At 60.9% G+C, this 178,723-nt stretch carries 150 protein-coding genes and 5 pseudogenes (1 of these 155 only partly in view); 79 read left to right on the top strand and 76 right to left on the bottom strand.

Features of this window, described 5'->3' with window-relative positions:
* The 8 genes from Q6A47_RS02210 to Q6A47_RS02175 all read left to right on the top strand — a co-directional run.
* The coding region (locus tag Q6A47_RS02210; RefSeq protein ID WP_304482804.1) for a chemotaxis protein CheA at positions 1-1,249 on the top strand (1,249 nt) is incomplete at its 5' end.
* A gap of 45 nt (positions 1,250-1,294) precedes the next feature.
* Positions 1,295-2,410 carry a protein-glutamate methylesterase/protein-glutamine glutaminase gene (locus tag Q6A47_RS02205; RefSeq protein ID WP_304482803.1) on the top strand — a complete coding sequence of 372 codons (1,116 nt, stop codon included), beginning with the start codon at positions 1,295-1,297 and terminating at the stop codon, positions 2,408-2,410.
* Positions 2,410-3,150, top strand: coding sequence for a flagellar motor protein (locus tag Q6A47_RS02200; protein WP_039578908.1), 741 nt, complete (start codon positions 2,410-2,412; stop codon positions 3,148-3,150). The genes Q6A47_RS02205 and Q6A47_RS02200 overlap by 1 nt, the downstream gene beginning before the upstream one ends.
* Positions 3,151-3,153: 3 nt before the next feature.
* Positions 3,154-4,041 carry a flagellar motor protein MotD gene (motD, locus tag Q6A47_RS02195; protein WP_295482283.1) on the top strand — a complete coding sequence of 296 codons (888 nt, stop codon included), beginning with the start codon at positions 3,154-3,156 and terminating at the stop codon, positions 4,039-4,041.
* A gap of 48 nt (positions 4,042-4,089) precedes the next feature.
* On the top strand, positions 4,090-4,878 hold the full coding sequence (locus tag Q6A47_RS02190; RefSeq protein WP_039578904.1) for a ParA family protein: 789 nt from the start codon (positions 4,090-4,092) through the stop codon (positions 4,876-4,878).
* A complete protein-coding gene (locus tag Q6A47_RS02185; protein WP_039578902.1) occupies positions 4,878-5,759 on the top strand; it encodes a CheW domain-containing protein in 882 nt (293 codons plus the stop codon). Before Q6A47_RS02190 ends, Q6A47_RS02185 begins: the two co-directional genes overlap by 1 nt.
* Before the next feature lie 67 nt (positions 5,760-5,826).
* Positions 5,827-6,306, top strand: coding sequence for a chemotaxis protein CheW (locus Q6A47_RS02180; protein ID WP_029614967.1), 480 nt, complete (start codon positions 5,827-5,829; stop codon positions 6,304-6,306).
* A gap of 1 nt (position 6,307) precedes the next feature.
* Positions 6,308-6,700 (top strand): DUF2802 domain-containing protein, encoded by a 393-nt coding sequence (locus Q6A47_RS02175; protein WP_039578900.1) that lies wholly within the window; start codon positions 6,308-6,310, stop codon positions 6,698-6,700.
* Between the two features lie 63 nt (positions 6,701-6,763).
* Here Q6A47_RS02175 and Q6A47_RS02170 read toward each other — a convergent pair whose 3' ends face one another.
* From Q6A47_RS02170 to fliK, 4 genes are all read right to left on the bottom strand, one after another.
* Positions 6,764-9,502: a dermonecrotic toxin domain-containing protein gene (locus Q6A47_RS02170; RefSeq protein WP_304482802.1), complete on the bottom strand. Its 2,739-nt coding sequence runs from the start codon at positions 9,500-9,502 to the stop codon at positions 6,764-6,766.
* A gap of 50 nt (positions 9,503-9,552) precedes the next feature.
* On the bottom strand, positions 9,553-12,270 hold the full coding sequence (locus Q6A47_RS02165) for a dermonecrotic toxin domain-containing protein (protein ID WP_304482801.1): 2,718 nt from the start codon (positions 12,268-12,270) through the stop codon (positions 9,553-9,555).
* A 66-nt stretch (positions 12,271-12,336) separates the two neighbouring features.
* Positions 12,337-12,681: an EscU/YscU/HrcU family type III secretion system export apparatus switch protein gene (locus Q6A47_RS02160; protein WP_029614969.1), complete on the bottom strand. Its 345-nt coding sequence runs from the start codon at positions 12,679-12,681 to the stop codon at positions 12,337-12,339.
* Entirely contained in the window at positions 12,678-14,234 is a 1,557-nt protein-coding gene (gene fliK / locus Q6A47_RS02155; RefSeq protein WP_304482800.1) for a flagellar hook-length control protein FliK, read from the bottom strand. The genes Q6A47_RS02160 and fliK overlap by 4 nt, the downstream gene beginning before the upstream one ends.
* 219 nt (positions 14,235-14,453) lie before the next feature.
* Between fliK and ccmA the strand changes: the two genes are divergently transcribed.
* The 12 genes from ccmA (at position 14,454) to Q6A47_RS02095 (ending at position 23,690) form a co-directional block, all read left to right on the top strand.
* A complete protein-coding gene (gene ccmA, locus Q6A47_RS02150) occupies positions 14,454-15,086 on the top strand; it encodes a cytochrome c biogenesis heme-transporting ATPase CcmA (protein WP_295482261.1) in 633 nt (210 codons plus the stop codon).
* Complete coding sequence (gene ccmB, locus Q6A47_RS02145) at positions 15,083-15,751, top strand: heme exporter protein CcmB (RefSeq protein ID WP_029614971.1); 669 nt, start codon at positions 15,083-15,085, stop codon at positions 15,749-15,751. The genes ccmA and ccmB overlap by 4 nt, the downstream gene beginning before the upstream one ends.
* A gap of 46 nt (positions 15,752-15,797) precedes the next feature.
* Positions 15,798-16,565: a heme ABC transporter permease gene (locus Q6A47_RS02140; protein WP_039578886.1), complete on the top strand. Its 768-nt coding sequence runs from the start codon at positions 15,798-15,800 to the stop codon at positions 16,563-16,565.
* Positions 16,562-16,738, top strand: a complete 177-nt coding sequence (gene ccmD / locus Q6A47_RS02135) for a heme exporter protein CcmD (RefSeq protein WP_029614972.1) — start codon at positions 16,562-16,564, stop codon at positions 16,736-16,738. The genes Q6A47_RS02140 and ccmD overlap by 4 nt, the downstream gene beginning before the upstream one ends.
* Positions 16,735-17,190: a cytochrome c maturation protein CcmE gene (gene ccmE / locus Q6A47_RS02130; protein WP_029614973.1), complete on the top strand. Its 456-nt coding sequence runs from the start codon at positions 16,735-16,737 to the stop codon at positions 17,188-17,190. The genes ccmD and ccmE overlap by 4 nt, the downstream gene beginning before the upstream one ends.
* An 11-nt stretch (positions 17,191-17,201) precedes the next feature.
* Positions 17,202-19,175, top strand: coding sequence for a heme lyase CcmF/NrfE family subunit (locus Q6A47_RS02125; protein ID WP_205419328.1), 1,974 nt, complete (start codon positions 17,202-17,204; stop codon positions 19,173-19,175).
* The gene (locus tag Q6A47_RS02120; protein WP_029614974.1) at positions 19,172-19,708 is read left to right on the top strand and encodes a DsbE family thiol:disulfide interchange protein; all 537 of its coding nucleotides are present in this window, start codon (positions 19,172-19,174) and stop codon (positions 19,706-19,708) included. The genes Q6A47_RS02125 and Q6A47_RS02120 overlap by 4 nt, the downstream gene beginning before the upstream one ends.
* Positions 19,705-20,181 (top strand): cytochrome c-type biogenesis protein, encoded by a 477-nt coding sequence (locus tag Q6A47_RS02115; protein ID WP_039578880.1) that lies wholly within the window; start codon positions 19,705-19,707, stop codon positions 20,179-20,181. Before Q6A47_RS02120 ends, Q6A47_RS02115 begins: the two co-directional genes overlap by 4 nt.
* Entirely contained in the window at positions 20,174-21,361 is a 1,188-nt protein-coding gene (gene ccmI / locus Q6A47_RS02110) for a c-type cytochrome biogenesis protein CcmI (protein WP_304482798.1), read from the top strand. Before Q6A47_RS02115 ends, ccmI begins: the two co-directional genes overlap by 8 nt.
* An 11-nt stretch (positions 21,362-21,372) precedes the next feature.
* Complete coding sequence (locus tag Q6A47_RS02105; RefSeq protein ID WP_039578875.1) at positions 21,373-21,789, top strand: hypothetical protein; 417 nt, start codon at positions 21,373-21,375, stop codon at positions 21,787-21,789.
* A gap of 98 nt (positions 21,790-21,887) precedes the next feature.
* The gene (locus Q6A47_RS02100; protein WP_039578872.1) at positions 21,888-22,826 is read left to right on the top strand and encodes a 2-hydroxyacid dehydrogenase; all 939 of its coding nucleotides are present in this window, start codon (positions 21,888-21,890) and stop codon (positions 22,824-22,826) included.
* 51 nt (positions 22,827-22,877) lie between these two features.
* Positions 22,878-23,690 (top strand): PhzF family phenazine biosynthesis protein, encoded by an 813-nt coding sequence (locus Q6A47_RS02095; protein WP_304482797.1) that lies wholly within the window; start codon positions 22,878-22,880, stop codon positions 23,688-23,690.
* Between the two features lie 62 nt (positions 23,691-23,752).
* Here Q6A47_RS02095 and Q6A47_RS02090 read toward each other — a convergent pair whose 3' ends face one another.
* A complete protein-coding gene (locus tag Q6A47_RS02090; protein WP_304482796.1) occupies positions 23,753-24,637 on the bottom strand; it encodes a hypothetical protein in 885 nt (294 codons plus the stop codon).
* A 191-nt stretch (positions 24,638-24,828) separates the two neighbouring features.
* Here Q6A47_RS02090 and Q6A47_RS02085 point away from each other — a divergent pair, with 191 nt between their 5' ends.
* From Q6A47_RS02085 to Q6A47_RS02070, 4 genes are all read left to right on the top strand, one after another.
* Complete coding sequence (locus Q6A47_RS02085) at positions 24,829-25,236, top strand: GFA family protein (protein WP_304482795.1); 408 nt, start codon at positions 24,829-24,831, stop codon at positions 25,234-25,236.
* Positions 25,237-25,301: 65 nt separating this feature from the next.
* A complete protein-coding gene (locus tag Q6A47_RS02080) occupies positions 25,302-25,640 on the top strand; it encodes an FKBP-type peptidyl-prolyl cis-trans isomerase (RefSeq protein WP_304482794.1) in 339 nt (112 codons plus the stop codon).
* Between the two features lie 171 nt (positions 25,641-25,811).
* Positions 25,812-26,471: a histidine phosphatase family protein gene (locus tag Q6A47_RS02075; protein ID WP_304482793.1), complete on the top strand. Its 660-nt coding sequence runs from the start codon at positions 25,812-25,814 to the stop codon at positions 26,469-26,471.
* Between the two features lie 501 nt (positions 26,472-26,972).
* Positions 26,973-27,215 (top strand): hypothetical protein, encoded by a 243-nt coding sequence (locus Q6A47_RS02070; RefSeq protein ID WP_304482792.1) that lies wholly within the window; start codon positions 26,973-26,975, stop codon positions 27,213-27,215.
* Positions 27,216-27,278: 63 nt separating this feature from the next.
* Here the strand turns inward: Q6A47_RS02070 and Q6A47_RS02065 are convergent, their stop codons facing one another.
* A complete protein-coding gene (locus tag Q6A47_RS02065; protein ID WP_029614983.1) occupies positions 27,279-28,007 on the bottom strand; it encodes an aspartate/glutamate racemase family protein in 729 nt (242 codons plus the stop codon).
* A gap of 16 nt (positions 28,008-28,023) precedes the next feature.
* A complete protein-coding gene (locus Q6A47_RS02060) occupies positions 28,024-29,559 on the bottom strand; it encodes an NCS1 family nucleobase:cation symporter-1 (protein WP_304482791.1) in 1,536 nt (511 codons plus the stop codon).
* A gap of 533 nt (positions 29,560-30,092) precedes the next feature.
* Between Q6A47_RS02060 and Q6A47_RS02055 the strand changes: the two genes are divergently transcribed.
* The gene (locus tag Q6A47_RS02055) at positions 30,093-31,022 is read left to right on the top strand and encodes a class I SAM-dependent methyltransferase (protein WP_304482790.1); all 930 of its coding nucleotides are present in this window, start codon (positions 30,093-30,095) and stop codon (positions 31,020-31,022) included.
* A gap of 12 nt (positions 31,023-31,034) precedes the next feature.
* Here Q6A47_RS02055 and Q6A47_RS02050 read toward each other — a convergent pair whose 3' ends face one another.
* The 19 genes from Q6A47_RS02050 to ccoN (Q6A47_RS01960) form a co-directional block, all read right to left on the bottom strand.
* A complete protein-coding gene (locus Q6A47_RS02050; RefSeq protein WP_029614985.1) occupies positions 31,035-31,583 on the bottom strand; it encodes an adenine phosphoribosyltransferase in 549 nt (182 codons plus the stop codon).
* Between the two features lie 50 nt (positions 31,584-31,633).
* Entirely contained in the window at positions 31,634-32,368 is a 735-nt protein-coding gene (fnrA, locus tag Q6A47_RS02045; RefSeq protein ID WP_029614986.1) for a Crp/Fnr family transcriptional regulator FnrA, read from the bottom strand.
* Between the two features lie 198 nt (positions 32,369-32,566).
* The gene (hemN, locus tag Q6A47_RS02040) at positions 32,567-33,949 is read right to left on the bottom strand and encodes an oxygen-independent coproporphyrinogen III oxidase (RefSeq protein ID WP_039578847.1); all 1,383 of its coding nucleotides are present in this window, start codon (positions 33,947-33,949) and stop codon (positions 32,567-32,569) included.
* Between the two features lie 151 nt (positions 33,950-34,100).
* Positions 34,101-34,538, bottom strand: coding sequence for a GNAT family N-acetyltransferase (locus Q6A47_RS02035; RefSeq protein ID WP_304482789.1), 438 nt, complete (start codon positions 34,536-34,538; stop codon positions 34,101-34,103).
* A 126-nt stretch (positions 34,539-34,664) separates the two neighbouring features.
* On the bottom strand, positions 34,665-35,348 hold the full coding sequence (locus Q6A47_RS02030; RefSeq protein WP_304482788.1) for a sulfite exporter TauE/SafE family protein: 684 nt from the start codon (positions 35,346-35,348) through the stop codon (positions 34,665-34,667).
* Entirely contained in the window at positions 35,341-35,559 is a 219-nt protein-coding gene (gene ccoS, locus Q6A47_RS02025; protein WP_039578843.1) for a cbb3-type cytochrome oxidase assembly protein CcoS, read from the bottom strand. Before ccoS ends, Q6A47_RS02030 begins: the two co-directional genes overlap by 8 nt.
* Positions 35,560-35,592: 33 nt before the next feature.
* On the bottom strand, positions 35,593-38,049 hold the full coding sequence (locus Q6A47_RS02020; protein WP_304482787.1) for a heavy metal translocating P-type ATPase: 2,457 nt from the start codon (positions 38,047-38,049) through the stop codon (positions 35,593-35,595).
* A gap of 25 nt (positions 38,050-38,074) precedes the next feature.
* Positions 38,075-38,602, bottom strand: coding sequence for a FixH family protein (locus Q6A47_RS02015; protein WP_304482786.1), 528 nt, complete (start codon positions 38,600-38,602; stop codon positions 38,075-38,077).
* Between the two features lie 17 nt (positions 38,603-38,619).
* Positions 38,620-40,032: a cytochrome c oxidase accessory protein CcoG gene (gene ccoG / locus Q6A47_RS02010; protein ID WP_029615020.1), complete on the bottom strand. Its 1,413-nt coding sequence runs from the start codon at positions 40,030-40,032 to the stop codon at positions 38,620-38,622.
* Between the two features lie 222 nt (positions 40,033-40,254).
* Complete coding sequence (gene ccoP / locus Q6A47_RS02005) at positions 40,255-41,241, bottom strand: cytochrome-c oxidase, cbb3-type subunit III (protein WP_039578839.1); 987 nt, start codon at positions 41,239-41,241, stop codon at positions 40,255-40,257.
* Complete coding sequence (locus Q6A47_RS02000) at positions 41,238-41,435, bottom strand: CcoQ/FixQ family Cbb3-type cytochrome c oxidase assembly chaperone (RefSeq protein WP_039583234.1); 198 nt, start codon at positions 41,433-41,435, stop codon at positions 41,238-41,240. The genes ccoP (Q6A47_RS02005) and Q6A47_RS02000 overlap by 4 nt, the downstream gene beginning before the upstream one ends.
* Before the next feature lie 5 nt (positions 41,436-41,440).
* Positions 41,441-42,049 carry a cytochrome-c oxidase, cbb3-type subunit II gene (ccoO, locus tag Q6A47_RS01995; RefSeq protein ID WP_039578836.1) on the bottom strand — a complete coding sequence of 203 codons (609 nt, stop codon included), beginning with the start codon at positions 42,047-42,049 and terminating at the stop codon, positions 41,441-41,443.
* Entirely contained in the window at positions 42,049-43,491 is a 1,443-nt protein-coding gene (gene ccoN / locus Q6A47_RS01990; protein ID WP_304482785.1) for a cytochrome-c oxidase, cbb3-type subunit I, read from the bottom strand. The genes ccoO (Q6A47_RS01995) and ccoN (Q6A47_RS01990) overlap by 1 nt, the downstream gene beginning before the upstream one ends.
* 537 nt (positions 43,492-44,028) lie before the next feature.
* On the bottom strand, positions 44,029-48,516 hold the full coding sequence (locus Q6A47_RS01985; protein ID WP_304482784.1) for an RHS repeat-associated core domain-containing protein: 4,488 nt from the start codon (positions 48,514-48,516) through the stop codon (positions 44,029-44,031).
* Positions 48,513-51,977 carry a hypothetical protein gene (locus tag Q6A47_RS01980; protein WP_304482783.1) on the bottom strand — a complete coding sequence of 1,155 codons (3,465 nt, stop codon included), beginning with the start codon at positions 51,975-51,977 and terminating at the stop codon, positions 48,513-48,515. The genes Q6A47_RS01985 and Q6A47_RS01980 overlap by 4 nt, the downstream gene beginning before the upstream one ends.
* 460 nt (positions 51,978-52,437) lie before the next feature.
* Entirely contained in the window at positions 52,438-53,373 is a 936-nt protein-coding gene (gene ccoP / locus Q6A47_RS01975) for a cytochrome-c oxidase, cbb3-type subunit III (protein WP_039578824.1), read from the bottom strand.
* Entirely contained in the window at positions 53,370-53,588 is a 219-nt protein-coding gene (locus Q6A47_RS01970) for a cbb3-type cytochrome oxidase subunit 3 (protein WP_029614905.1), read from the bottom strand. The genes ccoP (Q6A47_RS01975) and Q6A47_RS01970 overlap by 4 nt, the downstream gene beginning before the upstream one ends.
* A gap of 5 nt (positions 53,589-53,593) precedes the next feature.
* Complete coding sequence (gene ccoO, locus Q6A47_RS01965) at positions 53,594-54,202, bottom strand: cytochrome-c oxidase, cbb3-type subunit II (protein ID WP_039578822.1); 609 nt, start codon at positions 54,200-54,202, stop codon at positions 53,594-53,596.
* A gap of 13 nt (positions 54,203-54,215) precedes the next feature.
* Positions 54,216-55,640 carry a cytochrome-c oxidase, cbb3-type subunit I gene (gene ccoN / locus Q6A47_RS01960; RefSeq protein ID WP_295482198.1) on the bottom strand — a complete coding sequence of 475 codons (1,425 nt, stop codon included), beginning with the start codon at positions 55,638-55,640 and terminating at the stop codon, positions 54,216-54,218.
* A gap of 49 nt (positions 55,641-55,689) precedes the next feature.
* Here ccoN (Q6A47_RS01960) and Q6A47_RS01955 point away from each other — a divergent pair, with 49 nt between their 5' ends.
* A complete protein-coding gene (locus Q6A47_RS01955) occupies positions 55,690-56,409 on the top strand; it encodes an alpha/beta family hydrolase (RefSeq protein WP_304482782.1) in 720 nt (239 codons plus the stop codon).
* A gap of 20 nt (positions 56,410-56,429) precedes the next feature.
* On the opposite strand, the gene ppnP is transcribed toward Q6A47_RS01955, so the two are convergent.
* Both ppnP and Q6A47_RS01945 read right to left on the bottom strand, forming a co-directional pair.
* A complete protein-coding gene (ppnP, locus tag Q6A47_RS01950) occupies positions 56,430-56,714 on the bottom strand; it encodes a pyrimidine/purine nucleoside phosphorylase (protein ID WP_029615045.1) in 285 nt (94 codons plus the stop codon).
* Positions 56,715-56,786: 72 nt separating this feature from the next.
* Entirely contained in the window at positions 56,787-57,338 is a 552-nt protein-coding gene (locus Q6A47_RS01945; RefSeq protein WP_039578814.1) for a 3'-5' exonuclease, read from the bottom strand.
* A 206-nt stretch (positions 57,339-57,544) separates the two neighbouring features.
* Here Q6A47_RS01945 and Q6A47_RS01940 point away from each other — a divergent pair, with 206 nt between their 5' ends.
* Positions 57,545-58,345, top strand: coding sequence for a substrate-binding periplasmic protein (locus Q6A47_RS01940; protein ID WP_304482781.1), 801 nt, complete (start codon positions 57,545-57,547; stop codon positions 58,343-58,345).
* Between the two features lie 3 nt (positions 58,346-58,348).
* On the opposite strand, the gene Q6A47_RS01935 is transcribed toward Q6A47_RS01940, so the two are convergent.
* The gene (locus tag Q6A47_RS01935) at positions 58,349-58,876 is read right to left on the bottom strand and encodes an RNA polymerase factor sigma-70 (protein WP_029615047.1); all 528 of its coding nucleotides are present in this window, start codon (positions 58,874-58,876) and stop codon (positions 58,349-58,351) included.
* Between the two features lie 317 nt (positions 58,877-59,193).
* Between Q6A47_RS01935 and Q6A47_RS01930 the strand changes: the two genes are divergently transcribed.
* Positions 59,194-72,144 carry a non-ribosomal peptide synthetase gene (locus Q6A47_RS01930; protein ID WP_304482780.1) on the top strand — a complete coding sequence of 4,317 codons (12,951 nt, stop codon included), beginning with the start codon at positions 59,194-59,196 and terminating at the stop codon, positions 72,142-72,144.
* Between the two features lie 17 nt (positions 72,145-72,161).
* Here the strand turns inward: Q6A47_RS01930 and Q6A47_RS01925 are convergent, their stop codons facing one another.
* The 5 genes from Q6A47_RS01925 to Q6A47_RS01905 all read right to left on the bottom strand — a co-directional run bounded on the left by Q6A47_RS01925 (position 72,162) and on the right by Q6A47_RS01905 (position 80,485).
* On the bottom strand, positions 72,162-74,993 hold the full coding sequence (locus Q6A47_RS01925) for an RHS repeat-associated core domain-containing protein (protein WP_304482779.1): 2,832 nt from the start codon (positions 74,991-74,993) through the stop codon (positions 72,162-72,164).
* A gap of 111 nt (positions 74,994-75,104) precedes the next feature.
* Complete coding sequence (gene dsbG / locus Q6A47_RS01920) at positions 75,105-75,863, bottom strand: thiol:disulfide interchange protein DsbG (protein ID WP_304482778.1); 759 nt, start codon at positions 75,861-75,863, stop codon at positions 75,105-75,107.
* Position 75,864: 1 nt separating this feature from the next.
* Positions 75,865-76,704 carry a TlpA family protein disulfide reductase gene (locus Q6A47_RS01915; RefSeq protein WP_304482777.1) on the bottom strand — a complete coding sequence of 280 codons (840 nt, stop codon included), beginning with the start codon at positions 76,702-76,704 and terminating at the stop codon, positions 75,865-75,867.
* Complete coding sequence (gene dsbD / locus Q6A47_RS01910; protein WP_304482776.1) at positions 76,704-78,434, bottom strand: protein-disulfide reductase DsbD; 1,731 nt, start codon at positions 78,432-78,434, stop codon at positions 76,704-76,706. Before dsbD ends, Q6A47_RS01915 begins: the two co-directional genes overlap by 1 nt.
* Before the next feature lie 122 nt (positions 78,435-78,556).
* Positions 78,557-80,485 carry a transglycosylase SLT domain-containing protein gene (locus tag Q6A47_RS01905; RefSeq protein ID WP_304482775.1) on the bottom strand — a complete coding sequence of 643 codons (1,929 nt, stop codon included), beginning with the start codon at positions 80,483-80,485 and terminating at the stop codon, positions 78,557-78,559.
* Positions 80,486-80,720: 235 nt separating this feature from the next.
* Here Q6A47_RS01905 and Q6A47_RS01900 point away from each other — a divergent pair, with 235 nt between their 5' ends.
* Positions 80,721-82,652 (top strand): ATP-binding cassette domain-containing protein, encoded by a 1,932-nt coding sequence (locus Q6A47_RS01900; RefSeq protein WP_304482774.1) that lies wholly within the window; start codon positions 80,721-80,723, stop codon positions 82,650-82,652.
* A gap of 57 nt (positions 82,653-82,709) precedes the next feature.
* Here Q6A47_RS01900 and Q6A47_RS01895 read toward each other — a convergent pair whose 3' ends face one another.
* Complete coding sequence (locus tag Q6A47_RS01895) at positions 82,710-83,150, bottom strand: universal stress protein (protein ID WP_029613037.1); 441 nt, start codon at positions 83,148-83,150, stop codon at positions 82,710-82,712.
* Positions 83,151-83,257: 107 nt separating this feature from the next.
* Here Q6A47_RS01895 and Q6A47_RS01890 point away from each other — a divergent pair, with 107 nt between their 5' ends.
* The 7 genes from Q6A47_RS01890 (at position 83,258) to Q6A47_RS01860 (ending at position 91,482) form a co-directional block, all read left to right on the top strand.
* On the top strand, positions 83,258-83,695 hold the full coding sequence (locus Q6A47_RS01890) for a hypothetical protein (RefSeq protein ID WP_304482773.1): 438 nt from the start codon (positions 83,258-83,260) through the stop codon (positions 83,693-83,695).
* 465 nt (positions 83,696-84,160) lie between these two features.
* On the top strand, positions 84,161-86,308 hold the full coding sequence (gene fadB, locus Q6A47_RS01885) for a fatty acid oxidation complex subunit alpha FadB (RefSeq protein WP_304482772.1): 2,148 nt from the start codon (positions 84,161-84,163) through the stop codon (positions 86,306-86,308).
* Between the two features lie 31 nt (positions 86,309-86,339).
* Complete coding sequence (gene fadA, locus Q6A47_RS01880) at positions 86,340-87,515, top strand: acetyl-CoA C-acyltransferase FadA (RefSeq protein WP_039578792.1); 1,176 nt, start codon at positions 86,340-86,342, stop codon at positions 87,513-87,515.
* A 77-nt stretch (positions 87,516-87,592) separates the two neighbouring features.
* Positions 87,593-87,844 (top strand): DUF1653 domain-containing protein, encoded by a 252-nt coding sequence (locus tag Q6A47_RS01875; protein ID WP_304482771.1) that lies wholly within the window; start codon positions 87,593-87,595, stop codon positions 87,842-87,844.
* 100 nt (positions 87,845-87,944) lie between these two features.
* A complete protein-coding gene (gene topA, locus Q6A47_RS01870) occupies positions 87,945-90,554 on the top strand; it encodes a type I DNA topoisomerase (RefSeq protein ID WP_304482770.1) in 2,610 nt (869 codons plus the stop codon).
* A gap of 121 nt (positions 90,555-90,675) precedes the next feature.
* A complete protein-coding gene (locus Q6A47_RS01865; RefSeq protein ID WP_304482769.1) occupies positions 90,676-91,197 on the top strand; it encodes a DUF6586 family protein in 522 nt (173 codons plus the stop codon).
* Positions 91,198-91,248: 51 nt separating this feature from the next.
* Positions 91,249-91,482, top strand: coding sequence for a hypothetical protein (locus Q6A47_RS01860; RefSeq protein WP_029613032.1), 234 nt, complete (start codon positions 91,249-91,251; stop codon positions 91,480-91,482).
* A 48-nt stretch (positions 91,483-91,530) separates the two neighbouring features.
* Here Q6A47_RS01860 and sulA read toward each other — a convergent pair whose 3' ends face one another.
* Positions 91,531-92,007, bottom strand: a complete 477-nt coding sequence (gene sulA, locus Q6A47_RS01855) for an SOS-induced cell division inhibitor SulA (protein ID WP_039578785.1) — start codon at positions 92,005-92,007, stop codon at positions 91,531-91,533.
* A 13-nt stretch (positions 92,008-92,020) separates the two neighbouring features.
* The gene (lexA, locus tag Q6A47_RS01850) at positions 92,021-92,629 is read right to left on the bottom strand and encodes a transcriptional repressor LexA (protein ID WP_304482768.1); all 609 of its coding nucleotides are present in this window, start codon (positions 92,627-92,629) and stop codon (positions 92,021-92,023) included.
* A 241-nt stretch (positions 92,630-92,870) separates the two neighbouring features.
* Between lexA and Q6A47_RS01845 the strand changes: the two genes are divergently transcribed.
* Positions 92,871-93,584 carry a TetR/AcrR family transcriptional regulator gene (locus Q6A47_RS01845; RefSeq protein WP_039578781.1) on the top strand — a complete coding sequence of 238 codons (714 nt, stop codon included), beginning with the start codon at positions 92,871-92,873 and terminating at the stop codon, positions 93,582-93,584.
* Positions 93,585-93,755: 171 nt separating this feature from the next.
* Entirely contained in the window at positions 93,756-94,754 is a 999-nt protein-coding gene (gene nagZ, locus Q6A47_RS01840) for a beta-N-acetylhexosaminidase (RefSeq protein WP_304482820.1), read from the top strand.
* A 39-nt stretch (positions 94,755-94,793) separates the two neighbouring features.
* Here nagZ and Q6A47_RS01835 read toward each other — a convergent pair whose 3' ends face one another.
* Genes Q6A47_RS01835 through mfd form a run of 3 tightly spaced genes read right to left on the bottom strand, consistent with a single transcriptional unit; the run spans position 94,794 to position 102,138 of the window.
* On the bottom strand, positions 94,794-98,099 hold the full coding sequence (locus Q6A47_RS01835) for a DEAD/DEAH box helicase (protein WP_369811406.1): 3,306 nt from the start codon (positions 98,097-98,099) through the stop codon (positions 94,794-94,796).
* Positions 98,100-98,103: 4 nt separating this feature from the next.
* Complete coding sequence (locus tag Q6A47_RS01830; RefSeq protein WP_304482767.1) at positions 98,104-98,679, bottom strand: CsiV family protein; 576 nt, start codon at positions 98,677-98,679, stop codon at positions 98,104-98,106.
* A 9-nt stretch (positions 98,680-98,688) separates the two neighbouring features.
* Positions 98,689-102,138 carry a transcription-repair coupling factor gene (gene mfd / locus Q6A47_RS01825; protein ID WP_304482766.1) on the bottom strand — a complete coding sequence of 1,150 codons (3,450 nt, stop codon included), beginning with the start codon at positions 102,136-102,138 and terminating at the stop codon, positions 98,689-98,691.
* Positions 102,139-102,304: 166 nt separating this feature from the next.
* Between mfd and Q6A47_RS01820 the strand changes: the two genes are divergently transcribed.
* The gene (locus tag Q6A47_RS01820) at positions 102,305-103,768 is read left to right on the top strand and encodes a glyceraldehyde-3-phosphate dehydrogenase (protein ID WP_295482145.1); all 1,464 of its coding nucleotides are present in this window, start codon (positions 102,305-102,307) and stop codon (positions 103,766-103,768) included.
* 252 nt (positions 103,769-104,020) lie between these two features.
* Positions 104,021-105,415, top strand: coding sequence for a Si-specific NAD(P)(+) transhydrogenase (gene sthA / locus Q6A47_RS01815; protein WP_029613024.1), 1,395 nt, complete (start codon positions 104,021-104,023; stop codon positions 105,413-105,415).
* Between the two features lie 48 nt (positions 105,416-105,463).
* On the opposite strand, the gene Q6A47_RS01810 is transcribed toward sthA, so the two are convergent.
* Together Q6A47_RS01810 and Q6A47_RS01805 are read right to left on the bottom strand one after the other, a co-directional pair.
* Entirely contained in the window at positions 105,464-106,180 is a 717-nt protein-coding gene (locus Q6A47_RS01810; RefSeq protein WP_039578770.1) for a glycerophosphodiester phosphodiesterase, read from the bottom strand.
* Between the two features lie 32 nt (positions 106,181-106,212).
* Entirely contained in the window at positions 106,213-106,797 is a 585-nt protein-coding gene (locus Q6A47_RS01805; protein ID WP_304482765.1) for a PilZ domain-containing protein, read from the bottom strand.
* A gap of 93 nt (positions 106,798-106,890) precedes the next feature.
* Between Q6A47_RS01805 and Q6A47_RS01800 the strand changes: the two genes are divergently transcribed.
* From Q6A47_RS01800 to Q6A47_RS01790, 3 genes are read left to right on the top strand one after another with little or no spacing between them, the layout of a single operon-like run.
* Positions 106,891-108,141, top strand: coding sequence for a lipoprotein-releasing ABC transporter permease subunit (locus tag Q6A47_RS01800; protein WP_304482764.1), 1,251 nt, complete (start codon positions 106,891-106,893; stop codon positions 108,139-108,141).
* Between the two features lie 7 nt (positions 108,142-108,148).
* On the top strand, positions 108,149-108,832 hold the full coding sequence (gene lolD / locus Q6A47_RS01795) for a lipoprotein-releasing ABC transporter ATP-binding protein LolD (RefSeq protein ID WP_209435528.1): 684 nt from the start codon (positions 108,149-108,151) through the stop codon (positions 108,830-108,832).
* A 55-nt stretch (positions 108,833-108,887) separates the two neighbouring features.
* Positions 108,888-110,132, top strand: a complete 1,245-nt coding sequence (locus Q6A47_RS01790; protein WP_304482763.1) for a lipoprotein-releasing ABC transporter permease subunit — start codon at positions 108,888-108,890, stop codon at positions 110,130-110,132.
* Between the two features lie 19 nt (positions 110,133-110,151).
* Here the strand turns inward: Q6A47_RS01790 and Q6A47_RS01785 are convergent, their stop codons facing one another.
* Both Q6A47_RS01785 and Q6A47_RS01780 read right to left on the bottom strand, forming a co-directional pair.
* Complete coding sequence (locus Q6A47_RS01785; protein WP_304482818.1) at positions 110,152-111,489, bottom strand: heavy metal sensor histidine kinase; 1,338 nt, start codon at positions 111,487-111,489, stop codon at positions 110,152-110,154.
* Positions 111,486-112,166, bottom strand: a complete 681-nt coding sequence (locus Q6A47_RS01780) for a heavy metal response regulator transcription factor (RefSeq protein ID WP_029613018.1) — start codon at positions 112,164-112,166, stop codon at positions 111,486-111,488. Before Q6A47_RS01780 ends, Q6A47_RS01785 begins: the two co-directional genes overlap by 4 nt.
* 192 nt (positions 112,167-112,358) lie before the next feature.
* Here Q6A47_RS01780 and Q6A47_RS01775 point away from each other — a divergent pair, with 192 nt between their 5' ends.
* Both Q6A47_RS01775 and queF read left to right on the top strand, forming a co-directional pair.
* The gene (locus Q6A47_RS01775; protein WP_304482762.1) at positions 112,359-112,829 is read left to right on the top strand and encodes a cupredoxin domain-containing protein; all 471 of its coding nucleotides are present in this window, start codon (positions 112,359-112,361) and stop codon (positions 112,827-112,829) included.
* 68 nt (positions 112,830-112,897) lie between these two features.
* The gene (gene queF / locus Q6A47_RS01770) at positions 112,898-113,728 is read left to right on the top strand and encodes an NADPH-dependent 7-cyano-7-deazaguanine reductase QueF (RefSeq protein WP_116888620.1); all 831 of its coding nucleotides are present in this window, start codon (positions 112,898-112,900) and stop codon (positions 113,726-113,728) included.
* 40 nt (positions 113,729-113,768) lie between these two features.
* Here queF and Q6A47_RS01765 read toward each other — a convergent pair whose 3' ends face one another.
* Positions 113,769-114,032: a DUF4404 family protein gene (locus Q6A47_RS01765; RefSeq protein WP_029613015.1), complete on the bottom strand. Its 264-nt coding sequence runs from the start codon at positions 114,030-114,032 to the stop codon at positions 113,769-113,771.
* A gap of 122 nt (positions 114,033-114,154) precedes the next feature.
* A complete protein-coding gene (gene pcrP, locus Q6A47_RS01760) occupies positions 114,155-114,718 on the bottom strand; it encodes an HAD superfamily inactivated hydrolase PcrP (RefSeq protein WP_029613014.1) in 564 nt (187 codons plus the stop codon).
* A gap of 199 nt (positions 114,719-114,917) precedes the next feature.
* On the opposite strand from pcrP, the gene Q6A47_RS01755 reads away from it, so the two are divergent.
* The 3 genes from Q6A47_RS01755 (at position 114,918) to rssC (ending at position 117,637) form a co-directional block, all read left to right on the top strand.
* A complete protein-coding gene (locus Q6A47_RS01755; RefSeq protein ID WP_039578752.1) occupies positions 114,918-115,625 on the top strand; it encodes an MlaA family lipoprotein in 708 nt (235 codons plus the stop codon).
* 348 nt (positions 115,626-115,973) lie between these two features.
* Positions 115,974-117,158: a two-component system response regulator RssB gene (rssB, locus tag Q6A47_RS01750; protein WP_304482761.1), complete on the top strand. Its 1,185-nt coding sequence runs from the start codon at positions 115,974-115,976 to the stop codon at positions 117,156-117,158.
* Entirely contained in the window at positions 117,155-117,637 is a 483-nt protein-coding gene (rssC, locus tag Q6A47_RS01745; protein ID WP_029613011.1) for an anti-sigma factor antagonist RssC, read from the top strand. Before rssB ends, rssC begins: the two co-directional genes overlap by 4 nt.
* A gap of 10 nt (positions 117,638-117,647) precedes the next feature.
* Here the strand turns inward: rssC and Q6A47_RS01740 are convergent.
* The 6 genes and pseudogenes from Q6A47_RS01740 to Q6A47_RS01715 form a co-directional block, all read right to left on the bottom strand.
* Positions 117,648-118,613 (bottom strand): annotated as a pseudogene (locus tag Q6A47_RS01740) (metallophosphoesterase family protein); the annotation flags it as partial.
* Positions 118,614-118,893: 280 nt separating this feature from the next.
* Positions 118,894-119,277, bottom strand: a complete 384-nt coding sequence (locus Q6A47_RS01735; RefSeq protein ID WP_304482760.1) for a hypothetical protein — start codon at positions 119,275-119,277, stop codon at positions 118,894-118,896.
* Positions 119,274-119,738, bottom strand: coding sequence for a hypothetical protein (locus tag Q6A47_RS01730; protein WP_304482759.1), 465 nt, complete (start codon positions 119,736-119,738; stop codon positions 119,274-119,276). Before Q6A47_RS01730 ends, Q6A47_RS01735 begins: the two co-directional genes overlap by 4 nt.
* Positions 119,739-119,801: 63 nt before the next feature.
* Positions 119,802-121,277: a hypothetical protein gene (locus tag Q6A47_RS01725; protein WP_304482758.1), complete on the bottom strand. Its 1,476-nt coding sequence runs from the start codon at positions 121,275-121,277 to the stop codon at positions 119,802-119,804.
* Positions 121,274-122,992, bottom strand: a complete 1,719-nt coding sequence (locus tag Q6A47_RS01720) for a hypothetical protein (protein WP_304482757.1) — start codon at positions 122,990-122,992, stop codon at positions 121,274-121,276. The genes Q6A47_RS01725 and Q6A47_RS01720 overlap by 4 nt, the downstream gene beginning before the upstream one ends.
* A gap of 236 nt (positions 122,993-123,228) precedes the next feature.
* A complete protein-coding gene (locus tag Q6A47_RS01715) occupies positions 123,229-124,695 on the bottom strand; it encodes a tyrosine-type recombinase/integrase (protein WP_304482756.1) in 1,467 nt (488 codons plus the stop codon).
* Between the two features lie 1,209 nt (positions 124,696-125,904).
* Between Q6A47_RS01715 and Q6A47_RS01710 the strand changes: the two genes are divergently transcribed.
* The 5 genes from Q6A47_RS01710 to tnpC all read left to right on the top strand — a co-directional run bounded on the left by Q6A47_RS01710 (position 125,905) and on the right by tnpC (position 129,951).
* Positions 125,905-126,270 carry a histone-like nucleoid-structuring protein, MvaT/MvaU family gene (locus Q6A47_RS01710; RefSeq protein WP_304482755.1) on the top strand — a complete coding sequence of 122 codons (366 nt, stop codon included), beginning with the start codon at positions 125,905-125,907 and terminating at the stop codon, positions 126,268-126,270.
* Positions 126,271-126,328: 58 nt separating this feature from the next.
* The gene (locus tag Q6A47_RS01705) at positions 126,329-127,210 is read left to right on the top strand and encodes a tetratricopeptide repeat protein (RefSeq protein ID WP_304482754.1); all 882 of its coding nucleotides are present in this window, start codon (positions 126,329-126,331) and stop codon (positions 127,208-127,210) included.
* A 490-nt stretch (positions 127,211-127,700) separates the two neighbouring features.
* The gene (gene tnpA / locus Q6A47_RS01700) at positions 127,701-128,021 is read left to right on the top strand and encodes an IS66-like element accessory protein TnpA (RefSeq protein ID WP_003189485.1); all 321 of its coding nucleotides are present in this window, start codon (positions 127,701-127,703) and stop codon (positions 128,019-128,021) included.
* Positions 127,990-128,352, top strand: coding sequence for an IS66 family insertion sequence element accessory protein TnpB (tnpB, locus tag Q6A47_RS01695; protein ID WP_304482752.1), 363 nt, complete (start codon positions 127,990-127,992; stop codon positions 128,350-128,352). Before tnpA ends, tnpB begins: the two co-directional genes overlap by 32 nt.
* Positions 128,353-128,415: 63 nt before the next feature.
* Positions 128,416-129,951 carry an IS66 family transposase gene (gene tnpC / locus Q6A47_RS01690; protein ID WP_304482817.1) on the top strand — a complete coding sequence of 512 codons (1,536 nt, stop codon included), beginning with the start codon at positions 128,416-128,418 and terminating at the stop codon, positions 129,949-129,951.
* Positions 129,952-130,641: 690 nt separating this feature from the next.
* On the opposite strand, the gene Q6A47_RS01685 is transcribed toward tnpC, so the two are convergent.
* Positions 130,642-130,926 (bottom strand): helix-turn-helix domain-containing protein, encoded by a 285-nt coding sequence (locus Q6A47_RS01685; RefSeq protein WP_304482750.1) that lies wholly within the window; start codon positions 130,924-130,926, stop codon positions 130,642-130,644.
* Between the two features lie 88 nt (positions 130,927-131,014).
* Between Q6A47_RS01685 and Q6A47_RS01680 the strand changes: the two genes are divergently transcribed.
* On the top strand, positions 131,015-131,467 hold the full coding sequence (locus Q6A47_RS01680; protein ID WP_304482748.1) for a hypothetical protein: 453 nt from the start codon (positions 131,015-131,017) through the stop codon (positions 131,465-131,467).
* A gap of 1,228 nt (positions 131,468-132,695) precedes the next feature.
* Complete coding sequence (locus tag Q6A47_RS01675; RefSeq protein WP_304482746.1) at positions 132,696-133,178, top strand: TonB-dependent receptor; 483 nt, start codon at positions 132,696-132,698, stop codon at positions 133,176-133,178.
* A 364-nt stretch (positions 133,179-133,542) separates the two neighbouring features.
* Here Q6A47_RS01675 and Q6A47_RS01670 read toward each other — a convergent pair whose 3' ends face one another.
* The 15 genes and pseudogenes from Q6A47_RS01670 to dusA form a co-directional block, all read right to left on the bottom strand.
* Entirely contained in the window at positions 133,543-134,187 is a 645-nt protein-coding gene (locus Q6A47_RS01670) for a hypothetical protein (RefSeq protein WP_304482744.1), read from the bottom strand.
* Between the two features lie 201 nt (positions 134,188-134,388).
* Positions 134,389-135,489: a caspase family protein gene (locus Q6A47_RS01665; RefSeq protein WP_304482742.1), complete on the bottom strand. Its 1,101-nt coding sequence runs from the start codon at positions 135,487-135,489 to the stop codon at positions 134,389-134,391.
* A 27-nt stretch (positions 135,490-135,516) separates the two neighbouring features.
* The gene (locus Q6A47_RS01660) at positions 135,517-138,000 is read right to left on the bottom strand and encodes a GAP1-N1 domain-containing protein (protein ID WP_304482740.1); all 2,484 of its coding nucleotides are present in this window, start codon (positions 137,998-138,000) and stop codon (positions 135,517-135,519) included.
* Between the two features lie 4 nt (positions 138,001-138,004).
* The gene (locus tag Q6A47_RS01655; protein WP_304482739.1) at positions 138,005-138,838 is read right to left on the bottom strand and encodes a TRAFAC clade GTPase domain-containing protein; all 834 of its coding nucleotides are present in this window, start codon (positions 138,836-138,838) and stop codon (positions 138,005-138,007) included.
* A gap of 3 nt (positions 138,839-138,841) precedes the next feature.
* On the bottom strand, positions 138,842-139,627 hold the full coding sequence (locus Q6A47_RS01650) for a TRAFAC clade GTPase domain-containing protein (protein WP_304482738.1): 786 nt from the start codon (positions 139,625-139,627) through the stop codon (positions 138,842-138,844).
* Positions 139,628-139,799: 172 nt separating this feature from the next.
* Positions 139,800-141,113 carry a GTPase-associated system all-helical protein GASH gene (locus Q6A47_RS01645; RefSeq protein WP_304482736.1) on the bottom strand — a complete coding sequence of 438 codons (1,314 nt, stop codon included), beginning with the start codon at positions 141,111-141,113 and terminating at the stop codon, positions 139,800-139,802.
* 430 nt (positions 141,114-141,543) lie between these two features.
* Positions 141,544-142,929 (bottom strand): annotated as a pseudogene (locus tag Q6A47_RS01640) (acetolactate synthase large subunit); the annotation flags it as partial.
* 179 nt (positions 142,930-143,108) lie between these two features.
* Positions 143,109-144,386 (bottom strand): HEPN/Toprim-associated domain-containing protein, encoded by a 1,278-nt coding sequence (locus Q6A47_RS01635; protein WP_304482735.1) that lies wholly within the window; start codon positions 144,384-144,386, stop codon positions 143,109-143,111.
* A 134-nt stretch (positions 144,387-144,520) separates the two neighbouring features.
* Positions 144,521-144,781, bottom strand: coding sequence for a LysR family transcriptional regulator (locus Q6A47_RS01630; protein WP_304482734.1), 261 nt, complete (start codon positions 144,779-144,781; stop codon positions 144,521-144,523).
* Positions 144,782-144,825: 44 nt separating this feature from the next.
* Positions 144,826-145,362 (bottom strand): annotated as a pseudogene (locus tag Q6A47_RS01625) (AbrB family transcriptional regulator); the annotation flags it as partial.
* A 191-nt stretch (positions 145,363-145,553) separates the two neighbouring features.
* The gene (locus tag Q6A47_RS22910) at positions 145,554-145,820 is read right to left on the bottom strand and encodes an antitoxin Xre/MbcA/ParS toxin-binding domain-containing protein (protein WP_369811405.1); all 267 of its coding nucleotides are present in this window, start codon (positions 145,818-145,820) and stop codon (positions 145,554-145,556) included.
* Positions 145,821-146,449: 629 nt separating this feature from the next.
* Complete coding sequence (locus Q6A47_RS01620; protein ID WP_304482733.1) at positions 146,450-149,260, bottom strand: tetratricopeptide repeat protein; 2,811 nt, start codon at positions 149,258-149,260, stop codon at positions 146,450-146,452.
* A 374-nt stretch (positions 149,261-149,634) separates the two neighbouring features.
* Positions 149,635-150,582 (bottom strand): annotated as a pseudogene (locus Q6A47_RS01615) (alkaline phosphatase family protein); the annotation flags it as partial.
* A gap of 70 nt (positions 150,583-150,652) precedes the next feature.
* Positions 150,653-151,579, bottom strand: coding sequence for a transaldolase (gene tal, locus Q6A47_RS01610; protein WP_029613010.1), 927 nt, complete (start codon positions 151,577-151,579; stop codon positions 150,653-150,655).
* 138 nt (positions 151,580-151,717) lie between these two features.
* Positions 151,718-152,737 (bottom strand): tRNA dihydrouridine(20/20a) synthase DusA, encoded by a 1,020-nt coding sequence (gene dusA / locus Q6A47_RS01605; protein WP_304482732.1) that lies wholly within the window; start codon positions 152,735-152,737, stop codon positions 151,718-151,720.
* 93 nt (positions 152,738-152,830) lie between these two features.
* Here dusA and Q6A47_RS01600 point away from each other — a divergent pair, with 93 nt between their 5' ends.
* From Q6A47_RS01600 to Q6A47_RS01590, 3 genes are all read left to right on the top strand, one after another.
* Entirely contained in the window at positions 152,831-153,952 is a 1,122-nt protein-coding gene (locus Q6A47_RS01600) for a tyrosine-type recombinase/integrase (protein WP_304482815.1), read from the top strand.
* Positions 153,953-154,422: 470 nt separating this feature from the next.
* Positions 154,423-155,583: a nucleoid-associated anti-phage protein gene (locus Q6A47_RS01595; protein WP_304482731.1), complete on the top strand. Its 1,161-nt coding sequence runs from the start codon at positions 154,423-154,425 to the stop codon at positions 155,581-155,583.
* On the top strand, positions 155,576-156,706 hold the full coding sequence (locus tag Q6A47_RS01590; protein WP_304482730.1) for an anti-phage protein: 1,131 nt from the start codon (positions 155,576-155,578) through the stop codon (positions 156,704-156,706). The genes Q6A47_RS01595 and Q6A47_RS01590 overlap by 8 nt, the downstream gene beginning before the upstream one ends.
* A gap of 285 nt (positions 156,707-156,991) precedes the next feature.
* Here the strand turns inward: Q6A47_RS01590 and Q6A47_RS01585 are convergent, their stop codons facing one another.
* From Q6A47_RS01585 to Q6A47_RS01550, 8 genes are all read right to left on the bottom strand, one after another.
* Complete coding sequence (locus tag Q6A47_RS01585; protein WP_304482729.1) at positions 156,992-157,267, bottom strand: pyocin activator PrtN family protein; 276 nt, start codon at positions 157,265-157,267, stop codon at positions 156,992-156,994.
* Entirely contained in the window at positions 157,264-157,770 is a 507-nt protein-coding gene (locus tag Q6A47_RS01580) for a hypothetical protein (protein WP_304482728.1), read from the bottom strand. The genes Q6A47_RS01585 and Q6A47_RS01580 overlap by 4 nt, the downstream gene beginning before the upstream one ends.
* Positions 157,767-158,264 (bottom strand): DUF4406 domain-containing protein, encoded by a 498-nt coding sequence (locus tag Q6A47_RS01575; protein ID WP_304482727.1) that lies wholly within the window; start codon positions 158,262-158,264, stop codon positions 157,767-157,769. Before Q6A47_RS01575 ends, Q6A47_RS01580 begins: the two co-directional genes overlap by 4 nt.
* Entirely contained in the window at positions 158,261-159,313 is a 1,053-nt protein-coding gene (locus tag Q6A47_RS01570) for a phosphoadenosine phosphosulfate reductase domain-containing protein (protein ID WP_304482726.1), read from the bottom strand. The genes Q6A47_RS01575 and Q6A47_RS01570 overlap by 4 nt, the downstream gene beginning before the upstream one ends.
* Positions 159,310-159,819 carry a hypothetical protein gene (locus Q6A47_RS01565; protein WP_304482725.1) on the bottom strand — a complete coding sequence of 170 codons (510 nt, stop codon included), beginning with the start codon at positions 159,817-159,819 and terminating at the stop codon, positions 159,310-159,312. Before Q6A47_RS01565 ends, Q6A47_RS01570 begins: the two co-directional genes overlap by 4 nt.
* Before the next feature lie 81 nt (positions 159,820-159,900).
* The gene (locus tag Q6A47_RS01560; RefSeq protein ID WP_304482724.1) at positions 159,901-160,140 is read right to left on the bottom strand and encodes a pyocin activator PrtN family protein; all 240 of its coding nucleotides are present in this window, start codon (positions 160,138-160,140) and stop codon (positions 159,901-159,903) included.
* Positions 160,137-160,646 carry a hypothetical protein gene (locus tag Q6A47_RS01555; protein WP_304482723.1) on the bottom strand — a complete coding sequence of 170 codons (510 nt, stop codon included), beginning with the start codon at positions 160,644-160,646 and terminating at the stop codon, positions 160,137-160,139. Before Q6A47_RS01555 ends, Q6A47_RS01560 begins: the two co-directional genes overlap by 4 nt.
* Positions 160,647-160,900: 254 nt before the next feature.
* Complete coding sequence (locus Q6A47_RS01550) at positions 160,901-161,560, bottom strand: LexA family protein (RefSeq protein ID WP_304482722.1); 660 nt, start codon at positions 161,558-161,560, stop codon at positions 160,901-160,903.
* 509 nt (positions 161,561-162,069) lie between these two features.
* Between Q6A47_RS01550 and Q6A47_RS01545 the strand changes: the two genes are divergently transcribed.
* From Q6A47_RS01545 to Q6A47_RS01445, 21 genes and pseudogenes are all read left to right on the top strand, one after another.
* Positions 162,070-162,558: a phage regulatory CII family protein gene (locus tag Q6A47_RS01545; protein ID WP_116888603.1), complete on the top strand. Its 489-nt coding sequence runs from the start codon at positions 162,070-162,072 to the stop codon at positions 162,556-162,558.
* The gene (locus tag Q6A47_RS01540; protein ID WP_304482721.1) at positions 162,551-162,754 is read left to right on the top strand and encodes a TraR/DksA family transcriptional regulator; all 204 of its coding nucleotides are present in this window, start codon (positions 162,551-162,553) and stop codon (positions 162,752-162,754) included. Before Q6A47_RS01545 ends, Q6A47_RS01540 begins: the two co-directional genes overlap by 8 nt.
* Positions 162,751-165,522, top strand: a pseudogene (locus Q6A47_RS01535) (bifunctional DNA primase/polymerase). The gene Q6A47_RS01540 and the pseudogene Q6A47_RS01535 overlap by 4 nt, the downstream one beginning before the upstream one ends.
* Before the next feature lie 1,008 nt (positions 165,523-166,530).
* Positions 166,531-166,878: a phage holin family protein gene (locus Q6A47_RS01530; protein ID WP_116888600.1), complete on the top strand. Its 348-nt coding sequence runs from the start codon at positions 166,531-166,533 to the stop codon at positions 166,876-166,878.
* A 127-nt stretch (positions 166,879-167,005) separates the two neighbouring features.
* Positions 167,006-167,527 carry a terminase small subunit gene (locus Q6A47_RS01525; RefSeq protein ID WP_304482720.1) on the top strand — a complete coding sequence of 174 codons (522 nt, stop codon included), beginning with the start codon at positions 167,006-167,008 and terminating at the stop codon, positions 167,525-167,527.
* 43 nt (positions 167,528-167,570) lie between these two features.
* On the top strand, positions 167,571-169,463 hold the full coding sequence (locus Q6A47_RS01520; RefSeq protein WP_304482719.1) for a phage terminase large subunit family protein: 1,893 nt from the start codon (positions 167,571-167,573) through the stop codon (positions 169,461-169,463).
* A gap of 11 nt (positions 169,464-169,474) precedes the next feature.
* Entirely contained in the window at positions 169,475-169,690 is a 216-nt protein-coding gene (locus Q6A47_RS01515) for a hypothetical protein (RefSeq protein WP_304482718.1), read from the top strand.
* Positions 169,691-169,692: 2 nt separating this feature from the next.
* On the top strand, positions 169,693-171,300 hold the full coding sequence (locus Q6A47_RS01510; protein ID WP_304482717.1) for a phage portal protein: 1,608 nt from the start codon (positions 169,693-169,695) through the stop codon (positions 171,298-171,300).
* Between the two features lie 2 nt (positions 171,301-171,302).
* A complete protein-coding gene (locus Q6A47_RS01505) occupies positions 171,303-172,523 on the top strand; it encodes a S49 family peptidase (RefSeq protein ID WP_304482716.1) in 1,221 nt (406 codons plus the stop codon).
* Between the two features lie 13 nt (positions 172,524-172,536).
* Complete coding sequence (locus Q6A47_RS01500; protein WP_304482715.1) at positions 172,537-172,887, top strand: head decoration protein; 351 nt, start codon at positions 172,537-172,539, stop codon at positions 172,885-172,887.
* A gap of 10 nt (positions 172,888-172,897) precedes the next feature.
* Positions 172,898-173,926 (top strand): major capsid protein, encoded by a 1,029-nt coding sequence (locus Q6A47_RS01495; protein ID WP_304482714.1) that lies wholly within the window; start codon positions 172,898-172,900, stop codon positions 173,924-173,926.
* Between the two features lies 1 nt (position 173,927).
* On the top strand, positions 173,928-174,200 hold the full coding sequence (locus Q6A47_RS01490) for a hypothetical protein (RefSeq protein ID WP_304482713.1): 273 nt from the start codon (positions 173,928-173,930) through the stop codon (positions 174,198-174,200).
* 2 nt (positions 174,201-174,202) lie between these two features.
* Positions 174,203-174,523 carry a head-tail joining protein gene (locus Q6A47_RS01485; RefSeq protein ID WP_304482712.1) on the top strand — a complete coding sequence of 107 codons (321 nt, stop codon included), beginning with the start codon at positions 174,203-174,205 and terminating at the stop codon, positions 174,521-174,523.
* Entirely contained in the window at positions 174,520-175,182 is a 663-nt protein-coding gene (locus tag Q6A47_RS01480) for a hypothetical protein (RefSeq protein ID WP_304482710.1), read from the top strand. The genes Q6A47_RS01485 and Q6A47_RS01480 overlap by 4 nt, the downstream gene beginning before the upstream one ends.
* Positions 175,175-175,705, top strand: coding sequence for a hypothetical protein (locus Q6A47_RS01475; protein ID WP_304482708.1), 531 nt, complete (start codon positions 175,175-175,177; stop codon positions 175,703-175,705). The genes Q6A47_RS01480 and Q6A47_RS01475 overlap by 8 nt, the downstream gene beginning before the upstream one ends.
* Positions 175,702-176,262: a phage baseplate assembly protein V gene (locus Q6A47_RS01470; RefSeq protein WP_304482707.1), complete on the top strand. Its 561-nt coding sequence runs from the start codon at positions 175,702-175,704 to the stop codon at positions 176,260-176,262. Before Q6A47_RS01475 ends, Q6A47_RS01470 begins: the two co-directional genes overlap by 4 nt.
* Before the next feature lie 40 nt (positions 176,263-176,302).
* Positions 176,303-176,503, top strand: coding sequence for a hypothetical protein (locus Q6A47_RS01465; RefSeq protein WP_304482706.1), 201 nt, complete (start codon positions 176,303-176,305; stop codon positions 176,501-176,503).
* Between the two features lie 4 nt (positions 176,504-176,507).
* A complete protein-coding gene (locus Q6A47_RS01460) occupies positions 176,508-176,834 on the top strand; it encodes a GPW/gp25 family protein (RefSeq protein WP_304482704.1) in 327 nt (108 codons plus the stop codon).
* Positions 176,831-177,718, top strand: a complete 888-nt coding sequence (locus Q6A47_RS01455) for a baseplate J/gp47 family protein (RefSeq protein WP_304482702.1) — start codon at positions 176,831-176,833, stop codon at positions 177,716-177,718. The genes Q6A47_RS01460 and Q6A47_RS01455 overlap by 4 nt, the downstream gene beginning before the upstream one ends.
* Positions 177,715-178,320 carry a phage tail protein I gene (locus Q6A47_RS01450; protein WP_304482700.1) on the top strand — a complete coding sequence of 202 codons (606 nt, stop codon included), beginning with the start codon at positions 177,715-177,717 and terminating at the stop codon, positions 178,318-178,320. The genes Q6A47_RS01455 and Q6A47_RS01450 overlap by 4 nt, the downstream gene beginning before the upstream one ends.
* Positions 178,313-178,723, top strand: partial view of a phage tail protein gene (locus tag Q6A47_RS01445; protein ID WP_304482698.1) — the 5' end (the start) only. It continues 1,791 nt past the right edge of the window; only the first 411 of its 2,202 coding nucleotides appear in the window; its start codon is at positions 178,313-178,315; the stop codon falls past the right edge of the window. Before Q6A47_RS01450 ends, Q6A47_RS01445 begins: the two co-directional genes overlap by 8 nt.

Below are 178,723 nucleotides of genomic sequence, written 5' to 3'. Positions count from 1 at the left end.
CGCCAAGCCCGCCGCAGCGGCCGGCGCCGCCCCGGCACGCGCTGCGGCGCCGGCTGCGGACAAGCATGGCGCCAGCGAAGCGGAAACCACGGTGCGCGTCGATACGGCACGCCTGGACGAGATCATGAACATGGTCGGCGAACTGGTGCTGGTGCGTAACCGCCTGGTGCGCTTGGGCCTGAACAGCGGCGACGAGGCCATGTCCAAGGCCGTGTCGAACCTCGACGTGGTCACCGCCGACCTGCAGACCGCGGTCATGAAGACGCGCATGCAGCCGATCAAGAAAGTCTTCGGCCGCTTCCCGCGCCTGGTTCGCGACCTCGCCCGCCAGCTCAAGAAAGAGATCAACCTGGAACTGGTCGGCGAAGAGACCGACCTGGACAAGAACCTGGTCGAGGCCCTCGCCGACCCGTTGGTGCACTTGGTGCGCAACGCCGTCGACCACGGCGTCGAGACCCCCGAGGAGCGCGAGGCGTCCGGCAAGGCGCGCACCGGTCGGGTGGTGCTGTCGGCCGAGCAGGAAGGCGACCATATCCTCTTGTCGATCTCCGACGACGGCAAGGGCATGGACCCCAACGTGCTGCGCGCCAAGGCCGTGGAAAAGGGCCTGATGGACAAGGACGCAGCCGACCGCCTGAGCGAGTCGGACTGCTACAACCTGATCTTCGCCCCGGGCTTCTCGACCAAGACCGAGATCTCCGACGTGTCTGGCCGCGGTGTCGGCATGGACGTGGTCAAGACCAAGATTTCCCAGCTCAACGGCTCGATCAACATCTTCTCGGCCAAGGGCCAGGGCTCGAAGATCGTGATCAAGGTGCCGCTGACCCTGGCGATCATGCCGACGCTGATGGTGATGCTGGCCAACCAGGCCTTCGCCTTCCCGCTGGTCAACGTCAACGAGATCTTCCACCTGGACCTGTCGCGCACCAACGTGGTCGATGGCCAGGAAGTGGTGATCGTGCGCGACAAGGCGCTGCCGTTGTTCTACCTCAAGCGTTGGCTGGTCCAGGACCAGCAGCATGAGGAGCAACTCGAAGGGCACGTGGTGATCCTGTCGGTCGGCACCCAGCGCATCGGCTTCGTGGTCGACCAGTTGGTGGGCCAGGAAGAGGTGGTGATCAAGCCATTGGGCAAGATGCTCCAGGGCACTCCGGGCATGTCCGGCGCCACCATCACCGGCGACGGTCGTATCGCGCTGATCCTCGACGTTCCGAGCATGCTCAAGCGTTACGCCGCCCGGCGTATTTGATTTCGGCGGCGCGACCTGGCGGTTGCGCCGTCTAATGGAGTGTTTATGGCAGTCAAGGTCCTGGTGGTGGATGATTCCGGTTTCTTCCGCCGCCGTGTCTCTGAAATCCTCTCGGCGGACCCGACCATCCAGGTCGTAGGCACCGCGACCAACGGCAAGGAAGCGATCGACCAGGCGCTGGCACTCAAGCCCGATGTGATCACCATGGACTACGAGATGCCGATGATGGATGGCATCACTGCCGTGCGTCATATCATGCAGCGCTGTCCGACCCCGGTCCTGATGTTCTCTTCGCTGACCCACGAAGGCGCGCGCGTGACCCTCGATGCGCTGGACGCTGGCGCCGTGGACTACCTGCCGAAAAACTTCGAGGACATCTCGCGCAACCCCGACAAGGTCAAGCAGATGCTGTGCGAGAAGGTGCATACCATTTCGCGCAGCAACCGCCGTTTCAGCAGCTTCTCCAGCCCGACGCCCAGCGCGCCGAGCAGCAGCGCAGCGTCGAGCAGCGTCGCCAGCAGCCCTGCGCCCGTTCGCAGTGCCGCCCCGACACGTCCGAGCGCGCCGGCGGCCAGCCACTCGCCGGCGCCCAAGCGCAAACCCTACAAGCTGGTCGCCATCGGCACCTCCACCGGCGGCCCGGTGGCCCTGCAACGGGTGCTGACGCAACTGCCGGCCAGCTTCCCGGCCCCGATCGTGTTGATCCAGCACATGCCGGCCGCCTTCACCAAGGCCTTCGCCGAGCGTCTCGACAAGCTGTGCAAGATCAGCGTCAAGGAAGCCGAGGACGGTGACGTGCTGCGTCCTGGCCTGGCGCTGCTGGCGCCCGGTGGCAAGCAGATGATGGTCGATGGCCGTGGCACGGTGAAGATCCTGCCTGGCGACGAGCGCCTGAACTACAAGCCGTGTGTGGACATCACCTTCGGCTCGGCGGCCAAGACCTACGGCGACAAGGTACTCTCGGTGGTGCTCACCGGCATGGGCGCCGATGGCCGCGAAGGGGCGCGCCTGCTCAAGCAGGGCGGCAGCACCGTATGGGCCCAGGACGAGGCCAGTTGCGTGATCTATGGCATGCCCATGGCCATCGTCAAGGCCAACCTGGCCGATGCGGTGTACAGCCTGGACGACATCGGGCGCCACCTGGTCGAGGCCTGCGTCTGATGGACGTGCTCAGCCTCATCGGCCTGATCCTGGCGTTCGTCGCCATCGTCGGCGGCAATTTCCTTGAAGGTGGCCATGTCGGTGCCTTGCTCAACGGACCTGCCGGGCTGATCGTGCTGGGCGGTACCCTGGCCGCAGCGCTGCTGCAGTCGCCGCTCTCGGCATTCAAGCGTGCGCTGCAAATTCTGCGCTGGATCCTGTTTCCACCGCGCGTGGACCTGGCCGGTGGCATCGATCGGGTGGTCAACTGGAGCCTCACCGCACGCAAGGAAGGCCTGCTGGGCCTGGAAGGCGTGGCCGATGCCGAACCTGACCCCTATGCCCGCAAAGGCTTGCAGTTGCTGGTCGATGGCGCCGAACCGGAGTCGATCCGCAGCATTCTGGAGGTGGATTTTCTGACCCAGGAAAGCCGCGATATCCAGGCCGCCAAGGTCTTCGAAAGCATGGGGGGCTATGCGCCGACCATCGGCATCATCGGTGCGGTCATGGGCCTGATCCACGTGATGGGCAACCTGGCCGATCCGTCGCAACTGGGCAATGGCATCGCCGTGGCCTTCGTCGCCACCATCTACGGCGTGGCCAGCGCCAACCTGGTGCTGCTGCCGGTGGCCAACAAGCTCAAGGCCATCGTCCTGCGCCAGTCGCGCTACCGCGAGATGCTGCTGGAGGGGCTGCTGTCGATCGCCGAAGGCGAGAACCCGCGTTCCATCGAGCTCAAGCTGCAAGGCTTCATGGAGTAGACCATGCGCCGTCGCCGTCATACCGAGGAGCACGAGAACCATGAGCGTTGGCTGGTCTCGTACGCCGACTTCATCACCTTGCTGTTCGCCTTCTTCGTGGTGATGTACTCGATTTCCTCGATCAACGAAGGCAAGTACAAGGTGATTTCCCAGGCGCTGGTCGGGGTCTTCAACGACCCCGAGCGCAGCCTGCGGCCGATTCCCATCGGCGACGAGCGTCCACTGACGGTCAAGCCTGCCGAGCCGTTGATCAAGGACAGCGACCAGGTCGATGCCGGTCTCGGCCAGAGCAGCGCTGATGCGTTGAAAACCATCAGTGACGAGGTCGGCGCTGCCTTCGGCGACCTGATCGGTTCCAACCAGATGACCGTGCGTGGCAACGAGCTGTGGATCGAGATCGAGCTCAACTCGGCGTTGCTGTTCGGCAGCGGCGATGCCATGCCCAGCGATACCGCCTTCGAGATCATCGACAAGGTGGCCAAGATCCTCAAACCGTTCGCCAACCCGGTGCACGTCGAAGGCTTCACCGACAACCTGCCAATCCGTACCGCGCAGTATCCGACCAACTGGGAGCTGTCCTCGGCGCGCGCGGCGAGCATCGTACGCCTGCTGGCGATGGACGGTGTGGACCCGGCGCGCATGGCCTCGGTGGGCTATGGCGAATACCAGCCGGTGGCCAGCAATGACAGCGCCGATGGCCGTGCGCGCAATCGCCGGGTGGTGCTGGTGATCTCGCGCAACCTGGAAGTGCGCCGCAGCCTGACCGGTTCGGGTACGGCCAATGCCACGCCGGACGCGGCATTGCGCCGTGCTGGCACACAAAGTGCACCAGCTTCGCCAGCCACGACGGCCGGACGCGATCCCGTCAAATCTCCGTCACCGAATTTATAGACCGTTCCCGCAGGGACCTGCGCCCATGTCGGGAGGAAGCAACGCACGATGAGAGTCTGGGCAGTAGCCAATCAAAAAGGTGGTGTCGGCAAGACCACCACTACCATCGCTCTGGCCGGTCTGCTGGCCGAGGCGGGCAAGCGCGTGGTCGTCGTTGACCTCGACCCGCACGGTTCGATGACCAGCTATTTCGGGCACAATCCCGACGTACTCGAGCACAGCTGCTACGACCTGTTCCTGCACAAGGGCGGCGTGCCCGAGGGCCTGCCGGGACAGTTGCTGCTGCCCACCAGCCACGAGCGGATCTCGCTGCTGCCCTCGAGCACGGCGCTGGCCGTGCTCGAGCGTCAGTCGCCCGGGCAGAACGGCCTGGGCCTGGTGATCGCCAAGAGTCTGGCGCAGCTGTGGCAGGATTTCGACTTTGCCCTGATCGACAGCCCGCCGCTGCTCGGCGTACTGATGGTCAACGCGCTGGCGGCCAGCCAGCAGTTGGTGATTCCGGTGCAAACCGAGTTTCTTGCGGTCAAGGGCCTGGAGCGCATGGTCGGCACCCTGGCCATGATCAACCGCTCGCGCAAGCAAGCGCTGCCTTATCAGATCGTGCCAACGCTGTTCGACCGCCGCACGCAAGCCTCGCTCGGCACCTTGAAGCTTTTGCGCGACACCTATGGCGAGCAGGTCTGGCAGGGCTATATTCCGGTCGACACGCGCCTGCGCGATGCCAGTCGCAATGGCGTCACGCCCTCGCAGTTCGACGGCAAGAGCCGTGGCGTCACCGCATACCGGGCGCTGCTCAAGCACCTGCTCTCTTACCGCAACGCCCTGCAGGTGGCCTGATGAATCACGCTCCACAGATCACCAGCAAGCCGCAACTGGCGTTGCAATCCTATCTCGATGGCCTGCTGCAGGACGCCACCGAGTTCGAAGAATTGCCCGAAGCGAGTGCGCCAGCGCTCGAACAAGCCCCCAGCGACGAATTTGCCGCTGCCGTGCGTGAAGAGCAGGCCCGCGATGCGCGCCGTCCCGTCGAGCCCCGGCCCTACGCCGAGCCCGCGCCGCGCGTTCTGCCTACGGTGCTGCCGCCTGAAACCGACGTCAGCGTGGACGACGCGTCGCCGGTTCAGGCCAGTGAATTGGCCGCGGACACCACGCGCCAAGCGCAGGTCGTCGAGCCCGTCGCGCCGCTGGTCGATGTGCACTTGCCGGCGCCTGGCGCGCCGGTGCCCCCCGCCACCGTCGACGGTCGTCCGGCCTGGGCGGCGGAGCCGTTCGAGTGCCTGCTGTTCGACGTCGCCGGGCTGACCCTGGCGGTGCCGCTGGTGTGCCTGGGCTCGATCTACAGCCTGGAAGGGCAGGAGTTGACGCCGCTGTTCGGCCAGCCCGACTGGTTCCTCGGCATCCTCACGTGCCAGGCCGGTAACCTCAAGGTGTTGGACACCGCGCGTTGGGTGATGCCCGACCGCTACCGCGACGACTTCCGCCAAGGCCTGCACTACGTCATTTCGGTGCAGGGCTACGAGTGGGGCCTGGCCGTGCATCAGGTCAGCCGCTCGCTGCGCCTGGACCCTCAGGAAATCAAATGGCGCAGCCAGCGCGGTCAGCGCCCCTGGCTGGCGGGCACGGTCATCGAACACATGTGCGCCTTGCTCGACGTTGCCGAGCTGGCCGAGCTGATCGCCAGTGGCGCGGTCAAGCAGATGAACATCACACACAACTGAATCGGCGCCGCAGCTGCTGCGACCATAACGAGCACACCGCCACCGGCGGACTGAGAGGGCTAGGGTAATGAAGAAGTCGTCTGCACAAGGTTCCGAAGATCCGATCCTGCAATGGGTCACCTTCCGTCTGGACAACGAGTCCTACGGCATCAACGTGATGCAGGTGCAGGAAGTCCTGCGCTACACCGAGATCGCTCCGGTTCCGGGCGCGCCCAGCTACGTGCTGGGCATCATCAACCTGCGCGGTAACGTGGTCACCGTGATCGACACCCGTCAGCGCTTCGGCCTGATGCCGTCGGACATCACCGACAACACCCGCATCGTCATCATCGAGGCGGACAAGCAGGTGGTCGGCATCCTGGTCGACAGCGTGGCCGAAGTGGTCTACCTGCGTCAGTCGGAGATCGAGACCGCGCCGAACGTCGGCAACGAAGAGTCGGCCAAGTTCATCCAGGGCGTGTGCAACAAGAACGGCGAACTGCTGATTCTGGTCGAGCTGGACAAGATGATGAGCGAGGAAGAGTGGTCGGAGCTGGAGAACATCTGAGGTGATCTTCGAGGCTGCCGTCATCTTGCTCGCGTTGTTGTGGGCGCTGAGCCTGTGGTTCTTTCTCAACTACAGCAAGCGCCAGCGCGAGCTGGCCGCCCAGCAGGCCCAGGGCGATGCGCTGCGTGACCAGCGCATCAAGGACCTGGCCAAGCGGCTGGACGACTACCAGAACGTGACCGTGCGCATGGGCGAAGCGATTCACGAATTGCGCGCGGTGGTGGCGCCGTTGCCGGAGAAGCTGCTGCAACTGGAGCAGCGTGATCCCAACAGCGTCACCTTCTCCCAGGCCGCCAAGCTGGTGGGCATGGGCGCCAGCGTCGAGGAACTGACGCAGAGCTGTGGCCTGACCCAGGCCGAGGCCGAGCTGATGAGCCGCCTGCACCGCGGCTGAGTGGCCCACAGGCGCACCGACGCGCCCATGGGCCGCTTGGCATTGGGCTGAAGCACGCCGGGATCAGCCTTTGGCCCAGGAGTGCAGGCTGCCGACCTTGGCCAGGCGGTTGAGTGGCAGGAGACGGCGCACCAGTTCGGTGTAGCGGTCCAGATCGACGAACAGGCCTAGATTGACGATCTTCATGCAGCCCAGGTTCGCCACCTGGCGCAGTTGGGTGAGGGCGGCAAGCCGGCGGTCGATCACGTCCGTGACCACGCGCGGTCCGGTCAGCGCACTGAGGCGTTGGGCGTAGCGATAGAAGGCGGCCGGATCCTCGGCGAATGTCGGCCGCCAGGTATGGAAGTCCGGTGTTTGCGACAGCCTGGTATGGATTTCTTCGGAAATGGCCTCCAGCGTAGGATTGCCCGCGTGGCTGCCGATGAAGCTGGTGTTGTACAGGCAGTTCATGCCCAGGGTTTCGTTGCTGATCGGCGGCTGCAACAGCAGCCCATCGGGGCTTGTCGCCAGCTCCACCGCGTCCAGCGCCTCTCCCGGCGTACCGACGCCGACCCCATTCTCGAACTGTCGATAGCCTCCTGCGCCAAGCAGCGTGTCGTCCACATCCATGTACAGTCCGCCGTCGTGGTACAGCATGCGGTAACGCAGGATGTCCGAAGCGGCGGCGAATGCACCGCCGTCAATGGCAGCCTGATAGTGCGTGTGGTACTTGCTGCTGCGCAGGGCGACGAAGAATGCCTGGTCTTCCAGTGGCAGCACCTGCAGGCTGGGGGCCTCACGGGCCAACTGCGCGAGGTTCTGCTCGAACGCCGAAGGGGTCGCCCGCGACAGCAGCAGGCGCAGGGTGTAACTGCTGTCCTGCACCAGTTGCGCATTGTGCGCAAGGTTGGCGATCAAGGCCTCGGAGAGCACCTTGTCGCCGACCCACAGGCACGTCAGCGTTCGTGCAATGGGCTGCAGGGCTTGCGTCGCTGGCTCGGGCAGCACGATGGGCAGTTGCAGATCGACCCCCAATGCGCGAAGGCTGGCGCTGCGCATGGCGTCGTCGACCGGGCGCTGGTGCACGTCGACCCGGGCCAGGTCACGCCGGCCGGGGCGGGCAGTGAAGTAGCGCGGATTCACCTCATTGATATCCTCTTCGCACATGAATGCATCCTGTTTCAGGTCGTACACCACCTCGGCGTTGTAGCCATGCAGGGAGGCCTCCAGGCGATCCGGCGTGCCGTCGTACAGACAGTTGCGCACCACCGCTGCCGACACCGCAGGATCGGCCCCGGCCACTGGCGCTATGGAGTCGGACACGTGGAAGTAAGGGGCCATGTCCAGATCGGGCAGGTGCGGCGGTGACACTGGGCTCAGCGGGTAGCCCCAGCGTTCGTTGACCCGGGAGGGGAAGACGAAGTTGTCGCTTTTCACGCGCAACAGGGTGGAGATCCTGGCCGCGCTCTCCAGTGCCAGTGGCGCCGCGTTGAACAGGCCGAACACCATCGCCTCCAGGCCTTCGCTGGCTTGAGACTGCGAGCGCGCCTGCAGGGCCTGGTCCAGGCCCAGGCCGAATTGGGCGATACCGCCGACGGCAAACAGCGGCCAGAGCTCGGGCACGGCCAGCGCCAGGGGAGCCAGGTAGGTTATGGCCGAGGACAGGTAGCCACGCCAGCGGGCTTTGCTGACTTCGCTGTCGGCGTGGATGAGGAAGTCGGCGTCTTGATAGCTGCGCTGGCGGTATCGCGTAGCCAGGGCGTGGAACAGATCGCCGCTCAACGTCGGGCTGTAGCTGGACGGCTTGTAGTTGACGTATTCGCGCGGTGCCCAGACCCCAGCGGCGGTGAAGCCAGGCCGCTGGCTGTCCAGATGGTAGAGATGGGGGTAGACCCCCAGGCCGCCCAAGGCCGTCTCCAGCCCGCTGAAGCTCAGGCCGTCCGGGGTATCGGCCGGGTTGAAACGCGCTTGCAGTGCCTCGCGCGTGGGCGCACTCCGGCATTGCTGGCCGAACCAATCCTGCAACTCGCCCTGATTGGCGAAACTCAGCAGCGGCGAGGCATTGCCTGGCACGTACAGCACTATCAGGTCGCTTCCCTGGGCCTGCAAACACACCAGGTCGGTGCTGGCGTAACCGTAGACATTGAGCATGCGTACATCGATCGGGAGCGGCGAGTGCATCACCCCGGCAGCCCTGAACGCCAATCGCCGTCCTTCATCGCTCAGGCTGCCTTCGCTGATCTGCTTGTTGCATGCCGCAATGAAGTTCAGTTTCAGCGAGTCGCGGTAGCTGTCGAAATGCTCGGACCAGTAAGCGTCGAGCTCAGCCTTGTAGGCCCGGTTGAAATCCAGGTCCCAGACGAACGACTGAAATGTCGGCACCGCCAGCGGCAGCATGCTGTGCTGGTCATAGACCTGGGGCTCGCTGCGCCGGAACAGGCCGCTGAGTACGTAGTAGTTCTGCGCTCCGGTCTGGTGCGGCGGCTGCAGGGCGGAGACGATGCGGATGTGCCGCGCGCTGCCTGGCGGCTGCTGCGGCCGGAGCAGGTGCGGTACGGCCTCCAGATCCGGCGGCGCTTGCCAGTTGCTCAGCAGCGCCTGCGCCAGGCTCTGTCGCTGGACGACGACGCCGTTCCAGCCGTCGCTGCCGGCTTGGTAATGCAGGGTGGCGGCAACGATCTGCTCGGCAGGTACGTCGATGCCTTGGCTGGGCAGCCACTGGTCGAGTGCCGCGATGGCCTGACGGTCTGGGCGAGGGAAGGCCGCCAGGTGCTGGCGGGCGAAATCGATACCTTTGGCGTTGAGATAGGGGATGGGGATCATGGCAGATACCTGGGTCGAGGGTTGAGGATCGCGGTGTCGTACGGTGCCGATCAGTGGTTCAACCAGGAATGGGCGCGGCCGATGTCGGCCACATCGCCCAGGGGCGCGAAACTGGCCAGGGCGTCCATCAGCGCACGGCTGTTGACCACGCTGAACACGTCGTGGACCGGCGAGGCCAGCAGGGTGCAGGTCTCGCGCAACTGGCGCAGCCACGGCAGATGCTGGTCGATCACATCGTTGAGCACGCCGGGACCGGTCAGCAGGTTCAGGCGGCGGGCATAGTGGTGCAGACCCACCGGATCCAGGTCCGGGTCCGGATGGTGGTCGTAGAAGGTGGGCTCCAAGCGGTAGCGTCGCAGGATCTCGTCGGAAATGGCGTCCAGGGTCGGATTGCCCGCATGGCTGCCGATCAGGCTGCTGTTGAACTTGATGTACATGCCTAGCCGGTCGTTGGACACCGGTTGCGCCAGCAGCAGCCCGTCGGCGCTGCAACGCAGGTCCTGCTGCTCCAGGGGCAGGGCGGCGACGCTACCGTCCTTGGGCAGCAACAGGCTGTCGTCGGTGTCCATGTACAAGCCGCCGAAGTGCTTGAGAACGCGATAGCGCAGGATGTCGCAGGCCGAACTGAAATGCGTGGCGCCCAGGCCGTCGCCGCGCAGCGCCGCCTGGTACTGCGGGTAATAGGCAGAGCGCTCGAATTCGAGAAAGAACGGCTGTTCTTCGAGGATGCGGATTCGTAGCCGCGGCGCCACCGCATTGAGCTGGCTGACGTTGTGGTCGAAGTTCGCCACGTTCTGGCGTGACAGCAGCAACTGATATTCGTAGCGACTACCGTGCAGCGCCCGGGCGTTGTGAGCGATGGCGTCGATGAACGGCTCGCCCAGACGACGATCGCCCAGCCAGACACTGGTGATCAAAGGCTCCAGCGGCGTGCGCGACATGTTTTGGTAGGGGGTGTAGTCCAGCGGTAGATCGACGTGGATACCCAAGGCGCGCAGCGTGGCCATGCGCTGCAGGTCGCTGACGGTTCTACTGTCGGTCATGGGTACCAGAGCGTTGGCGTGCTCGGCACTGACGATCCAGCGTGGCGGGCTTTCCTGGCGGATCTGTGACAGCCGAATGAAGCTGTCGGTGTTCAGCTCATAGCAGACCCAGTCATTCTCCAGCCCAGCCTCTGTTTGCAGCCAGGCTGCGAAGCGGTGGCGCAGGCTTTCGTCGATACGGGTAACCACGGCAGCGGTTTGCGTGGACGCTTGTACGGTGGGCTCGCGAAACGCCGCCTCGGCCGGTTGCAGGGCCAATGCCTCGGCGCTGTCGCTGCCTTGCAGCAACTGCCTGAAGCTGACGAAGCCGGGGCGGCACCAGCGATACAGCGCGCTCGATCGGGCCGCCGCCGTGCCGACCAGAGGGAGCGCGTTGAACAGGCCGAATACCTGGTCCTGGACGCCAGCGACCTTGTCCTCCAGCGAGCGGCCGTTGAGCACACGGTCCAGGCCCAGGCTGAACTGCGCCAGGCCGCCTGCGGCCAGTAGCGGCGCCAGGGCAGGGATCACCATCGCGACTGGTGCCAGCATCACCAGCGCGATGTTCAGATAGCGGGTCGCGCGAAGCTTTTCGATCTGTTGATTGCTGACGACCTGACTGTCGAGCGTGGCATAGGCGCGCTGTTGCTGGTGGCGCGCCAGGTAGCCGAACAGCTCTTCGGTAATGGGCGGGTTGTAGTGTTCGGCGCGGTAGTCGACCATCAACTCGGGCGTCCATAGCCCACTGGTTGCGAAGCCCGAATGGGAGGACAGGAAACGGTGTGGCTGCGGATAGCGACCCAGGCCCGCCAGTGCGGTTTGCAGGCCGCTGAAATCCAGGCCATCGGGCCAGTCGAGCGGGCTGAAGAGCGTCAGAAGCGCCGCGCGGCGGTCGGCCGGCTGGCACTGGCGGGCGAACCAGTGCTTCATCGCCAAGGGGGTGTCGAAGCTCAGGAACGGACTGCTGTTGCCTGGGATATACAACAAAGTCAGTGCACTGTCCTCGGTACGCAAGCACAGCAGCGAGGTGGCGACGTAGCCGTAGACGTTGAGCAGCGAGACCTTGAGCGTGAACCTGTCCTGACGTGAGATGCCCGCGGCCTGCCAGATCATCTGCCGCGCCTCTTCGCTGAGACTGCCTTCGGCGACTTGCCGATTGCAGGCGGCGATGAAGTTGATCTTCAGGGCTCGCTGGTAGTCGTTCAGATGAGCCGACCAGTAGCTATCCAACTGCGCCTTGTACAGGGTGTTCAGGTGCAATCCCCAGATGAGCGCCTGGAAGTCTTCGGCGCGCACCGGCAGGCGCGTAGCGGGGCCATAGAGCGCCGGTGTCTGGCGTCGATAGAGGCCGTTGAACACCCGATAAGCCGAGAACCCTGGCGAGGTGCCCTCGGTGTTCAGACGTTCGACCAGGTGCAGCACGCCACTGGGTGCGATCCCAGCCCAATCACCGAAGTGAAAGCCCCCATAGCCCTCGGCGCTTTCGCCTTGCCAATTGCTCAGCAGGGCTTGGACTGCACTCATTTTCTGGGTGATCACCGCGTTTTCACGAAAATGCTGCCGGCCTTCGCCGAGCGGTTCGAGCTGGTAGTGCAAGGTGACGACGTCGATTTCCTGCGCAGGCGTGTCGATGCCTCGCGCTTTCAGCCACGGGCGCAGCAGGGTTTCGGCCAGAGCATCCGGTCGCGGGAAATCGACCAGTGCCGCGTGCACCAGGTGCAGGTTTTCGGCGGGGAGAGGGGACATGGCCGTCGGGCCTCCGTGCAGAGCAGTGGAGGACCGAGCTTGGCGCCATGGGGGGCGGGGCAGGCGTTAGATAGTGCTGTCGTCGGGCGCAGGCAAGGCCAGCGTCGGGGTGATGTCGCGTGGCTCGGGCGGCGTGTCGTCGAAGCCTGGTGGCAGCTTGCCGCGCAGTTGCCAGGCGAAGGCGATGATCTCGGCGATGGTCAGGTACAGCGCCTCGGGAATCTGCTCGCCCAGCTCTAGACGCGCCAGTAAGCCGACCAGCTCGGCGTTCTCGTAGATCGGGACTTCGTGCTCGCGGGCCAGGGCGAGAATGGCCTCGGCCACGGCGTCCTCGCCTTTGGCACTCAGGGTCGGCGCTTGCTCGCCGTCATAGCTCAGGGCGATGGCCTGGCGTGGTGTGCGCTCTGTCATGCGGTTTCATCCACCCAACGTTGTTCCAGGCGGGTGCGCGGGCCCTGGGGCGGCGCGCCGGGATGGCAGGCCAGGTCGCCGACGTCCAGACCGCGGGCCAGCAGACGCTCGCGCAGGCTGCCGAGCTGACTGTCGATCAAGCGGGCGGTTTGTGGACGTTCGGCCCATAACTGGCCGCTGAGACGCCCCTGGCTCAGTTGCGCCTGCACCTGCAGCGGACCGAGCGGCGGCAGGTCGAAGGCCAGCTCGATACGCCACAGCGATTCGAGCGGGTCACGCTGCGCGCGGTGCGGGTCGGCGTGCTGTTCCGGGGTTTCTTCGCGTTGCAGCTTGGCTTGTACCGGGAGGAACTCCTGGCCGTGGCGCAGGGGAATCTCGCTTTGCCAGGTGGTCTGCTGGTTGCCGGTCTCGGTGGTGCCGGTCTGCTGCAGGCTGGCCAATTGGTGACTCTGTAACCGGGAAATCGCCGCCGCTGCCAGACGCAGCAACTGCTGCAGGTCGCCGGTGTCCTCCAGGTTCTGCAACAGCCGCGACGGCAGCGGGAACATGCCGGGCTGCGGGCGGTTGCCGACCTGGTCGAGCAGACCGCGCGCACCACGGGCCAAGGCCGGCAGCGCCTGGGCCAGGGTGGCGGCGGCCAGGGCTTGATTGCCCGGCACACTGGGCAGGATCTGCGCCACCAGACGCACCAGTTGCGCCTTGAGGTCTGGTGCAACGCCCGGTCCCAGGCCTGCGAGCAGCTTGCCTTCAAGGAAGGCGCCGCTGTTGTTCAGGGCCTGGGCGACGGCCTTGGCGTCGCCCAGTTGAGCGGGGTCGGGCAGGCTGGCCAGCAACCGTGAGGCGCTGGCCGAGAGTGCAGGGTCGGCGCTGGGCGCGCTGGCCAGGTGTTGAAGCGCGCCAAGCAGGGCGGGCAGCGAGGCCTGACGGCCTTGCTGGGTGAGCAGTTGCTGGGCGATGGCCAACTGGTCCTGGCGACCGCTCAGGGGCACGAAGCGCAGTGACTGGTCACCTTGCACCAGGGCGCTGAGCAGGCTGCCGACGGGCAACGGGCGCGGGCTGTCAATGGCCAGTGTGGCGCCGGCCTGGCTGCTGTTGAGGAGGCTGACCAGTGCGCGGAAGGCCGGTGCCTGTCCCGCTTCGGCCGGCAGTGGCTGGTTGGTCAGGACCTTGCCTTGTAACAGCGTGCCGATCGGGATCTGGCGGGTGTCGAGCTGGGTCAGGCTGGCGATGTTGCTGGCGCTGGCCTGCTGCACGGCCACGGCCAGGCGGCTGCTGTCGAGTTGCCCGACGGTGACCTGGCTGCCGGGTGGCAGCGGTTGGGTGGCGTTGGCCTGAAGCTGCACGGGTTTGCCATCGGGCAACATCAGGCGCAGGGTCAGGGTGAAGTCTGCGCCGTTCTGCCGCAGGTTCACCACCTCGGCCTGGGCGGTCTCGCCGTTGGGGATCAGGCCAGGTTGCGATTGTGTCAGGCGCAGCAGTTCGCCGGTCAGGCTGGCCTTGGCTACCTGGGCGGCGAAGGCGCTCTGCGCGCTGAGACTATTGATTTCGGTCATGATTGTATACAACCTGTCGAGCCAGCTCTCTTGACAGCCTGGGCGTCCATGTATAATCCGGGCGCCTCGCCACGGGTAGTTTAACGGCCGCGCGCGGGGCGACTTGAGACACCGGCGTGTTCGGCGTCGTTTGTTGCGCGGCTGAGCCCGCTCCTGCAGAGGGGCTGGGTGAGCCTGCAAGCAGCGGGTGCCGGACCCTGAACAGCATAAGGCGAAACCGTGACCTTCCACCTCCAAGCCGCGAACCTTGCCTGCGAGCGCGACTGGCGTCTGCTCTTCGAACACCTGGATTTTGAACTGAGCCCCGGCGACATGTTGCAGGTCAGTGGTCCCAACGGCAGCGGCAAGACCAGCCTGCTGCGCCTGTTGGCCGGGCTGATGCAGCCGACGGCCGGGCAGATCCTGCTCAACGGCCGTGCCCTGGGCGAGCAGCGCCAGGCCCTGGCCAGCGTGTTGCTGTGGATCGGCCATGCTGCGGGCATCAAGGAGCTGCTCAGCGCCGAGGAGAACCTGGCCTGGCTCTGCGCCCTGCATCGACCCGCCAGCCGCGCGTCCATCTGGCAGGCGTTGGCCCAGGTCGGCCTGCGCGGCTTCGAAGATGTGCCGTGCCACACGCTGTCGGCCGGCCAGCAGCGACGCGTGGCCCTGGCCCGCTTGTACCTGGACGGGCCTGGGCTGTGGATTCTCGATGAACCTTTCACCGCCCTCGACAAGCAGGGTGTGGCCCAGCTCGAAGCGCACCTGGCCAGCCATTGCGAGCAGGGCGGGACGGTGGTACTGACCACGCACCACAGCTTGCAACACAAGCCGGGCGGCTATCGCGAACTGAATCTGGGGCAGTGGGCAGCATGAAGGTCTTTGCGTTGTTGTTGCGCCGCGAGGCGCGTCTGCTGTTCCGGCGTCCGGCAGAGTTGGCCAACCCGTTGGTGTTCTTCGCCATCGTCGTGGCGCTGTTCCCGCTGGCGGTCGGTCCCGAGAGCCAATTGTTGCAAACCTTGTCGCCGGGACTGGTCTGGGTCGCCGCCTTGCTGGCGGTGCTGCTGTCGCTGGACGGCCTGTTTCGCAGCGATTTCGAGGACGGTTCGCTGGAGCAGTGGGTGCTGTCGCCGCAGCCTTTGCCGCTGCTGGTGCTGGCCAAGGTGCTGGCGCACTGGACCTTTTCCGGCCTGGCGCTGGTATTGTTGGCGCCGGTGCTGGCGCTGATGCTCGGATTGCCCAGCGCCTGCCTGCCGGTGCTGCTCGGCTCACTGCTGCTTGGCACGCCGGTGCTGAGCCTGCTGGGGGCGGTGGGCGCAGCGCTGACCGTGGGTCTCAAGCGCGGTGGGCTGCTGTTGGCGCTGCTGATTCTGCCGCTGTACATCCCGGTATTGATCCTGGGCAGTGGTGCGTTGCAGGCGGCGTTGCAGAATATGCCCGCCACCGGGTACCTGCTCTGGTTGGCCAGCCTCACGGCCCTTGCGGTAACACTGACACCCTTTGCGATAGCGGCCGGCCTGAGGATCAGCGTCGGCGAATAACGAGTCCCGGGCAGCGAAGCCCGGCAAAGACCCTGGATGTACCCTGATGAAAATGAGCTGGACATGGTTCCACAAGCTGGGCTCGCCAAAATGGTTCTACAGCCTCAGTGGCCGCCTGCTGCCCTGGCTGAGCGTCGCGGCGGTGCTGCTGTTGCTGGCAGGCATCGCCTGGGGCCTGGCCTTCGCCCCGGCGGACTACCAGCAGGGCAACAGCTTCCGCATCATCTATATCCACGTGCCGGCGGCCATGCTGGCGCAGTCCTGCTACGTGCTGCTGGCAGTGGCAGGCGTGGTGGGGCTGGTGTGGAAGATGAAACTGGCCGACGTCGCCCTGCAGTGCGCGGCGCCCATCGGCGCCTGGATGACCGCCTTGGCCCTGGTCACCGGCGCCATCTGGGGCAAGCCGACCTGGGGCAGTTGGTGGGTGTGGGACGCCCGCCTGACCTCGATGCTGATCCTGCTGTTCCTGTATTTCGGCATCATCGCCCTGGGCCAGGCCATCGGTAACCGCGACAGCGCCGCCAAGGCCTGCGCTGTGCTGGCCATCGTCGGTGTGGTCAACATTCCGATCATCAAGTACTCGGTCGAGTGGTGGAACACCCTGCACCAGGGCGCCACCTTCACCCTCACCGAACGACCGGCCATGCCCGCCGAGATGTGGCTGCCGCTGCTGCTGACAGTGCTGGGCTTCTATTGCTTCTTCGGTGCCGTGCTGCTGCTGCGCATGCGTCTTGAAGTGCTGCGCCGCGAAGCGCGCACCCAGTGGGTCCGCGAGCAGGTGCTCGGCAGCCTGGGTCGGGAGGCCGCACGATGAGTTTCGCCTCCTTCGCCGATTTCCTCGCCATGGGCCATCATGGGCTCTACGTCTGGTCGGCCTATGGCCTCTGCCTGGTCGTGCTGGCCATCAACGTCGCCGTGCCGGTGCTGGCGCGCCGCCGCTATCTGCAAGAAGAGGCGCGTCGTCTGCGCCGGGAGAACCACCAGTGAATCCGCAGCGCAAGAAACGCCTGTTGCTCATCCTCGCCCTGCTGGTCGGCGTGGCGGTCGCCCTGGGTCTGGCCCTCAGCGCGTTGCAGCAGAACATCAACCTGTTCTACACCCCGACCCAGATCGCCAATGGCGAGGCGCCGCTGGACACACGCATTCGCGCCGGCGGCATGGTCGAGCAGGGCTCGGTGAAGCGCTCGGCCGATTCGCTGGACGTGCGCTTCGTGGTCACCGACTTCAACAAGTCGGTCCCCATCACCTACCGGGGCATTCTCCCGGACCTGTTCCGCGAAGGGCAGGGGATCGTCGCCCTGGGCAAGCTTAACGCCGACGGCGTGGTGGTGGCCGACGAAGTGCTGGCCAAGCACGATGAGAAGTACATGCCGCCGGAAGTCACCAAAGCCCTCAAGGACAGCGGCAAGACTGCCGCCAGCGGCGAGGCCCGGCCATGAACGCGGCGCTGGTGATTCCGGAACTGGGGCAGTTGGCGATGATCCTGGCCATCTGCCTGGCGGCGGTGCAGGCCAGCGTGCCGCTGCTCGGCGCCTGGCGTGGCGACCGGCTGTGGATGAGCCTGGCGCGTCCGGCCGCCTGGGGTCAGTTCGCCTTCCTGGTGTTCGCCTTCGCCTGCCTGACCCATGCCTTCATGACCGACAACTTCTCGGTCGCCTATGTGGCCCACAACTCCAACACGGCGCTGCCGTGGTACTACAAGTTCAGCGCCGTGTGGGGCGCCCACGAAGGCTCGTTGCTGTTGTGGGCGCTCATCCTTGGCGCCTGGACCTTCGCGGTGTCGGTGTTCTCGCGCCAGTTGCCGCAGGTGATGCTGGCCCGGGTGCTGGCGGTGATGGGCATGATCAGTGTGGGCTTTCTGTCGTTCCTGATCATCACCTCCAATCCCTTCGCCCGCCTGCTGCCGCAGGTGCCGACCAACGGCCGCGACCTCAACCCGCTGTTGCAGGACTTCGGCCTGATCGTCCATCCGCCGATGCTGTACATGGGCTATGTCGGCTTCTCGGTGGCCTTCGCCTTCGCCATCGCCGCCTTGCTCGGCGGCCGCCTGGACGCGGCCTGGGCGCGCTGGTCGCGGCCCTGGACCCTGGTGGCCTGGGCCTTCCTCGGCATCGGCATCGCCCTGGGTTCGTGGTGGGCCTACTACGAACTGGGCTGGGGCGGCTGGTGGTTCTGGGATCCGGTGGAGAACGCTTCGTTCATGCCCTGGCTGGTGGGCACGGCGCTGATCCACTCGCTGGCGGTGACGGAAAAACGCGGGGTGTTCAAGAGCTGGACGGTGCTGCTGGCCATCGCCGCGTTTTCGCTGAGCCTGCTGGGCACCTTCCTGGTCCGCTCCGGGGTGCTGACCTCGGTGCACGCTTTCGCCGCCGACCCGGCGCGCGGCGTGTTCATCCTGATCTTCCTGCTGTTCGTGGTCGGCGGTTCTCTGACGCTGTTCGCTTTGCGCGCGCCGGTGGTCAAGAGCCAGGTGGGCTTCGGTCTGTGGTCGCGCGAGACGCTGCTGCTGGCCAACAACCTGGTGCTGGTGGTGGCCGCCTCGATGATTCTGCTCGGCACCTTGTATCCGCTGGTCCTTGATGCCCTGACCGGCGCCAAGCTGTCGGTCGGCCCGCCGTACTTCGATGCGCTGTTCGTGCCGCTCATGGCGCTGTTGCTGGGGCTGCTGACGGTGGGTGTGCTGGTGCGCTGGAAAGACACGCCCGGACGCTGGCTGGCCAGCCTGCTGACGCCGGTGCTGATCGGCAGCGCCATCCTGGCGCCAGTGGCCGGGCTGATCGTCGACGACTTCGACTGGCCGGCGCTGAGCGTCTTCGCCCTGGCTGCGTGGGTGGTGCTCGGGGGCGTGCGCGACATCCTCGACAAGACCCGCCACAAGGGCCTGGCCAAAGGCGTGCGCGCGCTGCCGCGCAGCTACTGGGCCATGCACCTGGCGCACCTGGGGCTGGTGGTGTGCGCCCTGGGCGTGGTGCTGTCGAGCAACAACAGCGCCGAGCGCGACCTGCGCATGGCGCCGGGCGAGAGCGTCGAACTGGGCGGCTATCACTTCCTCTTCGAAGGCGCCAAGCACTTCGAGGGGCCGAACTTCATTTCCGATAAGGGCACCGTGCGTGTGTCGCGCCAGGGCCGTGAGGTGAGTGTGCTGCACCCGGAGAAACGCCTGTACACCGTGCAGCAGTCGATGATGACCGAGGCCGGTATCGACGCCGGCTTCACCCGCGACCTCTACGTCGCCCTCGGTGAGCCGTTGGAAAACGGCGCCTGGGCGGTGCGGCTGCACATCAAACCCTATGTGCGCTGGATCTGGCTGGGCGGGTTGCTGACCGCGCTGGGCGGGTTGCTGGCGGCGTGCGATCGGCGTTATCGGGTCAAGGTCGTGGCGCGGGTGCGCGACACACTGGGCCTGTCTGGAGCGACGGCATGAAGCGTTGGATCATGGTAGTGCCCTTGGCAGTCTTCCTGCTGCTGGCGGTCTTTCTGTACAAGGGGCTGTTTCTCAAGCCCGACGAGTTGCCTTCGGCGATGATCGGCAAGCCGTTCCCGGCCTTCTCGCTGCAAAGCGTGCAGGACGGGCGGACCTTGACCCAGGCCGACCTGCTTGGCCGTCCGGCCCTGGTCAACGTCTGGGGCACCTGGTGCCCGTCGTGCAAGGTCGAGCACCCGTATCTGAATCAGTTGGCCGGGCAGGGCGTGGTGATCCACGGCATCAACTACAAGGACGACAACGCGGCAGCGCTCAAATGGTTGGCCGAGTTCCACAACCCTTACCAGCTCGATATCCGTGACGAACAGGGCACGTTGGGCCTGGACCTGGGCGTGTATGGCGCACCGGAAACCTTTTTGATCGATGCCGAAGGCATCATCCGCTACAAGCACGTGGGTGTGGTCGATGCCCAGGTCTGGCGCGAGCAACTGGCGCCGCTGTACCAGGCGCTGGTCGACGAGGCCCAGCCATGAAGCGCTGGTTCGCCGCTGTGGTGTTGGGCCTGAGCCTGGCTGGCATGGCCAGGGCCGCCATCGACACCTACCAGTTCCGCGACGAGGTCGAGCGCGAGCGTTATCAGCAGTTGACCAAGGAACTGCGCTGCCCCAAGTGCCAGAACCAGGACATCGCCGACTCCAATGCGCCCATCGCGGCCGATCTGCGTCGCGAGATCTTCCGCATGCTGGGCGAGGGCCAGAGCAATCGGCAGATCATCGACTTCATGGTCGATCGCTATGGCGATTTCGTGCGCTACAAGCCAGCGCTGACGGCGCGCACCTGGCTGCTGTGGTTCGGCCCGGGCCTGTTGCTGACTGGCGGCCTGGTGGTGATCGCGGTGATCGTGCGCCGCCGGCGCAGTCCGGCAACGGCGGCAGGCACCGAGCTCTCCGTGGACGAACGACACCGTCTTGCCCAATTGCTGAATAAAGAACACACCCATGACTGAATTCTGGCTGAGTGCGGGCCTGCTGCTGCTGGCGGCCCTGGCGTTCCTGCTGATCCCAATCCTGCGTGGCCGGCGCCAGCAGCAGGCCGAACAAGACCGTACCGCGCTCAACGTCGCCCTGTACCAGGAACGCATCGCCGAGCTGACCACCCAGCAGCAGGCCGGTGTGCTCGACGCCGAGCAACTGGCGCGCGGATGCGATGAGGCGGCCCGCGAACTGCTGGCCGATACCGAGGGCGCCGAAGCGCCGCGCCAGGGCCATCTGGGGCGCACCGTGCCGCTGCTGGCGGCGGTGCTGGTACCGGTGCTGGCCCTGGGGCTGTACCTGCATTTCGGCGCCGCCGACAAAGTCCAGCTGACCCGTGAATTCGCCCAGGCGCCGCAGTCGGTGCAGGAGATGACCACGCGCCTGGAGCGTGCCGTGCAGGCCCAGCCGGATTCGGCCGAAGGCCTGTACTTCCTGGGCCGTGCCTACATGGCCGAGCAGCGTCCGGCCGACGCTGCGCGCGCCTTCGAGCGCGCTGTGGCCTTGGCCGGGCGCCAGCCGGAGCTGCTCGGGCAGTGGGCCCAGGCCCAGTATTTCGCTGCCGACAAGCACTGGAGCGCGCCCCTGCAGCAACTCACCGACGAAGCGCTCAAGGCCGACCCGAACGAGGTCACCAGCCTGGGCTTGCGCGGTATCGCCGCATTCGAGGGCGAGCGTTATCAGGAGGCGATCGATTACTGGCAGCGTCTGCTGGCGCAACTGCCCGAAGGCGACGCCTCGCGTGCGGCACTGCAAGGCGGTATCGACCGCGCGGCGGACAAACTCAAGGACAGCGGTGTCAAGCCGCAGCCGGCGGCAGGCCTGAGCGTGCGGGTGGCGCTGGCGGCGGCGCTCAAGGACAAGGTGCGGCCGGACGACACAGTGTTCATCTTCGCCCGTGCTCGCACAGGTCCACCCATGCCGTTGGCGGCCAAGCGGGTCAGGGTGGCGCAGTTGCCCATCGAAGTGCGTTTGACCGATGCCGACGCGATGATGCCGCAGATGAAACTGTCGGATTTCAAGGAAGTCGAACTGGTTGCGCGCGTGTCGCGTAGCGGCCAGCCGACCCAGGGAGAGTGGATCGGCCTGAGCGCGCCGCTGGCCAACCAAGGTCAGCCCCTGCAGCACGTGACCATCGACCGACCTGACCGATAAGAGAGCCCGCCATGAACCGCTGCGTACGCTTGACCCTGATTACCCTGGCGCTGGGACTGTCCGCCTGTACCGGGCATCAGCCGGCCGAGCGTGAGCCGTTGCCGCCGCTGGAGACGCCGCCTCAGGGGCCTGTGGTCAAGCCGCTGCCTGGCGGCAAGCCTGCTGCACCGGCGGGCGCGCCCAGCGGCATTCCCAAGCCGCTGCCACGCACCTCGGCCAGCTTCGCGCCGCCGCCCGGTGGTGCTAGCCATTGGGATCCCAAGCTGGGCGTGTACGTGCTCGACAAGCAGCCCAACACCTTCTACCGCCAGCGCACTTACTATCGCTACGACCAAGGCTGGAGCTGGTCGCTGAGCCCCAACGGGCCGTGGCAAAGCACCGATGCCAGCGGCGTGCCGGGCGGGTTGGGGCGCGCGTTCGGGCAGTGATGCACTTCAGGCCGGGGCGCCGCAGCCCCGGCATCGCCAGGTGAACAGCCTGCGCGCAAGCTGGCATAATCGCCCTCCAAACCGAAGCGGAGGGTGGCATGAGCAAGACTGTTCTGGTGCTGGTGGAAACCGTCGATGACTATCTGCCGTTGCTTGAAAACGCCGGCTACCGGCTGATCCACGCCAAGACGCCGCAGTCGCGCGCCGAGGCCATCGCGCGGCATGCCGCCGACATCGATGCCGTCCTCACGCGCGGTCCGCTGGGCCTGACCGCCGCTGAAATCCATACCCTGACCCACCTGCAGATCATCTGTGTGATCGGCGCCGGCTACGAGCAGGTGGACCTGGCCGCTGCCAAAGCCCGCGGCATTACCGTCACCAACGGCGCAGGCGCCAATGCCGGGCCCGTGGCCGATCATGCCATGGCCTTGCTGCTGGCCCTGCTGCGCGGCATTCCCCAGGCCGACGCCAGCACCCGGCGTGGCGAATGGAACCGGGTGATCAGCCCCTCGGTGAGCGGCAAGCGCCTGGGCATCATCGGTCTTGGCGCCATTGGTCAAGCCATCGCTCAACGCGCTGAGCAGGGTTTCGCCATGAGCGTGAGCTATCACAGCCGCACGCCGCGTCGCGAGCAGCCCTACACCTGGTACGACAGTCCGCAACGGCTGGCCGAGGCGGTCGACATCCTGGTGATCGCCACGCCCGGTGGCCCGGGCACCCGGCATCTGGTCGATGCGTCGGTGCTCGCGGCGTTGGGCAGCCAGGGCTATCTGGTGAATATCGCCCGTGCCAGCGTGGTCGACACCGAGGCGTTGGTGCAGGCGTTGCGCGCGGGCAGCATCGCCGGGGCGGCGCTGGATGTGTTCGACGACGAGCCCGCCGTGCCGGAGGCCCTCAAGGCCCTCTCCAACACCGTGTTGACCCCGCATGTGGCCGGCCAGTCGCCAGAAGCGGCGCGCGATACCGTCGCGCTGGTACTGCGCAACTTGCAGGCGTTCTTCGCCGGCGAGCCGGTGCTGACGCCGGTGACCCTGTAAGCCTATCGTTCGATCCCGCCCGCGCACTGTGGGCCGACAAGGAGTGTGTGCATGCAACTCGAGATTTTTCAGGTCGATGCCTTTTCGGCCGAACCCTTCGGTGGTAACCCGGCGGCCGTGATCCCGCTCGACGCTTGGCTCGCGGACGACCTGCTGCAACGTATCGCCGAGGAAAACAACCTCTCGGAAACCGCCTATTTCGTGCGCAATGGCGAAGCCTTCGACCTGCGCTGGTTCACCCCCGCCGTGGAGGTCGATCTGTGCGGCCATGCCACGCTGGCTACGGCCTGGGTGCTGTTCGAGCAACTGGGCGAGCAGGCCGAGGTGCTGCGCTTCAACACCCGAAGTGGCGAACTGCGCGTCAGTCGCGGTGCCGATGGCCTGCTGGCCATGGATTTTCCGGCCAAGCAGCCGCAGCCGGTGGACATTCCCGACGGCCTGTTGTCCGCTTTGGGGCTGCCCGGCGCCCGCGCGCTGTACCGCTCGGACGATTTCGTGGTGGTGATCGACGACGCTGCGCGGCTCGATGTGTTGCAGCCTGATTTCGCTGCGTTGTCGGCCTTCGAGGTGCGCGGTATCGCGGTCACGGCACCGGGCCGAGACCGGGATTTCGTCACGCGCTGGTTCGGGCCACGGGTGGGCGTGAATGAAGATCCGGTGACCGGTTCCGCGCACACCAGCCTGGCGCCCTATTGGTCCGAGCGCCTGGGCAAGCGCGTGCTCGACTGCGAGCAGGGCGGGGCGCGCAAGGGGCAGTTGCAGTGCGAGGTGCCGGGCAACGGGCGCGTGATCATCAGCGGGCGGGCAGCGCTGTACATGCACGGCTCGATCATGTTCCCCATGGTCAACCCGCCCCTGGCCTGAGCGCCAGCGTTTGCCAACTTCACTGCGTTGCGCCGGTGCCACGTCGCCGCCTGCTCGAGGGGTCATTGATCACTGGCGATGAACTCGAATTTGGCGGTGCCTGAAGCGGTCTGTGCAAGCGTGATTTTGATAAGCGGCAGGTCAATACCTGTTTTGCTCAGAAATCGCGCTTTAGTAAGGCGCGCCAGTTGCCGCCCTGCGTCGTTTTGATAGAAAAACGCCTGAATAGGCAACTGCGCACCTATACCCGATTCCCACACATCCAACACCAGTTCATTCTGTTCGGAAAAAAATTCAGGGCGCGAGGACTTTGCCTTCAAGGCCGCTTCGAAGGCCGGACCGGCCAATCGGTTGCGCGAATCTCTGACATCGAACGCACAGGTTCTGCGACCCAGTGTGCCAGGTGGGAACTGCTTCGCCCATTGCTCGCCAGTCAGGATGTTCTGCAGATGGCAGGGAGCGCTGCTTGGGTAGCCCGGAAACTGGCCGCAGGCTTGAGGGCGGTGATCGGTACCGGCGTCCATCGGGTACTGGCAAAGCACTTGGATGCGGCGTTTTGTCGACGGGGTTTCGAAGACCGGGTAGAAGATGAAACCGTGGCTATTGGACCGGTCGTAGACAAACCGTTTGAAGTTGTTGTCTTTGCGCAGATAGGAGAAAGAAATACCGCCTTTTTTAATGGATGAGGGGCTCGGGTCCCAGGCATCGAAGTTATTGCTGTACGTGGTACTGCGCAGGACTACGCCTGAGCACAGAAAGGCAGGTTGACTATCGCTGCCGCAGTTGGCTCGGGTATCCATGTAGTGCCAGGTCAGGGCCGCAGCGGTGGCCGGGCCGTCTATGACCGTATGTACGGCGGCGTCAGTTCGGGGGGCGAGCGCGTAAGCCTGATGAGTCGCACAGGCAAGCAGCGTGAGCGAGACGATGATTGATGATGGTCTGTTCATGATGGTTCCACCTGCTTCGTTCGTGTTGTCGGGTGATCGAGTCCTTGAGGTGAGGTTAGGAAAGGTGCTACTCATCGAACAACTGACAACTTTGCCAGTGACGTCTGATCGATACAGGCTTCGGCTACCGCGCAAAGCTGGCCGGTGGTGTTCGTGTCTGGATTTTGAGACCCTCGAATAGGAGTGCTCCAATGTCATTCATCGCCAAAGGCGCCTGCTTGTGCGGCGCGATCCACTTCACCGCCACCCTCGACAACCCTGACGTCAGTGCCTGCCACTGCAGCATGTGCCGCACCTGGGGCGGTGGCCCCATGCTCGTGGCCCATGGCAGCCAGGCGCCGGTCTTCGAAGGCGCGGCACCTGCGGTCTATCGGTCGTCGGAATGGGCCGAGCGTGGGTTCTGTGGCCAGTGTGGCACCCACCTCTTCTACCGGCTGACTGGCAAGGACGAGTACTTCTTCCCGGTGGGCATGCTGCAGGGGGCGCAAGATTGGCAGTTCAGCCTGCAGGTCTATGCCGATGAGCGTCCGTCCTGGTACTGCTTCTCCAATCAGACCCAGCAACTGACCGGCGAGCAGATCCAGGCCATGTACAACTGAGCTTGTCAAAACCCTGCTTTCCTGAGAAAAGGGCGGCCTTCGTATTTGGCATAGAGGGCCAGCCCGTGACTCAGGAACTTCACATCACCGATCTTCACCCAGGCGACGGCAAGGCCGTGGTCAAGGGCGCGCTGATCACCACCCAGTACACCGGTTGGCTGGCCGACGGCAGCGAGTTCGATTCCTCCTGGTCGCGCGGCAAGCCCTTCCAGTGCGTCATCGGCACCGGCCGGGTGATCAAGGGCTGGGACCAGGGCCTGATGGGCATGCGCGTGGGCGGCAAGCGCCGTTTGCAGGTGCCGGCGGCGCTGGCTTATGGCGAGCGCAGCATCGGCCGCATCCCGCCGCACGCGGACTTGACCTTCGACATCGAGTTGCTCGAGGTGCTGACCCGCGACGAATGATGTCTTGTTGTTACCTGGATGACGTAATTCGGCAACATCCTGGGTCCAACATGGCTGCTGCCACGGAGGGCCGGCATGTTAACCCCATCGGGCGGCCGTTGCTCGGCACCGCCGCCGGGCATGAGGGTGCTGGCAGGGAGGCCTCTTGTCCTTAGCCGAATGAGTCCTGCCATGAAGTGGAAGCACTACCTGAAACGCCGTCACCTGTTGCTCGGCCTGACCCTCGCTGCGGTGTTGATACCCCTCACGTTCGAGGCCGTGCGCAGCGATGACAGGCGCGGTGACGGCACCCAGACCCTGGTCTTCCTGCGCCATGCCGAAAAACCTGGCGAGGGGCTTGGGCAATTGAACTGCCAGGGCCTGAACCGCGCCATCGACCTGGCAACGGTGCTGCCGGAGCGCTTCGGCAGTGCCGATTACGTGTTCGCCGCCAATCCGACCCGCCATGTCGAGGAAGGCAGCGAGGATCGACGCTTCAGCTACATCCGCCCGCTCATGACCATCAGCCCGAGCGCCATTCGCCTGGGGCTGCCGGTCAATATCGACTTCGACGCCAACGATTACGACGACCTCGCCGATGAACTGCTGCGCCCCAAGTACCGCAATGCCACGGTGTACACCGCTTGGTCGCACGGCTACCTGCCCGACTTGATCAATGCCGTGGCCGGCAAGGCCTTGGGCGAGAAGCGCGTCATCACCGAGGACTGGGACGGCGGCGATTTCGACACCCTCTACGTGCTGACCCTCACTTGGCACGAGGGCAAGGCCACGCTGCTCAGCCGTAACGTACGCCAGGAGCTCGACGGCGGATCCACGGTCTGCCCGACCTGAGGCACCAGGGCGCCTTCGCTAGGTTTTTTCGGAGCTTTCTGACGCAGCTTGTCGATTCAGGCTCGCTGGTTTTCCCGCGACGGTCAGGCACCTTCCATCAGTCCCCGGACGACCGCTTCCGGGGCTGGAGCGAGAGGGTGTATGGAAATCGACCGAGCCTACCGGTATAGGGGCCACCGCGGGATCACTTATGACGTCATCGAGTTCACTGTCAGGGCTGACGGTTTCTTCCTGAGCGATGGATCATGAATGTCTACCAGGATCCGTTTCAGATAGGGCTGATGATCGTCACCACGCTGGTCCTGGATCGCTTGATCGCCGCACCCGCGTGGCGAACAACAATTGGGTCGATTCTCTTTGCCTCCAGTCTTTTCACGCTGTTGTTTCACCAAGCGTGGTTCTATCACGGCATCGATCTGTACATGTGGAAGTCCTGGGGCTTGATGATGGGTATCTGCCTGATGCTTCGTCGGCATCGACGGTTGACTGAGGAGGCTAGCCGTGACCTACGATTGCCCCTTGCAGATCGCCTTGATGGTTCTGGTGGGCTGCGCTTTCGACCGGTTTTTGGCTCCGCCATGGCGTCGGTGGACGGGTTTCGTTCTTTTCGCCAGCGGTGTGTACAGCCTGTTTCTCGACGTCTGGACAGTGTTTGGCGTGGAAATAGCGCTGTGGAAATCGACGGCCATTGCGCTTGGCTGTTTGCTGATGATGCGCAGCAATCGATACCTGTCGAAAGATTGAGCCGTTGTCGCGTGTGGAGACGCCGGTGAACGGCACCGGCGTCCATCGTCCGTAGACCAGATTTCAGCGCCCCAGGCGCAAAGGCCAGCCCACCACCTTCTTGGTCCGCGGCGTGGCATAGGTGCGCACCTTCGATGTACTCAAGCCCAGCCGCACCAGCGACTCAGCGATGGTCACCGCTGCGCTGACGCCATCGACCACCGGTACGCCGGTCCGCTGACGGATCTGCTCATCCAGCCCGGCCATGCCGCCGCAGCCCAGGCAGATCACCTCGGCCTTGTCCTCGCGCACGGCGCGCTCGGCCTGCTCGACGATGGCCTGCACCGCGCGCTGCGGGTCGGCCTCCAGCTCCAGTACCGCCATGCCGCTGGCCCGCACCGAGGCGCAGCGATCGTACAGGCCGGACAACTTCAGGCGATCCTCGATCAGCGGCACGGTGCGGTCCAGGGTGGTGACCACCGAATAGGCATGGCCCAGGTACATCGCCGTGCTGGCCGCTGCATCGGTGATGTCCACCACCGGCACGTTCAGCAACTCCTGCAGGCCTTCGCGGCCGTGCTCGCCGTAGCCAGCTTGAATGACTGCGTCATAGGGCTGGTCATAGGCCAGCACCCGGTCCATGACGGCGATGGCGGCCAGATAACTTTCGAAATTGCCTTCCACCGATTCGGCGCCGAACCAGGGCGTCAGGCCGACGATCTCGGTCCCCGGCGCGGCCACGCTGCGCGCCTGTTCGGCGATGGCCTCGGTGATGGCTTCGGTGGTGTTGACGTTGGCGATCAAAATACGCATGAACGACTTTCCTTGATCAGTGACTGCTGTGGTCGACGGCGATGGCTTCGCCGCTGACGTCGAGGTATTGGCGATTGCGCGGCGCGATCAACAGGTACAGGGTCGCGGCGGTGGCGGCGCCGATCAGCCAGGAGAACGGCGCCACGCTGTGGAAGTGCGGTACCAGGGCGAGCACGATCGCCAGCAATGCTGCTGGGATGAACGCCGCGAGCGCCCGCAGGTTGATACCGCGCGAGTAATGGTAGGCGCCGCTCGGGTGTTCGCTGTACAGCTCCGGCACGTTGACCCGGCCTTTTCGCAGCAGCCAGTAGTCGGACATGATCACGCCGTACAACGGGCCGAGCAGGGCACCCAGGCCGGACAGGAAGTACACGATCACCAGCGGGCTGTTGTACAGGTTCCACGGCAGGATCAGCACGGCCACGGTGGCGCTGATCAACCCGGCACGGCGGAAATTCAGGTGGCGTGGCGCCAGGTTGCTGAGCACGAAGGCGGGGGCGACGAAGTTGGCCATGATGTTCACCGCCACGGTGACGATCAGGAAGGCCAGGCAGCCCAGTACCAGGAAGGGGGTGCTGGGAATGGTCGCGACGATCTGCGTCGGGCTGTCGATCACCTGGCCGTTGATCTGGAACTGCGCGCCGCATAGCACTACGGTGATTACCGCGAACACCAGAATGTTCACCGGCAGGCCCCAGAAGTTGCCCACGCGGATGGTCTTGCGGCATGGCGAGGAGCGCGCGAAGTCGCAGAAGTTGAGCACCAGAGTGCCGTAGATCGCCAGCCACAGCGCGCCGCCGGCGAAGATGTTGCGCCACATCTCGTAGCCGGTCAGCGGATCGCTCACCGACCAGGCGATGCGCGCATCGTTCTTGAAGAACATCCACGCGGCCAGGCTGGCCACGGTGAGCAGGATCACCGGACCTGCGAAGCCTTCGTAGCGGCGCACCATCTCCATGCCGTAGGCGAGGATCACCAGTTGCACCAGCCAGATCGCCACGAAGCAGAGCCAGCCCAGGCTCGACAGGCCCAGGATGCTGTCGTGGTCGTAGGCGGCGACCTGCGGCCAGACGGCAGTCAGCAGCACGCGCAGCACCACCGAGGCGAGGTAGGTCTGGATGCCGAACCAGGCGATGGCGATGACGGCACGAATCAAGGCGGGAATTTGTGCGCCATGGATGCCGAAGGCGATGCGGCTCATCACCGGAAAGGGCACGCCGGTCTTCTGGCCCATGTAGCCGGACAGGTTCATGAAGAAGTACACCAGCGCTGCGCCGATGGCCAGCGACACGAGAATCTGCCAGCCACCCAGGCCGAGCGCGAACAGGCCCATGGCGAAGGAGTAGTTGGCGATGTTGTGCACGTCGTTGGTCCACAACGCGAAGATGCTGTAGCCGCCCCAGCGGCGGCCCTCGAGGCGAGTGGGCGCCAGGTCGCGATTGTGCAGGCGCGGGCTGAGTTCGCACGGGCTGGCGGGGGTGTCGAGCGAAGTGGCGGTGGGCTGGCTGCTGGCTACGGAAAGTTCAGGGGCAAGGTCGAGGCTGCTACTCATTCCGGAGGCTCCTGATGCGCGAGGGGCTGCGAGGCGGCGAAAGCTCGCCAGCGCGTCGGTGCAGCCGTGGCATCACTGGGTTCTGGGCGCAAACGGCTTGCTGGGCAAGCGCTGCGGTTCTTGTGTGTTTATGTCTTGCTTAAGTTGTATACAAAACATATGACCACTCAAGCCAGTTCCATGCCAGTGAGGGCAGGTTTTCTAGAGAACGCAGGCGAATAATTTCCCGATAGATTTTTAATCTATTGATTTTATTGGATTAAATTCGAATTCTCGGTGGTGTGTTCAAGTCCGCTAGCGCCATAACCTGATCTATGAGTCAGATTTATCTATCGAAAGATGTCACCTGATAGTGCAGTGAAGTAACGAGTGCACACAAAAATGGCACTTGAGGTGACAGAGTTGTGCACAATAAATGCGATCAGTTTTCATATTTTCTCGATTAACTGTCTACAGTGTGATCGCTGCACAATGCTGACGGAGTCCAGTCAGGAAAACCGTTAGAATGCCGGTTTTGCCTACCACGACGCCTCATGACCTCTCCAATCCATACGCTGGAGCAGCATCTGCTCACTTCCCTCGACGCTGCGCCTAGCGAAACCCGCCGGCTGTTCCACGGCCGCGGTCGCTGCTGGCCAGGCCTTGAGCAGATCACCGTTGACTGGCTGCAGGGCGTGCTGTTGGTCGCCCTGTTCCGCGAGCTACCAGACGGCCAGTTGACCGAGCTCGAATCGATGTTGCGTCGCTTGGCCGAACGCCCGCAGTGGACCGGCCAGGCCATCCTGCTGCAGCACCGCTACCTGCCCGACAGTCCCGGGCAGTGGCTTTTGGGCGAGCCTTGCCAGCAACGCGCAGTGGTCGAAGACGGCCTGAGCTACCTGCTCGATCTGGGTGTGCGGCAGAACAATGGCTTGTTTCTCGATATGCGCTACGGCCGCCGCTGGGTACGTGAGCAGGCGGCAGGTAAGCGGGTGCTCAACCTGTTCGCCTACACCTGCGGCTTTTCGGTGGCGGCCATTGCCGGGGGCGCGCAGCAGGTGGTCAACCTGGACATGGCCAAGGCCGCCTTGTCGCGCGGGCGGGAGAATCATCGGCTCAACGGCCACGACGCCTCGCGGGTGGCGTATCTGGGGCACGAACTGTTCAAGTCGTGGGGCAAGGTGCGCAAGTACGGGCCGTACGACCTGATCATCATCGATCCGCCGACGTTCCAGCGCGGCAGCTTCGTGCTGACCCAGGATTACGCCAAGATCCTGCGCCGTCTCCCGGAATTGCTGGGGGAGGGCGGCTGTGTGCTGGCGTGCGTCAACGATCCGGCCATTGGGCCGGAGTTTCTCATCGAGGGCATGGCCGAACAGGCGCCCGAGCTGAGGTTCGTCGAGCGCCTGGAGAACCCGCCGGAGTTTCCCGACGCCGACCCGCAGGGCGGGCTCAAGGCGCTGGTATTCCGCCGACAGGCTTGAGCCCTGCGCGGCTCAGTATTCGGAGAGGGAGAACTCGGTCAAGCAGAAGGTCGGCACGCCGGCCGCCTGCAGGCGCCGCGAGCCTTCCAGCTCCGGCAGGTCGATGATCGCCGCCGCCTCGAACACCTTGGCGCCGGTGCGCCGCACCAGGTTGACCGCCGCCAGCAGGGTGCCGCCGGTGGCGATCAAGTCATCGAAGATCAGCACCGAGTCGCCATCGCACAGGCTGTCGGCATGCACTTCGAGGAAGGCTTCGCCGTACTCGGTCTGGTAGCCCTCGGAGAGCACATCGGCAGGCAACTTGCCTTGCTTGCGGAACAGGATCAGCGGCTTGTTCAGCTGGTGGGCGATGATCGAGCCGATCAGGAAGCCACGCGCGTCCATCGCGCCGATGTGGCTGAAGTCAGCTTCGACGTAGCGCTCGATGAACTGGTCGGCAACGTAGCGCAGCCCGCGTGGCGACTGGAACAGCGGGGTGATGTCACGGAAGATCACGCCCGGTTTCGGGAAGTCCACTACCGGGCGGATCAGGGCTTTGAGGTCGAAGGTGTCGCTAGGCATGGGGCGGGTATCCTGGAAAAACGTGGCGCCAGTATACCCTGGCGCCGCGCTCAGGCGTCCATCGCACCACCGGCCAGGGCGCACAGCTGGATCGGGTCGAGGATGTGTACCTCTTTACCCTCGGCCTTGAGCAGGCCGTTCTGCTGGAAGCGGGTGAACACCCGCGACACGGTTTCCACGGCCAGGCCCAGGTAGTTGCCGATCTCGTTGCGCGACATGCTCAGGCGGAACTGATTGGCCGAATAGCCACGGGCGCGGAAGCGCGCGGACAAATTGACCAGGAAGGTGGCGATGCGCTCGTCGGCGGTTTTCTTCGACAGCAGCAGCATCATCTGTTGGTCGTCGCGGATTTCACGGCTCATCACGCGCATGAGCTGGCGACGCAACTGCGGCAACTGCACCGACAACTCGTCCAGGCGCTCGAAGGGGATTTCGCAGACCGAGGTCGTCTCCTGCGCTTGCGCCGACACCGGGTAGGCTTCGGTGTCCATGCCGGACAACCCGACCAGTTCGCTGGGCAGGTGGAAACCGGTGATCTGCTCTTCGCCGGCATCGCTCAAACTGAAGGTTTTCAGGGCGCCGGAGCGTACCGCATAGACCGAGCCGAAATTGTCACCCTGGCGGAACAGGAACTCGCCCTTTTTCAGAGGACGGCCGCGCTTGACGATCTCGTCCAGTGCGTCCATGTCTTCAAGATTGAGTGACAGGGGTAGGCACAGGGGGGCCAGGCTGCAATCCTTGCAATGGGCCTGACCGTGGGGGCGCAGTTTGACTGGCTCGGACATTTCTTTCGATCCTTGTGGAAAAGCACACATAAGCCGTAAGGGTAACCTACGGGTGGTCTGGAGGCCAGCCTGCACTTCTTTGGTGCGGCTGCTGGATGGCGCACGCGGATAGGCGTGCGCACCCTCTACCGTCCATGGTGTGCCTCACAAGTTGGGCTGTCCATGCGGCCCATCGTCTCGCTGAGGCGTATGAAACTCCTAAATTACGCGGGAAAAACGCTGACGATTCTGTAGGGCCAAGTAAGCATCGAAGACCATGCACACCGATCGCACCAGCAGGCGTCCGGCCGGCAGTACGCGGATACCGCGGGCATCGAGGGTGATCAGACCGTCGCGCTGCATCGCCTGCAACTGCGGCCAGAGGGCTTTGAAATAGCCACGGAAGTCGATGGTGAAAGCCTGCTCGATCGGCTCGAACTCCAGCTCGAAGTGGCAGATCAGTTGTTGGATCACGGCCCGGCGCAGACGGTCGTCCTGGTTGCACAGCAGTCCGCGTTGGGTCGCCAACTGCGCGCTGGACAGGGCGTCCTGATAGGTGTTCAGGTCGCTGCTGTTCTGGCAGTACAGGTCGCCGATCTGGCTGATGGCCGATACGCCCAGGCCGACCAGGTCGCAATGACCGTGGGTGGTATAGCCCTGGAAGTTGCGCTGCAGCGTGCCTTCCTCCTGGGCGATGGCCAGTTCGTCGTCGGGCAGGGCGAAGTGGTCCATGCCGATGTAGCGGTAGCCGGCGGCGGTCAACTGCTCGATGGTGTTGTGCAGCATCTCCAGCTTGACCGCGGCGGCTGGCAGTTCATTGGCGTCGATGCGCCGTTGCGGCATGAAGCGCTCGGGCAGGTGGGCATAGTTGAACACCGAGAGGCGGTCTGGCTGCAGGCGGATGACTTCCTCGACGGTGCGGGCGAAACCTTCTGGTGTCTGCTTGGGCAGGCCGTAGATCAGGTCCAGGTTCACTGAGCGGAATTGCAGGGTGCGTGCGGCTTCAACCAGGGTGCGGGTCTGCTCCAGGCTCTGCAGGCGGTTGATGGCACGCTGCACGGCCGGGTCCAGGTCCTGCACGCCCAGGCTGACGCGGTTGAAGCCCAGTTCGCGGAGCAGACCCATGGTTGACCAGTCGGCTTCGCGGGGGTCGAGTTCGATGCCGTAGTCGCCCGAATCGTCGTCCAGCAGGTTGAAGTGCTGGCGCAAGGTGGCCATCAACTGGCGCAGCTCTACATGGCTGAGGAAGGTCGGCGTACCGCCTCCGAAGTGCAACTGTTCCACGCGCTGACGCGGGTCCAGGTGGCAGGCGATCAGTTGGATCTCCTGCTCCAGGCGTTGCAGGTACGGCGCCGCGCGGGCGCGATCCTTGGTGATGACCTTGTTGCAGGCGCAGTAATAGCAAATGTTGGCGCAGAACGGCACGTGCAGGTACAGCGACAGCGGACGCACGGCCCTGCGGCTTTCGCGCAGGGCATGCAGCAGGTCGAACGAGCCCACTTCGGCGTGCAATTGCACGGCAGTCGGGTAGGAGGTATAGCGCGGCCCGGCCAGATCGTAACGACGGATCAGGTCGGGGTCCCAGTGGAGTTCGTCGAGCATGTGGGCAGTCCCCGAATAGAGCGGCAGTGTCCGGAGTCTAGAATTGTCTGTAGGAATCAGCCTTGACCTGCATCAAGCGCGGTGCCAGGCGCGAACGCCCTTTCATGTTGCCGTCGGGGGGCACGCCTGCCTCATGCCCCGCGCAGTAGGCTCACGTCAGACGCTTTTCGAAGCGAACATCCCCCTCAGGTAACTGTTCCACGGCTTGCCAGCCCAGATGTCGATAGAAGCCGCTAGCGCGGCTAGCTTCAGCAGTTTCAAGCCAGATCGTCTGATGGTGTTGAAACAGATGAGCCTCGGCCTCGTTCATCAGGCTGCGCCCCACTCCACGTCCCTCGAATGCCGGAAGAACGAACGCCGCGAACACGCAACCCTCCTCGGCATCCACCATGCAGAACCCCGCCGCAACGCCATCGACCTCAGCGATCCAAGCGCACGGCGCGTCTTCGATGGATCGTCGTATGGCATCGGGGGTGATACCCATCTCTACCAGTTGGTCATAGGACAGATGGTTTTCCCGAACCCGGGTCCGTATATCAAAAATCGCCTCGATATCGTCCGGATCAGCAAGCCTGATTGTTTTTCTCATAAAGCACTCCTTGGCAAAACCCGCCCACAACTTCTGCAGCTATCGACAGTGATCACGCCACCTCAGTGCAGTGCACGCAATCCGCTCTTCCTTGCCGCTTGCCGCTCAAAGCTTGCCGCTCGCTCTTCAATGCCCCATCAACCAATGCTGATGCGGCCCCGGTAAGGTCCAGAGGCCGAACAGCATCACCAGCACACCGCCCGCCATGCGCACGTGGCGTCGGCGCAGCACGGCGGTGACACGCTCGGCTGCCAGGCCCGTGACCAGCAAGACCGGCCAGGTGCCGACACCGAAGGCGAGCATCAGTAGTGCGCTGTGCACCGCGTTACCCTGGCTCGCTGCCCACAGCAGGGTGCTGTAGACCAGCCCGCACGGCAGCCAGCCCCAGAGCGCGCCGAGCAGTAACGCGCGGGGCAGGCTGGACACCGGCAGCAGGCGCGAAGCGATGGGCTGCAGGTATCGCCACAGCCCGCGCCCCAGCGCCTCGATGCGTGTCAGTCCGCTCCACCAGCCTGCCAGGTACAGGCCCATGGCGATCAGCAACAGGGCTGCCAGAACCCGCAGCATCTGCACCGCCGGGCTGCCGGCCAAGGCCCAGCCGGCCAGGCCCAGCAACAGCCCGGCGACTGCGTAGCTGAGCACGCGTCCCAGGTTGTAGGCGATCAACAGACGCAGGCGACGTGCGCGTTGTTCAGGCGGGATGGCCAGGGTCAGCGCGCCCATCAGGCCGCCGCACATGCCCAGGCAATGGCCGCCGCCGAGCAGGCCCAGTACCAGTGCCGAGACGAGCGCAGGCAGCAGTTCAGGCACGGGGCGAGGCGTCCTGGTCGGTCGCGTCGGGGGCGACGGCGTCGTGCTTGATCGCTGCCTGGTGGCGCGGGTCTTGATCGTCGAACAGGATGCTGTGGGCAGGCCCTTCGAGGTCGTCGTACTGGCCGCTGTCCACGGCCCAGAAGAATACGTACAGCGCCACGCCGACCAGGAGTAGCGCGGCAGGGATCATGATGTACAGGGCGGGCATGCAAAAGTCCTCAGGGTACGCAGGTGCACACGGTCAGGCCTCGGCGCAGGCGGTGACGGGATCGGGCCGGCCTCGACCTTCGCTCGGCGCCGGCAGCCGGGTCAGGCGCAACGCATTGAGCACCACGATCAACGAACTCAATGACATACCGACTGCCGCCCAGACCGGGGTGATCCAGCCGAGCGCCGCGAAGGGCAGCATCAGGCCATTGTACAGCGTCGCCCACAGCAGGTTCTCGAGGATGTTGCGCCGCGTGCGTCGGGCCAGGTCGAAGGCCTGCGCCAGGGCTTGCAGACGGTTGGACAGCAGCACCGCATCGGCGCTGGTCTTGGCCAGGTCGGTGGCCGAGCCCATGGCGATACTGATGTCGGCCGCTGCCAGCACCGGCACGTCGTTGACGCCGTCGCCGAGCATCAGCACCTTGCGCCCCTGCGCCTGCAGCGCCTTGACCCGCGCCAGCTTGTCGTCCGGGCGCAGGCCACCGATGGCCTGGTCGATGCCCAGTTGCGTCGCCACTTCATCGACCATCGGCGACGTGTCGCCAGACAGCAGCAGCGTGTGCCAACCCCGCGCCTTGCACGCCGCGAGCAAGGTCTCGGCATCGTCGCGCAGGCGATCGTCGAGGCCGAACCAGGCCAGTGGCCCCTGCCGGTCACCGAGCAGCAGCCATTGCCCGCGAAGCTCCGGCACCGGCGGCACCTCAGCGCCGCTCAGGGCACAGACGAACGTCGCCTGACCGATGCGCAGGCGTTGCTGGCCGACCTGGCCCTCCAGGCCCAGCCCCGGCATCGCCTGCACCTGCTCGGCCGGCTCGGCGCTGACCCCGAAGGCGTGGGCAATGGGATGTTCGGAGCGGTTTTCCAGGGCCGCGGCCAGGGCCAGGCAGCGCTGCGCCGTCAACTGGCCCAACGGGCGGATGCTGCGCAGCGCCAGTCGCCCCTCGGTCAAGGTACCGGTCTTGTCGAACACCACCGTGTCGATCTGGTTCAGGCCTTCGAGCACATGCCCACGGGTGACCAGCAGGCCAAGCGTGTGCAGGGTGCCGGTGGCCGTGGTGAGCGCTGTCGGGGTGGCCAGCGAGAGGGCGCAGGGGCAGGTGGCGACCAGCATCGCCAGGACGATCCAGAACGCTCGGTCGGCGTCCAGGTGCCACCACCACAGGCCGATGCCCAGCGCCGCCAGCAGGCTGAACAGCAGGAACCACTGCGAGGCGCGGTCGGCGATCTGTGCCAGGCGCGGCTTTTCCGACTGGGCGCGCTCGAGCAGGCGCACGATGGCCGACAGCCGTGAAGCCTGGCCAAGGGCTTCGACCTCCACCACCAGCGTGCTTTCCACGTTCAAGGTGCCGCCGGTGACGCGTTCGCCGGCCTGCCGCGCCTGTGGCAGGTACTCGCCGGTGAGCAGCGATTCGTCGACGCTGGAGCGCCCGTCCACGATGCGGCCGTCAGCCGGAATCACCGCGCCGGGCAGCACCTGCACGCGCTCGCCACAGGCCAGTTCGGACAGCAGCACGCGCTGCGCCTGGCCCTGAGGGTCCAGACGCAGGCACGAGGCTGGCAACAGGTTGACCAACTGCGCGGTGGCCGCTGCCGTGCGTTCACGGGCGCGCCGTTCGAGGTAGCGCCCGCTGAGCAGGAACAGGGCGAACATGCCGACCGTGTCGAAGTACAACTCGCCACGGCCGGTGATCGCGGTCCAGATCCCAGCGCCGTAGGCCAGGGCGATGGCCAGCGATACCGACAGGTCCATGGTCAGATGCCCGGTGCGCAGGTCGCGGGCAGCGCCTTTGAAGAAGGGTGCGCAGCTGTAGAACACGATGGGCGTGGTCAGGAACAGCGCGACCCAGCGCAGGATGGTGTGCAGCTCTGGCGACAGGTCGATGTTGAATTCCGGCCAGGTGGCCATGGTCGCCATCATCGCCTGGAACCACAACAGCCCCGCCACGCCCAGTCGCCGCAGCGCCGTGCGGTTTTCCTGGGCCAGGCGCTCGGCGGCCTGGTCGGGTTGGTAGGGATGGGCGGCGTAGCCGATGCCACGCAGTTCGCCGAGCAGCCGCGACAGCGGCAGTCGCTGGTCATCCCACCTGACGTGCAGGCGATGATTGGACAGGTTCAGGCGCGCCTCGCCCACGCCCTCGAGGTTGCGCAGGTGCTTCTCGATCAACCAGCCGCAGGCTGCGCAACTGATGCCTTCGATCATCAGGGTGGCTTCGGCCAGCGCGCCCTGACGATGGACGAAGCCCTGCTGCACGTCGGCGCGGTCGTACAGCGCCAGTTCGTCCTGCAATTGCCTGGGCAGGGTCTGCGGGTTGGCGCTGCTGTCGCTGCGGTGCTGGTAGTAATGCTCCAGGCCGCCAGCGACGATGGCCTCGGCCACCGCTTGGCAACCGGGGCAGCAGAACGGCCGGGCCTGGCCCAGCACCACGGCGCTGAAGCGGCTGCCGGCGGGGACGGGCAGCGCGCAGTGGTAGCAGGGGATGGGTTGGCTCATCGGGCGAAGTTCTTGTGGCCTGGGATCATGGCTGGTGCTCGGCCCCTTGCAGCGCTTCGTCGCCCAGTAGCAAGGCGACCCCGTGCTCGACCTTCTCCTCCTCGAACAAACGCCACACCTGATCCTGCTCGCTGCCGAGCAGCTCGACGAAGCGCCGGCCTTCGACCTTGTCGTCGAGCTGGCCGACATAGCGCCCGCCCTCCACGCGCAGCAGCTTGACCTTGCGGTCCCTGTCCGGCTGGGTCGGCGAGATCAGGTTCAGCTCCAGACGCTGCGGTGCGCTGTCGCCGCTCAGGTGCAGTTCCACCTCGCCGGTCAGATCGTCCAGGTGCACGCTGGCCCGCAGGTTCAGGGCCTGGGCCAGCATTTCGCGGTCCAGCGACCGGTTGATGCCTTTGCCGGCCTCGTAGTAGTTGTCGTTCACCAGGTTGTCCGGATTGCGCACGGCAATGCTGACCATGGTCAGGCTCAGGCACACCGAGGTGGTCAGGATGCCGATGATGATCCAGGGCCAGAGGTGCTTGTACCAGGGGCTGGTGGCGGTGGCGGTCATGGCGCAGGGTCTCTCTTTCAGCGGATCTGGGGGCCGATGAATCGGCTCTTGGCTTCAACCTGGGTGCCGCTGTCATCGGCATCCTTGAGGATGAAGGTGATGTCGTTGGTGGTCGACGGCAATTGCTCGGGCGCGATGGACAGTTGCACCGGCAAGCTGACGATATCGCCGGCGGCCACCCGCAGTTCGCGCTGGCCGGACAGCTGCAGGCCTGGCAGGCCGCTGGCGTCGAGCACGTAGACGTGGTCGTGCTGGTCCTTGTTCATCACCTTCAGGCTGTACACGTTCTCGATCTGCCCCTGGGCGTTCTCGCGGTACAGCACACGGTCCTTGCTCACGTCGAAGCCGACCAGCGAACGGGTGGCGAAGGCGGTGGCCAGGGCGCCGATCATCACCAGCAGCACCACGGCGTAGCCGATCAGGCGCGGGCGTATCAGGTGGGTCTTCTGCCCTGAGAGGTTGTGCTCGGTGGTGTAGCTGACCAGTCCGCGCGGGTAGTTCATCTTGTCCATCACGCCATCGCAGGCATCGATGCAGGCCGCGCAGCCGATGCATTCGATCTGCAGGCCGTCACGGATGTCGATGCCGGTCGGGCAGACCTGCACGCACAGGGTGCAGTCGATGCAGTCGCCCAGGCCTTTGGCCTGGTAGTCCGCGCCTTTCTTGCGTGGGCCTCGGGTTTCGCCGCGGCGCGGGTCGTAGGAGACGATCAGGGTGTCCTTGTCGAACATCACGCTCTGGAAACGCGCATAGGGGCACATGTACACGCACACCTGCTCGCGCAGCCAACCGGCATTGCCGTAGGTGGCCAGGGTAAAGAAGCCTACCCAGAAGTAGGCCCAGCCATCGGCCTGGCCGCTGAAGAAGTCCACCACCAGTTCGCGGATCGGTGCGAAGTAGCCGACGAAGGTCAGTCCGGTGACGAAGCCGATCAGCAGCCACAGGCTGTGCTTGGCCAGCTTGCGCAGGAACTTGTTGCCGCTCATCGGCGCCTTGTCCAGCTTCATGCGCTGGTTGCGATCACCCTCGGTGACCTTCTCGCACCACATGAAGATCCAGGTCCAGACGCTTTGCGGGCAGGTGTAGCCGCACCAGACCCGGCCAGCGTACACGGTGATGAAGAACAGGCCGAACGCGGCCACGATCAGGATGCCCGACAGCAGAATGAAGTCCTGCGGCCAGATGGTGGCGCCGAAGATGTAGAACTTGCGCTCGGGCAGGTTCCACCAGACGGCCTGGTGACCGCCCCAGTTCAGCCAGACGGTGCCGAAGTACAGCAGGAACAGCACGGCGCCACCGACCATCCGCAAGCGGCGGAACAGTCCGGTGAAGGCGCGGGTGTAGATCTTTTCTCGGGAGGCATACAGGTCGACGGAATCCTTTCCGGTTGCAGGCGGGGTGACATCGTGTACGGGAATCTGCTTGCTCATCATCAAGTCCCACGGCAGTGGAGAAATGCCAGGGCCAGTGCGTGCCGGCCGTGGTCGCGCGCCCGGTGCTGGCGCTCTGCGGGCCATGATACGCCTGTGATGGCAAGGTCGGGCCTGGCTGCGACCTTTAGTCGCATTGGGTTGCGCTCGGTAATCGTGATATGGGAAGTGTCAATTGATTCAGGTCAGTGGCCGGTGGAGTTAACCGCCGGCCACCGCACCTCATTTCGGCTGATCGTCCTGGGTCGCAGGCTTTTCCTGAGACAGGCTGTACACGTAGGCCGCCAGCAGATGCACACGGTCGTTGCCCTGGATCTCGGCCTGGGCCGGCATCTGGCCCTGGCGGCCGTAGCGGATGGTCTGCTGCAACTGAGCGAAGCTCGAACCATAGATGAACGCCTGCGGATGAGTCAGGTCAGGCGCGCCCATCGCCGGGGTGCCTTTGCCCTGCGGTCCGTGGCAAGCCACGCAGGTGCTGGCGAAAATCTGCTGACCCTTGACCGGGTCGGCCTTGGCGTCCTCGGGCAGCTTGCGCCCATCCAGCTGACTCAGCACGAAGGCCGCCACGTCGGCCACGCCCTGTTCGCCGATCACCTCGCCCCAGCCGGGCATGACGCCGTGGCGACCGTTCATGATCGAGGCCTTGATGGTTTCCGGCTCACCGCCCCAACGCCAGTCGCTGTCGGTGAGGTTCGGGAAGCCGTAGGCACCCTTGGCGTCCGAGCCATGGCACACGGCGCAATTGGAGGCGAACAGGCGCGCGCCCATCTTCAGCGCCTGCGGGTCCTTGGCCACCGCTTGCAATGGCATGGCCGCGAACTTGGCGAAGATCGGGCCGAAGCGGGCGTCGGCCTTGGCCATTTCCTTCTCCCACTCGTGCACGCCGCTCCAGCCTGTCTGGCCGTCGCCAAATTCGCGGCGCGAGTCGCTGTCCAGGTAGGCGTAGCCGGGCAACAGCCCGCGCCAATTGCCCAGGCCCGGATACAGCACCAGATAGCCCAAGGCGAAGACGAGGGTGCCCACGAACAACCAGAACCACCAGCGCGGCAGGGGGTTGTCGTACTCCTCGATGCCATCGAAGGCATGCCCGACGGTCTGGTCGGTGAGGTCTTCGCGCTGGCCCTTGCGGGTCGACAGCAGCAGCCAGGTCAAGGCGAAGATCGTGCCCAGGGTCAGCACGCTGATGTACAGGCTCCAGAAACTGCTCATGGTCGCTCGCCCCCCGATGTGTCTCGTGCATTGCGCTCGATCCGGCGCTGGGCCTCGGGATCGTCGGCGAACGGCAGTTGCGTGGCTTCGTCGAAGTCGCGCTTGCGGCGTGGGCTGAACACCCACAGCGCCAGGCCCACGAAGGCCACCAGCACCACAAGGGTGCCCAGGCCTCGAATCGTTCCGATTTCCATGCGCGTCACCGTTTGCTTTTGATCAGGGTGCCAAGGCCTTGCAGGTAGGCCACCAATGCGTCCATCTCGCTCTTGCCCTTGACCGCCTCGCGGGCGCCGGCGATGTCGGCGTCGCTGTAGGGCACGCCGAGCGTGCGCAGTACTTGCAGCTTCTTCGCCGTGTCCTGGCCGTCGAGGTGGTTTTCCACCAACCAGGGATAGGCTGGCATCTTCGACTCCGGTACCACGTTGCGCGGGTTGTACAGGTGCGCGCGGTGCCAGTCGTCCGAGTAGCGTCCACCCACGCGGGCCAGGTCCGGCCCGGTGCGCTTGGAACCCCACAGGAACGGGTGGTCCCAGACGCTTTCGCCAGCCACCGAATAGTGGCCATAGCGTTCGGTCTCGGCCCGGAACGGCCGGATCATCTGCGAGTGGCAGCCCACGCAGCCCTCGCGGATATAGATGTCGCGCCCCTCGACTTCCAGCGCGGTGCGCGGCTTCATGCCCTCCACCGGCTGGTTGGTGACGTCCTGGAAAAACAGCGGCACGATCTGGGTCAGCCCACCGATGCTCACCGCCACCACCATGAAGAAGGCCAACAGGCCGATGTTCTTCTCGACGACCTCATGTTTCATCAGTGCGCTCCCACGACGACGATCTTGGCGGCTTCGTCGGCCTGCGCCGGGTGGGCGCCACGCACCGTGCGCATCACGTTGTAGGCCATCAGCAGCATGCCCGAGGCGAAGAACGCCCCGCCCACCGCGCGCACGATGTAGCCCGGATGGCTGGCCTGCAGCGCTTCGACGAAGGAGTAAGTGAGCGTGCCGTCGTCATTGATCGCCCGCCACATCAGGCCCTGGGTGATGCCATTGACCCACATCGAGGCGATGTACAGCACGGTGCCGATGGTGGCCAGCCAGAAGTGCGCGTTGATCAGGCCGACACTGTGCATCTGCGCGCGTCCATAGAGCTTGGGAATCATGTGGTACAGCGCACCGATGGTGATCATCGCCACCCAGCCCAGAGCGCCGGCGTGAACGTGGCCGATGGTCCAGTCGGTGTAGTGGGAGAGGGCGTTGACGGTCTTGATCGCCATCATCGGGCCTTCGAAAGTGGACATGCCGTAGAACGCCAGCGACACCACCAGAAAGCGCAGGATCGGGTCGGTGCGCAATTTATGCCAGGCCCCGGAGAGGGTCATCATGCCGTTGATCATGCCGCCCCAGCTCGGCGCCAGGAGGATGATCGACATCACCATGCCCAGCGACTGGGCCCAGTCGGGCAGGGCGGTGTAGTGCAAGTGGTGCGGGCCGGCCCAGATGTACAGGGTGATCAGCGCCCAGAAGTGGACGATCGACAGGCGATAGGAATAGATCGGCCGCTCGGCCTGCTTGGGCACGAAGTAATACATCATCCCGAGAAAACCGGTGGTCAGGAAAAAGCCGACGGCGTTGTGGCCGTACCACCACTGGATCATCGCGTCGGTGGCACCGGCGTAGGCCGAATACGACTTGAACAGGCTGACCGGCAGGGCTGCATGGTTGACGATGTGCAGCATGGCGGTGACCAGGATGAAGGCGCCGTAGAACCAATTGCCGACATAGATGTGCTGGGTCTTGCGCCTGACCAGGGTGCCGAAGAACACCACGGCATAAGCCACCCAGACAATGGCCAGCAGAATCGCGATCGGCCATTCCAGCTCGGCGTATTCCTTGGTGGTGGTGTAGCCCAGGGGCAGCGTGACCAGCGCCCCAACGATCACCGCCTGCCAGCCCCAGAAGGTGAAGGCGGCCAGGCCATCGGAGATGAGTCGGGTCTGGCAGGTGCGTTGCACCACGTAATAGCTGGTGGCGAACAGCGCACAGCCGCCGAAGGCGAAGATCACCAGGTTGGTGTGCAGCGGGCGCAGGCGGCCGAAGCTGGTCCAGGGCAGGTCGAAGTTGAGGCTGGGCCAAACGAGCTGCGAGGCGATGAACACGCCCAGGCCCATGCCGAGGATGCCCCAGACCACGGTCATGAGGGCGAACTGGCGGACGACTTTGTAGTTATACGCAGGCGGACTGATGGCTGTGTTCATGCTGGGGTTCCACGCTTTGACTGTTCTTGTGGGTGGAAAAAACGCTGTCAGGGCACGCAAAGCCCTGCACTGCTTCCTGTCCGTGACTGCGGGGCAGTTGACGATCAGGCAGGCCGAGTGAGTGTACACAAACAAATCACTGTTATGTGTACCGTTTCTCAAATTTTTCTGATCGATCGGTCAGGGTTTTTTCCAAGCCGTTTTCGCGCGCCGGGCATCGGGCCATAGGCGAACGGTCGCCAGCTTAGAGGTCGTGGGCAGGGGAGGAAAGGCTCAGAACGGCACGCCCCCTGTGACGGTGCAGATGCGGGAATGTCCCGTACCTGCACCCCCGACAGAGGGCGCGGTGTTAGCGGGGTTACTGATTGCTTGAGGCGTGCGCTGGCTCACACGTCGGCTATTTAATTCCCGTGCAAGTGCTGCTTGAGCAAAGCCGTGAATATAATCACGGCCGTACTCAAGCAACTACCTTCGAGATTGCAGGTGCTCGAGCATAGTGCTTTGAAAAAAGCGCATAAGCCGGCTCGAAAAGCGTGCTCACCGGATCACATTTTTTGGCCTAGGGATGCCCATGAGCTGTTTAAGCATTGAAGATCTGCAGAACCCAGCCTCATGATGCGAATAAGCAATTCCTGAGCTCTCAAATTTCCCCCATATTTTGTCCAACGATAGCTCATTACCTTTTTTGACCATCAGGACGTCGACGCTGTAGGACTTTGCAATCAACTCAAGATGCTCTACCGAATTGTGTTCGAAATGGCTTAGGCTATAATTTGCCGTTAATTTCCCACCCTCCATATCTTTGATTCTCAGGGTTTTGGCTTTGCCTGCAGCTATCAGGTGCGCGGGGCGCCATTCTTTCACAAGCATTCCATTGGCGGAGCGCTGTAACTGTGTTGGGCCGCTGATCGTTCCCGTTGCTGGCGCGTAATAATGAAGCGTACTATTTGCCGGGACTGTCGCTGAACCGCCAAGAATCTTGTTTTGACCGTGGGCTGAGTAATACAAGGTCTCGGACCTTTGCGCACCACTTCGTACGATAATGAAGTCACCGAGATCCTCATGATGCACACCCCCCGCAGCGGTACGTCTTACTGGTTGTGGTGATTGAGCAGGCGATGCGGTTCTTTGACTGTTCCTGAGATTTCTCAGGACTTTTGTCGGGCTAGCATCAATCAAGGCTTCAGACACATTATTCGATACGCGCATGCGTATTCCACGCAACTGCTGCAGGCCTCGAGCGGAGCTCTTCACCAGGGACGGAAGCGCAGTCAAAGCCGCAACCGCCTGCGAAGCCATCGATGCCCACCCCAGTTTCTCTGCCAGTTCCGGGTTGTCCTGTTCCACGGCCATTTTCGTGACGTCCAGTGCTACCGAAACCATCGTAGTGACTCCCAGCACCGCGGCGACCGTACTTGACAAGCCGCCAGCCATCCCCGGAAGACTCGCCAATGCCATCACGACGTGACCTGCCCCTTCCAGGCGCGAGGACAACCGCGGGTTGCTCTGGCGCTGGGCCATGCCCGCGGCGGTGACGGCCGCCCCCGCCATGATCGCGGTACAAAGTGCCATGCCGATCCCGGCCATAACCGGCCCCGCCGACCCAAACGTCAGGATGGTCGCCGCGATAGCGACAACCACGAAAACCGCCAGCGCAACCCATTGCCACCAGGGAACCACCTCATGCACCGGCGGCTGGGTTGCACTGATTGCCGAGTCAAGCCGAGCCAGGCTTTGAGCTTGATCGCGCCGGCTGAGCATGATGTGGCCGCTGGGGTCATGCCAATTCACAGGGTCCCCGCCGGCGCAGTACGCCCGGTCATTGAGCCCGCCAGCGCCAAACGGGCTCCAGTCGTCACGTTGATAGAACGCCCGGTGACGCGGGTCATAGACACGATAGCCATTGCCCAGATGAGCGCACCCGGTCGCAGGGTCCAGCCGTTGCCCGTCGCGGCCCAGGCCACTGAGCATCGCTTGAGTGCTGGACACTGGCGCTTCGCCCCAGGGCGTAAACGCCAACGACCGGTGCTGCCAGGCACCCTTGGCATCCACCCAGTACTCATCGCCACCCGCCTGTTGCGGGTCGCCCAAGATGAAGAGTTGTGTCTCTGTCGCTCCCTGACAATGCTTGATCACCATGCCAGCGTACTCGTCCAGGGTCAGCGTACGAGTGACCTTGCCCTTCGTGTCCAGCCAGGTTTCACCGCAGAGCACATCATCTGTGTAAGCGAGAACACGACGCTGCTCAGCCGCGCCAATCCATTGGCTGACCAGGCAGTCGTTCTCGTCGTACTCGTAATAGCTTGAAGGCGTGTCCTGGTTCTTTTCGGTGACCGAGCGCAGCCTGCCGGTATCCGAGTAGGCAAGGGTTTGCTCGCGTTCGTTGAGCGTCAGCCGCCCAGCGTCATCGTAGGTGTAGCTCAATGATCGAAGCGTACCGGCCTTGCCGCCCTTTGGCGTGAGCTGGGTACTTTGCCGAGTACGGCGGGTGGGATGATCGCTGTCATACTCATAGATCACGCGTTCCACGTCACCATTGCTGCGTGTACTGCTGCACTCGGTAAGGTTGCCCAGTGCATCGTACTGGTAACTCTGCTCTTTGATGGAGTGCCCCTCGGCATCCTTGACCTCATCACCCGAGATCGCCTCGACCGTCCACTTTTGCAGCTCATCACGCGTACCGTCCACACTGGTGTAGTAGATGAATGTCTCGGTACGAGCCGGCGTGGATTGGCCATCGCGGAACAAGACTTTGCTGGTCAGCTGTCCGATGGACGACCAGGTCTGCACGTAGCGCGTCTTGGTCTGGTCATCGAGCCGATACAGCCTTTCAACTTCATTACCCAGCTTGTCGTACGTATAGGACACGGCCATGGTTCGGCCTGTGTTCAGGTCACGCACGGTCATGCGCTGGCATTGGCCCAAGGCGGTGTATTCATACCAATACTCCAGCGAGCCACGGACAACGCGGTCACATTGTCCCTGCGGACCACTCCAGGCGCGGGTGCTCACGCCATTGGCATGTTTCGCCTGCTGCACACGGCCACGCAAGGACACCAGGGCCTCCTGCCGTTGCCGCTGAGCATGCACGGTGCGGTTGAAGTGCCAGCCGCCCAACAGCAGCGGGGTCATTGCCTCACTGGTGACTTTACTCTGCTGGGTACCCTGCGCCGGGCGCTCGGCCTTCAGCGACTGAGTCACCTGGTTAAATTTGAACGACGCCAGCAGTGTGCCGGTACTGTCACTTTTGTTCTCTACATACCACTCGACACTGTGGTCGGTTTCTTTGCGGTACAGTTTCTTGCCGTCAGGCCCCGTGAGTTTTCCGGCTCGATCACTGTAGGCCAAGCCTTTTTTACCCCCGACGACCAAGCCAGTCACAAGGTCACCCTGGTTACCGCCGCCCTCCAGCGTCTGGTTGCCGAGCAACTGGCTGTTCTTGCCTTTGGCCTTGATGCTGACGGTTGTGGGTACCGCACTCATGCCCTGGTAGTTCCAGGTGACGACTGACTCGTCGGGTTGGGTACGCGACAGCGGGCGATCCAGGTCATCCCAGGTCGTGGTCCACTCCCGCGATTTGAATGTTCCGTCCTCCATCGGCACATGCTGCTTGAGGGCCACGGTGCGCCCACGGGCATCGATGAGCTCCTCGACTCGCAGCGCTTTGGCCTCATTGCTGCTGTCATGCCCACTCCAGAGCGCAGACGACAACGTCACGGATCCTGTCGCATGGTTTACCTGCTGCTCCCGGCGGGTGTGCTGGATGCCGTCAGGCAAGAGCGCCAGCGCCGACTGCTGGGTGAGCGTCTGTTCATCCTTCGCGTTCTTCTTCAGCACAGGGTCGGTATGTGCCTGCCAGAAATGCTGGTGCAGCTGGGTGGGTGCCTGAAGGTCCTTGTCATTGTGAGTGCACAGGCCGCCAGGCAGGAAATCGTAGGCTTTGACCTTTTCCGGAGCCTCGCCGCGCCCCCAGGTACTTTCCTCCAGCAGCACGAATTCGCTCGTGTCGCTCGCTTCACGTTGCATTTCGCGTCTGACTGCGCGCTGCAAGCCGTCGTACAGCGTGCGCTGCTGGCGGCCGTCCGCGTTGAGGGTTATCAACCAGGTGCCCGAACCCGTTTCCGTGTGGGTGATGCGCTGTTGTTCGATCGGCTTGAGCGCTTTGACCTCTCCAGAATCGAACGCCTTGGCATCGTACGGGTACGTCACACTGTGGGCCCCTCGGCCACGGGTGTCGTAATCATGGCAGGAGAAACGCACAGGCTTACCGTCACCATCCTGATGCGACTCGCGCAGCAGCCGACCACTGAACGCCGACTGGATCTGCTGGCTGAGGATGGCATCGCCGCCCGCGATCAAAGGGGCCGTGGTGACGAGCTTCCAGGTGTTGGGCTGTTTTCCTGGGTAAGTGGTTTCCGTGATCGTCTGCGTGCTGCGAACGGTGTTGTCCTTGTACCAGGTGGTGGCTGTCCGGGTGATGCTGCGCAATGCGCCGCTCACTTTATTGGCTTGGCTCTGGATCAGCGTAACTTTGATGCCACCCCAGGATTGGGCAAGCGAGACCGTCCAATCCTTCGCCTCAGGCGCGACACTGTCAAGCGTTACACCCTCCAGAATTACTACCGTGTCAGGCATCAATCGGCCCTGTGCATCCTTGGTAGCCTGCGCATAGCCACAAAGCGTCAGGGTGGCCGCCGAAGTGGCCGTGCCGTCGAACGCCAGGTATTCCAGGCGAGCCATCAATGGTGGTTGGTGGGGGTCGACGATCTTCGGGCAGACCAACCCGGCGGCATCCGCCAGCAAGGTTTCGTCAGCAAGTTTGAGCCCGCTGATCAATTCACTGATCACGGGCAATTGATCGCCGCGAGTGCCCTTATCGGTGTCCGCTCCTGAGTAGTACCGCACGCAGGTCGTCTGCCCATCACTGGTAACCGTCGAGCTCGGTTGACCGTGTTTGGTATAAGCAGCCAATGTGCTTTCGACTTGCGAGGCATTCGAAGACGATCCGTTGGTTGTGTCGGTCATGATAGGTCCACCGCAATTGAAGTTTCGACTGGCGATTCAGTGGTGACTTCGATTTTGACAGGGCGTGAGAGTGCCAGGTGCCTGTAGCTATTTGACGCGGCGGTGTCAGGGTATGTAAAGCGCGTCGTACGCAGGGGAGCGTCAGGCTGATATTGAATGATCGTGTCCACCACGCGTACGCCATTGTTGAATGTCCACGACGTTTCGATGAAAGGGCAAGGGGACTTATCAACAGTGCTGAGTCGCTGTTCGCCAATGTTGAATATCGACGACGGTTCGATGACAGGATAAAGGGACTTTCCAACACGGCTGAGTCGCCATTTACGCGACCTCTCAATTATGTATTCACCTGTCCATTCATAGCAATGAGCGATGCACTGCTGATTGGCGCCGGGCACCAATGTATGCATCTCGACGCGTGGCGCCACGGCGCGTTCGAAACTCGAAGATTCGTATTGAACGGTTTCCAGTGAGCCGTCTTCTTCGAGAATACCGGTCAACACCTGATCCAGCACTGGATCGAGCTCATAGTTGAAACGAACATACCGCTCAGGCGTTGAATCCTGCCCAGCACGATGACGCGTGATCGACTTCAACAGGCAGTTTTGGATATCCAGCGTGACATCGTAGCTTTCAGCGGTGTCAGGCCATACCGTGAAGGTGCTTTGCGACGAACCTTGAGCAACGATTGAATCATGTTTGGCCCTTAACAGCACTGTATCTGCGCCTGCGTCTGCAATGCTGTCTAGCCGGATGTGCCCTTTAATGCCCTGCCATGCCAGCGTGAGTTCTCCACCTTGTGGCGAGAGGATGCGCGACGTTACCAGCACCAGACTTTCGCGCTCGATATCCGCCAGTTCTGCTTTCCAGGCGTCGCGTTGTTTTTTTAGATTGGCGATTTGTCCGCTTGTGATGTTTTCCTTGTCGATCCATCGGGTCAGGTTTTCGATGATCTTTTCCAGCTTGGCCTTCAGCGCTGCTTTGTACGCGGCCCCCGCTTCTTTCCCATCATGCGAGATGGGCAACGAAAGCACTTCCTGGCGTCCCTCGGCACCTGCTGGCATTTGGATAGTCAGGGAGGTCCATCGATTTTCGTCGCCCTCGACAGCCGTAATTCTGTAACCCTCTTGATCAAGAAACTTCGTCTTGGCGGCGCTCAGTGATTTCATTTGCGCCTTGGTCAGGGTCACTGTCTGGCCCGTGCTCAACGTCAGTACTCGCCGTCGATTGTCGAAGTAGGAGAAGCGGAATGCCCAACCATCGCCCAGTGCCCCTTCATTCGCACGTACCGCCGAATAATGAAGCGTCAGGTCCAACTCTGGACCTTCACCTCCAAGCCCCCTGAGTGTGCCAACTGGATAGTGGGCATGAAACAAACCCGTGTTTTCGTCTACCCCATTTTCCCGAGCGCCGCCTGTATCGTAGACATGCGCGCCGAGGGTCATGCAACGGTCAGCACAAAGCGTATCCTCGGGGCGGAATAGTTCGATGTGATCAGGTGGCATCTCCAAGTCAAGTTCGAAAGGGCGGACCCAAGGGCTTTGAAAATCACACTCAGCGCCAACCACTCCTACCGATGCCGACGGTGAAGTGTGGAAAGAGGGAGATAAATACAATGTATCTGAACTGTCCTTTTCGTACCCGTCCTCGTTCGCGAATGCCGGGTGCTGCTCATCCCTCGTCTGGGGAAGTACTCCCGGAGGCATCACGTACAAAAAGCGTATACCTTCGCTTAGGGATTCCGGCTTGAGCTTCAGTTGAAGCCGTCGGTCAGCCATTATCATGGAGTCGCCAGATAAAAAATTCTGACAAGAGGGTAAAGGAATACCGAACCTACCAATACGCGTCGGTCTGTCCGAATCCTGTGTGTTTGAAAAAGGGTCTTGAAAATGCTCTTTGGCTACGATCGCCACTTGCAACGTGCCGCCATAGTCGCTTATTTCTTTCGGGCGTTGTATATGTAAAGTGGCGACCATGCCAAGTTTTCTAGGCAGCCATAAAACAGACGTGTCTTCGGTGTTCTCAGCGCCATTACTTGATAAGGTTTGATCCGCGAAAACTGCTCCGGGGATGCCGCCGCGTCGCATAGCATCCATCAGCTTTTGGGTAAATACCTGAGGGGTCTCGGTGTATGCAATGTGCCCAGCTGAATACTCTACGCATACGTGATAGCACACGTACCCCGTGCGAATGTCGTGCAATGTCACTTCCAGTGGATAGAGAGTCCAGTGTCGGTCGAGCGCCGCTGTAGGTCCATGATCCGTGAACTTCTTCACGGCCAGCACGAAATTATCCTTTTCCGCTTGATCAATAGCACTCTGCATAGCCTGTGTCAGTCGGAGTAACTGCTCTTTGATTGGAATGGGTTCATCGATGAGGCCGTTTTCAGGTACCAGCGGCACCCACTCATCGTTTTCCTCCAAGGGCGTGCTCATCAAGATGCGCAAGGGAATTCCCGCGCATTTCCATTGCCCAGAGGCACCATTGGCCTTGTCCAGTTCCAGGGCAAGGTAATCACTCAACGAAGAGGCTTGCAGCATTCTGGCCAACGCCGCCGGCCACTTATCCTGCTCAAGCTCATCAGCACTAGCCTTGAAGACGACCGGTGAACCCTTCAACGGCATACCCGTGACATCATCGTGTACATGAACGCGCAGTTCTTCCTCCGCCGCGAGTGCCCGTGACGCGACAAAGTTGCCGTGAAAGACCCAAGGCGCGGGGTTCACGGTAACTGACAGTTCCGACAGTTGGGGTATCCACAGCGCGTTTCCCTGGTCGTTTGGCGCAATACTGATACCGTCATCCGCCAGCACACCGGCCCGCAGAATTTCGCTACCCTGCATCACCGCGTCACACAGCAATTTGGCGCGATCAGAGGGGGCGCTGTTCACCTCGAAGCTCACCACAATCGACTCCAGCAAGCCCTGGCTGGTGCGGTCACGTACCTGAACGCAAAGGCGCTGGCTCGTCTGGAAGTCGATATCTGCCAGATCGTGAGCCATAACCTGATTGGCAGCGAACGGTGCATTGCTATACAGCCGTGCACGGGATGAAAGCACCCATAGGCGATCGCAGTTCGCATGGGAGGACGCCGCGATGAATTTGGATGTGGAATGGCTTACGGTGCCCGCGCTGAACGTGGTGCCTTTGATGACGCCTGCATGCAGCAACTTGGAATGGTCGACCTGCGTCTTATCATTGCGGATCGCGTTGATCAATGCTGTCGGCCATTGATCTCGAGTGTGATTGGCCTGCGTGGCCTTCAAAGCGACCACCTTCAACACTCGCCCGTCCTGCCGATCAACCGCCCATACACGGATGACCTCATTCAACGCCAGGTCTCTGTCAGCCAACAAGTAACAAGGCGACGTCCATTCACATCGCTCAGCACCAATACGTTCTTCCGCGAAACCAATCATGCTGGGTAGGGCGTCGTTGAACGACGTGGAAACTACGTTCATGAGAGCTCCTTTTCGGTGTCTGCCATTTCGTGGACTTATGTATCCTGGATGCATCGAGCGGTCGGCGTGTGTCTGACGTCGCCGTATGCCTCTAATGTGGTGTGCCCTGCGGCTTGGTAGCGCAATCGGTGAGTTGGCCAGGTTGCCTGCGGTGCGAATCTTTACTCACTGTCTTCCCCTGGCAGGCGTTCGGCAACTCACAAAAATGACAGTGGGTATGCGTACAGTTGGGGGCATTCGAGGTCCAGGGCTTACCGGCATCGTCATCGACTCGAAGAGGGGCGCGGAGACTGTTGAGGGGGATTTGACGCAAGAGGAACTCGAGCAAGTCGGCTGATGCGTTGGTCGAGGTCTTGATGGACGATGCTGGCAGGGCCTGGCGTATGTCTAACGCGTGTCAGGCTTACGGGGAGGGCGGGCTGTTCTGGCGAAAGAAGCGCCTGAGCAGCCCGCCTGGGTGTTACTCGTGGGTAGCGTTTACAGGATCCTGCGACAGGCTATACACATAGGCGGCCAACAGGTGCACCTTGTCGTTGCCCTGAATATCGGCCTGGGCCGGCATCTGGCCCTGGCGGCCGTAGCGGATGGTCTGCTGCAACTGGGCGAAGCTCGAACCGTAGATGAACGCTTGCGGGTGGGTCAGGTCCGGGGCGCCCATGGCCGGCGTGCCTTTGCCTTCAGGGCCGTGGCAGGCCACGCAACTGCTGGCGAAGATGTCCTTGCCCTTGGCCGCGTCGGCTTTTACGCCTTCCGGCAGGCTGCGTCCGTCCAGGTTGGTCAGCACGAAGGCTGCCACGTCCGCCACGCCTTGTTCACCGATCACTTCGGCCCAGGCGGGCATCACGCCATGGCGACCATTCATGATCGACGCCTTGATAGTCTCCGGCTCGCCGCCCCAGCGCCAGTCCTTGTCGGTCAGGTTAGGGAAACCGTAGGCGCCCTTGGCGTCGGAGCCGTGGCACACGGCGCAGTTGGAGGCGAACAGGCGTGCGCCCATTTTCAGCGCCTGTGGATCCTTGGCCACGTCCTCGACCGGCATGGCGGCGAACTTGGCGAAGATCGGACCGAACTTGGCGTCGGCCTTGTCCATCTCCTTCTGCCATTCGCCGACTTGGGTCCAGCCGTCCTCGTAGCCGGGCAGGATGCCTTTCCAGTTGCCCAGGCCTGGATAGAGGATCAGGTAGCCGACCGAGAACACCAAGGTGCCGACGAACAGCCAGAACCACCACTTGGGCAGCGGGTTGTCATATTCCTCGATGCCATCGAAGCTGTGGCCCATCGTCTGGTCGGTGGTATTGCTGCTCTCGCCCTTGCGGGTGCCCAGCAGCAACCAGGTCAGGCCGATCAGGCTGCCGAGGGTCAGTACGCTGATGTAGGTACTCCAGAAGGTGGTCATTGCCCGTTACTCCTCACCACTGCAGTCACGGCTGCGCTCGCAGCCGCGGGTTCCTGCCCGGCAGGGGGCAGGCGGTCGTCGTCGAAGGGCAGCAGGCGCGCTTCGGCGAAATCACGGTCGCGGCGCCGGTTGAACACCCACAGCGACAGGCCGATGAAGGCCACCAGCACCACCAGGGTGCCCAGGCCGCGGATCATGCCGATGTCGAATTCCATCGTGCTTACCTCTTGTTCTTGATCGAGGTGCCCAGCACCTGCAGGTAGGCCACCAGCGCGTCCATCTCGGTCTTGCCCTTGACCGCGTCGCGGGCACCGGCGATGTCCTCGTCGGTATAGGGCACGCCGAGCGAGCGCATCACGCGCAGCTTGGTGTCGGTATGGCTGCTGTCCACCGGCTGGGCCACCAGCCAGGGGTAAGCCGGCATCTTCGACTCAGGCACCACGTTGCGAGGGTTGTACAGGTGCGCGCGGTGCCAGTCGTCCGAGTAGCGCGCCCCCACGCGGGCCAGGTCTGGACCTGTGCGCTTGGAACCCCACAGGAACGGGTGGTCCCAGACGCTTTCACCGGCTACCGAGTAGTGGCCGTAGCGCTCGGTTTCGGCGCGGAACGGACGGATCATCTGCGAGTGGCAGCCCACGCAGCCTTCGCGGATGTAGATGTCGCGGCCCTCGAGTTGCAGCGCGGTGTAGGGCTTCATGCCTTCGACCGGCTTGTTGGTGACGTCCTGGAAGAACAGCGGGACGATTTGCGTGAGGCCGCCGATGCTGACGGCGAACACCATCAGCAAGGCCAGCAGGCCGACGTTTTTCTCGATGACTTCATGTTTCATCTGGTGTCTCTCCTCAAGCCAGCTGGGCGTTCGCAGGGGCGACGTCAAGGGCTGGCGAACGCACGGTGCGCCAGGTGTTCCAGGCCATCAGGAACATGCCGCTGAGGAAGATCGCACCGCCGACGAAGCGCACGATGAAGCCGGGGTGGCTGGCGACCAGGGTCTCGACGAACGAGTAGGTCAGCGTGCCGTCGCTGTTCACTGCGCGCCACATCAGGCCCTGGGCGATGCCGTTGACCCACATCGAGGCGATGTACAGCACGGTGCCGATGGTAGCCAGCCAGAAGTGCGCGTTGATCAGGCCCAGGCTGTACATCTGCTGCTTGCCGAACACCTTGGGGATGGTGTGGTACAGCGCGCCGATGGAGATCATCGCCACCCAGCCCAGGGCACCAGCGTGAACGTGACCAATGGTCCAGTCGGTGTAGTGGGAGAGGGCGTTGACGGTCTTGATCGCCATCATCGGGCCTTCGAAGGTGGACATGCCGTAGAACGCCAGCGACACCACCAGGAAGCGCAGGATCGGGTCGCTGCGCAGTTTGTGCCAGGCCCCGGAGAGGGTCATCATGCCGTTGATCATGCCGCCCCAGCTCGGTGCCAGCAGTACCAGGGACATGATCATGCCCAGCGACTGCGCCCAGTCGGGCAGGGCGGTGTAGTGCAGGTGGTGCGGGCCGGCCCAGATGTACAGGGTGATCAGCGCCCAGAAGTGGACGATCGACAGGCGATAGGAATACACCGGACGCTCGGCCTGCTTGGGCACGTAGTAGTACATCATCCCCAGGAAGCCGGCAGTGAGGAAGAAGCCGACGGCGTTGTGGCCGTACCACCACTGGACCATGGCGTCGGTGGCACCGGCGTAGACCGAGTAGGACTTGGTCAGGCTGACGGGCACTTCCAGGTTGTTGACGATGTGCAGGATCGCCACGGTGAGGATGAAGGCGCCGAAGAACCAGTTGCCCACGTAGATGTGCTTGGTGGTGCGCTTCATCAGCGTGCCGAAGAACACGATGGCGTAGCAGACCCAGACGATGGTGATCAGCACGTCGATCGGCCATTCCAGTTCGGCGTATTCCTTGGAACTGGTGTAGCCCAGTGGCAGGCTGATCGCCGCCAGCAGGATCACCAGTTGCCAGCCCCAGAAGGTGAAGGCCGCCAGCTTGGGCGCGAACAGCAGGGTCTGGCAGGTGCGTTGCACCGAGTAGTAGGAGGTGGCGAACAGCGCACAACCCCCGAAGGCGAAGATCACCGCGTTGGTGTGCAAGGGTCGCAGGCGGCCGAAGCTGGTCCACGGCAGGTCGAAGTTGAGGCTTGGCCAAACGAGTTGCGCGGCGATGAAGACGCCGAGCCCCATCCCGACGATGCCCCACACCACCGTCATGATGGCGAATTGGCGGACCACCTTGTAGTTATAGGCGGTACTGCTGGTTGTGTTCATGTATGGGTTCCCATCCACGGTTATAGGCAGGCTAAACAGCGAGGCAAGCATGAAAGATGGGCAATTTGCCTGTATTGATTCGGATCAATGGGCCCAAGTGGGAAATATCCCAGGCTTGCGCGTCGATCCCCCGCAAATTCGGGGGGATCAGACGTGTTCGTGGGGCTTGATCCTGGCCCATGGCGCCGGCGCGCCCATGGACAGCGCGTTCATGGAGTCGATGGCGCAAAGGCTGGCGGGGCTTGGCGTAGGCGTCATTCGCTTTGAATTTTCCTACATGGCCGAGCGGCGGATAAACGGCGGCAAGCGCCCACCCAATCCGCAGCCGGTGCTGCTCGAGGGTTGGCGTGAGGTGTACAGGCAGGTGCGACCATTGGTCACAGGACCGCTGGCGATTGGCGGCAAGTCCATGGGCGGGCGCATGGCCAGTCTGCTGGCCGACGAATTGGCTGCCGATGCGCTGGTCTGCCTGGGTTATCCGTTCTACGCCGTGGGCAAGCCGCACAAACCCAGGGTCGAGCACCTGGCGGCGTTGCGCACGCCGACGCTGATCGTTCAGGGCGAGCGTGATGCGTTGGGCAATCGTGAGGCGGTGGCGGGCTATGCGCTGTCAGCGGCGATCGAGCTGAGCTGGCTGGTGGCGGGTGACCATGACCTCAAGCCGCTGAAAGCGTCCGGGTTCAGTCATGAGCAGCATCTGCAGACGGCTGCCGAGCGGGTGGCGCAGTTCCTGGACGAACGGCACCGGCCGCCGACGCTGCACCGGTAGGTGCAGCGGTTGCACTGCGATCAGTCGCGGTACTCGCACAGGTAGGCGGTGTCGACTTTCACCTGCAACTGGAACTTGCTGTCGGCCGGCACGTTGAACTGGGTGCCGGCGGCGAAGGTTTCCCAGGTGTCGCTGCCGGGCAGCTTGACGGTCAGCGCGCCGGACACCACGTGCATGATCTCGCGCTTGGCGGTGCCGAACTCGTATTCGCCCGGGGCCATCACGCCCACGGTGGCCGGACCTTCTTCGCCGCTGAAGGCGATCGACTTGACGGTGCCGTTGAAGTATTCGTTGACCTGGAACATGGGCCACTCCTGAACAGGGGCTGGAAAAAGGCTGGCCAGTATGCCCAAGCCCCGCGTGCCCGTCATCTGCTTTCAGGCGCCGCTGGCCGGCAGGCTCAAGGGCAGCAAACGTGCGGTGTTGCGTGCATCCTCCAGGGCCCGGTGCTGCTGCCCGGTGAACTGCAGTCCGGCCAGTTGCAGGGCGCTGTTCAGACCGGTGGGTCGCTGCAAGTGACGGGCTTTGGCGAAGCGCTGCTTGAGGTTGATGTGCGGCACTTGGGCGAGCAGGCTGTCGAGTTGATGGTGCTGCCATTCCTGGAGCAATTGCAGACGGTCGTAGTCGCCCCAGCTAACCCAGGCCTGCAACTGCTGACGGTGATGACCCAGCCAGCGCTCGAACTGCGCCCAGACCTCGGCGAACGACGCGGCTGCATCGACGCTGGCCTGGTCGATATGCGTGAGCTGCCGGCAGAAGGGCGTCAGTTGTGGGCGCCGACGCGGTTTGACGAAGCGCTGGAAGTGATCCACCTCGCGCCCTTCGCGGGTGACCAGGCTCGCGCCGATCTCGATGATTTCCATGTCGGTGACCGGCCAGCCACCGTCGTCGGTGGTGGCTTCAAGATCGATGACCAGCCAGTGGCCCATACCCGGTTTCCTTGCTCAGCGCCTAGGGATCGCGACGTCTGCAGGGCGCTCCAGCGTCGCGGCCCCTAGAGCGTAGCCAATCCTCGACCCTTACGGCATCCCCTGGCAGATTGCCGCTACTTTGGCGCAAGCAGCGGTTGTGCCCTGATGGGAAAACGCCTAGCTTAGGCGTTTCCAAGTCAACACCCTGTGATCGAGCGTCTCCCGTGATTCCTCTGCCCGGCCTCAAGGCCCTGCCATCGCTGCTGATGCTCGCTGCACTGTGCATGGGCGGGGCGGCCCATGCCGCCGAGGTGATCGAAGTGCGCATCGGCGCAGCGCATTTCCCGCCTTACACGGTACGCCCGGAGCAGGGCGCCGACACTGGGCTGCTCCCGCAACTGGCCGAGGCACTCAACCAACTGCAGGCCGGTTACCGCTTCGTCCTGGTGCCGACTTCGATCCCACGGCGCTTCGGCGACTTCCAGCAAGGCCGCACCGACATGGCGATCTTCGAAAACCCGCAGTGGGGTTGGCAGCAGATCCCCCACAGCGCCGTGGACATGGGGCTGGAGGATGCCGAGGTGTTCGTTGCCCGTCGCCAGCCGGGACGCGACCAGCCGTATTTCGACGAACTGGCGGGCAAGCGCCTGGCGCTGTTCAGCGGCTATCACTATGCGTTCGCCGACTTCAATGCCGACCCGAATTACCTGAAGAAGGCTTATCAGGCCAATCTCACCTACTCCCACGACAGTAACCTGTCGATGGTCCAGCACGGTCGCGTCGACATTGCGCTGGTGACGCGCTCCTACCTGAGCGACTACCTCAAGCGCAATCCGGCCAAGGCCACCGAGTTGCTGGCTTCGCAACGTGTCGATCAGGTCTACCATCACTACGCGCTGCTGCGCCCCAGTGCGCCGATCAGTGCCGAGGCGTTCGCACAACTAATGCAACGCCTGCGCGAGCGTGGCACCTTGGCTGCACTGTTCGATCCCTACCGCATCACCGTGCAGGCGCCGCGGCCTTGACGCTCAGCCCTGGCGGCTGTTCTTGCGGCAATGGATCAGGGCATCGCGGATCATGAAGTTGACCAGCGTCGGCGAGACCCCGAGTTCCTTGGCGATGTCCTTCTGCGGCACGCCGTGCAGGCGGTACATCTCGAAGGCGTAGCGGGTGCGCTTGGGCAGTTCGTTGAGCGACTCGGCGATGTGCTCCAGGGTGGCCAGGTTGATGTGGGTGGCCTCTGGCGAAGCATTCTGGATCACCACGTTCAGACCCTCTTCCTCGCTGCCCGAGTACCTGAGTTCCATGGCCTGCTTGCGATAGTGGTCGATGGCCAGGTTGCGCACGATCTGGAACAGGTAGCTGAGCTGGGCCTTGAACGACGACGTGATCTGCGGCGCGGAACCGAGCCGGAAGAAGGCGTCCTGCACCACATCCTCGGCGCGCGAGCGGCACCCGGTGATGCGGGCGGCGATCTTCACGAGGATGCTGCGGTTGTCGACGAAGGCCTGGAGCAGTGGTGAATCGCACTTACTTGTGGATAGTTGTTCCGCCATGGAAATCACCTTGTCTCTAAAGGAAAAGGGTGCACAACGTGAAAGCGTGCTCCCTGCAACGTGCGACAAACTATTCGTAATGATAATGATTGTCAAATACAGAAGTGAGTGAGTCTCTATTCGCTCTCGATCTAAGCTGAACCGCGCGCGTGACCGCTCTGTGAAGGTGGCTTGAACACCTTGCGACGTTTCTAATTATTTCCACTGCCCATCCGTTCCCCTGTGTACATCCAGCCGCCGCCTGCCGCCGCCCGTCGTGCCCCCAGCACCGGGCCCGGCCCCGGCTCGCCCCACCCAGACACTGGCAGGAACACTCCATGACGGACGCCTTCGAACTCCCGCTCACGCTGGTCCAGGCCCTGGCGCAACGCGCTGCGGCCACCCCGGACCGGATCGCCCTGCGCTTTCTCGCCGACGATCCGAGCGACCAGGCGGTGCTCAGCTACCGTGAGCTGGACCTGCGGGCACGCACCATCGCGGCGGCGCTGCAGACCCGCGCGAGCCTGGGCGACCGGGCGATCCTGCTGTTCCCCAGCGGCCCGGACTACGTCGCGGCGTTCTTCGGATGCCTGTACGCCGGGGTGATCGCCGTGCCGGCCTATCCGCCGGAGTCCTCGCGCCAGCATCATCAGCAGCGCCTGCTGTCGATCATCGACGACGCCCAGCCGCGCCTGTTGCTGACCGTGCAGAGCCTGTACGACAGCCTGCGCGGGCTCGAGGCATTGTCCGCGCAGGATGCCCCGGCGCTGCTGGCGGTCGACACGCTCGCGGCGGACCTCGCCGCCACCTGGCAGGCGCCGACGTTGTCCAGCGACGATATCGCCTTCCTCCAGTACACCTCCGGCTCCACCGCGTTGCCCAAGGGCGTGCAGGTCAGCCATGGCAACCTGGTTGCCAACGAACAACTGATCCGCCACGGCTTCGGCATCGACCTCAACCCCGATGACGTGATCGTCAGTTGGTTGCCGCTGTACCACGACATGGGCCTGATCGGCGGTCTGCTGCAGCCGATCTTCAGTGGTGTGCCCTGTGTGCTGATGTCGCCCGGCTACTTCCTGGCCCGGCCGCTGCGCTGGTTGCAGGCGATCAGCGACCACGGCGGCACCATCAGCGGCGGTCCCGACTTCGCCTATCGCCTGTGCTGCGAGCGGGTCAGCGAAGCCGCCTTGGCCGGGCTCGACCTCAGTCGCTGGCGGGTGGCCTACTCCGGTTCCGAGCCGATTCGCCAGGACAGCCTCGAAACCTTCGCCGATAAATTCGCCGCCTGCGGTTTCCAGCCGAGCAGTTTCTTCGCCAGCTACGGGCTGGCCGAGGCGACCCTGTTCGTCAGTGGCAGCCGACGCGGTCAGGGCATCGCGGCATTGGAGCTGGATGCCGACGCCTTCGCCGCCCACCGCGCCGAACCGGGCACAGGCAGCGTGCTGATGAGCTGCGGTTACCCGCAGCCAGGTCATGCCGTGCGTATCGTCGAGCCGCAGCAACTGACCCTCCTGGACGACGGCCAGGTGGGCGAAATCTGGGCGACGGGCCCGAGCATCGCCCAGGGCTACTGGCGCAACCCCGAGGCCAGCGCGCGCACCTTCGTCGAGCAGGATGGCCAGACCTGGCTGCGCACTGGCGACCTGGGCTTCATGCGCGCCGGCGAGCTGTTCGTCAGCGGACGCCTGAAGGACATGCTGATCGTGCGCGGTCAGAACCTCTATCCGCAGGACCTGGAGAAAACCCTCGAAACAGCCGTCGAGGGACTGCGCAAAGGCCGGGTGGCGGTGTTCGCGGTGGACGACAACGGCGAGGAAGCCATCGGCGTAGCGGTAGAGATCAGCCGCAACGTGCAGAAGGCCCTGGCGCCTGAGGTGTTGATCAAGACCCTGCGCCAGGTGGTCGCCGACGCCTGCCGTCAGGCGCCGGCCGTGGTGTTGCTGCTCAACCCGGGCGCGCTGCCCAAGACCTCCAGCGGCAAGTTGCAGCGTTCGGCGTGCCGTCAGCGCCTGCACGACGGCAGCCTGGATTGCTACGCACGCTTCCCGGACACGCCGACTGCGAGCACACCAGCGGCGACCCTCGATACCCTGCACGCCCGCATCGCTGAGGTGTGGCGCGAACAGTTGGGCGTCGAGTCGGTCGCGGCGGATGATCATTTCCTGCTGCTGGGCGGCAACTCCATCGCGGCCACCCAGGTCACGGCGCGGCTGTCCGAGGAGCTGGGCGTGACGCTGAGTCTGCGGACCCTGTTCGAAGCCCCGTTGCTGGCCGACTACAGCGCAGCGGTGGCGGCGCTGCTGGCGTCCGGCGAGCAGGACAGCGGCGCCATTGCCGCCCTCGACCGCGCCCAGCCCCTGCCGCAGTCGCTGGCGCAGAACCGCTTGTGGTTGCTGTGGCAACTGGCGCCCGAGTCGGCGGCCTACAACATCCCGGCCGGGCTGCGCCTGCGTGGCGAGCTGGATCCGGCTGCCGTGCAGGCGAGCTTCCAGACCCTGGTCAATCGTCACGAAGCACTGCGCACGCGCTTCAGCGAAGTCGATGGCCAGGCGTTGCAGCAGGTGCAGCCACAGGTCGAGTTCAGCCTGCAGCATCTGGACTGTGAAGGGCTGCCGGCCAGTGAAGTGGCCAGCTGTCGGGAGCACGAGGCCGTTCAGCCCTTCGACCTGGGTCGAGGCCCGCTGCTGCGGGTGACCCTGGTGCGCCTGGCCGACGACGAGCATCAGCTCTGGGTAACCTTGCACCACATCGTCGCCGATGGCTGGTCGTTGAATATCCTGCTCGACGAGTTCGCCCGCCTGTACGCGGGTCACTGCCAGGGTCAACCCGCGCACCTGGCGCCCTTGCCCCTGGGGTATGCCGACTACGGCACCTGGCAGCGCCAGTGGCTGGCGCAAGGCGAGGGCGCACGTCAGTTGCAGTTCTGGACCGAGCAGTTGGGCGAACAGCCGCCGGTGCTCGACCTATGCACCGACCATCCCCGCTCGGCGCAACGTGAACAGCGTGCCGCGCGCTTGAACGTGAAGGTGCCCAATGCGCTGGCCCAGGCGCTCGAAGGCCTGGGGCGCGATCATCAGGCGAGCCTGTTCATGGTGCTGCTGGCCGGCTGGCAGGCGTTGCTGCAGCGCTACACCGGGCAAACCGACATCCGCGTCGGAGTGCCCAATGCCAACCGTCCACGCCTGGATACCCAGGGCCTGGTCGGCTTCTTCATCAACACCCAGGTGCTGCGCGCCGAGCTCGATGGGCGCACCGCATTCGACCAGTTGCTGGCGCAGGTCCGCACCCGCACCCTCGATGCCCAGGCCAATCAGGATCTGCCGTTCGAGCAACTGCTCGAAGCATTGCCTCAGGCCCGCGAGCAGGGCCTGTTCCAGGTCATGTTCAATCACCAGCAGCGCGATCTGTCGGCCCTGCGTCGTCTGCCTGGCCTGCTGGCCGATGAGTTGCCCTGGCACAGCCGCGAGGCCAAGTTCGACCTGCAGTTGCACAGCGAACAGGACCACCAAGGCCGCCTGTCGCTGGCCTTCGACTACGCTGCCGAGCTGTTCGACGCGAGTACCGTCGAGCGTCTGGCGCAGCACCTGCTGGCGCTGCTGGAACAGGTGTGTGCCCAGCCGAGCCTGCCCATCGGCGAGGTGCGCCTACTCGACGAGGCCGCCAACGCCCAACTGCTCGCCTGGGGGCAGGCGCCGTGCCAAGCGCCGGCAGCTCTGTTGGTCGAACGACTCAACGAACAGGCCCGCCTGACCCCCGAGCGCAGTGCCCTGGTCTGGGAGGGCGGTGAACTGGACTACGCCAGCCTGCACCAGCAGGCCAACCGCCTGGCCCATTACCTGCGCGACAAAGGCGTCGGCCCCGACACCTGCGTGGCCATCGCTGTGGAACGCTCGCCGCAATTGCTGATCGGTCTGCTGGCGATCCTCAAGGCTGGCGGTGCCTACGTACCGCTTGACGTCGATTACCCGGCCGAACGCCTGGCCTACATGCTGGCCGATTGCGGCGCGAGTCTGCTGCTGAGCCAGAGTCATCTGCGCGAACGCCTGCCGCAGGTGGACGGCGTCAGCACCATCGCCCTGGACCAGTTGCACCTGGACAACTGGCCGAACCAGGCGCCGGGTCTGCACCTGGAAGGCGAGCATCTGGCCTACGTCATCTATACCTCCGGTTCCACCGGTCGCCCCAAGGGTGTGGGCAATACCCATGCAGCGCTGGCCGAACGGCTGGGCTGGATGCAGGCCACCTACGCCCTCGATGCCAGCGATGTACTGATGCAGAAGGCGCCGATCAGTTTCGACGTGTCGGTGTGGGAATGCTTCTGGCCGCTGGTCACGGGCTGCCGTCTGGTGCTGGCCGGCCCCGGCGAGCACCGCGACCCTCGCCGTATCGCCGAGCTGGTGCAGCAGCATGGGGTGACCACGCTGCACTTCGTGCCGCCGCTGTTGCAGGTGTTCGTTCAGGAACCTCTGGCGGCCGGCTGCACCTCTCTGCGCCGGTTGTTCTCCGGGGGCGAGGCATTGCCCGCCAGCCTGCGTGACCGTGCCCTGGCGCTGTTGCCACAGGTGCAGGTGCATAACCGCTATGGGCCGACCGAGACCGCCATCAACGTCACTCACTGGCACAGTCGGCGCGAAGACGGCGAGCGCTCACCCATCGGTCGGCCGTTGGGCAATGTGCTGTGCCGGGTGCTGGACGATCAGTTCGAGCCGACCGCCCTCGGCGTGCCGGGCGAGTTGTGCCTGGGCGGCGCAGGCCTGGCCCGCGGCTACCTGGGCCGTCCAGGGCTGACCGCCGAGCGCTTCGTGCCCCAGCCCGATGGCGATGGCCAGCGCCTGTACCGCAGCGGCGACCGCGCCCGCTGGCGGCTGGACAGTGGCGCGCTGGACTACCTCGGACGCCTCGACCAGCAGGTGAAGGTACGCGGGTTCCGCGTCGAGCCTGAGGAAGTGCAGGCACGGTTGCTGGCCCAGCGCGGCGTGGATCAGGCGCTGGTGTTGATTCAGCAGGATGCCGTCGGCGCGCAACTGATCGGTTACTACAGTGGTGTCGAATGCAGTGACGCGCTGCTGGCCCACCTGAGTCAGCACCTGCCGGCGTACATGGTGCCCGCCCAATTGATCCACCTGGCGCAGATGCCGCTGGGGCCGAGCGGCAAGATCGACCGGCGGGCCCTGCCGGCGCCGGTCTGGCAGCAGCACGCGCACGTCGAGCCGCACAGCGCACTGCAACGGCAAGTGGCGGCGGTCTGGCGCGAAGTGCTGAACCTGCCGCAGGTCGGTCTGCAGGACGACTTTTTCGCCCTCGGCGGCCATTCGCTGCTGGCCACCCAGATCGTCTCGCGCTGCCGCCAAGCCTGCGATGTCGAGCTGCCGCTCAAGAGCCTGTTCGAGGCCAGCGAGCTGGGTGCGTTCTGCGCCGAGATCGCGCGCATCCAGGCGGCAGGCGGACGCAACCTGCAGGGGCCGATCGCCCGTGTCGATCGCCGCCAGGCCGTGCCACTGTCGTACTCCCAGCAGCGCATGTGGTTCCTCTGGCAGATGGAGCCGGACAGCCCCGCGTACAACGTCGGCGGCATGGCGCGCCTGCGCGGAGCCTTGCATGTGGACGCCTTCGAGCGGGCCTTGCAGGCGCTGGTCGCGCGTCACGAAACCCTGCGCACCACCTTCCCCAGCATCGACGGCAAGCCCTACCAGTGCGTGGCCGATGACGCCGGCCTGCGCCTGCAATGGCAGGACTTCAGCGCGCTGCCGGCGAACAGTCGTCAACCGCGCTTGCAGCGACTGGCCGACGAGCAGGCGCACCAGCCCTTCGACCTGGAGCGTGGCCCGCTGCTGCGAGCGTGCCTGGTCAAGACCGAGGCGCGCGAGCATTACTTCGTCCTGACCCTGCACCATATCGTCACCGAGGGCTGGGCGATGGACATCTTCGCCCGCGAACTGGGTGAGCTCTACGAAGCCTTCGTCGACGAGCGCGAATCGCCCCTGGCGCCGCTACCGGTGCAGTACCTGGACTACAGCCTGTGGCAGCGGCAGTGGCTGGACGCCGGTGAAGGCGCGCGTCAGTTGGCCTACTGGAAAGACCGTCTGGGCGACGAGCACCCCGTGCTGGCGCTGCCCGCCGATCGTCCGCGGCCGGCGGTGCAAAGTCATCGCGGCGGGCTGTACCGCTTCGACCTCGACCCGGCACTGGTCGAGCGGGTGCATGCCTTCAACAGCCAGCGCGGGCTGACGATGTTCATGACCATGACGGCGACCCTGGCCGTGTTGCTGCACCGCTACAGCGGTCAGCGCGACCTGCGCATCGGCGCGCCGGTGGCCAACCGTATCCGCCCGGAAAGCGAAGGGCTGATCGGCGCCTTCCTCAACACCCAGGTGCTGCGTTGCGAGCTGGACGGGCAGATGAGCGCTGCCGAACTGCTCGACCAGGTGCGCCAGACCGTCATCGACGGCCAGTCGCACCAGGACTTGCCGTTCGACCAGTTGGTCGAAGCCCTGCAGCCGCCGCGCAGCAGCGCCTACAACCCGCTGTTCCAGGTGATGTGCAACGTCCAGCGCTGGGCCTTCCAGCAAAGCCGCAGCCTGGCCGGCATGCAGGTGGACTATCTGGTCAACGATGCCAGCGCCACCAAGTTCGACCTGTACCTGGAAGTCACCGACCTGGACGGTCGTCTGGGCTGCTGCTTCACCTACAGCCATGACCTGTTCGACCAACCGCGCATCGCGCGCATGGCCGAGCACTTGCAGCACCTGTTGAGCGGGCTGCTCGACGATGACCGGCAGCGCCTGTGCCAGTTGCCGATGCTGACGGACGCCGAGCAGCAGGTGCTGATCGGTCAGTTGCAAGGCGAGCAGGACTTCGACCTCGACCAGACGCTGCATGGCTTGTTCGCCGCCCAGGTCGCGCGTGCGCCCCAGGCGTTGGCGCTGACCTTCGCCGGTCGGCACCTGAGCTATGCCGAGCTCGACCAGCAGGCCAACCGCCTGGCGCGGGCCTTGCGTGAGCGTGGGGTGGGGCCGCAGGTGCGCGTCGGCCTGGCGCTGGAGCGCTCGCTGGAGATGGTGGTGGGGCTGCTGGCGATTCTCAAGGCCGGTGGCGCCTATGTGCCGCTGGACCCGGAATACCCCCTCGAGCGCTTGCACTACATGATCCAGGACAGTCGCCTGGGCCTGCTGATCGCCTCGCGCGACTTGCTCCTTACCCTCGGCGAGCTGCCCGAAGGCGTGGCCACCTGGAGCCTGGAAGACGATGCGGCGTCGCTGTCCGCCCACAGCGACGCTGCGCTGGACAACCTCAACCTGGCGCAGCACTCGGCCTACCTGATCTACACCTCGGGCTCCACCGGCCAGCCCAAGGGCGTGGTGGTCAGCCACGGCGAGATCGCCATGCACTGCCAGGCGGTGATCGCCGACTTCGGCATGCGCAGCGACGACTGCGAGTTGCACTTCTATTCGATCAACTTCGACGCGGCCACCGAGCGCCTGCTGACGCCGCTGTTGTGCGGCGCCCGGGTGGTGCTGCGTGCGCAAGGGCAGTGGGGCGCCGAGGAGATCTGCGAACTGGCGCGCGAGCAGCGGGTGAGCATTCTGGGTTTCACTCCGAGCTATGGCAGCCAACTGGCGCAGTTCCTCGCCAGCCGAGGCGAGGCGCTACCGGTGCGGCTGGTGATCACCGGCGGCGAGGCGCTGACTGGCGAGCACCTGCAGCGTATCCGCCAGGCCTTCGCGCCGCAGCAGGTGTTCAATGCCTATGGCCCCACCGAGACGGTCGTCATGCCGCTGGCTTGCCTGGCGCCGCAGACAGTGCCCAGCGATGCCGGCAGCGTGCCGATCGGTCGTGTGGTCGGTGCGCGCACCGGGTATATCCTCGACGAAGACCTGGCGCTGTTGCCCCAAGGCGGTATCGGCGAGTTGTACATCGGCGGCGCCGGGCTTGCCCAGGGCTACCACGACCGTGCGGGGCTCACGGCCGAGCGTTTCGTGGCCGACCCGTTCAGCCATCACGGTGGACGCCTGTATCGCACCGGCGATCTGGTGCGCCTGGGCGCCGACGGCCTGGTGGAGTACATCGGTCGCGCCGACCAGCAGGTGAAGCTCCGCGGTTTCCGCATCGAACTGGGCGAGATCGAAAGCTGCCTGCAAAGCCATCCCGACGTCGAACAGGCGGTTGTCCTGGCCCTCGACCTGCCCGGTGGCAAGCAGTTGGTCGGCTACCTGGTCTGCCCGCAGGCCACGGCGGGCAGTGAAGCCCAGGCGCACCTGCGCGAAACCGTGAAGGTGCAGGCTCGCCAGCACCTGCCGGACTACATGGTGCCCGCGCACCTGGTGCTGCTGGAGCGCCTGCCGCTGATGGGCAACGGCAAGCTCGACCGTCGCGCGCTGCCGGCGCCTGACCTCGAACAGGCCGGGCAGCATTACCTGGCGCCGACCACCGCGCGGCAAGTGCAACTGGCGCAGGTCTGGCGCGAGGTGTTGAACGTCTCCCGGGTCGGTGTGCAGGACAACTTCTTCGAGCTTGGCGGCGATTCGATCCTGTCGATCCAGGTGGTCAGCCGCGCCCGCCAATTGGGCTTGCAGTTCACTCCGCGCGACCTGTTCCAGCACCAGACCATCCTGGCCCTGGCCGAGGTCGTCACCGAGGGCGCGGCGCCGACCCAGGTGGAGCAGGGCGCTCGCCAGGGCCGTACCGGCCTGACCCCGATCCAGCACTGGTTCTTCGACAGCGACGTGCCGCAACCGCAGCACTGGAACCAGGCGCTGCTGCTCGAAGTGCGCCAGCCGTTGCACGCCGAGCGTCTCGAAGCGGCGCTGGCCGCGCTGGTGCAGCACCACGACAGCCTGCGCCTGCGCTTCACCCAGGCGCAGGGGCAATGGCAGGGCGAGTACGCCGCTGCCAGCACTGAGCCGCTGCTGTGGACGGCAACGGTAGCCGATTTTGCCGATTGCCAGGCGCTGTACGACGGCGCCCAGCGCAGCCTGGACCTGGCCGCAGGGCCGCTGCTGCGCGGTCTGCTGCTCACCGACGACGCCGGGCAGCAACGTCTGCTGCTGGCGATCCATCACCTGGTGGTCGATGGTGTGTCCTGGCGTGTGCTGCTCGAAGACCTGCAGACGCTGTACCGGGGTCACCGTGTGCCGGCCAAGACCCATGCGCCGGGCGACTGGGCTGCCCGTCTGACCCATTACGCCGGCAGCGATTCGCTGCGTGACGAGCTGGACTGGTGGGACGCCCAGTTGAGCGGCGTGGTGCGCGAACTGCCGTGCGATCACCCGCAGGGCGGCAACCTGCACCGACATGCCCGTACCCTGGCGATCGCCCTGGACCGCGAGCAGACCCGCCAACTGCTGCAACAGGCGCCTGCGGCCTACCGTACGCAGGTCAATGACCTGCTGCTCACCGCGCTGGCGCGCACCCTGTGCCGGTGGAGCGGTGAAGCGCACGCGCTGGTGCAGCTCGAAGGCCATGGCCGCGAGGGCCTGTTCGAAGACATCGACCTGACCCGCAGTGTCGGCTGGTTCACCAATGCCTATCCGCTGAGCCTGAGCCCGGTGGTCGGCGATGACGACAGCGCTCGCGCTGCCTCGATCAAGGCGATCAAGGAGCAACTGCGCCAGGTGCCGCACAAGGGGCTGGGCTTCGGCGTGCTGCGCTACCTGGCCGATGCACCGCTGCGCGAACGCATGGCTGCACTGCCGCAGGCGCGCATTACCTTCAACTACCTGGGGCAGTTCGACCAGCAGTTCGATGACGCCGCACTGTTCCAGCCGCTGGACGCGCCCGCCGGCTTGGCCCATGACCTGGAGGCACCACTGCCGAACTGGCTGAGTGTCGACGGCCAGGTCTATGGCGGCGCCTTGCAGTTGCGCTGGACCTTCAGCCGCGAACGCTACGACGAGGCCAGCATCGCTGCGCTGGCCGAGGCCTACCGTGAGGAACTGCTGGCGCTGGTCGAGCATTGCCTGGTCGAAGGCCATGGTAGCTTCACGCCGTCGGACTTCCCATTGGCTCGCCTGACCCAGGAACAGATCGACGCGCTGCCGGTGCCTGCCGCGGACATCGAAGATGTCTATCCGCTGACGCCCATGCAGGAGGGGCTGCTGTTGCACACCTTGCTCGAACCGGGCACTGGCATTTACTACATGCAGGATCGCTACCGCATCAACAGCGAGCTGGACCCGGCGCGTTTCGCCCAGGCCTGGCAGGCCGTGGTCGCACGGCACGAGGCGCTGCGCGCGTCGTTCAGCTGGAACGCCGGTGAAGCGATGCTGCAGATCATCCACAAACCCGGCAACACGCCGCTGGACTACCAGGACTGGCGCGACCTGGACGACGCCGCCCAGGAGGCGCGCCTGCAAGCCCTGCACCAGCAGGAACGCGAAGCGGGTTTCGAGTTGCTGCGTGAGGCGCCGTTCCATCTGCGCCTGGTGCGGGTCGCCGACGCGCGCTATTGGTTCATGATGAGCAACCACCACATCCTCATCGATGCCTGGTGCCGCTCGCTGCTGATGAACGACTTCTTCGAGCTCTACCAGGCGCTCGGTGAAGGCCGCACGGCGCAGTTGCCGGTGCCGCCGCGTTACCGCGACTACATCGGCTGGCTGCAGCGTCAGGACCTGGACGAGGCGCGTCGCTGGTGGCAGGCCAACCTGGCCGGTTTCGAGCGGGCCACGGCCATCCCCAGCGACCGTCCGCTGCGCCATGACCACGCCGGTGACGGCATGCTCGTCGGTGATTGCTACACCCGCCTGCAGGCCAGTGAAGGGGCGCGTCTGCGCGAACTGGCCCAGGCCCACCAGTTGACCGTCAACACCTTCGCTCAGGCCGCCTGGGCGCTGGTGCTGGCGCGCTACAGCGGTGAGCGCGACGTGCTGTTCGGGGTGACCGTGGCCGGTCGTCCGGTGAGCTTGCCGCAGATGCAGCGCACGGTCGGGCTGTTCATCAACAGCATCGCCTTGCGCGTGCAACTGCCCGCTGCCGGCGAGCGCCTGAGCGTGCGCCAGTGGCTGCAAGGGCTGCTCGAGCGCAACATGCAACTGCGCGAATACGAGTACCTGCCGTTGGTCGCCATCCAGGAGTGCAGTGCGCTGCCCAAGGGCCAGCCACTGTTCGACAGCCTGTTCGTGTTCGAGAACGCGCCGGTCGAGACCGCCGTACTCGATCATGCCCAGCACTTCAATGCCAGTTCCGATTCCGGTCGCACCCACACCAACTTCCCGCTGACGGCGGTGTGCTATCCGGGCGACGACCTGGGGCTGCACCTGTCGTTCGACCAGCGTTACTTCGATCACGCCACCGTCGAGCGCCTGCTGGCCGAGTTCAAGCGGCTGCTGCTGGCGCTGGTCGAGGGCTTCGATGGTCAGATGGAGGCTTTGCCGCTGCTCGGCGCCGAAGAACAGCGCTTCCTGCTCGAGGACTGCAACCGTACCGAGCATGCCTACACGCTGGAGCAGAGCTATGTGGCGCTGTTCGAGGCGCGGGTGGCGGCGCATCCGCAGCGCATGGTCGCGCGCTGCCTGGAAGCGTCCTACGACTATGCTGGGCTGAATCTGGCAGCCAACCGCCTGGGGCACGCGCTTCAGGCGATTGGCGTGGGCATCGATCAGCCGGTCGCGCTGCTGGCCGAACGCGGCTTGCCGCTGCTGGGGATGATCGTTGGCAGCTTCAAGGCCGGGGCCGGTTACCTGCCGCTGGATCCGGGCCTGCCGTCGGTCCGCTTGCAGCGCATCGTCGAACTGAGCCGCACGCCGGTGCTGGTGTGCAGCGCCGCCTGCGCCGAGCAGGCGCGCCAGTTGCTCGATGAACTGGGCAGCGTGACGCGACCACAGCTGCTGGTGTGGGAAGAGGTCCAGGCCGGTCAGGTGGCCAGTCACGATCCAGGTCTCTACAGCGGGCCGGACAACCTCGCCTACGTCATTTACACCTCCGGCTCCACCGGCTTGCCCAAGGGGGTGATGGTCGAGCAGCGCGGCATGCTCAACAACCAACTGAGCAAGGTGCCTTACCTGGCACTGGACGAACACGACGTGATCGCGCAGACCGCGTCGCAGAGCTTCGACATCTCGGTATGGCAGTTCCTCGCCGCGCCGCTGTTCGGCGCCTGCGTCGAGATCGTGCCCAATGCCATCGCCCACGACCCGCAAGGTTTGCTGGCGCACGTGCAGTCACGCGGCATCACCGTGTTGGAAAGTGTGCCGTCGCTGATCCAGGGCATGCTGGCCAACGATCATCAAGCGCTGGATGGCCTGCGCTGGATGCTGCCTACAGGCGAAGCGATGCCGCCGGAGCTGGCAGCGCAGTGGCTGGCGCGGTATCCAGGGATCGGTCTGGTCAACGCTTACGGTCCGGCAGAGTGCTCGGACGATGTGGCGTTCTTCCGCGTCGATGTCGAATCGACCCGCGGCAGCTACCTGCCCATCGGCACGCCGACCGACAACAACCGCCTGTACCTCTATGGCGAGGAGCAGACCCTGGTGCCGTTGGGCGCGGTGGGCGAGCTGTGCGTGGCCGGCACGGGGGTCGGTCGCGGCTATGTCGGCGATCCGGCCCGCACGGCCTTGGCCTTCATCCCGCACCCACACGGCGCGCCGGGCGAACGCCTGTATCGCACCGGCGACCTGGCACGGCGGCGCGCCGATGGCGTGCTCGAATATGTCGGACGCATCGATCATCAAGTGAAGATTCGCGGCTACCGCATCGAGCTGGGCGAAATCGAGGCACGTCTGCACGAGCAACCGGAGCTGCGCGACGTCGCGGTCGGCGTGCAGGAGGGTGTCAACGGCAAGCATCTGGTGGGCTACCTGGTGGCGCATCAGGGCGTGTCGACCGATACCGCGCTGCTCGACCAGCTCAAGCAGCGCCTGCGCGCCGAACTGCCCGAGTACATGGTGCCGCTGCACTGGGGCTGGTTCGACAGCCTGCCGCACAACGCCAACGGCAAGCTCGACCGCAAGGCGCTGCCGGCCATCGAGATCGGTGGTCAGCACCAGCAAGACTATCTGGCGCCGCGAAATGAGCTGGAGCAGACCTTGGCCGACATCTGGGTCGAAGTGCTCAAGGTCGAGCGGGTCGGGGTACAGGACAATTTCTTCGAGCTGGGCGGGCACTCGCTGCTGGCCACGCAGATCGCCTCGCGGGTGCAGAAGCGTCTGCAACTCAACGTGCCGCTGCGGGCGATGTTCGAGTGCAGCACGGTGGAGGCATTGGCGCAGTACGTCGAAGGGGTGCGCGACAGTGCGCTGGATGAGGCCAAGGTGGATCGGTTGAGTGATTTGATGGCGATGTTGGAGGGGTAGCGGTGTGCCGAGCGCTCTCAATAGCGTCCTGCTGGGCTCTGACTGCGCCGCTGCCTCAAAGTGTCGCTGCGCTCGGAGCTTCTACTCGAGCGACCTGAGGAACTGGGTGAGCTGGGCATATCGATTCTTATGGCGAGCTCGTAACGCCGAGGGGTTGCCAATTCTCTGTCTTGGATAAAGAAGATGCTCGACCGAGCGCGCCTTTGCATTGAGGAAGGGTGCGCTTCGGGCATGTCCGGTGGGGGTGGTATGGAGGAAGCAGGTACACCAACACTTTCGTTGGTTACATTGCGCAGCGATCTTGAAGTTGAAGGCGTTTCATGGGGCACGGAACGCGATGTTCCAGCCAAGAGTGTGGCACTGGACTCACCTTCGGTCTGTGTGCTGGCAGCGGCTGTAGACACTGGTCCTTGGGGGGAGTGAGGCTCTGACGCTCTGGGGAATAGGTTCTCGATAGTCAACCGGTCACCCCGCACAAACCCGTATACATCGTTGGTCAAAGCCAGCAGGTCTTCAGCGAGCCCAGCGCCTGCTGCTGAATCGAGAAGGATTTCTCTGGCTTCATCATCGATACCGCCCAGCGCAGCGATACCGTATGAGAACACAAGTGCTTGAGCGACTGCTCCAAACAAAAAGCCCGTTGTCTCTAAACTCCACTCAAATGAGCGTGCGCTGGTCATTGCGGCATCGACCAGCCTGCGAGTGGCTGTAGAAATGTCGGGCTCAGTTCTGTACAACCGACCAAGAACGGTCAATGCCCTCAACATCTTCGCAGCGGTTCTGATCGTAGACAGTCGACCTAGCCAAAAACGTGCAGCCGCGTATTGCTGAGCGGTCGCGTCATCTGGTGCCCGTCCGTCGTGGTCGACGTACCGCATTGGATTGTTTCTGACCATCCTGAAAAAGTTGACCCCATCCACCAGCCCGCCCGGATCGGCACTCAACCATCGACACGAGCCCGCCTGGTAATAGCGCCAGCCGTAGTAATAAAGGCCACTGGCGTCGAGCTCCTTGCCCGCATGCCGCTGGGTTCGCCGTCTCAGCTCATCGACTTCCGCGGCGGGTTCGTCCAGGCCGGTACTCTCACCATAGGGCGCGAACTCTTCGCGCGATACGATGTTGCCCGCTTCATCCGTTTCACCCACGCCGCTACCCAGATGATCGGTGAAGACGTAGCGCAGATAAGTCTTGCCGTGCACCCGATCCTGTATCCACCGCACTCCCTCGGCTTCGCTGATCAGCACATGACGTTGCGCCGCGGGCTGGCCGTCGCGTGTTCTGATGCGCAACTCGCAGTCCTCGAGGTAAGTGGTCACAGTGATCTGCGCGGCACCGGCCACTTGCACGGTGTTGATCTTGCGCCGTCGGGTGCCTCCATCGGCGTAGCGGTACTGTTCGCGATCATCCATCGCTTCGCGGGCGCGGGTCACCAGCGTGACCTCGGCCAACTGGTTATCGGCGCGCCAGGTCAGCGCCCTGCCATCAGCCATCTGCCTCTGCAAGCCGCCTGCGAAGAAGCCGGTGTCGGGGGTGAGCCCGTGCCCTTCGGGCAGCGCCCGGTTGCTATGCGTCGAGACACGCAACTGGCGGGAGCGCTGGCCGCTGCCGCCGTTGTGATCGAGGGTGGTCAGGTTGTCGCCGTCGTCGTAGACGTAGTGCTCCCGGTAGGGGGTCCAGACACTGCCACCTTGATGGTCGGCGGCGCCGAAGGCCGGTGACCTGTAACCTGCCACGGGGGTGCGCTCGCGGCCGCTGGCATCGATCAGGCGGTACAAGGTGTCGTAGGCATACTCGCGCAGACCGTCTGTGCGCTGATTGCCATGCCACTGCGGATCAGCGCCCTGATCGTCCAGCTCGAGCAGATTACCGACCGGGTCGTAGCGGTAATGCAAGTCGCTGATCAGCAGATAGCCGAGCGGGTGGTCGGCCGGGCGTGCAGTACGGTGCTGGATCAGGCGGTGGTCCAACGGCGAGTAACGATAGTGATCGACCACGCCGTTGCCTGACTCGTGCCTTACCACCTTGCCGTCCGCCCTGCGCGTAGCGTCGGCCAGTGCCAGAGCTTCCCGATCGCCTTGCCGTAGGCAGGTGCGACAGACAGCGCCGCTGATATCGCGCTCGATAGAGCGTGTCAGGCCGACGGCGTCGGTGCGGTTGAGCAGTTCGCCGGTGGCATCGTAATCGCAGAGGGCGGTATGCACATCGGTCTCGAGATCGTCTTCAGGGCCCTCGGTCCAGTCAGGCTGATCCAGTTGCACCTGCAACAGGCACTGCCGCTGCTCCAGCGGCTGTCCGGTGAGCGCCAGCGCGACAGTACGGGTCAGTCCGGCATCGTCGAAATGCTCCATGACGGCGCCGGCCCTGTTGCGTGCGCGTTGAGCGTCGGTCACCGGTGCATAAATCAAGCGTTCGCGCATGCGCGGCAAGCCCGCCGCCGCTTGCTCGAACAGCGCGTGGCGTCGCGCACCTTGTTCGGGACGCTCGTAATCGTGCCAGTGACGTGTGCCCTGGGCATTGCAGGTCCACAACGGGCGCCCGGCACCATCGACGAGCGCTAGCGACGTATCGCCATCAACGCTGTGCAGGGCCAACGTTTGGCCGCCCAGAGCGAGGTGGACGGTGGCATCGGCCAGCGTGGGCGCTCCCTCCGAGGTGCGCAAGGGCCGTGGTCCGAACTCACGGACCGTGCGGCTGATTTCATCGGTGTGCGTGCGATGGCGCAGGGTCCTGGGCGTGTCAGCGTGCGACTGGCGCAACAAGCGCAGACTCGCCGCCTGCGCACCTGTCGAAGATCTGACGCTGACCTGCGGCGTGTCGGCATGCAGGCGCGCCGTTTCGCGATCCGACATCAGCTTTTCCTTTATTTACGCCTCAAGGCGCAGCGGTCGCGTGGCCACGACCGTGCAGTGCAGCGAGTCTAGGAAAATGCCTGTGGCCGCGCACCTGACAAATCTATCAGGTCAACGCTTGCCGAGGATCTTGCCCAGCATTTCCGGGCGCGGAGCGCCTTGTTGACTCTGCAGTTGCCCTTGCTCGTCGCGGTAGAAGATCGCGGGTGTTGCGCCCAGTCCCAGGTCCTCCATTAGCGCCTGATTGGCGGTGAGCTGCGCTTGGACCGACTCAGGAATGCTTTCCAGCGGCTTCAGCGTGCTCGCCTTACCGGCGCTCTCATGCGCCTGCAGGGCCTTGGCCGGGTCCTTGGCGGCCAGCAGTGCGGCGGATTTGCCTGGGCTGTCCGGCCGAATGATGCCGACCATGATATGGCGCAGTTGCACCTTGCCCGAGGCGACCCATGGCCGAGCCTGTTCCCAGAACATGTTGCAGTAGGGGCAGTTCGGGTCGCTGAACAGGTAGACGGTGCGGGGTGCGTCGGCCTTTCCATCGGCGATCCAGGCGGCGTTCTCCAGCTTCGCCCAGATAGCCTTGCTCATCGGGGCGTAGACCAGCTTTTCCAGCGGTTCGGCGCTCAGGTCCTGGCCCTGCTCGTCGAACAGGCTGCCGGCCAGCACGTGTTTGCCATCGGGCGTCAGGTACAAGGCGATGCCGTTGTTGTGGTATTCGGCGGCGTAGCCACGCAGGCCGTCGGGCGCATCGAAGCTGCCTTTGATCACCGCACCCTTGGCCTCCATCTGGCGGATGGGCTCGGGCCAGGATTCGGCCTGGGTCAACGGCGCGGCAAACAGGGCCACCATCAAAGTCAGCAAAGCGGTCATTCGCATGTCATTGTCCTCGTGCAGGGGAAGCGTCGGGTTTGGCGGGCCGTTCGAGTGTGGTAAGGCCGTTGAGCAGGCTGGCGCGCGACAATTCGCCCAGATGGCTGCCAGCCAGGCGACCGTGCGCGTCGTAGAACAGGGTAGTGGGCAGGGCCATCGAGCCCACCTGTTGGGCCAGTTGTCCGGCACCATCGAACAACACATGTTGCAGGCTCAGCCCGGTAGTGGCGAGAAAGGTGCTGACGCTCTCGACCGTTTCGCCCTGGTTGACGAACAGGAAGGTCACCTCGGGATGGTCGCTTTGCGCCTGTTGCAGCACCGGCATTTCTCTGCGGCAGGGCGGGCACCACGTGGCCCAGAGGTTGATCACCAGAGGCTTGCCGCGATAGCTGTGCAGCGCCACCGCCTCGCCGCTGGCGTTGCGCAGGGCCAGATCCGGCAACTCGGTGCCTTTGCTGTACAGATGGCTGCCCAGACTCGCCAACCCCCAGAACAGCGCGCCGCTGAACAGTGCCCAACTGAGTGGGCGGCGTAGGGCAGGCCGGCGCAGGCCCTGCCAGAGCGTGGCGGCGACGATTCCGAGCAGCCCGCCCCAGAGCCGAAAGCCGCCATCACGAATGTCGATGATCTGCAGCGGATCGTCGCGGTACATGGCCCAGTACTGGAGGACGAAGCCAAGGCGGGCGCACAGCACGCCGGTCAGGAACACATTGAACAGCGCCGATTCCGGATTCTCCCCGCCCCGGCGCGCCACCGCCCAGCCGACCAGGCAGGCGACGCCCAACGCCATGAGCAGCAGCAGGTGATTCAAGGCCATGGTCAGCGGCCCCAGGGTTATCGTCAGCATCATCCTTCACTCCTGATCCTGGCCCAGTGTTGCAGGAACGTGGTGGCATCGACCTCGCCGGTGATACGCCGGTGGCGCCGTTCCTCGCCCTCCGGGCCGATCCATACCAGCGTGGGTGGTCCCGGGACCTGGTAGCGCTGCAACAATGCGCGGCTGGCCGGGGTGTCGGCGGTGACATCCAGGCGCAGGATGCGCACCTCGTCCAGGCTGGCTTGGACGTCGCTGCGAGCGAACACTTGCTTGTCCATCACTTTGCAGGAAGCGCACCAGTCGGCGTAGTAATCGATCAACACCCATTGCTGATTGGCCTTGGCGGCGTCGAGTTCACGCTGCAGCACTTGAGGGTTGTCCAGCGTGAGGGCTTGCTCCTGATGCGTGTTGGCCGTGGTGCCTGCTGGGGTGCCAACGAAGGGCTGCAAGGGCTGCCACAGGTCGCCACCGCCCGCCGCAGCGCCGACCAGCAGCAACCCTCCCCACAGTCCACCCAGTAATGGCAAGACGCGCAGTGCAGGCAGGCGTTGCAAGCCAGGCCAGGCCGCCCAGGCCAGGGCGATCAACCAGCCCCCGGCCAGCGCCAGCAGCAGCGGGCTGGGGAGCAAGGTGCGTACGGTATACAGGGCCATGGCCAGGAACACGAAGCCGAATACCCCTTTGACCCGATCCATCCAGGCGCCAGGGCGAGGCAGGTAGCGGTTGCCCACCGTCACCAGCAACAGCAGCGGCACGCCCATGCCCAGCCCCAGGCTGAACAGCACCAGTGCGCCGAGCACGACATCGCCGCTCTGCGCGATGTACAGCAGCGCACCGGCCAGCGGAGCCGTCATGCAGGGCCCCAGCAGTAGCCCCGACAGCGCACCGAGCAGCGCCGCTCCGTACAGGTTGCCGCCCCGCGTCCCGCGCCCGGCGCGGTCGAGACGGTCGCGCAGGGCGGTCGGCAACTGCAACTCGAAGGCACCGAACATCGGCAGGGCGAGGATCACGAACAACCCGGCCAGGCCACCCAGCAGCCAGGGTTGTTGCAGCCAGGCCTGCACACTCGCCCCCAGCAAGGCGGCGATCACGCCCAGCGCGGCGTACACCAGTGCCATGCTCAGTACGTAGACCGCAGCCAGCATTGCTCCGCGCCGTGCGCTGGCGCTGTTGCCCATGACCAGTCCGGCCAGGATCGGCAGCATCGGCAGTGAGCAGGGCGTAAAAGCCAGCAGCAAGCCCAGGCCGAAGAAGGCCAGCAGGCTCCAGGCCAGGCTGGCGTCCTGCAGGCCGCTGGCCAACGCCTGGTCGCTGGCCTGGTCGTCGAGGGAGACGGTCGATGGCGACGCAGCCGCCGGATTGCCGAGGTCGATTACCGTGGTCTGGGGTGGGTAGCACAACCCCGCATCGGCGCAGCCTTGCCAACCCAGGCGCAGCGAGCCACTGGCATCGGCAGGCAGCAGCAGTTCCAGCTCGGTGCGATACACCGCGCTGTCACCGAAGAACTCGTCGTGATGATTGAGTGCCTGTGGCAATTGCGGCTGTTGCTCAGGCGTAATGCCGTCGAACTTCAGGCGCTTCTGGTAGAGGTAGTAGCCGTCCTTGATCTGGAAATACAGGCGCGTCTGACCGGAGGGTAGACGGTCGTGGGTGAGCACGAAGGCCTGGTCCACCGGCAGGAAGTCCGACTTGAGGGCAAAGGGGTTGGCCTGAAGTGGGCCGGCGAGCAGGAATGTCAGAAGCAGTAGGAGAACACGCATGTCGACGCCTTGGCAGTGCAGTGATTGCACCATGCTGGAGCGAGCTGATTAACCGTGGGTTAACCCAGTCCGACATGAGGCCCTTTCAAAGCCGTGGGAAGGCTCCGAAAGGGCTGTGAGGCTTACATGTCGTTGAAGTAGCGCTCGTGCCAGTCCACCAACGGTTGCGGTACGTTGAGTTTCTGGCCGTAGATGACCGAGTACGACAGGACGTTCTGCACGTACTGACGGGTTTCATCGAATGGAATCGACTCGACCCAGACATCGAAACTCAAGTGCTTGGCGCCTTTGAGCCACTGCCGCACGCGGCCCGGGCCGGCGTTGTAGGCAGCCGATGCCAGCACCCGGTTGCCGTTGAACTGCCCATGTACCTGGCTGAGGTAGGCGGCGCCCAACTGGATATTCTTGTCCGGGTCCAGTACCTGCGCTGGCGAGGCCAGCGGAATGCTGAACTTGCGCGCGGTCTCCTTGGCGGTGCCTGGCATCAACTGCATCAGGCCGCTGGCACCCACGGGCGAGCGGGCGTCGTCCATGAACGCGCTTTCCTGGCGGGTAATGGCGAACACCCAGCTCGAATGCAGGCCGCGGACCTTGGCTTCGCGCACCAGGGTGTCGCGGTGGGCCATGGGGAAGCGAATGTCCAGATCGTCCCAGTACTGGGCCTGGCTGATGGTGCGGATGGCCGGGAAGTACCAGCGCAGATCGTAAGCCAGGCGCGCCTGGGCGACCATCTCGTCGCGGTTGAAGTGACGGCTGACGTGGTACCACTCGCGCCGCCCCTCGACGATCTGCCCGCGCGCATGGAATTCCAGGGCGCGGCGCACGCCGGGCGTGTTGCGCACTTTGTTCAGCAGGGCCTGGCTCAGCACCAGCGGTTTGTTGTTGAGCTGGTAAGGCGTCTGCGCCCGATCGGCAGCCAGGAAGCCATAGAAGTCGCGCTCACGCGACACGTTCTTGTACAGCAGCGGGATCTGCGGGTTGTTCGGTTGTGCCAGTTCCAGGCTGCGCGCCTGCCAGTAGCGCCAGCGGCTGCTACCGGCCAGGTCCTGGGGCAGACGTCGGCTCAGTTCGTAGGCGTCCTCCCAGCGGCCCAAGCGCAGCAGCAGGCGCATGCGCCATTCGCTGACGGTGTTGTCGCGCAGCTCCGGGTCGTAGCGGGTCATCAGGTCGAGTGCGCGCGGGTCGTAGCGGCGGGCGAGGGTGAGACCGATTTCGCGGGCGATGGCGACTTTTTCATCGCGTGAGAAGTGCATGCGCTGGGCGTAGTCGTCGAGCAGCGCCATGGCCTGGTCCGGATCCTGGCGTGCCAGGCGACGCAGGCCCAGGCTGACGACATCGGACATGGCGTCACTGGCCGGCTGGAAGCGGGAAGGTTGCTTGAGCAGTTCCGGTTTCTGCGCCACGTCGATCAGCAACTTTCCCTGTGTGCCGAGCGTGGGCAGGGTCTGTACCAGGTTATTGGCCAGACTGTAGTTGCGTGCTTCGGCCGCCAATTTGGCCCGTTGCCAGCGCCGCGCCTCGGTGAGCTGGCCCTCGGCGGCCCACAGACCGAACAAGGTATCGCAGGTCGCTGGTTGCGACTTGCCGACATTCCACAGCTTCTCGGCCGTGGCGAAACCTTCGGCGCGCTGGCCGCTGGCCAGTTGGTACTGGCCATTGAGGCAGTCCAATTCGGTGAAATTGAGTTTGGCGTCGTAATAACGGGCGAAGGTTTTCCAGTCGCCGCGTTCGGCCAGCCAGCGCAGCCAGCGCAATTTCATCCAGTTGGCCTGGGGAAGGTCGCCGTGCTTTGCGAGAAAACCCTCGATTTCCTCGTTGCTGGCGGTCTTCAGCCGTGCGGTGAGTTCGTCGTAGGCCAGGTAAGGGGTCAGCGGGTAGTCGCTCAGGGCTTGGGCGTAGCGCAGGTAAGGCCCCTTGTCGCCCTTGGCGAGTGCGCGTTTGGCCTCGTCGTAGTACTGGCGCTGCTGGGTGATGTCGGTGGCGTGGGCAGCGCTCGCGGTGGCGGCGCTGAGCACCAGGCAGGAAACGAAGTGGAACAGGCGGCTGCGCATGAGACGTCCGGGCAGTTGAACCATGAGAAAGTGACGGCGAAGCCAACACTGGTGAGGTCGTTTGGTTCCTAGCTTAGCCGGTTGCCGGTCGTGGATGAAAGCACTGTGCTTGTATCGAATCGTGAACCTCGACCACGCGTCGCAAAGCCTGCGCTGCGCCAGCACACCGCTGCATGCACCGGCCAAGGCAGGGCAAAAGTCAGGTAGAATGCGCGCCCGGTTTTTGGAGATGATCATGACCCTGCTCAAATTCAGCGATGTGTCCCTCGCGTTCGGTGCCATGCCGCTGCTGGACAAAGTGTCCTGGCAGATCGCCCGTGGCGAGCGGGTGTGCATCATCGGTCGCAATGGCACTGGCAAGTCCAGCATGCTGCGCCTGGTCAAGGGTGAGCAAAAATCCGACGAAGGTGACATCTGGCGTGCCCCCGGGCTGAAAATTGGCGAGCTGCCGCAGGAACTGCCGGTGGCCGACGACCGCAGCGTGTTCGACGTGGTGGCCGAGGGTCTGGATGGCGTTGGCGCCTTGCTCGCCGAATACCATCACCTGAGCCAGAACATCCAGGGCGACGACGACCTGGACAAGCTGATGCACGTCCAGCACGAGATCGAGGCCCGCGATGGCTGGCGTCTGCAACAGGTCGTGGAAAGCACCCTGAGTCGCCTGCAACTGCCGGCGGACAAGACCCTCGCCGAGTTGTCCGGCGGCTGGCGTCGACGTGTCCTGCTGGCTCAGGCCTTGGTGTCCGAGCCCGATCTGCTGCTGCTCGATGAGCCGACCAACCACCTGGACATCGGCGCCATTGCCTGGCTGGAAGAAGCCCTGAATGGCTTCAACGGTGCCGTGCTGTTCATTACCCACGACCGTTCCTTCCTGCAGAACCTGGCCACCCGCATCCTCGAACTGGACCGTGGCGGTCTGATCGATTGGAACGGCGACTACGCCAGTTTCCTGGTGCACAAAGAGGCGGCGCTGGCCGCAGAGGAGACCGCCAACGCGCTGTTCGACAAGCGTCTGGCCCAGGAAGAGGTCTGGATCCGCCAGGGCATCAAGGCCCGGCGTACCCGCAACGAAGGGCGGGTGCGCGCCCTCAAGGCGCTGCGCGTGGAGCGCGGTGAGCGTCGTGAGCGCCAGGGTCGGGCGAACATCCAGATCGAGGTCGCGGACAAGTCTGGCAAGCAGGTGATGCTGCTGGACAACGTCAGCTTCGCCCATCCCGAAGGCCCCAAGCTGGTCAAGGATTTCTCGATGGTGCTGCAGCGTCAGGACCGCATTGGCCTGCTCGGCGCCAACGGCACTGGCAAGACTACCTTGCTCAAGCTCATGCTCGGCGACCTGGAGCCCACCAGTGGCAAGGTCGAGCGCGGCACCAAGCTGGAGGTCGCCTACTTCGATCAGATGCGTCACCAACTCGACCTCGAGAAGACGGTGATCGATAACCTGGCCGAGGGCCGCGACTTCATCGAAATCGATGGTCAGAACCGGCATGTGCTGAGCTACCTCGGCGACTTCCTGTTCAGCCCGCAGCGTGCGCGCACACCGGTCAAGGCCTTGTCTGGCGGCGAACGCGCACGGCTGCTGCTGGCCAAGCTGTTCAGCAAACCGGCGAACTTGCTGGTGCTGGACGAGCCGACCAACGACCTGGACGTGGAAACCCTGGAGTTGCTCGAAGAGGTGTTGGCCAACTTCAAGGGCACCGTGCTCATGGTCAGCCACGACCGGGCCTTCCTCGACAATGTGGTGACCAGCACCCTGGTGTTCGAAGGGCAGGGCAAAGTGCGGGAGTATGTCGGGGGCTACGAGGACTGGATTCGTCAGGGCGGCTCGCCCAAGTTGCTGGGGGTGGCCGAGAGCAAGGGCGGCAAGTCCGCGCTCAATAGCGCTGTGGTGGAGAAGGTCGAGGTGACTGACGTGCCCGAACCTGCTGTCGCCCAAACCGCCGACAGCGGCAAGAAAAAACTCAGCTACAAGCTGCAGCGCGAACTGGAGATGCTGCCTGGGCAGATCGATGCACTGGAGCAGAAGATGGCTGTGCTGCAGGCGCAGGTGGGGGCTTCGGACTTCTATCAGCGGCCGATTGCTGAAACCTCGCAGGTGCTGGCCAAGCTCGAACAGTTGCAGGCTGAGCTTGACGCGCTGGTCGAGCGCTGGGCTGAACTGGAGGGCTGAGCGGACCCTGGCACTGCATTCGCGACCTGAGTCACGAGGGCAGTGCCAGCACGGGCATCAGTCCTTTTTCAGCAGTCGCACGGCCAGCACATCGCACGGTGCGCCGTGCAGGACGTCATTGGCCGTGGAGCCCAGCAGCAGCGCCAGGCCATGACGGCCATGGCTGCCGACCACGATCAGGTCGCAGGCTTCATCGGTGGCCAACTGGTGGATCTCCTGGCGAGGCTGGCCATATTTCAGGTGCGAATCACCGCGATTGATGCCGGGATACTTGGCATACAACCGGTCCATGCGCTCCTTGGCCTGGTCGAACTGCTGCTGTTGCAGTTGCGACAGGTCCATCGGCACGTCGCCACCGAATGCCATGGCCATGGGCTCTACGATATGCACCAGCGACACCTTGGCGCCGGTCGGTTCGGCGAGCTTCATGGCGCGCTTGATCACCGGGTCGCATTCCTCGGTCAGGTCGACGGCGACCAGAAGATGTTCGTAGGACATGAGCGGGACTCCTGAAAATCGCGATAGTAAAAGTATGGTCGCTTTCTGGCCCGGCGAGATGAAATGACCAAGCCGCGCCTGTGCAACGCATTATGGGGGATACAGATATGACGGTATGGCTGGTGGTGTCAATCCTTGCGCTGATTCTCAGCCCGCTGGCCTGGCTGCGTCCCTCGCGCAAGCAGAGCGAGCAAATGAACCTGCGGCTGGAGGGCCGGCGCATGGGGCTGGCCATGCAGCTCAGCCCGCAGAAATGGCCGCATTGGCTGGAAAACGAGCCGCCCAGTCCATGCCCCCAATACCACCGTGCGCGGCGCAGAGGGCATGAGGATACTTGGTGCTACTGGCAGGTGAGCCCCGGCGTGTGGCTGAACACCTGGCGTGAGCCCTGCGAGGAACCGCGCTTGGCACAATGCTTCGCGCGCTTGCCTGCCACCGTTTATAAGGTGGAGGCTGATAGCCGCATGATCGCGCTGTGCTGGAGTGAGCGTGGCGACACGGCTGTTCTTCAGGACATCGCGCATACCCTGGAATCACTCGCCTGAACCTTCCCCAGCCCTGGCAGCCACGTCGATCCCGCTGATCCTCAGGGCAAAAAGGCCAGGCTTGCGCCCCGTCAACAGCGAAAGCGCCTGCAACTTCATCGGCGCGTTCATGCTTTCGTCTGAGCTGACTTCTTTTCCTACGCCATTTTCACCACATCACGCCTGAATCGTTGTGATGAATGGTGAGCAATCAGGCTCATCCTGTTTTTTCAAATCTGTAACAAAATGACTGGAAAGTCGCTTTTTTCGGGGACTTGTGGGTATTTGACAACTTCGGCCTTTTCGGAGAATGTGTGCGGACCCAAATCAAACGGGCGTATGAATTGAGCGTTTGTATGTTCACATCGCTCGTCCAGAATCCCGACCAGCGCGCTGACGGGTGTGCCTGGCAGAAGGTCTTGCAAACGACCCGGCTGCCAGCGTTCGGCGTGTACAGTTCAGCTTCCATATCGTGGAGATCAGTTGATGATTTACGAAGGTAAAGCCATCACGGTTAAGGCTCTTGAAAGCGGCATCGTCGAACTGCGCTTCGACCTCAAGGGTGAGTCCGTCAACAAATTCAATCGCCTGACCCTGAACGAGCTGCGCCAGGCAGTCGATACGATCAAAGCCGATGCGTCCATCAAGGGCGTCATCGTCAGCAGCGGCAAGGACGTGTTCATCGTCGGTGCCGATATCACCGAATTCGTCGATAACTTCAAGCTGCCCGAGGCCGAACTGGTCGCCGGTAATCTGGAAGCCAACCGCATCTTCAGCGACTTCGAAGACCTGCAGGTCCCGACCGTGGCCGCGATCAACGGCATCGCCCTGGGCGGCGGTCTGGAGATGTGCCTGGCCGCCGACTACCGCGTGATGGCCAGCAGCGCCAAGATCGGCCTGCCGGAAGTCAAGCTGGGCATCTACCCAGGCTTTGGCGGCACCGTGCGTCTGCCACGGCTGATCGGCTCGGACAACGCCATCGAGTGGATCGCCTCGGGTAAGGAAAACCGCGCCGAAGACGCCCTGAAAGTGGGCGCCGTCGATGCCGTGGTCGCGCCTGAACTGTTGCAGGCCGGTGCCCTGGACCTGATCAAGCGCGCCATCAGTGGCGAGCTGGACCACAAGGCCAAGCGCCAGCCAAAGCTTGAGAAGCTCAAGCTCAACGCCATCGAGCAGATGATGGCCTTCGAGACGGCCAAAGGCTTCGTCGCCGGCCAGGCTGGGCCGAACTATCCAGCGCCGGTCGAGGCCATCAAGAGCATTCAGAAAGCTGCCAACTTCGGCCGTGACAAGGCCCTGGAGGTTGAAGCCGCCGGTTTTGCCAAGTTGGCCAAGACCTCGGTGGCCGAGAGCCTGATCGGGCTGTTCCTCAACGATCAGGAACTCAAGCGCAAGGCCAAGGCCCACGACGAGATCGCCCACGATGTGAAGCAGGCAGCCGTGCTCGGCGCCGGCATCATGGGCGGGGGTATCGCCTATCAGTCGGCGGTCAAAGGCACGCCGATCCTGATGAAGGATATCCGCGAGGAAGCGATCCAGTTGGGCTTGAGCGAAGCCTCCAAGCTGCTCGGCAACCGCGTCGAAAAAGGTCGTCTGACCTCGGCGAAGATGGCCGAGGCGCTCAACGCCATCCGCCCGACCCTGTCCTACGGCGACTTCGCCAACGTCGACATCGTCGTCGAGGCCGTGGTCGAAAACCCGAAGGTCAAGCAGGCGGTACTGGCCGAGGTGGAAGGGCAGGTCAAAGACGATGCCATTCTGGCCTCCAATACCTCGACCATTTCCATCAACCTGCTGGCCAAGGCGCTCAAACGCCCGGAAAACTTCGTCGGCATGCACTTCTTCAACCCGGTGCACATGATGCCGCTGGTCGAAGTCATCCGCGGCGAAAAGTCCAGTGACGTGGCGGTCGCCACCACCGTGGCCTACGCCAAGAAGATGGGCAAGAACCCGATCGTGGTCAACGACTGCCCGGGCTTCCTGGTCAACCGCGTGTTGTTCCCTTACTTCGGCGGCTTCGCCAAGCTGGTCAGCGCAGGCGTTGACTTCGTGCGCATCGACAAGGTCATGGAGAAGTTCGGCTGGCCCATGGGCCCGGCCTACTTGATGGATGTGGTCGGCATCGACACCGGCCACCACGGCCGCGATGTGATGGCCGAGGGCTTCCCCGACCGAATGAAAGACGAGCGTCGCTCCGCCGTCGATGCCCTGTACGAGGCCAATCGCCTGGGCCAGAAGAATGGCAAGGGCTTCTACGCCTACGAAACCGACAAGCGCGGCAAACCGAAGAAGGTCGCCGATGCGTCGGTCCTGGAAGTGCTCAAGCCCGTGATCTACGAGCAGCGTGAAGTCAGCGACGAAGACATCATCAACTGGATGATGGTGCCGCTGTGCCTGGAGACCGTGCGCTGCCTGGAAGACGGCATCGTCGAGACGGCCGCCGAAGCGGACATGGGCCTGGTCTACGGCATTGGCTTCCCTCCCTTCCGTGGCGGCGCGCTGCGCTACATCGACTCGATCGGTGTGGCCGAGTTCGTTGCCTTGGCCGACCAGTATGCCGATCTGGGTCCGCTGTACCACCCGACTGCGAAGCTGCGTGAAATGGCCAAGAACGGTCAGCGTTTCTTCAACTGAACGATCACTGAGCTAGAGCGAGAATATTGATATGAGCCTCAATCCAAGAGACGTGGTGATTGTCGACTTCGGTCGCACGCCCATGGGTCGTTCCAAGGGTGGCATGCACCGCAACACTCGCGCCGAAGACATGTCGGCGCACTTGATCAGCAAGCTGCTGGAGCGCAACGACAAGGTCGATCCGAAGGAAGTCGAGGATGTGATCTGGGGATGCGTCAACCAGACCCTGGAGCAAGGCTGGAACATCGCGCGCATGGCCTCGCTGATGACCCCGATTCCGCATACCAGCGCTGCGCAGACCGTCAGCCGACTGTGCGGTTCGTCGATGAGCGCGTTGCACACTGCCGCCCAGGCGATCATGACCGGTAATGGTGATGTGTTCGTGGTCGGCGGTGTCGAGCACATGGGGCACGTCAGCATGATGCACGGGGTTGATCCTAACCCGCATCTGTCACTGCATGCGGCCAAGGCCTCCGGCATGATGGGCTTGACTGCCGAAATGCTCGGCAAGATGCACGGCATTACTCGCGAGCAGCAAGACCTGTTCGCGCTGCGCTCGCATCAGTTGGCTCACAAGGCCACGGTCGAGGGCAAGTTCAAGGACGAAATCATCCCGATGCAGGGGTATGACGAGAACGGTTTCCTCAAAGTCTTCGATTACGACGAGACCATTCGTCCGGAAACCACCCTCGAAGGTCTGGCGGCGCTCAAGCCTGCATTCAACCCCAAAGGCGGTACGGTGACCGCTGGCACGTCGTCGCAGATCACCGATGGTGCTTCGTGCATGATCGTCATGTCCGGCCAGCGCGCCATGGACCTTGGCATCCAGCCGTTGGCGGTCATCCGCTCGATGGCCGTGGCCGGTGTAGACCCTGCGATCATGGGTTACGGTCCGGTGCCATCGACCCAGAAAGCCCTCAAGCGCGCGGGCCTGAGCATCGGCGACATCGACTTCTTCGAGCTCAACGAAGCCTTCGCCGCACAGGCACTGCCAGTGCTCAAGGATCTGAAAGTGCTCGACAAGATGGATGAGAAGGTTAACCTGCACGGCGGCGCCATTGCCTTGGGCCATCCGTTCGGTTGCTCCGGTGCACGGATTTCCGGCACCCTGCTCAACGTCATGAAGCAGAATGGCGGCACGCTGGGCGTGGCCACCATGTGCGTCGGCCTGGGTCAGGGCATCACCACTGTCTTCGAACGCGTCTGATCGCGTCGCAGGACAGCAGCCGGGGCCCTGTGCCCCGGTTTTGTTTTTTACAGAGTTTGTGCGCGAGAGGACGTGACATGCAGATACAGCCAGGTGTGTACCGGCATTACAAAGGGCCTGAGTACCGTGTCTTCAGTGTCGCGCGGCATTCCGAGAGCGAAGAGTGGATGGTCTTCTACCAATGCCTGTATGGTGATTACAGCTTTTGGGTGCGGCCTCTCTCGATGTTTCAGGAGTCGGTCGAGGTTGACGGCGAGCAGGTGCCGCGCTTTGCTCTGCTCAGGGCTGAAGACGGGCTCTCGGCACGGGTCGCGAAGGCCGTCGAGTGATCGACCGCGCTTGACCTCACTCCTACGCCACTATATATAGCGGTGCCGCGTGCGGCACCTGACGCGTTTTTCATCTTCAGATTCAGGAATACTCCGATCCATGGGCAAATCGCTGGTCATTGTGGAATCCCCGGCCAAGGCCAAGACCATCAACAAGTACCTGGGCAACCAGTACGTGGTGAAGTCGAGTATCGGCCATATCCGAGACCTTCCCACCAGCGGTTCGGCCAGTACGGCCAAGGAGCCGGCTGCCAAGCGCGGCAAGACCGCTGCTCAGGCGTCGACCCTGACGCCGAAGGAGAAGGCTCGCCGGCAACTGGTGGCGCGCATGGGTGTCGATCCGGAGGCGGGCTGGAAAGCTCAGTACGAGATCCTTCCCGGCAAGGAGAAGGTGATCGACGAACTGCGCCGTCTGGCCAAGGATGCCGACACCATCTATCTCGCAACCGACTTGGACCGCGAAGGGGAGGCCATTGCCTGGCACCTGCGCGAAGCCATCGGTGGTGATGACAGCCGCTACAAGCGCGTGGTGTTCAACGAAATCACCAAGAAGGCCATCCAGGAAGCGTTCTCGCAACCGGGCGAACTCGACATCGACCGTGTCAATGCCCAGCAGGCGCGTCGCTTCCTCGATCGCGTGGTCGGCTACATGGTGTCGCCGCTGCTGTGGTCGAAAATCGCCCGCGGCCTTTCTGCCGGTCGTGTGCAGTCGGTGGCCGTGAAGCTGGTGGTCGAGCGTGAACGCGAGATTCGGGCCTTCAATCCCGAGGAATACTGGGAAATCCACGCCGATCTCGGTACCGCGAAAAACGCCAAGGTGCGCTTCGAGGTCGCCCGTGAACGCGGCGAGGCCTTCAAGCCGCTGAATCAAGCCCAGGCCATGGCCGCGCTGGAGAAGCTCAAGGCTTCCAGCTACAGCGTGATCAAGCGTGAAGACCGTCCGACCAGCAGCAAGCCCTCGGCGCCGTTCATCACCTCCACGCTGCAGCAGGCTGCCAGCAACCGCCTCGGCTTCGGGGTGAAGAAGACCATGATGATGGCCCAGCGTCTTTACGAAGCGGGCTACATCACTTACATGCGAACCGACTCCACCAACCTCTCCACCGATGCGGTGGAAATGGCGCGCAGCTACATCGAAAGCGAGTTCGGCAAGCAGTACCTGCCAGCGGCGCCGATCGTGTATGGCAGCAAGGAAGGCGCCCAGGAGGCGCACGAAGCCATCCGGCCTTCCGACGTCACGACTCATCCCACCAAACTCAGTGGCATGGAGCGCGATGCCGAGCGCCTGTACGAACTGATCTGGCGCCAGTTCCTGGCTTGCCAGATGCCGCCTGCGCAGTACCTGTCCACCAGCGTCACCGTTGCTGCCGGTGAGTTCGAGCTGCGCGCCAAGGGTCGCATCCTCAAGTTCGATGGTTACACCCGTGTGCAGCCCCAGCAGACCAAGCCGGGCGAAGACGATGTGTTGCCGGACATGGCCCAGGGCGATTCGCTGGCGTTGCTTCAGCTCGATCCCAGCCAGCATTTCACCAAGCCGCCTGCGCGCTTCACCGAAGCGAGCCTGGTCAAGGAAATGGAAAAGCGCGGTATCGGTCGCCCTTCGACCTATGCAGCCATCATTTCCACCATTCAGGATCGCGGCTACGTGACGTTGCACAACCGCCGCTTCTACTCCGAGAAGATGGGCGACATCGTCACCGAGCGCCTGTCCGAGAGCTTCTCCAATCTGATGGACTATGGCTTCACCGCCGGCATGGAGGAGAACCTCGATGACGTCGCCCACGGCGAGCGTGACTGGAAGAACGTGCTTGATGAGTTCTATGGCGACTTCAGCACGAAACTGCTGACGGCCGAATCCAGCGAGAATGGCATGCGGGCCAATCAGCCGACCCTCACCAACATTCCGTGCAAGGAATGCGGGCGGCCGATGATGATTCGCACCGCCTCCACTGGCGTTTTCCTGGGCTGCTCGGGCTACAGCCTGCCGCCGAAAGAGCGCTGCAAGGCGACCGTCAACCTGGTTCCAGGTGATGAGATTGCCGCAGACGACGAGGGTGAATCCGAATCCTTGGTGCTGCGCGGCAAGCATCGCTGCCCGATCTGTTCGACGGCGATGGATGCTTACTTGCTGGACGAGAAGCACAAACTGCATATCTGCGGCAACAACCCAGACTGCCCGGGCTACGAAATCGAAGAGGGCAGCTACCGGATCAAGGGCTACGAAGGCCCAAGCCTGGAATGCGACAAGTGCGGCAGCGAGATGCAGCTCAAGACCGGCCGCTTCGGCAAGTTCTTCGGCTGCACCAATCCGGCCTGCAAGAACACCCGTAAGCTGCTCAAGAATGGCGAGGCCGCGCCACCGAAGATGGACAAGGTGGACATGCCTGAGTTGCGCTGCGAGAAGGTCGATGACACCTATGTGTTGCGCGACGGCGCCTCCGGGTTGTTCCTGGCTGCTAGCCAGTTCCCGAAGAACCGCGAAACCCGCGCGCCCTTGGTCCTGGAAATCGTGCCGCACAAGCATGAGATCGACCCCAAGTATCATTTCTTGTGCGAAGCGCCGCAAAAAGACCCGGACGGCCGCCCGGCAGTGATCCGCTACAGCCGCAAGACCAAGGAGCAGTACGTTCAATCCGAAGTCGACGGCAAGCCGACCGGTTGGAAAGCGTTCTACGACGGCAAGGCGTGGAAGGTCGAAGACAAGCGCTGACGCTTCGATGACAGGAAGGGGCCGCTTGTGTGCCTGTCACGGATGACGTGATGAGCGCGCTCGCGGCCCCGATCATTTATGATGCAAGCCCATTGCCTTGCAGTCAGGGAGGTCATTGAACATGGCCCAGGAACTCTACACGCGCACCAATCAGAAGCTGTTCTTCGCGGGGCTTGCCCTGGAGTCCATGGCCAAGGCTGAGCAGAGCGGCGCGATGAACGCTCAGGGGCTGATCCAGGCAGAGCGTGAGTCTGCGCTCTTTCATTTGTATGGCGCGCTTTTAGGGCTGTGCCACGAAATCGCCGGATTCTACCGCCTGCCTCAGGCCGCAGCACCGCGTGCCGAACTGTTGCTGACCGATGAAACACTGAGCGCTGTGGCCATTCCGGAAATGGCCGAGATGCTGGAACTGGCACGCCAGCCGCAGACGTGGTTAGCCCAATTGCTTAGCGCTTATGCCGATTTGTTCCAACCACCGGTCGAGAGGAAAATCGCCAAGACCGATGTGACTCAGCCTTTGATTCAGGCGGTCAATCTCGACGATTGCGAGGAAGTTGCGGTTTCGCGCGTTGAGTTGGAAAGATGGCGTCAGGCGTTGAAAGGGCTTGCAAGACGTTTCCGCGACGCGTTGAGTGAGTGCTGACAGACTGCGTGGCTGGTACACTACTCGCCTTTCGTGAACAGCAGGCCCCTTATGTCAACGTCCTTTCTAGAAATTGTCGAATTGCCTGATGGTCGCATCGAGCTGCGTCGTGCCGAGGACGAAGGTTCGTTGGTCACTCTGGATTTTTCCGAGGATGCCAAGGTGTTCTTGCAGGGGCAGCACGTTGAAGTGGCCAAGGCGATGCTCAGCGTGGGCGTGCAGATGGCTGGTAAATTGATTGAGGGTGAGTTCGAACGCGATGAAGGGCCGCGCGTTCTCCACTGAACCTTGACTCAGGCGTCATCAAAATCTCACACAGTCAAAGCCTGAACATTAGCCGAGGCGGATGTTCAGGCTTTGTGCGTTTCCACAGGTGGCTGCGTGAATGAGCTGCTGGCGGTTGCCGGCATTGATGTTGCCAAGCCAACTGACCACGGTATGGCTGTGACCCAGGCGCAAGGCCTCACAGGCTAATTGCAGTGCGCTTTGGCTGTTGCCAGGTTGCAGCAGCAGGATCCGCTCCCGGTTTAGCCCAGCATGGCGTAGCCAGGCCTGAGTCAAGCTGGAGGGCGGCGCGATCAGTGTGAGCCAACGCGCATCATCCACATCGCTCAGTTCGCGAAGGATAGGAGCCAGCAGGCTGTGACAATGCCCTGGGGCGCCGCGCAGTGACAGTTCGCTGAACAGCTCGGGCCGGTTCGCCATGTGCGGCAGTTCGCGGCTCTTCAGGCCAGGCAGCACGGGCTGTGCGAGGAAGGCTTCGAACAAAGGCAATTGTGCGGGCTGCGTTGAGTGGGCGGACTGCTGCATGACGCCTCCAGGATCAGCGGCGTATGACGCCGACGCTCAAGCCCTCGATCACCAGTTCCTGATCTTTCAGGTTCACTTCGATCGGGGCGAATTCAGGGTTTTCGGCGATGAGCCAGACCTTGCTGCCTTCGCGCTTGAAGCGCTTCACCGTGACTTCGTCTCCGATGCGGGCAACGACGATCTGGCCGTTGCGTGCTTCGCGGCAGGTATGCACCGCGAGCAGGTCACCGTCGATGATGCCGATGTCCTTCATGCTCATGCCGTGGACGCGCAGCAGGTAGTCGGCGCGGGGATGGAAAAAGGCCGGGTTGATGTTGCAAGATTCTTCGATGTGCTGCTCAGCGAGGATCGGTGCGCCGGCGGCGACGCGGCCGATGATCGGCAAGGCACTGTCTTGCGGCTTGCTTTCAACGCCTGGGATGCGAATGCCGCGGGAAGCCCCCGGGGTCATTTCGATTGCACCTTTGCGCGCCAGCGCCTTGAGATGTTCCTCGGCGGCATTGGGGGACTTGAAGCCCAGCTCCTGAGCGATTTCCGCGCGGGTGGGGGGGAATCCGTTGTCTTCGAGGCAACGTTTGATGAAAGCCAGGATCTCGGCTTGGCGTGGCGTGAGTTTCAGCATGGCGAGTGGCTCTGTCTTTTTATACAGTGACTGGGATTATATACAGTGGATGGCAAGCTGCAAGCTGCAAGCGCCAAGAAAAATCCATGCGCGCCTGTGATGTCATGGCAACCCCTCGTGTTCCGTGGCTTGCAGCTCTTTCTCGGGTAGTGGAAATTACTCGACCGATGGGTCACTGAATCTTGACAGCGTCACGCCTGAAACGTATGTTTCAAACAACTGTTTGTCAGGCGGATAAGTCATGGCCCAATCGGAAACCGTTGAACGCATTCTCGATGCTGCCGAGCAGCTGTTCGCCGAGCGAGGTTTCGCGGAGACCTCGCTGCGTCTGATCACCAGCAAAGCAGGTGTCAACCTGGCGGCGGTAAACTATCACTTCGGTTCCAAGAAAGCGCTGATCCAAGCGGTGTTCTCGCGTTTCCTCGGGCCGTTTTGCGCCAGCCTGGAGCGTGAACTCGAGCGGCGCCAGGCGCAGCCAGAAGCCAAGCCAAGCCTGGAAGAACTGCTCGAGATGCTCGTTGAGCAAGCTTTGGTCGTGCAGCCGCGCAGCAACAATGACTTGTCGATCTTCATGCGTCTGTTGGGCCTGGCCTTCAGTCAGAGTCAGGGGCACCTGCGGCGCTACCTGGAAGACATGTATGGAAAAGTGTTTCGACGCTACATGCTATTGGTCAACGAGGCCGCCCCGCGCATTCCGCCTCTAGAGCTGTTCTGGCGCGTGCACTTCATGCTAGGTGCTGCCGCGTTCAGCATGTCCGGTATCAAGGCGTTGCGGGCTATCGCTGAAACCGACTTCGGCATCAACACGTCGATCGAGCAAGTCATGCGTTTGATGGTCCCCTTTCTCGCAGCCGGTATGCGCGCCGACACTGGCGTGACCGATCAGGCCATGGCGGCCGCGCAACTGCGTCCGCGCAGCAAGAGCCCGGCCACTGGCACACCGGCCAAAGCGTGAAGGCTGGGCGGGGCAGGGCGCATCCGCTAAGCTAGCGCCCATGCTTGCCCGCCCCCCCCCCACCCATTCGTTTATCAGCCGTTCCAGAGCCGGGGATGGCGAGCGCCTGCGCTGCCGTCCTGTATCACTTCGGTCTGAATCTTCAATGAAGGACTCCGTATGACTGCCAGCCTGCAAGGCTCCCTGATGGTGGATATCGCCGGTCACTGGCTGACCGCCGAGGACCGCCAGCTTCTGCGTCAACCTGAAGTGGCGGGCCTGATCATTTTCGCCCGCAACATCGACAGCCCTCGGCAGGTGCGCGAGCTCTGCGCGTCGATACGCGCCATCCGACCTGACCTGATCCTGGCGGTCGATCAGGAAGGGGGGCGGGTCCAGCGTCTGCGTCAGGGGTTCGTGCGCCTGCCGGCGATGCGCGCGCTGGCCGATAACGCCAATGCCGAGTATTTGGCCGAGCAATGCGGCTGGCTGATGGCGACCGAGGTGTTGGCTGTCGGCTTGGACCTGAGCTTCGCGCCGGTGCTGGACCTGGATCATCAACGCAGTGCAGTGGTGGGCAGCCGGGCTTTTGAAGGCGATCCGCAGCGTGCCACACGACTGGCCGGTGCCTTCATCCGCGGTATGAATGCCGCAGGCATGGCCGCCTGTGGCAAGCATTTCCCGGGTCACGGTTGGGCAGAGGCCGACTCGCACGTGGCCATTCCGACCGATGAGCGCAGCCTTGAGCAGTTGCGTCAGGCCGATCTGGTGCCCTTCACGCGTCTGAGCGGTCAGTTGGCAGCGGTCATGCCCGCCCATGTGATCTACCCACAGATCGACAACCAGCCCGCCGGATTCTCGCGGCGCTGGCTGCAGGACATCCTGCGCGGTGAGCTGGGCTTTGAGGGCGTGATCTTCAGCGATGACTTGTCCATGGCCGGCGCGCATGTGGTCGGCGATGCGGCCAATCGCATCGAGGCAGCATTGAGCGCCGGTTGTGACATGGGGCTGGTGTGCAACGATCGGGCTGCGGCGGAGCTGGCGCTGACAGCGGCGCAGCGCTTGAAGGTGAGACCATCGCCGCGCATCGTTGGCATGCGCGGGCAGGGTTTCGCGTCCACCGACTACAAACAGCAACCGCGGTGGCTGGAGGCGCTGGCCGCTTTGAAGGAGGCGCAATTGATCGAGTAAGCCGATTGCGGTTTTACCCGCAATACGGCCTGGATCCGCTCAACGTCCGCGCTTACCCGGCAGCGGCGCGAACAGCGCCTCGATTTCTTCGTCACCCAGGCGCCACTGTCCGGCTTGACCGCCATCGAGCAGCCCGGCCGACAGCGTCGCTTTTTGCTGTTGCAGTTGCTGGATCTTCTCTTCCACCGTGCCACGGGTGATCAGCTTGTAGACGAACACCGGCTTGTCCTGACCGATCCGATAGGCCCGGTCCGTCGCCTGGTTCTCGCTGGCCGGGTTCCACCACGGATCGTAGTGGATCACCGTATCGGCTGCGGTCAGGTTGAGGCCGGTGCCGCCTGCCTTGAGGCTGATCAGGAATACGTCGCTGTCCCCGTTCTGGAATTGCTGGACCGGTGCCCGCCGATCGCGCGTTTCCCCTGTCAGCAGGCTGTAGCGGATGGCGCGCTTGTCCAGTTCGGCCTGAATCAGTGCGAGCATCGAGGTGAACTGCGAGAACAGCAGTATCCGGCGGCCTTCGCTGATCAGTTCTTCGAGCATCTGCAGCAGGCTGCCCAGCTTGCCTTTGTCCGCCTGGTTGCCCTGGGCGTGTAAGCCTTTGACCAAGCGCAAGTCACAGCAGACCTGGCGCAGCTTAAGGAGGGCGTCGAGGATCACGATCTGGCTGCGAGAAGCGCCGTTGAGGGCGATTTCGTCGCGAACCTTCTTGTCCAGTGCCACTCGCACGGTCTCGTAGGTGTCGCGCTGGGCGTCGCTGAGGTCGACCCAATGCACCATCTCGGTCTTGGGCGGCAACTCGCGCGCCACCTGTTCCTTGGTGCGGCGCAGCAGGAAGGGCCGCACCCGAGTGGCGAGGTGCTTCAGGCGCTCGGTGTCACCCTGGCGCTCGATGGGCGTGCGGTAGTCTTGGTTGAAGCGCTTCTGGTCGCCCAGCCAGCCGGGCATCAGGAAATGGAAGATCGACCACAACTCGCCCAGATTGTTTTCCACAGGCGTACCGGTCAGGCACAGGCGTTGGCCGGCGTGCAATTCGCGAGCAGCCTGGGCGGCCTTGCTGGTACTGCTCTTGATGTTCTGCGCTTCGTCCAGCACCAGCACGTGCCAGTTTTGTGCTTGCAGATGCTGAAGGTCACGTGGCAACAGGGCGTAGGTGGTCAGCACCAGATCGTAGTCGCCCAGCGTTGCGAACGCGCGTGATCGGCTAGGGCCATGCAGGGCGAGAACCCGCAGGTCCGGGGCGAAACGCTGGGCTTCGTCGAGCCAGTTGGGGATCAGGCTGGTGGGCATGACCGCCAGTGCAGGCTGGTCCAGACGCCCGGACTCTTTCTCCAGCAGCAGGTGAGCAAGGGTCTGCAGGGTCTTGCCCAGGCCCATGTCATCGCCAAGGATGCCGCCGGTGCCCATTTCGCGCAGCGCCTGGAGCCAGTTCAGGCCTTGCTGTTGATAAGGTCGCAGCGCAGCCTTCAAGCCCTTGGGCGGCAACACGTCGAGGTCGCGTGCATCGCGCAGGCGCCGGCCAAGGTCGCGTAAGTGCTCGCCACCTTCCCAGTGCAGGGGCAGGTGCTCGATGTCGTTCAGGCGCGCGACATCGGCGCGCTCCAGGCGCAGGGCGGAACCCACAGGGCCTTCGTGCAAGTAGAGCTCACCCAGCGTGCCCATCACCGCTTTGATTCGGCCGTAGGGCAGGGCGACGCGCATAGCCGGGCCGTCCAGGCCACCACGGTTGAGATCCAGTAGCAGGTGTTCCTCGTCGCTGCGCCGCGCCAGCTCGCTGGGGCGCAGCAGTTCCGGGTTACTGCGCAGCAATTGCAGGATGATCGGCAGCAGGCTGTGGCGCTGACCGTCGACGACGATGCCCAACTCCAGCTCGAACCACTCGTGGGTGGGCGCTTCCTCGACCGTGGCGTACCAGTCCTGCACCTCGTTGAGGTTGAAGGCAAAGTCGCGGTGCATATCCACTGTCCAGCCGGCTTCGCGCAGCGCTGGCAGGTCCTCACGGGCGAAGTGCAGCCAGGCTTCGTCGTCGGGCAACTGAAGCATGTCGCCCGCGCTGTCGGGCAGCGCTTTGCTTTGTCGGGTGGCGGCCTTGAAACCCAGCTTGCGCAGGGTTTCGCGCAGGTGCTTTTCCTGCTTGGGCTGCCGGGCGATGCGCTGGCTGACGCTGCCGACTAGGCGGCTGAGGGGTTTGTCGTCGTTGCCCGTCGCACGGATGCCATCGTAGTCGAACGAAAGGGCGGCGCGATGCTGCATCTGACGCTGCATACGGCCGGTCTTGGGCGTGTAGGCACTGAATTCGACGCTGCCGAGGGTCAGATGCGCAGTGGGCTGGATGTCGTCCACCCGCTCCTGCTTGACGGTGCTCGGGGTCGGCAGTTGGTGGTTCAGGGCCTTGAGTTTATGGCTCAGGGGCACGATCAGGTGCTCCGGCACGTCGGGAGCGATGGAGAGTTGTTGAGCGGTGTGCGGGTCCAGCGTGTGTCGAAGGGTGCCGACTTGGGCGGTGGCAGTGTCCACGTAGAACAGGGGGATCAGTGGCAGTACATGCAAGGGGGCGTCCGCGCTGTGCCACCGCCCTCGATATTCGCCATTGTCCAGGCGAACCCAGCGGAACTCGGCCTCACGTTCCTCGCCCAGGTTCAGCAGTGGACCGCCTTCGGTGTACAGCAGTCGTCCGGTCTGGGCGATCTGTTGCAGCAGCTCGCCGCCTTCTCTGCCTTTGAGCGGAAAACCGCGCTCTTGGCCGTACGGCATGTTCTGCGCGCCCAGCTGGCGCAATATGCGCAAGTCCTCATCCTTGACGTACGTTGGGGTGTCATAAAGCAGTTCACTCAATGAGTGGAGCCGGCTGTAGCGAATGACCTCGCCCTCCCGCGTGCCTTTTCGCACACGCACTGCACAGCCTTGATCCTCACGGTCGAGGATTTCGTAGCACACCATTCTGCCGCGTCGATCTTCGCTCTGGCGTGCAGCCGTCGGCGGCTGCCCCAGGACCTGTAACCAATGCTCGAGGTGCAGCGGGAGGGTGTCGTTCTTGGCGAGGTCCTCGGCGTAACGTTGGGCGAGTGTGAAGAGTAGCGCTGCGCAGTGCTTGCAATTCAGCGCCACAGGACAGCTGCAGCGACCGTCGATCAGCACCTGGCGGTTAGGCGCGACGGAGAAATCGACGCGTTGTTCGTAGCGGCTGGTACCACTGCCAATACACACGCCTTCGATGCGCAACTGTTCATGGGAGAGGATCTCGGCACGCCCCTGCTCGGCATAGCGCTTGCCGCGTTGCAGCGTGTTTTCGCTGAAGTTGCGGTGCCAGCTCAGGTTCTGTGCGAACAGATGCTCCAGTTCTTTCACGGCCTCACTGCTCCATCATTTCCGGGTCGGGCATCGGTGGTTTGCGCATGCCCACCGGTGCGACCTTGATCAGCAATGCCAGGTGACCGCCGTCGAGGAAGGTGAGTTGGCCATTCTTCACGTTGCTGTTGCTCTGCTTGAACTGCTCGCTGCGCAGCACGCTGCCGTTACCGTCCAGTTCGTTGACCCAGAAATTGGCGTCGATCCGGGTGAAACGACCTTCGGCAATGCTGAGATTGCCTTCGATGGGAAAGTGGCCGAACTGCTCTTCGCCTGTGCCAAGCGCGATACGGCTCGGCTCGCTGCCGACCTCTTGTTGCCAGGCCTTGTGCACCAGCACGGTGTAGTCGGCAGTCGCCTCCAGGCGCGTGGCTTCGTCGGCCAGTGCCAGCGGGCGTTCGGCATCCGGGGTCAGGCGCGCAGCGCCCGCGCTCCAATTCTCGGGCGCGAAGGGGCTGGTGACGGCCGCAACCGTATTTTGCCGCAACAGCAGCATTTCCACCTGATACGGGCCTTCGGCGAAGGCCGCCGCCGGCGCGGTCAGCGTCAGCAGCAGGGTCAGGTAACCAATGGCGCGCATGGAGCTTCCTTAATTCGATTGTGGGGCCAGGCGCTCGAACAGCGCCTCCAAAGTATTGAAACGTTCTTCCGGACGCTCCATCGGCACCAGGAAGCGGAACTGCGTCGCGCCCTCGAACTTGTAGCGCTTGGGCTGGCTCTGGATCAGCTTGATCAGGGTCAGCGGATCGACCGGCGTTTCGGCCTCGAACTCCAGCTTGCCGCCGTTGGGACCGGCGTCGACCTTCTTGATGCCGAGCTTTTCAGCCTGCAGCTTGAGCAGTGTCAGGCGCATCAGGTGTTTTGTCGGCTCGGGCAGCAGGCCGAAGCGGTCGATCATTTCCACTTGCAGATCCTTCAAGCCTTCTTCGTCGGTGGCCGAGGCGATGCGTTTGTACAGGATCAGCCGCGCGTGCACGTCGGGCAGATAGTCTTCGGGGATCAGCGCGGGCAGGCGCAGGTTGATCTCCGGGCCTCCGCCCAGGGGTTGTTCGAGGTTAGGCTGGGTGCCCTTGCGGATCGCTTTGACCGCCCGTTCGAGCATCTCCATGTAAAGCGTGAAGCCCACGGCCTGGATCTGGCCGCTCTGCCCTTCGCCCAGCAGCTCGCCGGCGCCGCGGATCTCCAGGTCGTTGGTGGCCAGGACGAAGCCTGCGCCCAGGTCCTGGGTGTTGGCGATCGCCTCCAGGCGTTTTTCGGCGTCGGTGCTGATCTGCTGACGCGGCGGGGTCAGCAAGTAGGCGTAGGCCTGGTGGTGGCTGCGCCCGACGCGGCCGCGCAATTGGTGCAACTGCGCCAGGCCGAACTTGTCGGCGCGTTCGATGACGATGGTGTTGGCACTGGGCACGTCGATGCCGGTTTCAATGATGGTCGAGGCGATCAACACGTTGAAACGCTTGTGGTAGAAGTCGCTCATCACCTGTTCGAGTTCGCGCTCGCGCATTTGCCCATGGCCGATGCCGATACGCGCCTCGGGCACCAGCTCGGCCAGGTCGGCGGCGCATTTCTCGATGGTCTTGACGTCGTTGTGCAGGTAGTACACCTGGCCGCCACGCAGCAGTTCGCGCAGCAACGCCTCCTTGACCGTACTTTTGTTCTGCTCCATGACGAACGTGCGCACCGACAGGCGTCGCGCCGGCGGGGTGGCGATGATGGACAGGTCGCGCATGCCGGCCACGGCCATGTTCAGGGTGCGCGGGATCGGCGTGGCGGTCAGGGTGAGGATGTCTACCTCGCTGCGCAGCGCCTTGAGCTGCTCTTTCTGGCGCACGCCAAAGCGGTGCTCTTCGTCGATGATCGCCAGGCCCAGGTCCTTGAAGCGCACATCGTCCTGCAGCAGCTTGTGGGTGCCGATGAGAATGTCGATCTTGCCTTCGGCGAGGTCGGCTGCAGCGCTGGCGACTTCCTTGGCCGACTTGAAACGGCTCATCACTTCGACCTTTACCGGCCAGTCGGCGAAGCGGTCGCGGAAGCTGTTGTAGTGCTGCTGGGCGAGCAGGGTGGTGGGCACCAGCACTGCCACCTGGCGGCCGCTGTGCACCGCAATGAAAGCGGCGCGCATGGCCACTTCGGTCTTGCCGAAGCCGACATCGCCACACACCAGGCGGTCCATGGGCTTGGCAGCGAGCATGTCCTGGCGCACCGCTTCGATCGCCGCTTGCTGGTCCGGCGTTTCCTCGAACGGGAAGCCGGCGCTGAACGTGGCATAGTCGGCTGACGGGTCGGCGAAGGCATAGCCTTTGCGCGCGGCGCGGCGGGCGTAAATGTCGAGCAGCTCGGCGGCCACGTCGCGCACTTGCTCTGCGGCTTTGCGCTTGGCTTTCTGCCAGGCTTCGGAGCCAAGCCGGTGCAGCGGCGCCAAGGCGTCGTCGCTGCCGGTGTAGCGTGCGATCAGGTGCAGGTTGGCCACCGGGACGTAGAGCTTGGCGCCCTCGGCGTACTCCAGGGTGAGGAACTCGGCAGCCTGGCCGTCGATCTCCAAGGTGGCCAGACCCAGGTAGCGGCCTACACCGTGGTCGATGTGCACCACCGGCGCGCCTTCGCGCAGTTCGGTGAGATTCTTGATGACCGCGTCGTTGGCTGCTTCGCCGCGCTTGTCGCGGCGTCGGCGCTGCATCACCCGCTGGCCGAACAACGGGCTCTCGGCGATCAGGGCGATGGCAGGATCGTCCAGCAGCAAGCCTTCGTCCAGCGGGGCGATGGTGATCGCCAGGCGCTCACTGCCAGTGATGAAATCGGTCCAGCCTTCGACGGTGTGCGGACGCAGCTTCAGGCGTTCGAGCAGTTCCAGCAGCACCTCGCGACGCCCGGCCGATTCAGCCGTGAACAACACGCGACCCGGGAATTGGTCGAGGAAATTCGCCAGCTCGGCCAGTGGCTGGCTGGCCTTGGCCTCGATGGCCAGGCTGGGCAGGATGCGTGCGGGGAAACGCACGCGGCCAGCGCCGGCCTCCAGCTCATCGCGGCTGACCACCACCCGCGGCCACTGCTTGAGTCGGGCGAAGCAGTCCTCGACCGGCATGAACAGCTCGGCCGGTGGCAGCAGCGGGCGGCTCAGGTCACCACGGCGCTCCTCGTAGCGGGCGCGCACGTCGTTCCAGAATACCTCGGCGGCCTGTTCCACGCCGGGTAGCGAAAATACCTGGGTGTCGCTCGGCAGATAATCGAACAGGGTGGCGGTTTCTTCGAAGAACAACGGCAGGTAGTACTCGATGCCCGCGGGGATGATGCCGCTGGTCAGGTCCTGGAAGATCGCGCTGCGGCGGAAGTCCACGTCGAAGCGTTCACGAAAGCGCGCCTTGAAGCGCGTCACTTCGTCTTTCTGCATGGGAAATTCGCGGGCCGGCAGCAGCCGCACTGAGTCGACCTTGTCGATCGAACGTTGGGTTTCCGGATCGAAGGTGCGCAGCGTCTCGATTTCGTCGTCGAACAAGTCGATGCGATAGGGGGCCTTGCTGCCCATGGGGAAGAGGTCGATCAGCGCGCCGCGCACGGCGAATTCACCGTGCTCGTAGACCGTGTCGACGCACCGGTAGCCGCTGGCTTCAAGGCGCGTGCGCATCTGCTCGACGTCGATCTTCTGCCCCACGTCCAGGACCAGGCTGCCCCCGAGCAGGAAGCGGGTGGGTGCCAGGCGGTGCAGGGCAGTGCTGATTGGCACCACCAGAATGCCGTGGTCCAGTTCCGGCAGGCGGTACAGGCTGGCAATGCGCTGGGAGATGATGTCCTGGTGCGGCGAGAACAGATCGTAGGGCAGCGTTTCCCAATCGGGGAACGGCAGCACCGGCAGCTGCGGTGCGAAGAAGCGCAGCTCCTGTTCAAGGCGGTCGGCGGCCTGGCTGTCGGCGGTCAGCAGCAGGGTGAAGCGTCCAGCGCTGCTGGCGGCTTCGGCGATGGCCAGGCTGAGGGCGGCTCCGGGCAGGTTGCCCCAGGTTTGTTTGCCGGCCGTGGCCGACAGTGGCGGTAGGCGCAGAACTGACACGGAAGATCTGACTCCAAGCGTGCGGCAAAGGGATTGATTGTACTGACGCCACCGTCTGCTGTCAGGTTCCAAAGGCCGCGAAGGCGCCTGTGTGCGGCGCCGACAGGCACTCATTGCCGGTTACGCGACGGGGCGGCATAATGTAGCCCCTTTTTTCTGTCCCTACATGTGGAAGGTTCCCGTGACTCAGAAGCCCGACCAGTGTCTTGGTGAGTGGATCGATCGTGAAGCCCTGGCTGAAGCGATGATCCCGCTTATCGGTCAGCTCTACCGCAATAACAATGTGGTGAGCTCGATCTATGGCCGTAGCCTGATCAACCGTTCGGTTATCTCGATCCTCAAGGCCCACCGCTTTGCGCGTCACCGTCAGACCGACGAGACCGAACTGTCCGTACACGAGACATTCCCGCTGCTCAAGGCCATGAGCGAGCTGAAACTGGGCGCCGCTTCGGTCGACCTGGGCAAGCTGGCCAACAAGTTCAAGCAGCAGGGCAACGGCCGCAGCGCCGAGCAGTTCGTGCGCGACGAACTGGCCGATGTGGTCGGTCAGCAAAATGTTTCGGCACGCAAGGGCACCGACGTCGTGCTCTATGGCTTCGGTCGCATTGGCCGCCTGCTGGCGCGCATCCTCATCGAGAAGACCGGTGGCGGCGACGGCCTGCGCCTGCGCGCCATCGTCGTGCGCAAGGGGGCCGAGAACGACTTGGTCAAACGCGCCAGCCTGCTGCGTCGCGACTCGGTGCACGGCCCGTTCGATGGCACCATCACCATCGATGAAGCCAACAACACCATCACCGCCAACGGCAACCTGATTCAGGTGATCTACGCCAAGAATCCGAGCGAAGTCGACTACACCCAGTACGGCATCGATAACGCACTGATCGTCGACAACACCGGCGTTTGGCGTGACGCCGACGGCCTGGGCCAGCACCTGGCCTGCCCGGGCGCCGGTCGCGTGATCCTCACCGCACCGGGCAAGGGCGCGCTGAAGAACATCGTGCACGGCATCAACCACGGTGAAATCACCGCCGACGACAAGATCATCTCCGCCGCTTCCTGCACCACCAACGCCATCGTGCCGGTGCTCAAGGCGATCAACGATGAGTACGGCATCGTCAACGGTCACGTCGAAACCGTTCACTCGTTCACCAACGACCAGAACCTGATCGACAACTTCCACAAGGGCAGCCGTCGTGGTCGCGCCGCGCCGCTGAACATGGTCATCACCGAAACCGGTGCCGCCACCGCCGCCGCCAAGGCGCTGCCGGTGCTTAAAGGCAAGCTGACCGGTAACGCCATTCGCGTACCGACGCCAAACGTGTCCATGGCCATTCTCAACCTGAACCTCGAGAAAGCCACCAGCCGTGAAGCGTTGAACGAGTACCTGCGCCAGACCGCCATGCACTCGGAACTGCACAAGCAGATCGACTACGTCAGCTCCCAGGAAGTGGTCTCCACCGACTTCGTCGGCTCGCGCCATGCCGGTGTGGTGGATGCCGAAGCCACCATCTGCAACGACAACCGCGTTGTCCTGTACGTCTGGTACGACAACGAGTTCGGCTACAGCTGCCAGGTGGTCCGCGTGATGGAAGACATGGCTGGCGTCAACCCGCCAGCGTTCCCACGCTGATACGCGTGTGAAGTCTTGAACGAACGGGAACCTGCGGGTTCCCGTTTTTCGTGCGGTGCCGGTTGCGCGCTCGGCTGAGTGACAGGTGCTGTACATGTAGTGCAGGCAGTGTTGGCCTACGACGCGACCAAGGGTTAATGTGCGCAGCGTTCAGGCTTGATTAGACTGCACCCGAATTTTTTTCATGGCGCTGCGGCGTCATGGCGAGCCCCGTGGCCAACCGGCTGACGGGCCAGTTCTGAAGGAGTACGCATGGCTGTCTACAACTACGACGTGGTGGTGCTGGGTTCCGGCCCAGCCGGTGAAGGCGCGGCAATGAATGCCGCCAAGGCAGGTCGCAAGGTGGCGATGGTCGACAGTCGTCGCCAGGTCGGCGGCAACTGCACCCACCTGGGTACCATTCCGTCCAAGGCACTGCGTCATTCGGTGCGGCAGATCATGCAGTTCAATACCAACCCGATGTTCCGGGCCATCGGCGAACCGCGCTGGTTCTCCTTCCCGGACGTACTCAAGAGTGCCGAGAAGGTGATCGCCAAGCAGGTCGCCTCGCGCACCGGCTACTATGCGCGTAACCGCGTCGATGTGTTCGTCGGCACCGGCAGCTTCGCCGACGAGCAGACGGTCGAAGTGGTCTGCCCCAATGGCGTGGTCGAAAAGCTCAACGCCAAGCACATCATCATCGCGACCGGTTCGCGCCCGTATCGTCCGGCCGACATCGACTTCCATCACCCACGGGTGTACGACAGCGACACCATCCTCAGCCTCAGCCACACCCCGCGCAAGCTCATCATCTACGGCGCTGGGGTGATCGGTTGCGAATACGCCTCGATCTTCAGCGGTCTGGGCGTACTGGTCGAACTGGTGGACAACCGTGGCCAGCTGTTGAACTTCCTGGACTCGGAAATCTCCCAGGCGCTGAGCTACCACTTCAGCAACAACAACATCACCGTGCGTCATAACGAAGACTACGAGCGGGTTGAAGGGCTGGACAACGGCGTGATCCTGCACCTGAAGTCGGGTAAGAAGATCAAGGCCGATGCCTTGCTCTGGTGTAATGGCCGCACCGGCAACACCGACAAGCTGGGCCTGGAAAACATCGGCATCAAGGTCAATAGCCGCGGGCAGATCGAGGTGGACGAAAACTACCGCACCGGCGTGACGAACATCTACGGTGCCGGCGACGTGATCGGCTGGCCGAGCCTGGCCAGTGCCGCCCATGACCAGGGCCGTTCGGCCGCCGGCAGCATCGTCGACAATGGTAGCTGGCGCTTCGTCAACGACGTGCCGACCGGCATTTACACCATTCCCGAGATCAGTTCGATCGGCAAGAACGAACAAGAGCTGACTCAGGCCAAGGTGCCATACGAAGTGGGCAAGGCCTTCTTCAAGAGCATGGCCCGTGCGCAGATCGCGGGCGAGCCGCAGGGCATGCTGAAGATTTTGTTCCACCGCGAGACCCTGGAAATTCTCGGCGTGCACTGCTTCGGCTATCAGGCTTCGGAAATTGTGCACATCGGTCAGGCGATCATGAGCCAGCCGGGCGAACTGAACAATCTGAAGTACTTCGTCAACACCACCTTCAACTACCCGACCATGGCCGAGGCCTATCGGGTAGCGGCATACGACGGGCTGAACCGGCTTTTTTGAGCGGCTCCGGCCGGTGGCCTGAGCCGGTCGGGGAGACCGATTTCAGCCCTACCCGAGGGTGGTCTTGGCCAAACCGGGAAAGTCTGTGATCAGGCTGTCCACGCCAAAGTCGGCGAGTCGGCGCATCAGTGCCGGCTCGTTGACCGTCCATACCGACACGTGCAGACCCTGGCGCTGGGCCTTGATCAGGCGCTCGGGTGTGCACAGCGTCCAGTTCAGCGCCAGCAGGTTGCATCCGTAGTTCTGCGCGACCTTCAATGGGTCGAGCCAGGCGTACTCGGCGACCAGTCCGCGCGCGATGTCCGGCACCAGCTCCTGGGCCGCACTCAACACTTCCCGTGAACTCGAGGTGATGGTCACCTTGTCGAGCAAATCGTACTGCTGGGCCAGTTCGCGAATGGCCAGCACCGTGGTAGCGGCGCGCGTACGAGACGCACTTTTGACTTCAAGCTGCCAGTGCTCGAAGGCGCATTTTTCGAACAGTTCTTCCAAGCGCGGAATAGGGCAGGGCTGCACATGGCCCGGACCGCCTTGGCGGGCGTCGTAAGTGACAAGGTTGGCGGCGCTGTGTTCGACCACCTTGCCGCGGCGGCCCGTGGTGCGCTTGAGGGTCGGGTCGTGGATCACCATCAACTGGTTGTCGGCCGACAGGTGCAGGTCCAGTTCGCAGCGGTGCACGCCGTGCGACAGGCACTGGCGGAAGCTGGTCAGGGTGTTCTCGGGTGCTTCGCCCTTGGCGCCGCGATGGCCGTAGATCAGGGTCACGTTCATTCCTTCAAGTCGGGAGAGGGAAAAGTTCAGGGTTGCGGGTCTTGCCGTTCCAGCTGCTGGCGGCGCTGCTGTTGCTGGCGCTGCAGGATGTAGCGGGCCAGCAACTGGCGTTCGGCATCGCTCATGTCGGTGAATTCGGTGCCGACCTCGAATTGGCCGTCAGCCTGTGGATCGCAGTGGGTGATGCGTCCGCGCAAGAGCAGGCCATGGGCGCGTGGCATGAGCACCATCTTCACTTTCACCCGGGTGCCCGGGGCAATCCTCTGCGCCTGAACGCACTCGATTCCGCCCTCGGAGATGATCACCCGTTGCGGCTCGCCGATTTCGCCGAGCAGGGTCTGCGCCACCACTGCGCTGAGCAGATCGAGGCGCTTGTTCTGCGCGCGCAAAAAGGCGGCCAGGGTACGGTCCTTGTCGCTGAGCTGGCGTAACAGGTGCTGGGCTTCAAAGTCGGACAGGTGCAGTTCGCTGAGCAGGTTGAACAGCGGCGAATCATCCAGCAACAGTTCTGTATCAAGGGCTTGCGCCGCGCTCAACGGGCTGATTTGCAGTGCGATCCGATCTTCGATGCGGTAGTATTCGCGCCGATCTTCTTCGTCTAGTGTCGTCATGGCGAACCCATGGTTGCGGCAGTGGTCCGAGTGTAAAGCCGCCACAGGCGCCTCGCCACAAGGACGTTCCCTTTCCTGCGAACAAGCCCCGACATGTTCAGACCTCTCTTCGTATTCATCGGCACCCGCTACACCCGTGCCAAGCGCCGCAACCATTTCGTCTCGTTCATTTCCCTGACCTCGATGATCGGCCTCGCCCTGGGCGTGGTGGTCATGATCGTGGTGCTGTCGGTGATGAACGGCTTCGACCACGAGATGCGCACCCGCGTGCTGGGCATGGTTCCGCATGCCACCGTGGAAGGCGATCAGCCCATCGCCGATTGGCAGGCCCTCGCTCAACAAGTAAAGCAGAATCCGCATGTCCAGGCGGTCGCGCCTTTCACCCAGATGCAGGGTCTGTTGACCCATGACGGCAAGGTGCAGAAGATGCTGCTCAACGGCATCCTGCCCGAGCGTGAACGTGAGGTGTCGATCATCGACAACTTCATCAAGCAGGGCAGTCTCGACCGCCTGGCGCCGGGTGAGTGGGGCATCCTGATCGGTGACAAGGCGGCCGACAAACTGGGCGTCAAGGTCGGCGACAAAGTCACGTTCGTCGCGCCGGAGGTGAGCATCACCCCGGCCGGCATGTTCCCGCGCATGAAGCGCTTTACCGTGGTCGGCACCTTCCACGTGGGTGCTGGCGAAATCGATGGGTACCTGGGGCTGACCAACCTGTCCGACCTGTCGCGCCTGCACCGCTGGAAAGCCGATCAGGTGCAAGGGCTGCGGCTTAAATTCGACGACCTGTTCCAGGCGCCTCGCGAGGCCTGGAACATCGTCAAGCAGTTGGGCGAGCAGCAGTACTATGCCCGCGACTGGACCCGCACCCAGGGCAACCTGTACCAAGCGATTCGCATGGAGAAGTCGATCATCGGCCTGTTGCTGCTGCTGATCGTCGCGGTGGCGGCGTTCAACATCATTTCCACCCTGGTGATGGTGGTCAACGACAAGCGCGGCGACATCGCCATTTTGCGTACCCTCGGCGCCACGCCACGACAGATCATGGCGATATTCATGGTCCAGGGCACGGTCATCGGCGTGGTCGGCACCTTGATCGGCGCCGTGGTCGGCATCCTCGCCGCGCTCAACGTCAGCGCCGCCATTGCCGGCATCGAGAGGCTGATCGGGCACAAATTCCTCAACGCCGACGTGTATTTCATCGATTACCTGCCGTCGCAGATCATCGCCCAGGATGTGTGGATGGTCTGTGGTGCGGCGCTGGCCCTGAGTTTCCTCGCCACCCTGTATCCGGCCTGGCGTGCTGCGCGCACCCAGCCTGCAGAGGCGCTACGTTATGAGTGAGTCGCGCATGAGTGATAAAGCCGTACTGAGTTGCCGCAACCTGGGCAAGTCCTATGACGAGGGCCCGGAGTCGGTGCAGGTGCTGTCCGGATTGAGCCTGGAGCTGCTTCCAGGCGAGCGGGTGGCCATTGTCGGCAGTTCCGGCTCGGGCAAGAGCACGCTGCTCAACCTGCTCGGCGGGCTCGACACACCGTCCCAGGGCAGCGTCTGGCTGGCCGGCGAAGAGCTGTCGGCGTTGGGCGAGCGCGATCGCGGCCTGCTGCGCAATCGCGCGTTGGGCTTCGTGTACCAGTTTCATCACCTGCTGGCCGAATTCACCGCCCTGGAAAACGTCTGCATGCCGCTGCTGATCGGCCGCACGCCGATTCCCGAGGCCCGCCAGCGCGCCACCGCATTGCTCGAGCGCGTGGGCCTGGGGCATCGCCTGAATCACAAGCCTGCCGAGCTGTCCGGTGGCGAGCGCCAGCGTGTGGCGATTGCCCGTGCGCTGGTCAACCAGCCGGGTCTGGTGATGCTCGACGAGCCCACCGGCAACCTCGATCACCACACGGCCATGGGCATTCAGGAACTGATGCAAGAGCTGTCGACAGCGTCGCGCACAGCGTTCCTGGTGGTGACCCACGACCTCAGCCTGGCACGCAAGATGGACCGTGTGCTGAGCCTGGAAGACGGTCGCCTGGTCTCGATCTGACTGCACGGGGCTGCCTGCGCGGCCCCATCCTCTGTTCAACTGGATGTTCGCGTACATGTTCAGACCCTTGCCCTTGTTCATCGGTGCCCGCTACACCCGTGCCAAGCGCCGCAACCACTTCATCTCGTTCATTTCCATGACTTCGATGATCGGCCTGTCACTGGGTGTGCTGGCGATGATCGTGGTGCTGTCGGTCATGAACGGCTTCCAGCGGGAGATGAGTTCGCGCGTGTTGGGCCTGGTGCCGCACGCCAGCATTCTGGGCATTCAGCCGCTGGATGACTGGCACAGCGTGGCCACGGCCGCGCTGAAGAATCCAGCCGTGGTCGCCGCCGCGCCCTTGACCGAAATGGAGGGCATGCTTTCCTACAAGGGCGCCATGCAGCCGATCCAGGTCAGTGGCATCGACCCGGCCGAGGAGGGCCAGGTGTCCATCGTCGGCGAGCATATCGTCCAGGGCTCGCTGCAGGCGTTGCAGCCGGGCGATTATGGGGTAGTGCTCGGTGAGCTTACGGCGCGTCGCTTTCGCTTGAACACCGGCGACAAGGTCACGCTGATCGTTCCGGAGGTGAGCAGTGCGCCGGGCGGCATCACCCCGCGCATGCAGCGCCTGACCGTGGTCGGCATCTTCAAGGTCGGTGCCGAGCTGGACGGCTCGCAGGCCTACATCCACATTGCCGATGCCGGTCAGATGCAACGCTGGGCGCCCGACCAGGTGCAGGGCGTACGCCTGAAATTGCATGACTTGTACGCGGCGCCGCAGGTGTCCAAGGCGATCGCCACCCGCCTCGGCACGGCCTATCGTGCCGACGACTGGTCGCACACCCAGGGCAGCCTGTTCAGTGCGATGAAGATGGAGAAGACCATGATCGGCCTGTTGCTGCTGATGATCATCGCGGTGGCGGCCTTCAACATCATCGCCACGCTGGTGATGGTGGTGAACGACAAAGGCGCGGACATCGCCATCCTGCGCACCCTAGGCGCTACGCCGGCGCAGATCATGGGCACCTTCATGGTTCAGGGCAGCCTGATCGGCATCGTCGGCACCTTGATCGGCGGTGTGCTGGGCGTGATCGGTGCGCTCAACGTCAGCGCTATCGTCGGCTGGCTGGAACGTACCAGCGGGCAGCACATCTTCACCTCCGACCTGTACTTCATCAGCAGCCTGCCGTCGCAACTGCAGTGGGGCGATGTGGCGATCATCTGTAGCGCCGGACTGGTGATGAGCTTCCTCGCCACCCTGTACCCCGCGTACCGGGCGTCGCAGATCGAGCCGGCGATGGCCCTGCGTTACGAGTGAGGCCTGCCCTGGGGCTATCTCAGCATGGCTGGGGCAGTTCGATCACGAAATGTGTCCAGCCTTGGCTGCAGTGCGCGCTTATCGAGCCGCCATGGGCCTGGACGATCGAGCGGGTGATCGCCAGTCCTAGTCCCGCGTGCTCGGTGCTGCCTTCATGGCGTGCCGGATCCTCTCGATAAAAGCGGTCGAACACGCGCGGCAGGGCGTGCTCGGCGATGGCCGGTCCGGTGTTGGCCACGTCCACGCGCAGGTCGGGTGACACGCTCACCTCGACCGTTCCGCCTGGCGGCGTGAAGCGCAGGGCATTTTCCAGCAGGTTCGACAGCGCACGGCGCAGCATGTGGCGATCGCCTTGCAGGTGCGCCTGGCCTTGGCGGCGCAGGGTGATGGCGGCGTCCTCGGCCAGTGCGGCGTAGTAGTCGAGCAGGGCATCGACCTCCGCTGCCAGGTCCAGCCGCTCTCGGTTAGGCATGAGCAAGCCATGGTCGGCCTTGGCCAGATACAGCATGTCGTTGACCATTTGCGCCATGTGCTGCAGCTCTTCGAGATTGTCGTGCAAGGCCTCACGGTACTCGTCCAGGCTGCGCGGCCGGGTGAGCGTGACCTGGGTGTGCGTGAGCAGATTCGACAGCGGCGTGCGCAGCTCATGGGCAATGTCGGCGGAGAAGGCCGAGAGGCGCACGAAGGCATCTTCCAGGCGCTGCAGCATGGCGTTGACGGTCTGGCCAAGCTCGGCCAGTTCCTCCGGCAGTTGCGCCACCGGCAGGCGAGTGGTCAGCGAGCGGGCGTTGACACTGGCCGCCACCGCTCCCATCTGGCGCAAGGGGCGTAGTCCCCGCCTGACCGCCCAGGCGCCGAGCAGGGCGGTGACCAGCGCGGACAGGCCCACTGTCAGCCAGATCAATTGCTGCATGCGCTCCAGAAAGTGCTGGTGATGGGTGATGTCCAGAAACAGCGTGACCTGCCCGCCTGTTACGCGCTCGGAAAGGCTGCGGTAGGCGATGCTGCCTCTGTGCAGGGTGGCCAGGCCCGGCTGGCGAGGTTCCTCGGGCAAGCCGGTGCGACTGTCGAACCACAGCGTGTCATCGTTGCCGCGGATGCGCAGGGCCAGGTCTGCCTGGTGGCTCAGTTCGCTGCGCAGCACTGGCACTTTGGCCTCCAGTGCACTTGGGGAGTCGACATGGGCAAGGGCGGTACGCAGTTGCGAAAGGCGGGCGCTGAGCAGCTGCTGATCGAGCTCGACGAAGTGCCGTTCGCTGGCCTGGCTGAACAGCAGTCCAGCGGTCAGGGAAACGGCTGCAGTGCAGGCGGCGAACAGCAGGGCCAGGCGCCCTCCCAGTGACAGGCGCGGCATCAGTCGGCACGCTCTTCGAGCACGTAGCCCATGCCGCGTACGGTATGGATGAGCTTGCCGGGATGGCCTTCGTCGATTTTCAGGCGCAGACGCCGGATCGCGACTTCGATGACATTGGTGTCGCTGTCGAAATTCATATCCCACACCTGCGAGGCGATTAGCGATTTGGGCAGCACCTCGCCCTGGCGGCGCAGCAGCAGTTCGAGCAAGGCGAACTCCTTGGCGGTAAGGTCGATACGGCTACCGGCACGCTCGGCGCGGCGGCGCAACAGGTCCAGGCGCAGGTCGGCGAGGATCAGGACGTTGTCCTGGCTCGGGCTTGAGCCGCGTCGCAGCAGGCTGCGAACCCGAGCGAGCAGTTCGGAGAAGGCGAAGGGTTTGACCAGGTAGTCGTCGGCGCCCAGTTCCAAGCCATGGACACGGTCGGCCACGGCATCGCGCGCGGTAAGGAACAGCACTGGCGTGTCCAGTCCAGCCTGGCGCACGGCCTGGAGGATCTGCCAGCCGTCGCGGCCGGGTAGCATCACGTCGAGGATCAGCAGGTCGTGATCGCCGGTGAGGGCAAGAAATTCTCCGGTTTCGCCATCGTCGGCCAATTCCGTGGCAAAGCCCGCTTCGCTCAGGCCTTGGCGCAGGTATTGGCCGGTGCGGGCCTGGTCTTCGACGATCAACAGTTTCATGGGGTGTCCACACACAAGAGCGTTGGCCTGCTCGCACCGTGGGCGCGCTCGGCTGCCAAGGGAATTGACGACGATGATACGTGAGCCAACGTCAGCGTGCCCAAGCTGACAGCGTTGTAATCTGCCGGTCAGCCCGCCGCCAGCACGCTGACCGTAGAGTGGCGCCATTGTCCACTTACGCCAGGAGTCTCCATGAAATCTGTGATCCTCAGTGCTGCCTTCGCCTTTGCCAGCCTGCCGGCGCTGGCGGACGGCGCCAAGTCGTTCGCCTTCGGCGAGCCTGCTCCTGCCAGCACAGCCACCCGTACCGTGCAGGTAGTGCTCAAGGATATGGCCTTTGAACCAGGCGAGTTGCAGGTCAAGGCGGGGGAGACGGTGCGCTTCGTGTTGATCAACGAAGGCAAGCTGGTTCACGAGTTCAACCTGGGCGATGCGGCCATGCACGCCGAGCATCAGAAGGAAATGGCCGCCATGGCCGGTATGGATCATGGACAGATGGGCCACGCTGCGCATGGCCATGACGCGGCCAATACCGTGCTGGTCCAGCCAGGACAGCGTGCCGAGCTGACCTGGACCTTCCGCCAGTCGGCGCCCATCGAGTTTGCCTGCAACGTGCCAGGCCATTACCAGGCGGGCATGGTCGGTCAGTTGACCATCGAGTGACAGCGGCGCCCAAGGCGGGCGGCAAAACCGGTAGAATGGGCGCATTTCCGCGTTTTCAGGTCAGAGACATGCATCCCGCCGCCGAACACTCCCCGCTGGGCAAGTCCAGCGAATACATCGCCATCTACACGCCCTCGCTGCTGTTCCCGATCCCCCGAGCGGCCAAGTGGGCCGAACTGGGCGTCACTGCGCAAACGCTGCCGTGGCAGGGCGTGGACTACTGGAACTGCTTCGAGCTGTCCTGGCTGCTGCCTTCAGGCAAGCCAGTGGTGGCCATCGGCGAGTTCGCCATCCCGGCCGACTCGCCCAACATCATCGAATCCAAGTCGTTCAAGCTCTACCTCAACTCGTTGAACCAGACTGTGTTCGCCTCTGCCGAGGAACTGGTGGCGTGTCTTGAGCAAGACCTCTCTGCCGCCGCCGGTAAACCGGTGCGGGTGCGGGTGCGGAGCTTGGACGAGGTGCAAAACGAGGGGGTCATGGCCCTGCCAGGGCAGTGCATCGATGCGCGGGATGTGACCATCAGCCACTATGGCGAACCACAGCCCGAGCTGCTGCGCTGCGAGCCTGATCGCGTGGTCGAGGAAACCTTGCACAGCCATCTGCTCAAATCCAATTGCCCTGTGACGGGTCAGCCGGACTGGGGGAGCGTGGTGGTTGAGTACAAGGGCAGGGCGCTGGATCCTGCCAGCCTGCTGACCTACCTGGTGAGCTTCCGCCAGCATGCCGACTTCCACGAACAGTGCGTGGAGCGCATCTATCTGGATCTGCTGCGCCTGCTGCAGCCAGAGCACTTGACGGTGTATGCACGCTACGTGCGCCGGGGCGGGCTTGATATCAATCCTTATCGCAGCACCGCGCCGATCAGCCCGCGCAACGGCAGGCTGGTGCGCCAGTAAGTTCATCTTCGGGGCCGCACCCGCAGCCCCAAGCGGCGTATCAGATACCCATGCTGTGCAGGCGAGTGATGATGTCGCGCAGCGTGGCAGTGAGATCGGGGTGATCGACTTCGAAGCGCTCGACGGCGAGATTCACGCCATCAACCAGATTGTTGTCTGGCGAGACTTCTTCGAGCTTGATCTGCGCCTCGATCTGTCGTGCTTCCTCGCGCAGGCCGGTGAGTTCCTCTTCCGACAGCGGTACGTTTCGATCCAGTTGCTCGCGCAGGCTGTTCAGGCGTTCTTGCAATTCGCGGGCGGGCATTGGCTGTTCTCCATCAATGACTTGGCAAGCCATGGACCTCGGCGCAGGCGCAAAGGTTCTGACCTGACTGCAAGCGTAATCCACTTGCTGACGCTTTGCATGATCGGCATCAAGCCGCGCTGTCAGGGTTTTTCACCCTTGCGTCGACGGTGGGCAATGTCTGCCAGGCAGGTGTCGAGCGCTTCGAGATGGTCGATCACCGAGTGCACGCCCAATCCGAACAGTTCAAGGGTGGACTTGCCGCGCGCCAGCTCCTGCTCCTGCACGCTCATGGCCTGCCACCGGTTCGAGGTCTGATCGCACGATGGGCTGCAGGTGGCCAGGCCCACGGTCCACAGTCCTGCATTCAGGCCTGCCTGCAGCAGGCGCGGTTCGCCGCTCACCAGGACGCATCCGTCCAGGCGGGCACTGCTCAGTGACATCAATGCTTGCCAGCAGGCGTTCGGGGAAGGCCAAGGCGAGCCATTGGCGGCGTGGCCGGGTAACCAACTCGGCAGCACAGCGGTCAGCGCAGTGCTGTGCTCGCTGTCCAGTTCATCGAGCCAGATGCAGGGCACCTGTTGCGCGTGCAGCGACGCCAGGGTGTCGAGAGCGCCGGGGGCGGGCAGGGGGCTACCCTTCGCAGCCTGGACCAGGCAGCCGCGCAGGCCGAACAGCACGGCAGTGGGGGCGGGGGCTTCGTGCATGGCAACATCCCTGAAATATCGCCCACGCTAGAGTCTCTATGTGACGGTGGTGTGACAGTCACATGAAGAGCGAGATGAACACTACGCGATCAAGCAAGATATGCCATGCTCGCCGCCAGCCAGATTGCCCGTATACTGGCGCCCTATCGCGCAGCGCCATCCGGTGCTTGCCGCCGTGAAACCCGATGGAGAAACAGCTATGCAGAGGATCGGTGCCGGTGTGATCGAGCGAATCACCCAGGCCTGTGTCTGTGCCAGCCTGCTGCTGGCGCCGATGGCCGCCACCCAGGCGGCCACCGAGGACGACCCATGGGAAGCGGTCAACCGACCGATCTTCCGCTTCAACGACGTGATCGATACTTACGCCCTGAGACCGTTGGCCAAAGGCTACGAGGCCGTGACCCCGCAGTTTCTCGAAGACGGCATTCACAACGTCTTCCGCAACCTGGGCGATGTCGGCAACCTGGTCAACAATGTGTTCCAGCTCAAGCCTCATGCTGCGGGTGTCGACACGGCGCGGCTGATCGTCAACACCACCTTCGGCCTGGGCGGTTTCTTCGATGTCGGCACCCGCATGGGTCTGCAGCGCAGCGATGAAGACTTCGGCCAGACCCTCGGCTACTGGGGCGTGCCCAGCGGGCCCTATGTCGTCATCCCGCTGCTGGGGCCGAGCACCGTGCGCGATGGCTTGTCCAAGTACCCGGATTCCTTCACCGAACCCTATCGCTACATCGACCATGTGCCGACGCGCAACTCGATCTTCGCGCTCGATGTGGTCGATACCCGCGCCAGCCTGCTCCCGGCAGAGAAGCTGATACAGGGCGACAAGTACATCTTCATCCGCAACGCTTACCTGCAGAACAGGGAGTTCAAGGTCAAGGATGGCGAGGTCGAAGACGACTTCTGAGCCGTCCACAGAAAAGGCGATCTTCGGATCGCCTTTTTCGTCGGCGAATGTGGGCACGGCGCGCACTTCACAAGGTGACAACGCGCCATTCAAACGGCTTGGCTATATCCATTAGTGAGCCAAAACCTGGTCTCCAATAACCTCAGGTGATTAGGCCTGCGCACTCCATCCTCGCATGCTTGAAACGCCCAGCGGATGGGAGTACCGTCTGCGCCTTACAGGCACCTTTGCGCGTCGCCGGATAGCCTTGCTGTCCACCTCGCGCGCAGCGGTCATCAGTATTCCAAGTAGTCGACCGTCGTCCTTGCCGATGTCCGCTACGCCAACCAATCGGCGCCGTTCGCCCACATGCAGAAAACCCGTGCAACGCTGCTGATAATCGATGACGACGACGTGGTCCGTGCAAGCCTCGCCGCGTATCTGGAAGACAGCGGCTTCAGCGTCCTTCAGGCCATCAATGGCCAACAGGGGCTTCAGGTCTTCGAAGAACACCAGCCTGAACTCGTTATCTGCGATCTGCGCATGCCTCAGATGGGCGGGCTCGAGTTGATCCGTCGCATCACCGAGCAGGCTCCGCAAGTGCCGGTGATCGTGGTGTCCGGTGCCGGGGTGATGAGCGATGCAGTCGAAGCCCTGCGCCTGGGCGCGGCCGACTATCTGATCAAGCCGCTGGAAGACCTCGCCGTACTCGAGCACTCGGTACGCCGCGCGCTGGATCGCTCGCGGTTGATGCTGGAAAACGAGCGCTACCGCGAGAAGCTCGAAGCGGCCAATCGTGAGTTGGAAGCCAGTCTGCATCTGTTGCAGGAAGACCAGACCGCCGGGCGTCAGGTGCAGATGAACATGCTGCCGGAAAAGCCTTGGACGGCGGGCGACCTGTCGTTTGATCACCAGATCATTCCCTCGTTGTACCTGTCGGGCGACTTCACCGACTACTTCCGTGTCGATGAACGTCGAGTAGCGTTCTACCTGGCGGACGTGTCCGGCCATGGCGCTTCGTCGGCATTTGTCACTGTGCTGCTCAAGTTCATGACCACCCGTTTGCTGTTCGAATTCAAACGCAACGGCAAGATGCGCGACTTCAAGCCGTCCGAGGTGCTGTCGCACATCAACCGTGGGCTGATCAACTGCAAGCTGGGCAAGCATGTGACCATGGTCGGCGGAGTGATCGACGAGGACACCGGACTGATGACCTACAGCGTGGGCGGCCATCTGCCGTTGCCCGTGTTGTATACCCCAGGTCAGGCACGCTACCTCGAGGGGCGTGGCTTGCCGGTAGGGCTGTTCGACGAAGCCACCTATCAGGACCATGTGCTGAAATTGCCGCCGCGCTTCAGCCTTACGCTGATGTCCGATGGCATCCTGGACCTTTTGCCTGGGGCCACACTCAAAGACAAAGAGGCAAACTTGCCGGAGATTGTCAAAGACGCGCAGGGCAGTCTGGACGGACTGCGCAGTCGATTCGGATTAGCTACGCTTGGGGAGATGCCGGATGATATCGCCCTATTGGTGTTGAGCAGGAACCTTCCATGAGTACCGGTAGAATCCAGTTCGCCGAGCAGAACGGTACCTTCGTACTGAAATTCGTCGGTGAAGTGCGCCTGACCTTATGTTCAGCCCTGGATGCGACGATCGAAAAGATCTTCACGGCGCTGAATTTCTCGGCCATCGTCATCGACCTGACCGAGACCGAGAGCATCGACAGCACCACCTTGGGTCTGTTGGCCAAGCTGTCGATTCTTTCGCGTCAGAAGGTCGGCCTACTGCCCACTGTGGTCACCACAAACCCGGATATTTCCCGGCTGCTGCAGTCGATGGGCTTCGATCAGGTGTTCAATATCGTCGATCGGCCCCTGCCGTGCCCAGACTGCCTGAGCGATCTGCCTTCCCAGGACGAGAACGAGGAAGTCGTGCGTGCCAAGGTCCTGGAGGCGCACAAGATCCTGATGGGCCTGAACGACTCCAACCGCGAAGCGTTTCGTGACTTGGTGAGTGCGCTGGAGCGGTCCTGATCTGACCGCGTCAGTGCTCGGGTCTGTGCGTTCTGACGAACTCGGTGGCCTCGCTTGCATCGGCGTTCAACTGAAGCACCCGTACCGGGCGCCCCTCATCATCGAAGAACACCTGCCCTAACCCCGAACCGTTCCACAAGCGCTCTCCCGCCTTGCTGCGGCTCGGCAGGCGTGGCACCACTTCCATCGCGCGGCGCTGGGTGAAACCGTTGAGCGGTGAGCGCGGGGCATACAGCCAGCGATTGAGCCGATCCAGCACGTCCAGAAGCCTGCGTGGAAAGGTGTTCTTGATACCGCTGCTGGTCACTTGCCAGAGGTGCGGGCTGCGCTGGCGATGTCGGATCAGTACTTCGTACACGAAGGAATAATGCACATCGCCGGAGAGAATCACGTAATGGCCGGGTGTGCGCGAGTGCCTGAAGATGTTCAGGATCACCTGCGCGGCACCGCGGTGCGCCATCCAGTTCTCGGCGTCGACCAGCAGCGGATAGCCCAGCGTGCTGAATACCCGCTGTACCGTCTCGATCAGCTTGACGCCGAAGATCGGCGCGGGTGACACGATGATTGCCGACGGATGATCGAGCAGGGTTTGCTGCAATTCGCACAGGGCTTCCCAGTCGAGCAGGCCCGAGGGTTTCTTCAGGTCGCGCTCGCTGCGCCAGCGTCGGGTACGGGTGTCCAGAACGCGCAGAGGTGGGTCGCAGGGCAAGTCGTAATGCCAGGACTGAAAGCGCAGCAGAGCGTCTATCAAACTGTCTTGCAGCGAGGCGATGAGCTGTCGCTGCCCAGTGTCCTCGGTCAATCGCTGCAAAGTCTGGATCAGAGGTGAGCAGGCCGTTGGGTCGTTTCCCCAGCCTTGGCACACAAGGTATCCGATGAGGGCATTGCCGATGATCCGCCGGGAAAAAGGATGACCATAGGCGGTCTGCTCCCATTGCGCCGACAGGTTCCAGTCATCGGTGATGTCATGGGCGTCTCAGTCGGAAGCCTGGGAGTATGGACAGCAACTGGAGGCCAGAAAATGCAGCGCTTCCGTTGAAATCATAGCTAGTCCATATGGACTGGCTCAAATATGGACATTTTTTACAGAATTGTCCATAGGGGGCAGTGCCTCGCTCAGAGCAGTGGTCCCTCGGTCGGGAATCTTCGCTAATACGAAAGTATTCCGTTGCAGCCTACTTATGGTGGTGGGATTTCGCATTCGCCAAAGCCTCCGGTTGGTGAGTCTGACTTGGTATTTGTAAGGATTAGAGTCATTATTTTTCCAAGGAATCGCCAGTAAGTGCTAAAAGTTTGGCTTGGAGGGCGTGGTTCTGATGTATGAGTGAAACAATTTGGCACAGGGCTTGTTCATAGTCTTTCTTTAGTTTTTTGATTTCCTCATAGTTTGTCTTCTTTCTTTGCTTTAAGTTTTCTAATTTAAGGGTTTGTTTGGGGGCGATAAGTGATTGGGCTGCAGCTGCTTCGATAGCTGCAATTATTGAACTATGTTCTACTCTGCTTTTTTTTATGGATCCGCGCTTTCGCCCTGCTTCCAGAGCTACAGTGTCCTTGTTGATAGATGAATTTGCTGAAAGAATACGAGTCTTGCCTTCGATAATTCGTTTCAATGCTGCAAAATAATCTTCATTGCTACTCATAGATCCTCCATTTTTTTCAGTAGGCCATATCTCTTTATACTTTCGTAGGTGGCGTCAATTTCATTTTGTAATTGAACGGATTGCGGGGAGCCTGATTCATACATTTTTTGCCCCCGCTTGAGTGTTGTAATGCCTGTTTTAATTTTCCTTAAGCTGAGATCATCAAGAACTGATTTTTCGCATCCGGCACAAACGCGAAGAATATTTGTAAAAGAAATCTTGTCACATGGCTCGATGTTTGTGCAGTGGCCGAGAGGGCCAGGTTTGTATACCATTTGTCCGGTTCTGAATTTTTGCTCAGTAACTGTTCTGTCAGTTGTAATGATGAGAGGCCGTGCTTTGTTTCTAGCGACTTGGATTCGATGGCCCTCGCCTCCCCACAAGATATTGTTGCTGTTGATTATGTCGGCGTCGTATTCAAGGAATTGTGCCATTTGGCGTTCGTTCTCCAATTCATCCATGAGTTGTAACGAGTCATCAGTTTTGATGAAGTTAACAGCAAAAGCGCTACCTCGCCGGTAATATTATGCCATCATTTCTGTGAATTGTTTAAATTGCACGGCTAGTGAGCCAACTGAAACGAGTTTTGATCGCGCGCAGTAAACAGCTAATGATCGCCTGCATTGATGAGTTGCAAGCGGCCAAGGCTCCGCTAAAAGCACCTCTGAATCGTTACGCCAGTCCCGAAAACCGTCAAACTGCTCTAGTTCTCTAATGTCAGATTCACGCACAAGCATGTCGGGCCATCGCGCAAGCAAGCGTCTGAGAGTGCGTACATGGCAGGAGGAAGATATTACTGGTGCACCATCATATGCTTGAGTTATCTGTTGGATCTTCTTCAAGGCTGGAAAAAGAGGGTAATTCTTGATTTTTGTTCTCTCGTAGTTGAAGAGTTTCGCACAGAGTTCACCAATCTTTAGGGCAGAGAGTATGCCTATTTGAATTATCTTGGATGTGACCCAGAATGTATCTGTATGGATTTGACTGCCGATTTTTGAAGTGTACCCACGTAAGATGCTAATCGCGCTATCGCCAGTTGCTATTGTTGTTAAGCTATCGGCCGGTAGGTGCCTGGCTTCATTGTGTCGCATTCCGCTAAACAAATGCACCCAGTAGAGAGCAGCGCATTGAATCTCCCCAATGTAACTGCTAAGCGCTTTCCAGTTGCTAATGGATTTGTTTGAGAAAAAAGCATCAAGTTCCAGACTGCTCAAGGCATCCTGCCAAGAAATGGCTGTGTGCTTTCTTGCTCGACGCAATGGAGATCCATACCTTGGATCTTCAATTCGCCTCGCGTACAGTTCGATGATGGCATCAGAATTATTATTGAAATCTGTTAGTTCGGAATGTAGTAGAGTGATTAGTGTGGCGTATAGTCGAGAAGGAATTAACTTAGTTTGCTGTGGGGCGCCTCTCTGCGCTTTAGGGTATTTGTCATACATAGTCTGCATTAGCGATATGGTTTCGAAGCTAGAAGGGCCTAGGGTAAACTGAGCATGCTTTGCTCTTATGTAGTAAAGTTCTTTTATTAATCCTAAGGTAAGGAACATTTGTTTTGCGCTAAGGTGTGAGTAACTAGGGAGCAAGAGTTTCCGCATATTACGCTCTTCGAATAACTCGGAAAGTATAAGTCTATTCTTCAAAGCTAGTTTTGCAAGTTTTCTTAGTTCTATTAGAGTGATCGAAATTGGCTTTCGAGGTTTGTGATAGAGGAATAATCGAGAAATCTGAATTTTCTTCATCTCTTCGGTAATTTTTCTCGCGACTGGTGTGTTGTCTTCTGAGTGCCAGCTTGAAAAGTTGTAAACGCAACGTCCCTTTGCGTCGTATGTTTTTAGGTTCCATACGTCCTCCCCATATTTTGATATGATATTTCCATCTTTGGTCCTGGAAATAACAAAGCTTTGATCTAGATCGAAATAGTCTGAAGGCTCTGCGCGCTGGTCTGGAAGTTGACGAGCATCGACAGATGAAAGTTCTAAATATGCGATGAGGCTCATGATATGACCCCAAGTACAACAAGAGTGTCGAAATGGATTGCCCAGAATGGATCGAGCTTGCCTATTGCTATTTCCGAATTTATTTCTGTTATTTTTTCGGCATTTGGTCTTCCAGTGTCAGCGATCTCTGATAATATTTCATCGATTCTATGTTTTGTGGGTGCACTTGAAGATATTACGTAGTCGGCAAGCTCGTTGTCATTTGTGATTTCGATGATGTAGCGAAGGGAAAGTAAACTTCGTATATCTTGTTCGTCTGCATGTACTCCATAGTGGGCGCAGAAAATACAGGTTTCTGGAGACTGACAATTCGGGGTAGGAGCATGATGAGTAAATCCATTTGCATGCTCGGGCTGAGCCAGCGTTTTTTTCGTGCAAGCGCCTATGTTGGTTTTGCTGTCATGTGTTGTTTCGTCTAAAATGGTTACTGGAATTTTTGAGGCTGAGCGCGTTCTGTCGATTGCTGATTGGTGCATTGCCTCAAAAAAATTCGTCATTTCCTTTACGTAGTCTTCCAAGGCGGGACGACTATAGCTTTGGCGTATAGTCTCCTCCGTATTTCCAAGTTTCTCTGCCGTCAGCAGCATATCTCCGCCGCTAAGCTTTATGTATTGATAACTTATATTTTTTCGCCACTGTGTTGGATTAATCCATACCGTATGCGGAAGAATCTTTCCAAGGTGATCTTTAAAAGCCCTTAAAGTGGATGTCGAAACAACGGAGATACTGTCTCTGCTTCGGTGTGTACTCACAGGTATCGGAAATGCTAAATCGGTTTTTTCATTAGCGATAAGCCAATCACGAATCTTTAGGTGCTTGTCAAATACCGATGAGAAGCGCGCTCCGAACTCGGGCAGCACCGTCTTTCCCTTAGCCCTATACTTAACGCCGGACATGCGTTTGCCTTGTGTTGTAGGTACGATTTCTAAGGAGGTAAGGCGAAGTTGTTTAGCAACGCTAGCATTACAACCAGTCGCCGCTATGAACGCAAGAAATCCGGCTGTAATTGCGTGGATACCTAAGCGGATTCTTGTTAATGATCGTAAGTTCGAGTTCCGATCTGCTATGCGGCAGCGCGTTTGATCGAAACGGGATCTCTCAATCACCGTCGTTGCGGCCCGCCAGTCCAGCCCAAAATGACGTGCGACATCGGGCCAGGAGGGAAAGTGAGGGGATGACTCTAATAGTTTGGCGATAGAAAAATGATCAGGATTTTTTGAAGCGAAGTGGACGGACCAGAGATAATGTGTAGGGTTTTCTGGCGAAACTATTTTTAAGGGAAGCGGAGCGCCTTCGACAAGCACGCGATAGGCTTCCTCTACATAGCAGACTAAAGTTGCGAATGTCCTCGCTTGAGTGTCTGAGTCGGGGACCTCAAGACTGATATGTTTGGAGTTGTCTCGGTTTTGAGTGATGTATGTGGCAAAGCCTTTTATTTCCTTTTCGCTTAGCTCAGTGGTCGACGCTATTATGAAGCGTGCCGCACGTTGGTATGATGATGCGGTGCTTAGTTTGATCGGGGTGTCGTTAATCCCTGATTTTCTTACCCGCATTAACAGATTGGCAGTATATGCGAAATAAGCGCTTCGCATGGATGCTTTATTATTGAATTCGTATGCTTGTTCTTGGGCGTCAATCCAATCCATAAACCTTGAGAATTCACCAAACATGCTAATCGCGGTGCTGGCTGGCCTTCTGCTCAATTCTCCAAGCATGAAACGCGCTATTGGTAACCTATGTTTATCTAGCGAGGCGAGGTCAACGGGACAGCTTATGTGCTGAGGGAGTTTGCTGCCTCTTTTTGTATAACACAGCGAGCCAATGTCCAAGGTGCGCGAGCAGGAAGCGTATTTATCAAATACGTTCATAATCGAGAGCTCAGGTCGCATTATGTGTACGTTGTGATCAGCAGATAGGAACTCCATGGTCTTTCTCTGGATGAGAGTCCGCTTCATGAGGTCTGCGCTCCCGGCATGCTGGTGAAAACATGCTTAAATAGTTCCTCTTCAAAATCATGCTGGATACTTTTTTTCCATTCCAGCCTTGTCTTGTAGTTTAAGTATTGTAATGTGGTGCTCTTATTTGTGTGCCCCATGCGCTGCTGGACATATTCAATTGCATAATTTGTGCTCGTGTTTCCCAAGTGATTGATTTGGCTTTCCATAAGATTCATTCCAAACGTGGCGCGCAAGTCATGAAATTTGAATTTTTTGAAGTTTGGATGGGTATGAAAAATTCTTGGCAAAATTATTTGCTGTATATGAGCCCGAATGGCGGCTCCGTCTTGTATATTTACTTGCTGAGCCCTGCTGCTTATATTCGTATTTGATGTAAACGTTTTTTTGCTCTTGCTCGATATTTCTTGCCTGCTTGTGTAATAAGGGACTCCACTCTTGCTCAGAAAAATATAGTTATCTTTGGATTCTCCGTAATAAGAGCGTTGCCGCCGCTTAATAGCTTCAGGGCATCTGCTATAAATAATTATGTCTTTCACTAACCATCCTGGGATTAACAGTGTCATTTTTTTACTTTTCTTTGTATCAATTAAGGTTCCAGAGCCTATGGCGAGCCTTAAATTTCCATCAGAGTCGAGTCTGCCTTCAAAGTCTCGTATTCGGAGAGTGCCAATCGTCTGAGTGCGTGCGCCCGTAAATAGCGCAAGATAGAACATAAGTTGATATTCCCGAGAGGAGCGGTGCAGAGCTTTTAGAACGATAGCTTGCTCATCGATGGTTAATGGGCGAAGCTCCTCGTCATCTTTAATGTACTCGGCACAACTTTGTTTTGAACCTCCCTTGAGGGATAGATTATGAGAGGTGATTTTTATTTTTCCGGAAGCTCCGTACTCTCTTCTAACGAAAAGCTCTTTGTTAAATCTTGTGAAAGCTATGCCGTCACCGCAAGGTTGGTTTACTAATCCCCATTTTGTGATGCCGTCATAAAAATTGACTACAGCGTTAATCCTAGATTTAGCTGTGCTTGTGGAGAGTTCTGCGTTGTTTACAAAATTTAGTAGTTGCTCTCTATAGCGATATGTCACTTTCAGGCGATCATTCTCTGGGAAATGAAGAAAATCTAGGTTCTGATCTTCCAGGAAGCGCAGGTAGTCAAGTAAGTGGTCCGCAATGCCTCTATATGTCTTCGACTCATATCCAGAATCACGCTCTAATTTCGTGGTCAGGTAAAGATTTCCGATGTGCCATGGCTCACCATTACCCTGTATCAAAACTGGAAAATTCGGGTAATAACCACTTCCATTGCGTGTAAATACATCGTCCAGCACCGTCCTCGATTCGGCAAGGAGGTCTATATTTATACTTTTAATTTTTAGAAGAAAGAATTCAGAAACCAGAACTCTTCGCGCCTTTGATTGATAGCGGCTACTGTTGCCTTTGAAGTGTTGTTTTTGATTGGTCATGCATAATCACCACAGCGCTGAAAATGAGTATTTTCTCGAGTGGTTATGCTTCTTTGTTTAAGAAGACCAAGGATCAATCCGGATAAACTGCGTGGCCCCGCTGTTCGGGTGTTTGCTTGATAGGTTTTAGCTGGGAAATGAAGAAAATACGACACACTTACTCTCCAATTAGAATATTATGGAAAGTAAGGTCGTCCATATCCTCTTAGCGGGGGCCGCCTCACCGTGTCATCATATCCTGCGAAGATCTGACGTTGTATAGTTTTTGTATATCAGGCTGTTTGTTGCGATAGGTGTTATTGAGCGCTAGGGTTTTAATGGAGGGTAGAATTCTGGAGCCTAGCGGTTATCTGGTCCACCAACTGACTACGGCTGGCTCCAAGACAGGCAACTCCGATCCAGGGATCCTGCATTGGATCTCACAGATGTCCGTGCCGCCATTCCAATTGTCAGGGCCGATCAATTCAGCTTGCGCCGGATATTGACGTACGAGCTAGTGCATCGTCAGCGCCTTCTGTCCTCAGGAGCGTTTGTACTGTTCCCAGGATTGGCTCAAGCTGATCCTTACTCACCGTAACTCGACCACTTCCATTTGCTACAAATTCGGTGAACCCTGCGTCTCCGCATCTGAATGATGGTGTAGGGCGTCATGCAACCTCACAGGATGATGCTACCGTGCAATTACTGGTTTAATATACAGCTCTATGAGGCAGCTGACCCAGTAGGAGGATTTGATGTCTTCCTCTCGTGACATTGTAGAAGTCATAACCCTTGATGAACTGTCGTCTCTCTACGAGATAGGCCAAGACTGCGCTCTGACGATGGAGCAGTATCGAAACTCGCTGCGGCCATACCGGCTGATTCGCCCTGAGGCGAGTTGCCAATATCAGGGAAATGGGAAGCGCTGTTCCCAACTGCATCAGCACGGCTTTGTGATCGAGCTCCACGACGATTTTCCAAGGTGTTGATAGGGAATTGCTGCGCACTGAATCACCTAGGCCTAGATGACGAACAGGTCAGAGGTGAGTTCAAGCGGCTAAGCTCATCGATCCGCCTCCTGATACAACCTCTACTGTGATGGTTGGCTGATACTTTGTCGATCTACGGCAGATATCATGTCAATGAGCTATGCCAGGCTCTTATGCCGGCCTGAGGCTCTGCGGCATACTGTCGAGCTGCACTAATCCCAACCAATACGGAAGATCCCGCATGTCCCAGTTGAACCGTTACCGCGAGCTGGAAGCCCAGCTGGCCGCGCAGCTCCAACAGCTCGAAGAGATGAAGAACAGCGACTCGCTCAAACGCGAGATCGAGTTCGAAGAGAAACTGAAGGCCCTGATGGCTGAGTACGGCGTGAATCTTCGCGATGTCATCAACCTGCTCGACCCCCAGGCAGGCCGCTCTGCTTTCGTCGCCCAGGTGCCACAGAAAGGCTCTCGCGCACCCCGCGCTGTGAAGCGCTATCACAACCCGCACAGCGGCGAAGTAGTTGAAACCAAAGGCGGGAATCACAAGACCTTGAAGGTTTGGAAAACCCAGTATGGCTCTGACACCGTCGAGAGCTGGCTGCAGTAAGGGACATGAGGAGAGCTCCGCATTGGGGCTCTCCATGCGCAATGAAGAGGGATCTTGAGTGAGCGAAGCGCAAATCAGCACATTGCCGAACCATCTGCGAGATGCGGTGCAGTTCCAGCTTGCAACAGAGGTTGATGACGACACTTCAGCCTATGTTGCCGTTCAGCTAGGGCAATACGTGCAAGCTGGAAACCATGAAGCAGTGAGCCTGCTCGAATCGCTGATCGCAGCGAACAAAGAGCGGGCTAAGATCGTTCTGGCAGATCTTCTGGCGACGGGCGATGGCATTGAGCGAGATTGTCCGAGATCGATCAAGCTACTGGAGTCAGCAGCTGATAGTGGATCAGTTCGCGCAATGTTAATGTTGTGCGATCACTACGATGGCCGGCGAGATCCTGCAGATGCCGACCCCGCGAAGGCTTTGCATTGCCTTCGAAGAGCAGCCGATCTTGGCAATGAAACAGGCGCTGAGAGTCTTGCCGACCGCCTGGTGGCCGGTAGGAGCGCTGAACAGTGCACACCTGAAGAGGTAGCCGAGATCGAGCGGCTGTATCAAGAGACACATTACACATCGAATTCGTACTACAAGCTCGCGATGTTCCATAGCCAGGGCAAGCAGTCGAACGATTATGCCGGCGATGAGTATCGCAAGGCAGTTACATGGCTTCGCAAGGGCAAGCAACGCCATGAAGCTGGTGGGAAGAAGTGCGCTGAGCAGCTCACCGCATGGGGGCTGGATGTCCCAGCCAAAGGGGCCGCACCGAATTCAAACGAGGCGAAGTGGGCTTGGATCATACTGCCCTTCAGCATCGCCCTATGGGCGGCGATCGGCAGCGGCCTGCTCGCGGTGGCCAACGCGATCAACGCAGTGACCATCCCCCTCATCCTGATTATCGCCGTGATCGCTGCCGTCATCTCGTTCTTCAAGCGTAAGCGCTGACAAGCCTCTGTGCTTCAACGAGTAAGCGCTACCGAGAGGCAGAACATGTATCGGCATAAAATTGAGACAATGCTCAACCAGCGGGACAGCCTCTTTGGCCGGACCCGCGCGGCGAGTATCCAGTACAGAAAATTTCACTGCTCAGCTATGCAGAATCTCAAAGCATTCCCCATTGAAGTACGTCGTGCTCTGCTTGATCGCTGGAAGCGGAATGCTTTAGAGGTTTCGTGGGAATATCTGTCTCCGCTCGTCCATAGCAGAGGGTGATTCCGTACCCTGCTACAGATTCATCAGTTCCGCTGTGGAATCTTGGCTTGAGTAGGTATGCAGCGTCACTTGCTGCGCATTTGGGCTTCCGTTTGCTTTTGCTTCCCAATTCGCGCCTAGTCAGTAAGCGTCCGGCGAACTCACCTTCCGAACTCCAGCTTTAAGGGCGATGGTGTCCGCGTATTTTTAAGCGGACGCGATCACCCTTATCGCCAGGATTTCCATGCGCCAACGAAGCTCTTATCCGAAACCGTTCAAAGCCCAGGTCGTTCAGGAATGTCTGCAACCTGGCGCATCTATTTCCAGTGTCGCCATCAGCCACGGCATCAATGCCAACGTCATCCGCAAATGGATGCCGCTCTATCGAGACCAGCCCGCAGCAACTTCACTCCCAGCATTCGTCCCGCTAAAAGCTGCACCTAAACGGCCAGCTGAAGCGTCAGTGATCATTGAGTTACCCATGGCCGGGCAAGTGATCACGGTGAAATGGCCAACCTCAGATCCCGAGGGCTGTGCGCAATTTATCCGGGCTGTCGCTCAATGATCCGCATCGATGCGATCTGGCTGGCCACCGAGCCGATGGACATGCGCGCCGGTACCGAAACCGCATAGCCCGAGTGATCGCGGTGTTTGGTGCGGCGAAGCCGCATTGCGTTTATCTGTTCGCCAATCGCCGGGCCAACCGGATGAAGGTGCTGGTGCACGACGGCGTGGGCGTCTGGCTTGCAGCGCGACGACTGAATCAAGGCAAGTTTCACTGGCCCGGCATTCGCCATGGCAGCGAGGTCGAACTCAACAGCGAACAACTCCAGGCCTTGGTGCTGGGCCTGCCGTGGCAGCGCGTTGGTGCAGGCGGTGTGATCAGCATGCTGTAACCGCCGTGCATTTGGCCGGTCTACATGTCGTCGTCCCGCGCCTGCTCTGGCACAATCGGCGGCATGACTTCCTCGCTAAACCTCGACCAGATGAGCCCGGAACAGCTTCGTGCCTTGGCGGCACAGGCGTTGCAGTTGCAGTCCCAGGTCGAAGCGATGAGCAGGAAGATCCAGAACAATGAAACCATCATCGAACAGCTCACGTTCGAAATCGCCCTGCTCAAACGCCACAAGTTTGCAAAGCGCAGCGAGCACATCAGTTCGGCGCAAGGCAGCTTGCTGGATGACCTGCTCGATACAGACCTTGAAGCTATCGAGGCCGAGCTGAAACAGCTTCTTCCCGCTTCGTCACAGGCCGAGCCACGGCAATCCCCGAAGCGTGCCCCATTGCCGCCGCAGTTTCCGCGCACCGTGATTCGTCATGAACCAGAAAACACCCAGTGCGCCTGTGGCTGCCAACTTCAGCGCATCGGCGAAGATGTCAGCGAGAAGCTGGATTACACGCCGGGCGTGTTCACGGTCGAGCAACATGTGCGTGGCAAATGGGCCTGCCGTCAGTGCGAAACCCTGATTCAGGCGCCGGTGCCGGCACAGGTCATCGACAAAGGTATTCCAACCGCAGGCTTGTTGGCCCACGTGATGGTGGCCAAGTTTGCCGATCACTTGCCACTCTACCGGCAGGAGAAAATCTTCGGCCGCGCCGGGTTGGCAATTGCTCGCTCGACCTTGGCCCAGTGGGTCGGACAAACCGGCGTGCGGCTCCAGCCTTTGGTCGATGCACTGCGTGAAGCGGTGCTGAACCAGAGCGTGATTCACGCTGACGAAACACCGGTTCAAATGCTTGCGCCAGGCGAGAAGAAAACTCACCGGGCTTATGTCTGGGCCTACAGCACGACGCCGTTTTCGGCGCTCAAAGCGGTGGTGTACGACTTCAGCCCAAGCCGTGCCGGTGAACATGCACGCAACTTCCTGGGCGACTGGAACGGCAAGCTGGTTTGCGATGATTTCGCTGGCTACAAAGCTGGTTTTGAGCAAGGCATCACTGAGATCGGCTGCATGGCTCATGCCCGTCGCAAGTTTTTCGATCTGCACGTGGCGAACAAAAGTCAGCTGGCCGAACAAGCGCTGCACTCGATCAGCGGCTTGTACGAGGTCGAGCGCCAAGCGCGTGACATGAGTGATGAAGATCGCGGGCGAATACGTCAGGAAATGGCGGTACCGATCCTCCAAGCACTGCATGACTGGATGTTGGCCCAGCGCGACCTGGTGCCCAACGGATCAGCCACAGCTAAAGCCCTCGATTACAGCCTGAAACGCTGGGTAGCGCTGACGCGCTACCCAGACGATGGGGCTGTGCCCATCGACAACAACCAAGTTGAAAACCAGATACGGCCATGGGCGCTTGGCCGCTCGAACTGGCTGTTTGCCGGGTCGCTGCGCAGTGGCAAGCGGGCGGCTGCAATCATGAGCCTGATCCAGTCGGCGCGCATGAATAGGCATGATCCGTATGCCTATCTCAAAGATGTGCTGTCGCGGCTGCCGATGCAGCGGGCCAGTGAGATCGGCCAACTGCTACCGCATCAGTGGGTGCCGGCCTGAATCACGCTGAGTTGGTGTACGCTACGGAACACCCTTTCTTATCGTGTCGGGTCATACGAGTTGAGTACCGCATCCCACTGCATTTCATGGTCTTCGACCGCAACATTCCATTCGCAACCAGACACCGCGATACGAATGTCCGATAAGCACTTACACCAATGTTGTATGCCGACCCATGATGCGTCTTCTTGGTTATCAGGGAGCTTAGTGGCGCCCGAAAACACGAGGCCCTTCTTTAGAAAACGACTTGGCTCCAGGTTGGTTGAGAAATCGAATGACTCCCAATTCAGGCCAGAGCCGAGGGAGAGGAATCGTTCGATTTGATCATCTACACAGTGGCGACGAACAATCTCCTCAATAACGGTTACCTCGTTCGAGCTGAGCGGGGCCTTTCGCCTAGCAGTGTAATAGATGGATATTGCCAAAGTCCGCCCTCAGAGTCGGTAACCGTGATTGGGATGAAGGATACCGGGCTTGAGTCCGTTCGACTACGCAAGGTGTGTTAGCCGGACACTTACCCTAGTCAGCTTCGCCAAGCACTCCCGATCTTTCATAGCTTTTCTTCCAACGGCAAGACTTAGGAGCACCTCACCAACTGCAGGACTCGCAGATTTTGGCCTGACCGAGTTCTCATTGCTGACCTAGGGGTCAGGAAATTCAACCGAAGAAGAAGTGATAGTGATGAATGCATCAGTCTGAGAGTGGCATGTTGAGCTCTTGACGCACCCGTTCAACGATGGAGTCCAGCGTGGCATCGTCGTCCATGAAAAGGTAGCACTGCGTCAAGATCGTCAACGGATGAACGTCCATCACAGAAGCAAGCCCATGCACCATTTCAAGGGTAGGGCCCTTTCCTCCGGCTTCCAGTTGACTGAGGTACGTTTGGCTGCTGTGCGCACCGAAATCTTCCTGGCTGAGCCCCCGAGTTTTCCTTAGCAGTCTCATCGCCTTACCAAATGCCTGTTTCAGCTGCATTTTTTTTCATTCCTACAAAAGGAATGATGAAGCCGTCTTGAACGTCAGACATCCATTAACTATTGTTAATATTTTGAGGATTTATTCGATGTTCAAGACCTACAGGCACGCCGGGCTAAGCCCTGCCAGCATCTTCGGGGAACCTTACACCCGACACTGGCAATTTATTGAGCTTGAGCTGCACCACCCGTGGTTTTACGTTGAGCTGGTGCGCGATCATGGCGATGACATCGTTGGAAGCATGTTGATGGTCCCTACGGTACCGATTCTTCAACAAATGCTATCGGAACTGGATGATCACTCCTGGTTCGCGCAGGCATACCTGATGTCTCCCGGCCACATGAGGGGAGGGGACGACTGGGTGATGGAGCCGCTCATTGAGGTAAGCGTAACCGAAGATAACTCAGGGTCCATTGGAGGCTACCTATATAAGGTAGAAGGGGGCAAGATTTACAGTATTCACTATGCGTCTTCGTCCGATAACCTCAAGATTATAGAAACAATTTTTTCGGCTGAGCGCGATTTGCGCGTACGCGGCTAAGCTTGTACTCGCCGAAACTCATCGGCGCGGATGAACCCGTTTAGAGCAGAGCACGACCGGTATCGGCACCTGCGCTAACTGCCAGTGCGATAGCCAGCTCGATTCATAACAAGTCCACGTAACATAGCCCATCAAATCCCAGCTTCAAGCCACCAATAAAGTGCCGCCTGTGAACAATCGACGTTGGCTTGATGCGGCGTCAATATACCGCGTCGCCTGTGTGGCGGCTTTCCAGGTCCCCGCCCGCAGGTCTTCGCCGAACGGCATCACTCCGGACGCAGCTGTATTTGTAGCGGATACATCGCGACGGCTCGACCAGTTAGCCCTTCAGGGTAACGATCTGCTCAACGTTGCTGAGGGCGGCTGCACGTCGGCAGGCAAAAAATTTGGGCGTCATCAGACTGCCTGCAGGTACACGATGCGCTGACTGCCAGCACGTCATGCAGATCTTCACTATTTTTGAGTGGTCACCGTGGCCTGGTATCGGTTGTAGGCCAGGCGACCAATCGCTTGGTGCGCAGCATTGGGTTGTGCCTAAGCACTTGATGGCGAGTCCCAGGTACCAGATCTATCCCAGCGCCAGGCACATATGAAACCTCAATGACGTTTCCAGGCGATGCGGCTCGCCTTTGGCTCTAATTTTGGCAAACAAACGGGTCAAAGTAAAAAGCCCGCCGAAATCGGCGGGCTTATCAAGTGTCTCCAAGGGGAGGCGAAGCGCCAACAAATCTCGGAGCAAGCCCTCATAGCATACCTCAGTTTGACGAAAACTGGGCCGCTGGCGGCGGGCTTGCTGTTGATTTGGCATGCCTTAGACGACTAGATCTAGGCATGGAGGGGCTCGGGACAGGCCCTGCACCCACAGTCGGTTCAGCCGGCCGAAGCGTTTCCTGCTCGGTTACTGGCGCGCGTTTCGCAGCGATGTCCTGTGCCGGCTTCGTGCCGAGCACATTCAGTTACACCAGTCCGAAGGGTAAGAGTTGTTCCTGCCGAGCAGTAAAACCGACCGCAGCAAACGCGGACGTATCGTTAAGATTCCTGCCCTCAAAAGCTTGTGCCCGGTCGCCGCTTGTGATGTGGGGTTGAAAAAGAGTGGTCTGCGCTTTTTCGCTCGATTGATAGCTGGGAACGGCTTGGGGATATCCGCTTAACCCCAGCAGCCTTTCGCGTTTGAACCGCCACATCCTCACCCGTAGCGGCGTCGACCCCGAGGGTTACGGGGATCTTGATGGATGACCCAGCAGACACGCGGTTCTCGGTAGATGCCGGTACACAGCGGACCCGTGGTATTGAGGTTTCCGTAAATGACGATCTTGGCAATGGCTGGTCCACCTACGCGGGCTATGCGTGGTTGAAGGGCGAAATGATTGATTCGCCGGTCGAATCAATTGTAGGAAACACGAGCCCGCTGACCCCCAGGAACAGCGCGAGTGTCTGGCTGAAGAAGGAGCTGGGCGGAGGTTTTTATGTCGCAGGTGGAGGACGGTATGAAGGTGAGCGCTTTACCTCACCGAACAACAAAGTTTCGCTTGGTTCATATACGACAGCAGAGCTGGCTGGTGGGTTTCGAAGTGAGCGCTACGATGTGACACTCAACGTCGAAAACATTTTCAACCGTGAGTACTTTGTCTCTGCCAAGGCGGGCAGCGGTAACTCCAACTACCCTGGCGCACCTCGTAGTGCTAGCCTGCGCGTTGATTATCGCTTCTAACGAATCAGCGTGAGCTAGCCAAGTTTGATCGCAGTCGTTCCGACTGGCCGTTATCGACCAATTGCAGACATCTTTATCTAAGGCTGATTCGCGGCCCATCGCCAGCAAGCTCGGTTTCCTCATATGTGGCGCAGACCTGGAAACTGATGATGTTACTGTGCGAGCCGGCTTGCCGACGATGAGGTCTAGGCCAAGCGGCTGTATGCATGGCAAGATGCTTTAGATATGGATCTAAGCCAAAAGAGCTTAAGCAGGCAGGTAATATTTGCTCTGACGAACGGAGCGGTGCAATTACTACTGAAGGGAAGGGCCCCCGACCAAAGCGAGGAGAATCGGGGGCACTGGGAGACTACAAAGTCAGTTATTAGGTGGGGTGGGCCGCGGCGGCGGTGGAGGCGGCTCTTTCCTCGGCTGATGATCCTTTACATAGCGCATCGGAGGTGGAGGTGGCGGTGGTGGCTTTTGGGTCATTAATAGTTTGCTCCTGCTGATGTATGTAGAATGGAAGGAATGATAGCACTGAGGCAAATAGCGCGACTGTCACATAATTTGTAAGCGAGCGGAGATAAACTCCACGCTTGTCGTTGTTTTCTGCATTCACCGTGGCGCCTTCTATATAATAGCTTAGTACAACAGTTTTGAAGTGAGCGTCGGCTTCCTCTTGGGTCTCCCAATATTTCTCGTAATCATTCCGTAAGCTCAAGCGGTGAGTTTCAAGGTCCATCAGTGTGGGAAGGCCTCTATCTGAGTCCCTTAATGACCATGCGGCACGGAAATATAGAGCACCGATAAGAAGCATTAAGCATGTGCTAAGATAAAAAATCCAGAAAAATACGCTCGCGAAACCGTCCGCCGTGGTCGGTGCTTTATTGAGCATATAGGAAAGGAAGGTGACTATCGCAACTAGCATTGCTAGCGGCATGCTCAATCTGGCGTAAAGCTTTTCCTTGCGATCGAATTCCTGATAGAAGACCTTTTCGTATAAATTAAATTTTTCTTTATCGTCCATCAATATAGGTCCTGATTTGGTGGCTTTGATGAAGGGTGAACGCCACGGAGCCAGTAATTACTAAATGCTAACACCTGTTTCTCTGTGTGGGCGAAATGGGCTAATGTTAGCTAAGGTTTGATCCAACGAACCAACCTTGCGAAATCAGCAGGTGCCGCTCTTTTAATTTCTAGCGGCACCTTTCTGAGCTTAAAGTCCTGTTTAAGGCGCCGCTAATGTAGCCAAGCCAGGATGGTTTGAAAAATCTTCCTTCGCTGTGCTTAGTAGGCTGCCAAAGCTGATATCTCTGCCCCCGCCGCCTTGCTTAAGAGTGCGAAGTGCTGCATGCCATGCAGCCTGACCTGAGGGATGAAATTGCAGCCGTGATAGGTCTCCACCGGCGCGGCTCCATACTTCTTGATCTCTAGGTCCAAAAGGATATAGCTCGATCATGATCCTCTCTAATGCCGGCCAGGAAGATTGCTCTTTCATCGGTGGTACGAATTCAGCATTGTTCGCCGACTTTTTCCCACCTTTGCTCAGTGCGATGGGGAAGTTATCTTCGACATTGTCAGCCTTAAAGATCGGATGCTGCTCGTCGGGGATTAGTTTTGGCACCTCTTCGGAAACATAATTAAATAGGTCAAAGATCTTTATGAGTCCGCTTGCGGTCTTGTCAGCTGAACCGCGTAGACCTGCCAGTAATGCAGTCGTGAACACACTGTTCCTTGCGTTAACGAATACAGATGACAACTCGTCAGCGCGGCATGATGCCATTAATGCGCGCCCGCTACCTACTGCCAGCTTCGAAAATGTATTCTGGCTGTAGCCAGACTTGAGTTCGTGGCCGCTGTTATCAGTCAAGTATTTTGAGATCGCAGCGCCTCCCGCATGACAAGCATCGATCAAGACTAATAATCGCTTTGCTTTTATTCGTGCAAGCGCAGCCGCTAACTCGCTTGAGCTAATGGAGGTGTTTTCAATGTCAGCGAGATCACCATCCACCGTGAGCAATACGGTGTCCTCAATTCCCGGGTCGCCTACGATCCCACCATGACCGGAGAAGAACACGCAGGCCGTATCTTCAGGCCCGGCCCGAGTGGCCAGTTCATCTAGCCCTGCCAGTACCGCTGTCCGCGTCGCCTTTGCATCTAGGAGGGTGACGACATTGGTAGGATGATAACCACAGTAGTCCGGCGATGAGAGCGTAGCGGCGACGTCATTGACATCGTTCAGAATCGCGCTAGGCAGTCTGGAAATATGCTGATAGTTTGCCACACCAATAAGTAGGGCATGGCCTTGCGAGTAGCCGTTTGTATTCATAATTCATGCCATGGGTAGGTGAGAGATTCAACGCCAACCAACAATGTCCGTATCGCCAATAAATAGGCGTAGCTTCTCGTTCATGGGGAAGTCCTGCGACATAATCTTAAGAAGATCGCGGGCTGTCGGACGGCCGCCGGAGCGGACTGAATACAATGTAGTGTGCCAACGCGTTGATCCATTTTGATACTGTCCGGGCAATTCGGAGTTCTTACCTCCGGCGCGAGACCAGAGTTCTCCACTATCCGGACCGCTTGGATAGAGCTCACGGGCCTCATCTTCGAAAGCCTTCCACTTCTCGTCAACGCTGAGCTTTGTGATGCCGAGCTTCCAGCGCGTATAAAAGCTAAGCAAACCTGCGCACAATCTGAGCGCTGGCTTGATATCAGGCCGTTCGGAAATCCGATCTGATAGATATTTAGCTGCGCGGTCCCAATGTCGAGACGCGACGAGCGTTCCCAATCGCTCAGATGCCACATGAGATAATTGTTGAACGTCTTTCAAAATGTTGTTAAGCCAGGCAATAAATCGCTCTTCGGGAAAGGACAGGAGGCTACTAATGATCGCAAGACCTACATCAGCGGGCACCGAAGACCTTTCAAGTATTGATCGCAGATCTGCGCTCGCCATGATTGCTTGTTCTAGCGGGGCTTCAGGAGTACTCATCACGAGACCTTTCGCCGCGATTTCCAGCCAGCCGCATGCGGTTGCTTGGAGGTAATGTCCAAGCTGAAAAGGTGGCAGATGTGACCAGAGTCGCTCCCGCTCTGGAAAGGCACAGAGGTCAGCCAAGGGTGTATTCGCCATAGCCTTAAGTAAATCGGTGTCGACAGGTAGTCCTGCGATGAGTTGAGCGAACACAGTGTCACGCGCACCAATGGCATTGTCAGGTGCGTTCCAATGGGAGGGGGTCTTGGCAATCACTTTACCCCACAATCGTTGCTCGGTAATGTCATCGCAGCGGATATGAGACAGAATCTCAGGATGGACAGCAGCCTGCTCTGAGCACAAGTCGACTACACGTGGATCCTTATGCACGAGCGCACAATTCAATATTTCAAGCGGGCTTGCATATCGAAGGACCACCCGCAATCCATCGCTGTGGGCCAGGTCTTTATCTATCTTAAGCTGCTGGCCAGTTGCATCAATAGGGGTTAGCGTTGCTGCTAGCACTGCGCCGTATGCGATCAGCCAGTGTTTCTTCAGCAGGGAAGAGAGCAGAATGTCTGTAGAGGTAACAACAAGCCTTCTGGGGGCTTGCTCCGCAAAACGATGCTCAATTGTTGCATCAGCCGGAAAGTTTTCTAGCGCCACGGCAAACGCGCTATGGTTATTTTCGGCCCATCTCCAAAGTGCTTGGAAGATGGCTTTGTTGCCCTGATGAGCTGCAGTCGAAAGGCCATTTTTCACTGCTGTGCACCAGTGCGGCAATGCAAGTTCCTTATCATCGGCCGCTGCGATGATCTGCGTCAAATCGCTATCATCCTCACGTGCAAATGCGAGTTTACTGACGAGCCTTTCAACCGCCGACCATAACGGCTGCGTGTTGGCAAAGCCAGGGAGCGCCAAGTTCCTCAGCAGCATCAGCTGCTTGCAGCCTGCGCTTGGGATCAAGGCTGTGAAACGACCGATCAGTCTGTTTTTGATGGTTGAACCGAATGTGGGGTGGTTTGATAGTCCGTCTGCTAAGCGTATCGCCCCCAGCAATTCATCGAAGTTTTCTCCGCCAGAGAGGAGAGCTTGCAGCCTTTCAAGCCGACTCAATTCCCTGAGTGACTGAACTTCTAGGCCTAGCTCCTCAGCGAGGTCGAGAATTGGCTGCACATCGCGCTGGCCGCAAAGAATACCGGCGGATTCAGAGTTAGCTGAATCGTCATCAGACTTGACGATTCGGTGCTTTACCCAGCGAGACTGGAGCTTTTCAGGCGTGCATACAAGGGTCGGTCCCGGGTGCTCGACAAGGTCGCTCGGACCAAAGCTTAGTCGGAACGCGAAAGTGCGTCTTAGAGCCGGCCATAGATTTTTCCACAAGGAATCAAGGAGTAGCTCAAATCCATCGACGCCCAGTCGAACCACTGGAGTGGGGCCTGAAGCTGAGAGAGCATTGGCAGCACCTATCAAGTCAGCAGCAAGCACGGAGCTTCCGGCGCTCTCAAGCTCAAGCGTTAGCACCGATGTGGGGCACTCATTAATTGAGGTTGCCAGCTGGCCAAATAGCGCGGCTAGGGTTTCCACCTTGCACATGTCGTCCAAACTGACGATTAGCGCATGAGTCAGTACCATGCCTCCGCGCGACGCGCTCGAATCTAGGAACGTGCGAGCAAGAAGGTAATAGTCATCGACAGGAAAACCACGAACAAACGGCGACCAAGCTTGGACGCCAGGGGGCACTACATCTGGCAGGTCGAGCTTTGATGCAATCGCCGAAGCTATCGGTGCATTTGTACTTGATGTTCTAAGTCCATGACCGCGTCCAGGGATCTCGCCATAAATCGCCTGCTCAACTCGCATGGTTCTATCTCCCGTCTGCCATCAACTGTTGGATCGGGAGGGTAATGTCAGTGTTCTTCACACCATTAGGTAGCACTACATAACCGAATTCTTCGGGGCCACGGATTGCATAATCTGGGTCCGCATCTGTCTTGCTGAGCGCTCGCTCCAGCGCGGACAGCCCAAAAACAGTAGGCGACACCCAATTGCTGCGCACGAACGACCACAGCATCGGCAGTCGTGAAGCTAAGAGATCACTCGGTATCTCTGTCGTATCAAGCTCATCCCAGCAGCTCAGCAAGATGGTTAGGCGCGGTCTACGAAGAGGCCGATCTAAATTGAACTGCGCCAAGTAGAGCAACATTTGAAGAAGCTCGATCGTCCTGGCTTGATCTGAGAGCTCGTGTGCTGCTTCACCCTGTGGTTCAACAGCCGCGAATGACTGCAGCGGTCGCGAGAACAAGTCCTCTTCGGAGCGAAGAGAGTGCAGTCGAATTAGCACTACCCAGTCCGTGGCCTCTACTACTCGCTCGCGCCAGGCGTCCGGAATTCGGCGTTGTGTGACGAGACTGCGAATCTGCTCGCCGCCATAATCTGGCCAAATCAGCTCCGCACAACGACCGGTTTGGTCCGTAATGGGCCAGACACTTTCGACGTAGATGTTAGCCGGTGTGTGGTCGGTAGCCTTCCCCTCAGTCAGACAACTGAGAGCCGTAGTGAATGCCTCAAGGTTCGTCGGAGCGCGTGTCATTTCAAGCTCGCAAGACTTCACCATGAGCCGCTTCAAAAACTGAGCCCCGTAGTGAGTCTTACCGACATTCGACTCGCCGACTAACAAGATGGTGTGTTGTGCGGCCACCAGCTATCTCCTACCAAACCTAAAAAGCGGATCGTGACCACCGACTTCTGTCATGGGTAACTCAAGCCCTGCACGCTTGGTGCAGATAATCCAGTCGAATACCTTCCGGAAGCCCTCTGCAGCGTCGACCTGGGCACTAGCTGATACACTGACTGTGAACTCTGGGACGCTAGATGAGTGTGACGCCACGGCCTTTCTAATCTGCGCTTCCATAGCCTCTGCCACATCGACATCTCCTTTCGTCCAGACGAGTGCCAAGCGTCTACCGCGAGATTCAGCTATTGCACGCTGGGCAAGAAGCTGAAAGTCGTTTCTAGCGGTCCCCATTTTCGATCCAGAAAGAGCCTGACGGTCAGCAATCAGTAGCGTGACGTCTGCGTGTCGAGCAATCCAGCGGGCTCCTTCAGCGTCTGCAGCCTGTTCGTTGATCGCCCATTTCTGAAACCACTCTCCAGGCGCATCGGCAAAAAGAAGGTCGCGTAGCGAACCGTCTTCACGGCGGAAGCCAAGATGAAGCATGCCGGGTGCCCGAGCAGCTCCGCTAGGTGTATGGGGCGGAAAGCTTGGGCGGTGTCCCGGCTTCCAGCGCAGGTACGTCGCTACCGCTTCCCATCCCGCCAGCGTGTAAGAGTTGCTAAACACATTGGTCTCAGTAGTCAATGCACCTTGTCCCAGCAGCAGATAGAACGCCCCGAGAAGCGTCGTCTTACCTGCGCTTTCAGGCCCTACGATGCCGACAGTGATGGGTTTGATCCTACCGCTGACAAAGTTGAGGTCAGACTCACCCATCGCTAGACCGCTCCATGGGAGGAGCAATTGTTCGAAATCAGCCGCAGCAGTTATTCCACTGTCGCATCCACGCTTCCACTCCGGGCATAGGTCGTGCCGCATGTGGCCCAGCGTGCAGGTCGTGTTGTCATCAGCGAAACAGTGAGGGTGTGGGCATCTGTCCATGGGCGTCTTAGTTCTTCTTGGGCCGTTTGGTTTGGCTTTCACTCATGGCGCGTGCGCTCTGAAGCTCACGGAACAGGTATGTTCCCCATTCTGATGGGCTCATTTGGGTGGAAGCGTCAACTCCACTGAGGGTTCGCAAAGTTGCGGCATCGATTGCGCCATTTGTGAAATGTCCAATCACCGACAGCAGCGGACCTCTCCCTGCTGGCTGTGAAGTGTACTTAGCCGCCAGTAAGCGGAAAGGCTGCATGAATCCGATAGTTCTAGCGTCATCGACTAGACTGCCGATGTCACGCTCGCCGTTGTTATGCTCGTCATTGACGATCGGAAGGCAGCGAATCGCCTCACGAAGGAATGCCGAGACGCTCGCTGGAGAATAGGTTGGCACCTGCTCGTGTAGATCAAGCGCCATCAACGCAGAGGCCTCGAAAGGTGGCAGGTCAAGGTAGCTCGCGTGGGCGCTTGGGGAATACAGTGCCTCCTTCCACCAAAGCAGATTGGTACGACGCTGCAGACCGGCCGTCGCACCGCTGAAACTGGAAAGAGCCTTGTCAACATGAGCCGTGACAGCCTTCGCCAGCGCAGATAGCGGACCAGACAAATCGACCGGCATGGGCGAAAGCTGCTCGGCCATTTCATCCAACACTTTTGCGATGGCGACGCTCATCCGAGGCGCAAATTCAGCAGCCCACTGCTGAGGGTAGTTCGACCCATGCTGAATTGGGTTTTTAGGTGCCCACGGCGACGAGGCCGAATGGATTTCCTCTCCTAGCGCAACCTGATCAACGGTGGGAGTGTTGTGATCTGTAGTCACAGGAGCAGGCGGCGTATACTGCAACGGATCTATCGTAATCATCTCCGGCGTTGCCCACTCGGCCTCGGCACGGGCATCGACTTTTTTCTCGATTTCACTGACAGCTTCGTGCCAAATCTCAGCTTCATCGGAGGTTTCGGCATGAGACAACGCGTTGCGAGCAGTATTCACGAAGGCAACGGCAGTCGCATCATCTGCGCGAGCTGCTTGCATGATCGCGTCCAGAAGGACGGCACGTAAAACACCCACGGGACGCGCGGAAAACGCGTTTGCAACGGTCTCCCACTGCTTACGGAGGGACGTCATCGCCTCTTCTATGGTCGGATCGGTGCCCGCGATATTGGGGTCGGCCGCCACCATTGTGTAGCTAATAATCTTTGATGGCGCTTTTCGAATGCTGGCGGCCAGGTCTTTGGCAGTGGATCGAAGCTTTTCGAGCTTGGTGTCATCTCCTTTGAGGTCGATAGCGCCAATTTCAAGAAACCTCATTAAAAATTCTTGTTCCATTCCCTGGTCTCCCGACCTTCGTCAAAATGTGGGGCAAGCTGGTCTCGACTGTGACCTCCTATGATAACACTTGAATGGTGGCGATATAGCAGCAGCCCTATGCCACCCTCATTGGTCAGGTGACGTGCTGATCAGTCAGAGTGAGCTCCACCTGGGTTTCAAGTTATCGACCTAGGTATATCTGCACGAAGCTCATAACGGATGCCGTCCCAATATTAGCGGTGCCGCTCATCCTGAGTCTGCCGCTTGGAGCGGTCAGAGCCCCTTGCAGAGTGCACCGTGGTCTTTATGGAGTTGCACGATGGAAGCCGAATTCGGGTGAAATTGCGAGGTACCGCAATGTCACCCTTATCCCGGCTCCGTTTGAAGGGGGTGCGTAAAGTTAGAACACGCCCTGAGGTTGATGGCGTCATGCTCAGGGCGCTCAATGTTAAATCGCCAAAGCCCGTGCCCGCAGTTCGGTGTTTAGGATGCGGTCGTTCTCGCTGTAGTCAACCGGGCAGTCGATCACGTGCACGCCTGGGGTCTTGATGCAGTGCTCCAGCAGCGGCAGGAAGGCTTCGGCGCTTTCCACACGGTGGCCGTTGGCACCGTAGGCTTCGGCGTACTTGACGAAGTCCGGGTTGCCGTAGTCCAGGCCGAAATCGGTGAAACCCATGTTGGCTTGCTTCCAGCGGATCATGCCGTAGCCGTCGTCACGCAGGATCACCACGGTGATATGCATGCCAAGGCGCACTGCGGTTTCCAGCTCCTGGCTGTTCATCATGAAGCCGCCGTCGCCTCATACCGAGATCACCAGACGGTCCGGGTACACCAGGTGCGCGGCCATGGCCGATGGCAGGCCGGCGCCCATGGTCGCCAGGGCGTTGTCGAGCAGCACGGTGTTTGGCTTGTGCGCCTTGTAGTTACGGGCGAACCAGATCTTGTAGATGCCATTGTCCAGGGCAACGATGCCTTCGGACGGCAGCACGCGACGAATGTCGGCAACCAGACGCTGCGGGTAGACCGGGAAACGGTCGTCATCGGCGCCTTCGGCGATCTGCGCTTCGTTGGCCTCACGGATCGCCATCAGGCGGGTGAAGTCCCAGTGGCTGGTGTCGCTCAGGGCTTCGCCGATCTGCCAGACGGTGTTGGCGATGTCGCCGATCACTTCGACCTGCGGGAAGTACACGGCATCGACTTCGGCGCTGCGGAAGCTGATGTGAATGACTTCGGTGCCGCCACGGACCATGAAGAACGGCGGCTTCTCGATCACGTCGTGACCGATGTTGATGATCAGGTCGGCGGCCTCGACGGCGCGGTGCACGAAGTCACCGGACGACAGCGCAGCGTTGCCCAAGAAGCGCGGATGACGCTCGTCGACCACGCCCTTGCCCATCTGGGTGGTGATGAACGGGATACCGGTCTTGTCGATCAGCTGCTTGAGGACCTTGGCGGTCATCTTGCGGTTGGCGCCGGCGCCGATCACCAGGATCGGGCTGCGGGCGTTCTGCAGCTTCTGCACGGCGGCTTCGATGGCCTTGTGCTCGGCCAGCGGGCGACGGTGCAGGCTGCGCGGGATCGGCAGGGCGTCGGTCTGCTCGGCGGCGATGTCTTCCGGCAGCTCCAGATGCACGGCGCCCGGCTTTTCTTCTTCAGCCAGGCGGAACGCTTCGCGCATACGGGCCGGGATGTTGTCGGCCGAAGCGAACTGGTGGGTGTACTTGGTGATGGGGGCCATCATGCCGCACACGTCGATGATCTGGAAGCGGCCCTGCTTGGACTTCTTGATCGGTTTCTGGCCGGTGATCATCATCATCGGCATGCCGCCCAGATAAGGCTGGCTTTAATGAGGTGCCAGCCCGGTGATTCTGGCCAATCCCTGAAGCAAGAAATCTTGAGTGCATCTGAGGGCAACCGTATCAGGTGACGGCTCATCGATTACTGCAGATGTTATTGCTGGGCATGGAGGGAGCTTCTCAGCAGGGCTAGCAAGCTGGATCTGAGGTACACGGCTTACGCCTTTGCCGCGGCTACTTTCACGCACTGCTCGTACAATGCGTCGATAACGGCCCGGAGCTTACTCGCATCGTAGGCACCCGACTCAATAGCTGTGGTTGTGGCTTTGTAGAACGCCTTGGCGTAGGTCTCTTTGTGGTCAAGCGACCCTTGATAGGTGCCCAGCGCATGTTTGTAATTCGTCCAGGTTATCTGCGCTGGAGGGCGGCCTTTCAGATTTAGGTCGAGATAGCATTCGATGGCTGCTGCGCAGCCATTGATATCAGCATTCACAACACCCCCCGGTCCTTTGGCTGGGAAGTCGCGCAAAGCTTCAAGATTGGGGAGAACCATCGCTCCCATATTCACAGGGAATGTTAAGCGCTCAAGTGTCTGGAAGGCTTCAATCCCTTCGGCGTCATTGTCAAAGAGAAAAATGACTTGATTGTGGACGTCTATCCTCACAAGCCCTTCGGCAAATTTTGCCAGGCTGGCCGTACCGGAAAAGGGGTGGCGTTCCTTGTTATCAATGAAACGAAAAAAGTCCTCCATATCCGGCCGCAGTAGCGACAAGCCATGCTTCAAGATGTGGATGTCTGAGGTCCCCTCCGTCGCTATCAGGAAAGTCTGTGTTCGGCGGGCTCCGGCGTAGAAGTCCTCATTCTTAGCCCATCCGGCATGAACGAAATTTCCATAATCCCAGACAACGTCCAAGGTTTGGTTGGTAGGATTTTCGGCAAGGATGCGCAGGGTGGCGTATGGACTCAAGAAGGCAATCAGAGAGCCAAAATGGCTTCGCTCAGAATAGCCACCGAGATCACTGTCAAACTCTCCGCTCGGTAGCAGTGGCACAGATGGATCATCGGCAAAGCGGCCTCGGCCCTGCGCATGTTGAGCATCGTAGTCACTGACATATTCGTTGTTGAGGTCCCGGACAGAGTGAATCTTGATGAAGTCGACGAATTGATCGAACGTCAATCGCTCGGGCCTGGCTTCAAATGCATCGAACAGATCGTGGTCGATCGAAACGTGCTTCTCATACTCCGACTTGACCGCCGCCAACGTGTATCCGAGCAGCTCCAGACGTGAAACCGTAGAGCCCAGCGTTCGGCAAAAACACAAATCTTGCTGCCGCAGGTGATCGTCTGTCTGGGCAAAACCATCGCCGTCGAGGCTATCGCGGCCGCGGTACTGGCGATCTTTTTCCTGATACAGCATGCCATGATCCATGCCCATGTATCCGGTGTTGTAAGTGAGATCGATGCCGCCCACGGAAAGGGTGATTGGTGTGCTCATTCGGAATCAGATCCTAGGGTTGGCTTCTCTAAACAGTGGCCAGCAGGCCAGGGAAACCGGGCACGCTGAAGAGTCCATATGACAACCAGTTTACTCGACGCCTTGCAAACTTTACTGGTCGTGGTCTCACGGCTTCATCTTGAAGGCGCTAGCAATCTGTCGAGCTCTTCAAAGATCCGCTCCACGCCTTCGGCTATCAGCTTTGCTCGTTCGGTCACCACAGTCCCATTAGTACTCTGAATCAACAGAGGGTCACACAAGGCCTCCCGTAATCGCGTCAACATGGCATCCATGGCGGTCGAAGGCACTCCAATGTGCATGGCTGCCGCTTGGACATCCCGCTTTTCCAGTAGAGCCCTCAGTGCACGAAGCAGGTTCAAGTCAAAATTGCGCATCTGTCGTTCCTTCGCATCGCGCTGCTGATAGCCAGTCTAGATGGCTAGTCCGTGCGGAATTTCTTAACCATAGCGTGCAAATCCGTAGCTAATTCAGCAAGGGATTGGGAGGCGGTGGTGACCTGCTTCGCCCCCTCTGAGGTCTGAACAGAGACGTTACGTATGGTCAGAATGTTCTGGTCTACGGCGCTTGCGACACGAGCCTGCTCTTCGGTTGCTGTCGTGATCTGAAGGTTTTGACGACTGATCTCATTGCTGTTTTCGACGATGCTTTCCAGGGCAGTGCTTGCCTGTTCTGCTTTGATTAGCACCTCTTGGGAGCGGGCGTTACTGAGCTGCATGGATTTGACGGCCTTCTCGGTGCCCATGACCCACCCGGCCCCAAAGGCGACGCCTATTGCAGCGATCGTTATCAGTAGGACCTTGGCCAGAAAGCTTGGGGCACTGCGAAAGAATGAGCGATCGAAATAGGAGCCCAAGGAACAGCCGAGCAGTAACTGCCCGAATTTACTAAGCCATGTAGGAAGGCTCAGGTGGAGATCAAAAACGATGGTGAAAATGGCACATGCCAGCATGGGGCCGAACGCCCAAGCCTACGAAATGTGTGGGAGGTTGAGGTCGTAATGAGGCGGACGTGCGCTACCTGTTGATTGCTTAAATTTGTAAATGCTGAGCTCGATCCGTAGATCCCCTTGGTTAAGGCGATAGGCTGCTGATGAACGAGTCGGCGCCATAGAACCGCTTATTGCGCGTCTGCCCCAGGCTTGAGGCGTTAAATGTATACACAATGCTCAATTCGCCCCAAAAGCGTGCTCACTCGTTCATAGCCCGCTCTAGTCGTCAGTATGCTGCAAGGCACTTGATGTGCTAGTCCAATGGCGGGTTTGTACAGCCAGAGCACGGCAAGCGTTCGAGATCCAAGCACATGCGTAGCTAGTGCTAATGCCTGCTGGCACCTTCCCACGAAACACCGGTGGACGAGGCTCCAGCAACCCAATGGTGCAATGGGGCAAATCGCGATGATTACAGTTTTGTTCATGTGCACCCCTCGAATGTGAATCCTGCCTTTCAGCCACAAAGTCGCCCAGCGCGCTCCATTTTTTGCCATTTTTCGCGGCAATGTCGAGCAATCCTCCTTGCTTCTCGGATCGAGCAAGCAGAAGCTCTCATGCGCCGTCTTCAATTGTCAGTTTTAGAGGCCATCTGTCAGTCTTTATTTTCCGTCGACCCTTCATCGCATATCTCCGCCGGTAGGGCCAGGGGACACCAGCTACAACTGTTAGGGCCTCGCAAACCTTGGTTACGCTGACCAGGACAGCTTGGCGCTCGCGGTGGGCTGCATTCACTATCGGTACGACAGTTATGATCGTGTATAGGTGTGACGGCAGCCTTTCCTAGCGTAGCTCCCTAGGTCGCCTTCTGCTTATGAGATGCCCGACATGCCTAACGCACCGGCCTCCTTGCTGTAACGCAGCAGCCCCTTCCACGCAAATTCGATTGGGTGATGCCCGACAGTATTCAAGCGGGTGGAGCTGATTAGATGCTTGAGACACCGAGTGCCTCAAGCATTGTGCTAGCAGCGAATAGGAAGATTAGCGGGTCAGCTAAGATTAAATTAACTAAGATCCTTACTCGCCTCGCCAGGGCTTTAGCGCGTCCTGATTGTAGTCAGTCAGTGTTTTCCAAGCATCTTTTCAGATACGCAATTCTTCTGTCTAGCTGCTCTCCATACTTATCGTCCTTGACAGAAGCTCGTGCCATTTCTGCGCAAACTAGTGCGTCGGGTAGCGAGCCGCAAGCCTCTTGGCACTGGCTCATTAGGTCGTGATAAATCGCCAGCCTCGCTTTTCCCTTCGAGTCTACAGCCGCTGCATCGAATGCTTGCTTGGCGGTGATAGACGCAGGCCCAGACTGACCCAGCGCAAGCTCGGCCTTGGCTTTCTGGTATAGTAACCAATGATCCTTTTGGGTCTCAATTCGATTTGCTGCTTCTAGCGCTGCGCTCGGATCGCCAATCGCTAAAAAGGTCTTCGCTAGAACCCTAGCGATATATGGTTTGCTTCCAGAAGTCCGGATTAGCTCGGCTGCGAAGGCCCTCATCGTATGCTCGAGTTTGTTGGCGAGTCCCCGGTTGCCGCTGCGTGCAGCGACTATTGATACATTAGCAAGTGCTTCGCACGCGTTCACCCACTGGCGAGGGTCTACTGTGTTCGGATAAATGGCGAGCATATCTGGGAATATTTCAGCTACAGCGAGGCATGCCTCTCCATGCCGATATCCGAACAGTGCAGTGAGCGCCAGGAAGGCTTCATAGAATTGGTCAAAGCCTTCTATAGCAGACAATGTCACGACATCGCCGAATTGCTTAACGATATCAGGATTCGCTTTGATTTCATCGCTGACTTCTGAATAAGAGCGAAGCCGGCTTAAAGCGGCCAGTGATACGCGCAAAGGTACTGCATAAAGGTCGCGTTCTACATCCGCGACTAGGCGACGAATGGCTGCATCGCCCTCAAGCTTTGCGTCCGCAGTAGCATCGTTTTGTGTCCCAAGATGTGCGATTTGCCCATATGTAGCATGCCATTCGGGCCGCTCAGATAGTAGCTCTCTGAAACAGGTTAAAGCAGCGGCGATTTCCCCACAACGCCGAAGCGCTTTACCTTGGTGGTGAAGCATCTCGGCTCGCACGTCCGGATCATTTGTGACTTGGGCCAAAGTGCCGAAGTCTTCTGCGCAGTTCCTGTAAAAAGCTGAGCGCGCTTCCTTCTCGAGTTCATAAGCGGCGGCCTCTCTCGCGTCCACGATGCAAAGCAACTCAGCAATCTGGATGTCGGGCCTAAGTGCCATGGCTTGCAGGTTGGGGATCAGCTTCGTACGAGAGGAATTTCCTAGCTGCAGGAGGGAGTAAGTTAGCCAACCCGCTTGCTGCGCATCACAACCTGCGTCATACGCTGCTTGTAGTTGATCTCCTGCGAGGTGGATTTGCCTGAGCACGCTTGGGGTCATTTCCCCCCGCTTTTGATCCACGTAGCGCGCGATAGCCTGGGCCAAGTCGTGGCTAGGTTGTGAGTTTGACCGAGATACACGGCATATCAAATCATGAACGGTCAGTGTAGCCGTTGCCGCCGTACGGTTTAGAATCCCGAGAGTTTGTAGTGACGCTCGTGCGTTGATCCCAATGAAAGCCCTAAGGAATTGAGCATCGTACGTAGTGCACCCGCTATCTGCTATCTTCTGCAGCGCTTGGCGATTCTCCTTACTCAGTCTGCGTAGAACGCGCTCCATCACATTGCCGCCGTCGTTCTCGTGGACGGTTTTCGGATCTTGAAGAATTTCTTGATAGAGGTCGTCAGAGGGGATGTCGTCGACTTTGGCGACTTCCCTTGTGAGTGAGAGAATAAGGGGGCAGAATCGACAGGATTCCACGAATTGCTTACAGGTTTCGCTTGCTGTACTTTCGTTTTCGCCAAGAATCTGAAAAGCCGTAGCTACTGACATTAGCGGAAGCTGTAGGTGAATTATGCTGTGGGGTGTACCGATTTGAGAGGTCACTAGAACGCGCCCACCCAGGTCAAATCCACGCTGAAGATCAGAGAAAGAGTTGGGTGCAACTGCTCTATTAAGATCATCGATGACTAGCAGCGTTTTTGTGGAATTGAATACCCCGGCAACGTTCATCGCTGAACCGCCTCTCGAACGCTTAATCGCTGTAAGAGAGGTGTCATCAGGCCAGTCGCCGCCTGAAATCCACAGGTAGTTTCCAAACTCTGAAAGTACTGCTTGGACAAAGTCGATAGCGGCCTGTGTTTTGCCAGAGCCGCTCAGTCCATGTAAAACGCACACCTCTGCTCCAGTGGCAAAGTGCTGTCGCATGGCATCAATAAAAGATTGCTCGGTCTGATGGTGGGCGCAGGTCGAGGGAACCCGGCCATAGTATTCATAACGGTCTAGGTTTTGTGAGAAATCTGGAAGATAGTTTCGGTAAAAGTCAGCTGCTTGCGAGTTATCCAGGGCGGATTGAAATATGGACTTTGCTAGTTCGCGTGCATCTAGGAAGTGAATGCTGCTGCGGGTTTCTTCACTTATTTTTGATTTATTAAAATTTCCGCGAAACGATGCCGGTTCTTCCTCGGATGTAACAAGATAAATTCTTTTCGGAGGATTTTTTCCGCTTTTTTCAATTGCGTGTTTTATGTCTTTTTCGATCTTGTCGAACCTGTTCTCTTTTTTTCTACCAGAAGAGTCCTCGAAATAGCCGGACTCGGTGCTGTACTCGCCAACAATCGTGAAGTCCTGGGAGAATGTATCAACCGTATAGCCAACAGGTTTGTAATCTTTATTAATTCCGTGATGTACGAGGGTTTGTCCCTCGAGTGTCTCTATCACCTTGTGGCCAACCAGCTCTAGGCCTGTAGCATCAAGGTCAGCTAGCTCGTCGATAAGGTCCTTAACGACTCGCTTCTTGATCAGTTCGGACATAAATATTCCCTCACTTAAACCAGTGGCGTGTTGCTTCGGATATTAACCTTTTGGTTATGTCTTCGCTTGTGTTTTTAAAATGTTGTCACTTGGGGGCTAATGAGCAAGCGAGCGTGGCGCACCATTTTGATCAAACGGTGCCATTTAGCTCGAGCCTGCCCCTCTTCGTAGCTAGCTTGGTCTTTGGGCAGGCCGACATGCCAGATAGGTCGAAGCATGCGCCGGCATGCACATCGACCAGCACGTCAGACGCTGGAAGAAAAAGTGCGGAAGCTCACCACGCGGGTTAGTGAGCGTCTTGGTTCGCTTGCGGACAACCTGATGTTCAGAGTGTTGTCCATTTTTGGGTTACGTATAGATTAAGCCGCCAGCACATCTACGTTCGGACTATCATCGAAGATCATCAGGCATGGCAGATGCGCCATCACCCGTGCCACGTGGTCAAGTCCGTCGCGGAAGTCTTCGATCAGGGGTTGTTCAGCTTGATAGCGCTGCCGATCTTCAGCCGACAGGCCTTCTGGCATCACGAGCGAGATCAGCGTCCAAGGCGTCGGCGACCACACCAAGAGATACATGGCCATGACTTCCGCCCACGTCACCAGGTGGTTGTCGGCATTGCTCGAGGAAAAGATCGGCTTGCGCTTGCCACGGAAAAAGCGGCGCCGCAGCGGCTCGTTGCCCTCGTGTGACGGCAGCAGGTCGGCGCGGTGGTAGTAGCCTGCCGGGTGGCGATACAGAGCCTCGCCGCTGTTGACCAGCGCGCCGTCGAGGGCTTCGTCGAACAGGCCCAAGCACTCGACCAGCCCGTGGATGGCCTTGAGGGTAGGGCCGGCTACGTCGTCGGCATAGACTTGATCGCCCGTCATCAGCAGCAGGGCAGGGCGCTGCTGCGGTGCCAGGCTCTCCAATAGCAAGCGATCGGCGCACAGCAGGCCGTCGGGCGCAGAATGATGGGGCTTGCGACAGGAACCGTGGAGCAGGTTGTCCACGCGTCTGCGCAGCACGAAATTGGGCAGATGCCTGCCAGGATAGAGCAGGTGAGGCGCCCAATCGGCGATACCCAGGCCGTTGTCCAGACGCAGGTCGTATTCCAGTTCGACGTCTTCGGGCAGTGGCGCGTCGAATTGCACCTCAAGCAGGTGAACGAACGCATGGCGCCCCATCGCAACCCGTTGACACTGCTGTAGGGGTTCGATTGGTAAGCCTGGCAGTACGAATTGCGGATTCAGTGGGCGCGAGCCGACCAACCAGACAGCCAGGCATTGCGACTCCAAGCGTCGAAGCACAGGGCCGGCGAGGACTGCGGGCAGTGAAGAATTCATCGAGACCATCAAATCAAAACGGGCGGAAAATACTGAGTATTTCCCGCCCGTTGCACAATCAGCAGATGTATCAGGCTTTCTCCGCCATGACCTTCTCCAGCTTCTCCTGATCGCGTGCGAACTGACGGATGCCTTCGGCCAGTTTTTCGGTAGCCATGGCATCTTCGTTCATCGCCCAGCGGAACTGGCCTTCGTCCAGTACCTGCTTGGCTTCGCCGGCAGATCCCGGCTTGAGGATGCGCGGCAGCTCGCCTTGGTCGTCGCTCAGTTGTTGCAGCAGTTCCGGACTGATGGTGAGTCGGTCGCAACCAGCCAGTTGCTCGATCTGCCCAACGTTGCGGAAGCTGGCGCCCATGACCACGGTGTCGTAACCGTTGGTCTTGTAGTAGTCGTAGATGCGCGTGACCGATTGCACACCTGGATCCTCGGCACCGGTGTATTCCTTGCCGGTGCTCTTCTTGTACCAGTCGTAGATACGACCTACGAACGGCGAGATCAGGAACACTCCGGCATCGGCGCAGGCCTGAGCCTGGGCGAAGGAGAACAGCAGGGTGAGGTTGGTCTGGATGCCTTCTTTTTCCAGCTTCTCGGCAGCGCGGATGCCTTCCCAGGTAGACGCCAGCTTGATCAGCACGCGATCGCGCTTGATGCCAGCCGCTTCGTACAGCGCGATCAGTTGACGCGCCTTATTCAGCAGCGCCGGCTCGTCGAACGACAGGCGCGCGTCGACCTCGGTGGAAATGCGACCCGGAATGACCTTGAGAATGCCCGCACCGACCGCGACCGAAAACTTGTCGCACGCCAGTTGCACATCACCCTTGGCATCGCTGCGCACCTGCTTGAGCAGGTCGGCATAACCTTCGATGGCGGCGGCCTTGAGCAGCAGCGACGGGTTGGTGGTGGCATCGACCGGCTTGAGGCGAGTGATGGCCTCCAGGTCTCCGGTGTCGGCGACGACGGTGGTGAACTGCTTGAGTTGTTCCAGCTTGGAAGTCATGGGCGTGCTCTGTCCTGTGAGTGTCTCGACATTACCCCAGCCCTGACAGCCGCTCAAGGCCGAACACGAGGGGTGTCCGGGGCGCGAGGGGCGCAGGGCGAATCCCAGTTCGAGTGCGCTCCGGGCCCAGGGTTCCCCTTACCGGCCCTGCAGCAACTGAGCCGCCTGTTCCACGACTTGCAAGGGCGCTGCGGCCTTGTGGATGTCCGCCGACAACAACTGACGGAAGCGCCGCGCCCCTGGGAAGCCTTGGCCGAGGCCGAGGATGTGTCGAGTGATGTGATGGACGGCCCCACCGGACTCGACGTGCGCTACCAGGTACGGCATCAACCGCTCCATCACCTCGCTGCGGCTCACCACAGATTCCTGGCTGCCGAACAACTGCTGATCCACCTCGGCCAGCAGGTAAGGATTGTGATACGCCTCGCGTCCTAGCATCACGCCATCGAAGGTCTGAAGGTGCTCGTGGCATTCCTCTAGTGTTTTGATTCCGCCGTTGAGTATCAGCTCAAGGTCGGGAAAGTCCCGCTTGAGCTGCGCGGCCACATCGTAGCGCAGCGGTGGAACCTCACGGTTCTCCTTGGGCGATAGGCCCTCGAGGATGGCGATGCGGGCATGCACGGTGAAGCTCTTGCAGCCGGCATCGCGGACCTGGCCGACGAAGTCGCACAGCTCGGCGTAGCTGTCGCGGCCATTGATGCCGATGCGGTGCTTGACCGTCACCGGAATCTGCACTGTGTCGATCATCGCCTTCACGCACTCGGCCACCAGCGCGGGGTGGCCCATCAAGCACGCGCCGATCATGTTGTTCTGCACCCGATCACTGGGGCAGCCGACGTTGAGGTTGACCTCGTCGTAGCCGGCCTCTTGCGCCAGGCGCGCACAGGCTGCCAGTTCGGCAGGGTTGCTGCCGCCCAGTTGCAGGGCCAGCGGGTGCTCCGACACGTCGTGGCGCAGGAAACGGGCGGCGTCGTTGTGCAGCAGGGCGCCGGTGGTGACCATTTCGGTGTAGAGCAGGGCGTGGCGCGAGAGTAGGCGCAGGAAATACCGGCAGTGGCGGTCGGTCCAGTCCATCATGGGGGCGACGCTAAAGCGGCGTGACGGCTCAGGGCGCGTGGTTTCTGGTCTAGCGCCTGATTTTGAAGTGTTTTCGTTCAACGTGTTTCGTACCGTTTTTCGGGGGTTTCGGGGCGTTTTTACCAAGCGCTTGGTACAATGTACCAATCGACCGAAGACGTGTACCAATTTACTATGGCAACGATCCGACTGCGCAAGAAAGCCGATGGCACCACCAGCTACACCGTCCAGATTCGCATCAACCGCGACAAGGTCACAGTCTACCAAGAGAGCCAGACGTTCGCCCGCAAACAGGCAGCTGTGGCCTGGGCGAAGCGACGCGAGACCGAATTGTCGGAGCCGGGCGCCATCGAGCGGGCGAACCGCGTGGGGCATCCGATCAAGGCGATGATTGACCGGTATCTTATAGAGGCGGAGAAAGCCCGGCCGCTGGGTGTGACCAAGCGACAGACACTTAAGGCCATTCAGAAAACCTACCTTGCCGAAATTGTCGACTCCAATATCACCCAGCAGGTTCTAGTCGACTACGCCTTATGGCGAATGAGCCCCGACGGTGGCGGAGTCCAACCGCAGACGGCGGGTAATGACTTGGCTCACCTTGGTTCGGTCCTGTCGCTGGCCAGGGCAGCGTGGGGCTACCAGATCGACGCGCGAGCTATGCCTGACGCTCGTCTAGTCCTCAAACAGTTCGGCTACAACATGCGCAGCCGCGAGCGGGATCGACGTCCGACAATGGATGAGCTTGACAAGGTTCTCGAGCATTTCTTCGAGATGCTGAAGCGTAGGCCCACCGCTATTCATATGCCTAAGGTGGTGGCGTTTGCGATCTTCTCGACAAGAAGGATGGACGAGATCACCCGCATCCTGTGGGAAGACCTGGATGAGCACCGCCAGGCAGTGAAGGTGCGGGACATGAAAAACCCTGGTCAGAAGATCGGCAACGATGTCTGGTGTCACTTGCCGAATGAAGCGTGGCTCATCGTACAGAGCATGCCCCGAGAGTGTCGCGAGATCTTCCCCTACAACGCGGATTCAATCGGCACAGCCTGGTCGAAGACTTGCAAGATCAAAGGGATAGAGGATTTGCATTTCCACGACTTACGTCACGAAGGGGTGAGTCGGTTGTTTGAAATGGACTGGGACATACCGAGGGTCTCAAGCGTATCTGGTCACCGTGATTGGAACTCGCTACGGCGGTATACCCATTTGCGTGGGCGGGGGGATGTGTATAGAGGCTGGAAGTGGTTGGATCCGATCATTCAGGCGCCGGTTAAGCTTGGCGCTCGGGCTGTATAGACGGATGGATAACGGCTACCTTTATGAGTGCACAGTTGTGGCAGGCATCCGCTCCGTTGCGATTGTGGCCAGTCCCGACCGGCTGATTGTCATCAGTAGCTACCGGGGGCTATGAGTGGCAATCAACCAAAAATGTGTCGTACTACATTCAACTCAGGTTGAGCAGATCAACCGAGATGAAGCGGGTGAAATAGAGTTGAGCTTCCTAGGCGCTGGACTGATTGGTGAAAGCGGCGCACCTCCCGCCATCAGACAGAAACGGTGAGAGCGCCTGAATTGCTCGTGTCTGGGAAGCAAGTGATGATATGACATTAGTACCTGAGCGGCGATGACGCTAGCGACGCTGCAAAGACCTGGCACAGTGGAGCGCTCGCGTGGTAGGCGTTCCAGTACGGGCACTGTGCTACCATCGTGGGCTCCCAGCTGACGGCAAACGTTCGGCATTTTAAATGACCACGGATAAATCAATCATGGATGATCAAAAATCACTTACACCCCAGTCGCTCAAAGTAGCAGAGGCTTCGACTCCTGAGGTGAAACGGCTAGTTGTTTTAAACGCTTGTGCAGCAAAATTTTTCAAGAAAACACTTGGTGGTCTGAGTTTTTATGATAGTAATAAAGGTGAAAATTGGGACCTCAGTTCACCGGTATGTGTTGACTTTGTAAATCAGATTGGTAAAAAGTTCTCCAGGACAGGAAGGATCTATGGATACGTAGATCCTAAAATGCTTTCAGCTGCTGCTAATTTCTCAAAATATGCCGAAGATCTCGAGTTCGATACATTTGTTAATGGCGTAATGGAACGAATCTGCGATGAAGCAAACGATCCTGCGCGCCGATCATTGAGTGAAGGCTACGTAGTTTTTTCGCACTATCAAGATCACCACCAGGTGGATCACATTCTGATTGTCATGCTGGGCAAGCAAGCTGGATATGACTTTGATAATGATAGCACGCTAAATCCGAAAAATTCGGAAAGTCTGAACTTGCAGGACTTCCGTCAAGCTGCCTGTATGGATTTGACAGAATTTAAGAGAGGATTTCCTAGAAATGCTGGCGATTCTTACTTGTACTTTTTTAAAGGAAATTCAAAAAGCGAGTTCTTCACTGTTGCGTTGGGTTGTTCAGATTCTATTCCTGGAAAGGTTTGTGTAGATAACCTAAAAAACGCGCTGAGTGCATACCTCTTGGAACAAGCAAGTAGCCTATCCTTCACAGAAAAGCGCAACATCCATAAGCGGGTCGTGGAATATATTGAAGGTAAAGCAGGAGAGCGCGTCCATCTTTCAGAAATCCAGCACGTTATAGATAAGTGTCTGAAAGAAGGTTCGCCTCATCACGGCGGACTGGTTAAATTTATCGCAGAAAATTCTGAGCGCTTCAAGGTAAGCGAAGAGTTTCAACCTTCTGGAATGACTGCGAAAAGCATGGGTTTTACAAATCTCAAACTCCCATCGGGAGAGTTTGATGGACGGTTCAAGCTGGGTGCCGTAGCCGTTGGTGAGAATGATGCAGATCTTAGCGTTGATAAGGATTTCGTATATTTGAAGGTCAAACTGCCTGTAGAAATATCCAACCAGTTAAGAAGTATCAATGCTGGTAAGCCGGCTTCGGACTCCAATGATGATTGATCGTATTTCTCTCGAGGATGACCAGCTCATTCTTGACACGCGGTCTATAGAAATGGCAGATATATTTGCGTTTCTGAAAGAGCATGGGTGCCATGACCCTGAGAAATTGGAGCTCTTCGGGACAGATCTTTGCCTCACCGCGCCTTCGGCTTGGGACGCCTCTTTCGTGCCTTTTTTTGCCACAACCGAAGCAATGTGGCATGCGGTACGGACGCGCAGTAGAAAGCCCGAGCGCATTCACGTTATCGGCTTGACTGAAGACCAGCAAATATCAGTTTCCCGACTGATAGACTTGTACTTTTTACTTAGAGAGACGCTCAAAACACTGTGCCACAGTGAAGGTGATGACAGTCAAACCCACAAGTATATTTTTTTCAGCTCAAAAGAATCACTTCTAACAAAGTTGGAAATTTCTTATCTAATGACATGTGACGAGCTAATGGCCATAGATGCTGGGGAGAAGGGCTTAAAAGACGCTCAAAAAATGCATGCAGCGGTTATGGCTGATGAAGATGTTCATTGCGAGGAACGGCGCCATGTAATGCGCGAAACTCTGGCAGATATCTTTAAGGACGAAAAAGAATGCAATCTGCGGCTGCTAATGGAGTTTGTTTCAAAATTCTATAAAAAGTATAATGAGCGCTATAAGGTTTATGTTAGTAAATTTTCAGTAAATAAAATACTTACTGAAATTGAAAGTGATTGCGTTAGCTTTTTGGGGAAAATTCAGGACTCCATTATGGCTCAGCAAACTAAAGCGTTTGCTGTTCCAGGCGGTATTGTTGCAGTCGGGGCAATCTTGAAACCGGCCACGACTCCATGGGACTACCTAGTCATAATTGTGGGTCTGGTCATTTCTACTTGGATGATAACCTCTCTTAATAATAATGTGGTCAGTCATATCGACTTGCTTGCGAAGCAGTTCGACCGATCTACAAAAAAATACGATAACGTCGTTGTCGGTGTGGACGATATCCAGGAAAAAATTGAGGACTCTCGTAGAAATCTCTCATTGTCCTCAGAGTCCGCCAAGTCCAAACTTCGTGTTCTAAATCGCGTGTGCTATCTTGTATTTTTACTAGTAAGCCTGATTCTGCTAAAGCGATATTTAGAGACCCCTTAATCAGCCACCTGAGATCTCAAACCTCCATGGGAACGGAGCTTGGTAGTAAAAGGGGTTTCGTAGACGTAGAATTAGAACTACAATTTCACTAGAGTTCATGTACCTACTATTTACCAATCTTTTTTGCCAATGCTCACCAGAATTGTGTGACCACATGGCCTCATAGCCGTCCTTCGCGAGCGTCCACTTTGGGTCACCATATGCCTTAGGCGTCGGTCGGTCCGGGTTGGTCGTCGAGATCCTCGACGACCGCCGATACCTAGCCAGGCGAGAGGCAATTTCCCACTATCCGGCCCGAAGCGTCTTATTCAATTGTGCACACTCCTTATGGGCCGCCTCCCGCTGCTGATCTAGGTATTGCGCCAGATCGGCGATATGAATGCCTCGTGCGCTCTTCTGGCTTGTTTCGAGCCTGGTGATAGGAAGTTTGATCTGTCCAGCAAGAACCTTCCGCTGAAACATGTCAGGGGTCAGGTGGGTGAAGTAATCGGTGCACACTTGATCAATTGGAATGATGGCGAGCCCGTTGTACTGCGCCATCAGCATGAATGCCGTTTTCATTCGCATACCTCCAAGCGATCTAGGCGCTCCAGTTCGGCCAAGATCAACGCTCCTGCTTTGATGAGCATCCCTCGCTGGGCTCCAGGCTTCCACGTCTCTTGACCCCAGGGCCATAGCGCTGGAACGACCGTGCATTCAACGAGTGGGATATTACATATGTGCGCCCATGCGGCGAGCGCGCTGGCAGCGTCGGCAAGTTGGCCAGTCGTATAAAGGTCGTCAGCTTCCGCTGTGTGTCCCTCAACTGTGATCTGGCGGAGACGTTCGGATAGCACCTCAAGAGCAATCGCACGGCATCGGTTCTCCACTTCAGACAAGACGATTATGAGGTCGGGCTTACAGCCCTCTGCGTTTACTTGGCGGTGGCGCTCGATCTCGGCGATCAGTTCCAGCGTCACCGCAGGCGCCATCGCCATGCCGTAGTCGTTGAGTGCCACGTTGTCGTACTGATCACGTTTCGCTGCGGTGGCGAGCGCTTTCAGTTTCAGAATGTCCACGCTCATCCCTTGGTCTCCTGCTTGATGATGAAGCCCGCTGCCTGGCGGATCTTGGAGCATTTATCGTGGCCACCCGGGCGAGTACGAGACTTGCCGCACACGTCGCAGATCGCCGACATCGCTGGTCGTAGCAGTGGCTGTATTCCCTTGAGCGTTCTTACCTCCGGTAGGTATGTGACTGAGGTTGTGTTGCTCGCACGCGTCAGAGAGCTGGGGTGATACAGCACCTGCAGGCCGAGCTGGTGGGCGACATGAAGCTCCAGTCGTGCGCCCTTTGATTCTTCCCAGCCAGGTAGCATCAAAACGGCGTCACAGCGGCAGATCTGCACCAAGGCAAAGCGCATGTAGCCTGCCCACGATCCGCAGTCCGGTGTCGGGTTTTCGGCTGGATTCTCGACCTCAATCCCCTTGGCGCGCAGCAGCTCGGCCGCTGCTTTGAAAGCTGGGTAATTGAAGTCGGGTAGTCCGGTCATGGGGCCGGAGATGTACACTCGTTTCATGCCGCCTCCGATGTGTCTGTATCAATCCATGACCCATCGCAAAGTCCGTATGCGCTTGAGCAGGCCGATGCATCTGTCTCACCGTCGCTGGCGATCAGGTCGTACTGAATGCCCCCGCGTGTGGTACGTGACCACTCCACGGCTTGGCGTATGTTCGCGAGCGCGACGATCTCTGCTGGGCTCATGTCGGCAATCGAGCCTTTCTGATGCTTGGCGTTGGCGCCCGCGAAAAATGTGGCACCACCTCGCTTGCTGGCTTGGCGTACCAAGTCCTCCCAGTGAGCAATCTTGTCGATGTGCTCGGGGAAGCGGGCTGCGATTTCTCGTAGCTCACCCTTGCGGCAGTTGATGCAAGGCATGCAGCCAACCCTGCCCATGCCGAGACTGTACAGCGGGTTAGCTTTCACGCCTGCGAAGCGGTGGGCCTCGAACACGGCCTGCACTGGCCAGTCGATGATCGGACGGAAGTTGAATAGCCCGCCTCCGACCTCGTCGACCTGAGGTAAGTAGCGACGTGCCTCGGACTCATCGCGGCGCACACCTTGCCAAGACAGCACCATGTTGTTTCCGTCAAGTAGCGGGAGCATGACCTGTTCGACAAGAACGTTGCGTTTCAACTCTTCGGTGCAAAATTGAGCCTTCCGGCTCGGGAATCGCCCCTTCCAAAGACACAGGTCCAAGAAGGGAACACCGGTAGGCTGCAGCACCTGCAGGGCCGACTCAATAATCGTTTCCGGCACTCGCTGCTCGCGCCATTTAGTCGCAATGAACTGTCTTTTGCGAGCGATCTGGTGGGAGAAGTCCGCCCGGCGCCGCTCGACCTGAACGCCTGTGGCGTCGCTCAGGTAATCGAGATACTCCAGGGTCAACTCATGCTCATTGCCTGTGTCGGCAAAGACGGCGCGAAGGTTTGGCACCTCCAGCGCAAGCGCAAGCAACAGCGTTGCGGTGCTGTCTTTGCCGCCTGAAACGCTGACCACATTGAACTGCTTATTGTGAAGCAGATTTACGGCGTAGCCCGTTGCGGGATGAGAGGGCAGGATGATCATGCCGCGACTCCTGCGCTGGCTGGCGTGTCCCTAAGCTGGGTGTGAACACGCTTGGCCAGGCTATCAATGCCCTCTGCACGCGCAGCGGCAGCGGTAGCCTGTCGCTGGGCTTTCAGTACATCGAGTGTGCGCTCGGCGAGGCGCAACGTTTCGGATGTACCAATCAGCAGCTCGTAATCCGCCCTGGTCACCGCCAGCCCGGTGTAGGACATGATCCGAGCTTCCAGCTCGCTGATACTTGTCTTGAGCGCCGTGATGTTGGCTCGACGTGCGGCGAGCTGCTGCTCGCAGGCTTGCCGAGTCCGCTGCAGCTCAGTGCGCAGGTCATCACAGGCTTGTTTCGCTTCTTGCAGTTGAAGGGCCAGGGTCTGGTCGTGGAAGGCTTTGCCGGCTTCAAAGCCTCGGTTGTAAGCGAGGCGGCGTGTCTTGGCGATCAGGAAGGGGAGAATGATCAGTGTCACCATCCAGCCGATAGAGATGGCGAGTACATAATGATGTAGTTGCATGGAGTTCGCTCCAATTTGTCCGCCATCAGTGATGTGAGAGCTGATGGCGGGCGGATGCCCCCGGTGGCCGGGGCCGCCGAGTTATGCAGGTTGTATGTGCTGTTGATCGAGGTATTCAGCGAGGTCATGCAGGTAGATGACGTACTGCGCTCTCGTAGATCTGTGAAGCTTCTTGAGCTTCAGCTTGATCTCACCCTTGTGGATCAGCTCCCTGAATCTGCGATCTGTCTTGAGGTGCGAGAAATACTGCTCGCGCACGGCTGTCAGCGTTGGGCAGGGGGTTGTCCACTGGGCTCGCAATTGCTCCAGCGTGCTCGTCATGCCAGACCCTCTAGCCTCTCGTCGACGCGTCGGATCTGGCTACGCACTGTCTCGACCAACTCGTCCTGGCTGTACCCTTTGGTCAGGGCGCAGATGTCACCAAGCTGGTCCAGTACGATCACTCGGAACGGCCGTTCAGGATCGTTCGTTGGGCTGATGTAGGCCTCGCGGGTGTAGCCGATGACCGAGTTAACCGCCTCCAACGCTTCGCGCATTGCAATGGCTTCTGCTGACTGTCGGCCTGACTCGGTGCGGCCGTTGGCCAGATCCTGCAAGAAGTCTCTCAGCGCGTGATATTTCGAGGCGTCGCCCCTGAGCAGCGTGAGCGAGGCGGTGAGAGGGCCAAAGCTCGCTTTGATGTGATGGCTGCGCAGGTCGTTCTCGATTTCCAATTGGGCGTCGAAGATTCGCTCCGGTCGGAGCACCTGGCAAACGGCTTTACCACCAGCCTCAAGCGTGTGCTGGAGCAACATGACGCGGCGTAGCGGAACGGTGAACTCACTCATGCGACACCCCCTAACTGAGGGATCGCCTGCGCGTTTCCTTTCGGGGTTGCGACGATCTGAAGACCGGTGCGGAGTTGGAATGCTGCCAGCGACGAAGGGCGGCAGCAGGTCATGGGATGCAAGTAGATCTTGCAGGTCAGATTATCTTGTACGGATTTCACGTCTGAGCCTCATGTGAGAGAGAGGGTGCGGCTCAGACAATACTCAAACGAATTGATGTGGTCAATGCGTATTCGTATTGATTGTATGGATTTTCAGAAGATTTCGACCTTGGACACGACGACGCCACAGATCATTGCATCATCTGGCAACTCAATAATAGGGTCTGGCCATGCCGGGTTTAGAGGCTTGAGAAACTGTCTCTGACCTTCGATGACTAGTTGCTTGAAAGTAGCTTCTTTGCTGCCTGGAAGCTTGGCGATGACTAGCGAGCCGTTCTCGTACTCTCTCGCGGGGTCCACGAAAATGATGTCCCCGTCCCTGAATGAGCGTCTCTCGTGGGGGTTGAACATTGATAGGCCACGCACTCTTAGCGCGAAGGTCGAGCTGCTATGAGAAACAGCGCAGGGCAGCCAGCCCTCAACGCTCGATAGCTCGATATCGTCCTGCATCTCGCACCAAGCGCCAGCTTGTACCCACGAAATCAGAGGTACAAAGCCCCTAACTCTCGGCCCAAGCTCGACGTTAGAGTTCGGCCCGGTTGGGACCGACGGTGTGTCACCGCCTTTCCAAAGCCATTCGGTCGTCACGCCCAATGCCTTGGCCAGCTTTTCAACGTTCGCTTGTCGCGGGCTTGCGGAAACTCCCGTCAGGATCCGGTGAATGGTTGGCTGAGGGACGCCAGATTTCCTACCTAATTCGCCTTCTGACCAGCTCAATTCCAGCATGCGTTGCGCAAGGCGTTTTCCTATCACGATCGGGACTCTGATTCGTTAACGTATTGGAATTGTATTGCGCCGACCAATTCGATTGGGTATCCTCCGGCCAATTCGTTAACGCATTGGTGCGTGCAATGACTGTCCAAGAAATGCTTCGAGAACTGGTTGATTTGGGTTTTTCTCAGCGAGCAATAGCGGAACGCGTTGGAACGACGCAACCGACGATCTACAGGGCTACACAGGGGGCCTCGGTTCGCTATGAGCTAGGCAAAGCTATTGAGCTGTTCTGTAAGGAGCAGGTTTCAGATGGAGGTGAATTGGAAGAACGCTGAGCTAGGGCTCTCACCTCCCAGCTCAGCTATGACGGCTATCACCATCACTCTCGTCAACCGGTGCTCTCTCTCACAAGTTCAACCGGCTGACTGTTACCGCATGCAGTGGTCGCACAGCTCAGCGCGACGACTAACCCACAGCACGACGGTCGTGGTCCTAGGATAGGTCTTACCTTATCTCGTGGCTACACCGTTGAACGAGGATTAACGGTTATGAGCCGCATCGACAATTTGCCGGACACTGGTCCGGCTCTTTCATTACGCCACGCGCTTTGGCGCGCTGGCCGCGAGTACAAAGGTGGCATCACTTCCCTGGCATTCGACATGGGGATGGATCTGGATGCCCTGCAGAAGAAGCTCAAGCACGACGAAGAGCGGCGTTGGCTCAACCCTGACGAGCTGGAAGAGGTGTTGCAGTGGACCTGCGACAAGCGCGTGCTCGATGCGTTGGGCAGGGCAGCGGGGGTGGTCTGGTATCGCCCGGAACCGGTGCCTGCCACCAATCAGCAGCTCAAGGCGGTGGCCCACTTGCTAGAGGAATCTGCACAGTTCGTGCGCACCATGCACGAAGGGGCGGCGGATAACGTTTGGGAACCACATGAAGTCCTGACCTTGGAAGCGCGTGGTCTGGACGTCATTCGACAGGTGCTGGCCATTACGGCGGGTGCTCGTCAGGCCATGGAGGATCAGTCCCATGGCTGACGCCGTCGATTTCGCCAATGACCACGTCGAGTACTTCCTGCAGTTGTCGCTGCAGCGCCTTGCCCGACTTCCCGTACAACCCAGCGCCGAGCACTGCGAGGATTGCGGCGAGCCCATCCCCTCAGGGCGTCAGCAACTGGTGATTGGCTGCCAGACCTGCGTGAGTTGTCAGGAACTGCGGGAGCGCCGCCGATGAGCGAGCGCCCAACTCCTACAACAGCTGATTGGGCGCGGCGTTACATCGATACCTTCGGTCTGGCCCTGGTCCCAATCGACCCAGGTGAAAAGGGGCCGAAGGGTAGCGGGTGGAATCAGCCAGGTGGCTACTTCACTGCAGCGGATGACGCGGCAACCTTCTGGAGCACGCACCCGAGCCACAACCTGGGTGTTGTGCTCGGGCCTAGCTGTGTCTGCTCGTTGGACGTAGATGATGTGCAGTGCACGCGGCAGATCCTGCAGGAGCTGTTGGGCATGGACCTCGACTCGCTCGCCGACGCCTATCCGACGTCCGTGGGCAATCCTGCGCGCTTTCGCATCATGTTCAAGATGCCGGAAGGCGTCGATCTGTCCTGGCACCCGTTGACGTGGCCTAGCCAGGCGGACCCGGATGGCTCGATCCATAAAGCGCTGATGACCCAGGTCAAAGCGGCGCGGGACGCCAAGGACATAGACCGAGTAAATGCACTGAAGGTCGCCGCAGAGCCCTTCAAGAAAATCCCAGTGTTCGAGCTGCGCGCCGGCCTTGTCCAAGACGTGTTGCCGCCATCGATACATCCTGGCACCGGTCGCCCCTACACCTGGCGCACCCCGCCCGACCCGCAAGGCCTGCCCGAGCTCCCTGCCAAACTGTTGGCGATCTGGCAGGACTGGGAGAACTTCAAACCCAAGGCCGAGAGCATCTGTCCATGGCAGCCAAAACCGAAGCCAGCGCCACGGCCTGCTGCAGCCAAACCGCGACCTGGGCAGCCTCGCAGCGGACGTGATCTACCAGACGTGATTCCACTGTTCAATCAGGCGCATGACATCGCCTCGCTGATTGAGGCCCATGGCTACGAGCGTCGTGGTGACAAGTGGCTGTGCCCGCAAAGCAGCAGCGGTATGGCGGGCGTGTCGATCAGTGAAGGCAAGCTCTATTCCCATCACAGTTCCGATCCCTTGGCCAATGGTCACAAGAACGACGCGTTCGACGTGTTCTGCATCCTGGTCCATGGTGGAGATCAGCGGGCCGCAATCAAAGCTGCTGCCGAGATCCTCGGCATCGATGCCAAGTCTCGCGCACCCGCGCCGCCTCCAGTGGGCGAGCTTCCCCGCGCCCCATCGGTCAACGAGCAGGCCGATCAAGAACCGCCCCGAGCGGCGGAGACAGAAGTTGCGCCTGACGCCGACCTTGATCCCGCCGAATCCAGCCCGGCCAGCTCCTCCGATGGCGAGGGGGGCGGGGGCGCGTTCAACTTGAAGGCGCTGCTACGTCGCTATGCGCTGATCGAAGGCACCACGCAGGTTTGGGACATTGACGCGGCAAAGAAGGTCAAGAAGGCCGGCTTCATTGCCCACATTGGTAAAGACGCGTTCAAAGAGTGGGAGGCGGTCACGGATCCATCGCGCAAAAAGCGCGTCAGCGAAGAGTGGGTGAAGGACAACGAACGCACTCAGGCGCTGGCTGGCAAGGCGTTGGGTGACTTCTCCATGCCGATGATGACGCGGTATGTCTACATCGATGGGACCAAGGACGTGTGGGACTACGCCAAGAAACGACGTGTTGCCGAGGGCGCGGTGAAGATGGCCTTGGGCGATGCCTACAGTCTGTGGTTGAACAACCCTGATCGGCGCGTCGTGGACATGAATCACATCGTCTTTGACCCCTGCATGAAGCATGACCCTCAGGTTTACATCAACACTTTTTAGGGGTTGCCGCTGGAGCCGGTTCGGAATGACGCCGCCTGCGCGAACCTGAGATGGCTGATCAATTTCTTGTGCAATGAAGATGAGGTATCAGCGCGCTGGCTTACCTGCTGGCTTGCGTACCCGCTCCAGCATTCCGGGGCCAAGATGGACACTGCGGTATTGATGCACTCGACGATGGAGGGCTCGGGTAAGAGCCTGCTGTTCTCGGTCGTGATGGGGCAGCTCTATGGCATCTATTCGGCGACAGTTGGCCAGACGCAGTTAGAGGGGAACTTCAACGCCTGGCAAAGTGGCAAGCTGTGGGCCGTGTTCGAGGAAGTGGTCAGCCGCGATCAGCGTTACAACCAAGTCGGCAAGATCAAGCAGTTGATCACAGGCCAGACGATTCGGATCGAAAGTAAGTTCGTCAACGGCTGGGAAGAGTCCAGCCATATGAACGCGGTGTTCTTGTCGAACGAGATCATGCCGTGGCCGATCGGGGAGGCTGACCGGCGATTCTTGGTGATGTGGCCCGAACACAAGCTGCCGCCTGAGAGACAGTTGGCGATCAAACAGGAGCTGCTAAGCGGCGGTGTCGAGGCGCTGTATGGATGGTTGCTCGCCCAGGAACTGGGTGACTTCGACCCGCAGACCAAACCGCCCAGTACGCCCGCGCGCGAGCGCCTCGTTGCATTGAGTAGGGCGAGTTGGCAGACTTTCGTGCATCTCTGGCGTACCGCTCAGCTCGGCAATGGGCTGTGGGGTGCGTGCCTTTCGTCCGACCTGTATTCGTTGTTTCTGGAGTGGTGCCAACGGTTCAAGGAACACTCGATGAGCCAGACGAAATTCAGTTTGTTCATCGAGACGGTCGGTGTGGAGAAAACGCGGGCTATCCCCTGGACGGAGAGAAACACAAGGCGGTTCAGCGCCTGGTTCTTCCCAAAGGATGATCAAGCCTTCCTGCCACCATCCATGAAGAGTGCCGAGCTGGGAGCCCATGTTCTAGCCTGGCGGAGCAAGGCAAAACTTGCGGGATGGAACGTTGACGGCTGGGACCACGTCAAGGGGGCTGCTGCATGACTACACCAACAAGTGTGTCGGGTGTGTTGGGTGTGTGTCGGGTCGGCAGCTCAACCTTACACAGCGCTAAGCCGCGTATCTCAAGGGCTGCGGGACACCTGTGTAAGGTGTGTAAGGTTCGCGCGCACGCGCGTGCGCGTCAGAAAAACTTTCTCACCATTCGCATTGCTGCGGCTTCCTTTTTTCCTTACGCGAGGACGAAAAAACCTTACCAACCTTACACACCTTACACACACGCCTTTAAGGCATTGATTTTGTTCACATCCCGCTGTGTAGGGTCTGTGTTGGGTTGGTTGAAAATGTGTAGGGTTGCCATCGGAGGGCGCTGGCAATGATGAAGGACATTGACTCTCTGATGCGGCACTGGGCTGAGCAGCGGCGCCGGGGGCCATCCGGCTTGGGCAGCCAGATGGGTAGCATCATGGAATGGAAGGGGCTTGCCCCTCGCACGGGCGCATCGGGTTCTCGGATCCTGATTGCAGGAGCAGGGATGGATCATGCGGCCGCTGAGATCGACGCGGCAGTGGCCGAGCTTGATCGGCGTGATGCTCGGGGTCGCGTGTTAGCTAGGCTCGCCCTGTTTCGCTACGTTCATGAGGCGACGATTCGCGAGCAGATGAGGGAGGTGGGACTTGAAGAACATGCTCAGCGAACCTACTGGAACTGGGTCTCCGCTTTGCATCTGCAGGTGGCCAGAATCTTGGTGAGCCGTGTGGGGCCTAATCGAGCTAATACCGTTCGTCGGATTGGAATGCGCCGAGCGTGTTCCGAACCTGCGCCGAAGTAGCGCCGAGTTGGCTAACCGAAAATTGCCTCTTTTCGGTTTTGCAGTTGACCGGTAAAAAGTCCTCACGATATGACAGCTGCGCTTAGGCGCTTCCCAATTACCGAACTGCACCCCGAGAACCCTGCCAACTGGCGGGGTTTTCTATTTCCGGCGTCTGGAGGCGTGATGGATATTCAACTGAGGGTCAAGACAGGCGAACTGCTTTGGTCAAGGAGCCCCGAATGACAAACGAACAACAGGCGTTAGTCGAGATGCCGATCTGGATGGTGATCGTGCTGTCCCTGGTCGGTGGGGTGTCGGGCGAGATGTGGCGGGCAGACCGGGCGGGTGCACGCGGCTGGGGGTTGGTGCGGCGCATCGCGTTGCGCTCTGGCGCATGCGTTGTGTGCGGGATGGCGACCATCATGCTGTTGTACTCGATGGGCGCTTCGATTTGGGCTGCGGCGGCGTTTGGCTGCCTCACGGCAACGGCAGGGGCTGACGTCGCCATCGGCCTGTACGAGCGCTGGGCGGCGAAGCGGCTGGGCGTCGAGGCGGCGCCGCCCGGCAGCGGCGGGGCAGCCCAGTGACCTGGCCGGTGCCGGGACCCCATTTTGGGTCCTCCCCCCGGCCCGCCCCCTACACGGGTGCGCAGACTCGCGATTTCCCTGCAGCTGTAATTTCTGCAGGGATGTCCGTCTTTTCAAGGACTTAGCGATGGGCAAGACAGTCAGCAAGCTTGAACTGAGCGAGATCGTCGGGCGAGACGAGCGCACTTTGAGCCGGTGGCAAAACGCAGGAATGCCGGTAATCGAGTTCGGTGTGGGTCGTGGCAACGAAAACCAGTACGACACCCAGGCGGTGGTCGAGTGGCTCATGCAGCAGGCCGCGCTCAACGGCAAGAAAGAGTCTGCCCGAGATAGGTACGACCGATTGCGCGGGGACGACCTCGAAGTCGAGTTGGCAAAGAAGCTGGGGCAAGTAGTGTTGGAAGCAGACATGGTGCAGCGATTCGAGGGCGTCATCACAACCGCCAAAATCGAATTGCTGAACATCCTGCCCGATGAATTGGCCGCCACCCTATCCGCGCAGTACGGCATCGAAGTCGATGACCAACTGATCCGCGAGCCCATTGAAGCAATACTGAGGAGGTTGTCCGCCTATGGTGAGGACGACGATCCCGAGTGGGATCTTGACGAGCCGGACGATGAGGAGGGCTCTGACGAAAACAGCGAGTAAGGGTGTTCGCCGGGCGTGCCGCAAATGGGCGCCGCCGCCACGCATGACCATCATCGAGTGGGCCGACAAGTATCGCTACCTTTCGACAGAGGAGGCAGACCGGGCGGGCAAGTATCGATTCGATGTAACGCCTCACCTGGTGTGGCCAGGTGGCCCGCTGGAGGCTTTGGACGATCCGAACATCCATGAGATTGTTGGGCGGAAGTCGGCGCAGGTGGCATGGACGTCGGGGGTGCTGGGCAACGCCATCGGCAAATGGATTGATCTGGATCCCTCACCGATTCTGATCTTGTTTCCCAAGGCCGAGGCTGCCAAGCAGTACGTGGCTGAGAAGCTGGAGCCGATGATCGGGGCCACCAAGCGGCTACGTAAAAAGGTCGATCTGCGAAGCCGCAAGCTGCAACAGCGCCAAGACTTCAAGCGCTTTCCTGGCGGGTTCTTGAAAATGGTCGGCTCCAACAGCCCGGCCAGTGTGAAGTCCACGCCCGTTCCTCGCGTGGCTATTGAAGAGCCGGACGACTGCAACCTCAACCTGCGGGGGCAGGGGGACAGTATCAAGCTGGCCAAGGAGCGATTGAAGACCTTCAGGCGCTCCAAGATCATCATCGGCGGCACGCCTACGATCAAAGGGCTGTCGGCCATCGACGCAGAGCTCGAACTGTCCGATAAGCGAGTCGGCTTGGTTCCTTGCCACGGCTGCGGCCAGTCGCATGCGCTGAGCTTTGACCATCTTCACTGCGACGAGGATCAGCACTACTTCCACGAGGTGTATGGCAAGCGGCGTCCTGAAACGGCGCACTATGCCTGCCCACACTGCGGCGAGATTTGGGATGATCGACAAAAGAACGCCAACCTCGCCGACCCTCGCTGTCGCTGGGAGGCTACCGCCGAGTTCCGTGGGATCGCCGGGTACATCCTCAATGAGTTGTATGCCACGTTCCATGGCTCCCGTTTTGAAGTGTTGATGGAGAAAAAACTGCAGGCTGAACACGCTGCGCGCCAAGGCAACATCGGGCCGATGATTGCCTTTACCAACAGCTCCATGGGCGAAAGCTACGAGTACAAGAGCGATGCGCCCAAGACCGACGAACTCGAAAAGCGAGCCGAGCCATACGCTGAACTGACGGCGCCGAAAGGAGTGCTGCTGGTGACGGTCGGTGTTGACGTGCAGGGTGATCGACTTGCCGTGATTTTCATCGGCTGGGGGAGGGGCGAGGAATCGTGGCGTCTCTACTGGGGTGAGCTCCCCGGAAACCCGATCGATCCTCACGATCCGGTCTGGACCGAACTGGACAAGATGATCGCCACGGCCATTCCCACGGAGAGCGGCGCACAGATCGCGGTATCGGCGGTCAGCATTGACAGTTCGGACGGCAACACCAGCGATGCGGTGTACACCTATGTGCGAGATCGTCAGCGCTTCAACATCATGGCCATCAAAGGCGCGTCGATCGACAGCCGAGATCGGGAGATCTTCACCAAGCCGGCGCAGTCTGCCGATACCAGCCAAGACAACACCAAGGCCGCGAAGTATGGTCTTCGGGTTTTCATCGTCGGAACTCACAAGGCCAAGACCTTGATCGATGGCCGAATGAAGCTCAAAGGCGCAGGCCCTGGACGCATGCACTGGTACAGCGAGATTCGCGCTGACTACTACGAGCAGGTCACCAACGAAGTGCTGGCCCCACATCCACGCACCCCCAGCAAGATGGTCTGGCAGAAGAAGGCCGGCCGCCGCAACGAAGCGCTGGACTGCGAGGTATACGCCTTGCATGCCGCTCGCAGCCTCAAGACGCACCTGCTGCGCGACCACGAATGGGATCAGCTGGAGCAGCAACTGCTGCAGCCCACCCTCTTCACTACTGAACAGGCGGTGGCGCCGGTTCCTCGCCGAGCAGTCACGCGCGGTCGGGGTACGCGGAGCCGCGTCCAATAACCGAGGTCATCATGACTGATGCACAACAACGCCTTGACGAGGTCCGGGCGGCGATCTCGCGCGTCCTCAAGAATGGCCAGCGCATGCGTCGGCAAGATCGTGAGGTCCAGCTGGCTGAGCTGAACAGCCTGCGTCTTCTGGAAAAGCAATACGCCCAGGAGGTCGCGCAAGAGAAGGCAGCACTGCAGGGCCGAGGCCGCAACCGCATTTCCTACGTGGGGCTGTAACCATGTGGCCCTTCAAGAAACGGGAGTCGGCTGCCGAGCAGTTGATGGCCGAGGCCATCCGGGTCGCCCGAGCGTCGGTTGACCATCAACCGATATCGGCTCAGGGAGGTGGCGGTGGCGTCGAAACCCGCTGGCGCGGCGCTTCGCGCGTATTGCGCAGCGTTGCCAGTTGGCTGCCTGGGCTTGGCAGCCCTCGCCGGGACTTCAATCAGGGTGAGCGGCGGATGCTGCTGGCGCGGTCGCGCGATGCAATGCGCAATCACCTGGTGGCCCGCGCAGCGATCACCCGACTGCGTACCAATGTGGTGGGCACCGGCCTGGTCTGTAGGGCTCAAGTGGATCATGAGGCGCTCAGCATCACGGAAGAGCAGGCCGAGCAGTTAAACAGCCAGCTCGACCGTCTCTGGTCGCTGTATGCCGATGATCCACGTGAGTGCGATGCGGAAGCGACGCTCAACCACTACCAGCTTCAAGCGCTTGTCTTGGTGTCGTCCATGGTGGCGGGCGATGTGTTCGTCGCCAGTCCTGACCAAGAGCGGCCCGGCTGTCTGTTCAGTACCCGGCTGCAACTGATTGAGTCAGACCGCGTTGGCAACCCCAACAACGGAATGGATCGGGTTGATCAAGTAGAGGGCGTCGAGTTCGATGGATTGGGTGCGCCCATCGCCTACCACGTGTGCACTGGATACCCCGGTGAGCACTTGATGGGCAAGACCTTGCAATGGGAGCGCCTGCCGGTGTTTGGCGCTGAAACTGGCCGTCGCCGTGTGCTGCATGTGATGGCGGATAAAGAGCGGCCTGGGCAGAAGCGCGGTGCGCCCTACCTGTCGCCGGTGCTGGAGCCGCTGCAGAAGCTGGAGCGCTACAGCAGCGCAGAGCTGATGGCTGCGGTGATCTCAGCGATGTTCACCGTGTTCATCAAAAAGGGTGACAACTTCAACACCTCCAACCTGCCCATGTCAGCGCTCTCCGAGGAGCAGCAAGGCGGAGACGACACCTCCGACGGTGCTATCGCGCTGGGGGAGGGGGCAATCGTGGACCTTGGGCCTGGCGAAGAACCCATGGTGGCCAATCCTGGCCGGCCCAATGCCCAGTTCGATCCATTCTTCACAGCGGTCGTAAAGGAGATCGGTGCTGCTCTTGAGCTACCGCTCGAAGAGCTGCTGTTGCACTACAGCAGCAGCTACAGCGCGGCCCGCGCTGCCATGCTTCAGGCCTGGCGCTTTTACAGCCTGCGGCGCTGGTGGCTGGCGTGTGATTTTTGCCAGCCGAGCCGCGAACTGATCATCGACGAAGCCGTTGCCAGGGGCCTTATCGACCTCCCTGGATACGCCGATCCCGGCAGACGCAAAGCCTACTGCCAGGCACTTTGGATCGGCCCTGCGCGAGGGGCAATCGATGAGCTCAAGGAAGCCAATGCCGCTGGCAAGCGCATCGAGATCGGCGTGAGTAACGAAACGCTCGAGACGGCCGCCATGACCGGCGAGCCCTGGCAGCAGGTGATTCGTCAGCGCACACGCGAAGTCACGTATCGGCGGGAGCACAACATTCAGGCATTGCCCAAAGGTGGCCTGGAGAACCCGCCCGATCCCAAACCCGAAGAGGAATAGCAATGTCTCGAGCACTCGAGCTGGCTGCTTCGCAGCCCTGGCTGATGCTGCCTGACGCCTTGGATAACCTGCTGACGATCTCTGACCGCATGGGTGATCCGGTAGCGCTGGCAACCAAGCGTGGCGAGCGGCTGGAAGAAACGCGGCGAGTGACCATGCGCGGGAACGTCGCTGTGGTCCCTGTTATCGGGCCGATTTTCCGCTACGCCAACCTGTTTACCGAGATCTGCGGCGCTACCAGCACCCAGGTGTTGGCCACGGACCTGCAGCGCGCGCTGGACGACCCCAAGGTCAAGTCCATCGTGCTCAACATCGACAGCCCTGGTGGCGTGGCCTCTGGCATCAACGAACTGGCCGAGATGATCTATGCCGGCCGATCGCGTAAGCGAATCGTCGCCTACATCGGTGGCATCGGAGCCAGCGCCGCCTATTGGATCGCTTCGGCAGCGGGCGAGATCGTCATCGATGAGGCCAGTCTGGCCGGCAGCATCGGTGTAGTGGTCGAGGCCGTTGTCGAGGACGACAAGAAGGCAGGCCGAGCCCGTTACCAGATCGTGAGCCGCAACGCACCGAACAAGCGGCCCGACCTGGGCACCGAGGAGGGCCGCGCCAAGCTGGGCGAAACCATCGACGCCATGGCCGAGGTCTTCGTGAGCAAGGTTGCCCGCAACCTCGGGGTGGCTGCTGAGAAGGTGCCCGAGATGGGCGATCACGGCGGCATCCGCGTGGGTGCAGACGCCGTCAAGCACGGCCTGGCCCATCGCACGGGCTCGCTGGAATCCCTGATTACCGAACTGGCCAAACCGGCCATCAACTCCCCGAGGATACACAACATGACCACCGTCAAGACCACGGCTGAACTGCGTACTGCCATTGCGGCCGGTACCGATCCAAACACCATCGAGATCGCCCAGGCCGAGACGGTCGACACTGCAGCGATCCGCACCGAGGGCGCCCTGGCCGAGCGTGACCGTATCAAGGGCATCAACGCCCTGTCGGTCAAGGGTTTCGAGAAGGAGATCGACGCCGCCATCGATGATGGCAGCTCGGTCGAGGCTACTGCCCTGACGTTGTTCAAAGCCTCGCAGGACCGTGGCATTTCGCTGGCCGGTATCAAGAGTGATGCCCAAGGCGTCACGGGTGCCGCTGCACCTGCAGGCGGCAAAGAAGGTGAGCGCAAAAGTGTTGTCAGCGCAATCGTGGCAGGCGCTTCGCGCCGTTAATTAGGAGGTTCCCATGCCAAACCCTGTAACCAGTTCCTACCAGCCCATCGAGCTTTCGGCGGGTGACTTCCCCATCGTCATGGATACCGCAGTGATTGCTGCCGGCCAGAAGCTGGCCCGTGGCGCGGTGCTTGGCCAGATCAAGGCCAGCCATGAATGTCTGCTCAGCAAGGCAGGCGCTGAAGACGGCTCGCAAGTCCCGATGGCGATTCTGGATCAGGACGTCGACACCACCGACGGCACCAAGAGCGTCCCTGTGCGCCTGACCGGCCAAGTGCTGGGCAAACACCTCATCCTCGGCGAAGGCTGGACCTTGGCTGCCGTGAAGGCGGCGCTGCGTCCTCTCTGCCTCTTCATTCGATAACGGAGCTCCAATGGATATTTTTGACACCCTGACCATGATGGAAGCCATCGAGCAGATGCCAACGCCGCGTCGCTTCCTGATGGACACCTTCTTCAACGGCGCCCTGCCTGAGACCTTTGGCACCGAAACGGTGACCATCGACATCATCAAAGGGCAGCGCAAAATGGCGCCGTTCGTTCACCCCACCTTGCCTGGCAGCGTATCGCAGCGCGCCGGCATCGCGTCCTCTACCTACAAACCGCCGTACATTCAGCCCAAGCGTGTCACGAGCGCGGGGCTGATCCTCAAGCGTGGTGCAGGGGAAAGCCCATTTTCGACTCGAACTCCGCTGGAGCGCGCCGCTGAGCGTCTCGGGCGCGATCTGGTCGACCTCGACAGCGAGATCACGCGGCGCGAAGAATGGATGTGCGCTCAGGCGCTGACTACTGGGCGCCTCCGCGTTATCGGCGAAGGGGTGGACGACACCATTGATTTCCGCATGGAGGACACCCACAAGGTCACGTTGGCAGCGGGTCGCTGGAATACCTCCGACTCCGATCCGATCGCCAACCTTCGCCAGTGGCGGCGCCTGGTCGCCAAGGATTCGGGGCGCTCTGCAAACATCGCGGTGCTGAGTGCGGAAGCGCAGGACGCCTTCCACAGCAACGAGTCGGTGCTCAAGCAACTGAACAATCGTCGCGTCGACCTGGGTCTGATCAAGCCGGAGCTGCTGCCGGATGGGGTCACTTACCTCGGTTACCTCAACGATCCCGGTATTGATCTGTACGCCTACGACGAGTGGTATCTGGACGACGAAGGCGGTGAGAAGCCCTTGGTGCCGTCAGGCGGCTTGATCCTCGGTTCTTCTGGGACTCGCAACGCGATGCTGTATGCGGCTATTCAGGACATGGAGGCCATTGAAAGCGGCTTGGTCGAAGCGGCGCGCTTCCCTAAAAGCTGGGTCACCCAAGAGCCGAGCCAGCGCTGGCTGAAGGTTCAGTCGGCGCCGCTGGCGGGGCTGCTTGAGCCCAATGCTTTCCTGTTCGCCAAAGTGGTGTGATATGGCCAAGGTCGAATACGTAGTTGTCAGCGGTTGTATCCAGAACGGTAGCCAGGTGGTGCGTGAGGGCGATGTCTTCGTGCCCCCTTCAATCGCGCTGCGTGATGCGTTACTCGCAGAGGGGGTGATCGCGGCAGGCGGCAAGTTGGAGCAGGGCGGACGCGGCCCCCGTCGGCAAAGTGGCGCTGGCGGGCCAGTGCCGAACCCTGAAGGCGGATCGGGAGAGGGGGACGATGACGGCGACCCTGACGAGGATTCTGACGAGGGTGACTGATCATGACGTTTCGTGAGTCGGTTGCTGACATGGACGTCGCGCTGCTGGACGAGTTAGGTGATGAAGTCGCCATTGAGGGTTTCGTCGATCTGGTCAAGGGCTTTCTGTCCGTACCCTGGCAGCAGCCCAAAATTGGCACTTTGAACACTGGCCTGCGGCAACCAACCTTCTCAGTCAGGGTTGCCGAAGCGAGCGGTATCAAGGAGGGGCTGCACCTGGTGTGCGACTTACCCCCTGCTGACGGCGGCGGTCGTTACATCATCGTCAAGCGAGAGCCGGACGGGACAGGCTGGATCAACTTTGCGTTACGGGAGGTGCGGTGATGGTCGATAGCTACCACAAGCTGTCGGCCAACACCGGCTTGATCACCCTGCAGTTCGATCCCAGCCAGATCGATGCCTTCAAGGACTTCGCCGCCCTGGTGCCGAAGGCCGCAGCGGCGGCCCAGCGCCGTGCGCTGAACAAGACGCTGCGATGGCTACAGACGCACATCGCCCGCGCGGTCGGTGGGGAGCAGCGGATCGCCATCGCTGCGGTGCGGCAACGCTTGCGGGCCTACCCGATCAACAGCAACGGGCAGGGCAAGCTCTGGTTCGGCATCAACGCGATCGAGGCCAGCCGGGCAGGGAGAGCCCGGCAGACCCAGTCGGGCGTGTCAGTCGCTGGGCGCCGGTATGCGGGGGCCTTCTTCAAGAAGGTCTACGGCAACAAGCCCGACATCTGGATCCGCACAGCGAGCAAGCACTTTAAGGCCAGCGATTACCCCGATACCGAAGCCTCGGGTGGGGGCGGCGTGAGCTCGGGCTGGATCGCCGAGAGCGACAGCCGCTTTCCGCTGGCCAAGGCCAAGATCTCGCTTGAGGGCGTGCGGCCGCACTTCGAGGCCTGGACCGGGCGGGCGCATGAACGGCTGCTCGAAGTGCTGGAGCAAGAGCTGAACTTTGAACTGCAGAAATATCTGAGGAAATCAGGCAATGGATGATTCACCGATTCCCCTGGCTGAGCTGTACGCGGCGATGGAGGCTCAGATCAGCGCTGCCATCCCAGGGCTGGCCCTGGTGACGGCCATGCCCGGTCCGATGCAGCGACTGGCTTTGCCTGCGGTTGTCATCGAGCTGGCCGGCTGGGAGCCCGGCCCGGATCCTGGCACGGGCGAAACCGGCATTGAAGCCCGGTTCGAGGCGCGCGTGATCGTCGGCAGCGAGGTCGAGGATGCGCTCAAGGTCGCTGCTTTTGCCGGTGCGCAGCTGACGGTGTTGCTGCGCATGCAGACGTGGGGCCTTTCCATCGAGAACGCAGTGTTCGTGCGGGCTGAGCAGGACTGGACTCGACCGGAACTCGACGGCTATGCCGTGTGGGTCGTCGAGTGGACGCAGGTGATTTACCTGGGCGTCGAGGAATGGCCCTGGCCGGATCAACCGGCCAGCACGCTGCTGTGGGGCTTTGCTCCGCAAGTCGGCCCTGGCCATGAAGGTGATTACACACCTGCAGGTGAGCTGACATGAGCTATGTGTCAGCGCAACACGACCGGATGCTGGCCGGCCTGCTGATCCCTTGCCGCGTTGTGGCGGTGGACCTGGCTGCAGCCATGGTACGCGTTTCCGATGGCGATGACTGGACCAGTGCGTGGGTGCGCTGGCACGCCCAGGCAGCCGGCAAAGCCCGCCACTGGCGCGCGCCGAGCCTGGGCGAGCAGGGCGTGCTGGTGAGTCCTAGCGGGGAACCGGCGCAGGGCACGTTCGTGCCAGGCCTGTACGGCAATGCGGGTGGTCCCCCGGATAATCGAGATCACGTCGAGGTCTGGCGATTCGATGATGGGGGCTCGCTGGTGTACGACTGGCAGGCCAAGTCCTACACCATCACGCTGCCCAGCGGCACCGCGACGGTGAAGGTCGGGGGTAGCGAGGTGGTAGTGACCGACGACGCGATCACGGCCACGGCCGGTACCGTCACGATCACCGGGCCGGTGGTCATCAACGGCACCCTGCAGGTCACTGGCGACATTCTTGGCGGTGCTCGAATCATCGATACTGCCGGGAATACCCCGAACCACAAACACTGACAGCCCGCTTCGAGCGGGCTTTTTTTTGCCCGGAGATCTTATGTCGAACAAGAAACCTGATGAGCCGTCTCAGCCGCTGGCCGTGGTGACGTTTCGTGACCTGCAGTACACGTCGCGACAGATCTTCACGGCGGATCTGCGACCGCTGTCCGTGCGCGCAGGGCTGATCGATGTGCCGACAAGCGACGCAGAGGCTGTCGCCTGCCTCGAGCAGCACCCTGATTTCGCGCGCCTGGAGTAACGCCATGATCGGAGTGGACAGACGGAGTGGGCAGCCGTTGCAGGGCGTGGCCCATCTGCGGCAGTCCATCGAAGACATCCTGACAACGCCGATCGGCAGCCGTCGCATGCGCCCGGAGTACGGCAGCGACCTTCGCCGCTACGTGGATTTGCCGGTTAATGACGGCTGGAAGAGTGCGGTGCAGGCCGAGGTGGCGCGCTCGCTCGGGCGCTGGGAGCCTCGGCTGCAGCTTGAGCGGGTGCGCGTAACGGCGGTGGTCGGCGGGCAGATCACGCTTGAACTCGCCGGGGTGTACCTGGGCGACAACATGATCGTGGAGGTGAGCGCGTGAGCATGATCGATCTAACAGTGCTACCGGCGCCGCAGGTGCTGGAAAGCCTGGACTACGAAGAGCAGTACCAAGCCGATCTCGACGTTTTCCGGCAGCACATGGGAGACGACTGGATGGCTCAGTTGGAAAGCGACCCGGTGAGCAAGCTGCTGGAGGTCGGCGCCTATCGCAAGCTCACGACGCGCTCGCGCATCAACGACGCGGCCAAGGCCCTGCTGTTGGCCTATGCCCAGGGCAGCGATCTGGACCATTTGGCAGCGAATGTCAGCCTGCGGCGCCTGCTGGTACAGGCCGAGGATCTGACTGCGGTGCCTCCGGTGCCGGCGATCCTCGAGGGCGACGAAGCCCTGCGTGAGCGCGTGCAACTGGTCTATGAGGGTTTGACCACGGCCGGCCCGCGCAACAGCTACATCCTGCACGCGCGAAACGCGTCGGGCCGGGTAGCCGACGCGACGGCGGAAAGCCCGGCCCCGGCCAAAGTGGACGTCACGGTGCTGAGCGTCGAGGGCGACGGCGCAGCTGACGCGGATCTGCTGGCCGAAGTTGCTCGACACTTGAACGATGACGACGTGCGGCCGGTGGCTGATCGCGTGCATGTTCAGAGCGCCGAGATCCTGCACTACCAGATCGAGGCCGTCGTCTACCTGACCGGTTCGGGGCCGGAAGGGGAAGCGGTGCTGGCTGAGTGCCGGCGTCGGCTCGAAGCCTGGAAGAACCCACGGCGTCGGCTCGGCGTCGAGGTGGCGCGCTCGGCGATCGACGCGCAGCTGCACATCAGCGGCGTCAGTCGGGTCGAGTTGGTCGGCTGGCAGGATCTGAGGCCGACCAAGGCGCAGGCCGCGTGGTGCACGGCTGTGAGTTTGAAACAGGGGGCCGTGCCGTGAGCCTGCTACCGCACAACAGCACGCGCCTGGAGCGGGCCGTGGAAGCGGCTGCTGACGAGACGCCGACGATACCCCTGCGCGCGCTGTATCACCCTGATAACTGTCCGCCCGGCCTGTTGTATCAACTGGCCTGGGCCTGGTCGGTGGACCGTTGGGACGAGACCTGGTCGGACGACGTGAAGCGCTCGGTCATCCGCTCGGCGTTTCATGTCCATGCTCGGAAAGGAACGATCGGCGCGCTGCGGCGCATCGTCGAGCCGTTCGGCTATTTGATCGAGGTGCAAGAGTGGTTCAACCAGACCCCGGAGGGCGTGCCCGGTACGTTCGCGCTGAAGGTGGGCGTTTCCAACGGCGGCATCAGCGATGAGACCTATCGCGAGTTGTCGGCTCTGCTCGATGACGCGCGGCCGGTGAGCCGGCAGATGATCGGCCTGCAGATCAGCCTGGGCACTCAAGGGCCGTTTTTCGTGGGCTGCTCGATCAGCGAGGGCGACGAGCTCCATGTCTACCCGCTGGCGCCGCAGGACATCAACGTCCGGGGGCGGATCGGACGGGGTGGCCGTGACCATACAATCGATACACTGGACATTAAATATGGTTGACCAGAACTCCCAGTTTTACGCCATCCTCACCAATGTGGGCGCGGCCAAACAGGCCAACGCGGATGCTTTGGGTATCTCGTGGAAGATCACGCAGATGGGCGTGGGCGATGCCAACGGTACCGATCCGACGCCCAATGCTACACAGACTCGCCTGCTCAACGAATGGCGCCGGGCGCCGCTGAACCAACTGAGCGTTGACGAAAAAGACAAGGCCGTGATCGTGGCCGAGCAGGTCATTCCGGCAGACGTCGGTGGACGCTGGATCCGCGAAATCGGGCTGTACGACGCTGACGGCGACTTGATCGCCATTGCCAACTGCGCGCCGACGTACAAGCCGCTGCTGAGCCAGGGCTCGGGTCGTACCCAGGTGGTGCGAATGAGCCTGATCGTGAGCAGTGCCAGT

The sequence above is a fragment of the Pseudomonas boreofloridensis genome (assembly GCF_030580795.1).
Lineage (GTDB): Bacteria > Pseudomonadota > Gammaproteobacteria > Pseudomonadales > Pseudomonadaceae > Aquipseudomonas > Aquipseudomonas boreofloridensis.
This window is presented reverse-complemented; position numbering and strand designations above follow the sequence as displayed.

Bases quoted from the DNA above. Each gene is read 5' to 3' on its own strand.
- Q6A47_RS02120 (WP_029614974.1), top strand. From the start codon at position 19,172: ATGAAGCGTTGGATCATGGTAGTGCCCTTGGCAGTCTTCCTGCTGCTG.
- Q6A47_RS01980 (WP_304482783.1), bottom strand. From the start codon at position 51,977: ATGAACGTAGTTTCCACGTCGTTCAACGACGCCCTACCCAGCATGATT.
- Q6A47_RS01800 (WP_304482764.1), top strand. From the start codon at position 106,891: ATGTTCAGACCTCTCTTCGTATTCATCGGCACCCGCTACACCCGTGCC.
- Q6A47_RS02090 (WP_304482796.1), bottom strand. From the start codon at position 24,637: ATGAACAGACCATCATCAATCATCGTCTCGCTCACGCTGCTTGCCTGT.
- Q6A47_RS01905 (WP_304482775.1), bottom strand. From the start codon at position 80,485: ATGCGCAGCCGCCTGTTCCACTTCGTTTCCTGCCTGGTGCTCAGCGCC.
- Q6A47_RS02020 (WP_304482787.1), bottom strand. From the start codon at position 38,049: ATGAGCCAACCCATCCCCTGCTACCACTGCGCGCTGCCCGTCCCCGCC.
- tal (WP_029613010.1), bottom strand. From the start codon at position 151,579: ATGACTTCCAAGCTGGAACAACTCAAGCAGTTCACCACCGTCGTCGCC.
- ccoO (WP_039578822.1), bottom strand. From the start codon at position 54,202: ATGAAACATGAAGTCATCGAGAAAAACGTCGGCCTGCTGGCCTTGCTG.
- Q6A47_RS01710 (WP_304482755.1), top strand. From the start codon at position 125,905: ATGTCCCAGTTGAACCGTTACCGCGAGCTGGAAGCCCAGCTGGCCGCG.
- tnpC (WP_304482817.1), top strand. From the start codon at position 128,416: ATGACTTCCTCGCTAAACCTCGACCAGATGAGCCCGGAACAGCTTCGT.
- Q6A47_RS01560 (WP_304482724.1), bottom strand. From the start codon at position 160,140: ATGACGAGCACGCTGGAGCAATTGCGAGCCCAGTGGACAACCCCCTGC.
- ccoG (WP_029615020.1), bottom strand. From the start codon at position 40,032: ATGAGCAAGCAGATTCCCGTACACGATGTCACCCCGCCTGCAACCGGA.
- Q6A47_RS01675 (WP_304482746.1), top strand. From the start codon at position 132,696: ATGGATGACCCAGCAGACACGCGGTTCTCGGTAGATGCCGGTACACAG.
- Q6A47_RS02065 (WP_029614983.1), bottom strand. From the start codon at position 28,007: ATGCGTATTTTGATCGCCAACGTCAACACCACCGAAGCCATCACCGAG.
- Q6A47_RS01765 (WP_029613015.1), bottom strand. From the start codon at position 114,032: ATGCCCGCCCGCGAATTGCAAGAACGCCTGAACAGCCTGCGCGAGCAA.
- Q6A47_RS01805 (WP_304482765.1), bottom strand. From the start codon at position 106,797: ATGACGACACTAGACGAAGAAGATCGGCGCGAATACTACCGCATCGAA.
- hemN (WP_039578847.1), bottom strand. From the start codon at position 33,949: ATGCTCGACGAACTCCACTGGGACCCCGACCTGATCCGTCGTTACGAT.
- sthA (WP_029613024.1), top strand. From the start codon at position 104,021: ATGGCTGTCTACAACTACGACGTGGTGGTGCTGGGTTCCGGCCCAGCC.
- Q6A47_RS01680 (WP_304482748.1), top strand. From the start codon at position 131,015: ATGTTCAAGACCTACAGGCACGCCGGGCTAAGCCCTGCCAGCATCTTC.
- ppnP (WP_029615045.1), bottom strand. From the start codon at position 56,714: ATGTTCCAGGTCAACGAATACTTCAACGGCACCGTCAAGTCGATCGCC.
- Q6A47_RS01520 (WP_304482719.1), top strand. From the start codon at position 167,571: ATGACCATCATCGAGTGGGCCGACAAGTATCGCTACCTTTCGACAGAG.
- ccmD (WP_029614972.1), top strand. From the start codon at position 16,562: ATGAGTTTCGCCTCCTTCGCCGATTTCCTCGCCATGGGCCATCATGGG.
- Q6A47_RS02100 (WP_039578872.1), top strand. From the start codon at position 21,888: ATGAGCAAGACTGTTCTGGTGCTGGTGGAAACCGTCGATGACTATCTG.
- Q6A47_RS01890 (WP_304482773.1), top strand. From the start codon at position 83,258: ATGACGGTATGGCTGGTGGTGTCAATCCTTGCGCTGATTCTCAGCCCG.
- Q6A47_RS01580 (WP_304482728.1), bottom strand. From the start codon at position 157,770: ATGAGCGTGGACATTCTGAAACTGAAAGCGCTCGCCACCGCAGCGAAA.
- Q6A47_RS01570 (WP_304482726.1), bottom strand. From the start codon at position 159,313: ATGATCATCCTGCCCTCTCATCCCGCAACGGGCTACGCCGTAAATCTG.
- Q6A47_RS01845 (WP_039578781.1), top strand. From the start codon at position 92,871: ATGGCCCAATCGGAAACCGTTGAACGCATTCTCGATGCTGCCGAGCAG.
- Q6A47_RS01830 (WP_304482767.1), bottom strand. From the start codon at position 98,679: ATGCGCGCCATTGGTTACCTGACCCTGCTGCTGACGCTGACCGCGCCG.
- Q6A47_RS01635 (WP_304482735.1), bottom strand. From the start codon at position 144,386: ATGAGCACACCAATCACCCTTTCCGTGGGCGGCATCGATCTCACTTAC.
- rssB (WP_304482761.1), top strand. From the start codon at position 115,974: ATGCAGAAAACCCGTGCAACGCTGCTGATAATCGATGACGACGACGTG.
- Q6A47_RS02180 (WP_029614967.1), top strand. From the start codon at position 5,827: ATGAAGAAGTCGTCTGCACAAGGTTCCGAAGATCCGATCCTGCAATGG.
- Q6A47_RS02165 (WP_304482801.1), bottom strand. From the start codon at position 12,270: ATGTCCCCTCTCCCCGCCGAAAACCTGCACCTGGTGCACGCGGCACTG.
- Q6A47_RS01665 (WP_304482742.1), bottom strand. From the start codon at position 135,489: ATGAATACAAACGGCTACTCGCAAGGCCATGCCCTACTTATTGGTGTG.
- Q6A47_RS01715 (WP_304482756.1), bottom strand. From the start codon at position 124,695: ATGACCAATCAAAAACAACACTTCAAAGGCAACAGTAGCCGCTATCAA.
- Q6A47_RS02050 (WP_029614985.1), bottom strand. From the start codon at position 31,583: ATGCCTAGCGACACCTTCGACCTCAAAGCCCTGATCCGCCCGGTAGTG.
- Q6A47_RS02075 (WP_304482793.1), top strand. From the start codon at position 25,812: ATGAAGTGGAAGCACTACCTGAAACGCCGTCACCTGTTGCTCGGCCTG.
- Q6A47_RS01555 (WP_304482723.1), bottom strand. From the start codon at position 160,646: ATGAGTGAGTTCACCGTTCCGCTACGCCGCGTCATGTTGCTCCAGCAC.
- Q6A47_RS01970 (WP_029614905.1), bottom strand. From the start codon at position 53,588: ATGGAATTCGACATCGGCATGATCCGCGGCCTGGGCACCCTGGTGGTG.
- ccoS (WP_039578843.1), bottom strand. From the start codon at position 35,559: ATGCCCGCCCTGTACATCATGATCCCTGCCGCGCTACTCCTGGTCGGC.
- fliK (WP_304482800.1), bottom strand. From the start codon at position 14,234: ATGACCGAAATCAATAGTCTCAGCGCGCAGAGCGCCTTCGCCGCCCAG.
- Q6A47_RS02105 (WP_039578875.1), top strand. From the start codon at position 21,373: ATGAACCGCTGCGTACGCTTGACCCTGATTACCCTGGCGCTGGGACTG.
- ccmI (WP_304482798.1), top strand. From the start codon at position 20,174: ATGACTGAATTCTGGCTGAGTGCGGGCCTGCTGCTGCTGGCGGCCCTG.
- Q6A47_RS01620 (WP_304482733.1), bottom strand. From the start codon at position 149,260: ATGTCCGAACTGATCAAGAAGCGAGTCGTTAAGGACCTTATCGACGAG.
- Q6A47_RS01925 (WP_304482779.1), bottom strand. From the start codon at position 74,993: ATGTCGGATCGCGAAACGGCGCGCCTGCATGCCGACACGCCGCAGGTC.
- Q6A47_RS01510 (WP_304482717.1), top strand. From the start codon at position 169,693: ATGTGGCCCTTCAAGAAACGGGAGTCGGCTGCCGAGCAGTTGATGGCC.
- Q6A47_RS01485 (WP_304482712.1), top strand. From the start codon at position 174,203: ATGACGTTTCGTGAGTCGGTTGCTGACATGGACGTCGCGCTGCTGGAC.
- Q6A47_RS01660 (WP_304482740.1), bottom strand. From the start codon at position 138,000: ATGCGAGTTGAGCAGGCGATTTATGGCGAGATCCCTGGACGCGGTCAT.
- Q6A47_RS02170 (WP_304482802.1), bottom strand. From the start codon at position 9,502: ATGATCCCCATCCCCTATCTCAACGCCAAAGGTATCGATTTCGCCCGC.
- Q6A47_RS01540 (WP_304482721.1), top strand. From the start codon at position 162,551: ATGGCTGACGCCGTCGATTTCGCCAATGACCACGTCGAGTACTTCCTG.
- Q6A47_RS01590 (WP_304482730.1), top strand. From the start codon at position 155,576: ATGATTGATCGTATTTCTCTCGAGGATGACCAGCTCATTCTTGACACG.
- Q6A47_RS02115 (WP_039578880.1), top strand. From the start codon at position 19,705: ATGAAGCGCTGGTTCGCCGCTGTGGTGTTGGGCCTGAGCCTGGCTGGC.
- motD (WP_295482283.1), top strand. From the start codon at position 3,154: ATGCGCCGTCGCCGTCATACCGAGGAGCACGAGAACCATGAGCGTTGG.
- Q6A47_RS01495 (WP_304482714.1), top strand. From the start codon at position 172,898: ATGGATATTTTTGACACCCTGACCATGATGGAAGCCATCGAGCAGATG.
- Q6A47_RS01900 (WP_304482774.1), top strand. From the start codon at position 80,721: ATGACCCTGCTCAAATTCAGCGATGTGTCCCTCGCGTTCGGTGCCATG.
- Q6A47_RS01645 (WP_304482736.1), bottom strand. From the start codon at position 141,113: ATGGAACAAGAATTTTTAATGAGGTTTCTTGAAATTGGCGCTATCGAC.
- Q6A47_RS01470 (WP_304482707.1), top strand. From the start codon at position 175,702: ATGAGCTATGTGTCAGCGCAACACGACCGGATGCTGGCCGGCCTGCTG.
- Q6A47_RS01930 (WP_304482780.1), top strand. From the start codon at position 59,194: ATGACGGACGCCTTCGAACTCCCGCTCACGCTGGTCCAGGCCCTGGCG.
- rssC (WP_029613011.1), top strand. From the start codon at position 117,155: ATGAGTACCGGTAGAATCCAGTTCGCCGAGCAGAACGGTACCTTCGTA.
- dsbD (WP_304482776.1), bottom strand. From the start codon at position 78,434: ATGCGTGTTCTCCTACTGCTTCTGACATTCCTGCTCGCCGGCCCACTT.
- Q6A47_RS22910 (WP_369811405.1), bottom strand. From the start codon at position 145,820: ATGAACAAAACTGTAATCATCGCGATTTGCCCCATTGCACCATTGGGT.
- Q6A47_RS02035 (WP_304482789.1), bottom strand. From the start codon at position 34,538: ATGAGAAAAACAATCAGGCTTGCTGATCCGGACGATATCGAGGCGATT.
- ccmB (WP_029614971.1), top strand. From the start codon at position 15,083: ATGAAGGTCTTTGCGTTGTTGTTGCGCCGCGAGGCGCGTCTGCTGTTC.
- Q6A47_RS01720 (WP_304482757.1), bottom strand. From the start codon at position 122,992: ATGCTTGGAGAATTGAGCAGAAGGCCAGCCAGCACCGCGATTAGCATG.
- Q6A47_RS01565 (WP_304482725.1), bottom strand. From the start codon at position 159,819: ATGCAACTACATCATTATGTACTCGCCATCTCTATCGGCTGGATGGTG.
- Q6A47_RS02190 (WP_039578904.1), top strand. From the start codon at position 4,090: ATGAGAGTCTGGGCAGTAGCCAATCAAAAAGGTGGTGTCGGCAAGACC.
- ccoN (WP_304482785.1), bottom strand. From the start codon at position 43,491: ATGAACACAGCCATCAGTCCGCCTGCGTATAACTACAAAGTCGTCCGC.
- Q6A47_RS01525 (WP_304482720.1), top strand. From the start codon at position 167,006: ATGGGCAAGACAGTCAGCAAGCTTGAACTGAGCGAGATCGTCGGGCGA.
- Q6A47_RS02160 (WP_029614969.1), bottom strand. From the start codon at position 12,681: ATGACAGAGCGCACACCACGCCAGGCCATCGCCCTGAGCTATGACGGC.
- Q6A47_RS01945 (WP_039578814.1), bottom strand. From the start codon at position 57,338: ATGGGCCACTGGCTGGTCATCGATCTTGAAGCCACCACCGACGACGGT.
- Q6A47_RS01500 (WP_304482715.1), top strand. From the start codon at position 172,537: ATGCCAAACCCTGTAACCAGTTCCTACCAGCCCATCGAGCTTTCGGCG.
- Q6A47_RS02185 (WP_039578902.1), top strand. From the start codon at position 4,878: ATGAATCACGCTCCACAGATCACCAGCAAGCCGCAACTGGCGTTGCAA.
- lolD (WP_209435528.1), top strand. From the start codon at position 108,149: ATGAGTGATAAAGCCGTACTGAGTTGCCGCAACCTGGGCAAGTCCTAT.
- pcrP (WP_029613014.1), bottom strand. From the start codon at position 114,718: ATGCACGAAGCCCCCGCCCCCACTGCCGTGCTGTTCGGCCTGCGCGGC.
- Q6A47_RS02205 (WP_304482803.1), top strand. From the start codon at position 1,295: ATGGCAGTCAAGGTCCTGGTGGTGGATGATTCCGGTTTCTTCCGCCGC.
- Q6A47_RS01545 (WP_116888603.1), top strand. From the start codon at position 162,070: ATGAGCCGCATCGACAATTTGCCGGACACTGGTCCGGCTCTTTCATTA.
- ccoO (WP_039578836.1), bottom strand. From the start codon at position 42,049: ATGAAACATGAGGTCGTCGAGAAGAACATCGGCCTGTTGGCCTTCTTC.
- Q6A47_RS01475 (WP_304482708.1), top strand. From the start codon at position 175,175: ATGGATGATTCACCGATTCCCCTGGCTGAGCTGTACGCGGCGATGGAG.
- Q6A47_RS01895 (WP_029613037.1), bottom strand. From the start codon at position 83,150: ATGTCCTACGAACATCTTCTGGTCGCCGTCGACCTGACCGAGGAATGC.
- Q6A47_RS01915 (WP_304482777.1), bottom strand. From the start codon at position 76,704: ATGCTGACGATAACCCTGGGGCCGCTGACCATGGCCTTGAATCACCTG.
- Q6A47_RS01460 (WP_304482704.1), top strand. From the start codon at position 176,508: ATGATCGGAGTGGACAGACGGAGTGGGCAGCCGTTGCAGGGCGTGGCC.
- fadA (WP_039578792.1), top strand. From the start codon at position 86,340: ATGAGCCTCAATCCAAGAGACGTGGTGATTGTCGACTTCGGTCGCACG.
- Q6A47_RS01465 (WP_304482706.1), top strand. From the start codon at position 176,303: ATGTCGAACAAGAAACCTGATGAGCCGTCTCAGCCGCTGGCCGTGGTG.
- Q6A47_RS01820 (WP_295482145.1), top strand. From the start codon at position 102,305: ATGTGGAAGGTTCCCGTGACTCAGAAGCCCGACCAGTGTCTTGGTGAG.
- Q6A47_RS01755 (WP_039578752.1), top strand. From the start codon at position 114,918: ATGCAGAGGATCGGTGCCGGTGTGATCGAGCGAATCACCCAGGCCTGT.
- ccoP (WP_039578839.1), bottom strand. From the start codon at position 41,241: ATGAGCAGTTTCTGGAGCCTGTACATCAGCGTGCTGACCCTGGGCACG.
- Q6A47_RS01670 (WP_304482744.1), bottom strand. From the start codon at position 134,187: ATGGACGATAAAGAAAAATTTAATTTATACGAAAAGGTCTTCTATCAG.
- Q6A47_RS02200 (WP_039578908.1), top strand. From the start codon at position 2,410: ATGGACGTGCTCAGCCTCATCGGCCTGATCCTGGCGTTCGTCGCCATC.
- Q6A47_RS02060 (WP_304482791.1), bottom strand. From the start codon at position 29,559: ATGAGTAGCAGCCTCGACCTTGCCCCTGAACTTTCCGTAGCCAGCAGC.
- Q6A47_RS01650 (WP_304482738.1), bottom strand. From the start codon at position 139,627: ATGGGTGAGTCTGACCTCAACTTTGTCAGCGGTAGGATCAAACCCATC.
- Q6A47_RS01780 (WP_029613018.1), bottom strand. From the start codon at position 112,166: ATGAAACTGTTGATCGTCGAAGACCAGGCCCGCACCGGCCAATACCTG.
- Q6A47_RS01600 (WP_304482815.1), top strand. From the start codon at position 152,831: ATGGCAACGATCCGACTGCGCAAGAAAGCCGATGGCACCACCAGCTAC.
- Q6A47_RS01505 (WP_304482716.1), top strand. From the start codon at position 171,303: ATGTCTCGAGCACTCGAGCTGGCTGCTTCGCAGCCCTGGCTGATGCTG.
- Q6A47_RS01935 (WP_029615047.1), bottom strand. From the start codon at position 58,876: ATGGCGGAACAACTATCCACAAGTAAGTGCGATTCACCACTGCTCCAG.
- Q6A47_RS02055 (WP_304482790.1), top strand. From the start codon at position 30,093: ATGACCTCTCCAATCCATACGCTGGAGCAGCATCTGCTCACTTCCCTC.
- Q6A47_RS01955 (WP_304482782.1), top strand. From the start codon at position 55,690: ATGAAAGATGGGCAATTTGCCTGTATTGATTCGGATCAATGGGCCCAA.
- Q6A47_RS02140 (WP_039578886.1), top strand. From the start codon at position 15,798: ATGAAAATGAGCTGGACATGGTTCCACAAGCTGGGCTCGCCAAAATGG.
- queF (WP_116888620.1), top strand. From the start codon at position 112,898: ATGCATCCCGCCGCCGAACACTCCCCGCTGGGCAAGTCCAGCGAATAC.
- ccoP (WP_039578824.1), bottom strand. From the start codon at position 53,373: ATGACCACCTTCTGGAGTACCTACATCAGCGTACTGACCCTCGGCAGC.
- Q6A47_RS01985 (WP_304482784.1), bottom strand. From the start codon at position 48,516: ATGACCGACACAACCAACGGATCGTCTTCGAATGCCTCGCAAGTCGAA.
- lexA (WP_304482768.1), bottom strand. From the start codon at position 92,629: ATGCTGAAACTCACGCCACGCCAAGCCGAGATCCTGGCTTTCATCAAA.
- Q6A47_RS01530 (WP_116888600.1), top strand. From the start codon at position 166,531: ATGACAAACGAACAACAGGCGTTAGTCGAGATGCCGATCTGGATGGTG.
- Q6A47_RS01575 (WP_304482727.1), bottom strand. From the start codon at position 158,264: ATGAAACGAGTGTACATCTCCGGCCCCATGACCGGACTACCCGACTTC.
- fnrA (WP_029614986.1), bottom strand. From the start codon at position 32,368: ATGTCCGAGCCAGTCAAACTGCGCCCCCACGGTCAGGCCCATTGCAAG.
- Q6A47_RS01865 (WP_304482769.1), top strand. From the start codon at position 90,676: ATGGCCCAGGAACTCTACACGCGCACCAATCAGAAGCTGTTCTTCGCG.
- Q6A47_RS01685 (WP_304482750.1), bottom strand. From the start codon at position 130,926: ATGCAGCTGAAACAGGCATTTGGTAAGGCGATGAGACTGCTAAGGAAA.
- topA (WP_304482770.1), top strand. From the start codon at position 87,945: ATGGGCAAATCGCTGGTCATTGTGGAATCCCCGGCCAAGGCCAAGACC.
- Q6A47_RS01735 (WP_304482760.1), bottom strand. From the start codon at position 119,277: ATGAGTAGCAATGAAGATTATTTTGCAGCATTGAAACGAATTATCGAA.
- tnpA (WP_003189485.1), top strand. From the start codon at position 127,701: ATGCGCCAACGAAGCTCTTATCCGAAACCGTTCAAAGCCCAGGTCGTT.
- Q6A47_RS01790 (WP_304482763.1), top strand. From the start codon at position 108,888: ATGTTCAGACCCTTGCCCTTGTTCATCGGTGCCCGCTACACCCGTGCC.
- Q6A47_RS01585 (WP_304482729.1), bottom strand. From the start codon at position 157,267: ATGAAAACGGCATTCATGCTGATGGCGCAGTACAACGGGCTCGCCATC.
- Q6A47_RS01725 (WP_304482758.1), bottom strand. From the start codon at position 121,277: ATGAGCCTCATCGCATATTTAGAACTTTCATCTGTCGATGCTCGTCAA.
- Q6A47_RS02015 (WP_304482786.1), bottom strand. From the start codon at position 38,602: ATGACCGCCACCGCCACCAGCCCCTGGTACAAGCACCTCTGGCCCTGG.
- Q6A47_RS01860 (WP_029613032.1), top strand. From the start codon at position 91,249: ATGTCAACGTCCTTTCTAGAAATTGTCGAATTGCCTGATGGTCGCATC.
- sulA (WP_039578785.1), bottom strand. From the start codon at position 92,007: ATGCAGCAGTCCGCCCACTCAACGCAGCCCGCACAATTGCCTTTGTTC.
- Q6A47_RS01595 (WP_304482731.1), top strand. From the start codon at position 154,423: ATGGATGATCAAAAATCACTTACACCCCAGTCGCTCAAAGTAGCAGAG.
- Q6A47_RS02000 (WP_039583234.1), bottom strand. From the start codon at position 41,435: ATGGAAATCGGAACGATTCGAGGCCTGGGCACCCTTGTGGTGCTGGTG.
- Q6A47_RS01730 (WP_304482759.1), bottom strand. From the start codon at position 119,738: ATGGATGAATTGGAGAACGAACGCCAAATGGCACAATTCCTTGAATAC.
- fadB (WP_304482772.1), top strand. From the start codon at position 84,161: ATGATTTACGAAGGTAAAGCCATCACGGTTAAGGCTCTTGAAAGCGGC.
- Q6A47_RS01515 (WP_304482718.1), top strand. From the start codon at position 169,475: ATGACTGATGCACAACAACGCCTTGACGAGGTCCGGGCGGCGATCTCG.
- ccoN (WP_295482198.1), bottom strand. From the start codon at position 55,640: ATGAACACAACCAGCAGTACCGCCTATAACTACAAGGTGGTCCGCCAA.
- Q6A47_RS01875 (WP_304482771.1), top strand. From the start codon at position 87,593: ATGCAGATACAGCCAGGTGTGTACCGGCATTACAAAGGGCCTGAGTAC.
- dsbG (WP_304482778.1), bottom strand. From the start codon at position 75,863: ATGCGAATGACCGCTTTGCTGACTTTGATGGTGGCCCTGTTTGCCGCG.
- Q6A47_RS02085 (WP_304482795.1), top strand. From the start codon at position 24,829: ATGTCATTCATCGCCAAAGGCGCCTGCTTGTGCGGCGCGATCCACTTC.
- Q6A47_RS01490 (WP_304482713.1), top strand. From the start codon at position 173,928: ATGGCCAAGGTCGAATACGTAGTTGTCAGCGGTTGTATCCAGAACGGT.
- Q6A47_RS01630 (WP_304482734.1), bottom strand. From the start codon at position 144,781: ATGCGCAATTTTGACTTGAACCTGCTTCGTGCACTGAGGGCTCTACTG.
- Q6A47_RS01775 (WP_304482762.1), top strand. From the start codon at position 112,359: ATGAAATCTGTGATCCTCAGTGCTGCCTTCGCCTTTGCCAGCCTGCCG.
- Q6A47_RS02095 (WP_304482797.1), top strand. From the start codon at position 22,878: ATGCAACTCGAGATTTTTCAGGTCGATGCCTTTTCGGCCGAACCCTTC.